188 protein-coding genes, 1 pseudogene and 2 riboswitches (2 of these 191 cut by a window edge) are annotated in these 230,686 nt (G+C 70.8%); of the genes and pseudogenes, 105 read left to right on the top strand and 84 right to left on the bottom strand.

The features are described from left to right. From ACQP0P_RS32800 to ACQP0P_RS32780, 5 genes are all read right to left on the bottom strand, one after another. Window positions 1-352, bottom strand: the start of a protein-coding gene (locus ACQP0P_RS32800) for a SulP family inorganic anion transporter (RefSeq protein WP_433362248.1). The gene continues 1,898 nt to the left of window position 1, outside the view; the window shows 352 of its 2,250 coding nt (coding positions 1-352); it begins with the start codon at window positions 350-352; the stop codon falls past the left edge of the window. A 71-nt stretch (window positions 353-423) separates the two neighbouring features. Continuing rightward, window positions 424-1,914, bottom strand: coding sequence for a hypothetical protein (locus ACQP0P_RS32795; protein ID WP_433362245.1), 1,491 nt, complete (start codon window positions 1,912-1,914; stop codon window positions 424-426). 183 nt (window positions 1,915-2,097) lie between these two features. Further along, a complete protein-coding gene (locus ACQP0P_RS32790) occupies window positions 2,098-2,649 on the bottom strand; it encodes a YbhB/YbcL family Raf kinase inhibitor-like protein (RefSeq protein WP_433362242.1) in 552 nt (183 codons plus the stop codon). 451 nt (window positions 2,650-3,100) lie between these two features. Next, window positions 3,101-3,910, bottom strand: a complete 810-nt coding sequence (locus ACQP0P_RS32785; protein WP_433362239.1) for an ABC transporter permease — start codon at window positions 3,908-3,910, stop codon at window positions 3,101-3,103. Beyond that, window positions 3,907-4,875: an ATP-binding cassette domain-containing protein gene (locus ACQP0P_RS32780; protein WP_433362236.1), complete on the bottom strand. Its 969-nt coding sequence runs from the start codon at window positions 4,873-4,875 to the stop codon at window positions 3,907-3,909. Before ACQP0P_RS32780 ends, ACQP0P_RS32785 begins: the two co-directional genes overlap by 4 nt. Before the next feature lie 232 nt (window positions 4,876-5,107). On the opposite strand from ACQP0P_RS32780, the gene ACQP0P_RS32775 reads away from it, so the two are divergent. Next, the gene (locus ACQP0P_RS32775) at window positions 5,108-5,698 is read left to right on the top strand and encodes a PH domain-containing protein (RefSeq protein WP_433362233.1); all 591 of its coding nucleotides are present in this window, start codon (window positions 5,108-5,110) and stop codon (window positions 5,696-5,698) included. Then, window positions 5,695-7,548 (top strand): PH domain-containing protein, encoded by a 1,854-nt coding sequence (locus ACQP0P_RS32770; RefSeq protein ID WP_433362230.1) that lies wholly within the window; start codon window positions 5,695-5,697, stop codon window positions 7,546-7,548. Before ACQP0P_RS32775 ends, ACQP0P_RS32770 begins: the two co-directional genes overlap by 4 nt. 55 nt (window positions 7,549-7,603) lie before the next feature. Here ACQP0P_RS32770 and sepH read toward each other — a convergent pair whose 3' ends face one another. From sepH to ACQP0P_RS32755, 3 genes are all read right to left on the bottom strand, one after another. Further along, window positions 7,604-9,361: a septation protein SepH gene (sepH, locus tag ACQP0P_RS32765; RefSeq protein WP_433362227.1), complete on the bottom strand. Its 1,758-nt coding sequence runs from the start codon at window positions 9,359-9,361 to the stop codon at window positions 7,604-7,606. A 569-nt stretch (window positions 9,362-9,930) separates the two neighbouring features. Continuing rightward, window positions 9,931-11,244: a D-arabinono-1,4-lactone oxidase gene (locus tag ACQP0P_RS32760; protein ID WP_433362224.1), complete on the bottom strand. Its 1,314-nt coding sequence runs from the start codon at window positions 11,242-11,244 to the stop codon at window positions 9,931-9,933. Window positions 11,245-11,361: 117 nt separating this feature from the next. Then, window positions 11,362-12,552: an MFS transporter gene (locus ACQP0P_RS32755; RefSeq protein WP_433362221.1), complete on the bottom strand. Its 1,191-nt coding sequence runs from the start codon at window positions 12,550-12,552 to the stop codon at window positions 11,362-11,364. A gap of 162 nt (window positions 12,553-12,714) precedes the next feature. Between ACQP0P_RS32755 and ACQP0P_RS32750 the strand changes: the two genes are divergently transcribed. Further along, window positions 12,715-14,040, top strand: coding sequence for a lytic murein transglycosylase (locus ACQP0P_RS32750; protein WP_433362218.1), 1,326 nt, complete (start codon window positions 12,715-12,717; stop codon window positions 14,038-14,040). A gap of 13 nt (window positions 14,041-14,053) precedes the next feature. Here the strand turns inward: ACQP0P_RS32750 and ACQP0P_RS32745 are convergent, their stop codons facing one another. Beyond that, the gene (locus ACQP0P_RS32745; protein WP_433362215.1) at window positions 14,054-15,016 is read right to left on the bottom strand and encodes a ferrochelatase; all 963 of its coding nucleotides are present in this window, start codon (window positions 15,014-15,016) and stop codon (window positions 14,054-14,056) included. A gap of 93 nt (window positions 15,017-15,109) precedes the next feature. On the opposite strand from ACQP0P_RS32745, the gene ACQP0P_RS32740 reads away from it, so the two are divergent. After that, a complete protein-coding gene (locus tag ACQP0P_RS32740) occupies window positions 15,110-17,131 on the top strand; it encodes a prolyl oligopeptidase family serine peptidase (protein WP_433362212.1) in 2,022 nt (673 codons plus the stop codon). A gap of 157 nt (window positions 17,132-17,288) precedes the next feature. Further along, a complete protein-coding gene (locus ACQP0P_RS32735) occupies window positions 17,289-18,023 on the top strand; it encodes an inositol monophosphatase family protein (protein ID WP_433382228.1) in 735 nt (244 codons plus the stop codon). 75 nt (window positions 18,024-18,098) lie between these two features. Here the strand turns inward: ACQP0P_RS32735 and ACQP0P_RS32730 are convergent, their stop codons facing one another. Next, the gene (locus tag ACQP0P_RS32730) at window positions 18,099-18,263 is read right to left on the bottom strand and encodes a hypothetical protein (protein WP_433362209.1); all 165 of its coding nucleotides are present in this window, start codon (window positions 18,261-18,263) and stop codon (window positions 18,099-18,101) included. A 223-nt stretch (window positions 18,264-18,486) separates the two neighbouring features. On the opposite strand from ACQP0P_RS32730, the gene ACQP0P_RS32725 reads away from it, so the two are divergent. The 5 genes from ACQP0P_RS32725 (at window position 18,487) to ACQP0P_RS32705 (ending at window position 23,425) form a co-directional block, all read left to right on the top strand. After that, window positions 18,487-19,140: a response regulator transcription factor gene (locus tag ACQP0P_RS32725; protein ID WP_350917449.1), complete on the top strand. Its 654-nt coding sequence runs from the start codon at window positions 18,487-18,489 to the stop codon at window positions 19,138-19,140. A gap of 80 nt (window positions 19,141-19,220) precedes the next feature. Next, window positions 19,221-20,531 carry a sensor histidine kinase gene (locus ACQP0P_RS32720; RefSeq protein WP_433382225.1) on the top strand — a complete coding sequence of 437 codons (1,311 nt, stop codon included), beginning with the start codon at window positions 19,221-19,223 and terminating at the stop codon, window positions 20,529-20,531. Between the two features lie 272 nt (window positions 20,532-20,803). Next, window positions 20,804-21,103: a DUF4193 domain-containing protein gene (locus ACQP0P_RS32715; protein ID WP_030914836.1), complete on the top strand. Its 300-nt coding sequence runs from the start codon at window positions 20,804-20,806 to the stop codon at window positions 21,101-21,103. Window positions 21,104-21,186: 83 nt separating this feature from the next. Next, entirely contained in the window at window positions 21,187-21,993 is an 807-nt protein-coding gene (locus ACQP0P_RS32710) for a hypothetical protein (protein WP_433362204.1), read from the top strand. Window positions 21,994-22,048: 55 nt separating this feature from the next. Beyond that, window positions 22,049-23,425, top strand: a complete 1,377-nt coding sequence (locus ACQP0P_RS32705; protein WP_433362201.1) for an alpha,alpha-trehalose-phosphate synthase (UDP-forming) — start codon at window positions 22,049-22,051, stop codon at window positions 23,423-23,425. Window positions 23,426-23,475: 50 nt separating this feature from the next. Here the strand turns inward: ACQP0P_RS32705 and ACQP0P_RS32700 are convergent, their stop codons facing one another. Next, window positions 23,476-23,772, bottom strand: coding sequence for a DUF4235 domain-containing protein (locus tag ACQP0P_RS32700; protein ID WP_433362198.1), 297 nt, complete (start codon window positions 23,770-23,772; stop codon window positions 23,476-23,478). A 459-nt stretch (window positions 23,773-24,231) separates the two neighbouring features. Between ACQP0P_RS32700 and ACQP0P_RS32695 the strand changes: the two genes are divergently transcribed. The 6 genes from ACQP0P_RS32695 (at window position 24,232) to ACQP0P_RS32670 (ending at window position 28,362) form a co-directional block, all read left to right on the top strand. Next, on the top strand, window positions 24,232-25,404 hold the full coding sequence (locus ACQP0P_RS32695; protein ID WP_433362195.1) for an AI-2E family transporter: 1,173 nt from the start codon (window positions 24,232-24,234) through the stop codon (window positions 25,402-25,404). Between the two features lie 11 nt (window positions 25,405-25,415). Then, a complete protein-coding gene (locus ACQP0P_RS32690; protein ID WP_433362192.1) occupies window positions 25,416-25,970 on the top strand; it encodes a PaaI family thioesterase in 555 nt (184 codons plus the stop codon). Further along, on the top strand, window positions 25,967-26,410 hold the full coding sequence (gene dut / locus ACQP0P_RS32685) for a dUTP diphosphatase (RefSeq protein ID WP_433362189.1): 444 nt from the start codon (window positions 25,967-25,969) through the stop codon (window positions 26,408-26,410). The genes ACQP0P_RS32690 and dut overlap by 4 nt, the downstream gene beginning before the upstream one ends. Before the next feature lie 139 nt (window positions 26,411-26,549). Continuing rightward, window positions 26,550-27,224, top strand: a complete 675-nt coding sequence (locus ACQP0P_RS32680) for a DUF3710 domain-containing protein (protein ID WP_433362186.1) — start codon at window positions 26,550-26,552, stop codon at window positions 27,222-27,224. Between the two features lie 49 nt (window positions 27,225-27,273). Beyond that, complete coding sequence (locus ACQP0P_RS32675) at window positions 27,274-27,666, top strand: OB-fold nucleic acid binding domain-containing protein (protein ID WP_030914810.1); 393 nt, start codon at window positions 27,274-27,276, stop codon at window positions 27,664-27,666. Between the two features lie 33 nt (window positions 27,667-27,699). Further along, complete coding sequence (locus ACQP0P_RS32670; protein WP_433382222.1) at window positions 27,700-28,362, top strand: DUF3159 domain-containing protein; 663 nt, start codon at window positions 27,700-27,702, stop codon at window positions 28,360-28,362. A 98-nt stretch (window positions 28,363-28,460) separates the two neighbouring features. On the opposite strand, the gene ACQP0P_RS32665 is transcribed toward ACQP0P_RS32670, so the two are convergent. Both ACQP0P_RS32665 and ACQP0P_RS32660 read right to left on the bottom strand, forming a co-directional pair. After that, on the bottom strand, window positions 28,461-29,132 hold the full coding sequence (locus ACQP0P_RS32665; RefSeq protein ID WP_433362183.1) for a potassium channel family protein: 672 nt from the start codon (window positions 29,130-29,132) through the stop codon (window positions 28,461-28,463). Beyond that, entirely contained in the window at window positions 29,132-29,797 is a 666-nt protein-coding gene (locus tag ACQP0P_RS32660; RefSeq protein WP_433362180.1) for a potassium channel family protein, read from the bottom strand. Before ACQP0P_RS32660 ends, ACQP0P_RS32665 begins: the two co-directional genes overlap by 1 nt. A 116-nt stretch (window positions 29,798-29,913) precedes the next feature. On the opposite strand from ACQP0P_RS32660, the gene ACQP0P_RS32655 reads away from it, so the two are divergent. Together ACQP0P_RS32655 and ACQP0P_RS32650 are read left to right on the top strand one after the other, a co-directional pair. Beyond that, window positions 29,914-31,953 (top strand): APC family permease, encoded by a 2,040-nt coding sequence (locus ACQP0P_RS32655; RefSeq protein WP_433362177.1) that lies wholly within the window; start codon window positions 29,914-29,916, stop codon window positions 31,951-31,953. A gap of 66 nt (window positions 31,954-32,019) precedes the next feature. Further along, window positions 32,020-33,267, top strand: a complete 1,248-nt coding sequence (locus tag ACQP0P_RS32650; protein WP_433362174.1) for a class I SAM-dependent RNA methyltransferase — start codon at window positions 32,020-32,022, stop codon at window positions 33,265-33,267. 249 nt (window positions 33,268-33,516) lie between these two features. On the opposite strand, the gene ACQP0P_RS32645 is transcribed toward ACQP0P_RS32650, so the two are convergent. The 4 genes from ACQP0P_RS32645 to ACQP0P_RS32630 form a co-directional block, all read right to left on the bottom strand. Further along, window positions 33,517-34,077, bottom strand: a complete 561-nt coding sequence (locus ACQP0P_RS32645) for an acyl-homoserine-lactone synthase (RefSeq protein ID WP_433362171.1) — start codon at window positions 34,075-34,077, stop codon at window positions 33,517-33,519. 511 nt (window positions 34,078-34,588) lie between these two features. Then, window positions 34,589-34,810, bottom strand: coding sequence for a hypothetical protein (locus ACQP0P_RS32640; RefSeq protein WP_433362168.1), 222 nt, complete (start codon window positions 34,808-34,810; stop codon window positions 34,589-34,591). A 3-nt stretch (window positions 34,811-34,813) separates the two neighbouring features. Continuing rightward, window positions 34,814-35,581, bottom strand: coding sequence for a Clp protease N-terminal domain-containing protein (locus tag ACQP0P_RS32635; protein WP_433362165.1), 768 nt, complete (start codon window positions 35,579-35,581; stop codon window positions 34,814-34,816). Between the two features lie 66 nt (window positions 35,582-35,647). After that, the gene (locus tag ACQP0P_RS32630) at window positions 35,648-36,712 is read right to left on the bottom strand and encodes a hypothetical protein (protein ID WP_433362162.1); all 1,065 of its coding nucleotides are present in this window, start codon (window positions 36,710-36,712) and stop codon (window positions 35,648-35,650) included. 148 nt (window positions 36,713-36,860) lie between these two features. Here ACQP0P_RS32630 and ACQP0P_RS32625 point away from each other — a divergent pair, with 148 nt between their 5' ends. The 3 genes from ACQP0P_RS32625 to ACQP0P_RS32615 all read left to right on the top strand — a co-directional run bounded on the left by ACQP0P_RS32625 (window position 36,861) and on the right by ACQP0P_RS32615 (window position 41,974). After that, the gene (locus tag ACQP0P_RS32625; protein WP_433362159.1) at window positions 36,861-37,784 is read left to right on the top strand and encodes an LLM class F420-dependent oxidoreductase; all 924 of its coding nucleotides are present in this window, start codon (window positions 36,861-36,863) and stop codon (window positions 37,782-37,784) included. Between the two features lie 121 nt (window positions 37,785-37,905). Then, window positions 37,906-39,483, top strand: a complete 1,578-nt coding sequence (locus tag ACQP0P_RS32620) for a 3' terminal RNA ribose 2'-O-methyltransferase Hen1 (RefSeq protein ID WP_433362156.1) — start codon at window positions 37,906-37,908, stop codon at window positions 39,481-39,483. Continuing rightward, complete coding sequence (locus tag ACQP0P_RS32615) at window positions 39,476-41,974, top strand: polynucleotide kinase-phosphatase (RefSeq protein ID WP_433362153.1); 2,499 nt, start codon at window positions 39,476-39,478, stop codon at window positions 41,972-41,974. The genes ACQP0P_RS32620 and ACQP0P_RS32615 overlap by 8 nt, the downstream gene beginning before the upstream one ends. Before the next feature lie 502 nt (window positions 41,975-42,476). Here the strand turns inward: ACQP0P_RS32615 and ACQP0P_RS32610 are convergent. Continuing rightward, window positions 42,477-43,034: a DUF1707 SHOCT-like domain-containing protein gene (locus ACQP0P_RS32610; RefSeq protein WP_433362150.1), complete on the bottom strand. Its 558-nt coding sequence runs from the start codon at window positions 43,032-43,034 to the stop codon at window positions 42,477-42,479. Window positions 43,035-43,041: 7 nt separating this feature from the next. Further along, window positions 43,042-43,800: a PadR family transcriptional regulator gene (locus ACQP0P_RS32605; RefSeq protein ID WP_433362147.1), complete on the bottom strand. Its 759-nt coding sequence runs from the start codon at window positions 43,798-43,800 to the stop codon at window positions 43,042-43,044. Window positions 43,801-44,499: 699 nt separating this feature from the next. On the opposite strand from ACQP0P_RS32605, the gene ACQP0P_RS32600 reads away from it, so the two are divergent. From ACQP0P_RS32600 to ACQP0P_RS32575, 6 genes are all read left to right on the top strand, one after another. Continuing rightward, window positions 44,500-45,228 carry a metal-dependent hydrolase gene (locus tag ACQP0P_RS32600; RefSeq protein WP_433362144.1) on the top strand — a complete coding sequence of 243 codons (729 nt, stop codon included), beginning with the start codon at window positions 44,500-44,502 and terminating at the stop codon, window positions 45,226-45,228. 191 nt (window positions 45,229-45,419) lie between these two features. Further along, window positions 45,420-48,191 carry an aconitate hydratase AcnA gene (gene acnA, locus ACQP0P_RS32595; protein WP_433362141.1) on the top strand — a complete coding sequence of 924 codons (2,772 nt, stop codon included), beginning with the start codon at window positions 45,420-45,422 and terminating at the stop codon, window positions 48,189-48,191. A gap of 359 nt (window positions 48,192-48,550) precedes the next feature. Then, entirely contained in the window at window positions 48,551-49,669 is a 1,119-nt protein-coding gene (locus tag ACQP0P_RS32590) for a sugar ABC transporter substrate-binding protein (protein WP_433362138.1), read from the top strand. Between the two features lie 192 nt (window positions 49,670-49,861). Next, window positions 49,862-50,626, top strand: coding sequence for an ATP-binding cassette domain-containing protein (locus tag ACQP0P_RS32585; RefSeq protein ID WP_433362135.1), 765 nt, complete (start codon window positions 49,862-49,864; stop codon window positions 50,624-50,626). Then, window positions 50,623-51,870 (top strand): sugar ABC transporter permease, encoded by a 1,248-nt coding sequence (locus ACQP0P_RS32580; protein ID WP_433362132.1) that lies wholly within the window; start codon window positions 50,623-50,625, stop codon window positions 51,868-51,870. Before ACQP0P_RS32585 ends, ACQP0P_RS32580 begins: the two co-directional genes overlap by 4 nt. Window positions 51,871-51,905: 35 nt before the next feature. After that, window positions 51,906-53,114, top strand: coding sequence for an ROK family transcriptional regulator (locus tag ACQP0P_RS32575; protein WP_433362127.1), 1,209 nt, complete (start codon window positions 51,906-51,908; stop codon window positions 53,112-53,114). 224 nt (window positions 53,115-53,338) lie between these two features. Here the strand turns inward: ACQP0P_RS32575 and ACQP0P_RS32570 are convergent, their stop codons facing one another. Continuing rightward, complete coding sequence (locus ACQP0P_RS32570; RefSeq protein ID WP_433362124.1) at window positions 53,339-54,268, bottom strand: neutral zinc metallopeptidase; 930 nt, start codon at window positions 54,266-54,268, stop codon at window positions 53,339-53,341. A gap of 119 nt (window positions 54,269-54,387) precedes the next feature. Here ACQP0P_RS32570 and dxs point away from each other — a divergent pair, with 119 nt between their 5' ends. Beyond that, window positions 54,388-56,307, top strand: coding sequence for a 1-deoxy-D-xylulose-5-phosphate synthase (gene dxs, locus ACQP0P_RS32565; protein ID WP_433362121.1), 1,920 nt, complete (start codon window positions 54,388-54,390; stop codon window positions 56,305-56,307). Window positions 56,308-56,413: 106 nt separating this feature from the next. Next, the gene (locus ACQP0P_RS32560) at window positions 56,414-57,886 is read left to right on the top strand and encodes an amino acid permease (protein WP_433362118.1); all 1,473 of its coding nucleotides are present in this window, start codon (window positions 56,414-56,416) and stop codon (window positions 57,884-57,886) included. Window positions 57,887-57,946: 60 nt separating this feature from the next. Here the strand turns inward: ACQP0P_RS32560 and ACQP0P_RS32555 are convergent, their stop codons facing one another. Both ACQP0P_RS32555 and ACQP0P_RS32550 read right to left on the bottom strand, forming a co-directional pair. Continuing rightward, complete coding sequence (locus ACQP0P_RS32555; RefSeq protein ID WP_433362115.1) at window positions 57,947-60,019, bottom strand: 3-hydroxyacyl-CoA dehydrogenase NAD-binding domain-containing protein; 2,073 nt, start codon at window positions 60,017-60,019, stop codon at window positions 57,947-57,949. Beyond that, window positions 60,016-61,215: a thiolase family protein gene (locus tag ACQP0P_RS32550; RefSeq protein ID WP_433362112.1), complete on the bottom strand. Its 1,200-nt coding sequence runs from the start codon at window positions 61,213-61,215 to the stop codon at window positions 60,016-60,018. Before ACQP0P_RS32550 ends, ACQP0P_RS32555 begins: the two co-directional genes overlap by 4 nt. Window positions 61,216-61,404: 189 nt before the next feature. On the opposite strand from ACQP0P_RS32550, the gene ACQP0P_RS32545 reads away from it, so the two are divergent. Further along, window positions 61,405-62,397, top strand: a complete 993-nt coding sequence (locus tag ACQP0P_RS32545) for a LacI family DNA-binding transcriptional regulator (RefSeq protein WP_433362109.1) — start codon at window positions 61,405-61,407, stop codon at window positions 62,395-62,397. 128 nt (window positions 62,398-62,525) lie between these two features. Here ACQP0P_RS32545 and ACQP0P_RS32540 read toward each other — a convergent pair whose 3' ends face one another. The 4 genes from ACQP0P_RS32540 to ACQP0P_RS32525 all read right to left on the bottom strand — a co-directional run bounded on the left by ACQP0P_RS32540 (window position 62,526) and on the right by ACQP0P_RS32525 (window position 66,515). After that, window positions 62,526-63,272, bottom strand: a complete 747-nt coding sequence (locus ACQP0P_RS32540; protein ID WP_433362106.1) for a hypothetical protein — start codon at window positions 63,270-63,272, stop codon at window positions 62,526-62,528. 125 nt (window positions 63,273-63,397) lie between these two features. Further along, complete coding sequence (locus ACQP0P_RS32535) at window positions 63,398-64,246, bottom strand: sugar phosphate isomerase/epimerase family protein (protein ID WP_433362103.1); 849 nt, start codon at window positions 64,244-64,246, stop codon at window positions 63,398-63,400. Then, window positions 64,243-65,373 carry a dihydrodipicolinate synthase family protein gene (locus ACQP0P_RS32530; protein ID WP_433362100.1) on the bottom strand — a complete coding sequence of 377 codons (1,131 nt, stop codon included), beginning with the start codon at window positions 65,371-65,373 and terminating at the stop codon, window positions 64,243-64,245. Before ACQP0P_RS32530 ends, ACQP0P_RS32535 begins: the two co-directional genes overlap by 4 nt. Further along, window positions 65,373-66,515, bottom strand: a complete 1,143-nt coding sequence (locus ACQP0P_RS32525) for a Gfo/Idh/MocA family protein (RefSeq protein WP_433362097.1) — start codon at window positions 66,513-66,515, stop codon at window positions 65,373-65,375. Before ACQP0P_RS32525 ends, ACQP0P_RS32530 begins: the two co-directional genes overlap by 1 nt. 391 nt (window positions 66,516-66,906) lie before the next feature. Here ACQP0P_RS32525 and ACQP0P_RS32520 point away from each other — a divergent pair, with 391 nt between their 5' ends. After that, complete coding sequence (locus ACQP0P_RS32520) at window positions 66,907-67,539, top strand: HNH endonuclease family protein (protein WP_433362092.1); 633 nt, start codon at window positions 66,907-66,909, stop codon at window positions 67,537-67,539. A gap of 88 nt (window positions 67,540-67,627) precedes the next feature. Here the strand turns inward: ACQP0P_RS32520 and ACQP0P_RS32515 are convergent, their stop codons facing one another. Both ACQP0P_RS32515 and ACQP0P_RS32510 read right to left on the bottom strand, forming a co-directional pair. Further along, window positions 67,628-68,857, bottom strand: a complete 1,230-nt coding sequence (locus ACQP0P_RS32515; RefSeq protein WP_433362089.1) for an HRDC domain-containing protein — start codon at window positions 68,855-68,857, stop codon at window positions 67,628-67,630. Further along, a complete protein-coding gene (locus tag ACQP0P_RS32510; protein WP_343967512.1) occupies window positions 68,854-69,450 on the bottom strand; it encodes a DUF3000 domain-containing protein in 597 nt (198 codons plus the stop codon). Before ACQP0P_RS32510 ends, ACQP0P_RS32515 begins: the two co-directional genes overlap by 4 nt. 138 nt (window positions 69,451-69,588) lie before the next feature. Here ACQP0P_RS32510 and ACQP0P_RS32505 point away from each other — a divergent pair, with 138 nt between their 5' ends. Both ACQP0P_RS32505 and hemE read left to right on the top strand, forming a co-directional pair. Then, complete coding sequence (locus tag ACQP0P_RS32505) at window positions 69,589-69,714, top strand: hypothetical protein (RefSeq protein WP_433362086.1); 126 nt, start codon at window positions 69,589-69,591, stop codon at window positions 69,712-69,714. 420 nt (window positions 69,715-70,134) lie between these two features. Continuing rightward, a complete protein-coding gene (gene hemE / locus ACQP0P_RS32500; protein ID WP_433362083.1) occupies window positions 70,135-71,172 on the top strand; it encodes a uroporphyrinogen decarboxylase in 1,038 nt (345 codons plus the stop codon). 139 nt (window positions 71,173-71,311) lie between these two features. Here hemE and ACQP0P_RS32495 read toward each other — a convergent pair whose 3' ends face one another. Further along, a complete protein-coding gene (locus ACQP0P_RS32495; RefSeq protein WP_433362080.1) occupies window positions 71,312-72,337 on the bottom strand; it encodes a DUF4349 domain-containing protein in 1,026 nt (341 codons plus the stop codon). A gap of 147 nt (window positions 72,338-72,484) precedes the next feature. On the opposite strand from ACQP0P_RS32495, the gene hemG reads away from it, so the two are divergent. The 3 genes from hemG to ACQP0P_RS32480 all read left to right on the top strand — a co-directional run bounded on the left by hemG (window position 72,485) and on the right by ACQP0P_RS32480 (window position 75,459). Beyond that, on the top strand, window positions 72,485-73,927 hold the full coding sequence (gene hemG / locus ACQP0P_RS32490; protein ID WP_433362077.1) for a protoporphyrinogen oxidase: 1,443 nt from the start codon (window positions 72,485-72,487) through the stop codon (window positions 73,925-73,927). Next, entirely contained in the window at window positions 73,891-74,631 is a 741-nt protein-coding gene (gene hemQ, locus ACQP0P_RS32485) for a hydrogen peroxide-dependent heme synthase (protein WP_433362074.1), read from the top strand. Before hemG ends, hemQ begins: the two co-directional genes overlap by 37 nt. Before the next feature lie 264 nt (window positions 74,632-74,895). Beyond that, window positions 74,896-75,459, top strand: coding sequence for a hypothetical protein (locus tag ACQP0P_RS32480; protein ID WP_433362071.1), 564 nt, complete (start codon window positions 74,896-74,898; stop codon window positions 75,457-75,459). Here the strand turns inward: ACQP0P_RS32480 and ACQP0P_RS32475 are convergent. Continuing rightward, window positions 75,438-75,575 carry a hypothetical protein gene (locus tag ACQP0P_RS32475; RefSeq protein ID WP_343967500.1) on the bottom strand — a complete coding sequence of 46 codons (138 nt, stop codon included), beginning with the start codon at window positions 75,573-75,575 and terminating at the stop codon, window positions 75,438-75,440. The two genes, ACQP0P_RS32480 and ACQP0P_RS32475, sit on opposite strands and share 22 nt — an antisense overlap. A gap of 155 nt (window positions 75,576-75,730) precedes the next feature. Further along, window positions 75,731-76,132 (bottom strand): peptide-methionine (R)-S-oxide reductase MsrB, encoded by a 402-nt coding sequence (msrB, locus tag ACQP0P_RS32470; RefSeq protein ID WP_433362068.1) that lies wholly within the window; start codon window positions 76,130-76,132, stop codon window positions 75,731-75,733. A 436-nt stretch (window positions 76,133-76,568) separates the two neighbouring features. On the opposite strand from msrB, the gene ACQP0P_RS32465 reads away from it, so the two are divergent. Then, on the top strand, window positions 76,569-76,793 hold the full coding sequence (locus ACQP0P_RS32465) for a hypothetical protein (RefSeq protein ID WP_433362066.1): 225 nt from the start codon (window positions 76,569-76,571) through the stop codon (window positions 76,791-76,793). A gap of 153 nt (window positions 76,794-76,946) precedes the next feature. On the opposite strand, the pseudogene ACQP0P_RS32460 reads toward ACQP0P_RS32465, so the two are convergent. The 5 genes and pseudogenes from ACQP0P_RS32460 to ACQP0P_RS32440 all read right to left on the bottom strand — a co-directional run bounded on the left by ACQP0P_RS32460 (window position 76,947) and on the right by ACQP0P_RS32440 (window position 80,685). Next, a pseudogene (locus ACQP0P_RS32460) lies at window positions 76,947-77,557 on the bottom strand (acyl-CoA dehydrogenase family protein). Window positions 77,558-77,671: 114 nt separating this feature from the next. After that, the gene (locus ACQP0P_RS32455) at window positions 77,672-77,926 is read right to left on the bottom strand and encodes an acyl-CoA dehydrogenase family protein (protein ID WP_433362063.1); all 255 of its coding nucleotides are present in this window, start codon (window positions 77,924-77,926) and stop codon (window positions 77,672-77,674) included. 61 nt (window positions 77,927-77,987) lie between these two features. Then, window positions 77,988-79,427, bottom strand: coding sequence for an aldehyde dehydrogenase family protein (locus tag ACQP0P_RS32450; protein ID WP_433362060.1), 1,440 nt, complete (start codon window positions 79,425-79,427; stop codon window positions 77,988-77,990). A gap of 82 nt (window positions 79,428-79,509) precedes the next feature. Then, window positions 79,510-79,881 (bottom strand): hypothetical protein, encoded by a 372-nt coding sequence (locus ACQP0P_RS32445; protein ID WP_433362057.1) that lies wholly within the window; start codon window positions 79,879-79,881, stop codon window positions 79,510-79,512. 66 nt (window positions 79,882-79,947) lie between these two features. After that, on the bottom strand, window positions 79,948-80,685 hold the full coding sequence (locus ACQP0P_RS32440; RefSeq protein WP_433362054.1) for a pyrimidine reductase family protein: 738 nt from the start codon (window positions 80,683-80,685) through the stop codon (window positions 79,948-79,950). Between the two features lie 126 nt (window positions 80,686-80,811). Here ACQP0P_RS32440 and ACQP0P_RS32435 point away from each other — a divergent pair, with 126 nt between their 5' ends. Beyond that, complete coding sequence (locus ACQP0P_RS32435; RefSeq protein ID WP_433362051.1) at window positions 80,812-81,216, top strand: hypothetical protein; 405 nt, start codon at window positions 80,812-80,814, stop codon at window positions 81,214-81,216. 19 nt (window positions 81,217-81,235) lie between these two features. Here ACQP0P_RS32435 and glgX read toward each other — a convergent pair whose 3' ends face one another. The 4 genes from glgX to ACQP0P_RS32415 form a co-directional block, all read right to left on the bottom strand. Beyond that, window positions 81,236-83,365, bottom strand: a complete 2,130-nt coding sequence (gene glgX, locus ACQP0P_RS32430; protein ID WP_433362048.1) for a glycogen debranching protein GlgX — start codon at window positions 83,363-83,365, stop codon at window positions 81,236-81,238. A 226-nt stretch (window positions 83,366-83,591) separates the two neighbouring features. Next, entirely contained in the window at window positions 83,592-84,020 is a 429-nt protein-coding gene (locus tag ACQP0P_RS32425) for an OsmC family protein (protein WP_433362045.1), read from the bottom strand. 101 nt (window positions 84,021-84,121) lie between these two features. Then, entirely contained in the window at window positions 84,122-85,741 is a 1,620-nt protein-coding gene (locus ACQP0P_RS32420; RefSeq protein ID WP_433362042.1) for an isovaleryl-CoA dehydrogenase, read from the bottom strand. Window positions 85,742-85,946: 205 nt separating this feature from the next. Beyond that, window positions 85,947-87,395, bottom strand: coding sequence for an ankyrin repeat domain-containing protein (locus ACQP0P_RS32415; RefSeq protein ID WP_433362039.1), 1,449 nt, complete (start codon window positions 87,393-87,395; stop codon window positions 85,947-85,949). A 201-nt stretch (window positions 87,396-87,596) separates the two neighbouring features. Between ACQP0P_RS32415 and ACQP0P_RS32410 the strand changes: the two genes are divergently transcribed. The 3 genes from ACQP0P_RS32410 (at window position 87,597) to ACQP0P_RS32400 (ending at window position 90,109) form a co-directional block, all read left to right on the top strand. Next, entirely contained in the window at window positions 87,597-88,340 is a 744-nt protein-coding gene (locus tag ACQP0P_RS32410) for a DUF1707 SHOCT-like domain-containing protein (RefSeq protein WP_433362036.1), read from the top strand. A 460-nt stretch (window positions 88,341-88,800) separates the two neighbouring features. After that, window positions 88,801-89,298: a SigE family RNA polymerase sigma factor gene (locus tag ACQP0P_RS32405; protein WP_433362033.1), complete on the top strand. Its 498-nt coding sequence runs from the start codon at window positions 88,801-88,803 to the stop codon at window positions 89,296-89,298. A gap of 1 nt (window position 89,299) precedes the next feature. Beyond that, window positions 89,300-90,109, top strand: coding sequence for a hypothetical protein (locus ACQP0P_RS32400; RefSeq protein WP_433362030.1), 810 nt, complete (start codon window positions 89,300-89,302; stop codon window positions 90,107-90,109). A gap of 67 nt (window positions 90,110-90,176) precedes the next feature. Here the strand turns inward: ACQP0P_RS32400 and ACQP0P_RS32395 are convergent, their stop codons facing one another. The 4 genes from ACQP0P_RS32395 to ACQP0P_RS32380 form a co-directional block, all read right to left on the bottom strand. Beyond that, a complete protein-coding gene (locus ACQP0P_RS32395) occupies window positions 90,177-90,938 on the bottom strand; it encodes a sirohydrochlorin chelatase (protein ID WP_433362028.1) in 762 nt (253 codons plus the stop codon). After that, window positions 90,935-91,663, bottom strand: a complete 729-nt coding sequence (locus ACQP0P_RS32390) for a phosphoadenylyl-sulfate reductase (RefSeq protein ID WP_433362025.1) — start codon at window positions 91,661-91,663, stop codon at window positions 90,935-90,937. The genes ACQP0P_RS32395 and ACQP0P_RS32390 overlap by 4 nt, the downstream gene beginning before the upstream one ends. A gap of 130 nt (window positions 91,664-91,793) precedes the next feature. Then, window positions 91,794-91,937 carry an Insertion element protein gene (locus tag ACQP0P_RS32385; protein WP_184616917.1) on the bottom strand — a complete coding sequence of 48 codons (144 nt, stop codon included), beginning with the start codon at window positions 91,935-91,937 and terminating at the stop codon, window positions 91,794-91,796. Window positions 91,938-91,949: 12 nt separating this feature from the next. After that, the gene (locus ACQP0P_RS32380) at window positions 91,950-93,632 is read right to left on the bottom strand and encodes a nitrite/sulfite reductase (protein WP_433362021.1); all 1,683 of its coding nucleotides are present in this window, start codon (window positions 93,630-93,632) and stop codon (window positions 91,950-91,952) included. A gap of 507 nt (window positions 93,633-94,139) precedes the next feature. Between ACQP0P_RS32380 and ACQP0P_RS32375 the strand changes: the two genes are divergently transcribed. The 5 genes from ACQP0P_RS32375 (at window position 94,140) to rsgA (ending at window position 99,396) form a co-directional block, all read left to right on the top strand. Next, window positions 94,140-94,943 carry a TIGR03084 family metal-binding protein gene (locus tag ACQP0P_RS32375; RefSeq protein ID WP_433362018.1) on the top strand — a complete coding sequence of 268 codons (804 nt, stop codon included), beginning with the start codon at window positions 94,140-94,142 and terminating at the stop codon, window positions 94,941-94,943. Between the two features lie 130 nt (window positions 94,944-95,073). Then, a complete protein-coding gene (locus ACQP0P_RS32370; protein WP_433362015.1) occupies window positions 95,074-95,472 on the top strand; it encodes a YccF domain-containing protein in 399 nt (132 codons plus the stop codon). A 179-nt stretch (window positions 95,473-95,651) separates the two neighbouring features. Next, the gene (locus ACQP0P_RS32365) at window positions 95,652-96,563 is read left to right on the top strand and encodes a YihY/virulence factor BrkB family protein (protein WP_433362012.1); all 912 of its coding nucleotides are present in this window, start codon (window positions 95,652-95,654) and stop codon (window positions 96,561-96,563) included. Between the two features lie 8 nt (window positions 96,564-96,571). Further along, window positions 96,572-96,654, top strand: a riboswitch (ZMP/ZTP riboswitch). 32 nt (window positions 96,655-96,686) lie between these two features. Then, window positions 96,687-97,943, top strand: a complete 1,257-nt coding sequence (gene glyA, locus ACQP0P_RS32360; protein WP_433362009.1) for a serine hydroxymethyltransferase — start codon at window positions 96,687-96,689, stop codon at window positions 97,941-97,943. Between the two features lie 334 nt (window positions 97,944-98,277). Then, window positions 98,278-99,396 (top strand): ribosome small subunit-dependent GTPase A, encoded by a 1,119-nt coding sequence (gene rsgA, locus ACQP0P_RS32355; RefSeq protein ID WP_433362006.1) that lies wholly within the window; start codon window positions 98,278-98,280, stop codon window positions 99,394-99,396. 131 nt (window positions 99,397-99,527) lie between these two features. On the opposite strand, the gene ACQP0P_RS32350 is transcribed toward rsgA, so the two are convergent. From ACQP0P_RS32350 to ACQP0P_RS32335, 4 genes are all read right to left on the bottom strand, one after another. Further along, a complete protein-coding gene (locus tag ACQP0P_RS32350) occupies window positions 99,528-99,842 on the bottom strand; it encodes a WhiB family transcriptional regulator (RefSeq protein WP_012893126.1) in 315 nt (104 codons plus the stop codon). Between the two features lie 106 nt (window positions 99,843-99,948). Further along, on the bottom strand, window positions 99,949-100,893 hold the full coding sequence (locus tag ACQP0P_RS32345; protein ID WP_433362003.1) for a sucrase ferredoxin: 945 nt from the start codon (window positions 100,891-100,893) through the stop codon (window positions 99,949-99,951). Between the two features lie 110 nt (window positions 100,894-101,003). Continuing rightward, window positions 101,004-102,509, bottom strand: a complete 1,506-nt coding sequence (locus tag ACQP0P_RS32340) for a glycerol-3-phosphate dehydrogenase/oxidase (protein WP_433362000.1) — start codon at window positions 102,507-102,509, stop codon at window positions 101,004-101,006. Next, window positions 102,506-103,072, bottom strand: coding sequence for a TetR/AcrR family transcriptional regulator (locus ACQP0P_RS32335; RefSeq protein WP_433361998.1), 567 nt, complete (start codon window positions 103,070-103,072; stop codon window positions 102,506-102,508). The genes ACQP0P_RS32340 and ACQP0P_RS32335 overlap by 4 nt, the downstream gene beginning before the upstream one ends. 46 nt (window positions 103,073-103,118) lie before the next feature. Here ACQP0P_RS32335 and ACQP0P_RS32330 point away from each other — a divergent pair, with 46 nt between their 5' ends. Next, the gene (locus ACQP0P_RS32330) at window positions 103,119-104,702 is read left to right on the top strand and encodes an FAD-binding oxidoreductase (protein ID WP_433382219.1); all 1,584 of its coding nucleotides are present in this window, start codon (window positions 103,119-103,121) and stop codon (window positions 104,700-104,702) included. A gap of 61 nt (window positions 104,703-104,763) precedes the next feature. On the opposite strand, the gene ACQP0P_RS32325 is transcribed toward ACQP0P_RS32330, so the two are convergent. After that, a complete protein-coding gene (locus ACQP0P_RS32325; protein ID WP_433361995.1) occupies window positions 104,764-105,174 on the bottom strand; it encodes an acyl-CoA thioesterase in 411 nt (136 codons plus the stop codon). A gap of 314 nt (window positions 105,175-105,488) precedes the next feature. On the opposite strand from ACQP0P_RS32325, the gene ACQP0P_RS32320 reads away from it, so the two are divergent. After that, window positions 105,489-106,997, top strand: coding sequence for a metallophosphoesterase family protein (locus tag ACQP0P_RS32320; RefSeq protein WP_433361992.1), 1,509 nt, complete (start codon window positions 105,489-105,491; stop codon window positions 106,995-106,997). Between the two features lie 39 nt (window positions 106,998-107,036). Beyond that, window positions 107,037-108,632 carry a bifunctional 3'-5' exonuclease/DNA polymerase gene (locus ACQP0P_RS32315; RefSeq protein ID WP_433361989.1) on the top strand — a complete coding sequence of 532 codons (1,596 nt, stop codon included), beginning with the start codon at window positions 107,037-107,039 and terminating at the stop codon, window positions 108,630-108,632. A 15-nt stretch (window positions 108,633-108,647) separates the two neighbouring features. Here ACQP0P_RS32315 and ACQP0P_RS32310 read toward each other — a convergent pair whose 3' ends face one another. The 5 genes from ACQP0P_RS32310 to ACQP0P_RS32290 all read right to left on the bottom strand — a co-directional run bounded on the left by ACQP0P_RS32310 (window position 108,648) and on the right by ACQP0P_RS32290 (window position 116,179). Continuing rightward, the gene (locus tag ACQP0P_RS32310) at window positions 108,648-110,072 is read right to left on the bottom strand and encodes an MFS transporter (RefSeq protein ID WP_433361986.1); all 1,425 of its coding nucleotides are present in this window, start codon (window positions 110,070-110,072) and stop codon (window positions 108,648-108,650) included. Window positions 110,073-110,127: 55 nt separating this feature from the next. Beyond that, complete coding sequence (locus tag ACQP0P_RS32305; protein ID WP_433361983.1) at window positions 110,128-112,206, bottom strand: protein kinase domain-containing protein; 2,079 nt, start codon at window positions 112,204-112,206, stop codon at window positions 110,128-110,130. A gap of 226 nt (window positions 112,207-112,432) precedes the next feature. Further along, window positions 112,433-113,839, bottom strand: a complete 1,407-nt coding sequence (locus ACQP0P_RS32300) for a DUF1116 domain-containing protein (RefSeq protein ID WP_433361980.1) — start codon at window positions 113,837-113,839, stop codon at window positions 112,433-112,435. 70 nt (window positions 113,840-113,909) lie between these two features. Continuing rightward, window positions 113,910-115,298, bottom strand: coding sequence for an FdrA family protein (locus ACQP0P_RS32295; RefSeq protein ID WP_433361977.1), 1,389 nt, complete (start codon window positions 115,296-115,298; stop codon window positions 113,910-113,912). After that, complete coding sequence (locus ACQP0P_RS32290; RefSeq protein ID WP_433361974.1) at window positions 115,295-116,179, bottom strand: DUF2877 domain-containing protein; 885 nt, start codon at window positions 116,177-116,179, stop codon at window positions 115,295-115,297. Before ACQP0P_RS32290 ends, ACQP0P_RS32295 begins: the two co-directional genes overlap by 4 nt. Before the next feature lie 190 nt (window positions 116,180-116,369). On the opposite strand from ACQP0P_RS32290, the gene ACQP0P_RS32285 reads away from it, so the two are divergent. The 6 genes from ACQP0P_RS32285 (at window position 116,370) to cutA (ending at window position 123,720) form a co-directional block, all read left to right on the top strand. Beyond that, window positions 116,370-117,932, top strand: a complete 1,563-nt coding sequence (locus tag ACQP0P_RS32285; RefSeq protein WP_433361971.1) for a PucR family transcriptional regulator — start codon at window positions 116,370-116,372, stop codon at window positions 117,930-117,932. A gap of 90 nt (window positions 117,933-118,022) precedes the next feature. Beyond that, window positions 118,023-118,244, top strand: a complete 222-nt coding sequence (locus ACQP0P_RS32280; RefSeq protein WP_433361968.1) for an RNA-binding S4 domain-containing protein — start codon at window positions 118,023-118,025, stop codon at window positions 118,242-118,244. A gap of 274 nt (window positions 118,245-118,518) precedes the next feature. Next, on the top strand, window positions 118,519-119,898 hold the full coding sequence (locus tag ACQP0P_RS32275) for a uracil-xanthine permease family protein (protein ID WP_433361965.1): 1,380 nt from the start codon (window positions 118,519-118,521) through the stop codon (window positions 119,896-119,898). After that, window positions 119,895-120,764, top strand: coding sequence for an FAD binding domain-containing protein (locus ACQP0P_RS32270; RefSeq protein ID WP_433361962.1), 870 nt, complete (start codon window positions 119,895-119,897; stop codon window positions 120,762-120,764). The genes ACQP0P_RS32275 and ACQP0P_RS32270 overlap by 4 nt, the downstream gene beginning before the upstream one ends. Beyond that, the gene (locus tag ACQP0P_RS32265; RefSeq protein WP_433361959.1) at window positions 120,757-121,233 is read left to right on the top strand and encodes a (2Fe-2S)-binding protein; all 477 of its coding nucleotides are present in this window, start codon (window positions 120,757-120,759) and stop codon (window positions 121,231-121,233) included. The genes ACQP0P_RS32270 and ACQP0P_RS32265 overlap by 8 nt, the downstream gene beginning before the upstream one ends. 78 nt (window positions 121,234-121,311) lie before the next feature. Further along, complete coding sequence (cutA, locus tag ACQP0P_RS32260; RefSeq protein ID WP_433361956.1) at window positions 121,312-123,720, top strand: aerobic carbon-monoxide dehydrogenase large subunit; 2,409 nt, start codon at window positions 121,312-121,314, stop codon at window positions 123,718-123,720. A gap of 152 nt (window positions 123,721-123,872) precedes the next feature. On the opposite strand, the gene ACQP0P_RS32255 is transcribed toward cutA, so the two are convergent. From ACQP0P_RS32255 to ACQP0P_RS32200, 12 genes are all read right to left on the bottom strand, one after another. Further along, entirely contained in the window at window positions 123,873-124,433 is a 561-nt protein-coding gene (locus tag ACQP0P_RS32255) for a hypothetical protein (RefSeq protein WP_433361953.1), read from the bottom strand. Between the two features lie 177 nt (window positions 124,434-124,610). Next, entirely contained in the window at window positions 124,611-125,531 is a 921-nt protein-coding gene (locus ACQP0P_RS32250; protein ID WP_433361950.1) for a DNA-processing protein DprA, read from the bottom strand. A gap of 312 nt (window positions 125,532-125,843) precedes the next feature. Then, the gene (locus tag ACQP0P_RS32245; RefSeq protein ID WP_433361947.1) at window positions 125,844-126,482 is read right to left on the bottom strand and encodes a hypothetical protein; all 639 of its coding nucleotides are present in this window, start codon (window positions 126,480-126,482) and stop codon (window positions 125,844-125,846) included. A gap of 148 nt (window positions 126,483-126,630) precedes the next feature. Beyond that, window positions 126,631-127,053, bottom strand: coding sequence for a hypothetical protein (locus tag ACQP0P_RS32240; protein ID WP_433361944.1), 423 nt, complete (start codon window positions 127,051-127,053; stop codon window positions 126,631-126,633). 76 nt (window positions 127,054-127,129) lie between these two features. Beyond that, window positions 127,130-127,948 carry an alpha/beta fold hydrolase gene (locus tag ACQP0P_RS32235; RefSeq protein WP_433361941.1) on the bottom strand — a complete coding sequence of 273 codons (819 nt, stop codon included), beginning with the start codon at window positions 127,946-127,948 and terminating at the stop codon, window positions 127,130-127,132. A 32-nt stretch (window positions 127,949-127,980) separates the two neighbouring features. Next, window positions 127,981-128,268: a hypothetical protein gene (locus ACQP0P_RS32230; protein WP_433361938.1), complete on the bottom strand. Its 288-nt coding sequence runs from the start codon at window positions 128,266-128,268 to the stop codon at window positions 127,981-127,983. After that, complete coding sequence (locus ACQP0P_RS32225; protein ID WP_433361935.1) at window positions 128,265-129,341, bottom strand: sigma-70 family RNA polymerase sigma factor; 1,077 nt, start codon at window positions 129,339-129,341, stop codon at window positions 128,265-128,267. Before ACQP0P_RS32225 ends, ACQP0P_RS32230 begins: the two co-directional genes overlap by 4 nt. A 220-nt stretch (window positions 129,342-129,561) precedes the next feature. Next, a complete protein-coding gene (locus ACQP0P_RS32220; RefSeq protein WP_433361932.1) occupies window positions 129,562-134,052 on the bottom strand; it encodes a caspase, EACC1-associated type in 4,491 nt (1,496 codons plus the stop codon). Beyond that, on the bottom strand, window positions 134,045-134,560 hold the full coding sequence (locus ACQP0P_RS32215; RefSeq protein WP_433361929.1) for an effector-associated constant component EACC1: 516 nt from the start codon (window positions 134,558-134,560) through the stop codon (window positions 134,045-134,047). The genes ACQP0P_RS32220 and ACQP0P_RS32215 overlap by 8 nt, the downstream gene beginning before the upstream one ends. Before the next feature lie 186 nt (window positions 134,561-134,746). After that, window positions 134,747-134,920, bottom strand: coding sequence for a hypothetical protein (locus ACQP0P_RS32210; RefSeq protein ID WP_433361926.1), 174 nt, complete (start codon window positions 134,918-134,920; stop codon window positions 134,747-134,749). Between the two features lie 129 nt (window positions 134,921-135,049). Beyond that, a complete protein-coding gene (locus ACQP0P_RS32205; RefSeq protein WP_433361923.1) occupies window positions 135,050-135,937 on the bottom strand; it encodes an LLM class flavin-dependent oxidoreductase in 888 nt (295 codons plus the stop codon). Between the two features lie 86 nt (window positions 135,938-136,023). After that, on the bottom strand, window positions 136,024-136,575 hold the full coding sequence (locus ACQP0P_RS32200) for a MarR family winged helix-turn-helix transcriptional regulator (RefSeq protein ID WP_433361920.1): 552 nt from the start codon (window positions 136,573-136,575) through the stop codon (window positions 136,024-136,026). 119 nt (window positions 136,576-136,694) lie between these two features. Between ACQP0P_RS32200 and ACQP0P_RS32195 the strand changes: the two genes are divergently transcribed. Next, window positions 136,695-138,281 (top strand): LLM class flavin-dependent oxidoreductase, encoded by a 1,587-nt coding sequence (locus tag ACQP0P_RS32195; RefSeq protein WP_433361917.1) that lies wholly within the window; start codon window positions 136,695-136,697, stop codon window positions 138,279-138,281. 115 nt (window positions 138,282-138,396) lie between these two features. Here the strand turns inward: ACQP0P_RS32195 and cydB are convergent, their stop codons facing one another. From cydB to ACQP0P_RS32180, 3 genes are all read right to left on the bottom strand, one after another. Then, entirely contained in the window at window positions 138,397-139,338 is a 942-nt protein-coding gene (gene cydB / locus ACQP0P_RS32190; RefSeq protein WP_433361914.1) for a cytochrome d ubiquinol oxidase subunit II, read from the bottom strand. 11 nt (window positions 139,339-139,349) lie between these two features. Continuing rightward, complete coding sequence (locus ACQP0P_RS32185) at window positions 139,350-140,777, bottom strand: cytochrome ubiquinol oxidase subunit I (protein WP_433361911.1); 1,428 nt, start codon at window positions 140,775-140,777, stop codon at window positions 139,350-139,352. A gap of 500 nt (window positions 140,778-141,277) precedes the next feature. Continuing rightward, window positions 141,278-142,195, bottom strand: a complete 918-nt coding sequence (locus ACQP0P_RS32180; RefSeq protein WP_433361908.1) for a polysaccharide deacetylase family protein — start codon at window positions 142,193-142,195, stop codon at window positions 141,278-141,280. A 261-nt stretch (window positions 142,196-142,456) separates the two neighbouring features. On the opposite strand from ACQP0P_RS32180, the gene ACQP0P_RS32175 reads away from it, so the two are divergent. From ACQP0P_RS32175 to mnhG, 8 genes are all read left to right on the top strand, one after another. Continuing rightward, window positions 142,457-143,524 carry a fatty acid desaturase family protein gene (locus ACQP0P_RS32175; RefSeq protein WP_433361905.1) on the top strand — a complete coding sequence of 356 codons (1,068 nt, stop codon included), beginning with the start codon at window positions 142,457-142,459 and terminating at the stop codon, window positions 143,522-143,524. Between the two features lie 108 nt (window positions 143,525-143,632). Further along, window positions 143,633-144,319, top strand: coding sequence for an SRPBCC family protein (locus ACQP0P_RS32170; protein ID WP_433361902.1), 687 nt, complete (start codon window positions 143,633-143,635; stop codon window positions 144,317-144,319). Window positions 144,320-144,530: 211 nt separating this feature from the next. Next, a complete protein-coding gene (locus ACQP0P_RS32165; RefSeq protein ID WP_433361899.1) occupies window positions 144,531-147,320 on the top strand; it encodes a Na+/H+ antiporter subunit A in 2,790 nt (929 codons plus the stop codon). Then, entirely contained in the window at window positions 147,317-148,135 is an 819-nt protein-coding gene (locus ACQP0P_RS32160) for a Na(+)/H(+) antiporter subunit C (RefSeq protein ID WP_433361896.1), read from the top strand. Before ACQP0P_RS32165 ends, ACQP0P_RS32160 begins: the two co-directional genes overlap by 4 nt. After that, window positions 148,135-149,739 (top strand): Na+/H+ antiporter subunit D, encoded by a 1,605-nt coding sequence (locus ACQP0P_RS32155; protein ID WP_433361893.1) that lies wholly within the window; start codon window positions 148,135-148,137, stop codon window positions 149,737-149,739. Before ACQP0P_RS32160 ends, ACQP0P_RS32155 begins: the two co-directional genes overlap by 1 nt. Continuing rightward, window positions 149,736-150,296 carry a Na+/H+ antiporter subunit E gene (locus tag ACQP0P_RS32150; RefSeq protein WP_433361890.1) on the top strand — a complete coding sequence of 187 codons (561 nt, stop codon included), beginning with the start codon at window positions 149,736-149,738 and terminating at the stop codon, window positions 150,294-150,296. The genes ACQP0P_RS32155 and ACQP0P_RS32150 overlap by 4 nt, the downstream gene beginning before the upstream one ends. Beyond that, window positions 150,293-150,553, top strand: a complete 261-nt coding sequence (locus ACQP0P_RS32145) for a monovalent cation/H+ antiporter complex subunit F (protein WP_350929445.1) — start codon at window positions 150,293-150,295, stop codon at window positions 150,551-150,553. The genes ACQP0P_RS32150 and ACQP0P_RS32145 overlap by 4 nt, the downstream gene beginning before the upstream one ends. 5 nt (window positions 150,554-150,558) lie before the next feature. After that, window positions 150,559-150,894, top strand: a complete 336-nt coding sequence (gene mnhG, locus ACQP0P_RS32140; RefSeq protein WP_037972312.1) for a monovalent cation/H(+) antiporter subunit G — start codon at window positions 150,559-150,561, stop codon at window positions 150,892-150,894. A 38-nt stretch (window positions 150,895-150,932) separates the two neighbouring features. On the opposite strand, the gene ACQP0P_RS32135 is transcribed toward mnhG, so the two are convergent. Both ACQP0P_RS32135 and ACQP0P_RS32130 read right to left on the bottom strand, forming a co-directional pair. Continuing rightward, on the bottom strand, window positions 150,933-152,024 hold the full coding sequence (locus ACQP0P_RS32135) for a M20 family metallopeptidase (protein ID WP_433361886.1): 1,092 nt from the start codon (window positions 152,022-152,024) through the stop codon (window positions 150,933-150,935). 31 nt (window positions 152,025-152,055) lie between these two features. Next, the gene (locus ACQP0P_RS32130) at window positions 152,056-153,090 is read right to left on the bottom strand and encodes a LacI family DNA-binding transcriptional regulator (protein WP_433361883.1); all 1,035 of its coding nucleotides are present in this window, start codon (window positions 153,088-153,090) and stop codon (window positions 152,056-152,058) included. Window positions 153,091-153,297: 207 nt separating this feature from the next. On the opposite strand from ACQP0P_RS32130, the gene ACQP0P_RS32125 reads away from it, so the two are divergent. From ACQP0P_RS32125 to ACQP0P_RS32085, 9 genes are all read left to right on the top strand, one after another. Beyond that, window positions 153,298-154,281: a substrate-binding domain-containing protein gene (locus ACQP0P_RS32125; RefSeq protein ID WP_433361880.1), complete on the top strand. Its 984-nt coding sequence runs from the start codon at window positions 153,298-153,300 to the stop codon at window positions 154,279-154,281. Window positions 154,282-154,298: 17 nt separating this feature from the next. Then, on the top strand, window positions 154,299-155,072 hold the full coding sequence (locus ACQP0P_RS32120) for an ATP-binding cassette domain-containing protein (RefSeq protein ID WP_433361877.1): 774 nt from the start codon (window positions 154,299-154,301) through the stop codon (window positions 155,070-155,072). Continuing rightward, window positions 155,069-156,070: an ABC transporter permease gene (locus ACQP0P_RS32115; RefSeq protein WP_433361874.1), complete on the top strand. Its 1,002-nt coding sequence runs from the start codon at window positions 155,069-155,071 to the stop codon at window positions 156,068-156,070. Before ACQP0P_RS32120 ends, ACQP0P_RS32115 begins: the two co-directional genes overlap by 4 nt. Next, window positions 156,067-157,122, top strand: a complete 1,056-nt coding sequence (locus ACQP0P_RS32110; RefSeq protein ID WP_433361871.1) for a phosphotriesterase family protein — start codon at window positions 156,067-156,069, stop codon at window positions 157,120-157,122. Before ACQP0P_RS32115 ends, ACQP0P_RS32110 begins: the two co-directional genes overlap by 4 nt. A gap of 10 nt (window positions 157,123-157,132) precedes the next feature. Then, window positions 157,133-157,882 (top strand): glutamine amidotransferase, encoded by a 750-nt coding sequence (locus ACQP0P_RS32105; protein WP_433361868.1) that lies wholly within the window; start codon window positions 157,133-157,135, stop codon window positions 157,880-157,882. Window position 157,883: 1 nt separating this feature from the next. Next, complete coding sequence (locus tag ACQP0P_RS32100; protein WP_433361865.1) at window positions 157,884-158,816, top strand: nucleoside hydrolase; 933 nt, start codon at window positions 157,884-157,886, stop codon at window positions 158,814-158,816. Window positions 158,817-158,887: 71 nt separating this feature from the next. Beyond that, window positions 158,888-159,043, top strand: a complete 156-nt coding sequence (locus ACQP0P_RS32095; protein ID WP_433361862.1) for a hypothetical protein — start codon at window positions 158,888-158,890, stop codon at window positions 159,041-159,043. A gap of 25 nt (window positions 159,044-159,068) precedes the next feature. Continuing rightward, window positions 159,069-159,968 (top strand): hypothetical protein, encoded by a 900-nt coding sequence (locus ACQP0P_RS32090; protein WP_433361859.1) that lies wholly within the window; start codon window positions 159,069-159,071, stop codon window positions 159,966-159,968. 153 nt (window positions 159,969-160,121) lie between these two features. Then, window positions 160,122-160,301, top strand: coding sequence for a substrate-binding domain-containing protein (locus tag ACQP0P_RS32085; RefSeq protein ID WP_433361856.1), 180 nt, complete (start codon window positions 160,122-160,124; stop codon window positions 160,299-160,301). Between the two features lie 102 nt (window positions 160,302-160,403). Here the strand turns inward: ACQP0P_RS32085 and ACQP0P_RS32080 are convergent, their stop codons facing one another. Next, window positions 160,404-161,300: a serine hydrolase gene (locus ACQP0P_RS32080; RefSeq protein WP_433361854.1), complete on the bottom strand. Its 897-nt coding sequence runs from the start codon at window positions 161,298-161,300 to the stop codon at window positions 160,404-160,406. A gap of 118 nt (window positions 161,301-161,418) precedes the next feature. On the opposite strand from ACQP0P_RS32080, the gene ACQP0P_RS32075 reads away from it, so the two are divergent. The 3 genes from ACQP0P_RS32075 to ACQP0P_RS32065 all read left to right on the top strand — a co-directional run bounded on the left by ACQP0P_RS32075 (window position 161,419) and on the right by ACQP0P_RS32065 (window position 164,055). Further along, window positions 161,419-162,426 carry a LysR family transcriptional regulator gene (locus ACQP0P_RS32075; RefSeq protein ID WP_433361851.1) on the top strand — a complete coding sequence of 336 codons (1,008 nt, stop codon included), beginning with the start codon at window positions 161,419-161,421 and terminating at the stop codon, window positions 162,424-162,426. Window positions 162,427-162,890: 464 nt separating this feature from the next. Beyond that, entirely contained in the window at window positions 162,891-163,103 is a 213-nt protein-coding gene (locus ACQP0P_RS32070) for a DUF5999 family protein (RefSeq protein ID WP_433361849.1), read from the top strand. Between the two features lie 280 nt (window positions 163,104-163,383). Next, on the top strand, window positions 163,384-164,055 hold the full coding sequence (locus ACQP0P_RS32065; protein WP_433361846.1) for a DsbA family oxidoreductase: 672 nt from the start codon (window positions 163,384-163,386) through the stop codon (window positions 164,053-164,055). Between the two features lie 25 nt (window positions 164,056-164,080). Here ACQP0P_RS32065 and ACQP0P_RS32060 read toward each other — a convergent pair whose 3' ends face one another. Then, window positions 164,081-164,722 carry a thymidine kinase gene (locus tag ACQP0P_RS32060; RefSeq protein WP_433361843.1) on the bottom strand — a complete coding sequence of 214 codons (642 nt, stop codon included), beginning with the start codon at window positions 164,720-164,722 and terminating at the stop codon, window positions 164,081-164,083. 366 nt (window positions 164,723-165,088) lie between these two features. Between ACQP0P_RS32060 and ACQP0P_RS32055 the strand changes: the two genes are divergently transcribed. The 8 genes from ACQP0P_RS32055 to ACQP0P_RS32020 all read left to right on the top strand — a co-directional run bounded on the left by ACQP0P_RS32055 (window position 165,089) and on the right by ACQP0P_RS32020 (window position 175,536). Then, window positions 165,089-165,535 (top strand): hypothetical protein, encoded by a 447-nt coding sequence (locus ACQP0P_RS32055; protein WP_433361840.1) that lies wholly within the window; start codon window positions 165,089-165,091, stop codon window positions 165,533-165,535. 178 nt (window positions 165,536-165,713) lie between these two features. Then, window positions 165,714-167,795, top strand: coding sequence for a hydantoinase/oxoprolinase family protein (locus ACQP0P_RS32050; RefSeq protein WP_433361837.1), 2,082 nt, complete (start codon window positions 165,714-165,716; stop codon window positions 167,793-167,795). Further along, the gene (locus tag ACQP0P_RS32045; protein ID WP_433361834.1) at window positions 167,788-169,617 is read left to right on the top strand and encodes a hydantoinase B/oxoprolinase family protein; all 1,830 of its coding nucleotides are present in this window, start codon (window positions 167,788-167,790) and stop codon (window positions 169,615-169,617) included. Before ACQP0P_RS32050 ends, ACQP0P_RS32045 begins: the two co-directional genes overlap by 8 nt. Window positions 169,618-170,026: 409 nt before the next feature. Beyond that, window positions 170,027-170,230, top strand: coding sequence for a cold-shock protein (locus tag ACQP0P_RS32040; RefSeq protein ID WP_350929493.1), 204 nt, complete (start codon window positions 170,027-170,029; stop codon window positions 170,228-170,230). Between the two features lie 115 nt (window positions 170,231-170,345). Further along, the gene (locus ACQP0P_RS32035) at window positions 170,346-171,005 is read left to right on the top strand and encodes a histidine phosphatase family protein (protein ID WP_433361830.1); all 660 of its coding nucleotides are present in this window, start codon (window positions 170,346-170,348) and stop codon (window positions 171,003-171,005) included. 179 nt (window positions 171,006-171,184) lie between these two features. Further along, entirely contained in the window at window positions 171,185-172,357 is a 1,173-nt protein-coding gene (locus ACQP0P_RS32030; protein ID WP_433361827.1) for a CaiB/BaiF CoA transferase family protein, read from the top strand. A gap of 327 nt (window positions 172,358-172,684) precedes the next feature. Next, window positions 172,685-174,040, top strand: coding sequence for an RNA-guided endonuclease IscB (gene iscB, locus ACQP0P_RS32025; protein WP_433361824.1), 1,356 nt, complete (start codon window positions 172,685-172,687; stop codon window positions 174,038-174,040). Continuing rightward, window positions 174,040-175,536: a carboxyl transferase domain-containing protein gene (locus ACQP0P_RS32020; RefSeq protein ID WP_433361821.1), complete on the top strand. Its 1,497-nt coding sequence runs from the start codon at window positions 174,040-174,042 to the stop codon at window positions 175,534-175,536. The genes iscB and ACQP0P_RS32020 overlap by 1 nt, the downstream gene beginning before the upstream one ends. Before the next feature lie 73 nt (window positions 175,537-175,609). Here ACQP0P_RS32020 and ACQP0P_RS32015 read toward each other — a convergent pair whose 3' ends face one another. Genes ACQP0P_RS32015 through ACQP0P_RS32000 form a run of 4 tightly spaced genes read right to left on the bottom strand, consistent with a single transcriptional unit; the run spans window position 175,610 to window position 178,248 of the window. Further along, complete coding sequence (locus ACQP0P_RS32015; RefSeq protein ID WP_433361818.1) at window positions 175,610-176,041, bottom strand: hypothetical protein; 432 nt, start codon at window positions 176,039-176,041, stop codon at window positions 175,610-175,612. Beyond that, window positions 176,038-176,499, bottom strand: coding sequence for a hypothetical protein (locus ACQP0P_RS32010; RefSeq protein ID WP_433361815.1), 462 nt, complete (start codon window positions 176,497-176,499; stop codon window positions 176,038-176,040). The genes ACQP0P_RS32015 and ACQP0P_RS32010 overlap by 4 nt, the downstream gene beginning before the upstream one ends. Window positions 176,500-176,509: 10 nt before the next feature. Then, a complete protein-coding gene (locus ACQP0P_RS32005; RefSeq protein WP_433361812.1) occupies window positions 176,510-177,304 on the bottom strand; it encodes a carbon-nitrogen hydrolase family protein in 795 nt (264 codons plus the stop codon). Continuing rightward, window positions 177,301-178,248: a DUF418 domain-containing protein gene (locus ACQP0P_RS32000; protein ID WP_433361810.1), complete on the bottom strand. Its 948-nt coding sequence runs from the start codon at window positions 178,246-178,248 to the stop codon at window positions 177,301-177,303. Before ACQP0P_RS32000 ends, ACQP0P_RS32005 begins: the two co-directional genes overlap by 4 nt. A 201-nt stretch (window positions 178,249-178,449) precedes the next feature. Here ACQP0P_RS32000 and ACQP0P_RS31995 point away from each other — a divergent pair, with 201 nt between their 5' ends. Further along, window positions 178,450-178,653: a FitA-like ribbon-helix-helix domain-containing protein gene (locus tag ACQP0P_RS31995; protein ID WP_433361807.1), complete on the top strand. Its 204-nt coding sequence runs from the start codon at window positions 178,450-178,452 to the stop codon at window positions 178,651-178,653. Then, window positions 178,650-179,033: a type II toxin-antitoxin system death-on-curing family toxin gene (locus tag ACQP0P_RS31990; protein WP_433361804.1), complete on the top strand. Its 384-nt coding sequence runs from the start codon at window positions 178,650-178,652 to the stop codon at window positions 179,031-179,033. The genes ACQP0P_RS31995 and ACQP0P_RS31990 overlap by 4 nt, the downstream gene beginning before the upstream one ends. Before the next feature lie 94 nt (window positions 179,034-179,127). Here ACQP0P_RS31990 and ACQP0P_RS31985 read toward each other — a convergent pair whose 3' ends face one another. The 3 genes from ACQP0P_RS31985 to ACQP0P_RS31975 all read right to left on the bottom strand — a co-directional run bounded on the left by ACQP0P_RS31985 (window position 179,128) and on the right by ACQP0P_RS31975 (window position 184,940). Further along, a complete protein-coding gene (locus ACQP0P_RS31985; protein ID WP_433361802.1) occupies window positions 179,128-180,423 on the bottom strand; it encodes a serine hydrolase domain-containing protein in 1,296 nt (431 codons plus the stop codon). A 370-nt stretch (window positions 180,424-180,793) separates the two neighbouring features. Beyond that, the gene (locus ACQP0P_RS31980) at window positions 180,794-181,663 is read right to left on the bottom strand and encodes an SWIM zinc finger family protein (RefSeq protein ID WP_433361799.1); all 870 of its coding nucleotides are present in this window, start codon (window positions 181,661-181,663) and stop codon (window positions 180,794-180,796) included. A 148-nt stretch (window positions 181,664-181,811) separates the two neighbouring features. Next, window positions 181,812-184,940: a DEAD/DEAH box helicase gene (locus ACQP0P_RS31975; RefSeq protein ID WP_433382215.1), complete on the bottom strand. Its 3,129-nt coding sequence runs from the start codon at window positions 184,938-184,940 to the stop codon at window positions 181,812-181,814. A gap of 180 nt (window positions 184,941-185,120) precedes the next feature. On the opposite strand from ACQP0P_RS31975, the gene ACQP0P_RS31970 reads away from it, so the two are divergent. The 3 genes from ACQP0P_RS31970 to ACQP0P_RS31960 all read left to right on the top strand — a co-directional run bounded on the left by ACQP0P_RS31970 (window position 185,121) and on the right by ACQP0P_RS31960 (window position 188,048). Further along, a complete protein-coding gene (locus tag ACQP0P_RS31970) occupies window positions 185,121-186,293 on the top strand; it encodes a pyridoxal phosphate-dependent aminotransferase (RefSeq protein WP_433361796.1) in 1,173 nt (390 codons plus the stop codon). Between the two features lie 42 nt (window positions 186,294-186,335). After that, a riboswitch (ZMP/ZTP riboswitch) is annotated at window positions 186,336-186,418 on the top strand. Window positions 186,419-186,432: 14 nt separating this feature from the next. After that, window positions 186,433-187,347 carry a bifunctional 5,10-methylenetetrahydrofolate dehydrogenase/5,10-methenyltetrahydrofolate cyclohydrolase gene (locus tag ACQP0P_RS31965; protein WP_433382212.1) on the top strand — a complete coding sequence of 305 codons (915 nt, stop codon included), beginning with the start codon at window positions 186,433-186,435 and terminating at the stop codon, window positions 187,345-187,347. Between the two features lie 197 nt (window positions 187,348-187,544). Continuing rightward, window positions 187,545-188,048, top strand: coding sequence for a ricin-type beta-trefoil lectin domain protein (locus ACQP0P_RS31960; RefSeq protein WP_433361793.1), 504 nt, complete (start codon window positions 187,545-187,547; stop codon window positions 188,046-188,048). Window positions 188,049-188,153: 105 nt separating this feature from the next. Here the strand turns inward: ACQP0P_RS31960 and ACQP0P_RS31955 are convergent, their stop codons facing one another. Continuing rightward, the gene (locus ACQP0P_RS31955) at window positions 188,154-189,740 is read right to left on the bottom strand and encodes an MDR family MFS transporter (protein WP_433361790.1); all 1,587 of its coding nucleotides are present in this window, start codon (window positions 189,738-189,740) and stop codon (window positions 188,154-188,156) included. 80 nt (window positions 189,741-189,820) lie between these two features. Between ACQP0P_RS31955 and ACQP0P_RS31950 the strand changes: the two genes are divergently transcribed. Continuing rightward, window positions 189,821-190,381 (top strand): TetR family transcriptional regulator, encoded by a 561-nt coding sequence (locus ACQP0P_RS31950; protein ID WP_433361787.1) that lies wholly within the window; start codon window positions 189,821-189,823, stop codon window positions 190,379-190,381. Here the strand turns inward: ACQP0P_RS31950 and ACQP0P_RS31945 are convergent. Further along, a complete protein-coding gene (locus ACQP0P_RS31945; protein WP_433361784.1) occupies window positions 190,371-191,267 on the bottom strand; it encodes a cation diffusion facilitator family transporter in 897 nt (298 codons plus the stop codon). The genes ACQP0P_RS31950 and ACQP0P_RS31945 overlap by 11 nt on opposite strands. Window positions 191,268-191,519: 252 nt before the next feature. Here ACQP0P_RS31945 and ACQP0P_RS31940 point away from each other — a divergent pair, with 252 nt between their 5' ends. From ACQP0P_RS31940 to ACQP0P_RS31905, 8 genes are all read left to right on the top strand, one after another. Next, window positions 191,520-193,256, top strand: coding sequence for a fatty acyl-AMP ligase (locus ACQP0P_RS31940; protein WP_433361781.1), 1,737 nt, complete (start codon window positions 191,520-191,522; stop codon window positions 193,254-193,256). A gap of 2 nt (window positions 193,257-193,258) precedes the next feature. Then, on the top strand, window positions 193,259-193,531 hold the full coding sequence (locus ACQP0P_RS31935; RefSeq protein WP_030923661.1) for an acyl carrier protein: 273 nt from the start codon (window positions 193,259-193,261) through the stop codon (window positions 193,529-193,531). Then, entirely contained in the window at window positions 193,528-195,921 is a 2,394-nt protein-coding gene (locus tag ACQP0P_RS31930; protein WP_433361777.1) for an MMPL family transporter, read from the top strand. The genes ACQP0P_RS31935 and ACQP0P_RS31930 overlap by 4 nt, the downstream gene beginning before the upstream one ends. Before the next feature lie 182 nt (window positions 195,922-196,103). After that, a complete protein-coding gene (locus tag ACQP0P_RS31925; RefSeq protein ID WP_433361774.1) occupies window positions 196,104-208,709 on the top strand; it encodes an amino acid adenylation domain-containing protein in 12,606 nt (4,201 codons plus the stop codon). Continuing rightward, complete coding sequence (locus ACQP0P_RS31920) at window positions 208,706-216,607, top strand: amino acid adenylation domain-containing protein (RefSeq protein ID WP_433361771.1); 7,902 nt, start codon at window positions 208,706-208,708, stop codon at window positions 216,605-216,607. Before ACQP0P_RS31925 ends, ACQP0P_RS31920 begins: the two co-directional genes overlap by 4 nt. Continuing rightward, window positions 216,604-220,395, top strand: coding sequence for an amino acid adenylation domain-containing protein (locus ACQP0P_RS31915; protein WP_433361768.1), 3,792 nt, complete (start codon window positions 216,604-216,606; stop codon window positions 220,393-220,395). The genes ACQP0P_RS31920 and ACQP0P_RS31915 overlap by 4 nt, the downstream gene beginning before the upstream one ends. After that, entirely contained in the window at window positions 220,392-220,604 is a 213-nt protein-coding gene (locus ACQP0P_RS31910) for an MbtH family protein (protein ID WP_433361765.1), read from the top strand. Before ACQP0P_RS31915 ends, ACQP0P_RS31910 begins: the two co-directional genes overlap by 4 nt. Before the next feature lie 25 nt (window positions 220,605-220,629). Further along, window positions 220,630-221,358 (top strand): thioesterase II family protein, encoded by a 729-nt coding sequence (locus ACQP0P_RS31905; protein ID WP_433361762.1) that lies wholly within the window; start codon window positions 220,630-220,632, stop codon window positions 221,356-221,358. Between the two features lie 9 nt (window positions 221,359-221,367). Here the strand turns inward: ACQP0P_RS31905 and ACQP0P_RS31900 are convergent, their stop codons facing one another. Further along, on the bottom strand, window positions 221,368-222,249 hold the full coding sequence (locus ACQP0P_RS31900) for an esterase/lipase family protein (protein ID WP_433361759.1): 882 nt from the start codon (window positions 222,247-222,249) through the stop codon (window positions 221,368-221,370). Between the two features lie 251 nt (window positions 222,250-222,500). Between ACQP0P_RS31900 and ACQP0P_RS31895 the strand changes: the two genes are divergently transcribed. From ACQP0P_RS31895 to aroB, 7 genes are all read left to right on the top strand, one after another. Further along, window positions 222,501-223,409 (top strand): carbamate kinase, encoded by a 909-nt coding sequence (locus ACQP0P_RS31895; RefSeq protein WP_433361756.1) that lies wholly within the window; start codon window positions 222,501-222,503, stop codon window positions 223,407-223,409. Window positions 223,410-223,436: 27 nt separating this feature from the next. Then, window positions 223,437-224,528 (top strand): ring-opening amidohydrolase, encoded by a 1,092-nt coding sequence (locus tag ACQP0P_RS31890; RefSeq protein WP_433361753.1) that lies wholly within the window; start codon window positions 223,437-223,439, stop codon window positions 224,526-224,528. Window positions 224,529-224,592: 64 nt separating this feature from the next. Next, a complete protein-coding gene (locus tag ACQP0P_RS31885; RefSeq protein WP_433361750.1) occupies window positions 224,593-225,147 on the top strand; it encodes an SseB family protein in 555 nt (184 codons plus the stop codon). Window positions 225,148-225,278: 131 nt separating this feature from the next. Next, window positions 225,279-225,980 carry a prepilin peptidase gene (locus ACQP0P_RS31880; protein ID WP_433361747.1) on the top strand — a complete coding sequence of 234 codons (702 nt, stop codon included), beginning with the start codon at window positions 225,279-225,281 and terminating at the stop codon, window positions 225,978-225,980. A 69-nt stretch (window positions 225,981-226,049) separates the two neighbouring features. After that, window positions 226,050-227,228, top strand: coding sequence for a chorismate synthase (aroC, locus tag ACQP0P_RS31875; protein WP_433361744.1), 1,179 nt, complete (start codon window positions 226,050-226,052; stop codon window positions 227,226-227,228). A gap of 40 nt (window positions 227,229-227,268) precedes the next feature. Next, window positions 227,269-227,772, top strand: coding sequence for a shikimate kinase (locus tag ACQP0P_RS31870; protein WP_433361741.1), 504 nt, complete (start codon window positions 227,269-227,271; stop codon window positions 227,770-227,772). Next, complete coding sequence (gene aroB / locus ACQP0P_RS31865) at window positions 227,769-228,845, top strand: 3-dehydroquinate synthase (RefSeq protein WP_433361738.1); 1,077 nt, start codon at window positions 227,769-227,771, stop codon at window positions 228,843-228,845. Before ACQP0P_RS31870 ends, aroB begins: the two co-directional genes overlap by 4 nt. A gap of 185 nt (window positions 228,846-229,030) precedes the next feature. On the opposite strand, the gene ACQP0P_RS31860 is transcribed toward aroB, so the two are convergent. Next, window positions 229,031-230,686: the 3' portion of an ATP-dependent DNA helicase gene (locus ACQP0P_RS31860; RefSeq protein WP_433361735.1), read on the bottom strand. 432 nt of this gene lie beyond the right edge of the window; 1,656 of the gene's 2,088 nt are visible here — the last part of the coding sequence; its start codon lies off the right edge, out of view; its stop codon occupies window positions 229,031-229,033.

The following is a 230,686-nucleotide window of genomic DNA, read 5'->3' as shown; positions in this document are numbered from 1 at the left end:
AGCGGGCGACCCGGCAGACGCCCAGCAGCAGCTGCAGGACGCCCGCGAGTAAGGTGATCATGCAGGTGGCCCGCCAGCCGTATCGCACCACCAGGTCGGCGACCACCAGGGACAGCCCCGCGGCGGGTCCGCTCACCTGGACGACGGAGCCGCCCAGCAGACCCGCCACCACGCCGCCCACCACGCCGGCGATGAGCCCCGCCGCCAGTGGTGCTCCCGAGGCGACCGCGATGCCCAGTGAGAGAGGCAGGGCCACCAGGAAGACCACCAGGGATGCGGGTAGGTCGTACCGCAGCACGGAGGCGATGCGACCTACCGTAAACAAACCGTCGCTCTTCGTGTCCGTCTCCATGTGCAGACCCTACGGGGCCGCGCCGCATCAGCCGGGCGTTTACCGTGGACTTTTACGGAGGACGGGGAGAATCAGCGGTAATAGTCGGGGTAGTCGGGCTCCTGGGCCGACCGATGGTGGTTGCCCCGCGAGCCGCCCCGGCCTCGTCCCTCGGCGGGCGCGGTCTCGGGGGCGGTGCCGTAGAGCTCGCCGTAGCTTGGCCAGCTCGCGCCGTCGCTCCCGTCGGGGGTGCCGGGCTCCGGCCACGCGACCGGGCTGGCCGGGGTGGCGGGCTGGGGCTCGTAGCCGTACCCGCCGGTCGTCCCGCCCCGCGGGTCGGCCGGGCGGTCCTGGGCGGGGGGGAAGGCCCGGGAGGGGCCGGTCGAGGCGGAGACCGCCGGGCTCGGACCGGTGATCGCGTCGTCGTCGATGGTGGCCCAGCCCGAGCTGACCTCGTACGAGCCCGCGGGCGGAGCGCCGTAGACCGGCGTCTGATACGAGGAGTAGGACGGGGCCGGGTCGTCGAGGATGTCGGCGGTGTTCGCCGCCGGCCAGCCACCCGACGTCGGGCTCGTGGCCTGTGCCCAGGGGTTGTCCGCCAGGTTGCTCTTGGGCGGCTGCGCCGGGGTGCGGTAGGAAGCCGCGAGCGGGTCGGGCGCGGGCGTGGCGGGGAAGCCGCCGCTGGTCGTGGGACCCATCGGGGGCATCGAGGCGGGCGGTCCACCGTTGCCCGGACGGGCACCGGACGAGCCGCTGCCGCTGGGCCGGGAGCTCGCGCCGCGGCGAGGGTACGAGCCGCCGAGCGGGTCGTTCAGCGGGTCGGGCCGGGAGGGGGCGCCGTTGCCCTGGACGGGCTGGGGCGACGGCTGCGAGGGTGTCCGGTTCCCGCCGCGGCGAGAACTCGCCCGCGAGGGACGGGCGTCGCCGAAGGCGCCGGGAGTGGGTGCCGCGAACGTCACGGTCCGCTGCTCGGCGAGTGACGCCGCGCTGGGAGCGGGGTTCGGCTGGACCGGGGCGATGAGGTCGTCGAGGCCGGAGGGCAGCGAGGCGGAGGCGACGGCCGGCTCGGGAGCCTGCCTGGCCGGTCGGGGAGCGGGGGGTTGCGGGGCGCCGCGGGACGGCTGGGGTCTGGCCGGGAGCGGTGCCTGCACTGTCGTCGCGTCGGCGTCGACCTGCTGGTTCTCCTTGTCGACGGGACGGCTCGCGCCCATCTGAGCTGCCAAGGGCCCTCCGAAACCGCCCTCGTCAGCCTGGAGCCGTGTCCAGTAGTCGTCGTCGTAGTCGTCCACCTGGCCGAACTCGTTCAGCCCCCGTTTGCCACGGGAGCTCGGCGGCCGCGGCTGGCGTGGCGGCTTCGGCTCGTCGAACGGTGTCAGGTCGGGGGTGAAGTGGTTCATCTTCGGTTCTCTGGTGGCGAAGTCGTCGCTGGACATGGTCGGAGTCAGCGCCTCCTTCTCCGCCATCTCCCGCAGACGTTCCGCGGGGAGCGCGCTCTCCCTGCGGTTCATCGACCGCATTCCCAGTGCCACGACGACGAGCACGAGGAGCACGACGGCGACCAGGCTTACTACGACCGCGATCATTGCACCACCCTCAAGGCCATGGCCTTACAGCGGCGCCGGTGAGGTCGCGCGGCCATCGACGCGACCTTCCCCCATGCATCACCTGCGCTTGGACATTGGATCTGATTGTGTCGGACCACTATGAGCGTTGTCACACCCTAAGTGAAGAATTGGTAACCATTACTACCTCCGGTGTTTGGCCAGTCACTCGATGTGCGCCGCGGTGAGCCGTCCCCAGGCGATCGTCTTGTCCGCGATGCTCCTCAAGGTCTGGTCAAGGGTGGCTCCCTTGCGAAGATCGACCTTGCCGTCGAGCGCGTAGACAGTGAAACGATAGTTCTCCTGGACGCCGCACGGGGGGCTATAGCCCACCTTGCCGTTCGTCGTGCTTCCCTCCACGGCTCCCACCGGGACGCCGCCCTCAGGCAGTTCGTTGGTGCGGGGGTCGATGTCGAAAACGACCCAGTGCACCTCGCCGCCTGTCCGGGAGTTGCTGTCCGCCACGATCGCGACGGACTTCGTACCCTCGGGCACGCGAGACCAGCGCAACGGGGGATTACCGGCCGAACCCTTGCATGAGTAGTCGGACGGCAGGGGGCCGCCGTCTCTGACCCGGGGGCTGGAGACGCTGATCGGCTCCAGCTGAGATCTCTCCGTCGAGGCCATGCCGCTGGCCATCCCACAACCCGAGGACGCGACGACGAGCGCCGCGGCGATCACCAATCCCGAGATGAGCCGCGGGCGGCGCGTAGACATGTTTGGCTGCCCCATGCCCGATGATGCTACGCGGGTCTGGAAGATGCGCAGACCGGATCGCGAGGTTCCGCGGGGGGGAAAAGGTCGAAAAACGGGCAAAATCGAGGGACGGAAGGGGCGAGAGTTAACATCAAACTGGTTTCGCCGTCCCCTGGCCGTCGCTCGCCGGTCATGTCTCGTCGTTTCCGGCGGCCGTGACGCCTGGAACATCCGCGACGGCTGGAGCGTCCGTGGCGGCTGTGCCCCCGAGACGCCCCTCCAACGGGCCGCCCTGCCCCTGCCGGATCCAGCCGGACCGGTTTCCTAGGCCTGGCGGAAACTTCGTGCAGCGGCCTGTTCGGAGCCTCTCGGGGAGAGCCGCCCCGGAGTGCGCCCAACGCGGTGAGACATCGCCCGGCCACGCCGGGCGGAGGGGACCAGGGGCGCTCGGGGCACTTCAGGGACAGGGCGCCTAGACGCGGCTGCGGAACGCGCGGATCGCCAGAGGGGCGAAGACCACGGCGAAGCCGGCGGCCCAGAGCAGCGAGAAGAGAGCGGCCCTGGTGACGTCGCCGCCGATGAGCAGACCGCGGATGGCGTCCGCCAGGTGCGTGACGGGGTTGAGGTCGGACCAGGTCCTCAGCCAGGACGGGAAGGTGGCGGAGGGCACCAGGGCGCTGCTGGTGAAGGTCAGCGGCATCATCGTGGAGAAGGCGATCATCTGCACCTTCTCGGGGCTGGAGGCCTTCAAACCGATCAGCACCGACATCCAGGACATGGCCAGGGCGACCACGACCAGCAGCGCCAGGGCACCCAGCAGTCCGAAGAAACTGGTGGTGACCCGGAAGCCCAGCACCATGCCGAAGCCGATCAGCAGGGCGAAGGCCCACACCTGCTTGGCGGTGTCGGCGATGATGCGCCCGGACAGGGGCGCGGTGCGGGCGATGGGCAGGCTCCGCAGCCGGTCGAAAACGCCCTTGGTGATGTCGGTGTTGAGGCCGATAGCGGTGGAGAGCGTGTAGAACAGGGCGTTCTGTACAAGCAGGCCGGGCAGGGCGAACTGCAGGTAGTCGCCGGTGGATCCGGAGATGGCGCCGCCGAAGACGTAGGTGAACAGCAGCAGGAACATGATGGGCTGGATGCTCAGATCCAGCAGTTCCCACGGGTTGTGTTTGATCTGAACCAGGCTGCGCCAGGCCAGTGTCATGGTCTGCTGCAGAGTTGCCAGGGGGGTGACGCGCTTGGCGGCCATCTGCGGGATGGTCGTCGTCAGTGTGGTCATGCGAACGTCTCTTCCTTGTCGGGGGTCTCCTCGTCCTCGGGCAGGTGGCCGGTGATGGCCAGGAACACCTCGTCCAGGCTGGACTTGCGCAGCGCGAGCTCCGAGGCGATGACACCCTGCTCGTCCAGACGGCGCACGATCGCGGGGACGGCGGCGGGGTCGTGGACGGAGGCGGTGGCCCTGCCCCCGCTGAGGTCGGGAATCTCGCCCAGCACGTCGGCCAGCACCTTGCCGACCAGATCGAGGTGCTCGGCCTGCGAGGGACGCACCTCCAGGACCTGGGCGCCGGTGGTCGCCTTGAGCTGGTCGGAGGTGCCGGAGGCGATGACCCTGCCGTGGTCGAAGACGACGATGTCGTCGGCGAGCTGGTCCGCCTCCTCCAGATACTGGGTGGTGAGCAGCACGGTGACACCGTCGGCCATCAGGCCGCGCACCACGCTCCACAGGTCTGTGCGGCTGCGCGGGTCGAGCCCGGTGGTGGGCTCGTCGAGGAAGAGCACCTGGGGGCGGCCGACCAGGCTGGCGGCCAGGTCCAGGCGGCGGCGCATGCCGCCGGAGTAGGTCTTGGCGGCCCGCCCGCCGGCGTCGGACAGGTCGAAGCGCTCCAGCAGCTCGCCCGCGCGCGCCCGGGAGTCGGCACGCGTCATGCCCAGCAGGCGGCCGATCATCACCAGGTTCTCGACGCCGGTGAGCATCTCGTCGACGGCGGCGTACTGGCCGGTCAGGCCGATCAGCGAACGCACCTGGTGGGCCTGGCGCGTCACGTCGTAGCCGCCGACGACGGCGGTGCCGGCGTCGGGGCGGAGCAACGTCGCCAGAATGCGCACCGCGGTGGTCTTGCCCGCCCCGTTGGGGCCCAGCACACCGAGCAGCCTCCCCTGAGGGACGAGGAGATCCACCCCGTCCAGTGCCCGGGTCTCCCCGTAGCGTTTCACCAGACCCTCGGCCTGGATCGCATAGCTCATCGGTCGTACCTCTCCGTGGTCTCCGGATCTCCAGCATGTACTGCGCCACCGACACTTTTTCGATCCACGGCCCGGCTGGAGGGGAAACGGACGGTGACAGATCGTGGAAGGGGAGCCGCCTCGTCGGCGCGCCTGTCCTCGGACCTGCCGCGATGTCCGCCGGGCTCCGGCGGAGCTTTTTGCGTCACGCCGCCGGAGCACCCCGTGGGACGTGACCGTTTAGGCTGACAGCGTGAGTGACCGAGCCGATGAGCCCAGCCCCACCTCGCAGGAGGCCACGGCGGCCGGTCGGCCGGGCGAGCGTCGCAGAGCCGTCTCCCTGCGGGCCCCGGCCAATCCGGTTTCGCGCAAGGCAGTCACGTTGTGGCTGATGGAGGGGGTTCTCTGGTCCATTGTGCTGGTGGGTGGCTCTTTCTTCCTGGTGAGGTGGATCGACGAGGGCCGCTGGTCGTGGTTGCCCGGATGGGCGCTGGACAACGTCTGGCGGCTGCCGTGGCTGATGGTGCTGCTACTGGTGCCCGGCACGCTCATCGAGCCGTTCTGGCGGTACGCCGTGCACAGGTGGGAGCTCAGCGAGGACGTGGTCTACGCCCGTTCCGGATGGCTCAGCAGGGAATGGGTGTTCGTGCCGGTCAGCAGGATCCAGACCGTCGACAAGGCGCAGGGCTGGTTCGAGCGCATGCTGGGCCTGGCGACCGTCGAGATCCGCACCGCCTCCCACGCGGGCTCGTCCACGATCAAGGGCCTTGACTACGAGGTCGCCGCCGAACTGGCCGAGGGGCTCGCCCGCCGCGCGGAAGAGCTCAGGGACGACGCGACGTGACCGGATCCCCCCGCGACCGTTCAGCGGCGGAGCCGCCGGAGGGCACCGAATCCTCGGTGTCCGGTTCCGGGCCCGTCCCGAATCCTGATCCCGGCCCTGCTCGTTCGGTCGATGGAGCGGGGGAGGGCACCGAGTCCTCGCTGTCCGGATCCGTCCCGCATCCTGATCCCGCTCGCCCGGCCGACCGGACGGGGCCGTCGCTGCGGCTCAGCCCGAAGGTGTTACTGACCGATCCGATCCGGATGCTGCCCTCGCTCTTCCTGCCGCTGGCCGGTGTGCTGTTCCTCGGTGGGTTCTCTCCGGGATCGTTCGTGTGGGCGGCGCTGGGCGTCGTCGGCTCCGTCGCGTTCTCGGCCGTGCGCTGGGTCACCTTCACCTACCGGGTCGCCGGTGACCGGCTGGAACTCACCCGGTCGCTGATCAGCAGGTCGGTGCGGACGATCCCGCTGGAGCGGATCCGCGGCGTCGACGTCAGTGCCCCGCCGCTGCACCGCCTGCTCGGCATCGCCGTCCTGCGGATCGACACCGGCGCCGGCGGCGACGACAAGCAGGAGGGCGAGCTCGACGGGGTCACCGTGGAGGAGGGGGAGCGGCTCAAGGCGGTGCTGCTCTGGCACGCACGTGCCCGCATGGCGAGACGCGCCCAGGCGCGCGAGACGGCCTCGGCGTCCGGCTCCGTTGGGCTCACGGCCACGAACGTGGCGGAGCCGGCGCCCCCCGCCGTCGTCCGTCACGAGGTGGGTGACGCGACCCCCGAGCGGGTGTTCTTCGTGCTGCCGCGAAAGTGGCTCGTCTACGGCCCGCTCTCCGGTTCCTATCTACTGACCCCGTTCGCGCTGGTCGCCGGTGCCGTGGGCCTGGCGTTCCAGTGGGGCGGCGAGTTCAAAATCGACAGGCGGGTCGTGATGGGCGCGGGGGAGTGGCTCTGGGAGCATCCGCCCCTGCTCGTCGCGGCCCTGGTGCTGCTGCTCCTGGCCATGCCGGTGGTCGGTGTGATCATGTATGCGGTGTTCAACTGGGACTTCACACTCCGCGCCGGCGAGGGATACCTGATCGCCGGGCGCGGCCTGGTCACGCGCAGGAGCGTGTCCCTGGAGCGGCGCAGGGTGCGCGGGTTCGAGTTCGTGGAAGGGCCGGCCGAGCGCTGGGCGGGGCTCGGCCGCGCGTGGGCGATCGTGACCGGTCTCGGCGACTCGGAGACCCGGGGCCAGTTGCTTCCCGTCGCCCCGAGGGAGACCGTGCTCGGCGTGGTGGGTGAGGCGATCGGCCCGATCACCACCGGGCTGCGGCCCCATCCGCCGGCGGCGCGCAGGCGCCGGCTGTTTCGGGCGATCTTCCCGTGGCTGGTCGTCGCCGGCTGCGCGACGGCGGCGGCCCTGCTCTGGTCCGGGCTCTGGTGGGCGCTCGCGGTGCCCGCCCTGATCCTCGCGCTGCTGGGCATCCCGCTCGGCCTGGACCGCTACCGGTCCCTCGGCCACACCTACGACGGGAGCCGCCTTTCGGTCCGCTCGGGGTCGCTACGCCGCTCTCAGGCGGTGGTGGAGAAGCGGGCGGTCGTCGGCTGGACTCTGAGCCAGACCTGGTTCCAGCGCCGCGCCGGTCTGCTGACCGTGACCGCGGGCGTGGGGGCGGGTACCGGTGGCTATGCCGCCCTCGACATCGGTGAGGCCGAGGGGCCGGCCTTCGCCGCCGAGGTCACCCCGGCCTGGCTGGCCCCGTTCCTCGTTTCCGAGGACCTGGGCCGCGGAGATCCGCTTCCCACGGAGTCCTCGCCCCTCGGGTCGGCGGCACCTGGCGAACCGCCCACGCGGGACAGGCCGTCCTCGTCCGGGGAGCCGGGGAACGGCTGACATACGGTGAGGCGGGGGGCCGGTGTTCCGGTCACCCCCGCCTGACGCGGTGCGGTCAGTCCTGGCGGCGGGCGCCGAACATGATCTCGTCCCAGGTGGGCACGGACGCCCGCCGCCCCCGGGACTTCTTGGCAGGTCGGGCCGGAGCCGGTGCCGGCTTCGGCGGCTCCGCGGGCTTCTCCGCCGCGGGCTTGTCGACCTTGGTCTCCTGCATTGCCCCCGTGTCCCCCTGTGTCTCTTGCCTGTCCGGCTCGGCCTTGGCCCGCTCGTCCACGCTGACGCGCGCCGCCGGTACAGCTATCGAACCCTCCTGGGCCGGTTCGGTCTCCGATGGGGGGGTCTCCTTCGCCACGGTGGCGTTCTCCGCCTTCGGGGAGACCCGCTGCTCGGCGGGCTCGGGCGGGACGGTGACAGGCTCCGGCGGGAGCGCGGGCGGGAGAGGGGCGGAAACCTCGGCGACCTGGGGAGCCTCCGTGACCTCCGGAGCCTTCGCGGCCTCCGCGACCACGGGCTCGGCCGTGGCCTCAGGTGCGGCGGCCGCCGGCTCGGGGGGAGCGGCCGGTACGTGCGCCAGAGCCCGCTCGGGCAGGTCGGATCCGGTGACCGATTCCCGCGCCGTGGCGGGCACCGGGTCCGGCGCGCCGGCCGGGAGCGGCCCGACCGGAGCCGGCTCGGACGCCGTCACAGTCGTCGTCACAGTCGTCGTCACAGGGGGCTGGACAGCGGCAACGGGCTCCTGCGCGGCGGGTGCCGCAGGCTCCGGCTCCGGGGCGGGCGGCGGCTCGTAGGCGGCGGGTTCCTGCGCGGCGGGCTCGTACACCGCCGGTGAGACCGGCTCGTACGCGGTGACCGGGTCCGGCGGCACCGGCCTCGGCAACACCGGCTCCGGAGGCCTGACCCGCGAGGCGGGATCGGAGCCCTCGGCCGCGGGAACGGCGGGCTCCGATGCTCGCTCGGACTGGTATCCGGCCGGGTCGGGAGCGCGCAGCGGCGGCACGGACACCCGCGGGGCCTCGTATCCGGGGGGGAGCGGAGGCATGGGCGGCTGCTGGTAGGCGGCCGGAGGTTCGGTCTGGGCGTAGGCGGGCCGGGGCTGTGCCACGGACTCGTGCCGCAGGACCGAGGGGAAGGCGACCGGCTGCTGGCTCGGCGGTTCGGGAGCCAGCGGCGGCACCGGAGCGAGCTTGGCCACCCGCGGCACGAACGGCGTGACCGTGGTGTCCTCGACCGGCTTGACGTCCTCTCCACTGGACAGGCGCAGGGCCTCGTCGTCGTGGGGCGTGATGTGGCGCCGGCGCGGGTCGAAGAGCCACTCGGCGTTGCGCGTGTGACCGTTCCACACGAACCCGAGCTTGATGCGCCACATGTTGTCGTCCCGCTTGGCGGAGTCCCACTCGATCTCGTCGGCGGGGACGCCGCGGCGGGTCAGCCGCTCGGCGACCAGATCGCCGAGGGTGGGACCGGGAGCGGAGTCGCCGGGCAGGCGTACGGCGCAGCGCTGCGCCTGCTGTGCCATGTACTCACGTTCCTGGAGCACGGGGCCCTCGAACCACCGCACGCGCTCGACCGGGATGCCCGCCGTATTGGCGATCTCCTCCGCGGTCTCGCCGGCACGGATCCGGGCCTGGATCTCCTTGGGGCGCAACGGACTCTCCACTTCGATCTCGTACTGGCCGAGACGGGAGAAGTTGCCGCGGACGGCAGCACGGAGCCGGTCGTCGACGGGCAGCGTGAACCGGGTACCCCGGCCGGCTGTCGCCAGCACGAGATAGGTCCCGTCCTCACTCACCGCGACGAGTCGGAGCTCCTGCATGCGAGTCCCTTCGTCGTCGTGCTCAATCTTCCCCCGGACCCTTGAGTCTCTCGCGTGTGCCGGTTGCCTGCCAGCACCGTACCCGGCATGTCCGAACATCGCCTTCCTGGATGGGGCTCGCAGCGATGTGACGCCGGTCACATTTGCTCCATTCATCTAATTACAGGGCACCGGTCTGGAGCAGCAACTTCGGGGTCCTCAAGGGATTCTCATGGATAACCCCGTGAACCGCTGCGGACTTCCACCAAGAACCGGGAGATGGCGGTGAGGCCGGTCCGCCGGTCCGGGGAGGGTATGTCGCGATCGCGGCGTTGTGCGGGGGCCGGTCGTCGCGGTCCGTGACGACGGATCGCGGCGGCGGCTGGCATGGACGGCGGGAGAAGGTCATCTCCAGCGGACTCCCTCGGGGTCGAGCGGCGCGGGCGTCTGCGAATCTGCCCGTCGCACGTGCCGGGGGAACGACGGGACACGCGGACGCGTCACTCTTCGAGCGAGCCTTTGCGTCACCCTTTACCGAAAGCTTGTGACAAGCGGCCGAATCGGGGGAACGGGACCGCCTCGGCGGCCCCTCAGCCCAGGACGGTGTCGAGATACTCGTTGGCGAACGCGCGTTCGGGGTCGAGGGCGTCCCGCACCATCAGGAAGTCGGCGAACCGGGGATAGACCGTCGTCAGGTAGGCCGCGTCGCGGGTGTGCAGCTTGCCCCAGTGCGGACGGCCGCCGAGCCTCGTCATGATCTCCTCAACGCCCTCGAAGTAGGCGGGGTTCGGGGTCGGCCGGTAGACGTGGCAGGCGATGTAGGCCGAGTCCCTGCCGTAGGCGGTGGACAGCCAGGCGTCCGAGGCGGGGGTGACTCGCACCTCGACCGGGAAGCTGATCTTCCAGTCCCTGACCTCCAGCAGGTCGCGGACCTCGCGCAGGGCCTGACCGAGGTGCTCGCGCGCGATGGCGTACTCCATCTCCAGGAAGCGCACCTGGCGCACGCTCGTGAAGATCCGATGCGAGGCGTCGGTGTGGGTCGAGGCCGACAGCGTCGCGGCCGAGAGCGCGTTGAGCCGGGGGATGGCGCCCGGGTAGCGGCCACCGATGCCGCACACCGCGCCGAACAGGGTGTTCTCCATGAAGTGGTTGTCGAGCCAGTACCTCAGCGCGCCCGGCGGCCGGGCCGGGCCGGAGCTGCGGTTGTTGCGCTTGGTCAGGCAGGTGTCCGTGTGCGGCATCCAGAAGAAGTCGAGGTGCTCGTTGCCGGTGACGAGGGAGTCGAGGGAGTCCAGGATCGAGGACAGCGCCATCGGCTCCCGGACGCTGCGCAGCAGGAAGGAGGGCTCCACCCGGAAGGTCACCGCGGTCACCACGCCGAGTGCGCCCAGGCCCACCCTGGCCGCGTCGAACAGGTCCTGCTCGGCCACCCCGCGGATCTTCCCCTCGCCGTCGCCGCGGACTGTGGCGATCTCGCCGTCGGCGAGCACCATCTCCAGTGCCAGCACCTGGTCGGCCAGTCCGCCGATGTCCCTGCCGGTGCCGTGGGTGCCGGTCTGGATGGCCCCGGCCAGGGTCTGGGCGTCGATGTCGCCCATGTTGGCCAGGGCCAGACCCCTTTGGTGCAGCTCCCGGTTGAGCGCGCCGATCGTCGTCCCCGCCTCGGCCGTCACCCAGCCGTCTCCCACCTCGCGGATCCCGGTCAGCGCGTCCGGCCGCAGCAGGATGCCGTCGGTCAGGGCGACCGAGGTGAACGAGTGCCCGGTGCCGGTCATCCGCACCCGGCGCCCCGAGGCGACGGCGTCGCGCACCGCCCGCGAGACCTCCTCGGCACAGGACGGCCTACGGACCTCCGTGGGGGTGGCGGATTGGTTCCCTGCCCAGTTGCGGAAGGTCTCGCCCATGTTCACTCCTGCCCTGCGGGCGTCACCCGGCCCTGTCGTGGGCGTCGACGCCCCCGAGACGCGGGTTACCGCCGGTTCGTCACTCGCTCCTCCAGCGAACATGAACAATACTCATGATTAATGCTGGGCGACAGGGGTTCGCAGCCAGGCGGAGCCGCCGACGCCGATCGCCACGGCCAGCAGGGCGCAGGCGAAGGAGAATCCGTAGGCGTTGGAAGCGCCGAACGTGTCGGTGAGCCTGCCGCCCGCCCACGCGCCGATCGCCACGCCGAACCCGACCGAGGTCGAGATCCAGGCCATGCCCTCGGTGAGCAGATGGACGGGGACCAGTTGCTCGGTCAGGCTGTAGCCGGTGATGACGGTCGGGGAGATGGCCAGCCCGGCCAGGAAGAGCGCGCCCGCCATGATCCTGATGTCGCCGACGAGCATGATCGGGGTCAGGCCCACGGCGAACACCGCCAGCGAGCCGATGAACCTGGCGCGCAGCGAGACGGTCCACTGCCGCGCGCCGTACCAGAGCCCGGAGACCAGGCTCCCGCCGGCGAACGAGGCGAGCAGCAGTCCGGCGGCGGGTTTGGCGCCCTGTTCCTCGGCGAACGCCACCGTGACCAGGTCGACCGAGCCGAACACCGCCCCCATCGCCAGGAAGGTGCATGACATCAGGGCGACGCCGGGGATGGTGATCGGGGTGCCCGAGCGCTCTTCCCTGGGGCGGACGGGGGGCTCCGTGCCACGCTGCAGCCCGAAGGCGATGGTGCCCACGATCGTGCAGGTCAGAGCCACGATCAGGCCCGCGTACGGGTTGATCATGGTGGCCAGGGCGGTGACCAGCGCCGGGCCCGCGACGAAGATGACCTCGTCGGCGACCGACTCGAAGGAGAACGCCGTGTGCAGCCTCGCCGTCCCGCCCAGCAGGTGCGACCAGCGGGCGCGCACGAGCGAGCCGAGCGAGAGCGCGGTCGCGCCGACCGCGACCCCGGTGGCGAAGAGCGTCCACCGGGGGGCGCCGAACTTGGCGCAGAGCATCAGGCCGGTCAGCGTGGCGCCGTGCGCCAGCGTGAGCGGGATGACTATCCTGGCCTGGCCGAACCTGTCCACCAGGCGTCCCGACAGGGGGGCCGCGACGGCGAAGGAGACGCTGACGGTGGCCGCGACCGCTCCCGCCGTCGCGTAGGAGTCGGTGAGCGCCTCGATGAGCAGCACGATGCCGATGCCGAGCATCGACATGGGCATCCGCCCGAAGAATCCCGCGATGACGAAACCCTTGACGCCGGGAGCGCTGAAGAGCCCTCGGTACGGCCCGACCACTGACACTCCCTGATGCTCTATGCGGGTGGAACATGCCGACGATTCCGCACGGGATCGCTTCTCGGCAAGTGACTTTCCGGGCAACGGCTCCCGGCGGGGTCCGTTGAGGCTAACGTGAGCGCGGTGTCACGTCTTCCCGGGTTGAGGGCATTCGTCCCAGTGATGGTTGCTCTGGCCATACTTGTCGCTCTCGGTGGCGTCGCGCTCGCGGTGATCACCGGCGGCCGTCCCGCGGCCCCGGACGAGAACACCGTCATGGAGTCCCGCATCCGGGACCTGGCGGCGATCGCGCCGGTGGTCAGCCAGCCGCCGGCCCCGCCGACCACGGCAGACTCGGCAAACCCGGAGAACCCCGAAAGCCCGGACCCGGCAGGCTCGGACCGCAAGAGCCCCGGCCCGGGCAATCCCGCGGGCGAGGAGACCGCCCCGGAGACCCCGGCCTCGCAGCCGTCCGCGGCCCCCGGCGCCCAAGGGACGGACAGCCCAGGGCTCACCTCCACCCCGCCCCGGCTGCTGGTCATATCCCCGTCGGCGCTGACCGAGCAGACCAAGGAGGACATCTCCCGGCTCAAGTACGTCCAGAAGGTCGACTCCTTCGACGGCGGGGCGGTCAAGGTGTCCGGGGTCGGACTCAACCTCCTCGCGGTCGATCCCGCCCGTTTCCGGGCGTGGGTCCCCAGGGCCGTCGCCGACCAGCAGGGGGTGTGGAGCGCCCTGGCCAGGGGCGAGTTCGTCGCGGACAGCTCGGCGGCGCGCCGCCTGGGACTGGTCCTCGGTGCGGAGTACCAGGTGGACGGCGGTCCCCGGCTGCGGGCCGCGGCCTCGGCCACCTTCGGCCTGCCGGGCGTGGACGGCATCGTGGGGGAGGAGACCGGCCGCAGGCTGGGCCTGCCGCCGGGGGTGGCGCTGCTCGTGCACGGGCCCGAGAAGGCCACCGCCGCTCTCAAGGCCCGGGTGGGCAGGCTGCTCGGCTCAGGCTCCCAGGTGGTCGCCGTCGGTGGATCCGGCACGGACAGGGCCGGCACGGACAAGGCCGGCACGGACAAGGCGGCCCCGGCGAAGACCGGTACCGGCAAGCCCGCGAAGGCGGCCCGGGTGACGGTCGGCAGACCCGGCAGTTACCTGGAGCTCTATCGCGCCTCGGCCGGGGTCTGCCCGGGGCTCTCCTGGACGGTGCTGGCCGCGATCGGCCAGGTGGAGAGCTCCCACGGGCGCAACAACGGCCCCTCCTCCGCGGGCGCGCAGGGACCGATGCAGTTCATGCCCGCCACCTGGAAGGCCTACGGCGTGGACGGCGACGGCGACGGTGTCGCCGACATCTGGAGCCCCTACGACGCGGTCCCCTCGGCGGCCAACTACCTGTGCGCCAACGGAGCGGCCCAGGGCGGCAAGAAGCTGGAGAAGGCGATCTGGTTCTACAACCACTCCTGGTCGTACGTTTCCAAGGTCCTGGCCATCTCCCGCGGCTATGCCGCCGCCTACCCCTGAGGCACCCGGTGCCCTACCCGCGGCGGCGCGGCGGCGCCGGGCAGCAGGTGGCCGAGCACGCGACGGGCTCGGGCTCGGCGAGCAGCTCCGAGACCATCGAGACGAACCGGGGGTGGGTACCGGCCGTGGCCGCCCTGACCAGCGGCAGGCCGATCTTCCTCGCCGTCTCCGCGGCCTCCACGTCGAGGTCGTAGACGACCTCCATGTGGTCGGAGACGAAACCGATCGGCACCAGCACCACCGCCTGGGCGTCGACCTCCAGCAGATGGTCGCAGACGTCGGGCTCCAGCCACGGAATGTGAGGGGCGCCGCTCCGGCTCTGCCAGACCAGGTCCCAGGCCCTGTCGCCCCCCAGCTCCGCGGTGACCAGCGTGGCCGCGCGGCGCAGCTGAGCCTCGTACGCCCCGCCGCTCTCGCCGGCCGTCTCGGCCATCGAGACCGGAATGCTGTGCGCCGTGAAGACCAGCCGGGCGGAGTCGCCGAGCCCGTCGGGCAACCGGTCCAGCGCCTCGCGGGTGTGGTCGGCCATCGCCGCGATGAAGCCCGGGTGGTCGAAGTAGTGCCGGAGCTTGACCACCTCGGGGGCACCCTCGACCGCGGCCCTGGCCAGCGCGATGTCGTCGATGTACTGCCGGCAGCCGGAGTACGAGCTGTAGGCCGAGGTGACGAAGGCCGCCGCCCTGCGCACGCCGTCGGCCGCCATCTCGCGGAGCGTGTCCTCCAGATAGGGATGCCAGTTGCGGTTTCCCCAGTAGATCGGAAGATCGATGGTCGGTGCCACGGCCGCGATCAGGTCGCGGCACTGCTGGTTGATCGGGCTGGCCCCGCCGAAGCGCTGGTAGTGCGCCTCGACCTCCAGCAGTCGCTCGCGCGGGATCCCGCGGCCCCGCACCACGTTCTCCAGGAACGGCATCACGTCGTCAGGCTTCTCGGGACCCCCGAACGAGACGACGAGGAGTGCGTCGTAATTCCCCATGGCCTTCATCAAACCGCATGCCGGGGCGTTCTCTCGCATGGTCACCATGAGTAGTTCGTCATCAACAACATTTGTGGATGCGTGTTCGGGGGCATGTCCGAAGACGGCAGCCGGGGTAGGTTCGAAACTGTGACCCCATTTAACGACATCCGCGATTATGTCGGCGTGCCGCGGGTGGCATCCCTGCGGCTATCCCCCGATGGAACGCGCCTGGTCAGCGTGGTGCAGGCGCTCAACCCCGATGGCAAATCCTACGGAACCTCCCTTTGGGAGATCCCGCTCGACGACCGAAGGCCGTATCGGCTGACCAGATCGGTCAAGGGCGAGGCTGGGGCCGAGTTCACCCAGCGTGGTGATCTGCTCTTCGGCTCGCGCCGGCCAGACCCGACGGTCAAGGAGGCCGACGAGGAGGTTCCGGCGCTCTGGCTGCTGCCCGCGGCGGGAGGAGAGGCCCGGCAGATCGCATCCAGACCGGGGGGCGTCGCCGGGTTCGCGATCGGCGGGCAGACCGTGGTCTTCTGCTCCGACGTGCTCCCGGGCGACGAGGCCGGGGAGGCCGAGCGGCGCAAGACGCGCAAGGAGGCGGGGATCAGCGCGATCCTGCACGAGAGCTACCCGGTGCGTTACTGGGATCACGACCTCGGTCCCGGCGAGCCCCGGCTGTTCGCGGGCACGCTGGGCGATGAGGAACGGCTGACCGAGGTCAGGGACCTCACCCCTCAGCCGGGCAAGGCCTTGGCGAGCCACAGCGCCTACGACGTGACGCCGGACGGCTCCACGGTCGTGGCCACCTGGGGGATCTCACTGCCGCACGGCGAGCTCCGTTTCGAACTGGTCGCCATCGAGGCGGCCAACGGCGGTGCCCGGCGGGTCCTCGCCGCCGATGACGGCCACGACTTCGACGGGCCGATCAGGATCTCCCCCGACGGACGCCTGGTCGCCTGCGTCCGGAGCAACCACGCCGACATCGACCACATCCCCGAGAGCACCCTGTGGATCGTCGATCTGGCCACCGGTGAGGGCCACCCCGCGGGCGGGACGCTCTGGCCGTCCGACATCGTCTGGGCGCCCGACTCCCGCTCGCTGTTCGTGGCAGCCGACTATCACGGCCGCCGCCCGATCTTCCTGGTCCCGGCCGACGGCTCCGCGCCGGAGCGGCTCACCGGCGACGACGGCGCGTACGCCTCGCTCAACGTCGCGCCCGACGGCACCGTCTACGCACTGCGCGGCGCGGTGGACGCGCCCGCGGCCCCGGTCAGGGTGGCCGCGGACGGCACCGTCGAAAAGCTGCCCTCCCCCGCCCCGGAGCCGGTGCTGCCCGGCAGGCTCACCGAGGTGACCGCTACCGCCGACGACGGCGTGGAGATCAGGGCCTGGCTGGCGCTGCCCGAGGGAGCCTCGGCGAAGAACCCCGCGCCGATCCTGCTGTGGATCCACGGCGGCCCGCTGGGCAGCTGGAACGACTGGTCCTGGCGCTGGAACCCGTGGATCATGGCCCAGAACGGTTACGCCGTGCTGCTTCCCGACCCGTGCATCTCCACGGGATACGGGCCGGAGATGATCCGGCGTGGCTGGGCCAACTGGGGCCCGCGCACCCACGCCGACCTGATGGCGATCACCGACGCCGCGTTGGAACTGCCCGAGGTCGACGCCACCAGGACCGCCGCCATGGGCGGCTCGTTCGGCGGCTACATGGCCAACTGGGTCGCCGGGCACACCGACAGGTTCAGTGCGATCGTCACCCATGCCTCGCTCTGGAACCTCGACCAGTTCGCCGGCACCACCGACGCGTCCATGTACTGGCAGCGCGAGTTCGGAGCCCCGGGCACCGGGCTGTACGCGAAGCTCTCTCCGCACCGGTCGCTGGGGAACATCTCCACCCCGATGCTGGTCATCCACGGTGACAAGGACTACCGGGTCCCCATCGGCGAGGCGTTGCGCCTCTGGTGGGACCTGCAGCGCTCCGACGTGGAGTCGAAGTTCCTGTACTTTCCCGACGAGAACCACTGGGTGCTCAAGCCGGGCAACGTGGTCGTCTGGTACGAGACCGTGCTGGCCTTCCTGGACCAGCACGTCCTCGGCCGCGAGTGGAAACGCCCCGAGTCGCTGTCGTGAGCCCGGTGGAGGAGATCGCCGGTTCGTGAGCCCGGTGAAGCGAGTGAGGAGCGAGTGAGGAGCGAGTGAGGAGCGAGTGAGGAGTGGTGAGGGGATCGTGGACGGTGCCGTGACCTTCGGCAGGCTGGCGGAGGAGATAGCCAGGGAGGCCGGTGAGATGCTTCTGACCAAGCGTCCGCCCCGTCCCGAGGTGCTGGTCACCAAATCCAGCCCCACCGACGTGGTGACAGCCCTCGACCGGGCCTCGGAGGAGCTGATCCGCGACAGGATCAGGGCGGTCAGGCCCGGCGACGCGATCCTCGGCGAGGAGGGCGGCTCCACCGGCGACGGCAGGGTCCGCTGGATCGTCGACCCGATCGACGGGACCGTCAACTTCCTGTACGGGCTGCCCGAGTGGGCGGTCAGCATCGCGGTCGAGGTGGACGGCGAGGTGATCGCGGGGGTGGTCAACGTGGTGCCCCGCGGAGAGGTGTTCACCGCCGTCAGGGGCGAGGGCGCGTGGCTGGCGGGGGAGCGGTTGCGCTGCAACACCGGTGTGCCGCTGGAACGGGCACTGATCGCCACCGGATTCGGCTACGAGAGCGGGCGGCGCGAGGTGCAGGCGGAGGTGCTCCGTCACGTGGTGCCGCGGGTACGTGACATCCGCAGGGGTGGATCGGCGGCCTCGGACCTCTGCTCGGTGGCGGCGGGACGGGTGGACGGCTACTACGAGCGCGGCCCGAACGCCTGGGACTACGGGGCCGGCGGCCTCATCGCCCAGGAGGCGGGGGCCAGGCTCGGTGGATTGGCCGGCAAGCCGGCCAATCCCGGCCTCGTCCTGTGCGCGGCACCCGGCCTGTTCGAGGAGCTGCACGACCTGTTGCTCCCGCTGGATCCGGAGCGCGACGCCTGAGGCCTCCACTTCAGCCCCTCGGGGTACGGGTACGAAAGAGCCCCCCGGCCAAGACGGCCGGGGGGCTCTCTCCCATCAGCGCTGAATGGGGACGCCGTTGTCTGTGGCCAGACGATGGAGATCCTCGATCTCGGCGGTGAAGGTGTCGGCGAGGTAGTCGTCGCCGGAGGACCTGGCCTCCTGCAGATTCCGGTATGCCTGGTCGAGGCGGTGTTCGATTGTGGTGGTGAACTCGCCCATCTCACCTTCTTTCTCACGGGGCGCATGGGGGCGGAAGGTACCGCGATAGAGACTGGAACCGGCTGTACCCACGGTGGCCCAGTGGCTAAACCTGTGTGTTTCCGACATCACATGGAGTGTCTACCCCCGGGAGAGCCTTACCGTGTGCTTACAGGGGATGGGGCGAGAATGAGGGGCCGTTCCAGCGGCTGCTCATGGAATGTGACGGGAGGTGCCATAAGCCGTGCGAGTGCTTGTGGTCGAGGACGAGCGGGTGCTCGCCGACGCGATCGCGACCGGGCTCCGGCGCGAGGCGATGGCCGTGGACGTGGCCTACGACGGCGCCGGCGCGCTGGAGCGGACGGGCTACATCGACTACGACGTCATCGTCCTGGACCGGGACCTGCCCAAGGTCCATGGTGACGAGGTCTGCCGCCGGCTGGTGGCCTCCCGTACCGCGTCGCGGATCCTCATGCTGACCGCCTCGGGCGACGTCGACGACAAGGTGGAGGGGCTGGGGCTGGGCGCCGACGACTACCTGGCCAAGCCCTTCGTGTTCATCGAGCTCGTCGCGCGGGTGCGGGCGCTCGGCCGGCGCTCCGCCCCGGCGCTGCCGCCGGTGCTGGAGCGGGCGGGGGTCCGCCTGGATCCGGGCAAGCGGCTGGTGACCAGGGACGGCGCGGAGATCGCGCTCACCAAGAAGGAGTTCGCGGTCCTGGAGGAGCTGATGCGCGCCGAGGGCGCGGTCGTCAGTCAGGAGGACCTGCTGGACAAGGCGTGGGACGAGAACATCGACCCGTTCACCAACGTGGTGCGCGTCACCATGATGACGCTGAGAAAGAAACTGGGCGAGCCCCAGGTGATCGAGACGGTGCCAGGGGTCGGGTACAGGTTGTGAGCGTTCCGGCAGGCGGGGGAGAGGAACGTCCGACGTTCGTCCCCGCGGACGAGGACCGGGGGTCCGTGCCGACCCACCCGATGATCAGCCCGCACTCCGAGCGGGGCGCCTGGAAGAGCGAGCAAATCGGGTCCGACCCCCCGGACAAGGGTGCTCAGCCCCCGCCGCCGACCGGGCCGCCCGCCTGGGACGGTCCGCCCCCGGCGGGTGTGGCGCCGGTCGAGCACACCCCGCTGAGCCGGCTGCGGGCGATCATGGACCGGGTCAGCATCCGGTGGCGGCTGACCATCACCTACGCGACGCTGTTCTTCGCCGCCGGTGCCCTGCTCATGGTCGTGATCTACCTGATGGTGGGCTGGGCGCTGAACACGGCGTGGCCGAACTTCCCGCTCAACCTGGACGAGCTGATACCTCCCGACCAGGTACGCCTGGTCGAGCAGCAGTGGTACTGGTACCAGCACGCCGCGATCGCCACAGCGCAGCGGGAACTGCTGGCCCGCTCGCTGCTGGCCCTGCTGGGGGTCGGCATCCTGGCGGTCATCATCGGCTACATCGTCGCCGACCGGGCGCTCAAGCCGATCCAGCAGATGACCGCCACGGCCCGCAAGCTGTCGGGCTCCACGCTCGCCCACGAGCGGATCGACCTCAAGGGGCCCGACGACGAGCTGAAGGAACTGGCCGACACCTTCGACGAGATGCTCACCCGGCTCAATGTGGCCTTCGACACACAGCGAAGATTCGTGGCCAACGCCTCGCACGAGCTGCGCACCCCGCTGACGATCAACCGGACGGTCCTGGAGATCGCGCTGGGCGACCCGGAGGCGTCGGGCGATCTCAAGGCGCTGGGCCGCACCCTCCTGGAGGTCAACGCCCGCAACGAACGCCTGATCGAGGGACTGCTGCTGCTGGCACGGAGCGAGCGTGAGCTGAGCGTGCGCAAGCCGGTGGACATGAAGGACGTGGCCGAGACGGCCGTCGACCAGCTCGCCGCGCGGGCCGCGGAGGCCGGGGTCACCGTGATCACCGAGCTTCGCGGTGCCGAGACCGTCGGCGATCCGGTGCTCCTGGAGCGCTGCGTGGCCAACCTGGTGGAGAACGCCATCAAGCACAACCTCCCCGAGTCCGGACGTCTGTGGGTCAGGACGGGAATGGTGGAGGGTGCGCTGATTGTTCAGGTGGCCAACACGGGGCCACATGTCCCCGCGTACGAGGTGAACAGTCTTTTCGAGCCGTTCCGGCGGCTCAACGCCGACCGGGTCGACTCCGACAAGGGTGCGGGGCTCGGGCTTTCCATCGTCCGCGCGGTGGTGCGGGCTCACGGGGGCAACGTGACCGCCATCCCCAGGGACGGAGGAGGTCTGGTGGTCACCGTGCGACTTCAGGCGCGTTGATCCGGCGGGGGGCGTCTCGTTCACGCCGTACATGTGGTTGGATGTGCCGTCGAACACGGTGGTGCATGCCGCCGATGCTGTGGTTTACGCCATATTTGGCTAACCGTGGCCATTGGCAGTACGTCCCTCACGTGTAGGGAGGTTCAGTGACCATTCCGGCAGGGTACCGAAGCAGGAATCTCGTCGGCAGATCGGGCACAAGTCGTGCCTCTCGAACGTTACACACGCGCGAGTGAGCGCACACAGATAGATGAGGGGGATGGAGCAGACCGATGGCTACCGATTACGACAGCCCACGCAAGACCGACGACGACCTCAGCGAGGACAGTCTTCAGGAACTGCAGGCCCGCCGTACCGACAAGTCCTCGGGCAGCATCGACATCGACGAGACGGATCTCGCCGAGTCGCTCGAACTGCCGGGCGCGGACCTGTCAAACGAGGAGCTCTCGCTCCGGGTGATTCCTCGTCAGGCCGACGAGTTCACCTGCGCGCGCTGCTTCTTGGTGCACCACCGCAGTCAGCTCGCCGTTGAGAAGAACGGTCAGCAGATATGCCGGGAATGCGCGGCTTGACGATAATTCCGATGGCCTGTTCGGGGTGTGCTCTTCCAGCCATGGGATAGGGGCCCAGGACAGCCTTGAGGAGGTTCCGAGACATGACGTCAGAGAACAGGCGGACCGACGCGGCGCCGGACGACTCCACTGCCGAGGAGTCGGACGGCGCGCCTGATCGGGAGGTGGCTGAGATCGTCGGCCGGCTCGCGGAGCCGGGTGACATGAACGGGGCCGAGCGGCGAAAGCTGCTCGGCCGCCTCACGAAAGCACTGACCCGGAGGGCGCGGAAGGCCAGGGAGGCGGGGGTGGGCCGGGGCCGCTGGCTGTCCGACGTGTTCATGGCCGTGGCGCCCCGCATTCCCATCCGGGACCTGCGCACCCTCTCCGAGCACCACCACGGCCTCACCGCCGAGGCACTGGCCGACGACCTGGTGCGTACCGCGGCCAAGGCCACCATGACGGTCGGAGCCATCGGCGGGGCCGTCGCCGCGGCCGAGTTCGCCGCTCCTCCCCTCCTGCTCTCCGCCCCCGCCCAGCTCGTGGCCGAGACCCTCGTCGTCGCCGCGATCGAGGTCAAGCTCATCGCCGAGCTCCACGAGGTGTACGGGATGCAGGTGCCCGGCAACGGTTCCCAGCGGGCCATGGCCTTCGTGGCGGCCTGGTCCAGGCAGCGCGGTGTCGACCCCATGTCCCCGGGAACGATGACCGTCGCGCTCGGCACCGCGACCAGGACCGCCCTGCGCAACAGGCTGATGCGCACCCTCGGGCGTCACCTCACCACCCTGGGCCCCTTCCTCACCGGCGCCGTGGCGGGAGGGATTCTCAACCGCGCCGCCACGAAGAAGCTCGGCGAGATGGTACGGAGTGATCTGAGGGTTCATCATGCCCTTCCACCTGGAAAGCCATAGAAACTCCTCAAACGGGTAGTTAATTCAGTAAGCCCCCGACTACCTGGAGGAATTTGTGCAGGGCCGCAGTACGTTCGTGATCGTCGCCAATCGTCTCCCCGTCGACCGGGTGGGGGAGGACATGTGGCGGCGCAGCCCTGGCGGCCTCGTCACCGCGATCGCCCCGGTCCTGCAGCGCAGGGAAGGAGCCTGGATCGGCTGGCACGGGGCCCCCGGCGAACAGCTCGAACCCTTCGAGCACGACGGCATGCAGCTGGTTCCCGTCCCGCTGTCCGAGCACGAGGTCGAGCTCTACTACGAGGGTTTCTCCAACGCCACACTCTGGCCCCTGTACCACGACGTGGTCGCCACCCCCATCTACTCGCGTGTCACCTGGGACGCCTACCGCGTGGTCAACGAGCGCTTCGCCCAGGCCGCCGCCGCGGAGGCCGCGGAGAACGCGGTCGTGTGGATCCAGGACTACCAGCTCCAGCTGGTCCCGGCCATGCTGCGCAAGCTCCGCCCCGACCTGCGCATCGGTTTCTTCCTGCACATCCCCTTCCCGCCGATAGAGCTGTTCGTCCAGCTCCCGTGGCGGCGCGAGATCCTGGAGGGACTGCTCGGCGCGGACATGGTCGGCTTCCAGCGTCCCGGCGGCGCGTCCAACTTCATCCGGCTCTGCCGCCACCTGCTCGGCCTCCAGCACCACAAGCACGAGATCTACGTGGACGGCCGGGTGGTGCGCGCCGGGGCCTTCCCCATCTCCGTCGACTTCGGCGAACTCGACTCGCTGGTCCGCGAGCCGCACATCATCTCCAGGGCCAGGGAGATCCGCAGGGAACTGGGCGACCCCGAGTGCATCCTGCTCGGCGTCGACAGGCTCGACTACACCAAGGGCATCGGCCAGCGCCTGAAGGCGTTCGGGGAACTGCTCGCGGAGAAAACGATCAAACCGGGCGAGGCGGCGTTCGTGCAGATCGCCACGCCGAGCCGGGAGCGGGTCGAGGAGTACATGCGGCTGCGCGACTCGATCGAGCTCCAGGTCGGGCGGATCAACGGCGAGCAGGGAGAGCTCGGGCAGCAGCCCGTGCAGTACCTGCACCAGTCGTACGGCCGCGACGAGCTCGCCGCGCTCTATCTCGCGGCGGATGTGATGATGGTCACGCCGTTGCGTGACGGGATGAACCTGGTCGCCAAGGAGTACGTCGCCTGCCGCAACGACCTGCGCGGCGCGCTGGTGCTCAGCGAGTTCGCCGGGGCGGCCGACGAACTGCGTCAGGCGTTCATGGTCAATCCCTACGACGTCGACGGCCTCAAGCGGATCATGCTGACCGCGATGCGGGCGACCCCGCACGACCTGTCGCGCCGGATGCGCTCGCTGCGCCGGAGGGTGTCCACCTATGACGTGGACCGCTGGGCGAGGGAGTTTCTCACCTCGCTGGAGTCGTCCTGACCCGCCGCCAGGCTCTTTCGCCGCCCCCGGCGGGGCCGGGGGCGGGGCCGTCAGCTGGTGGCGTCCTTGGCCGCCCCCTTCAGGGACTTCCACGCGTCGTAGCGCCTCTTGGCGCCGCGGGCGACCACGATCTGCGCCACCTGCATGCCGACCCCCATCACCACGGCGTAGCCGATCGCCTCGCCGAGGCTGATGTCCGGCGACTCGCTGTCGGCGGGCGGCTTCTTGCCGGTGCTCTTCTCCCAGGCGAACCCGATGACCTTCTTGGCGCTCCAGGCGGTGACGAGGCCGAGAAGGCCACCGATGGCTCTCCACGCCATGTCCTGCTTCTCGCTCTTGTCGGCCATGTGGTCCTCCCGTTTGCTGTCCGCATCAAGAACACTAGTCTCCCCGAGCGCCATATCGCGTGAAGCCATGGCGAGGCATGACAGAACGGTGACCGTGCCCATGCCGGGGCGGCCTGGAAGCCGTACGCTCCGGCCGCCAGGAGAGCGAGAAGACGGCGCGTACGCGAATCTGTCCTTTCCGTCGGGGGAACCTGCCGTACGGTCGAGGCAGGACAGGTGAGGGGAGGACAGGCATGCCGCCAGGATGTGGCAACTGCAGCTGCTACCTCGAGGACAGGGTGATCTCCCGCCCGCCGGGTGAGCGCTGAATCCAGCCGGGTGAGCGCCGGCCCCTGACCGGGCGGGCGCCGACCCCCGACAGCACGCCGGATGGCCCGGCCGGGTGGCCGGGCCACTCCTCCTCGTGTCAGGGCGATAACTCTCGCGCGTTTTCCTTCCCGGCGTGACAGTCTGGAAGGTGTGATATCAGATCGGGAGCGCCTGACGAACCTGGTACCTCGTACGTTGCTGCGTCTCGCGATGTGGAGCCTCTGCCTGATCATCATCGGCTGGGCCGTCTTCTACTTCGCCCAGTTCATCGCGACGTTGCGCATCGTGATGCTGCCGGTGGCCATCGCACTCCTGCTGACCGCGCTGCTCTTCCCGATCACCAAGCGGCTTCGCGCGATGGGCATGCGGCCCATCTACGCCACCTGGGTCACCATGATCGTCGCGCTCGCCGTGCTCGGCGGCACCGGCTGGATCATCGGGGCGCGTGCCAACGAGGAGTTCCCCGGCCTCGTCGACCAGGTGCGCCAGACGGCCAAGGACGTCGAGAACTGGCTCTACACCGGGCCCCTGCATCTGCAGCCGACCCAGATCAGCAGCTGGGTCGACGAGATCGGCAAGCAGATGACCAACCAGCGCAACGAGATCACCCAGACGGTCCTCACCGGCGCCACGGTGGCGCTGGAGGTGCTGGCCTCCATCGTGCTGCTGCTGTTCGTGACCTTCTTCATGCTCAAGGACGGCGACCGGATCTGGTCGTGGTTCCTGAAGGGGTTCGGCGGGGTCGCGCCGCGCGTCGACAGGGCCGGGCGGACCGCCTGGGTGACGCTCTCGCACTACGTGCAGGGCACGGTCGCGGTGGCCGCCGTGCACGGCGTGGTCATGGGCATCGTGCTCGCCGGAATGGGTGTGCCGCTCTGGGCGGCGCTCGCGGTGCTGATCTTCCTGGCCAGCTTCATCCCCATCGTCGGCATCTTCTTCGCCGGTGCCGTGGCCACCCTGGTCACCCTCGGCGCCAAGGGGCCGATCTACGCTCTGATCTTCATCGGCATCCTGATCGTGGAGCAGCAGCTGGAGAACCACGTGCTCCAGCCGCTGATCGTCGGCAGGGTGCTCCACTTCCACCCGCTGGCGATCATCCTGGTGCTGGCCGTGGGCGGCATCCTGGCGGGTATCGCCGGGGCCGTGGTGGCGGTGCCGGTGGCCGCCGTGATCTACCGGGCGCTGCCCAAGCTCAGCAGTGACGAACCGCTCGCCCTGCCGCCCGCCTCGCCGCATCCCGATCCCGGCGAGGCGGGCGGGACGGGGCCTGCGGCGGAGGCGGGAAAGCCGGTGGATGAGGAATCACCGCAGCCCAGGGAGTAACGTTCTGCTCCGTGACCCGTTCCATCTTGACCACCCCTCCGCCGGATGCCGTCCTGCCACGGCCACTCCCCGGCGGGCCCGCCCCCGGCGCCACCCTCGGTTCCCACTACAGCAGCTGTTTCGGCTGCGGCGAGGACCACCCGACCGGCCTGCGGCTGACCGCCGTCACCCCCGACGGGATCACGGTGATCGCCACGTTCACCGTGGGAACGGCACACCAGGGTGCGCCGGGCCTGGCGCACGGTGGCGTGCTCGCCACGGCGATGGACGAGGTCATCGGCATGCTGGTCTGGCTCTTCCAGCGCCCCTACGTCACCGCGAGGCTGGAGACCGACTATCTCGCCCCGGTTCCGGTCGATACCGTCCTGCATATGCGTGCCTGGTGCAACGGCATGTCGGGCAGGAAGGCGTACCTTGAGGCTGAGGGCCGTATCGGTTCCCCGGACGGCCCGGTCGCCGTGCGGGCCGCAGCGCTCTTCATCGAGGTGGGCATGGAGCACTTCGCCGAGCACGGTGACGCCCAGGCGATCATCGACGAGCACCACGAGTACGAGGTGAACCCGTGACCCACACCGTCGAGGTGCTGATCCACCGGCTCGACGCCGACCTGCCGCCGCCGTCGTACGCCCACCCGGGCGACGCGGGCGCCGACCTGCACGCCGCCGAGGACGTCGAACTCCTCCCCGGAGAGCGGGCCGTGGTCGGCACCGGGCTGGCGATCGCCCTGCCTGACGGGCATGCCGCGTTCGTCCACCCGCGCTCGGGCCTGGCCGCCAAGTACGGCGTGACGCTCGTCAACGCGCCCGGCACCGTGGACGCGGGATACCGGGGCGAGATCAGAGTGACGCTGCTCAACACCGACACCAAGGACACCGTGCGGCTGCGCAGGGGGGACCGGATCGCGCAGCTGGTGATCCAGAAGGTGGAGAGGGCGGCGTTCCACGAGGTGGACCGGTTGCCCGGATCGGCGCGAGGCGCGGACGGGTTCGGGTCCACCGGCCGCTGACCGGGAGTGAGCCCGACGAGGTGAGGGAGGTGGCGGACGATGATCCGAAACCTGGGCGCACCTTCGGCCCCGGAGGCCACCCGCCGCCGTATCCGGCGGGGGATGAGTTACCAGCGAAACTTCAAGGAGCGTGAGGAAAATGTTCCGACGTCACCGTCGTGAGGAGTCCCCGGCCGCCAAGGCCGCAGTGGACGAGGCCCCGCAGGTCCCGGCGCGGGAGTCGGGCCCGTGGGACGCCGACGAGCCCTACCCCGAGCGTGAGCGGGTCGACCTCGGAGGCATGCGCCTGCCGGTCGGCCCCGGTTTCGAGGTCCAGCTCAACCTGGCCGGTGACCAGATCGTCGGTGCGGTGGTCCTGTTCAACGAGAGCGCTCTGCAGGTGCACGCCTTCGCGGCGCCCAAGCGGAGCGGGATCTGGGACGAGGTCAGGGCCGAGCTGGCCGAGGGGGTGAAGAGCGCCGGAGGCACCGCCGAGGAGCGGGAGGGGGCGTTCGGCGTCGAGCTGGCCGCCAGAATCCCCGCCGAGGGCGTCGAGCAGCCGGTCCGCTACATCGGGGTGGACGGGCCGCGCTGGTTCCTGCGTGCGGTGATCAGTGGGCGCGCCGCGCAGGACGCCGAGGTGGCCGAGACGCTGGAGGGTGTCGTCCGGGACATAGTCGTGGTACGCGGCGACGAGCCGATGGCCCCCAAGGAGGCGATCGAGCTCCGGCTGCCCCCCGAGGCCAGGCAGGCCGTGGAGCAGCAGGCCGCCGGGGGCAAGGGGCCCGACCTCAACCCGTTCGACCGGGGGCCGGAGATCGCGGAGATCCGCTGAGAGGCCGGATCGCGTACGCTGATTCGACTCGTACGTGAAGGAGATGTCCGTGGGTTCTCAGGAACCGCATAAACAGAGCGGTCTGCGAGGCTTCTTTCGCCGACTGACCGCAGGCCAGGCCGAGCTGGAGGCCGACGAGCTTCAGCAGGACCTCGATCGCCAAGGCGCCACGCCCATCGTCTCGTGTGGCGGGCGCCGACGCTTCTGCGTGAGCGGTACGCTGCGGACGGTGACGTTGCGCCCTCGCGGGGGTGCTCCCGCGCTGGAGGCGGAGCTCTACGACGGTTCCGATGTGATCGATCTGATCTGGCTGGGCCGCAGGAAGATCGCGGGCATCGAGCCTGGTCGCCTGGTGCTGGCCGAAGGGCTGGTGAGCATACAGGATGGGCGCAAAGTCATGTTCAATCCCAGATACGAGCTGCGCCCGGCAGGCGGTGCGTGAGCGATCGATGACCACGGAACGGTGAGCGAGAAGATGACCAGCACCGGCGAGACCGCAGCGCACGACACGGTCGAGGCCGCGATCCGCAGCCAGCTTGCCAAGGCGTTCGGCGGGGTGCGGGGCGTCATCGAGGCCGCCGTGCCCACCATCGCCTTCACCGGCATGTGGATCGCCACCTCTGACCTGAAGCTCTCTCTGATCGTCAGTATCTCGGCCGCGGTGCTGCTGCTCGTCGTGCGGCTGGCGCAGCGCTCGACACCGCAGTTCGTGATCAACAGCCTGATCGGCATCGGCATCGGCGCGTTCTTCGCCTCCCGCACCGGCCAGGCGGAGGACGTCTTCCTGCCCGGCATCCTCTACAACGCCGGCTACTCCGTGGTGATGCTGCTGTCCATCGTCACCCGATGGCCGGTGGTGGGGTTCCTCATCGGGTCCGTCACCGGTGACCCGACCGCGTGGCGCGCGGATCCGGCCGTGGTGAGGCTGTGCACCAGGCTCACCTGGCTGCTGATGATCCCGTGCGTGGTCCGGGTGGCGGTGCAGCTCCCCGTCTACCTGATCGGCAGGGACGACGCGGTCGCCGAGCTGGGCATTCTCAAGATCGCGATGGGCTGGCCGCTCCAGGTCGCGGCGCTCGCCGCCATGGTGTGGCTCCTGGCCCGTGGCCGGACCCCGGTGCGGCCCGTGACCTCCTGACGGCAGGTCCGCCCCGCTCCGCCGTCCCCGGCCCCGCACGGACGCCGCTGACCGGTGATCGGGCTTCGGACCGGCATGCCGGTCCGAAGCCTTTCCGCTCAGCGCGGCGCGCGGTGCGGGGACAGGAGTTCGGCCAGTTCCTCCTCGACCTCCTGGCTGGCCACGAACATCAGCTCGTCGCCGGCCTCCAGCGGGTCGTCTGCGGTGGGCACCAGCACCCGGCCCTCGCGCAGGATCGCGACCAGGGCGGTGTCGTTCGGCCACGGCACCGAGCCGGCCCGCTGACCGACGACCGGCGCGTCCTCGGGCAGGGTGAGCTCGACCAGGTTGGCCTGGCCCTGGCGGAAGGTCATCAGGCGCACCAGGTCGCCGACGCTGACCGCCTCCTCCACCAGCGCGCTCAGCAGGCGCGGGGTCGAGACGGCCACGTCGACGCCCCACGACTCGTTGAACAGCCACTCGTTCTTGGGGTGGTTGATCCTGGCGACCACGCGCGGCACGCCGTACTCCGTCTTGGCGAGCAGCGACACCACGAGGTTGACCTTGTCGTCGCCGCTGGCCGCGACGACCACGTGGCAGTCGGCCAGGCCCGCCTCGTCCAGCGAGGAGATCTCACAGGCGTCGGCGAGCAGCCACTCCGCCCGCGGCACGGTGTCAATCTTGATGGCCTTGGGGTCGATGTCGACGAGCAGGACCTCGTGGCCGTTCTCCAGGAGTTCGGCGGCGATCGACCGGCCGACCGCTCCCGCGCCGGCGATGGTGACGCGCATCAGTGCCCCTCCTCCGGCGCCCCGGACAGCACCTTGTTGATGCGGTCCATGTCCGCCTCGACCGCCATGACGTGCAGTACGTCCCCCTCCTGCACCACCGAGTCGTTCCTGGGCAGCAGGGTCTCACCGATCCGGTTGATGAACGCCAGGCGGGTTCCCGCGGCCTCCTCCAGCCTCCGCACCGGGGCGCCGATCCAGCCGGGATGGTAGGCCACCTCGATCAGCACCACGCGCCCGCTGGGGTCGCGCCAGAGCGGCTCGGCACCCTCGGGCAGGACGCGGCGCAGGATCTGGTCGGCGGTCCAGCGGACCGTGGCCACCGTGGGGATGCCCAGCCGCTGGTAGACCTCGGCGCGCCGGGAGTCGTAGATCCTGGCCACGACGTTGTCCACGCCGAACGTCTCGCGGGCGACCCTGGCGGAGATGATGTTCGAGTTGTCGCCACTGCTCACCGCCACGTAGGCGCCCGCGGCCTCGATGCCGGCCTCTTCCAGGACGTCCCGGTCGAAGCCGATCCCGGTGACCCTGCGGCCCCGGAACCCGGCCCGCAGGCGGCGAAACGCCTGCGGGTCACGGTCAATGATCGCGACCGAGTGGCCGCTGTCCTCAAGAATGTGCGCCAGAGTCGAACCCACCCGGCCACACCCCATGATCACGATATGCATGCTCCCCCGCCGGTCGCTGTGAGGCGGATCTTGGTTCCCAATGTATTCAGCCAGTATGGCGCCCCAAGGAGTGCCGTGTGAGTGCAGCCGGGTAATAGCGACTAGCATCAGCAGACGTGTCGAAGGTGACGGACCTTGTCAAACGCCTTTTCATCGGGCGTGCGCTACGCAGCACACAGTTACACGAGCAGCTGCTTCCCAAGCGCATCGCACTACCTGTTTTCGCGAGTGACGCGCTTTCCTCGGTGGCCTACGCCCCGCAGGAGATCCTCGTCATCCTCTCGCTGGCCGGAGTCTCCTTCTACAACTTCAGCCCCTGGGTCGCCGTCGCCGTCGTGGTGGTGATGCTCACCGTCGTCGCCTCGTACCGGCAGAACGTGCACGCCTACCCCAGCGGGGGCGGCGACTACGAGGTCGCCACGGTCAACCTCGGCCCGAACGCCGGTCTGACCGTCGCCAGCGCCCTGATGGTCGACTACGTGCTGACCGTCGCGGTGTCGGTCGCCAACGGCGTCGACTACGTGGGGGCCACCATCCCCTACGTCGCCGAGCACAAGCCGCTGGTCGCGATCGCCATCGTCGTCCTGCTGACCCTGGTGAACCTGCGTGGTATCCGGGAGTCCGGTGCGGCCTTCGCGATCCCCACCTACGCCTTCATGTTCGCCGTCCTCGGCCTGATCGTGTGGGGAAGCTTCCGGGTGCTCATCCTCGGTGACGAGCTGCGCGCGCCCACCGCCGGGTACGAGATCGTCGCCGAGCAGTCCAACCTGACCTCCTTCGCGGCGGCCTTCCTGATCCTGCGCGCGTTCTCCACCGGCTGCGCCGCACTCACCGGTGTCGAGGCGATCAGCAACGGCGTGCCCGCCTTCCGCAAGCCCAAGAGCAAGAACGCCGCGACCACGCTGCTGATGATGGGCCTGGTCGCGGTGACGATGTTCGTCGGCATCATCTCCCTCGGCCTGGCCTCGGGGGTCAAGGTCGCCGACCCCGCGGTCGCCTTCCGGGACGTGCTCATCGACGGGCGGCCCGCCGGGCCCGGCTACTACCAGCAGCCGATCATCTCCCAGGTCGCCGACGCGGTCTTCGGAAACGGCTCGCTGCCCTTCTTCGTCATCTCGGCGGTCACCGCGCTGATCCTGTTCCTCGCCGCCAACACCGCCTTCAACGGCTTTCCCGTGCTCGGCTCGATCCTGGCCCAGGACCGCTACCTGCCCCGCCAGCTGCACACCCGGGGCGACCGGCTCGCCTTCTCCAACGGCATCGTGATCCTCGCGGCCGGGGCCTGCCTGCTGCTGTGGGGCTTCGAGGCCGACGTCAGCCGCCTGCTCAACCTCTACATCGTGGGCGTCTTCGTGTCGTTCACGCTGAGTCAGATCGGCATGGTCCGGCACTGGAGCCGGCACCTGAGAACCGAGACCGACCCGAAGGTCCGCCACCAGATGTACCGCTCGCGGACCATCAACTTCTTCGGCGGAGTGATGACCGGTGTGGTGCTGGTGGTCGTGCTGCTCACCAAGTTCACCCACGGGGCGTGGATCGTCTGCGTGGCCATGCCGGTGCTGTTCCTGATGATGAAGGGCATCCACCGCCACTACGAGAACGTGGCCCGCGAACTCGCCGCCGACGACTCGGCGGTGGACGAGTCGATACTGCCCGCGCGCAACCACGCCATCGTCCTGGTCTCCAAGATCCACAAGCCGACCCTGCGAGCTCTCGCCTACGCCCGCGCCACCCGTCCCTCCAAGCTTGAGGCGATCACCGTGGGCGTGGAGGGCACGGAGGCCAGAGAGCTGCAGGAGGAGTGGGAGCGGCGCGGCATCCCGGTGCCGCTGAAGACGCTCGACTCGCCCTACCGCGAGATCACCCGGCCGATCCTGGAGTACGTCAGGTCGCTGCGCCGCCGTTCTCCCCGCGACGTGGTGAGCGTCTACATCCCCGAGTACGTCGTCGGCCACTGGTGGGAGCACATTCTGCACAACCAGAGCGCGCTGCGGCTGAAGGGCCGCCTGCTGTTCCAGCCCGGTGTGATGGTCATCAGCGTGCCCTGGCAGCTCCATTCCTCCGACCGGCTCAAGGGCCGCCCTGAGCCGCTCGCGCCGGGCGCCGTCCGCCGTCCCCGCCGGGAGGCGGCCCGGGACGAGGACGTCAAGGCATAACCTTTCGTATGCGCTCCTGACCGCAAGGAGGCTCGACCGACGACGAATTCTCTGGGGGCGACGGCCATGATGATCGAACTGACGGTGGGACCGGTTGCACACGGTGGCTGGTGTGTCGCGCGCCATGACGGCCGGGTCGTCTTCGTGCGGCACGCGCTGCCCGGCGAGCGCGTCATGGCCGAGATCACCGAGGAGACCTCCCGGTTCCTGCGGGCCGACGCCGTCGAGATCCTGGAGCCCTCCGCCGACCGGGTGAGCCCGCCCTGCCCGTTCGCGGGCCCCGGCCGCTGCGGCGGCTGCGACTGGCAGCACGCCTCCTTGGAGGCCCAGCGCCGCCTGAAGGCCGACGTGGTGGCCGAGCAGCTCAAGCGTCTGGGCGGAATCGACTGGAAGGGCGTCGTCGAGGAGGTCCCAGGCGCCCCCGACGGCCTCGGCTGGCGTACCCGCGTCCAGTTCGCCGTCGACCGTGAGGGTGGGGTGGGCCTGCGCCGCCACCGCTCCCACGACATCGAGCCGGTGGACGCCTGCCTGATCGCCCACCCCGAGGTCGAGAACGTCGGAGCCGAGGTGATGAACTGGCGCAACGCCTCCTCGGTCGAGGTCATCGCCTCCTCCACCGGTGACCAGGCGGTCGTGATCGCCCCCAAGCCCCGGCGCACGGTGGCCGTACCCGACCTCGACACGAGCGTGGCCGTCTTCGTCGACGAGGGCAAGGGCCGCAGCCGGGTCGTCCACGGCCGCAACCATCTCGTCGAGCGCGTCGGCGAGCGTGACTTCCAGGTCACCGGCAGTGGTTTCTGGCAGGTCCACCCCGGCGCCGCCGCCACCCTGCTCGACGCGGTCCTGAAGTTCGCCGCGCCGCGGCCGGGCGAGTGGGCCCTCGACCTCTACTGCGGCGTCGGCCTGTTCGCCGCCGGGCTCGCCGAGGCGGTCGGCCCCGAGGGGGCCGTGTTCGGCGTCGAGTCCGAGTCCGTCGCCGTCCGCGACGCGGAGCGTAACCTCCGTGACCTCCCCCAGGCGCGCTTCGCCAGGGGACGGGTGGAGAACGCCCTCGACCGCTTCGGTATCGAGCGCGCGGACCTGGTCGTCGTCGACCCGCCCCGGGCGGGTCTGGGCCGCGACGTCGTCGACCGCGTGACCACTCTTGAGGCCACTCGGATCGTGTACGTCTCCTGCGACCCGGCCACCCTGGCCCGTGACCTCGCCTGGCTCGCCGAGGGCGGCTACCGCCTCGCCGACCTGCGCGCCTTCGACGCCTTCCCGATGACCCACCACGTGGAGTGTGTGGCGCTGCTGGTCAGAGGCTCGATATAGGCTCTGACCAGGTGTTATGCAACACGTCGTGGTCCGGCGTTTTCCAGGATCTTTGCGCACCGGCTGCGCATGATCATGGAACCGTGGGCCCGTCACATCGGGTGGACAAGAGACCCGGCCGATACAGACCAAGGGGTGGACCGCGATAGCGGCACCCGTAGGGTCCCGGTACGGCAGCGAGGGGAGTCGCCCTCGCCGGCTGCCGGGCAGAGGCCGCCGAAGCGAAGAGCCCCCACCATACGGCGGGGGCTAGGACTCGTCCTGGCAGGGAATCGCCGCCGCCGTCGGCGCGGCAGGCGCGCTCTCGAGGAAGGCCTGGGTTGAGACGGCATAGGCGGAACACAGAAGCCGGCCAAGGCGCGTCGCCCTGCCGTCACCGAAACGCCGGGTGGGAACACCCATGACATGCAGGCGCTGTTCCAGGGCCACGCCTGAGACCGCGACCACCGTGTCACCGTACCGATCAACCCAGCGAAACGCGTCCCGGAGCAGCGCAAGGGCAAGCGGGCCGAAACCCGCTGCCGTAGTGCGGGGCCAGGCCCGGCCGGTGGCCAGGCGGCTGAGCTCCCAGATGCTCGGATCGCGAGGAGCGGGGGCGCCGCGCAACGTCTCAGAGAAGACGTCGGGGATCATATAAGGACCGTCGGTGGGCAGGAGCCGACAGCACCCCGTGACCTCCCGGCAGACCTCCCCATGGCTGATCACATAGACCGGATCGCAGTCGTCGTAGGAATCTCGCTCCATTCCGTGGAGGCTGTCGACGTTCCAGCGGAGGCGTTCGTAGAACACCTCGTGGCGGAGGCGGAACATGCCGGTGAGTAACCACGCCGGGAGGTCACCCGTGCGGCCGACGACAATCCGTTGTACGCAATGGTTACCGGCGTCGATGTCGTATCTCTCCAGTGATCGGGGCCCGCGCCACCCACTGGCTGCCGTTCGGCATGCGCTGCACCTCGTCGCGCCACTCGCCGACGAGCAGTCCGACTGCACCCCCGGCGTGACCATCTCACCGGCGAACCGGTAAGAAACCATCCTGATCGGACCATACGCCCTAGACGGGGTGAGTCAAGCACTTTCTATGCCCTCACCGGGACAGGAGCACCCTGTGATCACATGATCGCCAAGCCGTACGACCCGGGCGACGAGCGCGAGCCGTCCGACCCGCCGTTTATCGGCGAGGTCGAGGATCTCGACGTTGACGATCCGTGACCTGCGAGGAAGCCCGCCGCTCTCAAATGACCCACCACGTGGAGTGTGTGGCGCTGCCGGGCAGCGAGCCGGCCGAGGAGTGACCCGGGGGAGAACGCGCCGGGGCGGTGTCTCATCGCGTCCCGGCGCGGTCCTTCGCCGAGGCGGGGGAATCGCCGCGCGTGCCGCCTTCCGCGGACGCGGCGCGCACGATCGTTCCCACCACTCCGCCGGCGACCAGGCCGGAGACCACACCCGTGATCACGCCCGAGCCGATGCCCACGAGTACGCCGACGAGTACGCCCCCGGCCAGGCGCGCGATCACAGCCGCGACCGCGTGCACGGTCGCGCTCACCGGCTACGCCTCGTCCGCGAGGCCGAGGTGCTCCTCCAGCCGTTCGAGCCTGCGCAGGACGGGACGGAGCTCCTCGCGTACGGCCGCCGACAGTGCGCTCGCCGCGTCGGCGGGCTGGGCCGGGACGACGGAGGCGGTCTGGGTCTGCGCGCGCAGGTGGACGTAACCGGCGAGGGCCGCCGCGACCGCGCGGCGGGTCAGCCGGTGCTCGGCCCCCAGTTCCCGCAGGACATGCCCGGCCACTCCCTCCGGTTCGGCGATCAGCCCGAGAAGCAGGTGTTCGCAGCCGATGTAGTTGTGGCCGAGCGAGGTGGCCTCGGTGACGGTCATCTCCAGGGCCGCCGCCGCGGGCGCCCCGAAGGCGAGCTCGGCGTCGCCGGTGGTCGCGGCCGGGGTGGCGGTGCTCGGCCGGTCCAGCCGGCGCCGCACCTCCTCGGGGTCGATCTCCAGGGCGCCCAGGACCTGGAGCGCTAGATTGCTCCCCTCGGCGAGCATGCCGCCCAGCAGATGCTCGGTGCCGACCTCGGCCGCGCCCAGGGCCCGAGCCTGCTCCACCGACAGCTTGATCACGGACCGGGCCCGCGGGGTGAAGTGGGGGAAGCGCGCCGCCAGGTCGTCGAGGTCGGGGGCGCTGAGCGCCGTCTCGCGGATGGAGGTCACCCGCCGCACGGCCTGCTCCAGTGCCCGCTGGCACACGGCGGAGACCGGCACGCCGGCTCTCTTGACCGCCTCGGCCAGCTCGTCCGGCAGGTAGACGTTGATCTTCGGCATCACATCTCCCCTTGAGGGTTACAGAAGGGTTATAACCCATAAATAACCCCAAAGGGGAGTGGTTGTCTAGTGTGCCGCGCCGGTGAGGAACCGGGTGATGCCGGGGGCGAGGGCCGCGCCCCTGGCGGAGAGCCATGCCAGGTTGTTGCGGCTGGTGAAGGCGGCGAGTCTGCGGGCGTCGAGCCGGGTGAGATCGCCAGACCTGGCCAGCACGGGTGTCAGGGCGATCCGGTTCCAGGCGGCGCTCTCACCCAGGGAGCGGGCTATCTGCGGATGCGCGGCGCGGACGGCGGAGGCGATCGGGTGCAGGCGGCCTCCGGAACCGGGGGAGGTGCCAACGGGGGCAAGCAGGTTGACGGTGGCGATCTCGACGCCTTCCGCCCGGGTGACCCGGAGCAGCTCCTGGTCGCCGAGGGCCAGGCCGGTCCCGGTGACCGGGAGGGTGAAGCTGACCGTGAGGGGGCGGCCCTCGCGGGCGGCCTGCCGCTGCAGGGCCGCGATCGCCCTGGCGCGCCGCCGCACGGCGGCGTCACCGGCCGGGGCGTGGACCTCGAAGTCGATGTACCTGGCGTCGAAGGCGCCGATCGCCCGGCGGTAGGCGGCGGTGAGCCGGCCGAGGTCCGCGCAGGCGGTGGCGAGTTCGCGTCCGGCGGGGCCACCGAAGGCGAGGCCCGCGTCCCCGCCGGCGGCGCGCAGGGGGCCGAGCCGGTTGGCGACCGGATTGCGTCCCTGTCCCTGGAGCCCGCCCCATCGGGGGACGCAGCCGCTGCGCCCGGCGGTGAGGTGGCCGAGCGTGAACCAGCGCACGCGGCTCTTCCTGGCCGCCTTGGAGAGGTTGAAGCGCGGGTCGTGGACCGCGTCCACGAACGCCACGAAGCCCGACGGGCGAACGACAGCCGGTGTGGGCGCCTGCTCGGAGGTGGGCCGGGTGGCGGTCCCCGAGGGTGGCGCGCCCGCCCCGGCACGCCTGCCGGCGGCGGCCCACTCGCCTTGCGCCCTGGGGGGCAGCAGCCAGATCGCGCCACCGGTTCCCACGGCGAGCGCGATGGAGGCGAGCACCACGAGGGGCCGGGGCGGGGTGCCGGGCTCGCGGTCCCGGCGAGTGCCGGGACGGTCGGTCGCCACGGGCATGTGATCCCCCTTCCTCAACGACAGGGGTGATCGCTGTGAGTGTCGGATCCGCTACCCGTTGCGTCGAAGGGCAGAACGGTAGCAAGCGTTCCGGCCGCGGCGTGGGCTTTCTGCGGATGCCGTCCGGAGTGCCCGGATAATGGTCGTCATGAAGTTGAGGATCTTCACGGAACCGCAGCAGGGTGCCACCTACGACGAGTTGCTGACGGTCGCGCTGGCCGCGGAGCGTCTGGGTTTCGACGCCTTCTTCCGTTCCGACCACTACCTGCGGATCGGAGCGGGCGACCCCGGTTCCGGCTCCACCGATGCCTGGACGACCCTGGCGGGCCTGGCCAGGGACACCTCCACGATTCGCCTGGGCACCCTGGTCACCCCGGCCACCTTCCGGCTGCCAGGGCCGCTGGCGATCAGCGTGGCCCAGGTCGACCAGATGAGCGGCGGCCGGGTCGAGCTGGGCCTGGGCACCGGCTGGTTCGACGCCGAGCACGTCGCGTACGGCATCCCGTTCCCGCCGGTCGGCGAGCGGTTCGGCCGGTTCGAGGAGCAGTTGGAGATCCTGATCGGGCTCTGGACCACACCGGTGGGCGAGACGTTCTCCTTTGAAGGCGCCCACTACCGGCTGGCGGACTCGCCCGCGCTGCCCAAGCCCGCGCAGAGCCCCAGGCCGCCGATCATCATCGGCGGCGTCGGCACCACGCGCACCCCGCGCCTGGTCGCCAGGTTCGCCGACGAGTACAACGTGCCGTTTCGCACCCTGGACGACACCGCGAAGGCCCTTGACCGGGTCGGCAGGGCATGTGAGGCGGAGGGCAGGGAACCGGTCGTGCTCTCGGTCGCGCAGACCGTCTGTGTCGGCTCCGGCGACGCGGAGATCGCGCGGCGGGCCGGGGGCATCGAGCAGGACCTCGGCGTGCTGCGCGCGACGGGCCTGGCGGGTACCCCCGCCGAGGTGATCGAGAAGATCGGCCGCTTCGCCGAACTGGGCGTCGAGCGGGTCTACCTGCAGGTGCTCGACCTGGCCGACCTCGACCACCTGAACCTCATCGCCGAGGAGGTCCTGCCCCACGTGTAGGCCGCGGGCCTGCACGTCACCGCTCACGGGCAGGCCGACCTTCTCCGAGATGGCCGTGTCGGGGGTGTTCGGGAGTAATAATCCATAGCCGTCCCGGCGGGCGTGCGGCACACTGAGCCGGGTGCTGCTGACGATCTCAACCACCGTACGGCCCGCCACGGATCTCGGGTTCCTGCTGCACAAGCATCCCGACCGGATCCAGGAGTTCGGCCAGTCGTGCGGTGTGGCACGCGTCCTCTACCCCGAGGCGGGCGAGGAGCGCTGCACGGCCGCGCTGATGCTCGACGTCGACCCGATCCGCCTGGTGCGCTCGCGCGACCGGTCCACGCCCGACTACACGTTGGGCCAGTACGTCAACGACCGGCCCTACGCCGCGTCGTCGCTGCTGGCCGTGGCGCTGGCCGACGTGTTCCGCACGGCGCGCACCGGGCGCTGCGACAGCCGTCCCGAACTGGCCGCGGGGCCGATCCCGCTGGAGATCACCCTGCCCGTGCTGCCGTGCAAGGGGGGTCCCGAACTCGCGCACCGGCTGTTCGAACCGCTGGGCTGGCGGGTCGAGGCGACCGCCCTGCCGCTGGACGAGGAGTTCCCCGAGTGGGGCGACTCCCGCTACGTGCGGCTGGTGCTGCGCGGGGAGGTCCGCCTGGCCGACGCGCTCAACCAGCTCTACGTGCTGCTCCCGGTCCTCGACGACGCCAAGCACTACTGGGTGGCCCCCGACGAGGTGGACAAGCTGATCAGGGCGGGTGAGTCGTGGCTGGCCGCCCACCCCGCCAGGGACCTGATCACCCGCCGCTACCTCGGCCGTCGCCGGGCCCTCACCCGTACCGCCTTCGCCCGCCTCGCCGAGATCGGCGACGACGTGGAGGAGGACCTCGAACCCCCTGCCGAGGAGGACCCTGCGGCGGCGCCCGCCATCGCCCCCGGTGGGAACGGCGCGCCGGGCGAGGTCCTCCCCGCCGGTGATGCTCCTCCCGGGGGGGAGGGGCAGGCCGGGCCCGCGGGTGCCGCCAGGCGGCCGTTGAACACCCTGCGCCTGGAGGCCGTGCTCGCCACGCTGGAGGGGCTGGGCGCGAGCACCGTCATCGATCTCGGGTGCGGTTCCGGCCGCCTGGTCGGGGCGCTGCTTGAGCGGCCCCGCTTCACCAGGGTGGCCGGGGTGGACGTCTCCTCCCAGGCGTTGGCGCTCGCGGCCAGGCGCCTGAAACTCGACCGGATGCCCGAGCGCCGGCGGGAGCGGCTGGAGCTGTTCCAGGGAGCGCTGACCTACACCGACGCCCGGTTCGCCGGATACGACGCCGCGGTGCTGATGGAGGTCGTCGAGCACGTCGACCCACCGCGCCTGGACGCGCTGGAGCGGGTGGTCTTCGGAGCCGCCCGGCCGGGGCACGTGATCGTGACGACCCCCAACGCCGAGCACAACGTCCGCTACGAGTTCCTGAGCGGCATGCGCCACCCCGACCACCGCTTCGAGTGGACCCGCGCCGAGTTCCACGCGTGGGCGGCAAAGGTGTGCGGCGAGTACGGCTACCGTGTCGAGTTCCTGCCGGTCGGCGACGACGACCACGAGGTGGGCCCGCCCACCCAGATGGCCCTGTTCGGCCTCGCGAGCGCGGCAGGCGGTCTCGGGAGCGCGGGGGGTTCCGCGGGCCCGGAAGGGCCCGCGAGTGCGGGAAGCGCGGGAGGTGGAGATGACTGAGATCGCCGTACCGGAGATGTCGCTGGTCGTGCTCGTGGGGGTGTCCGGCAGCGGCAAGTCGACCTTCGCCGCCAGGCACTTCGCGCCGACCCAGGTGATCTCCTCCGACTTCTGCCGGGGGCTGGTCTCCGACGACGAGAACGACCAGGCCGCCACCCCTGACGCCTTCGATGTGCTCCACTACATCGTCGGCACCCGCCTGCGGCGCGGGCTGCTGACGGTCGTGGACGCCACGAACGTCCAGTGGGAGGCGCGCAAGAAGCTGGTCGAGCTCGCGAAGTCGCACAACGTGCTGGTCGACGCGATCATCCTGGACGTGCCCGGGGAGCTGGCGGTCGCGCGCAACGAGACCAGGCCCGACCGGGATTTCGGGGCGCGCGTGGTCACCAGGCAGCACAAGGATCTGCGCCGCTCCATGGGCAAGATCTCCCGCGACGGCTTCCGCCGGGTCCACGTGCTGCGCGGGGCCGAGGAGATCGAGGCCGCCACGGTTGTCACCGAGAAGGCGTGGACCGACAGGCGCGAGCTGACCGGCCCGTTCGACATCGTCGGCGACGTGCACGGCTGCCGCGCCGAGCTGGAGGCGCTGCTGCGCGACCTCGGCTGGGAGGTCGACCCCGGTGGCGCGGGGGCGGTCCACCCCGGGGGCAGGACGGCGGTGTTCGTCGGCGACCTGGTGGACAGGGGGCCCGACTCGCCGGGCGTGCTCCGGCTGGTCATGGGCATGGTCGCGGCGGGGACCGCGCTGTGCGTGTCGGGCAACCACGAGCAGAAGCTGGCCCGCGCGCTCAACGGCCGCAAGGTAAGGGTGACCCACGGCCTCCAGGAGTCGCTGGACCAGCTGGCCGCCGAGCCGGAGGAGTTCAGGCGGGAGGCGCTGGCCTTCATGGACGGGCTGATCAGCCACTACCAGCTCGACGGGGGCAGGCTCGTCGTCGCCCACGCCGGGCTCAAGGAGGCCTACCACGGCCGTGCCTCCGGCAGGGTCCGCTCCTTCGCGCTGTACGGCGACACCACCGGAGAGACCGACGAGTACGGCCTGCCGGTGCGCTACCCCTGGGCGCGCGAGTACCGGGGCCGGGCCATGGTCGTCTACGGCCACACCCCGGTCCCCGAAACCGAGTGGGTCAACAACACGATCTGTCTGGACACCGGGGTGGTCTTCGGCGGGCGGCTCACCGCGCTGCGCTACCCCGAGCGGGAGATCGTCTCGGTGCCCGCCGAGCGTGTCTGGTACGAGTCGGTCAGGCCGCCGGCCGCTCCCGGCCACCGCGACCTCGGCCTGCTCTCCGTCGAGGACGTGCGGGGCACCAGGCACATCGAGGTGCGCCACGGCGGTGGCCGCGTCAAGGTCCGCGAGGAGAACTCGGCCGCCGCTCTGGAGATCATGAGCCGGTTCGCGGTCGACCCGCGCTGGCTGGTCTACCTCCCACCGACGATGGCGCCCCCGGAGACCTCCCGCCTCGACGGCTACCTGGAGCACCCGGCGGAGGCGTTCGCCGAGTTCGCGGCGGCCGGGGTGACCCGGGTGGTCTGCGAGGAGAAGCACATGGGCTCGCGGGCGGTGGCCGTGCTGGCCGCCGACCCGGAGGTGGCGGCGGCGCGGTTCGGGATCGCCGACGGCAGCGCCGGGGCGGTGTACACCCGTACCGGAAGGCCGTTCTTCGCCGACACCACCGCGCTGGTCGACAGGCTCAGGCGGGTGTGCGCGCCGCTGATGGAGGAGCTGGGATCCGGCTGGCTCGCCCTCGACTGCGAGCTGCTGCCCTGGTCGGCCAAGGCCGAGGGGCTGATCCGCGGCCAGTACGCGTCAGTGGGGGCCGCGGCCCGTGCGGTGCTGCCCGAGGCGATCACCGTGTTGGAGGCGGCGGCCGGGCGCGGGTTGGATGTGGGCGATCTGTTGGACCGTACCCGCCGCCGCTCCACCAACGCTGCCCGTTTCAGGCAGGCGTATGCGCGTTACTGCTGGCCTGTCTCCGGACTGGAGGGCCTCCGCCTGGCACCGTTCCAGATCCTCGCCTGCGAGGGCCGGGCGACCGCGGTCCAGGAGCCGCACTCCTGGCACCTGGACCTGCTGTCCCGGCTCGACGACCCGCTGATCGCGCCCACCCGGCACGTGTTCGCGGATCTGACCTCGCCGGAGTCGACGGAGGCGGCCACGGCCTGGTGGTCGGCGCTGACCGCCGAGGGCGGCGAGGGCATGGTCGTCAAGCCGCTGGACCCGCCGGGCGGGCAGAGCAGGGTGCAGCCGGGGGTCAAGGTGCGTGGGCGGGAGTACCTGCGGATCATCTACGGCCCCGACTACACCGAGAGCCTGGACGTCCTGCGCCGCCGGTTCCTGGGCCGCAAGCGCTCGCTCGCCCTGCGCGAGCACGCGCTGGGTGTCGAGGCGCTCTCCCGGCTGGCCGAGGGGGAGCCGCTGTGGAGGGTGCACGAGGCGGTCTTCGCCGTCCTGGCGCTGGAGTCCGAGCCGGTCGATCCCCGCCTGTAGCTTTTCGGCGAAGCCGGAGAAGAAGGAAGGTATTTTTCGGGATTGCGCCGATCGCCCCGCCCGTACCGGGTCCTTGGGCTCCGAAGAGCTTTGCCGGCCCGGACGGCCGGGTAGCGGAGAGCGAGACCTCGCTGCGCAGCGAGCGTCGGCCCCGCCCGGGCCTGGTTCGGGGCCGGCCTGTCGGTGGCGGCGGCCGGTCGGCTGCCGTGCGGGCTGGGCACGTCGCCGCGCCGCCCGGCCCGCCGGTCGCCGCGGCGTGATCCGGCGGCCGTCGCCCGGTGGACGGGCGCGGTCTTCCCGCCACGATCTGTGGCGCTTGCCGCTCTTGGGGATGGGGTTGAAGATGGTGCCGTCGATGAGGAGATGTGGCGGCTGCGGGAGCCTCTCGCCTGACCGGCCGGAGCCACGTCCGTACCGGCCGGTGTGAGCGCCCCGCGGGGGGCGGATGATGGGCGAGCGCGCCGCGGGTCGCCCGCTCGCCCCTGAGCCGATAAGAAGCCGATCAGAAAGCGGCCGGGGGGCCGACCCGGCGGGAGCGCGTCCTGGAGTGCCACCGCCTGCGGTGGAGCATGCCCAGCACGGCCATCGCCAGCCAGGCGAGGAAGACGAACTTCAGCACCCCGAACCCGCCGACCAGCACCCCGGCCACCAGCACCAGGATCATCAGGGGAAAGAACGGCGGTCCGCCGCGGCGGCCCACGTGGTGGTGACTCCAGCCCGGGTGGTGACGGCGGCCCTCGGGACGGTGGGCGCCCCAGGGGTGGCCGTGCCCGCGGCCCCGGTGGCCCGCGCTCCACGGCCCTTCGCCGGGGCCCCAGGGGGCTCCCGCGCCCCAGGGACCCCAGGTGTCCTCGGACTCCTCGGTCCGAGGGGCGCGCGGGCCGGGAAGGTCCGCGCTCACCCGGGCCAGCTCGCCACCCGTCCGCGCGGACAGGGTCAGTTCGAGGCGCTCGTCGAGTTCCTCGCGGGTCAGGCGGCCCTGGGCGTAGTGCTCGCGCAGGGCCTCCATCGCCACGTCACGTTCGGCGTCTCCGATGCGGAGGTCGTCTCGGGGCGTCATGGTCGGGTCACTCCTCGCCGGTGTCGCCGTCGGCCAGGATCTGGTAGAGCTTGCGGCGCGTCTCGGCCAGCGTCTGCTTCGCCTGCCGGATCTGCGACTCGCTGCCGGTCTGCAGGATCTGGAGCATGGCGAACCCCGACTGGCGGGCGGTGTCCATCAACTCCCAGGTGCTGTCGTCGATGTCGGGCGTCATCTCCTCCCACGGCGCGCGCACCTCCTCGGAGTGCTCGGTCACGTAGGCGCGGCCGGCCTCGGTGAGGCTGAAGGTCTTGCGCCCCTCGTTCTCCTCGGCCAGGACCAGGCCCTCGTCGGTGAGCTGCTGCAACGCCGGATAGACCGCTCCCGGGCTGGGCTTCCAGCCACCCTCGCTGCGCCGCTCGATCTCCTGGATGATCTGGTAGCCGTTCCGCGGGGACTCGGTGAGCAGGGCGAGGATCGCCGCGCGGACATCGCCGCGCTTGGCCTTGCGCCCGCGCCCGAACGGTGGTCCCCCGCCGAACGGGCCTCTGCCCCCCCGGCCGCCTCGACCACCCCTGCCGAAGTCCCAGGGGAACCCGCCGCCGGGGAAGGGGCCGTGGTGCCCGCGGTGCCGGTGCTCGTGCGGTCCGCCCTCGTGGCGCTGGTGCGGCCCGTGCTGCGGCCCGCTCTCGTGCCATCCGGCGGCCACCTGCCGCCACGCCTCCTTGGCCGCGCGCTTCATCTCGCGCCTGACCTCCTGGGAGCCGAACCCGGCCCAGGGGCCACTCGCCGCGTTCGCTGCCGTCATGTCGTACCTCCATATCGCGATCGTCTTTTGATCGCTCTCGATGCCTCAAAGATATATCGAGAACATTCTGACAGCAACACTTGTCCTGAAATATGGTTCTTCCCTTGAGGGGGAGCCGATGGTCACCGTGCGGGTGCTCAGCGGGTAAGTGAGGCAGATCACGTAATTCTTGCCGGATTCTGGAACAAGCACTGAGACCTGCACGTTACAAAGGACGTAGACGGGATTCGTTCCGCGCCGGAAGGGCTGGGGGGTGCTTTCGGTGCGGAACGGTCCCGTCTGTCGTTTCCGCAGGCCGCCGCCTGCTCGCCGATCTTTCCCCACCCGTCTCCGGCCTCCCGTGGAGGCGATCCGGAGGGTGTTCGGCGAAGACTCCGGGTGAGACCCCCAGGGCGAAGGCGATCTTCCCGGGTGGGTGCTCCCGTACGGCCGTCCCCGGCACCGATCGGCGGTTCCATCCGTTCCCCATTCGTAGGAAGATGCCGATGGCAGGCACTTCTCGTGAAGGGACGGGGAGATCGAAGCGGACGAGCGTCGCCCTCGAGTGATCCTGGAAACGGGTGGAGGCGACCGGTGCTCACGCGCCGGGATCTTCTCGCCCACGCGACACGCCGATGGTGCAAAATGGCACGGTCCTCCACCTGGAGGGGTCTTTGCCGTACAGTCTCCCGGCGTGATCTTGATGGTGGTGTCTGAGCGATGATGGGGCATACGCATGCGCTGACGGGCGCGATCGCCTGGCTGGGGGTGGCGCCCGGGCTGGCCGCGCTGCCCCTGCTGACCGAGACGTCGAAGTTCATGGAGACCGGCGTCATGGTCAACGCGCTCAACCCGGCCGAGTTCGTCGCCGGGGCCATCATCTGCGCCGGTGCCGCGATGCTGCCCGACCTCGACCACCCGAGCGCGACGATCGCGCAGACGTTCGGGCCGGTCACCTGGGGTCTGAGCAAGGCGGTGTCATGGCTCGCCGGCGGACACCGCAACGCCACCCACTCGCTGGTGTTCGCGGCCGCCGCGGGCTTCGGCGCGCACTACCTGGCCGGCACCTATCCGATCGGCCGCGACATCCTGGTGGTCCTGCTCATCGGCCTGGCGCTGCGGGCGATCGGGATCGGCATCCCGGGCAAGAAGTTCGCCTCGGCGATGCTCAACGTCGGTATGACGGCCGGGCTGTTCGTGGTGTTCCGCAGCGACGGTGTGGGTTACGCCTGGCTGGGGCTGGCGGTCGCGATCGGATGCCTGACCCACGTGGTGGGTGACTGCTGCACCGAGAAGGGCTGTCCCGTGCTCTGGCCGATGCGGCAGAGGTGGCTGCTGCCGTGGAAGATCGGCATCAAGACGGGCCGCGCCTTCGAGCAGAAGTTTCTCGCCCCGGTACTTTCCGTCGTCGTTCTCGGGCTGCTGTACCTCCGCCTCGTCCCGCAGTGATCATACTGGGGGGTAATTTGATGTCGAGATACCCGGAGGGATATCTTGATATCGAGACATCCGCTGCAACCTGCGGGCGGCTCGGAGGTTAGGTGTACCTAACAGTCCGGGGTGCTCCGGCGGTGCGGCAGGATTCAATCGCGCCTTATGTGCCGGCGCGACAGACATCAGGGTGATGAGGGAGGCGAACCGTGTCCTCGAACAGCTTCGGCAGCCGTGACACGCTCCGCGTCGGTGACGCGGGATATGAGATCTACCGGCTGGACGCCGTGGAAGGGTCGGGGCGTCTCCCGTACAGCCTGAAGATCCTTCTTGAGAACCTGCTCCGCACGGAGGACGGCGCGAACATCACCGCCGACCACATCCGTGCGCTCGGTCAGTGGGACCCGACCGCCGCGCCGAACGTGGAGATCCAGTTCACCCCGGCTCGCGTGATCATGCAGGACTTCACCGGCGTCCCGTGCGTCGTCGACCTGGCGACCATGCGTGAGGCCGTCCGCGACCTCGGCGGCGACCCCGCCAAGATCAACCCGCTCGCCCCGGCCGAGATGGTCATCGACCACTCGGTCATCGTCGACTTCTTCGGCGGGGCCGACTCCTTCCAGCGCAACGTCGCGCGGGAGTACGAGCGCAACCACGAGCGCTACCAGTTCCTGCGCTGGGGCCAGACCGCCTTCGACGAGTTCAAGGTGGTCCCGCCGGGCACCGGCATCGTGCACCAGGTCAACATCGAGCACCTGGCCCGCGTGGTCATGATCCGCGACGGGAAGGCCTACCCGGACACCTGTGTCGGCACCGACTCCCACACCACCATGGAGAACGGCATCGGCGTCCTGGGCTGGGGCGTCGGCGGCATCGAGGCCGAGGCCGCGATGCTCGGCCAGCCGATCTCGATGCTGATCCCGCGGGTGGTCGGTTTCAAGCTGACCGGCAAGCTCCCGGCCGGGGCCACCGCCACCGACCTGGTGCTCACGATCACCGAGATGCTCCGCGAGCACGGTGTCGTCGGCAAGTTCGTGGAGTTCTACGGCGAGGGTGTCTCCAGCGTTCCGCTCGCCAACCGGGCCACGATAGGCAACATGAGCCCCGAGTTCGGCTCGACCTGCGCGATCTTCCCGATCGACGGCCAGACGATCGACTACCTCACGCTGACCGGCCGCTCCGCCGAGCAGGTCGCCCTGGTCGAGGCCTACGCCAAGGCCCAGGGGCTGTGGCTGGACCCGGAGGCCGAGGAGCCGGTCTTCTCCGAGTACATCGAGCTGGACCTGGCCACGGTCGTCCCGTCGATCGCGGGCCCCAAGCGCCCCCAGGACCGCATCGCGCTGTCCGACGCCAAGAGCGCCTGGCGCGCGTCCGTCAAGGACTACGTGCCGAGCATCCAGGGCCCGCTCGACGAGGCGTCCGACGAGTCCTTCCCGGCCTCGGACTCTCCGGCGATCTCCCACGCCGGCAACGGTGACCGGCCGCACGCCGCCGGTCACAACGGCAGGCGCCCGCACCGGGTCGTTCCGGTCACCCTGGCGGACGGCACCACCTTCGAGATCGACCACGGCGTGGTGACCATCGCCGCGATCACCAGCTGCACCAACACCTCCAACCCGTACGTCATGATGGGCGCCGCGCTGCTCGCCAGGAACGCGGTCGAGAAGGGCCTGACCCGCAAGCCGTGGGTCAAGACCTCGCTGGCCCCCGGTTCGCAGGTGGTCACCGGTTACTTCGAGCGCTCGGGGCTGCAGCCCTACCTCGACAAGATCGGTTTCAACCTGGTCGGCTACGGCTGCACCACCTGCATCGGTAACTCGGGCCCGCTGCAGGAGGAGATCTCCGCCGCCATCCAGGAGAACGACCTCGCGGTCACCGCGGTGCTGTCCGGCAACCGTAACTTCGAGGGCCGGATCAACCCCGACGTCAAGATGAACTACCTGGCCTCGCCGCCGCTGGTGGTCGCCTACGCCCTCGCGGGCACCATGGACATCGACCTGAACGCCGAGCCGCTGGGCACCGGTTCGGACGGTGAGCCGGTCTTCCTGGCCGACATCTGGCCGGCGCCCGAGGAGATCGCGGAGGTAGTGGCCTCCTCGATCGACCAGAAGATGTTCCTGAACGACTACGCCGACGTGTTCAAGGGCGACGAGACCTGGCGCTCGCTGCCGATCCCGACCGGTAACACCTTCGAGTGGGACCCGGACTCGACCTACGTCCGCAAGGCACCCTACTTCGAGGGCATGCCGTCCGAGCCGGAGCCGGTGACCGACATCTCCGGGGCCAGGGTGCTCGCGAAGCTGGGCGACTCGGTCACCACCGACCACATCTCCCCGGCGGGCGCGATCAAGGTCGGCACCCCCGCGGCCGACTACCTGAGGGAGAACGGTGTCGCGGTCAAGGACTTCAACTCCTACGGCTCGCGCCGGGGCAACCACGAGGTCATGATCCGCGGCACCTTCGCCAACATCCGGCTGAGGAACCTGCTGCTCGACGGGGTGGAGGGCGGTTACACCCGCGACTTCACCGCCCCGGGCGGGCCGCAGGCCTTCATCTACGACGCCTCCGCCAACTACCAGGCCGCGGGTATCCCGCTCGTCGTCCTGGCCGGCAAGGAGTACGGCTCGGGCTCCTCGCGGGACTGGGCCGCCAAGGGCACCGCGCTGCTCGGCGTCCGCGTGGTCATCGCCGAGTCCTACGAGCGCATCCACCGCTCCAACCTGATCGGCATGGGCGTGCTGCCGCTGCAGTTCCCCGAGGGGGAGACGGCGCGGTCCCTGGGCCTGACCGGTGAGGAGACCTTCGAGGTCGTCGGCGTCGAGGCCCTCAACGAGGGTGGCATCCCGCGGACCGTGACGGTCCGGGCCGACGACAAGGAGTTCCAGGCCGTCGTACGCATCGACACCCCCGGAGAGGCCGACTACTACCGGCACGGGGGCATCATGCAGTACGTGCTGCGCTCCCTGCTCGCCAAGAGCTGAGCAGGAGGGGCGGGGCCGCACGCAGGCTCCGCTCACATCGGGGGACACCCCAGACAGGAACCGCCCGGTGGGACATCATCCCGCCGGGCGGTTTTTTTGTGTTCTCCCGGTCACCGCCCGGAAGCGGCAGGTGGGGGCCGTGCGGGGCCATGGGGGTTGATGACGCGTTTCTGGATTGTTACCGGCCACAACAAACTTTAGCCATGGAAGGTCTGGCGCTCCTGGCCGGTGCCGGAATACGTTGCCGCAAACAACATTCAACGGAACGGTGAGCCGAGATCCGGTGGAGCCGTACCCGCGAATTCGGCATGCCGCACCTCCGTCGTACCCCCCACTTTCGAAGAAAGGACCCGGGCACCATGCGCAAGGGGATCCTCAGCCTTACCGCCGCCGCCGCGGCGATGACCCTTGGCCTCGCCGCTTGCGGGAGCGACGATGCCGACACCAGCGCGTCGAGCGGCGCGTCCCCCGCGGAGAGTTCGGCTGCCGTGGCGGGCAAGGTCGGCGTCATCCTCCCCGACAGCAAGTCCTCCGCCCGCTGGGAGACCGCGGACCGCAAGTACCTGGAAGAGGCGTTCAAGGCCGCGGGCGTCGCCTACGACATCCAGAACGCCCAGGGCGACAAGACCCAGTTCCAGACCATCGCCGACCAGATGATCACCAATGGCGCCACGGTTCTGATGATCGTCAACCTTGACAGCGGCACCGGCAAGGCCGTGCTCGACAAGGCCAAGGCGCAGGGCGTGGCCACCATCGACTACGACCGCCTCACTCTCAACGGCGGCGCGTCCTACTACGTCAGCTTCGACAACACCAAGGTCGGCACCCTGCAGGGCGAGGGCCTGGTGAAGTGCTTGTCGGATAAGAAGGCCGACAAGCCGATCATCGCCGAGCTCAACGGCTCGCCGACCGACAACAACGCCACGCTGTTCAAGAACGGCTACGACGGCGTGCTCAAGGCCAAGTACGACTCGGGGGACTACGTCAAGGGCCCCGACCAGTCGGTTCCCGACTGGGACAACGCCCAGGCGGGCACGATCTTCGAGCAGATGCTCACCGAGCAGCCGAAGATCGCCGGTGTCCTGGCCGCCAACGACGGTCTCGGCAACGCGGCCATCTCGGTCCTGAAGAAGAACAGCCTGAACGGCAAGGTCCCGGTCACCGGTCAGGACGCCACGGTGCAGGGCCTGCAGAACATTCTCGCCGGTGACCAGTGCATGACGGTCTACAAGGCGATCAAGAAGGAGGCCGACGCGGCGTCCGCGCTGGCCATCGGCCTGGCCAAGGGCGAGAAGCCCGCGGCGACCGGTACGGTCAAGGACACCGAGAGCGGCGCCGACGTGCCCGCCGTTCTCCTCGACCCGCAGCCGATCTTCTTCGACAGCGTCAAGGACGTCGTCGCCGACGGCTTCGTGACCAAGGACGAGCTGTGCACCGGCGAGTTCGCCGACAAGTGCACCGAGGCCGGAATCCAGTAGGGCGTGCGGGGGACGGACGGCCGCCCCGGAGGCCGTCCGTCCCCCTGCGCTCCATCGCGGCGTATCCGCACTGTGACGCCGGAGGGACGTGGCAGGTGAACGTCCATTCCGGCCACGGGGCAGGACACCGCCCGCAGGCGCCCGAGCCGCGCGAGCTTCGCCGCGCGAAATGACCACAGGGAGCACAACCCCATGACCCCCGCACTGGAACTCCGCGGGATCGACAAGAGCTTCGGTCCCGTACAGGTCCTGCACGACGTCGCCTTCTCCGCCTACTCCGGAGAGGTGACCGCGCTGGTCGGCGACAACGGCGCAGGCAAGTCCACACTCGTCAAGTGCGTCGGCGGCATCCACCCGATCGACTCCGGCGAGTACTTCTTCGACGGCAAGCCCGTCCGGATCGGCAGCCCGCGCGACGCGGCCGAGCTGGGCATCGAGATCGTCTACCAGGACCTCGCGCTCTGCGACAACCTCGACATCGTCCAGAACATGTTCCTGGGTCGTGAGCACCGGCGCGGCATCGTCCTCGACGAGGACACGATGGAGGCGATGGCGGCCAAGACCCTGGAGAGCCTGTCGGTCAGGACCGTCAAGTCCATCCGCCAGCTCGTCGCCAGTCTCTCCGGCGGCCAGCGCCAGACGGTGGCCATCGCCAAGGCCGTGCTGTGGAACAGCAAGGTGGTCATCCTCGACGAGCCGACGGCGGCGCTCGGCGTCGCCCAGACCGCGCAGGTGCTCGAACTGGTCCGGCGCCTGGCCGACCAGGGCCTGGCCGTCGTGCTGATCTCGCACAACATGAACGACGTGTTCGCCGTGTCGGACCGGATCGCCACCCTCTACCTGGGCCGGATGGCGGCCCAGGTCAAGACCTCGGACGTGACCCACGCGCAGGTCGTCGAACTGATCACCTCCGGCCGTAGCGGGGACCTCGGCCTCACCAACGGAGCCACCGTATGACCGCCACGATTTCCCCGAAGCGCGTACCCGAGGCCCCCTCGATCAGGAGCAACGTTCGCGGCTACGCCGAGCGGGTACGCGGCGGCGACATGGGCGCGCTGCCGGCGGTGTTCGGTCTCGTGGTGCTCTGCGCGATCTTCGCCATCCTCCGGCCGTCCTTCCTGACCGCTGGAAACTTCGCCAACCTGTTCACCCAGGGCGCCGCGGTCACGGTGATCGCCATGGGCCTGGTCTTCGTGCTGCTCCTCGGCGAGATCGACCTGTCGGCGGGCTTCGCCAGCGGTGTCTGCGCCGCGGTGCTCGCGATCCTGCTCAGCAGCCAGGGACTGCCCTGGTACGTGGCGGTGGGCGCGGCCATCCTCACCGGCGTGGTGATCGGCACCGGGATCGGCTCCATCGTCGCGAAACTCGGCATCCCGTCGTTCGTGGTGACGCTCGCCGCCTTCCTGGCCTTCCAGGGGCTCGTCCTGCTGCTGGTCAAGGGCGGCACCATCATCGCCATCCGGGACGAGACCATCCTGGCGATCGCCAACAAGAACCTCCCGCCCGCGCTGGGCTGGATCCTGCTGGCCGTGGGGGTCGCCGGATACGCCGGTCTCCAGCTGCGGCGTGCCCGCAAGCGCGCCGCCCGGGAGCTGACCGCCGATCCGGTCTCGCTGATCGCGGTCCGGGTGGGCGCCCTCGCGCTGCTCGGCGGGCTCGCCGTCTACTTCCTCAACATCGAGCGGAGCCGCAACGCCGCGGTCGTCTCACTGGCGGGCGTGCCGCTCGTGGTGCCCATCATCGTGGTGCTGCTGCTGGTCCTGACGTTCGTGCTGCGCCGCACGGCGTACGGACGTCACCTGTACGCGGTCGGCGGCAACGCCGAGGCCGCGCGCCGGGCGGGTATCAACGTCGACCGGATGAAGATCAGCGCTTTCGTGATCTGTTCCTCCATGGCCGCGATCGGCGGCGTCATCGCCGCCTCCCGGGCCAGTTCCGTCGACCCGAACACCGGCGGCAGCAACGTGCTGCTGTACGCGGTCGGCGCCGCGGTCATCGGCGGCACCAGCCTGTTCGGTGGCAAGGGCCGGGTGCTCGACGCCATCCTCGGCGGTGCGGTGGTCGCGGTCATCGAGAACGGCATGGGCCTGATGGGCTACAGCTCCGGCGTCAAGTTCATGGTCACCGGATCGGTACTGCTGCTGGCCGCCATGGTGGACGCGCTCTCCCGCAAGCGGGCGGCCGCCACTGGTCTAAGGTGATCAGCGACTCCGATCCACCGAAGGAACCCCTCGTCATGCGGGCAGGCCCCTCCCAAGAGGAGATCAGGCGCCACAATCTTGGCGCCCTGCTCCGCCACGTCCATCTGAGCGGCCCCACCTCGCGCGCGGAGCTCACCAACCGGATGGGCCTCAACCGCAGCACCATCATGGCCCTCACCGCCGACCTGACCGCCGCAGGCCTGGTCAGGGAGGAACTTCCCAGGGAGACCGGCCGGGCCGGGCGCCCCTCCCTGGTGGTCCGCCCCGAGTCGGCGCGGGTCTACGTGTTCGCCTTCGACGTGGGCGTCGACCGGATGGTCGCCGCCCGCGTCGGCCTGGGCGGCACGATCCTCGACCGCCGCGAGACGGTACGGAGGCGCGGTGCCTTCTCCCTGGAGGAGATCGTCGGCCCGCTCACCGCCTTCGCCCGGCAGATGCACCGCAGGACCCGGCCCGACACGGTGTGCGTGGGGGTGGCGGCGGCCTTCTCCGGTGGCGTGGGCCGCGATGACGGAGGCATCAGGTTCGGGCCCAACATGGCCACCGTGGAGGACGTGCCGTTCGCCGAGGAGATGACCCGCCGGCTGGCACTCGGCCTGCCGGTCACGGTCGGCAACGACGCCAACCTCGCCGCCCTCGCCGAGCAGACCCGGGGCGTCGGCGTCGGCTGCCGGGACCTCGTCTACCTGCACGGCGACGTCGGCATCGGCGGCGGCGTGATCGCCAACGGCCAGTTGCTCGGCGGCCACCTCGGTTTCGGCGGCGAGGTCGGGCACATGATCGTCAACCCCGACAAGGGCCGCCTCTGCGGGTGCGGCTCGCTCGGCTGCCTGGAGGCGGAGGTCGGCGAGCGTGCCCTTCTTGAGGCCGCGGGTCGCTTCGGCCCCCAGGTCGGCAGGGACGCCGTCCGCGCCGTGGTCGACGCCGCCGACCGGGGTGACGTCGTCGCGCAGGCCGCGCTGAGCCGCGTCGGTGACTGGCTCGGCCTGGGCGTCGCCAACCTCGTCAACATCTTCAACCCCGAGATGGTGGTGTTCGGCGGCATGCTCAGGGAGATCTACCTCGGCTCAGCCGCCCAGGTCCGCAGCCGTCTCGCCCTCGACGCCCTGCCTCCGTCCCGTGAGCACCTGCGCCTGCGCACCTCGGCCCTCGGTGATGACGCCACCCTGGTCGGCGCCGCCGAGCTGGCCTTCTCCCAGGTCCTCGCCGACCCTCTGGAGGTCCTCGCCCGCGCCGGCTCCTGACCCGCGCCATCGGCTGGAACGGGAACAGCCCGGTCACATCGGCGAGGACGCCCGTGCGAGTTCCTGGAGCAGTAGACCGCCTGGGCGTCGTCGGGGAACTCACCGCAGCCGGTGGGAGGCAAACCACCGGGTAAGGCTGTTAGGCGGCCAAGTTCTGAGAGTACGGCCGCGTGCGGCGGGTTCGAGTGGGTTTTGCGCTGGTTTCCTTCGGGACCGACGGGTGATCAGGCGACCCGGCCCGTGGCGGCGGACCAGGTGTTGCAGCCGGAGGGGGAGCCGGAGTCGAAGCCGCGCTCCATCCAGTAGGCCTGGCTGCGGCCCTTGCCGTGGTCGTTCTTGGGCCAGTTCTTGTGACCGTTGGCGTTGACCCAGCCGACCATCGCCTCCCACTGCGCCCGCTCGACCGGCAGGTCGCCGGCGATCCGGCGCAGGAAGACGGAGGCCAGGCAGTCGGCCTGCAGTTCGAGGCGGCGGGAGTAGGAGAGCTTGGTGGCCGCCTTCGCGTACCAGACACTCCTGGCGTAGTAGTCCATGATGCCCGCGAGGTGCTGCACGTGGTGGGCGTACTCGTGGGCCATGAACTGGGCGTGGTTGGCCGCGTAGGGGTTCCGCAGGACCTGGCGGGTGATCCCTATGTAGATGGTCTTGTTGGTCGAGCAGTACAACCCGCCCGCGCTGCCGGGCCACCGGCCGCAGGGCGTGGTCACCTTGGAGGTGGAGAAGCGCAGCCTGGGCCTGGAGAAGGACAGGCCCGCCTTGGAGAACTGGGTCTTCCAGGAGCGGTTCAGGCAGTGGGTGATCCGGGTCATGAAGGTCCGGTAGGAGGCCGCGCTCCCCGCGCGGATCGTTCCCGCCGAACATCTGGTGACCGGCATCGAGCCGGTGCGGTAGAGGCGGTTTGACGTCGCGGTGGCGCGGCCCTGCGGCGCGGCCCGCTCCTTGACGGCCGAGCCCTTGGCGGGGGCCTTGCCGGAGCCCTTGCCGGGGGCTGGGGTGGAGGTAAGGGCGGGGGAGGGAACGGGCGCGGGGGTGACCGCCGGAAGGATCGCCGGGATGACGTAGGGGACGGCGATGACGATTCCCGCGGCTACCGCCGCGAATACCAGGAAGGTCACGATCAGTGACAGTTGTCGCCTGGAGGGGAGGGGGTTCATGGTGAGGGAAAGGCTAGGGCAAGTATGTATAAACCGTGCAGTTTTTTCACCCGGGAGGGCAGCGCCTGCCATCCGAACTACACTCGTCGTGACGGTCACTGGACAGAGGGGATGATTCCGTGAGCGAGCGGACCGGGCAGCCTGGAAGTCTTCTGGAGTCGGTCAAGGGGCCAGGGGACCTCAAGCTGCTGGCGGTGGACGAGTTGCCACTGCTCGCAGGCGAGATCAGGGATCTTCTGATCGCCTCCACGGCCCGCAGCGGCGGCCACCTCGGCCCCAACCTGGGCGTCGTCGAGCTGACGATCGCGATGCACCGGGTCTTCGACTCGCCGCGTGACCGGATCCTGTGGGACACCGGTCACCAGGCCTATGTCCACAAGATGCTCACCGGCAGGGCCGGGCAGTTCGACACGCTCCGCCAGGAGGGCGGCCTGTCGGGCTACCCCAGCCAGGCCGAGTCCGAGCACGACATCATCGAGAACTCGCACGCCTCGACCGCGCTGTCGTACGCCGACGGCCTGGCCAAGGCGTACCGGCTGCGGGGCGAGGCGGAGCGCACGGTCGTCGCGGTGATCGGAGACGGGGCGCTCACCGGCGGCATGGCCTGGGAGGCGCTCAACAACATCGCGGCGCGCAAGGACCTGCCGCTGATCATCGTGGTCAACGACAACGGCCGCTCCTACTCGCCGACCATCGGCGGGCTCGCCTCACACCTGGCCTCGCTGCGCACCACCCAGCGCTACGAGGACATGCTCGACTTCGTCAAGGGCAGCCTGAACAGGGTCCCGGTGGTCGGCGCTCCCGTCTACGACGCCCTGCACGGCGTCAAGAAGGGCATCAAGGACGTCCTGGCCCCGCAGGTCATGTTCGAGGACCTCGGCCTGAAGTACATCGGGCTGGTCGACGGCCACGACGAGCAGGCGGTGGAGTCCGCGCTGCGCAGGGCCAGGGACTTCCGCCGCCCGGTCATCGTGCACGTGCTCACCAAGAAGGGCTTCGGCTACTCCCCGGCGGAGAACCACGACGAGGACTGCTTCCACTCGCCGGGCGTCTTCGACCCGCTGACCGGCGAGGAGAAGCCGAAACCGCACGGCTGGACCAACGTCTTCGGCCAGGAGATGGTGCGCCTGGGCGCCGAGCGCCAGGACATCGTGGCGATCACCGCCGCGATGCTCGGCCCGACCGGCCTGATCCCGTTCTCCGAGGCCTATCCCGACCGCCTCTACGACGTCGGCATCGCCGAGCAGCACGCCCTGACCAGCGCCGCGGGCCTGGCGCTCGGCGGTCTGCACCCGGTGGTGGCCGTCTATGCCACCTTCCTGAACCGGGCCTTCGACCAGCTCCTGATGGACGTCGCCCTGCACCGCCTCCCCGTCACGGTCGTGCTCGACCGGGCGGGCGTCACCGGCGACGACGGCGCCAGCCACAACGGCATGTGGGACCTGTCGATCCTGCAGGTCGTCCCCGGCCTGTCGATCGCGGTTCCCCGCGACGAGCCCCGGCTGCGCGAGCTGCTGGCCGAGGCCGTGAAGGTCGACGACGGCCCGACGGTGCTGCGCTACCCCAAGGGCCCGGTGGCCGCCGAGATCGAGGCGGTCGGCCGCCTCGGCGAGATGGACGTGCTGCGCGGGGGCGACGCCGATGTGCTGTTCGTCTCCGTGGGGCCGATGGCCGAGCTGTGCCTGGAGGCCGCCGGCCTGCTCGACGCCCAGGGGATCTCCGCCACGGTGGTCGACCCGCGCTGGGTCAAGCCGCTGGACGAGGCCCTGGTGGCGGCCGCCCGCGACCACAAGCTGGTCGTGGTCGTCGAGGACAGCGGCAGGGTGGGCGGTGTGGGTGACGCGGTCGCCCGCCTGCTGCGCGACGCCGACGTCGACGTCCCGGTCCGCACCTACGGCATCCCGCGGCGCTTCCTCGACCACGCCAAGCGTGCGAAGATCCTCAGCGAGATCGGCCTGACCTCGCAGGACATCGCCCGGCAGGTCACCGAGGCGATCGCGAAGCGCTCTCCGGCCCTGGAGAACGAGCCGGCCGGCTGACCACACCTCCTTTCCAAACATCCTCGGCTCCGCCGTTCAGGCGGTGATCCGCTGGGCATGACCTGATGCGTCGGCAAGGGTGACCACCGGCGCATCAGGAGGGGTCGTGGGTGTTCTTCGCGTCAAGTCGGTGGAGCAGTCGATCTCGGACACCGAGGCACCGGAACACCGGTTGCGCAAGGACCTCACCGCGCTGGACCTCACGGTCTTCGGTATCGGCGTCATCGTGGGCACCGGCATCTTCGTGCTCACCGGCCGGGTCGCCAGGGAGACGGCAGGGCCCGCGGTGGCGCTGTCCTTCGTGGCCGCCGGGATCGTCTGCGCGCTGGCGGCGCTCTGCTACGCCGAGTTCGCCTCCACGGTCCCGGTGGCCGGGTCCGCCTACACCTTCGCCTTCGCCACCCTCGGCGAGCTGCCCGCCTGGATCATCGGCTGGGACCTGACGCTGGAGATGATGCTCGGTGCCGCGGTCGTCGCGGTCGGCTGGTCGGGGTACCTGACCTCGCTGCTGGCGTCCCTGGGGGTCCCGCTGCCCGGCGTGATCGCGGGGGAGGGGGCGGTGTTCAACCTGCCCGCCGCGCTGGTCGTGCTGCTGCTCACCGGAGTCCTGGTCCTCGGGATCAAACTGTCCTCCCGGTTCAACCTGATCATCGTCACGATCAAGCTCGCGGTGATCCTGCTGGTCGTGGTGGCGGGGCTGTTCTTCGTCAGGGGCGCCAACTACTCGCCGTTCATCCCGCCGTCCAAGGCGACCCCCGCGGTGGAGGGACTGGCCGCGCCGCTGATCCAGGTGCTGTTCGGCATCACCCCGGTCGCGTACGGGGTGCTGGGCATCTTCAGCGCCGCGGCGGTCGTGTTCTTCGCCTACATCGGCTTCGACGTGGTCGCCACCGCCGCCGAGGAGACCCGCGACCCGCAGCGGGACCTGCCCATCGGCATCCTGTCCTCACTCGGTGTCTGCACCGTGCTCTACGTCGCGGTCTCGCTGGTCGTGGTCGGCATGCAGCCCTACCGTCAACTCAGCGAGGCGGCGCCACTGGCCGACGCGTTCAAGGCCGTCGGCCAGACCTGGGCCGCGTCGCTGATCAGCGTCGGCGCGCTGGTCGGCCTGACGGCCGTCGTGATGATCCTCATGCTGGGCATGTCACGGGTGATGTTCGCCATGTGCCGTGACGAACTGCTGCCAAGCGGGCTGGCCAAGGTCCATCCGAAGTACCGCACGCCGTACGTCATCACCATCATCATGGGTGCCGTCGTCGCGGCCCTGGCCGGGCTGGTGCCGCTGTCCACGATCGCCGAACTGGTCAACATCGGCACGCTCTTCGCGTTCGCGGTGGTCTCGATCGCGGTGGTCATCCTCCGCCGCACCCGTCCCGACCTGCCCCGCTCCTTCCGCACCCCGCTGGTGCCGCTGGTGCCCGTCCTGTCGGTGCTCGCCTGCCTCTACCTGATGCTCAACCTGCCGGTGGAGACCTGGATCAGGTTCGGGGCGTGGATGCTCCTCGGATTCCTGATCTACATCGGCTACGGCTACCGGCACAGCAGGCTGTCGGAGCGGCGGCGGGCAGGGACCCGGTGACGCGCTCCCCCGTCCCGCGACGGTCGCGAGACAGGGGAGCCACACCGGGAAAGGGGTGCGTCAGGCGGGCACCGAGGCCACGCCGGGCGGCAGGAAGCGCACCTCGGAGATCCCCTCGCGGTCGAGGTAGGGGGTGACGCCGCCCAGGTGGAACGGCCACCCCGCGCCGAGGATCATGCACAGGTCGATGTCCTGGGGAGCGGAGACCACCCCCTCGTCGAGCATGAGACGGATCTCCTCGGCCAGGGCCCGCAGCGCCCGCAGCCGGACCTGTTCGGCCGTGGACGGTGAGGTGCCCCCGGCGAAGAGGGCCACCGCCTCGGGGTCCAGGGAGAAGTCCGGCGCGTAGACACCCGGCTTACCCGCCGCGACCAGCCGGGCGAGGTTCTCCGACACCCCGTAGCGGGACGGGAACGCCTCGTGCATCGTCTCGGCGACGTGCAGTGCCACGGCCGGGCCGACGAGCTGCAGCAGCGCGAACGGGGTCATCGGCAGGCCGAGCCCGTCCAGCGCGTGGTCGGCGAGCTCCAGCGGGGTGCCCTCGTCGACGGCACCGATGACCTCGCCCATGAAGCGGGTCAGCAGGCGGTTGACCACGAACGCGGGCGCGTCCTTGACCAGCACCGACGACTTCTTCAGCGACCGGCCGACGGCGAAGGCCGTGGCGAGCGTCGCGTCGTCCGTCCGCTCCCCTCGGACGATCTCCAGCAGCGGCATCACCGCGACCGGGTTGAAGAAGTGGAAGCCCACGACGCGCTCGGGGTGCCGGAGCCCCGAGGCCATCTCGGTCAGCGAGAGCGAGGAGGTGTTCGTGGCCAGCACGCACTCGGCGGAGACGATCGCCTCCACCTCGGCGAACACCTTCTGCTTGACCTTCATGTCCTCGAACACGGCCTCGATGACGAAGTCGGCGTCGGCGAACGCGTCCTTGGTCAGCGAGCCGGTCACCAGGGCCCTGAGCCGGTTGGCCTGGTCGGCGGAGACACGGCCCTTGGCGAGCAGCTTGCCGATCTCGGTGTGCACGTAGCCCACGCCCTTGTCCAGCCGGGCCTGGTCCAGGTCGGTCAGCACGACCGGGACCTCCAGGCGGCGGGCGAACAGCAGTGCCATCTGCGAGGCCATCAGGCCCGCGCCGACGACGCCGACCTTGGTGACCTTGCGGGCCAGGGCCGCCTCCGGGGCTCCGGCGGGCTTCTTGGCCCGGCGCTGCACCAGGTCGAAGGCGTACAGGCCGGCGCGGAGCTCGTCGCCCATGAGGAGGTCGGCCAGCGCCCGGTCCTCGGCGGCGAAGCCCTCGTCGCGGGTGGCGGTGCGGGCCAGTTCGAGGAGCTCCAGCGCCCGGTACGGGGCGGGGGAGGCGCCGTGCAGCTTCATGTCGAGCAGGAAACGGGTGTCGGAGACGGTCTTGGACCAGTCCTCGGCGGTGTGGTCGGCGCGGGAGACGGTGACGTCGCCGCGCAGCACCGCCGAGGCCCAGCGCAGCGACTCCTCAAGGAAGTCGGCGGGCTCGAACATCGCGTCGGCGACACCCAGCCCGAACGCCTCCCTGCCCTTGATCATGCGGTTCTGCGCGAGCGGGTTCTCGATGATGAGCTTGACGGCCGCGGCCGGTCCGATCAGGCGGGGCAGCAGCTGGGTGCCGCCCCAGCCGGGGACCAGGCCGAGGAAGCACTCCGGCAGCGCCACGGCGGGCACCCCGGAGGAGATGGTCCGGTACGTGCAGTGCAGCGCGATCTCCAGACCGCCGCCCATGGCCGCGCCGTTGACGAACGCGAACGACGGCACGTCCAGCTCGCCGAGGCGGCGGAACACCTGGTGGCCCAGCCGGCCGATCTGCAGCGCCTGGTCCCGTTCCGAGACCAGCGCGGCGCCCTTGAGGTCGGCGCCGACGGCGAAGACGAACGGCTTGCCGACGACGCCCACGGCCGCCAGGTCGCCGCGCCCGGCGATCGCGTCGAGGGCCTCGCCCAGTGAGGTCAGCCCCCCGGGGCCGAACGTCGACGGCTTGGTGTGGTCGAAACCGTTGTCCAGCGTGATCAGGGCCATGGTGCCGGCCCCCTGGGGCAGCTCCACGTCGTGGACCGTCGCCCGGGTGACGATCTCGTCGGCGAAGAGTTCCTTGATGTCCGTCACTTGTTACCTTCCCAGCTGAGGTTCTCCCAGATGACCGTTCCACCCATGCCCAGGCCGACGCACATCGTGGTCATGCCGTAGCGGACGTCGGGGCGCTCACCGAACTCGCGGGCGAGCTGCGTCATCAGGCGCACCCCGGAGGAGGCCAGCGGGTGGCCGAAGGCGATGGCGCCGCCGTAGGGGTTCACCCGGGCGTCGTCGTCGGCGATGCCGAAGTGCTCCAGGAACGCCAGCACCTGCACGGCGAAGGCCTCGTTGATCTCGAACAGTCCCATGTCGGAGATGGAGAGCCCGGCCAGGCGCAGCGCCCTTTCCGTGGACGGGATCGGCCCGACCCCCATGACCTCGGGGTCCACGCCGGCGAAGGCGTAGGAGACCAGGCGCATCTTCGGGGCGAGGCCTAGCTCCTCGGCGACGTCGGCGGCGGCCACGACGCAGCCGGTGGCACCGTCGTTGATACCGGAGGCGTTGCCCGCGGTGACCCGGCCGTGCGGGCGGAACGGGGTCTTCAGCGCGGCCAGACCCTCCAGCGTGGTGCCGGGGCGGGGGGCCTCGTCGGCGGTGGCCAGCCCCCAGCCCTTCTCGGCGGACCTGGTCGCCATCGGGACCAGGTCAGGCTGGATCCGGCCGTCGGCGTAGGCCTTGGCGACCTTCTCCTGGGAGGCGAGGGCGAAGGCGTCCGCGCGCTCCTTGGTGATGGAGGGATAGCGGTCGTGCAGGTTCTCGGCGGTCATGCCCATGACGAGGGCGGAGCCGTCCACGAGTTGCTCGGCCAGGAAGCGGGGGTTGGGATCGACGCCCTCGCCCATGGGATGGCGGCCCATGTGCTCGACGCCGCCGGCGATGGCGACGTCGTAGGCGCCGAAGGCGATGCCTCCGGCGACCGAGGTCACCGCGGTCATCGCGCCGGCGCACATGCGGTCGATCGAGTAGCCGGGCACGCTCTTGGGCAGCCCGGCCAGTATCGCGGCGGAGCGGCCGAGGGTCAGGCCCTGGTCGCCGATCTGCGTGGTGGCCGCGATGGCCACCTCGTCGACGCGCTCGGGAGGCAGATTCGGGTTACGCCGGATCAGCTCGCGGATGACGCGGATCACCAGGTCGTCGGCGCGTGTCTCGGCGTACAGGCCCTTGGGGCCCGACCTGCCGAAGGGTGTGCGCACACCGTCGACGAATACGACGTCACGAGACGAAGGCACGGGGTTCGCTCCTCGTTGCTGGATGGCTTCCCCCCTATGCTACTCGTGGGTAACAACGTTTGGCGCGGCCGGTCCCGCGCGAGGTGGGTAAGTTGTTCCCCAAGGTGCGCGGTCCGGTGCGGCATGTCCCGGATGCGGGACGGCGACAACTCTGACAGACTTTGGAAAACGCTTTCCGGGAGGTTGCCGGTGGTCACGCTTGAGGATGTCGCCCGGCACGCGGGCGTCTCGCTCGCCACGGCGTCACGGGTGCTCAACGGCAGCACCAGACAGGTGGGCGCATCCCTGCGGGCCAAGGTGGAGCTGGCCGCCGCCCAGCTGGGATACCGCACCAACGTGGCCGCGCAGACCCTCGCCAGGGGGGCCAGCAACGTGATCGGCCTGGTCGTTCACGATCTCACCGACCCCTACTTCGCCGCGATCGCCGACGGGGCCATGCGGGTCGCGGAGGACCAGGGGCTGATGGTCATGATCGGCACCACGCACCGCGACCCCCAGCAGGAGATCGCCTATGTCTCGACGCTGAACGCGCAGCGGGTCCGCGCCGTGCTGCTGGTCGGCTCCCGGATCGCCGACGAGCAGCTGACCCGGCAGCTCCGCGAGGAACTCGACCGCTACCGGGAGACCGGTGGCCGGGTGGCCTGCGTGGGCCAGGACCTGCTCGGGGTCGACGCGGTGGTGCCGGACAACCGCCTGGGCGCCGCCGCGCTGGCCCGTGCCCTCGCCGGGCTGGGGCACCGGAGTTTCGCCGTCCTGGCCGGGCCCGAGCGGCTGATCGCGTCCATGGACCGGGTGGCCGGGTTCGCCGCCGCGCTCGAAGAGCTCGGTCTGCCCGCGCCGCGTGTCCTGCACGGCTCCTTCGACAGGGAGGGCGGCTACTCGGCGGCCACCCAGGTGTCCGGGGTCACGTGTGTCTTCGCCGTCACCGACGTGATGGCGGTGGGCGCCCTGGCCGCCTTCAGGGACCGGGGCATCCGCGTCCCCGAGGACGTCTCGGTGGCGGGCTTCGACGACATCTCCACGCTGCGCGACCTGGTTCCCTCGCTGTCCACGGTGCGGCTGCCGCTCGCGGAGATGGGTGCCCGCGCGCTGGAGATGGCCCTCGCCCCGGACGAGGGGGCCAGGGCCCAGGTCGTGACCGGCGAGGTGATCCTCCGCGAGAGCACCCGCGCCCTGGGGTGAGGTCGCCTCGGCCGACCCACCTCTGCCGCGATGTCACGTGCCGCGATGTCACGACGGCGGGCCCGGACCCCGCGGGGTCCGGGCCCGCCGTGTCGTAGGGGAGCCGGAAGGAGGATCGGGACAGGCGGTCAGCGGGCGCCGGAGATCGGTTTTCCCTGCTCGTTGACCGGCGGGACGATGAGCTGACCGCGCAGCCAGCGGATCGTCCGGATGACTCCGTCTCCGTAGCCGGGGGAGTGCTGACGGCCCCGGCCGAGCTGTCGCGACACGTCCTCGGCCGCGCTCTCCTCCATGCCGAGGTTGAGTCCGGTCGGTCCGTGGATGGGACGCGGCGTGTTACGGACCGGGGACTTCCTGCGGGTGCCGAGCACCCACTCACACACGGCGATGGTCCCGGAGCACCATTCCCGTTCCCACTCGCCCGTCGCGTTCGGCAGGCCCGCATGGGCCAGTTCGGCGATCCGGCCGATCTCGGCCTCGGTGCGCAGGATCACGCCGCGGCCGCCGACCAGGTGTCCCCAGCCTTCCGAGGATCGGCGGCCGGGGATCGGCAGCCCGTCCTTGGCGCCGATCAGCCAGCTCAGGGTGCTGATGACCCCGTCGGCGGGGACGACCCGGCCCTCGCGCGGAACCCGCTCGGCGGCGTCGATCTCCGCGCGGGCCTCGGCGAGGGTGGGCGGGGATCCCGACGCCGGACGGCCGCTGATCGGCGCCTGCTCACGCTTGCCCAGGGCCCAGAGGATCGCCTCTCCCTGGCCCGAAGGGGCCGAGTCGGGGTTGGCGGCCTCCCACTCCCTGATCGTTTCCAGTACGGCAAGGACATGTTCCGGCGGCCGCTGTATGGCGGGGCTGGCTTCGCTCTCTGCGGTCGTCATACCCCTACCGTACGAGCAGCTGCCAGGTCACTTCACCGTGAAGCGGTAATCCGGGCCCGACGAACGCGGTTTCCCCCGATTGGAACGCTCCTGTCGCCTCGGACTCCGTTCCGCGGGCCCGCGTGTCATTCCCCGATGAGCCCGGCGAACGAGGACCGTACCCTGGCCAGGATCTCGTCGGGGTCGGCGGCCCACACATCGGCGTTGAAGATCTCCACCTCGATGTCCCCCGTGTAGCCCGCCGCGGCCACCGCCTCGGTCAGCGGTGCGAAGTCGATCACGCCCTCGCCCATCACTCCCCGGCCGAGCAGCACGTCGGCGGGGAGCGGAGACAGGAAGTCGCACACCTGGTAGCTCGCGATCCGCCCCGAGGCCCTGGCGATCTGCTCCAGGACGTTCGGATCCCACCACACGTGGAAGGTGTCGACGACGACGCCCACCTGCTCGGGAGGGTGCGGTTCGGCCAGATCGAGGGCCTGGCCCAGCGTGGACAGCACGGCCCGGTCGGCGCAGTACATCGGGTGCAGCGGTTCGAGGGCCAGCCTCACCCCGCGCTCGCCCGCGTACGGGGCCAGCACGGCCAGCGCCTCGGCGACCCGCTCCCGAGCGGCGGGCAGGTCGCGGGAGATCGCGCCCAGCGGCCGGCCGGGCACCACGCCCGGCAGGCCACCGACCACCATGACCAGGCAGGCGGCGTCCAGCGTGGCGGCCTCGTCGATCGCCCTGCGGTTGTCGTCCAGGGCCTGCGGATCGCCGGAGGTGAGGAAGCCGCCGCGGCAGAGTGACGAGACCCGCAGCCCGGTGTCCGCGACGAGTTCGACGGTCTCCTTCAGGCCCTGCGCGGCGACGTCCTGCCGCCACAGGCCGATGGCCTCGACACCGTGCCGCACGCACCCGTCGACGGCCTCGGCCACCGACCACCGCTTCGTGGTCCACTGGTTCAGCGAGAAACGGCTCTTCGCCCGTGCCCTCACAGGCCGTTCACCGCCAGCAGGGAGCGCATCCGGAAGACCGCCAGCTCGGGGTCGGCCAGCAGCCCGGCCCTGTCGGCCAGGCGGAACACCTCGGCCAGGTGGGGCAGGGAACGGGCCGCCTGGGCGCCGTTGACCATGCTGAAGGCGTCCTGGTGGCCGTTGAGCCAGGCCAGGAAGACGATGCCCGTCTTGTAGTTGTACGTGGGGGCCTCGAAGATCTTCCGTGAGAGCGGGACCGTGGGGTCCATGATCTCGTCGTACCGTCCGAGGTCGCCCGCGTCGAGCGCCTGCAGGGCCGAGGCGGCGGCGGGGGCGATCGCGTCGAAGATGCCCAGCAGCGCGTGGCTGCCCGACCTGATCAGCGAGGGGTAGTTGAAGTCGTCGCCGGTGTAGAGCCTGACGCCTTCGGGCAGCGCCTCGCGCAGCCCGATCTCGTGCTCGGCGTCCAGCAGCGAGACCTTGACCCCGTCCACCCTCGCCGCGTGGTCGTGGATCAGCGACAGGAACGACGCGGTGGCCTCGGCCACGTCCCGCGAGCCCCAGTAGCCCGCCAGCAGCGGGTCGAACATCTCGCCCAGCCAGTGCAGGATCACCGGGCGATCGGTCTGGGAGAGCAACTCGCCGTAGACCCGGTGGTAGTCCTCCGGGCCCCGCGCGATCGCGGCCAGTTGCCGGCTCGCCATCACGATGACCCCGGCGCCCGCGTCCCGCACGGTCTCGATCTGCTCGCCGTAGGCCGCCACGACCTCCCGCAGGGTCCGGGCGTCCGGCGCCTGGTCGGTGCCCGCGCCACAGGCCACCAGCGTCGCCGGGTCGCCGAAGGCCTTCGCCTCGGTGGCGCTGCGCCGGATCAGCTCGCGGGTGGCCGCCCAGTCAAGGCCCATGTTGCGCTGCGCGGTGTCCATGGCGTCGGCGACCCGCAGCCCGTGGGACCACAGGTGGTGGCGGAAGCGCAGGGTGGCCTCCCAGTCGACGGCGGCCCGGGAGCCCGGGGTGTTGTCGCCGAGCGGGTCGGCGACCACGTGGGCGGCGGCGTAGACGGTGCGGCTCCGGGCGGGCCCCTCGGGCCTGACCCAGGTGACCGGCTCGCGCAGGACGTGCTCCCCGCCCGGGAGTGCGATCCTCATCACGGCTCCACCGGCAGGCGGCGGCCCTCTGCGGAGGAGCGCAGGCCCAGCTCGGCGATGCGGACACCGCGCGCGCCGGAGGCGAAGTCGTAGGGGAACGGTGCGTCCTCGACCACGTGGCGGACGAACCGTTCCCACTGGACCTTGAACCCGTTGTCGAACTCCTCGTTGTCGGGCACCTCCTGCCAGCCGTCCCTGAAGCGGGCGCCCGCGGGCAGGTCGGGGTTCCAGACCGGCTTGGGAGTGGCGGCACGGTGCTGGACGCGGCAGTCACGCAGGCCCGCGACGGCACTGCCGTGCGTGCCGTCCACCTGGAACTCCACCAGCTCGTCACGGTTCACCCTGACGCTCCAGGAGGAGTTGATCTGCGCGATGACCCCGCCCTCCAGCTCGAACACCCCGTAGGCGGCGTCGTCGGCGGTGGCCCGGTAGGTCTCGCCCCGCTCGTCCACCCGCTCGGGGATGTGGGTGACGGCCTGGGCGTAGACCGAGGTGATCCGGCCGAACAGGTTCTCCAGCACGTACGCCCAGTGCGGGAACATGTCGAGGACGATGCCGCCGCCGTCCTCGACGCGGTAGTTCCACGACGGGCGCTGGGCGGCCTGCCAGTCGCCCTCGAACACCCAGTAGCCGAACTCGCCGCGGACCGAGAGGACGCGGCCGAAGAAGCCGCCGTCGATCAGGCGCCTGAGCTTGAGCAGGCCCGGCAGGAAGAGCTTGTCCTGCACGACGCCGTTCTTCACGCCCCTGGCGGTCGCGGCCTCGGCCAGTGCCAGCGCGTCCTGGGACGTCTCGGCCGTCGGTTTCTCCGCGTAGACGTGCTTGCCCGCCTCGATCGCCTTGAGCACGGACTTCACCCGGGCCTGGGTGACCTGAGAGTCGAAGTAGATCAGATTGTCGTCGTCGGCGAGGGCGGTGTCGAGGTCCGTGGTCCAGCCGGCGATGCCGTGCTCCGCCGAGAGTCTCTGGAGCTTCTCGGCGGACCGGCCGACCAGGACCGGCCTGAGCAGGACCTGGCCGCCGTCCGACAGTGTCACACCGCCCTGCTCGTTGATCGCCAGGACCGATCGGACCAGGTGCTGGCGGTAGCCCATGCGACCGGTGACACCGTTCATCACGACGCCGATGCTTTGCGGGGACATCTTCTCCGACCTCCTATGGAAAGCGCTTTCCATGCCACGGTACGACAGTCGCCGCACCTGCTGCAAGCGCCTGCCGGGGGAGGGGGGCGATGTGCGCGTCCGGGGGAGCCGGTGACCCGGGGGTCGTCCCGGAAGGAAATTCGCCGGTTACCGGAATTTCACCGCGCGTTCGCATCGGAAGGCGGGGTGCCCGAATCACCGTAATTCACATTATTGCAGATCAAGCGCATCTGACCATGGATTAATGCAGTATCCGACCAAGTACATCCTGACTCGTCGTCAAACCATGACATTTGCGTATTTGTCATGACTTGAGACGTTCCGTCTGTCCTCCTCTCGCGGTGCCCAGACCCCCCGACTGGCCGAGGTGGAGCGACAGAAGGGGCCACTCGTGAAACGAGTCGTCACCGCGGCTTCCGCTGCCCTCACGGCAATTCTCGTCACCTTTTCCCTGACAGCCGGAACGGCTTCGGCTACCCCGCCGAACATCCCTTCGGCGGCCACCGCCGCCAGCAGGCTCGCGACGCTCACCGTCGCCGCGGAAACCAACCAGTCCTCCTATGACCGGTCGTTGTTCAACCACTGGATAACGATCAGCGGCACCTGCAACACCCGGGAGACGGTGCTCAAGAGGGACGGCGTCGGAGTGGTCGTCAACTCCAGCTGCGCCCCCACCTCCGGCAGCTGGTACTCCCCGTTCGACGGCGCGACCTGGACCGCCGCCGGCGACGTCGACATCGACCACATGGTGCCGCTCGCCGAGGCCTGGCGCTCCGGCGCCTACGCCTGGACCAGCGCGCAGCGGCAGTCCTACGCCAACGACCTCGGCGGGCCCGAGCTGTGGGCGGTGACCGACAACGTCAACCAGGCCAAGGGTGACCAGGACCCCTCGACGTGGCAGCCGCCGCTGAGCTCGTTCAGGTGCACCTACGCCAGGGCGTGGATCCAGGTGAAGTACTACTGGAAGCTGACGCTGCAGAGCTCGGAGAAGAGCGCCCTGCAGAGCATGCTCGCGACCTGCTGAGCGCTCGGTCATCCCCGGTGCGGGGCCCGGCCCCGCACCGGGGATGACGTCGCTCCAGTGATCTACTTTGTAAAGGGCGTCGGCCGGTTCAACAAGCCTGGCCCTTGAGCTCCAGACGGATCAGGGCCTTGGCGATCGGATGGGCGGTCAGCTCGATCTGCCACTCGCGGGCGCCCAGCTCGCGCAGCCGGGCGGTGACGGTCTCGTCGTCGACGACGGCCGGCGGTTCCCAGGTCAGGCGGCGCACGGCGTCGGGCTGGATCAGGTTCTCCGCGGGCATGTGGTGCTCGTCGGCGAGCGCGGCGACCACGGTCCTGGCCGCGGCCAGCCGCCGGGCGGCCACCGGATCGCGGTCCATCCATCGGTTGGCCGGCGGGGGCCCGTCGCCGGGGGTGCTGGGCTGCGGCAACTCCGAGTCGGGCAGCGAGCGGGCGGTGCCGATCGCGGCCAGCCAGTCGCGCAGGTGCCGCCGGGCACTGCGGCCGGTGAAGGGAGGGATCTCGGTGAGCGCCTTGGTGGTGCGGGGCAGTTCCAGGGCGGCGGTGACGATCGCCGAGTCGGGCAGGACACGGCCGGGGGCGACGTCGGACTCGCGGGCGAGCCCGTCGCGGAGCGTCCACAGCTCCCGTACCACCGCCAGCCCGCGCAGCGAGCGGACCTTGTGGATTCCGGAGGTGCGCCGCCACGGGTCGGAGCGCGGGGTGGGCGCCTTGTGCGCGAGCACGGAGGCGAACTCCTCCTGCGCCCACGCCAGCTTGCCGCTGGACTTCAGCTCCTCGTGCAGGACGTCGCGGAGCTCGATCAGGACCTCGACGTCGAGCGCGGCGTAGCGCAGCCAGTCCTCGGGGAGCGGGCGGGTCGACCAGTCGGCGGCCGAGTGCCCCTTCTCCAGCCTGAAACCGAGGACGTTCTCCACCATCAGCCCAAGACCGACCCGCTCGTAGCCGAGCAGCCGGCCGGCCAGCTCGGTGTCGAACAGTTCTCGCGGGTGGAAGCCCACCTCCGCGAGGCACGGCAGGTCCTGGGAGGCGGCGTGGAGCACCACCTCCGCGTCGGCCAGCGCCGAGTCGAGCTCGGACAGGTCGGGGCAGCGGATGGGATCGATCAGGGCGCTGCCCGCGCCGACGCGGCGCAGCTGTACCAGGTAGGCGCGGCCGCTGTAGCGGTAGCCCGAGGCGCGTTCGGCGTCGACGGCGACGGGGCCGGTGCCCTCGGCGAAGGCGCGCACCACGCGCGCGAGGGAGGCGGAGTCCTCGATGACGGGTGGGATTCCCTCACGAGGCTCCAGCAGTGGAATTACGGTCGTCTCATCGGTCACGTTCTGAAGGGCTCCGGATCCTCGCGACGGCGCGGCGGCAGTGCCGCCACGTCGGGTGGCAGGGGTGGTATGCCCGCGGCAAGGCACATCAGATCGCACCAGGCGGCGACATGGCCGGAGAGGTCTTCCTGCAGCGGTGACCAGGACGCACGCAGTTCCAGCTCGGTGGTCACCGGGTCTTCGGCCTTGTTGCCGAAGCCCTCGGAGACCGCTCTGGTGACGGTGCCTCCGGCGGCGGCGTAGCCGGCGCCGTGCGCGTCGAGTGACTCGGTGAGCCAGCTCCACGCGACGGGGCCGAGCAGCGGGTCTTCGGTGATCTCCGGCTCCATGTCGGCCCGCACGTAGGCGACGAGCCGGAACTGGCCGTCCCAGCCGCGCTGGCCATCCGGGTCGAAGAGCACGATGAGGCGGCCGATCGCGAGCTCGTCGTCGTCGCGGTACACCGACGCGCCGATCGCGGCCGAGTAGGGGGCCAGGCGCTGCGGCGCCGGAATGTCCTCCAGCTCGATCTCGGGTCTGACCTCCGCGGGGCGCATGCTCGCCACCGCGCGCCTGAAGGCGGCGGGAGCGGGCGGCGCGTCACCGACGGTCATATCGGAAGCGTAGGTCGAAACTGATCGCATGGGGACCACTGGGATATGTGTAGGAGCCATTGGAACCGATCAAGACGCTGCCGGCGGCCTGTGGAGGGCGGGGGTGACCTCGCCGTGGGAGACTTCGGGGAGGAACGTGTGACCGCGCTCGGCGCCGGTCCGTTCCGGGCGTTCAGGCCGACCGTGCTCGACGGGGCGGGATTGTCGTTCGGGAATCCGCACACGGGCGCAGGAGGCACGGTGCTCACCGCGACGTTCGGGTGAACTCCACATGGTGGACATCGCACGGGCCTTTCGTCGGGTCGTGGTCCGACGTTGGCACGTCGCGCCGACATTTCCGCGCAGCGTGCTCGGCGTGTCCCCAAAGTGGTGCAGGAATCGATGCCGCGCGGTGACTTGGCGAACATTTGGACCAGCCGGGGGCCGGTCCAGGATCACCGATGGGAGGAACTGTACCCGGAAACATGATCGCTTCGTGCCGTGCGGCGCCATCCGGCTGGTGCCAACATCGGATTTCAGTGGACGAAGCTCTCGAAACCGGTAAGACAGTATCGTTGTCATCACTTGACGGCGCCAGGGTGGTGTGAGGTGCAATCTCATTGAATAACTGGTGATTTCGGGCTGATCTCGCCGGTCAGCGACCGCAGTGAGCCGACCGGCCACCAGGCATGGCACCCTGGTGGGGTGACTTCCGAGCCCGCCGACTCCGCTTTCCTGCGCGCCTGCCGCCGCCAGTCCGTATCCCACACACCGGTGTGGTTCATGCGCCAGGCAGGTCGCTCGCTGCCCGAGTACCGGGCGCTCCGCGAGGGGGTGCCGATGCTCACGGCCTGCGCCACCCCCGACCTGGTCGTGGAGATCACGATGCAGCCGGTCCGCCGCTACGGCGTGGACGCGGCCATTCTCTTCAGTGACATCGTCGTCCCGCTCAGGGCGATCGGCATCGACCTCGACATCAAGCCCGGCATCGGCCCGGTGGTGGCCGCGCCGATCAGGGACGCCAGGGCGGCCGAGGCGCTGCGCCCGATCGAGCCGGACGACGTCTCCTACATCACCGAGGCCGTCCAGGCGCTGACGAAGGAGCTGGGCGCGACCCCGCTCATCGGTTTCGCGGGAGCCCCCTTCACCCTGGCCTCCTACCTCATCGAGGGCGGCCCTTCCAAGAACCACGACCACACCAAGGCCATGATGTACGGCGAGCCGGCGCTCTGGCACGCCCTCATGGACCGGCTGACCGAGATCACCCTGGGGTTCCTGCGCGTGCAGCTCGCCGCGGGAGCCTCCGCCGCCCAGCTCTTCGACTCCTGGGTCGGCGCGGTGTCGCCCGACGACTACCGCGAGTTCGTCCTCCCCTACACCAGCCGGATCTTTGACGGCCTGGCCGGTCTGGGCGTGCCGCGCATCCACTTCGGCGTCGGCACCGGAGAGTTGCTCGGCCTGCTCGGCGAGGCGGGGGCCGACGTGGTGGGCGTCGACTGGCGGGTCCCGATCGACGAGGCCGCCCGGAGGGTCGGCCCAGGCAAGGCGCTGCAGGGCAATCTGGACCCGGCGATCCTGCTCGCCCCGTGGGAGGTCGTGGAGCGCCGCGCGGGCGACATTCTCACCCGCGCGGCCAAGGCCGAGGGACACGTGTTCAACCTGGGGCACGGCGTGCTGCCGAGCACCGACCCCGACCAGCTGGCCCGCCTCACCGACTTCGTCCACGAGGCCTCGGCCCGCTGACCATCCCGGCGGCGTACCGCCGCCGGGTGCTAGGCCCGTTTTCCGCACGTGCCGCGTCGTTGCAGGTCAGCAGCTACATCTGATCCAGCACCGTGGGTAATCACCCCAGGTCGATCGAGGTCACGTGCGGAATGCAGGGCTAGGGGCGCTTGTGCGGCACCGGCCCGTCCCCTGTCCGGGGTTCGTCATCCTCCCGCGACTCCTCGGCATCGTCGGGGTCGGGCTCGGGGTTCCCGGGGCCGGGGGTGAGCGACCGGTCGCCCTTCCTCCTGCGGCGGAGCAGGAAGGCCGTCAGCAGCCAGGCCGGGACGATCACGATCAGCCAGGGAAGCAGCACGCCCAGGAGGGTCAGGCCGAGCCTGACGGCGACGACGAAGGCATTCCAGCCTGCCTTCAGGCCCCCGAGGAAGCCGGCAGGCTCCTCCTTCTTCTTCTCCTTCTTCTTGATCACCTTCGCCGGGCCGATCAGGTTCAGCGTCAGCGTCGCCATGCTGGTCTGCGAGGCGAGGGTCTTCTGCCTGGCCTGCAGGGACTCCAGTTCGCTCTCGCGGTTGGAGACCTCCCGCTCCACCTTGAGCACCTCGCCGATCGTGTTGGCCTTCTTCAGCAGTGTGCGCAGCGAGTCGAGCGCGGCCTTGGCCGACTTCAGGCGGCTCTCCACGTCGGCCACCTCCTCGGTGACGTCTTCGGTGTTCTGCTGCAGCGACTCGCGCGTGCCCAGCTCCCTGCCCAGGCGGTCGAGCGTGCCGGGGTAGTTCCCCGGCGGGATCTTGAAGACCAGCATCGCGGAGTCCTCGCCACCGGAGTAGGCGTCCGACTTCTCCATGGCCAGGTAGCCGCCCACGCCGGTGACGATCCGCCGGGCACTGTCGGCCGCCGCGGTGACGTCCCTGGCCTTGATCCTCATCTCCGCCGTGTAAATGATCGCCCGGTTCTGCGGGATCACCTTCACCTTGTCTGCGCCCGAGGCGGCGGACGCGTCCCCCGTCTGGGGTGCCGGGGCCTCGTTGGCCGGCGCCTGCGAGGCATAGACGCCCTGCTCACTGTCAAGGGCGGGTGCCGCCGCGCCGGAGGTTGACTGGATGTCTCCTCCACAGGCGGACACCAACAGCGTCAGGCCCGTCAAGAAGACCGCCAGGCGCGGGCCGTACCGGAATCTGCTCATGAACCTCATGACGGCGGGTGCGGTGGCGGAGTTCGGTGCGGGGCAGTCACGATGGCGTCACGTTCTGCGCGCCGTCGGGTCACGGGGAGGGCGGGGCGCCGAGGTGGGAGACGGGGCCGGGGGTGTGGACCGGTACGGTCAGGAGTCATGGAAGGCAACCGGAGGCATGTGGTGGTCGTCGGCGGCGGGATCGCCGGACTGGCCGCCGCGTGGCATCTGCGTCAGGGCGGCGAGAACCTGCGGGTGACCGTCCTCGAAGGCGCCCCGCGGGTCGGGGGCAAGCTGCACGCCACCGAGGTGGCGGGCGTCGCGATGGACGCGGGGGCCGAGGCGATGCTCGCCCGGCGGCCCGAGGGCAGGGAACTGGCCAGGATGGTCGGGCTGGGCGAGGAGTTGCGGCTTCCCGGCACCACCCAGGCGGCCATCCTGACCCGGGGCGCGCTGCGGCCCATGCCCAAGGGGCACGTCATGGGCGTGCCGTCCGACCCTCTCGCGCTGGCGAGGTCGGGGATCCTTTCCCCCGGGGGGCTGGCCAGGGTGGTGCTGGACCGGATCCTCCCGGCGACGCGGGTCACCACCGACGTGTCGGTGGCGGCCTACATCCGGGCCAGGATGGGCGGCGAGGTGGTCGACCGGCTCGTCGAGCCGCTGCTCGGCGGTGTCTACGCGGGCAGGACCGAGCGGCTCTCGCTGGACGCGACCATGCCGGGGATCGCCATCGCGGCCAGGACCGAGCGGTCGCTGCTGGCCGCGGCCGGGGAGATCGCCGCGGACGCCCCGAAGGACGCGGGGCCGGTCTTCACCACCCTGAGCCGGGGGATGGGCAGCCTCCCCGAGGCCGTCGCCGCCGCCTCCGGGGCCGAGATCAGGACCGGCGTCATGGTCAGGGAGTTGCGGCGGACCGAGGGCGGCTGGAGGCTGGTGGCCGGACCCACCAGGGAGCCGGAGACGATCGAGGCCGACGCGGTGATCATCGCCGTTCCCGCTCCGGCGGCGAGCCGGCTGCTCGCGGAGGAGGTGCCCCAGGCCGCCGCGGAGCTGGCCAGGATCGAGTACGCCAGCATGGCCGTCGTCACCCTCGCCTACCCGCGGGAGGCGTTTCCCCGGCCGCCGTCCGGCAGCGGCTACCTGGTTCCGGCCGTCGACGGGCGCCCGATCAAGGCCGCCACGTTCAGTTCGGTCAAGTGGCCGCACCTGGCGGAGACCGATCCCAACCTGGTCCTGCTGCGCTGCTCGATCGGCAGGCTCGGCGAGGAGGCGGTGCTCCAGCGCGACGACGCGGAACTGGTCGCGCTGGCGATGGCCGAGATGGTCGAGGTCATGGGCGTGCGCGGGCTGCCCCGCGACTCGCGGGTGACCCGCTGGGGCGGTGCCCTGCCACAGTACGAGGTGGGTCACCTCGACCGGGTGGCGCGCATCCGGGCGGCCGCCGCCGTTTCGCCAGGGCTGGCGCTGTGCGGCGCCGCCTACGACGGCCTTGGCATCCCCGCCTGCGTCTCCACAGCCCGCACCGCGGCAGCCCGGATTCTCGACCACCTGGACCCCACGGGAGAATGGCAGGACAGAACCGATTCGCTGACGAAGGGGTGAGGACGACGGACGGGAACCCGCGGCCCAAGGCACGAGACCTGAACCAGGTGATCCGCTACACGATGTGGTCGGTCTTCAAACTGAGCGAGCGCTGCCCGGGGCACCGCGAGGGCATGGCCGCCGAGGTCGAGGAGCTCTTGGCCCAGATGGAGCGCAAGGACGTGGTCACCCGCGGCCTGTACGACGTGGCGGGCTTCCGCGCCGACGCCGACTTCATGTTCTGGTGGCACGCTCCGACCTCTGAGGACCTGCAGGAGACCTACTCCCGCTTCCGCCGTACCGGCCTGGGGCGGCTGTCCGAGCCGGTCTGGTCGGCCATGGCGCTGCACCGTCCGGCCGAGTTCAACAAGTCGCACATCCCGGCCTTCCTGGCCGAGGAGGAGCCTCGTGCGTACGTGAGCGTCTACCCGTTCGTGCGCTCCCTGGAGTGGTACCTGCTGGACGACGCGGACCGCCGCCGGATGCTCGCCGAGCACGGCAAGATGGCTCGCGACTACCCGGACGTGCGCGCCAACACGGTGGCGTGCTTCTCGCTGAACGACTACGAGTGGATGCTGGCGTTCGAGGCCGACGAACTGCACCGCATCGTCGACCTGATGCGCACCCTGCGCGGCGCGGAGGCGCGGCGGCACACCCGGGTGGAGATCCCCTTCTACACCGGTGTCCGCAAGCCGCCCAGCGAGCTGATCGCCGCGCTGCCGTAGCCTCCGGGGGCCCGTCGCCGCGGAGTCCGGTCTCCGGCGGCGGGACTCCTGCTCCGTGAGATGAAGGGCGTGTCTCCTGTGACGGCTCGCCGAAAATAATCTCGCGTAGGTCTCTTTGCCACCCTTTGCCTTTGTCATACTCGTGGGAAATCACCTGTCTATGTGAGGCCAAGGGTGAAAAGGGGCGAAGATCTGGCACGGTCCAGGCGGCGTACGCGGGGACGTCGGAGAAAGAAGTCTCGCTCACGGCTCCTTGAGGTCTCGGTGGGCGCCGCCGCGCTGGTGGTGGGAGCGTTCGCGGTGAGCGGGGTATGGTCTTCCGGGGAGACGGCTCCGGAGGGCGAGGTGGCTCGGGTGCCGGCGCCCGCCGCGGCGCCGCAGGGGGACCCCGTGGCGGGCGCGGTGATGGCCGCCGAGCTGGACGGGAAGAGCACGGGGGGTGCCGAGGAGGACGCGAAGTCCTCCAAGGCGGAGAAGAAGCGTCAGAAGGCCGGTGAGGCCGAGGCGTCGGGGCCTTCCAAACACACCGACAAGAAGGCGTTGGCCTACTTCGAGAGCCGCAAGGTGACCAAGCGGGTCAGGGATATCCGAATGGTCGGTGGCTATCTACGGATATATACGGACCTGCCGGAATCGGCGGACAACTCGAAGCAGGCGATCAGGCTGTGCGAGGCGGGCGTCGACTATCTCGTCGGAGAGCTCGGCATGCCCAGCCCCGTGGTCTTCGTCCAGGCCGAGTTCGGAGAGAACGGCAACCCGGTTCTGGCCAACGTCCTCGGCCCTGACGACCCCGACTGCCGCGTCACCTACCCCAAGCCGAAACGGTAGTCCGCGCGGTGCTCGGGCCGGGTCACCCGGACCCGGGTCCTGCCGCAGATCGAACAGCGCTGGGTGATCACCCGGCCGATGGTCTCAACGATCTCCCACTTGTGGCGGAGATGCACGGGGGCTCCTTGGGCAGACACACTACGGAGATATGTGGATACGGTGTGTGAGGTCGCTCTGCCCCTTCCTGCGCCTCACTAACCTCCGGGATGGACCGATGTGGCTGTCTTCGCGCGTCGCGGACCGGCCGGATCGCGACGCGCGAGGCGGTGACCTACTCGGCGGGCTCCAGCCTCAGCGAGACGGAGTTGATGCAGTAGCGGTCGTCCGTGGGCGTGCCGTAGCCCTCGCCGTGGAACACGTGGCCGAGGTGTGAGTCGCAGGTCGCGCACCGGACCTCGACGCGGACCATGCCCATCGAGCGGTCCTCGATCAGCGTCACCGCGTCGGACTTCGACGGCTCGTAGAAGCTCGGCCAGCCGCAGTGGCTGTCGAATTTGGTGTCGGACCGGAACAGCTCGGTGCCGCAGGCCCGGCAGCTGTAGACGCCCACGGTCTTGGTGTCGACGTACTCCCCGGTGAAGGGGCGCTCGGTCCCGGCCCGGCGAAGCACGCGGAACTCCTCGGGAGAGAGCTGGACGCGCCATTCGGCGTCGCTCTTTACCACCTTGTCCATCGCATCAGCCTATGCGGTCGCCGTGGCGTGTGGAGGGGCGAGGCCCGGGGTCGCCCCGTTCGGAAAATCTTGACGGGCGAAGCATCCTTTGATGACCGTTTTGGCGTCTTTAAAAGTGTGGAGGGTGGTTCACCTTCCCGTTGAGGGGTGAGATCACCTGCCCGGTCGCCCACGTTCCGCGGGCCGGCCGGAATGCCGCCGTCCGGGTGGCGCGCCAGCGCCTGGGCCCGGTGGGCATGAGGCAGGTGATCATACGGTCCGCCCCGTCGAGTGCCCGGTCCCGCCGCCGTGGCGGCTCCGGGGCGGACCTGCCCTCCCGCCCGGCTTCCGGTCTGCCTACGTAGGATTGCCGCCGGGTGGCGAGCCGCCGCTCGCGATCCACCTCCGGCTTCCTTAGGAGTTCGGCGCCACCGCCCTGGAACTGGTCCAGGTGGGCGTGGCCAACGTCCGGCGGACCTCGGGCGAGGTAGCGACGCACTGGGTGTCGATGCAGTTCGCGGTGCTCATCGAGCCTTTCGAGGTCACCCTGTCGGAGCCGGACCGTATCGGGAACCTGACCTGGTTCGGCGAAGGGGACGTCCCGGCGGGGCTCCATCCCGCCCTGCCGGGCCTGCTCGATCGGGTTGCCCCTCACCTCGGCTGGTCGGCCACCCGCGCCTGACCTCCCGCTCCTCGGCGGCCAGTGACGCGGCCTCCGCCCTGATCCGGTGCCGCAGTTCCTCGGCCTCCTCGGGCAGGTCCGGTTCCAGCGACCGCCGAGCCCCGGCCACCGCCGTCCTGGCCACCCGCTCGGCCCACTCCCCGGCGTCGCCGCTCAGCGCCCGTAGTAGAGGTGGGCGTCGTGCTCGAAGGTGTAGCCGATGCCGCCCAGCACCTGGATCGCGTCCGCCGCGCACCGTACGGCGGCGTCCGCGGCGAGCACCCCGGCCACCCCCACCGCCAGCGCGACCTCGCCCTCCGGATCGACACCGGCCGTCTGAGCGGCCCCGTCGAGCGCACGGGCGGCGTCCCAGACGGCGGCGCGGGCCTGTTCGAGGGTGACGAGCATGGCCGCGCACCTGTGCTTCACCCCTGGAACTGACCGATCGGGCGTCCGAACTGCTCCCGTACCCGGGCGTACTCGGCGGCGGTGGACACCGCCCACGCCGCCACCCCGCAGGACTCCGCCCCGAGCAGGACGGCGGCCAGGTCCGAGACGAGGCGGGAGGTCACGCCGCCCAGCACGCGCTCCTGGGGCACGGCCGTCACCGTCACCGCCGCCAGCGGCCGCGTCAGGTCGATGCCGTCGACCGCCTTGGCCGAGCAGTCGCCGGGGTCGAGCGCGGCCCACCGGCCGTCGGGAAGCGGGACCACGAACAGCCCGGCATCCGCGGACCCGAGCACGGTCACGGCGGCCGGTCCGGTCGCGTCCGCCGCGCTCGTCATGACCGTACGGGCACCGCCGGGCAGGGCGATCGCGGCGGTCAGCGTGCCGTCTGCCAGTGCCCGCAGCAGGTCGTGGTGGGGGGACGGTGCGGGGGCGGCGCGGGCGATGACGGCCTAGGCCAGGACCGTGGGCAGGTGGGAACCCGGCGCGCAGTGCTCGCCGAGCGCCTCCAGGGCGACCGCCAGTTCCCGCAGGCCGCCGCCCTGCCCTCCGTACGCCTCGGGCAGATGAAGCCCGAGCAGGCCCTGCGCGGCCAGCGCGGCGCGGAACGGCTCGTGGTCCATGCCACGCGTCGCGATGTTCCGCCCGGCGAAGCCGTGGACGGAGACGGCCAGCGCCCGGTGCTCCTCGGTGATCGCGATTCCCATGCCCAGACTCTAGAACCATATTCGGTTTCCGGTAAGGGGCATGCCCGGCGGGGCTCACCGGTCAGATATGGATGATCGCGGCCTTCTCCCTGGTGTACTCCAGCACGGCGTCGTGCCCGTACCCGGAGTCCTTGACGCCGCCGAACGGCAGCCCCGGGGGCATCTGGCGGAAGGTGTTGACCCAGACGGTGCCGCTCTGCAGGTCGCGGACGAACCTGTGGGCGCGGCCGAGGTCGCGGGTCCACACGCCGGCGGCGAGCCCGTAGGGGGAGTCGTTGGAGATCGCCAGAGCCTCCTGTTCGGTGTCGAAGGGGATGGCCACGGCCACCGGACCGAAGATCTCTTCCTGGCAGACGCGCAGCGCGTTGTCGGAGGTGGTGAACAGGGTGGGGGCCACCCAGTAGCCGCCGGGCATGGACGGGACCACGTCGGCCCCCGTCTGGCCGCCGAACACCAGCTCGGCGCCCTCCTTCTCGGCGATCTCCAGGTAGGAGGCGACCCGCTCGTACTGCCCGGCCGAGACGATCGGGCCCATCGTGGTGGCCATGTCGAGCGGGTCGCCCAGCCGGACGTGCGAGGCGATGGCGGTGATCCGCCCGATCATCTCGTCCCAGACCGGCCGGTGGATCAGGATGCGGGACCCGGCCACGCAGACCTGTCCGGCGTTGCCGGTGTAGACCGAGTTGACGGTCACCCCCTGAGCGGCGGCGTCCAGGTCGGCGTCGGAGAACACGATGTTCGGTGACTTGCCGCCCAGCTCGAACGTCAGCGGCTTGAGGTGGTCGGCCGAGGCCCGAGTGATCGCCTGCCCGGTCTGGGTGGAGCCGGTGAGGCTGATCTTGTTGACCCCGCGGTGCCTGACCAGCGGGTCGCCGACGTCCTCACCGAGGCCGCTGACGATGTTGAGCACGCCGGGCGGGAGCACCTCGGCCAGCAGTTCGCCGAGGCGCAGCACCGAGGCGCAGGCCTGCTCGGCGGGCTTGACGATCACGGTGTTCCCCGCGGCCAGCGCGTAGGCCGCCTTGGCGGAGAACGTCGAGATGGGGGAGTTCCACGGAATGACGCAGAGCGCCACCCCGTACGGCTCGCGACGGGTGAGACCCAGGCTGTCCGGGCCGAGGATCACCGTCTCGCCCTTGACCGCGTCGAGCACCTGCCCGGCGGCGATCTGCCACAGGTGGGTCATGCCGGGCAGGTCCTTCTTCAGCGTGTCCCGCAGGATGCGCCCGTTGTCCCTGGTCTCGATCCTGGCCAGTTCCTCGGCGTGCCGGGCGAAGACCTCCGACACCCCGCGCAGGAAGTGCGCCCGGCCGAGTGCGGGCATGGCGGACCAGGAGGGGAAGGCCGCGCGCGCCGCCGCGACGGCGGCCTCCGCGTCGGCCCGGCCGCTCGCCGGGACTCGGGCCCAGACCTCGCCGGTGGCGGGGTTGACGGAGTCCAGCGTGCGGCCGTCGGCCGCGGCCACCAGGCGGCCGCCGATCAGATTGCGGTACTCGTCCACTCATCACTCCCGCGTCAGCCGTACCGGAAACTTGCCCAAGCGTACGCTTGCTTGACGAGGAAGTGGAAGCGGGAGGCGGCGGTCAGCCCTGGCGCCGCCGCGCGAGGGCGAACGACAGGTTCACGCTGATGATGCCGACCCACACGAGGATCAGGATGAACGCGAGGATCGAGTCGCCCAGGCCGGAGAAGGCCAGCCCGATCGTCGCGGGTATCCCGGTCGCCAGGGAGACGATCGCCAGTGCCAGCCGCTGCCCGGCGTCCACGGAGGGGCGGACCGCGGGGCCCTCCTTGCGGGCGCGGGCGGCGAGCCGGTCGTCCACCCGCTTGTCGATCTCCCGGTCCATCTTCTCCAGGAAACCCTCGACGAGGGAGTCTTCGTATTCCGGTCCGAGGTCCCGGCGGGCCTCGAGCGAGGCGCGTAATTCGTCACCGGAGGAGGATGATCGTTCCATGGTCGAGATATATCGCTTCTTTAGAGGTATGTCCACATGAATCATGGAACGCCGGGACCTCCGGCGCTAGAGGGTTCCGGCCTTCTCGTCTCGCCGGACATACCGCGTGAAGAGAAACCCCTCGTCCTCCAGCACGTGGGCCAGGCGCAGGCGGGTGAGCGAGGGAGGGCCGTCGAGGGCACGGGCGGCGTCCCCGCCGATCAGCAGCGGGCTCACCGTGAGACAGAGCTCGTCGACCAGGTCCGCGGCGGCCAGCTGGGCGTTGGTCTTCGGACCGCCCTCGCAGAGCATCCGGCTCAGGCCGCGCTCGCGGAGCGCCTCCACCGCCAGCACCGGATCCACCCGCTCGCCCCCGGCCACGATCACCTCGGCACACCTGGCGGCCTCCTCGCGGCGCTCCTTGGGGGCGGCCGCGCAGGTGATGACGATGGTCCGGGCGTACGGTTCCGCCTCGGTGAACAGGGGGGCCGACAGGTCGAGGTCGAGCCCGCGAGTGATCACCGCCACCGGCGGGGCGGCCGGCCGGCCCTCGCGCAGCCCCTGCCACGACGGTCTGGGCCGTGCCGGGCCGTACCCCTCGGCCCGCACGGTCGCCGCACCGGCCACGACGACGTCGGCCAGCCCGCGCAACGTCCAGAAGACCTGGCGGTCGCCCCTGCCGGACAGCCCGCCGGACAGTCCCTTCAGCCAGGTACCGCCGTCGGCGCTGGCGACCATGTTGATCCGCAGGCAGGGGCCGGCCGGGTAGGCGTAGGCGCGGACGAGGTCGACCTCGGCCGAGGTCTCGGGGTGAATGAGGCGCATTCTCCTACCTTCGCATGGAAACGACCTGTGAGTTCTCCCGGAGCGTTCGATACTGGATCTGAGGGCTGGGGTGACTGGGGGCGGCTCCCGGTACATGATTCATTCCGGGAGACACGGGAGGACTGTGTGGGGCTGGTCACGATCGTGACATGGTTGATCACCGCGATGGTCGGGATCTACCTGCTGTACCTGTGGCTCTCCGGGGGAGGGCTCCGCCAGCAGGCGACCAAGGTCACCCGCTTTCCCGCGCTGCTCATCTTCGCCCATCCGGCCCTGGCGGTGTCCGCCCTGGCCTGCTGGATCGGGTACGTACGCACCCTGGAGCCGGCCTTCGCCTGGCTGTCGTTCGGAGTCCTCGCGCTCTCCGCGCTGCTGGGCTTCACCATGTTCACCCGCTGGCTGGGCGGCGGACGCCACGCCCGCGGCGCCGAGCAGCGCTTCCCCACGGTCGCGGTCGTGCTGCACGGCGTGGCCGGCGTGGCGACGTTCGTGCTCGTCCTGCTCACCGCCGCGATCGCGTCAGGGGCCTGAAGGCCGCGAGCGGCCGGCCCTACGCCCGCTCGCAGTGCAGGATCTGCACCGAGCGGGCGGTCACCTCCACCGCGCTCTCGGCCGACCAGGACTCCTGCGCCGACTGCGCCGACGAGAGGAGCTCCGTCCCCTCGTCGGCGGTGTCCAGCACCCGCCGCCACCGCTTGCCGTACTTCGCCTCGGGGAGGGTGAAGATCATCTCCTCGTGATGGGCGTTGATCAGGAGCAGGAACGAGTCGTCCGTGATCCGCTCGCCACGGGTACCCGGCTCGGTGATGGCGTCGCCGTTCAGGAAGACGGCCAGTGACTTGGCGTAGCCGGTGTGCCAGTCGCTCGCCGACATCTCCTCTCCCGCCGGGGTGAGCCAGACGATGTCGCGGGTGCCGTCGTCGGCCTTGTGGCCGTGGAAGAAGCGGCGCCGCTGGAATACCGGGTGCTCGCGCCGCAGCTTGGAGAGGCTCCTGACGAAGTCGAGGAGGTCCGCCTCGCCGGAGGCCAGCGACCAGTCGATCCAGGAGATCTCGTTGTCCTGGCAGTAGGCGTTGTTGTTGCCGCCCTGGGTCCGGCCGAACTCGTCACCGGCCAGTAGCATCGGCACGCCCTGGGAGATGAACAGGGTGACCAGGAAGTTGCGGCGCTGGCGCCTGCGCAGGCTCACGATCTCCGGGTCCTCCGCGGGGCCCTCGACCCCGCAGTTCCACGACCGGTTGTCGTCGGTGCCGTCGCGGTTGTTCTCCTTGTTGGCCTCGTTGTGCTTGCGGTCGTAGGAGACCAGGTCGGTCAGGGTGAACCCGTCGTGGCAGGTGACGAAGTTGATGGAGGCCACGGGGCGGCGTCCCGAGGTGGCGTAGAGGTCGGCGGAGCCGGTCAGCCGGGAGGCGAACTCGGGCAGCGCGGACCCGCTGCCGCGCCAGAAGTCGCGGACGCTGTCGCGGTACTTGCCGTTCCACTCCATCCAGAGCGGCGGGAAGTTACCGACCTGGTAGCCGCCGGGCCCCACGTCCCACGGCTCGGCGATCAGTTTCACCTGGGAGATCACCGGGTCCTGCTGGATCAGGTCGAAGAAGGCGCTCAGCCGGTCGACGTCGTGCAGTTCGCGGGCGAGGGCGGAGGCCAGGTCGAACCGGAAGCCGTCCACGTGCATCTCCAGGACCCAGTAGCGCAGCGAGTCCATGATCAGCTGGAGGGCGTGCGGCGAGCGGACGTTGAGGGAGTTCCCGCAGCCGGTGTAGTCGAGGTAGTAGCGCCGGTCACCGTCGTGCAGGCGGTAGTACGCCCTGTTGTCGATGCCGCGGAAGCTCAGCGTCGGCCCCATGTGGTCACCCTCGGCGGTGTGGTTGTAGACCACGTCGAGGATGACCTCGATCCCCGCCTCGTGCAGCGCCCGTACCATCGCCTTGAACTCCTGCACCTGCTCGCCGCGCTGGCCCGAGGAGGAGTAGGCGGCGTGCGGGGCCAGGTAGGCGATCGTGTTGTAGCCCCAGTAGTTGGTCAGGCCCCGGGCGACCATCGCGTGCTCGGGCACGTACTGGTGCACCGGCATCAGCTCCACCGCGGTGACACCCAGGCTCAGCAGGTGGTCGATGACCGCGGGATGGCCCAGTCCCGCGTAGGTGCCGCGCTTTTCGGCGGGCACCGCGGGGTGGCGCATGGTGAGCCCGCGGACATGCGCCTCGTAGATCACGGTCTGGTGGTACGGGGTCCGGGGCGGCCTGTCGTTTCCCCACTCGAAGAACGGGTTGACCACCACGTTCTTCGGCATGAAGGGGGCGGTGTCGGTGTCGTTGCGGCTGCCGGGATCGGTGAACCGGTAGGAGAAGAGCGCCTCGTTCCACGTCAGGTCGCCCTCGACGGCCTTGGCGTAGGGATCGAGGAGCAGCTTGGAGGGGTTGCACCGGTCCCCCTGCGAGGGGTTGTAGGGACCGTGGACGCGGTAGCCGTACCGCTGTCCCGGCATGATCCCCGGGAGGTAGCCGTGCCAGACGAACCCGTCGACCTCGGTCAGCTCGACGCGTTCCTCGTGCCCGTCGTCCCCGAAAAGGCAGAGCTCGACGCGTTCGGCGGATTCGGAGAACAGGGAGAAGTTGGTGCCCACCCCGTCCCAGGTGCCGCCAAGCGGATATGACTCTCCTGGCCAGACTTCGCGCATGTGCCCCTATTCTCCTCTGGTCGGGCCCCCTTGTGCAGGGTGTTCTCGCCCTTGTCACCTTAAGGTGGCGTTGAGGAGATTTGTCCTAGTCTTTCGGTGCACCGTCCATGACCATGCGTGTCCTGTGGGACACGCATGGTCACGAAGGCGTGGTGATCACCCCGGCGGTGACCGCCCGGTGAGCGGTTCAACCGTGATCAGCCCGATCGTGGCCGGTCGGCCGTGATCAGCTCAGCAGCTCGGCGTTGAGGCTGATCGTCGTGCCCGCGAGGGCCTTGCTCACCGGGCAGTTCGCCTTGGCGTTCTCGGCCGCCTCCTGGAACTGCTCGGCGGTCAGGCCGTCGACCTGGGCGCGGACCGAGATGACGATCCCGGTGATGCCCACACCCGGCTGGAAGGTCACGTCGGCCTTGGTCTCCACGGTCTGCGGCGGGGTGCCCGCCTGGGCCAGCCCGTGGGACAGGGCCATCGAGAAGCACGAGGAGTGCGCGGCCGCGATGAGCTCCTCCGGAGAGGTCTTGCCGTTTGCCTGCTCGGCGCGTGAGGGCCAGGACACGTCGAACGTGCCCACCCCGGAGGAGTCGAGGGAGACGCTGCCCGCGCCCTCCATCAGCGAGCCCTTCCACTGGGTCGTCGCGGTACGTGTCGTCGCCATGGCGATCATCCTTTCGATCATGAAGAGTCAACCAAGACCGACCCTACTCGCCTCCCCGGAGCCGATGCCCGAACGGCCCCGCAACGCCCGCCGGGGGCGGGTCAGTAGGAGGCGCGCTCGACGAGGACGTCCAGATCCAGGCCGGGGGGGAGTGTGCCGAAGGCGCGGCCCGCGTCGCCGGACAGCCGGGAGACGCAGAAGGCGTCGGCGACGGCCGTCGGCGCCAGCCGTACGAGCAGCGACCCCTGCAGCACCAGGGCCATGTCCTCGGCGACACGCCGGGCGCGGGCCTCGATGTCCGTCGTGTCGTCCAGGGACTTACGCAGACGGTCGACGGCGGCGTCCAGATGGCGGTCGGCGCCGGAGGCGAGCGAGACCTCGGCGAAGAACGCCTCCTGTGCCTCGGGCTCGCGGCCCAGGGCGCGCAGCACGTCCAGCGCCGCGACGTTCCCCGAGCCCTCCCAGATGCCGTTGAGCGGCGACTCGCGGAACAGCCGGGGCATCTGCGACTCCTCGACGTAGCCGTTGCCGCCCAGGCACTCCAGCGCCTCGGCCGCGTGCGCCGGAGCGCGCTTGCAGACCCAGTACTTGCTCACGGCCAGCGCGGTGCGGCGCAGCGCGGCCTCGGTCCGGTCCCCGGCGATGGCCCGGTCGGTGGCGCCGGCCAGCCGCGTCATCAGGACGGTCGCCGCCTCCGACTCCAGGGACAGGTCGGCCAGCACGTTGCGCATCAGCGGCTGGTCGGCGAGCTTCCTGCCGAACGCGGCGCGCCGCCTGGCGTGGTGGACCGCCTGCGTGACGCCGTACCGCATGCCGGCCGCGGAGCCGATCACGCAGTCCAGCCGGGTCATGTTGACCATCTCCAGGATGGTCCGCACGCCCCGGCCCTCCTCGCCCACCAGGTAGGCCGTCGCGCCGTGGTACTCCACCTCGGCGCTGGCGTTGGACCGGTTGCCCAGCTTCTCCTTCAGCCGCATCAGCTGGACGGCGTTGCGGGTGCCGTCCGGCAGGATCCGGGGGAGCAGGAAGCACGACAGCCCGCCGGGGGCCTGGGCGAGAACCAGGAACACGTCGCACATCGGGGCGGAGTTGAACCACTTGTGCCCGGTCAGCAGGTAGCTTCCGTCGCTCAGCGGCTCGGCGCGGGTGGTGCCGGCCCGCACGTCGGAGCCGCCCTGCTTCTCGGTCATCGCCATCCCGGCGAGCACGCCGCGCTTGCCCAGCGGCGGGCGCAGCCCGAAGTCGTAGCTCCGCGAGGCCAGCAGCGGCTCCCACTCGGCGGCGAGCACCGGGCTGTGGCGCAGCGCGGCGATCGACGCGTAGGTCATCGAGATCGGGCAGCCGTGCCCCGCCTCGACCTGGCTCCAGAGATAGAACTTGGCGGCGCGGGCCACGTGCGCGCCCGGCCTGGCGCTCGTCCACGGGGTGGCGTGCATGCCGTTGCCGACGGCGACGGTCATCAGCTCGTGCCAGGCGGGGTGGAACTCCACCTCGTCGATCCGCCGTCCGTACCTGTCGTGGGTGCGCAGCACGGGCGGATGCTCGTTCGCCAGCCGTCCCCACTCCTGGGCCTGCTCGGAACCGGCGAGAAGGCCGAGCCTGCGCAGTTCCCCCGTGGCCCATCCCGCGCCCTCCCGGTCCACGCCGTCCATGAGGGCGGCGTCGGCGGACACGTCGTGCCCGGTGAGCGGATCTGCCTGGTTGAAGACGTCATGGGTCACGTGGGGCCTCCGGTGAACTCATCCGGCCCGTCGCCGGCTCCTATGCCTATCTCAACATCCCTCCGGGGGGTTGGCGCACTTAATTGTGGTGCTATGTCCGACTTTCGCGTGGACGTGGAGGGGGGCGGTCTCCGAGAACGCCTCCCGCCGTACGCGTCCTCCGCCCCGGCGCCGGCCGGGGGGAGTCGCGCGTACGGCTCGCGGTTCACAGGTTCTTGACCAGGTCGCGGACGTAGTCGTCGTCCTCGTCGCTCTCGGCGAGCACGCGGTCGGCGCCCCGCTGGGCGCGGGCGTCCCCCCGGGTGGCCAGGCCGCGGGTGGCCTCGGCGACAGTGTTCAGATCCTCGTCGTCGAGCCTGGCGGCGAGCGCGTCGCGGATCGGCTCACTGTCCTGCGCCAGACCCGCCAGGCCCATGGTCGCCCAGTCGCGTACCTCCGCGTCGGGGTCCTCGGTCATCGAGATGAGCAGCGCGAGCCCCTCGGCGTGGCCGGCCGGCAGGACGGCGGCCAGCGCGGCGGGGTCGGCCTGGCTGCGGCTCCAGCCGTCGGAGGTGATGATCTCCAGCACCTCGGGCAGGGCGCGCGGGTCGGCGTGGTGACCGAGCGCGCCGAGCACCGAGCGCAGCACCCGCTCGTCACCCTCGGTGGCCGCCATCCGTCGCAGGATCGGCAGCGCCTCCTCCAGGAAGGGCTTCTCGTCCTCGGTGAAGCCGAACTCGGCGAGCACGTCGACGGCGAACTCCCGCTTGCGCGGGTCCTCGCTCGCGCACAGCCGCGCCGCCGCGTCGAAGGTCTCGCCGTCGCCGCGCCGGCTCAGCGAGCTCGCCACGGTCCACCAGGTCTCGGCCTCCTCGTCGATGTCGCGGTAGGGCATCGCCCGCTCGACCAGCTCGTCGAAGGGCAGCCGCTCGCCCGTCGCGTCCTCCAGCAGGGTCGCGACGGCCGCGTGCCCGCGCTGGCAGGTGAGCTCGGCCACCCGGGTCCCGTCCGGGCCCACCGCCGCGACGGTCACCAGGTCGGTGCCGTCTGTGGCCCGGCTGCGGCCCACGACGAACTGCGAGCCCTCGGGGGCCTGCTCGGTGAGCTGCTCAAGGAGCGCGCTCTCCAGCTGGGTGCCGAGCCAGTCGTAGGCGATGGACAGCGGCGTGTCGCCGTCGCCGTCGGGCCGGTCGGCCTCGGCGCCGGCCTCCAGCAGCGTGCGCACGACGCCCAGCGCGCCGCGCCGGGTGGCCAGGGTGAGCGCGGTGTCGCCGCCCTCGTTGGCGTCCTCGGGGTCCGCTCCGGCCGCGAGCAGGGTACGGACGGCGTCGGCCCGCCCGTTGGCGGCGGCCCAGAGCACGGCGGTCCACCCGTCGGCCTCCCGCCCGGACACCTCGGCCCCGGCGGCCAGCAGTGCCTCCACGGTCTCGACGCGGTCCCAGGCCGAGGCGGCGCACAGGGGCAGCCCCGCGTCCTGTCCGCCGCTGATCCGGTTGGGGTCGGCTCCGTGGGCCAGCAGTGCGCGCACGATGGCCAAGCGCCCCGCGCTCGATGCCAGGTACAGGGCGGTGGGCTCTTCCGCACCGCCGGGGTCGGCGCTCGTCCCGCTCTGCAGCAGCCGCTCGACCCGCTCGGCGTCGTTACCCGTCACCGCGTCCAGGAGTTCTCGATACATGCCTACGGATCCTATTGCCTGCCTTGGCGAGGAGGCCGTACGCCGGTCGTGACGCCCGGCGCGGTGCCCCGCGCCGCCGTATGGTGGACGCGGTGTCCGGTGACGGGGGCGTCAGCAGGTCTGGCCTCCTTCTTCGGAAGCGCCGCTCTTCCTACCTTCTGGGGATCCTCTATTCAGACAACTCGCGATATGTTGTGAGTTATGAATGATCCCGGGGAGATGCGGGTCTCGGACGCCGAGCGAGAGGCCGCCGTCGAATGGCTGCGGGTCGCCTCCGTCGAGGGGCGGCTGACCCTCGGCGAACTGACCGAGCGCACCGAGGCGGCCTACACCGCCCGTACCCAGGGTGAGCTGGCCGTGCTCACCTCGGACCTGCCAGGGGGCCACCCGGCGCCCGCCCCCGCCTACCCTGCGGCCGAGGCCGGGCGGGGCGGGGCGGCACGACGCTGGTTCGTGGCGGTGATGGGCAGTTCCAAGCGGCGCGGCACATGGCGGATCGACAAGCCGCTCGGCGCCGTCGCCGTGATGGGCGACGTCGTGCTGGACCTGCGCCAGGCCGAGGTCCGCACCGGGGTGGTCGACATCATGGCCACCGCGGTCATGGGCGACGTGAAGATCATCGTCCCGGACGGCGTGGACGTCGAGCTCGACGGCATCGCCATCATGGGGGACAAGAAGGTCCAGGTCATCGAGGCGCCCCCGGGGACGAACGTGCCGATCGTCCGGGTCAAGGCCTATGTCCTCATGGGGGACATCAAGGTGGTCGGAGACTCGCAGGCCAAGCCCCTCAAGAAGAAGTGGGCCGCCTGGCGGGAGCAGTGGGACCAGATGCGCGGTGAGCTGCCCGGTGAGGCACGCCCCCACCAGATCCACCCGCCCCCCCAGCCCTGGAGTTCGGCGCACCCTCCCCGGCCTCCCAGGCCGCCCCGGCTGCCCGGCCTCTGACGGCCGCCCCCAAAAGCTGTTTCGCCGCCAAGGCGGAACAGCGTGTAGTGACGTGATCGCCGTCAGGTACCGCCGGGCGGGCGGGAGCGCGGGCCGGAAGGCTCGAAAGCCTGTGGAGACTCGGTAAGACCACTTCGGTGGCACGGGCCGGTGAAGCAGGAAGCTGCAGAAGTGCCGCGTCAGCGGTACAGGCTGAATCTTCGGCATTCATGCCGAAGAGCGCGTCAAGTGTCGCCCGTGCCACTCCCGGGCCGCGGCACGACCGAGCGCGCCTTGGGCGACTCTCCGTATACCCGGACCGCGCCATTCCGGGCCGCGTGGCCGTGCGCTCGGCCGCCTCTGTCCCCGTCCGGGTTTTCTCCCCGCGCCTCCGGCGGGCGAGTCTCCGGACGCGTGCAACGCCTCGGGGCACCCGGAGCGTAGTACTCGGTGACATACACCGAGCAGTAAGGATCCCCTGATGCGAGACCGGGCCGACTTCGAGCGCTACGTGGAACAGCGCTCGGCCCGCCTGCTGCGGACCGCATACCTGCTGTGCCGCGACTGGGGCACGGCGGAGGACCTGCTGCAGACGGCCCTGGCCAAGGCGTGGCTCGCCTGGCGGAGAGTGGGCGACGATCCGGACCCCTACGTCTACCGCATCCTGGCCAACACCCACGCCAGCTGGTGGCGGCGCAGGTGGCGGGGGGAGGTGCCGAGCGCGGACCTCCCCGAGACGCCGGACGAGGCCGCGGAGGACGCGGTGGCCGGCCGGGAGGCGGTCAGGCAGGTCCTGGCCGGGCTTCCCGGCAGGCAGCGGGCCGTGATCGTGCTGCGTTACTTCGCAGACCTGCCCGACCAGCGGATCGCCGAGATCCTCGGCTGCTCGGTGCCGACCGTGCGCAGCCAGGCCAGCCGGGCACTGCGCAAACTGCGGGTCGATCCCGCGACCGTCGCCGCGATCACCACGGGGAGCTGAGATGACGATCACCGAATCCGAACTGCGCGAGACCCTGACCGGAGACGGAGACGACGGCCACAGCGGGGGCGTGGCCGTCGCCGACGTCCACCGGCGGGTCCGCGCGATCAGGCGCCGCCGCTGGGGCGCGGCCGGCGCGGCCGCGGCCGCCCTCACCGTGGCGGCGGCACTCAACGTGCCCCTGGGCGGCGGTACGGCGAGTGAGGCCGACCTCTGGACCGGCGTCATGGCCCGGCCGTCCGCCGGCCCGCCGACCGTGTCACAGCCACTGGGAGAACCGTATCCCGCGCGCGAGGTCATGACCCGCAGCTTCGGGACCGGCGGGACACGGGAGGAACTACGGCTCGGGTCCGGAAGCGCTTCGATGACGGTGACCGTTTACTGCTCCGGGCCGCTGCGGCGGGCGATCGTCTGGATCGACGACGGCCCTCCCGGAAGGCAGCTCTGCGGAACCGGCCCCGACGGATTCCCCATGGTGATCTCCGATGAGGACCGGAGCGCCACGGCGATCAAGGAACAGAAGAGTCCGGTGGCCGGTGAGCGGGTCGTGTCCGCGGCCGTACTGCCCGGCGAGATCGACGGCACGGGCAAGACGATCAACATGCTGCTCGAAGGGATGGACGACTACTTCGAGGGCTGGCAGGCACAGCTCACCGAAGCGAAGCCCTTCCCGCTGAAGTGGTCGGTCAGCGCGCGGGAGGTGATCTTCCCCGTCTGCCGGGACAACGTGCGCCAGGTGGACCCGAGAACCGGGAAGGTGGTCCTGCTGCGCTGCGAGGGCGAGGCCACCGCACCCCCGAGCGTGCCCTGAGCCTCCTCGTGAGGTCCCTCAGCCCCCTCGTGGGGTCCCTGAGCCGCGGAGCCGGGCACGGTGGGGTTCAGGCGGTGGCGAGCACCTGCTGTCGGTGCGCGGCCCGATCGTAGCGTTCGAGCAGCACCGCCGCGAGCTCCGGGGCGGCGCCCAGCACGTCGGCGACGACGTCGGCGCCCGCGGCCAGCGTCTCGCGTCGGATCTTGTCGGCGAAGTGGCCGGGGGCCAGCAGGTAGGGGGCGATGACGACCCTGGCGGCCCCGGAGCGCCGCAGGCGCAGCACCGCCTCCTGCGGGGTGGGGCCGGCGGCCGAGGCGTAGGCGGCGCTCACCGACCGCCAGCCGCGCCGCGTCGCCCAGTCTCCGGCGACCTGGGCGATCGTCGCGTTGGCCCGTGGGTCGCTGGAGCCGGCCGAGACCAGCACCACGGCGGTGCCCGTCTCGCCGGGCTCCACCCCCGCCTCGGCCAGACGCCGCTCCAGCGCGGTGACCAGCAGCGGGTGCGGGCCCAGGGTGGCGCCCGCGTGCACCCGCAGCAGGGGCCGGCGGGCCGTCGCCTCGGCCAGCGCGCCGGGGATGTCGACCCGGCTGTGGTAGGCCTCGGTGAGCAGCAGCGGCAGCACCACCGCCTCGGTCAGTCCCGACAGCGCCGCGGGGAGCGTCGGGGCGGCGTGGTCGAGGTAGGCGGTGCGCACGAGGAGCTCCGGGCGCGCGATCCGTACCAGGTCGAGCAGGTCCTCCACGGTCGCGGCGGCGCGCGGGTCACGGGACCCGTGCGCCACCGCGATCAGCGGTGTCACGGAAGCGGCGCCGGGGGAGCGCCACGTCATACGTGCAGCCCGCACTCGGTCTTGCCCATGCCGGCCCAGCGACCGCTGCGCGGGTCCTCTCCCGGGGCGACCTGGCGGGTGCAGGGGGCGCAGCCGATCGAGGGGTAGTTGTCGTAGTGCAGCGGGTTGATCAGCACTCCGTTGTCGGCCATGTAGTTGTCGACGTCGTCCTGCGTCCAGCCGGCGATCGGGTTGATCTTGACCATCTGGCGCTTGGCGTCCCACTCCACGACCTTGACAGCGGCGCGGGTGGCCGCCTCGTCGCGGCGGATGCCGGAGACCCAGGCGAGGTAGGGCTCCAGCGCGCGGTTGAGCGGCTCGACCTTGCGCAGGTAGCAGCAGAGGTCGGGGTTGCGTCCGAACAGGCGCGGACCCAGGTCGCGCTCCTGCTCCGCGACGGTCCGGGACGGCTTCACGTTGATCACGTTCACGTCGTAGACCTGCTGGACCGCGTCACGGGTGCCGATCGTCTCGGCGAAGTGGTAGCCGGTGTCGATGAACAGCACGTCCACGCCGGGCTTGACCCGGCTGACCAGGTCGATCAGCAGGGCGTCGGCCATGGAGGCGGTCAGGCAGAGCCGGTCGCCGAAGGTCGCCGCCGCCCAGCGGATGATCTCCAGGGCCGAGGCGTCCGCCAGGAACCGGGAGGCCGACTCGACGATGTCCTGCAGCTCGAACGCACTCCGCTGCTGCCGTAACCCGATCTCGATGTCCACCAGTGTCATCGCTCGTTCACCCAATCCTCATTCGCCCCGCGGAGCGGTGCGCTCGTCGCGCCGGAACTCGCCGTCTGGACCGTGCGGCTCGCGAGGGCCTTACCGGCCCTCGCGTGGACCGCGTCGGATTCGCCGCGCGTCACGAGCGCACCCCGATTCCGAGAAACTTCAACTTGAAGGCACGCGCGCACGACCGGCAGTACCAGCCGCCGTCGCCCTCGTAGGGCTCCAGGTCCTCCTCGCCGCAGTACGGGCAGTGGAAGGGGACGGCTCGCTCACTCATCCGTTCCGCCGTTCACTTCAGGTCCGCGTCGTCGGCGCGCTGCACCCAGTCGGAGAAGATCTCGTCGTCCTTCTTCTGCTCCTCGAAGTTGCGCAGCACCCGCTCCACGTAGTCGGGAAGCTCCTCGGAGGTGGTCTTCAGGCCGCGGACCTTGCGGCCGAAGCCCGGGTTGACGCCCAGCGAGCCGCCCAGGTGCACCTGGAAGCCCTCGACCTGCTCACCCTTGTCGTTGACGACGAGCTGGCCCTTCAGGCCGATGTCGGCGACCTGGATGCGCGCGCAGGAGTTGGGGCAGCCGTTGACGTTGATGGTCAGCGGGTTCTTGAAATCGGGCAGCCGCTGCTCCAGCTCGTCGATCAGGTTGGCCGCGGTGGCCTTGGTCTCGACGATGGCCAGCTTGCAGAACTCGATCCCGGTGCACGCCATGGTCTGGCGCCGGAAGGTGGAGGGGTTGACCTGCAGGTCGCCGGCCTCCAGCTCGGCGACGAGGCTGTCGACCCGGTCGGGCGCCACGTCGAGGATGACCATCTTCTGCTCGACGGTGGTGTGCACCCGGTTGGAACCGTGCCGCTCGGCGATGTCGGCGATCAGGTGCAGCCTGTCACCGTCGAGGCGGCCGACCTTCGGTGCGAAGCCGACGTAGAAGTTGCCGTCCTTCTGCGGGAAGACGCCCACGTGGTCCCTGCGGCCGCCGCGCGGCTCCTCGGGCGCGGGGCCGTCGGGCAGGGCGTGGCCGAGGTACTCCGTCTCCAGGATCTCCCTGAACTTCTCCGCGCCCCAGTCGTTGATCAGGAACTTGATCCGGGCCCGGTGCCGCAGGCGGCGGTAGCCGTAGTCGCGGAAGATGCCGATCACGCCGCCGTAGGCGGGGGCGACCTGCTCGGGGGTGAGGAAGACCCCCAGCCGCTTGCCGAGCATCGGGTTGGTGGACAGGCCGCCGCCCACCCAGAGGTCGAAACCCCGCTCGCCCTTGTCGTTCACGACGCCCACGAACGCCACGTCGTTGATCTCGTGCACGGTGCAGTGCGCCGGGCACCCGCTCACCGCCGACTTGAACTTGCGCGGCAGGTTGGAGAAGGCGGGGTCGCCGATGTAGGTGTCGTAGATCTCCTGGATCTGTGCGGAGCCGTCGAGGACCTCGTCGGTGTCGATCCCGGCCAGCGGGCAGCCCAGGATGACGCGCGGGGTGTCGCCGCAGGCCTCCGTGGTGGACAGGCCCACCGACTCCAGGCGCTCCCAGATGTCCGGGACGGCCTCGATCTCGATCCAGTGGAGCTGGATGTTCTGCCGGTCGGTGACGTCGGCGGTGCCCCGGCCGTAGAAGTTGGAGATGTCGGCGATGACCCGCAGCTGCGCCAGGTTGAGCCGGCCGCCGTCGATCCTGACCCGGAGCATGAAGTAGCGGTCGTCGAGCTCCTCCGGCTCCAGGATCGCGGTCTTGCCGCCGTCGATCCCGGGCTTGCGCTGGGTGTAGAGACCGAACCAGCGCATCCGGCCGCGCAGGTCGGAGGGATCGATGGAGTCGAAGCCCTGCTTGGAGTAGATGTCGATGATCCGCTGACGGACGTTGAGTCCGTCATCGTTCTTCTTGTTCTCCTCGTTCTTGTTCAACGGTTCGCGGTAACCGAGAGCCCACTGACCTTCGCCACGCGGGCGCTTGTGGTGTCGGTTGACCGGCCGGGCCGGGGTCGTCATGTGCGCGTCCTTTTTGAGGCTCGATGGGATGATTTCCGGACGCGCACGGGCGGCACCTCCCGCCTCGTCGTTGAGTGCGGGGGTCGATTACTCAGAGAAGAACGCCTGTTACGCGGCCGAGCTGGGTGAAATCAGCAGAGGGCGACGATTAACGGACGTCACAACAGATGGCACTGCGGACACGCAGAAGGTCGACGTGGCGTCGCACGACGAGCAACGGGTCCGCTGGCATGTCTCTGACGATACCTTGGTGGCACTGGATGTCCAATGTCGGGTCCACAATCTGGACGCGAGGGCGAGAGGCCCGGGTCATCCCTGGCGCGGCCAGCCCATCGCCGACTCCGTGGGCCTGTCGGCGGGCTTGTGCTGGCAGTCGCACCACGAGCCCCCTCGACACTTCTCGTGCCGCCGTGCCTTGCACTCCTGGCAGATCATGTCTCCATTCTGCGCTGTTCCTTCTAGAACATTACTCGGTTACCCTGGCCTTGGCTGGAACAGGGAGGCGCCATGGGCCTGGTGGACGAGCTGCTGGCGGATCTGCACGCCGAGACGGCCGAACTCGACGCGATGATCGGCAGGCTCGGCGCGCAGGAGTGGGAGCTGGCCACCCCGGCCGAGGGCTGGATGGTGCGCGACCAGATCAGCCATCTCGCCTGGTTCGACGACGCCGCCACCGTCTCCGCCACCGACCCCGACGGGTTCCGTGCCGCCCTGCCCGCCCTCCTGGCCCGTGGCGACTCCGCGGTGGACGAGCTCGCGGTCGCCTCGCGCAGCCTGGCCGCCGGCCAGATACACGACTGGTTCCGCGAGGCCAGGGCCCGCGGTCTGGAGGCCTTCGCCCGGCTGGACGCCGGTGCCAGGTTGCCCTGGTACGGGCCCGACATGTCGGTCGCCTCCTTCGTCACCGCGCGCCTGATGGAGACCTGGGCTCACGGGCAGGACGTGGCGGACGCGCTCGGCGTCACGCGCGCGCCGACCGCCAGGCTCAGGCACGTGGCGACGCTCGGGGTACGCGCCCTGCCGTACGGCTTCGCGGTGCGCGGCCTGGAGCCGCCGGCACGGCCGGTGCGGGTGGAGCTGACCATGCCCGACGGATCGCCGTGGGCGGCTGGCCCCCCGGGCGTCCCCGATCTGGTCCGCGGCACCATGCTCGACTTCTGCCTCCTGGTGGTCCGGCGCCGCCACCTCGCCGACACGTCCCTGCTGGTACGCGGCGAGACCGCGAGGGCCTGGACGGCGGTCGCGCAGGCCTTCGCCGGCCCCCCGGGCAAGGGAAGACCCCCCCTCGGCCAAGGGGAGAGCCGAACATAAGGCCACCCCAACCGGACCGAGAACCCCTTGTAAGGGACGCGCCCGCCTTCACGGCCTGGAGGGACTCCCCGTGAGGCCTCACCGCGACGCGCCAGCGTCGCCATAAACACTGTCTGACATCCTTGTAAATATGCGGACTCTGTTGAACGTCATCTGGTTGGTCTTCGCGGGGATCTGGCTGGCGATCGGCTATGTCCTCGCGGGCATCATCTGCTGTGTTCTGATCATCACCATCCCGTTCGGTATCGCGTCGTTCCGGATCGCCGCCTACGCGCTGTGGCCCTTCGGCCGGACCGTGGTGCGCGACCCCGACGCGGGGGTGATGTCCACCATCGGCAATGTGATCTGGTTCGTCGTGGCCGGGATCTGGCTGGCGATCGGGCACCTGCTGACCTCGATCCCGCTCTTCCTGTCGATCATCGGAATCCCGCTGGGCCTCGCCAACCTCAAGCTGATTCCCGTCTCCCTGCTGCCGCTGGGCGCCCGTATCGTCGACAGCGACGACGCCCAGGCGTTTTACCACCGGTAACCCGGGCAGAGGGGTGAGATTCGATCGTTGCCCGCCTGACTCGTGATCAAGCACGGCTAGGAATACCGTTGTGTGGCATGACGTCCACTGATGCCCCGGCCCAGCGGCCCGGGCCCAAGCGGCGCCCTTCGCGCGGGCCCGGGACATGGCTGCGCACGGGCCTCGCGTGGATTCGCGGTATGGATGTCTGGGCCCGGCTGCTGGCGGCGCTCACGTGGATTCGCGGAACCGACCTGTGGGCGCTGGTCACCGCCACCACGAACGCGGGCGTCACCTACCGCGTCACCGGCCTGGCGGGGGAGGCGGCCTTCTTCGCGCTGCTGTCGCTGCCGCCGTTCATGCTCGGCCTGATCGGCGTGCTCGGCCAGCTGACCCGGGTGTTCGGCCCCGAGACCGTCAAGAACGTCAGCGACTGGATCGACCAGCAGGCCCACCTGCTCTTCACGGACAACGCCGTCGACACCGTCGTCACCCCGCTCATCGAGGACGTGCTGAAGCCCGAGAACCAGGTCTCGCTGATCTCCCTGGGCTTTCTGCTCGCGCTCTGGTCGGGCTCGCGGGCGCTGTTCGTCTACGTCGACCTGATCTCGGTCGCCTACGGCCTCGGCGAGGAGCGGGGCATCATCCGCACCCGCCTGATGTCCTTCGGGTTCTATCTCGCGGGCCTGCTGATCGGGCTGGTGGTGATGCCCGTGCTCGTTCTCGGTCCCGTCGCGCTGCGCGGTGCCCTGCCGACCGACTACGCCCCGCTGGTCGACGTCCTCTACTGGCCGGTGGTCGTCATCGGCTCGGTGATCTTCCTTACCCTGCTCTACCACGTGAGCGTGCCCGTACGCACGCGCTGGTGGCGCGAGCTGCCCGGGGCGGTGCTCGCACTCGTCATCTGGATCGTCTGCGCCGCCGTGCTGCGCGCGGTGCTCGCCGCCTGGTTCTCCCCGGTCTCCATCTACGGCTCGCTCGCCGCGCCCATCGCCGTACTGCTCTGGCTCTACATCACCGCGCTGGCCGTGCTCATCGGGGCCACGCTCAACGCCGAGGTCGACCGGCTCTGGCCGGTCGACGGCGCAGGTCGCGCCAGCCGCATGGGTTAGTCCGCTATCGTCTATGCGGCGACTGGCGCATAGGGTGGAGAGACCACCAGGGAGCCGAAGGGCGAGAAGGCCGAGCGCCTGGGTCTTCACGCGATGTCGACGATGACAGGGGAGTGAAGGCGCATGAGTGCTCTTTCCGGCGTGGATCCGCAGATCGCCGAGCTCATCAAGGCCGAGGAGCGGCGGCAGGCCGACACGGTCAAACTGATCGCTTCGGAGAACTATGTCTCCAAGGCCGTTCTCGAGGCCACGGGCACCGTCCTCACCAACAAGTATTCCGAGGGCTACCCCGGCAAGCGCTACTACGAGGGTCAGCAGGTCATCGACCAGATCGAGACCATCGCCATCGACAGGGCCAAGTCCCTGTTCGGGGTGAACCACGCCAACGTCCAGCCCTACTCGGGCTCGCCCGCCAACCTCGCGATCTACCTGGCCTTCCTGAAGCCGGGCGAGACCGTGATGGGCATGGGCCTGCCCTTCGGCGGCCACCTGACCCACGGCTGGTCGGTCTCGGCCACCGGCAAGTGGTTCAACCCGGTCCGCTACGGGGTTCGCAAGGACACCGGTCGCGTCGACATGGACGAGGTGCGCGAGATCGCCCTCCGTGAGCGACCCAAGGTGATCTTCTGCGGTGGTACCGCGATCCCGCGCACCATCGACTTCCCGGCCTTCGCCGAGATCGCCCGCGAGGTCGGGGCCGTGCTCGCCGCGGACATCGCGCACATCGCCGGCCTGGTGGCCGGTGGCGCCCACCCGTCCCCGGTCGGTTACGCGGACGTCATCTCCACCACCACCCACAAGACCCTGCGCGGGCCCAGGGGCGCCATGCTCATGGCCACCTCCGACGAGCACGCCACCGCCCTCAACAAGGCGGTCTTCCCCGGTCTGCAGGGCGGCCCGCACAACCACACCACCGCGGCCATCGCGGTGGCGCTGAAGGAAGCGGCGACCGACGACTTCAAGGACTACGCTCGCCAGGTCGTCCTGAACGCCAAGGCGCTGGCCGAGGAGCTCAGCAGCCGCGGCTTCGATCTGGTCTCCGGTGGCACCGACAACCACCTCATCCTGTTCGACCTGACCCCCAAGGGCATCGGCGGTAAGCCCGCCGCCCAGGCCCTGGACAAGGCGGGTCTGGAGACCAACTACAACACCGTGCCGTTCGACACGCGCAAGCCGTTCGACCCGTCGGGCATCCGCATCGGCACCGCGGGCGTGACCAGCCGCGGCATGGGCGTCGCCGAGATGCGGCAGATCGGCGCCTGGATCGACCAGGTCGTCACCGCCCTGGCCAAGGACGAGGACGAGGCCAAGCACGTCATCACCCGAGTCCACGGCGAGGTCAGGGAGCTCACCTCCCACTTCCCGGCACCCGGCCTGTGACCGAGCCCTCGCGGACGGTGCGCCGGGCACGCTCGGGGCCGTGCCGACGAGGCTGAGCAGATCTTCAAGGGCCGGATCCGTCAGGGCCCCGGTACGCCACGCGTCCCGGGGCCCTGACGCGTTCCCCGGTACGGCCAAAATGGGTTTGCACCGGGCGGGAGGGGCTGCGCTATGGTTCTCCGGAAGGCGTCGTTCGAGAGACGGGCGGCCGTGAGCCACGAGGAGGTGGAGATCATGCGGATTGTTCTGATGATCATGCCATCCATCAACCTCCGGGTGCCCGCCTAGCCGATTCGCGACGGGGCACCCGACCTTTCAAAAGGGTGTACCCACGTTGTCTTCGCCAATCATCTCTTCATCGGCCGCTCTCACCGCGCTCGGCTGGAACGACTTCTTCGCCGCCGAACTCCCCGCCGGTCTGACTCCCGCCCGGGTGTCCCGCGTCGATCGCGGTGCCGCCGAGGTGCTGTCCGCCTCCGGTCATCTCCGGGCCGACTACGGTGCCCGGGTGCGGCGCGAAGCCGCCGCCGATCCCGTGGCCCTGCCCTGTGTCGGTGACTGGGTCGGGCTCCGCCGACTGGCCGAGGGCCGCTTCGAGCTGGAGGCGCTCCTGCCCCGGCGCACCGCGTTCGTGCGTGGCGGTGTCGGCAGGGTCTCCAGGAGCGGGCTCTCAGGTGACTCACAGGGGCAGGTGCTCGCCGCCAACGTCGATGTCGTCTTCGTCGCCGAACCCGCGCTGCACGCCACCGACACCGCGGATCTGGGCAGGATCGAGCGGCTGCTCGCGCTCGCCTGGGAGAGCGGTGGCCGTCCCGTGGTGCTCGTCACCAAGTCCGACCTGATCGGCGAGGGGCTCGACTTCCTGCTGAGGGAGGTGGCCACGGCGGCGCCGGGGGTGGACGTGCACCCGGTCTGCTCGGTCACCGGGGAGGGGGTCGGCATCGTCCGCGAATACCTTGAGGGCACGCGCACCGCGGTGGTGCTCGGCGCCTCCGGCGCGGGCAAGTCCACGCTTGTCAACGCCCTGGCCGGGGCGGGCGTCATGGAGACCCAGCAGGTCAGGGCCGGCGACGGCCGGGGACGTCACACCACCGTGCACCGCGAGCTCATTCCGCTGGCGCAAGGCGGACTGATCATCGACACGCCCGGTATCCGCCGCATCGGCCTGTACGACATGGGCGAGGGTGTGGACATGGTCTTCTCCGACCTGGAGGAACTCGCCGGGCGCTGCAGGTTCGGCGACTGCCGCCACGACAGCGAGCCGGGCTGCGCGGTGCTCGCCGCGATCGAGGACGGCACGCTTCCAGAGCGGCGGCTGGAGAGCTGGAACAAGCTCCAGAGGGAGGCCGCGTGGATGGCCTCCAGAAGTGACGCGCGGCTCCGCAAGGAACTGCAGAACAAGTGGAAGATCATCCACAAGGAGATGCGGAAGCCGGGCCGCAGCAGGCCGTGAAACGAGGGAAACGCCCGTCGTGCGGTGGCCTGCTTCAGACACCGCACGTGCGGGGCCCGACACGACAACGTGTGATCTCGCAAGGGGGACGCGAGATCACACGTGCGGGGGAAGCCGGGTGGAGGTACTACTCAGGCGACGGCACTGATGCCGGCGCTGGCGGCGCGGCGCATGCGACGGCGACGCTCGGAGGCGCGCTCGTCCTCGTTCAGACCGCCCCAGGTGCCGTACTTCTCCGGACGGGACAGCGCGTAGTCCAGGCACTCGGCGCGAACAGGGCACTGGGCGCAGATCGCCTTGGCCTTACGTTCGCGGATGTCACGCTCGGGCTGACGCTCACCGTCGGGACCGAAGAAGAGCACGAGGTCCTCGCCCCGGCACGCGGCGTCATCCTGCCAGCCCCAGCTGGGCCGAGGCCGGGCGGTCTGCCGACGTACCTGAGACATGAGAAAACCACCTTATAGTTGAGAGGTATTTCTGGTTGATGCCGCATTTGGACGCTTGTGGCGTCCCTGGATCCAACGCCTGGATTGGCCGTGATGTTCCCTCAGGTCAGGTCAGCGCGGACGTGGCGTACAGCACAGGGGTCAACCTGTCCAGCGCTACCAGCCGGTAGGTAGTGATCGTATCGGCGCAAGCCGTACCACATGGCGTTGTCAGCGTCATGGGTTCAACCACTACCCGAAAACGAGCGCCACTACCGCGCACAAATACCTCGGTGACGGCGCCGTCCGACCTGGAGGATTCCACGGCCACTCCGCCAACCGAGAGTTCGCCCGTATGAATGCGGATGAAATGCTCAGCGGCCTGCAGTGACTCAGGGATACCTGCGCGTCCCCGGAAACGGTCGAGAATGATCTCACCGGACCGGTACGCGTTGGCTGCCGCGATCGCAGCAGCCTGAGACATGCTGCCGTAGTAAAGCCCGTGTGGCAAGCACACGAGGTTGGCGGCGTATCGATCGCCGCCAACATGTGATGTTTCCCATACTGTGTCCGGCAATGATTTTGCCAAGAACCGAGCTAGGGGTAGTCCAATGCGGGCGCAGCACGCGTTGCGCTTGGCATGCGTGCAGACCAGAAAAACCGGCTCACTCACAAGTATGCAGGACTCCGGGACCACTCCGGCCACCACGCTGTCAAGGTCAAGATCGTCCGGACCTGCGAAGACGCCTTCGGCGACCCACGGCTCGGCGGCGGTGGAGTCGGCGACCATGACGTGAATGCCGGTTTCCACGGGGTTTCTGCGACCCGGGCGGCGAATCAGTTGAGGCCGGATGCCGAGCCGCGTGGCCCGTTTGATAAGAGTGTGAACGCCCTCGGGAAGTTTGCAGTCCTCAAGGTGGGAGGCCCAGGGGCCGGAGTGCTCGATCAGCAGCCAGAAGCGGGCTCCGACGGTCGCGCTGGCGTGGACGGGCAGTTCGCCGGTATGGCAGCCCCGGGGGTGCTCGCATCCCCTGTTCGCCCTGTTCGCCATGTTCGCGCCGCCGGTGATCACACTCTCTCCTCGCTCCGAGTTAGGCAAGACTAACCTAACAGTCGGGTCGGGGTGGCGCAGGGGGAAAAGGATCCTGGGCGGGTAAAAGCGCGCCGGCGATGTCAGTGGTGTCAGTGGGCCAGTGCCGCGCGCGCCAGCGGGAGGGCGGCCTCACGGTCGGAGGGGACGAGTCCGATCCTGGTCCGCCGGTCGAGGAGGTCGTCCACGTCCAGGGCGCCCTCGTGCCTGACCGCCCAGACGAGCTCGGCCCCGGTGACCCCGGTCGGGCCGGCCTCGGCCAGCCAGGGCTCGCGGACCATCAGCGCCCGCACGGCGCCCGCCTCGCTCCCGTACCGCTCCAGGAGCCGGTCCGTACCCTTGCCGTTCCAGCCGTCCGGCCGGACGGCCCCGACGAGGGGCAGGCTCGCGGTGCGGCTCCGGCCCGCCGTGAGCCCGCCGAGCGACACGGCCCGGTCGACCGCCTCCTCGGCCATCCGCCGGTACGTGGTCAGCTTGCCTCCCACCACCGTCACCATCCCGTCCGGCGTGGCCAGTAGCGCGTGCTTCCTGGACAGGTCGGCGGTGTGGCCGTCGGCGGCGAGCAGCGGCCGCAGCCCCGCGTAGGTGCCGGCGACGTCCGCACGCCGTACCGGCTCCTCAAGCACGGAGTTCAGGACGGTGAGCAGGAAGGTCACGTCCTCCTCCGGTGCCTGCGGGACATCCGGGACGGGACCGTCCACCGGCTCGTCGGTGAGGCCGACGTGGATCCGCCCGTCGGACTGGGGGAGCACCAGCGCGAACCGGTTGCTCTCACCGGGGATCGGGATGTGCAGCCCCGCGGCCAGACCCGGCAGCGCCTCGGGTCGCAGTACCAGATGGGTGCCGCGCGAGGGGCGCATCCGGATGTCCGGGTGGAGCCCGGCGGCCCAGACCCCGGTGGCGTTGACCACCGTTCTGGCCCGGATCGTGAAGGTGTCCCCGCCGAGCTCGTCGCGGACCAGCGCGCCCTCGCCGGACACCTCCAGCGCCCGGCAGCGCGTCAGCACCCTCGCCCCCCAGCGGGCGGCGGTCCTGGCCACGGAGACCACCAGGCGGGCGTCGTCGGTCAGCCGCCCGTCCCACGACAGCAGGGCGCCGCGCAGCCCGCGCGAACCCAGCGGGGAGGCGAGGGCGAGCGCCTGCTCGGCGGAGATGCGCACGGGGCCGGGCAGGAGGTGGCGGGGTGTGCCCGCCGCGATCCGCAGCCCCTCGCCGAGCCGGTACCCGGTCATCACCAGCGCCGCCTGGCGCCGGGAGACCGCGGGGACCAGCGGCAGCAGGTAGGGCTGCGCCCTGACCAGGTGCGGCGCGGTACGGCCGAGCAGGTGGCCGCGCTCCACCGCGCTCTCGTACGCCACCCCGACCTGCCCTCTGGCCAGATAGCGGAGCCCGCCGTGGATCATCTTGGAACTCCACCTGGAGGTCCCGAACGCCAGGTCGTGGGCGTCGATCGCGGCCACGGAGAGACCTCGGGAGGCCGCGTCGAGCGCCGCCCCGGCACCGGTCGCGCCCAGCCCCACCACCAGCACGTCCACCACGAGGTCGCGGACCTCGGCGAGCTCGCGGGCGCGGCGGGCGGCGTTGAGAGATGATTTCACCGTCGTAGGTACCTTTCCAGGAGCGTGGCGAGCTCGGCGTCCAGATCGTCCCTGGTGAGCGGGTTCAGCATGGTGGGGCCGGAGAGCAGGAACGACTGGGCCGTCAGCAGCACGCCCCTGGCCAGCCTCGTCGGGTCACCGGGGCGCACGGTGCCGAGGTCCTGTCCTGCGATGATCGCAGACTCGACGAGGCTCAGCATGGCCTCATGGCTTGAGCCCCGGCGATCCAGCAGGTAGGGCAGGAGCAGCTCGGGGTCGACCTCGACGATCTTCCGCCAGAGCGGGTGGTCGCGCAGCGCCCGCACCACCGCCACCGCCGCGGTGACCGGGTCCTCGGTGGCGAACCGGCCGGCGACGCGCACCCACTCACGGGTCATCAGGTCGGCGACGAGACTGCGCATGTCGGGCCAGTGGCGGTAGATCGTCATGCGGGACACCCCGGCCCGGCGGGCTACGTCGGTGAGCGTGGCCCGCCGCACGCCCACCGCGAGGACCACCTCGCGGGCGGCGTCGAGGATCTGGTCGCCGCTCTCCGCGGCCGCGTTGTGACGGATGGACGTCATATGTCACAGTGTAGGGGTGGAAAAACCGATGAGTGTCGCGGAACCCATGCTCTGGTCCGGCTGGGGGGATCCCGCCAAGGCCGCCGACCTGCCGGAACCGATCCGCAAGCTGCTCCACGAGATGCTGGGCGTGCGCCCGCCGCGGGAGCGGGCCGCCGACTTCGGCGAGGTCCGCCTGCCCGCCGTGGCCCTGTCCCCGCTGGTCCTCACCGCGTTGCGCGGGGTCGTCGGCGCCGACCACGTGCGCTTCGACGACGACGCCCGCCTCCGGCACACCCGCGGCAAGTCCACCCCCGACCTGCTGCGCATGCGCGCCGGAGACGGCTCCGACGCGCCCGACGCGGTGGTGCTGCCCGGCTCCCACGATGAGGTGCTGGCGGTCCTGGCGACCTGTGCCGCGCACCGGGTCGCGGTGGTCCCTTTCGGCGGCGGCACCTCCGTGGTCGGCGGCCTGGTCGCGACCAGGCGGGGCTTCGCCGGTGTCGTCTCGCTGGATCTGGCCCGGCTGAACCGGCTGGTCGCCGTCGACCGCGAGTCGATGGTCGCCGAGATGGAACCGGGGCTGCGCGCCCCGCAGGCCGAGCAGCTTCTGGCTGGGCACGGGCTCACCCTAGGACACTTCCCGCAGTCGTTCGAATACGCCACGCTGGGCGGTTTCGCCGCCGCCCGCTCCAGCGGCCAGGCCTCGGCCGGCTACGGCCGCTTCGACGACATGGTCGTCGGCATGACCGTGGCGACCCCGCGGGGCACCCTCGACCTGGGCCGGGCACCCGCCTCGGCCGCCGGGCCCGACCTGCGCCAGGTGATCCTCGGATCGGAGGGGGCCTTCGGCGTGATCACCTCCCTGAGACTCCGCGTCCGGCCGGCGCCCGCCGAGCGCGTCTACGAGGGATGGCGGTTCGAGTCGTTCGCGGCGGGCTCGGCCGCGCTGCGGCGCCTGGCCCAGGAGGGCGCCCTGCCCACGGTGCTGCGCCTGTCCGACGAGACCGAGACGATGATCGGGCTGGCCAGGCCGAGCGAGCTCGGCGCCCTGTCCGCCGACGCGGGCTGCCTGGCCATCGCCGGGTACGAGGGCTTCTCGGAGGTGCCCGCCCTGCGGGAACGGGTCGCCGCCGTGGCGTCCGGGCTCGGCGGCGTCTACCTCGGCCCCGCCCCCGGCGAGTCGTGGGCCCACGGACGCTACTCCGCGCCCTACCTGCGCGACTCGCTGCTCGCCGCAGGGGCGACCGTCGAGACGCTGGAGACCGCCGGATTCTGGTCCAACCTGCCCCGCCTGTACGAGGCCGTGCGGCTCTCGCTGCACGCCTCGCTCGGCTCACCGCTGGTGATGTGCCACATCTCCCACGTGTACGGCACCGGCGCCTCCCTCTACTTCACGGTCGTCACGGCGCAGACCGACGACCCCGTCGGGCAGTGGGAGACGGCCAAGCGGTCGGTCAACGAGGCGATCGTCACGGCCGGGGGCACCATCTCGCACCACCACGGCGTCGGCCGCGACCACCGGGAGGCCCACGCGGTCGAGATCGGCGATCTGGGTGTGGAGATCCTGCGCGGGATCAAGGACCGGCTCGACCCCGAGGGCATCCTCAACCCGGGCGTCCTGGTCGCCCCGGAGAAGCCCGTCTCCTGAGGCCCGTCTTTCCGGCGGGTCTCCCGGGGGCGCCTTCCGGCTTCCGGCGGGCGAGGGGAGGTCAACCGGTGACCACCAGCTTCTCCATGGCCTCGCGGAGCGGCCCGGGGATCCCGGCGGGCCGCCGGGTCTCCCGGTCGACGAACACGTGGACGAAGTGGCCCTCGGCCACGACCGTCTCGCCGTCTCCGCGGAACAGTCCGAGCTCGTAGCGGACGCTGGAACGGCCCAGGTGCCCGATCCGCAGCCCGACCCGGACGGGTTCGGGAAAGGAGACCGACGCCCTGTAGACGCAGTGCGACTCGACGCACAGGCCGATGGCGTCGCCGTCGTGGATGTCCAGGCCCGCGCTCCTGATCAGCCAGGTGTTGATCACGGTGTCCATCATCGAGTAGTGGACGGCGTTGTTGACGTGGCCGTAGACGTCGTTGTCCTTCCACCTGGTCGGAACGGTCTCCCAGTAGGCGTACACGGTGGAACTGTATTCCAGACGCGAGATCCCGGCGGGGACGGGACCGAGCCGGGCAGCGGGCCGGTGGGAGGGGAGTATCGGCTCGTCGCGCGTCCCGGCGGCGGTGCGGACGGCGCCCGGATGGCCGACGCCGCCGACGAGGTCGCGCCGCTGGAGCCGGGAGCCGTGGGCCTGCCGGCCAGGGGACCGGAACGGGCCGGCCCACCCTCGCGCACTTCGACGATTTCCGGTTCGGCTGCTTCTGATGTGGATCGCCCTCTTTTATTGCCTGCGATCCGGGTGCGACTCCTTAAGATCATTGCCAAGATATGGTCATGGTCGATGTTGGACGGGCGGCGCAGCGCGGGCGTGAGGTCTCCTCCCGGGTGTCCAAGGAGGGCGCGGGCTGGTCCTGCACGCGCAGGGGGGCCTTCGAGGACCTGCTGCCCAGCCAGAAGCCCTTCTCCTGGCTCGATGTGCGTACGGTCTGGCGCTCCAGGAACGAGGTCCTCGCGGCCCTGTTCGGAGACCCGTCGGGGCAGGTACGGGCGCGCTGGGTGGCCTCTCAGCGGGCCCGGGGTGCCGACCCCTCCTTCCGCATCCCGATGGACGTCGGTCCCGAGTTCTCCTTCCTGGTCCTCGGTGACACCGGGGAGGGCGACTCCTCGCAGTACGCCGTGGTGCCGGGCATGCTCAGGATCGGCGAGGACACCGCCTTCGCGGTCGTCGCCAGTGACGTGATCTACCCCACCGGCTCGGGGAACGAGTACGAGGACAAGTTCTTCCGCCCCTACCAGGACTACCGGGCGCCGATCTACGCGATTCCCGGCAACCACGACTGGTACGACGGGCTCGGCGGCTTCATGCGCGTCTTCTGCGCCGCCCCGTCGCTGGAGGTGGAGAGCGAGGGGGGCAGGCTTTCGCCCTCCGGGCTGCGCGGCCTGCTCTGGCGCAGGCCCGAGAAGATCGACGAGGCCCGGCTGGCCAGGGCGCGCGAGCGGCGGTCAGGACCCGAGCAGCAGGCCGTGCAGCCGGCCCCCTACTGGGCGATGGAGACCCCCGGGCTGCTCATCGTCGGCGTGGACACCGGCATTCGCGGCGACATCGACTCCGAGCAGGCCGGCTGGCTGCGCGAGGTCTCCCGCGATCCCCGGCCCAAGGTGCTGATCACCGGAAAGCCCATCTACACCCGCAACGATTACAAGCCGTCGAAGCTGGCCGGGGGCGGCACCATCGACGACATCGTCACCGACCCCGCGCACAACTACGTCGCGGCGATAGGCGGCGACGTGCACAACTACCAGCGCTTCCCGATCAAGGTCGGGCAGCGGACCATCCAGTACATCGTGGCGGGCGGCTCGGGGGCCTTCATGCACGCCACCCACACCATCCCCAGGGTCACCGTCGGCGGCCTGCACGAGGACGACTACAGGTGTTACCCGCTCCGCGGTGACTCGTTGTCGTTCTACAGCAGGCTCTACAGCGACCGGCTGCGCATGCGGTGGCTCTACCTCACGCCGGACGAGAGCGCGGCGCTGATGTCCCGGCAGATCGGCAACATCCCGGTACGGGACCTCCCGGCCGTGCCGATCACCCGGCGGATGAGATGGGCGGCCCGGATCCTCGGCGGCTGGCCGATGCCGTTCCGGCTTCCGGTGGGCAGGATCTTCCACCGCTATCTGTCGGAGCTGTCGGACTGGGACACCCCGCCGTTCTTCAAGAGCTTCCTGCACGTCTCGGTGACGCCCGAGGACCTACGGATCCGCTGCTTCGCCGCCACCGGCTGCCTGCCGCAGGAGATCGAGCCCCCGCTTGAGGACGAGATCGTCATACCGCTCGCCTGACCCGGCCGTAATGTCGTATCGGCGTGGCACTGTTGGCGTATGAACGTGTCAGTCGCGGCCGCCCCCGGCGGTGGGGGCGTTCTGCGCGTGGACGGCGAGTCCGCCGTGGCCGTCGCCGATCTGGTCTCGGCGGTCCGCGAGCTGGAGGCCCGGCGGCCACGCTGGGTCTGGGCCGACACGCGGGAGGTCTATCCCGCGCTGCTCGCCGCCGGCGTGCGGCTGGCGCGCTGCCACGATCTGGCGCTGACCGAGAGCCTGCTCCTGGCCCACGAGGGACGGTTCGGCGAGCCCCGCTCGGCCAGGGCCGCCCACGCCAGGCTGCGCGGCCTCCCCGTGCCGGACGACCATCAGGGACCCCAGGCGCGGCAGGCCACCCTTTTCGAGGAGGAGGCGCCGGCACCCGACGCGGACCTGGTCGCCGAGGTCCACGCCGACCAGCTGCGGCGCATCGAGGCCACCGCGGACCCGCGGCGGTTCCGGCTGCTGGTCGCCGCGGAGTCGGCCGGGGCGCTGGTCGCCGCGGAGATGGCCAGGGAGGGCATGCCCTGGCGCGAGGACGTGCACGACGAGCTGCTGACGGGCCTGCTCGGCCCGCGCCCGGTGCACGGTATGCGGCCCGTCAAGCTCCAGGCCCTGGCCGACCAGGTGGCGGCGGCCTTCGGCACCCCGTTCAACCCCGACTCTCCGCAGCAGATCGTCAGGGCGTTCAAGGCGGCGGGCGTGCCCGTCTCCTCCACCAGGGCCCACGACATCAGGCAGGTCGACCACCCCGGTGTCGCACCCCTGCTCGCCTACAAGGAGATGGCCAGGTTCTACAGCTTCCACGGCTGGGCCTGGGCCGACCAGTGGGTCCGAGGCCACCGCTTCCGGCCCGAGTACGTGGTGGGCGGCGTGGTGACGGGCCGTTGGGCGACCAACGGCGGCGGCGCCCTGCAGATCCACAAGCTGATGCGCAAGGTCATCGTGGCCGACGACGGTTGGGCGCTGGTCGTCGCCGACGCGGCTCAGCTGGAACCGCGGGTGCTGGCCGCCATGGCCGGGGACGGCGGCCTGGCCAAGGCGGCCGGGCAGATCGACCTCTACCAGGCGCTGGCGCAGGCGTTCGGCGGCGAGCGCGACAACGCCAAGATCGCCATGCTGTCGGCGATGTACGGGGGCACCAGCGGAGACGCGCCCAAGCTGCTGGCCGTGATGCGCCGGCGCTTTCCCCGCGCCTACCAGTTCGTGGAGGACGCCGCCCGCGCGGGGGAGGAGGGCAAGGTGGTCCGTTCCTGGCTGGGCCGCACCTCGCCGCCGCCCTCGGCCGGCTGGCGAAAGCTGGTCTCGGGTCCCGAGGGAGGCCGCGCGGCCCGCGACCGCGGCCGGTTCACCAGAAACTTCGTGGTCCAGGCGACCGCGGCCGAGTGGGCGCTCGCGCTGATGGCGGTGCTGCGCGGCCTGCTGCCCGACCCGGCCAGGCTGGTGTTCTTCCAGCACGACGAGGTGATGGTGCACTGCCCGGCCGAGCAGGCCGACGAGGTCGTCGCGGCGGTCGGCAGAGCGGCGGAGGAGGCGAGCCGGCTGCTGTTCGGATCGACTCCCGTCCGCTTCCCGATGCAGGCGGTCCAGGTGCGGTGCTACGCCGACGCCAAGTGAGCTCCGCCTGGCGGGTCAGTTCCTGCTCAGGGCCAGCCAGACGCCGGTGATCGTCACCATGACCCCGACGGCCACGCCGAGCGCGCCGTAGGAAAGACCGCCGACGATCACCCCGGCGGCCACGGTTCCGGTCGCGCCGCAGAGGTTCGTCAGCAGGTCCGACAGGCCCTGCACGGAGGTGCGGTGTGCCAGCGGCACCGCCTCGCTGAGCATCGCCGAGCCGGCGATCAGCCCGCAGGACCAGCCGAGGCCGAGCAGGATCAGCCCGGCGGCGACCCGCGTGACATCGTGCGTCCCGGCCCCGCCCGCGAGGACGGCGGAGGTCAGCAGCAGGCCCATCCCCAGCACCAGCACCGGTGTCCGTCCGGCCCGGTCGGCCAGCCAGCCGACCACGGGGGACAGCACGTACATTCCCGCGATGTGCAGGCTGATCACGATACCGATGACCGTGTACGTCGAGCCGCCGTGGTCCAGGTGGACCGGGGTCATCGACATGATCGACACCATGGCGGTGTGGCTGACCGCGATCGCGGCCAGCGCGCGCCCCGCCAGGGGGGTCGCACGCAGTACCCGCCAGGCGGCGCGGAACGTGCCCTCGCCCTTCTCCGGGGCCGTGGCCGTGGCCGAGGGGGGAGTGGATCCCGGGTCCGGCCGCTCTCCGGGAGCGGGTGACGCGGCCTCCGGGACCGTGCCGTCCAGGGCGGTGCCGTCCGGAGCGGTGCCGTCCGAAGCGGTGCCGTCCGAAGCGGTATCCGGGGGCAGGGATGGGGGCGGGGACGCGGAGCGGGCCAGAAGCAGGGGGTCCGGGCGCAGGGCCAGGAGGATGACGCCGAGAGTGATCGCGAAGCTCAGCAGGGCGAGGACGAACGGGCCGCTACCCGGTGCCAGGCCGAACCCGGCACTGAACCGCTCGGCGGGCCCCGCCAGGTTCGGGCCGGTGACCGCCCCGATGGTGGTGGCCCACACCACCAGCGACAGGTGCCGGGCCGAGTGCCCCGGCGCCGACAGGTCGGTCGCGGCGTAGCGGGAGGCCAGGTTGCCCGCGCTGGCCGCGCCGAACAGCACCAGCCCGGCCAGCAGCAGCGGCCACGAACCCATGGTGAGGGCGAGCAGCGAGACCAGGCAGCCGATCAGGGCGCACCCGTAGGCCAGGGTGAGCCCGGCCCGCCGGCCACCCCGGCCGGACGATCTGGCGGTGGGCAGCGCCAGCAGCGCGGCGCCCAGCACCGTCGCGGTCCCGGCCAGCCCGCTGAGCGTCGTGGAGCCGGAGAGATCCCTCACGGTCACCGAACTGAAGGCGAGTCCCACGGCGACGCCGATCCCGCCGCTGATCTGGGCGGCGGAGAGGACGGCGAGCGTCCGCCGCTGCACCGTGGAGATCCGCTCACCGCCGTCACTGCGGGCATCGGAGATGTCGGGGGGCGTGGTGTCGGCGGTCATGAGTGAAGTCTGTCATCACTCGTGACCGGACCGGGAAGTCGTCTCGCGGGCGGGCTCAGTCGGCGGAGCTGAAGGTGGCGAAGAAGGTGCCCAGGATCTCCGAGTTCTTCTCCCAGTCGAGATCCTGCACCCTGAACGTGATCTGGTAGGCGGTCTGGCCGTTGACGGCGACATAGCGCGTCAGCCCGTGCATCGGGACGCCGTTGGGCTGGACGTAGGTGTACTCCCAGTCCGCGGCCTTCCACGAGCGATAGTCCACCGCCGTCACGCCCACCTCGGTGTACTCGTCCAGGCCCTTCTTGCTCGCCTTGCCGAGTGCCGTCACCGGGTCCTCGACCGGTACCTCGACGACGACGATGTTCTGCCCGCCGCCCTTCGGCCCGGAGAAGGTGACGGTTCCCTTGGGGCCGGCCTTCACGGTCCAGTCGCCGGGCACCGCGCCGGAGACCCCGGCGGCGCTCGCCGACGTGAAGCCGTCGGGAATCTCCTCGTCGGCCCCGGAGGACGTCCCCGGGGCGGCGGGTGCGGAGATCGCCGCCGAGGGGCCCGTGAGGTTCGCGGTGCCGGAGTCGTCGCCGAGCAGGAGGGCGATGAGCACGGCGGCCACGATGGCCAGCACGCCGCCCCCGCCGAGCACCAGCAGACGGCTGTCGGGGCCGCTGCCGCGCGACCGGCCGCCCTCGCGCTCCGGAGCGCGGCGCGTGCCCGCGCGTGTCCCGGCCCTGCCGGGTGAGGTCAGGGCCTGGGAGTTCCGTACGGCGTCGGAGGGGGCCTGCTCCTGCGGGGCCGGGGTGGGCCCCGGGATCGGCCAGGGTGCGGCCCCGCTCCGCCCATCGCGCGGTGGTGCGGACGGCGGGACGCCGGGAAGGTCGCCGGAGAAGCTGGTCAGCGCGTCGAACGGGTTGCCGTCAGGTCCGGTCGCCGGGGTGCGCAGCGCGTCGTACCCGCGCTGGTGCCCGCCGGTCTGCGCGGACCTGGGAGCTGAGGAGTGCCCGGGGAGGGAGAGCAGGTCCGCGCGGTGGCCCCCGCTCGGGCCGGCGAGTGCGTCGTAGGGGAGCGCGTGGCCGCCCGAGGAGTCGGCGGCGGGGTCGTAGGGCACCCGGATCGGGCCGGAGGGCGTCTCGATGATCCGGGAGGGCATCGGCCCCGGCGGCACGTCCAGCGGGGGCATCAGGTGCATCGGAATGGAGTCGCCGGGGACCGGCATCGACGAGGGCGACGGGCTGGGCGTGCGGTTCGGGGCGCTGGAGCCGTGGCTGCGCAGCACCCGGTCCAGCAGATCCGACACCTGGGCGGCGCTCATCCGGTCGGCGGGGTTCTTGCGGAGCAGGCCCTCGATGACGGTGATCAGGGCGCCGGCCCGCTGGGGGCGGTTGGGCTCCTGGGTGAGGATCGCGCCGAGCACGGCCACCGCGTCAGGACCCTCGTAGGGGGGCCGGCCCTCGACCGCCGCGTAGAGCGTGGCACCGAAGGACCACAGGTCGGAGGATTGCGTGACCTGCTGGCCCGACAGCCGCTCCGGCGGGATGTAGGCGGGGGAGCCCATCAGCAGGCCGGTCTGGGTGATCGTGACGTCGCCCTCTATCGCGGCGATGCCGAAGTCGGTGAGCACCACCCGGTCGGAGGTCAGCAGCACGTTGCCGGGTTTGACGTCGCGGTGCATGATCCCGGCGGCGTGGGCGTGGCGGAGCGCGTCGAGCACCCGGATGCCGATCTCGGCGGCCTGGACCACGGGCAGCGGTCCGCTCTGCCGTACGGCCTGCTCAAGCGACCAGGCGCGGACCAGCTCCATCACGATCCAGGGGCGGCCGTCCTCCTCGACGACATCGTGGACCGTGACGATGCCGGGGTGGCTGAGCCGGGCCGCCGAGCGGGCCTCGCGGAGCATCCGCCGGTGCGCCCCCTGCTTGCCCGCGTGGTCGAGTCCGTAGGGGAGGATCAGCTCCTTGACCGCGACGTCCCGGTCGAGCAGGACGTCGTGGGCGTGCCACACCATGCCCATCCCACCACGGCCCACCGGCGACACCAGACGGTAGCGCCTGCCCACCAGCCTGCCCTGGCCCTCCGGTGTGGCTCCGGCGGAATCGCCACCCTCAGGCCCCTGGGGGTTTCTCCCGAGCAAGCGATCGGTCATCGTACCCCGTTCCCCACAACCAGCCCTTTTTGTAAGGCTGGACACGATATCGGGATGTCATTCGACAATGGAAGTTGGCATACGGAGAAAGCGCGTGACGGCATTTGTCGGTGATCGGTGTTCTATCGGATCACTGAACGTGTGTCCGCGCCCTGACGTCGCCGAATGTTACCGGCGGGCGGGTGAATTGTCAGCTTCGCCCGTTCCCAATAGCCAAGGGATCACGCTAAACCGATCCGTTTCCATGATCGGCCGCCTCGGCCAGCGCGGCCAGCGCCGTGCTGAAAGCCGAGGCGGGCGGGCTGACCAGACCCGCGCCGACCTGTCCGGTCCCCGCGACCCGGCCGGCGATACCGGTGTTCACGGTGGGCAGCAGGCCCGTCCTGGCGACCAGCGTGACATCGACGCCGACCGGCGTGCCCCGGAAGTCCAGCCCCGGGATCTGGTACGCGGGATGCTCGGCCAGGGTGATCTCGTACATGGAGCGGGTGGCCGCCATCGCGTCCGAGACGTCGCCACCGACGAACCGCACGATCGCCGGGGCCGCGGCCATCGCGAAGCCCCCCAGGCCGGCCGTCTCGGTGATCGTGGAGTCGCCGATGTCGGGATTGGCGTCGTCCGGACCGTACGCGCCGAGGTAGAGACCGTCCGGCACGCCCGCGGGGCCGGTGAACCAGCGATCGCCCAGCCCCGAGACCTGGACCCCGAAGTCCGTGCCGTTGCGTGCCATCGCGACGATCATCGTGGAGCCGGGGACGTTCCGCGCGGCGTCCGCGCTGACCTTGCACGCGGCCATGCCCGCGTTGAGGAAGAAGTGGTCGTTGCCGTTGATGAAGCGGAGCACCTCGGCGGCATGGCCGGGAGCGGCCTCCACCACTTCGGGAGCCAGCTCGCGGACCAGCAACGAGGTGGCGGCGCGGTTGCGGTTGTGCAGTTCGTCGCCCATCTGCAGGGCCTGCGCGGTCAGCGCCCGCAGGTCCAGCGGACCGCTCCGCTCCAGGGTGGCCTGGAGCACGGGGCCGAGCACCTCGGCCATCCAGCGCAGCCGCCTCAGCACCTCCGGGCCGTACGCGCCGTAGCGCAGCACCTTGCCCAGCCCTTCGTTGAGCGAGCAGTAGGCGGTGCCGCCGTGTTCGGCGTCACGGACCTCGAACATCCACATCGACGGGGTGACCACGCCCGCCATCGGTCCGACGGTCCGGTGGTGGTGGCAGGAGTCCAGCCGCGCCTGCCCGCGAGCCAGCCGCTCCTCGGCGTCGGCGGCGTCGGCGGCCAGCCCCTCCAGCAGCATCGCCCCGATGAGCGCGCCCCGCATCGGACCCGACGCCCGTTCCCACTCGATCGGCGGCCCCGCGTGCAGGAACGTGCCCTTCGGCAGGTCGAGTACCTCGTGCGCGGGCCGCACCCCGACGAGCTGCGGCCGGGCGGAGACCAGGCGGCCCACCGCCGTCTCGTTGGCGCGGCCCCTGCGCGGGTCGGCCAGCACCCGGGCCAGATCGGCCTCGGTACCGGGCATCGGCGGGCGCCAGTCCACCCGCGTCCGGGGGACGGCCTGGGCGTCCAGCGCCTCGTCGAGCACGCCGGCCCCCACCGTGATCACTTCCGGCTCGCCGGAAAGCATGGTCAGCGTCATGGGTGAACTCCTGAGCGAGGAACGGTGACGTCCGGGGAGAGGGCAGCCGCTCCCCGGCGTCCGACGGCGGTCAACGAGCGATCCCCGCGGCGACCTCGGCGGCGTGTCCCGCGGCTTGGGCGTTGGAGGTGAACACCGCGGCGCCCGCCGAGTTCAGGGCCTCGGCCTGCGCGTTCAGTCCCTGCGGGTCGCCCTCGGAGCCGACCAACGCGACGATCACCGTGACCCCTCTCGCGGCGGCCCCGGCGATCGCGGGCGCGAGCGTCGCGGCGGGATCGGGGTCGGCGCCGTGGCCGAGGACCACGTCGATCAGGACGACCTCGCCCGGCGGCACCTCGGCCAGGGCCTCCAGGCGGAGCGTCGGGTCGATCATCGGGTGGGCCCGGCCGACCGTGTAGGCGTCGTCGCCGAAGTCGGTGAACTCCCCGCTTCCGGTGATCAGCCGCGCCTCCACGCAGAGCGTCCCACCCGAGTAGATGCCGCGCAGGCCTCCCGCGTGCTCCCGCGCCGTGCCGGGGGCGGGCCAGGACGGCCAGGCGGGGACCGGGGCGCCGAGGGCGCGCAGGGCGGTCTCGGTCGCCGTGGTCAGGTCGTCCTGGCCGGGGCCGAGCAGGGCGGTCACGATCGGAGTGCCGAGCTTCGCGACGGTCTCGGCGACGGCCCGCGCGACCTCGGGGGCGGGAGGCTTGGAGATCAGGACGATCAGCTCGGTCGCGGGGTCGGCGTCGAGGGCCTCCAGGGCGCGCAGGGTGGACAGCCCACCCACGTCCGCGGACAGGTCACGGCCGCCCACGCCCAGCACGTGGGAGACCCCCACTCCCGCGTGGTCCAGCAGGCAGGCCACCTGCTGGGCACCGGTCCCCGAGGCGGCCACCAGACCGACCGGGCCCGGCCGCAGGACGTTCGCGAATCCGAGACCGGCTCCGCCGATCACCGCGGTGCCGCAGTCCGGGCCCATGACCAGCACGCCGAGCTCGGCGGCGCGTCGCTTGAGCAGTACCTCCTGCTCGACCGGCACGTTGTCGCTGAAGATCATCACAGACAGGCCGGCCTCGACCGCGTCCAGCGCCTCGGCGAACGCGTACGGCCCGGGGACCGAGACCAGGGCCAGCGTGGCGGCGCGTGCGCGGGCCGCGGCACGGACCGTGTGCGGGGGGTGCTCGACGGCGGCGCCGCCGGCCGGCGGGGTGGAGAGTCCCGTCAGTAACCCGTCCAGCTCCGCGAGGGCGGCCTCCAGGGTGTCCGCCTCGCCGCCGCGCAGCGCGATCAGCAGGTCGGCGGGACCGGCCTTGGGGAGGTCGAAACCCAGCTCGGCGGCGATCCCGAGGTTGAGTTCCGTGGCCATCGCCACCACCGCGACCTCCACGCCGGGAAACGCGGCCGCCGTCCGGCTGACCCGCATCAGGCTCACGGAGTCGTGGTAGGCCCCGGTGCGCACCCGGACCACATCAGTGCTCAATTGCCCCTGCCTTCCAGATCGATCACCGCCGCGAGCCCGATGCGCAGCCCCCATGCCAGGTCGGCCCCTGAGGTGTGGCCCAGCTGGAGCAGGCGGCGGAGCGCCGGCTCCAGGGACTGCCGCCCCGCCAGGCCCCGCAGCACGGCCAGGACCTCACCGCTGCCCTCGCCCCTGGCGGCACAGTGCAGCAGCGCCGCCGAGATGGGGGTGGTCCTGCCCCGTACGTCGAAGGTGACGGCGGCGGCCAGCCAGTCGGCCAGCCAGACGGCGCGGCCGGCCCCCGTCGCGCCGCCCAGGTGGCGCAGCGCGACCAGCAGTCCCGCGAGCACGTCGTCACCGCTCGGCGTGAGCCCGGGGCCCAGACCGACCAGCTGCTCGGCGGCCACGACGCTTTTCAGCAGCGAGCCCTCGGCGCACCCCTGGGCCAGCAGGCCGGCGGCACCGTTGCCCTCCAGCCCCGACCGCCTCGGAGACCGCTCGCACAGCTCGGCCATCGCGGGCAGCGAGCGGACCAGCTCCGCCACCTTCACGACGCCGAGCGGCGGGGCCGGATTCCACCAGCGGTGGGCCCGCAGGCTGAGCCGCCCGATATCGATCGAGCCGTCGCCGACGCACGCCTCGTCACCCACCGCGACCTGAGGCATCGGGTCGCTGACCACCATGGCGTTGGGCAGGCGGGTGGCCTGCCCGGTCACCACCGCGATGACCTGCGGTTCCAGCTCGGTGCGTACCTCAAGGTAGACGCCGGAGGGGAAGGCCGCCAGCACCCGCGCCGGGCGGCGAGGCGCCTCCAGCACCCGGCGCAGGGTCGTGCTGGCCGCGCCGGTCCCGTGTGTCCGCACGTGCACGTGCCGCGCCTTCGGGCGCGTTCCAACGCTCATGAGCGCTCCTCGGCAGGCCCCGTGGGTGTGAAGGTGCTCTCTCCAGCGGTTCGCTCGCTCACGGACTCCCCCATCCATTGAGCCGTACGGTAGAACGGGCGTGGACGCAGGCCGTACGGATAAAGCTGCCAACAGTCAGCCCAAAGGTTGGCTCTTCCTGACAGACGGGTCTATCGGTCACAATTACCTCATGGAACCTCCCGTACGGCCGGCGAGTACCGGAACGATCATTCACGGAGTCGCCGTCGGCGAGGTCCTCGGCGTCTCGACGCTGGCGGGAGCCCGGCTGATCGCGGGAGAGCGGGGCCTGGACCGGGTGGTGCAGCGGCTCAACGTGATGGAGGTACCCGACGTCCTGGCCTGGGTCAAGCCGCACGAGCTGCTGCTCACCACCGGCTACCCGTTGCGCAACACCCCCCAGTCGCTCGGCAGGCTGGTGGCCGACCTCGACGAGCGCGGTCTGGCCGCGCTGGCCATCAAGCTCGGCCGCTACCTCGACGAGTTGCCGGAGGAGATGGTGGAGCAGGCCGACCGGCTGGGCTTCCCATTGATCCAGCTTCCCGACGACGTCGGTTTCGACGACATCCTCAACCAGGTGCTGACCGACATCCTCAACCGCCAGGCCGTCGTGCTGGCCAGGGCGGAGGAGGCGCACCGGGCGCTGGTCCAGGTCGTGCTCGCCGGGGGCGGGCTACGCGAGGTGACGGCCGAGGTGGCGGGGCTGCTTGACGTGGGCGTGGCGGTGCTGGACGGGACGGGCCACGTGCTGGCCTCGGCCGGGCCGGTCGAGCACGTGTCCGCGCTGCGCGGCGCCCCCGACTCCCGCCACACCTCGGTGCCGGTGGTGGCGGGCGGCCACCACCACGGCAGGATCGTCGCCTGCGGTCCCGTCGGCTCGATCGGTGACAGCGATGTCGGCATTCTGGAACGTGCCGCCACGGTCGCCGCGCTGGTGGTGACCCGGCAGGAGGCGGTCAACGCCGTCGAGAGCAAGTACCGCGCAGACTTCCTGCGCGACGTGCTCACCGGCAGGGCGGGAGGCTCCGAGCGGGTCTCCTCCCGGGCCAGGGCCTTCGGCTGGGACCTGCAGCGCCCGGTCACCGTGCTGGTGGCCGAGCTCGACCCGGAGGGCGACGAGCGCGCCGCCCAGGACCGGCTGGTCACCTGCTGGACCGGCGCGATGCGCCGCCACGACGCGCGCGGCGCGGTGGCGGGCTTCTCCCACGAGGTCGTCACCATCGTGGACGCGGCGGTCGACGCGGACCGCCTGGCCAAGGACGCCGCCGTGGCCTTCGCCGAGTGCCTGCCCGCCACCTTCTCCACCGGCGCCAGCCGCACCGCCGTCGGTGCCGAGGCGCTGCCCGAGGCGTACGGCCAGGCGCTGAAGGCCGCGCGGGTGGGCCGCCAGCTGCACGGCAACGGCGCGGTCGCGCACTTCGACCAGCTCGGCGTCTACCGGTTGCTCTCCCTGGTCAACGACACCGCCGAGCTGCACGCCTTCGTCCGCGAGACGCTCGGCCCGCTCGCCTCCGACGACGACGCGGAGAACGCCGACCTGCGCCGCACCCTGCAGGTGCTGCTGGAGACCAACCTCAACGTGGCGGAGACGGCGCGCAGGCTGCACTTCCACTACAACACACTGCGCTACCGGATCGGCAAGCTGGAACGCATGCTCGGCGGCTTCACCGAGGACGCCCACCTGCGGCTGAACCTCACCCTGGCCCTGCACGTCCTGCGGATGAGGGGCATCTGAGGCCGGTGCTCCACGTCCCGGACGTGCGCGGGAGCCGGCGTCCGAAGGAGCACCCGCGTCCTGGAGCGCGCGGGACCTAAGCTGTTCGGCGTGAACGAGACCTTCGAGCTGGAAACCGACTACATCCCGCTCTGTGACCTGCTCAAGTACTGTGGCGTCACCGAGACGGGGGGCCAGGCCAAGCACTTCATCGCCGACGGCAACGTGCTGGTGGACGGGGAGGTCGAGCTCCGCAAGACCTGCAAGATCCGCAGCGGCCAGGTGGTGACCGGCGACGGCTTCGAGATTCGGGTGGTCGCCGCCGGAGCCTGATCCCGTCCCCGGCCCGCCCGGCTCCCCGGCGGGCCGTCCGCGCTGCCGACTATGTCACATACCTATATCTTTCGCCGTCCCGGGTGTCCTTCACCGGGCGTTCTCGCTGGTGGTGCGCGAGGCATTCACTGGTCAGCCGCTTAGATTTGGCAGATCATGACGATGTCCGCGCCTGGACTCAGTCCTAATGTGCCCGCAACGGTAGTAAGGGACTCGCCGGAGGGATGCCCGCGGGGTGGCCACCGACCGACGGCCCGGTGAAAGGTGGGGCTTGATGGTTGCAGGTTGGACGAAACACGGCGACGGCCGAACACTCGCCCCGGGAGAGGTGGTCAGACCCGACGAGCGGCTGTCATGGCCGCGGATGGTCGGATTCGGGGCGCAGCACGTCGTCGCGATGTTCGGCGCGACGTTCGTCTTCCCGTTGGTGATGGGGCTCGACCCCAACGTCGCCATCATGTTCTCGGGCGTCGGAACGATCATGTTCCTGCTCATCGTGAAGGGGAAGGTCCCCAGCTACCTCGGGACCAGCGCGTCGTTCGTGGGGGGCGTGCTCGCCATCCGGGCGCTCATGGGCGGTGACACGCCCGCCACCGACGCGATCGTCACCGGCGCCATCCTCGTCGCCGGACTGGTACTCGCGCTCGTGGGCGTGGCCGTCCACTTCCTCGGCGTGCAGGTCATCAACCGGGTCTTCCCGCCGGTCGTCACCGGCGCCGTCGTCATGCTGATCGGCTTCGGCCTGGCGTACGTCGTCGCCGACATCTACTGGCCGCAGGACCAGTGGATGGCCCTGATCACGATGACCGTCACCTTCGTCCTCATCGTGCTCTTCAAGGGCTTCATCGGCAGGATCGCCATCCTGCTCGGCCTGATCATCGGCTTCGTCCTCTCCTGGGGGGCCGACAAGATCTTCGGCAACATCACCGCCTTCAACGCGGGCACCGGCGCGATCGACACGCACCCGAGGGTGAGCTTCGACGCGGTGGCGGCGGCCGACTGGATCGGCTTGCCGAGCATGCACTTCCCCGACTTCAAGTTCTCCGCCGTACTGCTGGTGCTGCCCGCCGTGATCGCGCTGGTCGCCGAGAACGTCGGCCACGTCAAGGCCGTCGGCGAGATGACCAAGACCGACGTCGACCCGTACATGGGCCGGGCGGTCATCGCCGACGGCGCCGCCACGGTCGTGGCCAGCACCTTCGGCGGCTCCCCGACCACCACCTACGCCGAGAACATCGGCGTGATGGCCGCCACCCGCGTCTACTCGACGGCGGCCTACTACATCGCCGCCGTCATCGCGATCCTGTTCGGCCTCTGCCCGAAGTTCGGCGCGCTGGTCGCGGCCACGCCGGGCGGCGTGCTCGGCGGCATCACCGTCATCCTGTACGGCATGATCGGCCTGCTCGGCGCGAAGATCTGGATCGAGAACCGGGTCGACTTCGCGGACCCGGTCAACCTCGTCCCGATCGGGGCGGGAATCATCCTCGCCATCGGCCCGGTCAAGCATATGATCAGCTCGGACTTCACGCTGGAGGGCATCGCCCTCGGCACCATCGTGGTGGTGGTGGGTTACCACCTGCTCCGGGCCATCTCCGGACGGGGCGGCGCCGGTCCGGCAGAGGTGTCCGAGCTGCGACGAGAGGCCGCCGGGTGAAACCACCCCCCTTCGAATACCACGCCCCCCGCTCCCTCGGCGAGGCGCTCGACGCCCTCGCCGGGGCCGGGGAGCACGGCAAGGTGCTCGCCGGGGGGCAGAGCCTGATCCCGCTGCTGAACATGCGGCTGGTCGCCCCCGCGCACCTGGTCGACATCAACCGGCTGGCCGAACTGGCGGCCGTGGATGTCGAGCCTGGCGGAGTGCGGGTCGGCGCCCTGGCCAGGCACGCCCAGGTGGAACGCTCCGAGGAGGTCGCCGCGGCCCAGCCGCTGCTGCGCCGGGCGCTCCGGCTGGTGGCCCACCCGGTGATCCGCAACCGGGGCACCGTGGTCGGCAGCCTGGCCCACGCCGACCCCGCCGCCGAACTGCCGGCCGTGCTCGCCCTGCTGCGGGGCTCGGTACGGCTGGCCCGGCCGGGCGCCGTCAGGGAGGTGGCCGCCGAGGACTTCTTCATCGGCCCCCTGGAGTCGGCGATCGACCCGGGCGAGCTGGCCGTCTCCGCGTTCTTCCCCGTCCCGCCCCCGCGCTCGGGCACCGCCTTCCGCGAGGTCGCCCGGCGGCACGGCGACTACGCCCTGGCCGGGATCGCGGCACTGGTCGCACTGGACGACGATCTGAGGATCACCTCGGCCACGGTGGCGTGCGTGAGCCTCGGCCCCGTCCCGGTGCTCGTCGACGTCACCGAGGCCGTCGGGCACCGGCCGCCGGACTCGGCGGACTGGGCCTCGGCGGCCCGCGCCGTGCAGGACGGGATCGAGCCGGAGGCAGACATCCACGCGACCGCCGCCTACCGGCGGCACCTCGCCGGAGTCCTCACCGAGCAGGCACTCCGTGACGCCGCCAGGGAGGCCGTAGATGCATGAGATCACGCTGACCGTCAACGGGGTGGTCAGGCAGGCCTCGGTCCCGGCGCGGCGGCTGCTCTCGGACTGCCTGCGGCACGACCTCGGCCTGACCGGCACGCACGTCGGGTGCGAGCACGGGGTCTGCGGGTGTTGCACGGTGCTGCTGGACGGCGAGCCGGTCCGCTCCTGCCTGACGTTCGCGGTCACCGTGGACGGGCGCGACATCACCACGGTGGAGGGGCTCGCCGGCACCGACGGCACGCTCTCGCCGGTGCAGCGGGCCTTCGCCGAGTGCCACGGCCTGCAGTGCGGCTTCTGCACGCCCGGCTTCCTGTGCACGGTGACCGCGCTGCTGCGGGACAACCCGGCGCCGAGCGACGAGGAGGTGCTGGAGGGCATCTCCGGCAACCTGTGCCGGTGCACGGGCTACCAGAACATCGTCAAGTCCGTCCACCGTGCGGCCGAGATCATGGCGGAGGAGCCTTGAGCGGGCGCGGGGAATCCCCGGGCGTTCCGGAGGACCCTCGGGTGGGCGAGGCAGGAGACACGTCCCGGTGAGGCGATCATGACCACGAAACTGTTCGGCGAGCCGGTCAGGCGGCGCGAGGACCCCCGGCTGCTGACCGGGCGCGGCCTCTACCTCGACGACCTGGCGCCGGGGGCGCTGCAGGCGGCGTTCGTCCGCTCCCCGCACGCCCACGCCCGGATCCGCGACATCGACGTCTCGGCCGCCATCGAGGTCGAGGGGCTGGTGGCGATCTACACCTGGGAGGATCTGCCGGGCGCGCTCGCCGAGCCGCTGCCGCTGCTCATCCCGCATCCGGCGCTGACCCACGGCCGCACCGCGTACCCGCTGGCCCGCGAGATCGTCAGGCACGTCGGCGAGCCCGTCGTGATGGTCGTCGCCCGCGACCGCTACCTCGCCGAGGACGTCTGCGCGCTCATCGAGGTCGACTACGAGATCCTCAAGCCGGTGGTCGGGGTGGCGGAGGCCACGCAGTCCGCCCAGCTCGTGCACGCCGACGTGCCGGGCAACGTCGGCGCGCATCTGGTCCAGGAGGTGCCCTCGGCCGCCGGGCTCGGCGCGCGCGAGGCCATCGACGCCGCGCCGCACACGCTGGCCTTCCGGCTCGACATCGAGCGCAGCGCGTCCATGCCGCTGGAGGGGCGCGGCGTGCACGCCCGCTGGGACGCCGACGACCGCTCGCTGCGCGTCCACTCCAGCACCCAGACCTCCACCAGCGTCCGGATGGCCATCGCGGCCAAGCTCGGCCTGCCGCTGCCGAAGGTCGAGGTGGTCGCCCCGGACGTGGGCGGCGGTTTCGGGGTGAAGATCGTGCACCCCTGGCCGGAGGAGATCCTGGTCCCGTGGGCGGCGATCACGCTCGGCCGGGAGGTCAAGTGGACCGAGGACCGGCGCGAGCACTTCATCTCCTCCGCGCACGAGCGCGCCCAGGTGCAGTCGGTCCGGGTCGGCTTCGACGACGAGGGCCGGATTCTGGGCCTGGACGTCGAGATCCTGCACGACCACGGCGCCTACACGCCGTACGGGATCATCGTGCCGATCATCACCTCCACCCAGCTCCTCGGCCCGTACCGGATCGGCGCCTACCGGGTCGAGTTCTCCTCGATCTACACCAACACCGTGCAGGTCACCCCCTACCGGGGGGCGGGCCGCCCGCAGGCGGTCTTCTGCATGGAGCGGACCATGGACCACATCGCCGAGCACCTGGGGGCCGACCGCACCGCGGTGCGCGCGGCCAACTTCATCCAGCCCGACGAGTTCCCCTACGACCAGGGCCTGATCTTCCAGGACGGCCGCCCGCTGATCTACGACAGCGGCGACTACCCGGAGTCGCTGCGGCTGCTCAAGGAGCTGATCGGCTGGGACGACTTCCCCGGGCTGAAGGCCCGTGCCGCCGCCGAGGGGCGCACGCTCGGGATCGGGATCGGCTGCTACGTCGAGGGCACCGGTGTCGGCCCCTACGAGGGCGGGCACGTCCAGGTCACCTCGGACGGCCGGGTGCACGTCTCCACCGGGCTCACCTCCCAGGGCCAGGGGCACGAGACGGTGTTCGCGCAGATCGCCGCCACCGAGCTGGGCGTGCCGCTGGAACGGGTCTCGGTGGTCACCGGGGACACCCGCAGGTTCGGCTACGCGGTCGGCACGTTCGCCTCGCGGGCCGCGGTGATGAGCGGCAACGCGATCGCCCTGGCCTGCCGGAAGGTCAGGGAGAAGGCGCTGCGGATCGCCGCGGAGGCGCTGGAGGCCGACCCCCGAGACCTGGAGATCGTCGACGGGGAGGTGCGGGTGGTCGGCGCCCCCGGCACCACGATCCCGCTGGCGACGGTGGCGGTGCTGTCGAATCCGTTGCGCTACGCCTTCGACGCGGAGGCGGCCAGGGCGACCCAGTTCGCGGGCGCCTCGTCCTTCGACCGGCCGCCGGTGGCCGAGGGGGAGGAGCCGGGTCTTGAGGGGCGCGACTACTACTCGCCGATCCGCTCGACCTTCGCCTCCGGTATGCACGCGGCGATCGTGGAGACCGACCCGCTGACCGCGGAGATCCGCATCCTGCGCTACGCCGTGGTGCACGACTGCGGCAACCTGATCAACCCGATGATCGTCGAGGGGCAGATCCACGGCGGGGTCGCCCAGGGCGTCGGCGGGGCCCTGTACGAGAAGATGGTCTACGACGACCACGGCCAGCTGCTGAACGCCTCGTTCATGGACTTCCTGATGCCGTACGCCACCGAGGTGCCCTTCGTGGAGACCGCGCACCTGGAAACCCCGTCGCCGCTCAATCCTTTGGGCATCAAGGGAGCGGGGGAGGCGGGGGTCATCCCGGTCTCGGCGGTGATCGCCTCGGCGATCGAGGACGCCGAGGGGATCCGGATCGACCGGATGCCCATCTCCCCGTCGGACCTCTTCGACCTGCGCCGCGCCGCCACTGGACGGTCCACGTCCGAAATCTGACCCTTGGCCAGGCGGCGCAGGCCAAAGCGAGCCACTCCGGGGCACGGTCGTCATGCGCGCGGAATAAGTAAGACGAAGTTGATGTGGCAGACAGGGGCGTGGCCGCCGTCTTGGTCGCGCATGCCTGGATCTCCGTATTCGAAGACCGTCGGTCAATGCTCGTGGACCAGGCAGGTGTCAAGTCGAAAGGGTTGGTCCTTGATCTGCCGGAGGATCGGCTTCCAGCCATCCCACTCCGGGTTCGCATGACGGCCCAGCACGACGGCCGCGACCCTTTCCGCACCCGCCAGCTTCAGCGCGTACGACACCGCCTGAATACGGGATCCCGTGGTCCAGGTGTCGTCGAGCAGAAGCACCTGGGCGCCCCCGATCTCCCCGCCCGACACGCTGAACCGGTCCGCCCGGAACTCGCGGACGTCGGATGGGATGTTCAGGTTGGCGGAAAAATTCACCCATGGCAGCCCGATCCGACTGCCGAGCAGCATTCGTAGCGGATGCTCACCCGACCGGCCTCTCGTGCTGGGTACGACCGCCACGTGGCTCCACCGGGTGATGTGGGCCGCCCGTGCCACGCAGCCGAGATGATCCTCGACGAGGAACAGCAGAAGGTTGAGCAGGTTGGTCTGGATCTCCGGTGACGGGATCGTCGCCTTGTAGGCGGCGAGACCGTAGGCGTGCTGGGCCCGCTTGATCGCGTAGGAGATGGGAACCACGACGTCGGCGGCTCGGAACTGGGCAGCTCTCAGATGCTGGTCACAGGGATAACAGCGGGTCCAGCCGGGGTTGGCGGGGCCGCAGCAGAGACGTAACAGACCAGGGGCGTGGGTCTGAGTGGATTGCGTAGATAGTGGGCTTGCTGGGCGACACGTGCGCGCACGAGCTTCCAGGGGTCAACTGCTCCAGGCAAGGTGGTGGGCCTCCGGAAGCGATTCAGGGCCGGTGTGCAGATCCGAGATCAACTGCTCCACCACCGAGAGTAACTCTTCCAGGCCGGCGACCACATGGACGCCGGGTTTTTTCGCATATTCCCGTGCCCAGTCGTGCTCCAGGAGCTGATCGGGCATCACGACGGGACGGCCGTGTTCCAGTGCGAGCCGGGCCTGAATGCGTGCACCGCTCTTCCAGGGCGCTTCCACCACCACCGTGGCCGCCGCGTAACCGCTCATCACGGCGTTGCGCATCGGGAAGCTCTGTTTGCTCGGCGGCGTGTCAGGCCAGAACTGACTGATCACCGCGCCTTCAGCGGCGATCCGCTCCTGCAATGCGCGGTTCTCGTTCGGGTAGAACCGGTTGATCCCCGTCCCGATGACGGCCACCGTGCGCCCGTGCGCCTTGAGCGCGGCGGTGTGTGCGGCGGTGTCGATGCCTCTGGCCAGGCCGCTGACAACGGTCACGTCGTTCAGGGCCAGTTCCGTCGCGACCGCGGAGGCGATCCGCAGGCCCTGCTCGCTCGCCTGCCGGGTGCCGACCACGGCGATCGCCCGCCGGTCATGCGTCAGGGCGCCTCGGGAGAACAACAGTGGGGGCATCTGGTGGATGCTGCGGAGCTGACTCGGATAGCCGGGATCGAAGCAGGCGTGGATCTCGATGCCGGCCGCCTCCCACCCTCGCAGGGTCTCCGCCGCCCCGGCGATGGCGGACACCACCGGATCCGTCTCGGGAAACAGCGTGTCCTGCAGTCTGAGCGTGGACTCCAGCACGGCTACCGCGCTGCCCGTTTCCAGCACCTCGATCGCGACATCCTGCCACTTGGCCCCGGGGCGCTGCAGCAACGCCACCAGAGCGGCACGTTCACACAGTTCCGGAACCATGCTCCCGATGCTACCGGTGCACAGGGGCACGGCCCCAGAGCCTCACCATTTCCATCATAAAAACAAGTGTTCGAACCTCTGACGAGATCTTCGATCTTTGTGGGTGACTCTCCCGCGCATCCCCGATCTCTGCCCCGGTCGGGCCGGGCTATCAGGATGAGCGCTCCGTCCTCGCTCTTTAGGAGAACCTCCTGGGGAGGGGCCATTCACCGAGCGTGCATTTGGGAGTATCGAACCATTCCGTGTCGGGCTCAAGTGGGACACGCGAGGGCCTCGATTCCAGCCGCGTGACGTGGGCGACGAGCACCGAGGTCAGAGCGTCAGCGTCAGTACCGCCCACGCCACGCCCGCTCCGGCCGCCGCACCCGCGACGGTCTGGGTGGGCGTGTGGTGGGATACCCGCACCCGCGCCCAACCGATCACGCCGACGAGAGCGGCACCCACCGCCAGCGTCGCCGCGGCGGGCAGCACGTGCGCCAGCACGACCGCCGCCCCGGCGGCCACCCCCGTGTGAAAGGAGATCTTCCACCTCATCGTGATCGAACCCATGACCAGGACCCAGCCGAGCATCACCGCCGCCGTGGCCGTCACTATGGCCGGCGCGTCCAGCAGGGCGAGCAGCACCAGGCCGGCCGCCACCGTGATCAGACCGGTGAGCATCGGCCCTCTACGGGATTTCCGGTCGACCAGGTGCATCGAGTCCAGGCGGCCCCGCCGCACACCGACCGCGATCACCCCTACGGGCACACTGGCGCACAACGCCGCCGCGAGCAGACCCCACATCGCACCTGTCCACCCGTGAGCGAGCAGACCGGTCACCGGCGGCAGCGCGATCACGACGTACTGGGGAGCGGCCACCTCCGTCACCGCCCAGGCGAGGCCCCCACGCTCTCCCTTGCCCCCCGGGCCTTGTCCAGGCGTTCCCACGTCGTTCACACGCTGATCAGCCATGCCGCTCCTCACCCTGTTACCGCTGACCCGGCGGCGGTGTTCGCATCGGCGTTGGCATCCGCCGGGTGAATTCTCGCACTCGATCGCCTATGTGCTGATCGACCTCTTCGACCGGAGGGGGAGCGCGCGGCTGTGGACCTGGTGTCAGTCAGTGGACGCGGTGCTGTTCGGCATGGTAGCCGCCGCCGGGCCAGATCCAGTCCCCGGACAGGCTGTTGCCGTCGGGGCTGAAGTGGGCGCGGTAGTAGGCGGGTGAGCCTTTCTCGCCGCCCCAGATGGTGAGCGTGTCGCCGTTGATCTCGTAGACGTAATCGAGGGTCTCACCCTCGCTGCCGTAGAACCGGGCGGTGATGTCCTCGCCTGGTTCCTCGGCGCCGAACGGCTTGTTCCGGCCGATGATCTCGATGCCGGTGATGTGCCGGCCGTCATGCTGGAGATCGACCTCCTGCTTGAGGAAGTGACGGCCTGCCAGCCAGGAGTAGGTGACCTGGCCGGTGACCTCGCCGCTCACCTTCCAGGTGCCGACGAGCCGGTCGAGCTCGGCCAGCGCGGTGTCCTGCTTGTTCGACATGAGGGCCTCTCTCGTACGCTTCGATTGGGTTTAGCTGTATGACGGCATGGCGCCCGGAAAGGAATCGGTGCCCGGCTCAGCCGTGCAGGAATTCCACGAGCGCGGGCGCGAGCTTCTTGGGGGCCATGGCCACGGCGCCGTGGTTGAGGCCGGGCAGAATGCGGTGTTCGGCATTGGGCAGGACCTGGGCGAGCGCCCGTGCGGCGTTGTGGAATCCGGCCGGGCTCTTGCCGCCGGTCAGTACCAGGGTCGGCGCTGTCGCGGCCGACCACCGGCCAGCCTCCAGCGGCCTACCCTGCTGGGTGTCGCCCATCACCGCGGCGTCGTAGGGCAGCGTGTGCGCCAGTGCCTTGAGGCTCGACCAGACACCCGGCATCAGCCGCATCATGGTCACCATGAACGCGGGCATGCCCTGTGCCTTGGTCATGAAGTACCTGACCGCGTCGCCGCGCCGGTCGGTGGCCAGCAGCGTGTCGAGGTGCCGGGCGTAGTCCTTGGGCGGGCCGAAGCCGTCGTCGCTGATCACGAACGGCGGCTCGTAGAGCGCCAGTCTCTCGATATCGAGCCCGGCCGCCGCGGCGCGCAACGCCAGCACCGCCCCCGAAGAACTCCCGAACAGCGACGCCGACCCCCCGGCATGGTCGATCAACGCCGCGATGTCCTCGACCTCGCGTTCGGCCGCGTACCCGGCGGCGTCGCCGCTGGCGCCCCGGCCCCGCCGGTCGTAGTTGATCACAGTGCAGTGCCGGGCGAGCAGGCCGGCGAGCCTCCCCGCATCGGAACGGTCGGCCAGCGCCGAGGACACCAGGATGACCGCAGGCCCGGCACCGAGCCGTTCGAACGCGATCTCGGTTCCGTCCCGGGAGGTGACCGTCGTTTCGCTGGTGGTACGCATGATCGTTGCCCCGTCTCAGGTGTCATGTGGTGTTAACAGCTGTATGACGGCGCCTGGGAGGAGAAGGAATCGGTCTGGTTTCGACGTATCGCGACCAGGGTGACGGCCCCCGGTCCCGGGCTGCGCAGCACGCGCAGTGGCAGGCCGGCCAGACAGAGCATCGCGCCGACGCCGAAGCGCTGCCTGGTGCCATCGGTCGTCTCGAGTTCGACCTCCCCGCCTCGCACCCAGACGATCGCGTCGTGCCAGGCGGACGCGTCGTGGTCGCGGACCTCACCGCAGGCCAGGACCACCTCGCGCCGCCGGAATCGCACGTTCACGACAGGACCAGGGGCAGGCCGAACGCGGCAAAGTGGCGTGGTGCGAACGATGTGATCTCGGTGATCCGGCCGCCGTCGATCCGCAGCACGTCCAGCACCTGGCCGCGGAACCGCCCGGTCAGGTCCCTGGTCTCGGGTGTGGTGGGGTGTTCGACATAGTGCGCCACCGCGGGTTGGAGATTCGCGCCGGTGACCACGCTGCGCCAGCGCCCGTGATACCACTCCGAGCCGGAGTCGAAGACCTGTCCGGTAAGGGTCAGCAGCGCGTCCCGCCCGACCAGCCACGCCGGGTGTGGCGGCATCGTCATCCGCACGTCCTCGGCGAGCAACTCGGTGAGCATACCCAGGTCGGCGTGCTGATGCGCCTGGACGTAGCGTCGCAACAGCGCGCGCTCGCCCGTGCTCGGCTCGGCCGAAGGTGCCCAGTCCTCGCGCCGCCGGGGCAGGTGCTCTTTCAATGTCGCCCGGGCCCGCTGCAACGCGCTCTTCACCGACGCCACGCTGGTGCCCAGCAGCGCGGCCGTCTCGGTGGCGGGCCAGCCCAGCACATCCCTGGTGATCAACACGGCTCGCTGCCGGGCGGGAAGTCGCTGGATCGCCACCAGGAAGGCGAGCTCGATCGTCTCCCGCGCGACCGTCACCGACTCCGGCCCCTCGGCTCCGTCGACGGCCGGCTCCAGCAGCCGATCCGGGACCGGCTGCAACCACGACACATCGGCGGGCGGCTGTGCCGGCGTGCCCGACTCGACCAGCGGCGGAACCCGGTACGGCGCGGCCCGCCGGTTGTTCCGGTCGATCAGGTCCAGGCACGCGTTCGTCGCGATCTTGTACAGCCAGGCCCGGAACGTCGACCGCCCCTCATAGGTCTCCCGGCGGCGCCATGCCCGCAGGAACGTCTCCTGGACGATGTCCTCCGCGTCGTCGTAGGAGCCCAGCATCCGGTAGCAGTGCACCCGCAACTCCCAGCGCAAAGGCTCGACGAGCGCTCCGAACGCCCCCTCGTCACCGGCCAGCGCGGCGCCCACCACGGCAGTGTCCTCCGCCGGACCGCCCCCGCCTTGCTCCTCGACCACGACTACCGCCCCCTACGCCAACACGTGTTGATGACGATAAGACGGCCACCACCACCAGAGGGAATCGGATCGCCTGCGCCCCTCGGAAGAGACCTGGGTGTTTGACCCTGTCTTCCGGCCGCTCCACGAGATTGCCGCCTACACCACAACTGGCCGGCGACTCTCACCCTCAAGTAACCAGGCAACTGCCTCCGGGACACGCTCGGAAACGGCCTGAGGTTCAGCACCGCCCTTCCCGATCAGGTGGTGGAACGGTGTACTTGTCATACCCCTCGGAGTAGGGGGATCGGGCGGCCAGCGGGCAGATCAGTCGCGACAGATCGCTGTCAGCCGGGACCGCGACGCCACCCCACAGGCGTACGGTGCCGTCACCACCGGCGCTGGCCAGCGTCCCTCCGGCAGGGCTGAAGGTCACGCCGCTGACGAACGGCAGTCCGTTGGAGGAGGCGGTGTGCCCGGTGAGGGGGTCGCCCAGCTGCCGGTGGGTGGTGGTGTCCCACAGACGGATGGTGCCGTCGGCTCCCCCGGTCGCGAGACCGCGTCCATCGGGGCTGAAGGCCACGCCGTTGATGGAGTTGACGGCTGCTTGGTTGCGGGTGTCCTGGTGCCCGGCGAAGGGATTGCCGCGCTCCTGCCCGGTGGAGAGATCCCACAGGCGCACCACGTTCTCATCGGTGTCGGCGGTGGCGAGGGTACGCGCGTCGGCGCTCAGGGCAAGGGCGCTCACCGAGCCCTCGCGACGTGGCGGGAGAACGGTGACGCCACTGTGGCCGGCGATGTTCCACCGGCGGACGCTTCCGTCGACTCCCGCGCTGGCGAGGCCGCGCCCGTCTCGGGTGAACGCCACCTCAAGAACGCGGCCGTCGTGCCCGGTCAGCGGGGCGCCGAGTGGGCGATGGGTGGCGACGTCCCACAGGCGTACGGTGCCGTCGTCTCCGGCACTGGCCAAGCTGTGCCCGTCCGGGCTGAAGGCGACGGTCTGGACTCTTTCCCGGTGTCCGGCGAGGGTCGCGACTTCGCGGTGCGTCGCGATGTTCCACAGCCGTACGGTGCCGTCGGCTCCGGCACTGGCCAAGGTGCGCCCGTCCGGGCTGAAGGCCAGCCGGAGAGCATGCTCTTTGTGGCCGGTGAGGGGTTCGCCGAGACGTTGGTGGGCGGCTATGTCCCAGATGTGCACGATGCCATCGCTTCCTGCGCTGGCCAGGGTACGGCCGTCAGGGCTGAAGGCGACGGTCCAGGCGAACTCGGCGGCGGCGTTGAAGGGGGCACCGAGTTGGCGGTGCGCGGTGACATCCCAGAGACGGACGGTTCCCTCGAATCCGGCACTGGCGAGAGTGCGTCCGTCCGGGCTGTAGGCCAGCCCGATGACGGTGTTCTTGTGCCCGGTGAGCGGGGCACCGAACTGGCGGTGGGTGGCGACGTCCCACAGGCGTACGGTGCCATCGTTTCCCGCCGTGGCCAAAGTGCGTCCGTCGGGGCTGAAGAGCACCCCGTTGACGGGATTGAATGCGGAACCGATGGCGTCCATGTGGCCGGTGAGCGGGGCGCCGAGCGGACGACGGGTGGCGACGTCCCACAGCCGTACGTCCTTGTCAGCGGCCGTGGTGGCCAATGTCTTCCCGTCCGGGCTGAAGGCGACGCCGCCGATGGCGCCCGTGTGGCCGGTCAGCGGGGTTTCGAGCGGACGACGGGTGGCGACGTCCCACAGCCGCAGGGTCTTGTCGTCTCCGGCAGTGGCGAGGGTGCGCCCGTCCGGGCTGTAGGCGACCGTGTAGACGGGGCCCTGGTGTCCGGTGAGGGGGACACCGAGCTGCCGATGGGCGGATATATCCCATAAACGTATGGTTTTATCGTTTCCTGCGCTCGCGAGCGTGTGCCCATCCGGGCTGAAGGCCACCGCCCAGACGAATTCGCTGTGGCCGGTAAGGGGAGCACCGATGGGGCGATGAGTGGCGACGTTCCACAACCGTACGGTGCCGTCCAGCCCGGCGCTGGCCAATGTCTTCCCGTCCGGGCTGAAAGCGACGGAGGGAACGACATCCTGATGGCCGGTGAGCGGGGTGCCGATGGGGCGGTGGGTGGCGACGTCCCAGAGCCGTATGGTGCCATCGGTTTCCGAGACGGCCAGAGTCTTTCCGTCCGGGCTGTAGGCCACGGCCCACGCGGAGCCCTCGCCTACCGCGATGACGCCTCGGCCGGCACCGGCGAGGATGTCGAGCACGCTGTAGCGCGCCTCGGGCGTACGGGCGATGCGCCAGGCGTTGGCGGCCAGCGCGGCGGACCGTACCGGATCGGCGGCCGCGATGTACTCGCTCTGTAGCGCCCGCTCGCGTGACGTGGCCTCCTGGCTCCGCGCCTCGGCGAGACGCTGCTGGGTCCTGGCGTCGTTCGCGGCGAGGACGGCCGCCCCGGCGCCTCCCAGCGAGGCGATCAGCAGGGCGATGAGGATCACCAGGGTGACCCGGCGGCGCCGTCTGGCCCGTTTCGCGGCCGCGTCACTGCTGGTCAGGAAGTCGGCGACGACCTCGTTCAGAAAGGGGTGGCGGGTCGGGCCGGAGCGCCAGCGCTCGCGGGTCCGGTCGATGGCCTCCAGGCGGGCGCCGGTGTAGAGATAGCCGGGCTCGCGTCGCTGGCGGTCCCAGCGCGCGGCGTCCTCGGAGAGTTGCTGGCCCACGAGCAGGTCGGCGCGGTCGGCGTCGATCCAGGATCGCAGTTGCGGCCAGGCGCGGATGAGGGCTTCGTGGACGATGTGGGCCCGATCCTGATCCACGGTGATCAGCCGGGCTCGGGTGAAGGCGTCGAGGATGACCCGGGCTTGATCATGTTCCGGACTGCCGGCCGCAGGGAGCAGTTCCAGCAGGGGGACCGTTCGGCGGGTGTCGTCGGTGGCCTCGCCAAGCCGGACGAGGCGCAGGAACATGCGGCGCGCGGCGTCCCAGGCCGAGGAGTCGGGAGGCTCCGGCCCGCTTGGCAGCCGCTTCGCGCTGTGGGAAGGCGCGGTGCCGGGCGACTGCGGTGACCGGGGCACGGTGGTGAGAAGGTCTGGTGAGCGGAGGGAGTTCAGGGTCTCGTCGGCGGTGCGGGCCAACGCCTGGGTGATTCCACCGGTCGCGCGGTAGGCCGCCAGGGTGAGGACACCGTCCTCGCGGCGTTGCCAGGTGGCCAGCAGCGCATGGGACAGCAGCGGCAGAGGGGTGCTGTCGGTGCTGTCGCCGAGGTCGTCCAGCAGTTGTTCCACCAGGCCCTCATCGAGGGTGAGGCCGGCCAGCCGGGCCGGTTCCTCGATCACATCGCGCAACTGGTCGCGGGTCAGCGGCGGAACGACGGCCGCGTGCTCCAGCGCGTCCACGAGTCCGGGGTAGGCGGTGCAATGGCCGAAGAAGTCGGCGCGCACGCCGATCACCACGGGCACCCTGCGGGAGATCGCGACGAGTGCCCTGATGAACGGTGCGCGGCGAGACTCGTCCTCGCAGAGGGTGAAAACCTCTTCGAACTGGTCAATGAGGAGAACGGTGTCCTCAGGAAGGGCGTCCCCCAGGCGATCAGGGCCGGACGGGGTTATGAGCCGTTGGTGTCCTCCACCCGTGTCCCTCAGACGATCGGGGTCAGGTGGCGTCGCGAGCCGCTGCTCTCGTTCAGCTGTCGTGTCGCCCGTGCGATCGGGGCCGGGCCGGCTGCCTCCGGTCAGGTCGGTCACGCTTTGGAGAAGACCGCTGAAGGGGTCGGCGCCAGGGGTGAGCAGCAGGCAACGTTCGGGGCCCAGCGCCGCGATCAGCCCGGCCTGCAGGACGGAGGACTTGCCTGAACCGGAGGGACCGGTGACGACGAGCGGTGCGCCTCGCTCGGAGATCACCCGATCGGCAAGGGTACGAGTGAGTGCTTCGCGGCCGAAGAAGAAGGCCGTGTCCTCGGCGCGGTAGGCGCGCAGACCTCGGTAAGGGCTGTGCTGCCCGTCATCGGGCAGTGCCGCCGGGAAGCGGCGACCGGCCGGGGTACGGTACGCGGCGTTGACCACGATCGGGCGGCCACCGTGGTCGGCGGCCTGGCGGCGGGGAACGGGCAGGCCGCGTTCGCGCAGGCCACGGGTGAGACAGCGGTGCACGTCGTCAAGGCCGAGCAGGTACGGTCCGGTCGGATCACCTTCGGTGAGCAGGTGGATGAGCGCGCCGGTGAAAGCGGTGTGGCGATCCCCGGGCAGCGCCCAGGCCGCCTCGTCGCGGCTGGTGGAGGTCAGCAGATAGGTGTCCGGCCAGCCGGTGGCGCGTCCGGCCCAGCAGCAGTCCAGGATCACCACGCTCAGCCGGGCCCTGCTCCCTGACAGCAGGTCGGCGACTTCCGCGTACGGCAGCGCCTGGTTCCTGACCGGGCCTCGGGTGAGGTCCACCGTGGCCTGGGTGGCGAGATACAGGTGGTTGTCGGGACCGATGAGACCGTGCCCGACATACACGAAGACCAGTACGTCGGTGGCCTGCCGGGACAGGGTGTCGATCGCCGTCGCCAGCCGGGCGGGATCGTCCGGGTTCACCAGGAGCGTCAGCTGCTCGGGAGCCAGATCGGTGCGCTCGACCAGGGTGGTGGCCAGGTCGGTCGCGGCGGAGACCGCCTGGGGCACGTCGCCGATCCTCGCCTCCGCGACGTGCCGGCCCGAGCCGACGATCAGCACGCGAACGCCGGATCCGGACAGCAGGAGCCTCGGCGCGGCCTCAGCCACCGCCCGTCTCCTCCTCGGACGGGGAGGGATCCGCCTCTTCCTCGGATTCGGATGGGGAAGGGTTCGTCTCCTCCTCGGACGGGGAGGAGTCCGCTGCGGACCCTGCCGATCCGGATGCCGGCAATAGCGGGGGGTGGGTGTTGAGGGCGGCTTCGAGCTGGGCCCTCAGCTCCTGTACCTGCGCGGCGTTCATGGTCTTCACCCGGTTGGCGGTGACCTCCATCTCGGTGTCGGTGGCGCTCCTCCGGATCCTGATCTTGACGTCGCTGGTCCGATAGCGCAGCCAGGCGATGAGAACGCCGGCGAGCGTGGCCACCACCTCAGGCGCGTCGGCCACGATCTGGACGGCCTCCGCGACGGGCCCGAGCGCGCCTTCTGCCGGTGGGCTTTCGACGAGGCCGACCCAGCGGCGCAGCTCGGGATCCTCCCGCAGCCAGGCGTACACGTCCCGCACCTGGCTCGGCACGTCCACCAACACGAGCGCGACATCCTGCACGCCGTCTTCCACGCCGCACCTCTCCCGTTCGTGGTCCAGAGCGGGTGGGGTGACCACCGGTAATGGCGATCGTCTTTCCCTCTCGGCACGAGACCCGGTTTCTCGCCGGTGCGAGACCCACTCCGGATATCGCTTCCAACCTCCGCTTCGCTACCTGTCACAGCTGACGAAACCCGGGAAGTGCGGAGCGGCGCCGTTCTACCGGACGGTCGGCGCCTGCCGATGCCGTCTCCACTCGGCCCAGGTGAGTTCATACTCGACTTCGCCGTGCTCGAAGCCCTCGATCGCCTCCGGCCAGTCCCCGGTGAAGCTCCGGACGAATGACAGGCCGGCTTTTTCCATCACGCGGCGGGATCGCGTGTTGACGGCCATGGTGTTCAGGGCGGAGGAGGTGTCGGTTCCCGGCCGATGGCGAGGACAGGAAGACCGGGGAGCTGCCCCGCGCGTCGGTTTCCGTTCCGTGAGATCGCCGCCCGATCGGTGATGGTCGGCGCGCGCGGGTCAGGTCAGGAGCGCGCGGGTCTCGGCCAGCAGGTCGCACTGCTCGCGCCAGTCGCCGCCCGCGAAGCCCAGGACCACGTGCCGCGCCCCGGCGTCGCGGTAGGCGGCCAGCCGCTCGGCAACCTGCGCGGGTTTCCCGGTGAGGGGCAGTTGCACGGCCTCCTCCATGGGGATGCCGTACCCGGTGATTCCCGAGGCGATGGACTCGCGGGTGGGCAGGCCGGGGCTCGAACCGAGGACGCCGGTGGCGCCGATGACGACGACCGGCTCGGGGCGCCCGTGGGCGGCGGCGAGCTCGGCCAGCCTGGCCCGGCCCGAGGCCACCTTCGACGGCGGGACCATCGAGGGGAACCAGCCGTCTCCATACCGGGCCGCCCGTCGCACGGCCACCGTCGACGCGTTGCCGACCCAGATCGGCGGCGGCGTCACGGCCGGTTGGAGCCGTACCTCGCCCGGCTCGTCCACCAGCGCGACGGTCTCCCCGGCCAGCAGCCGCGGCAGCAGCTCCAGTGCGGTGTCGGTCCGCCTGCCACGCTCGCCGTACGGGACCCCGGCCGCCGCCCACTGCCCGGCCCCGCCGCCGGACCCGACGCCCAGCACCAGCCGGCCGCCCGAGACGTGCTGCAGGCTCGCGATCTGTTTGGCCGCCCAGGCCAGGGGCCGGATCGCCGGGACGAACACGCTCGTGCCGATCCGGATCCGGGTGGTCGTCGTCGCCGCGACGGCCAGCGCCACGGCGCAGTCCAGCGACGCCGCCCCGGTGGCGAGATGGTCGCCGTGCCAGACGCCGTCCAGCCCGGTCTCCTCGGCATGGCGCGCGGCGGCGCCCAGATCGAGCCGCTGCTCCCGCTGCACACCGACGCCGGGCAGAATCACTCCGATATCCATGAGCGCCATCCTTCAACCTCAAGTGACCTTGAGGTCAACTCCGCCCCTGTGTGGCGCGATCCGGTGGGGATGCCCGGGGACGGGGATCAATGGCGGGGGGAGCGGCGTGGTCTGGCGGGCGGGGAGGCGGTGTCGGGGGCCAGCTCGGTGACGAGCCGGCAGGTGTCGTGCACCGGGTCCTGGGTGTTGGCCTGGATGGCCAGTTTCCTCAGTAGCTCGCGGAAGAGGGAGCGGTCCGCCTCCTCCAGCGGTGCCAGGACGTGGTCCTCGGCGTGTTCGAGCCGGGTCTGGGTGTCGGCCCAGGCCGCCCTGCCCTGCTCGGTGGCGATGATGCGCTTGTTGCGCCGGTCGGCGGGGTCCGGTCGGCGCTCGACCAGCCCGGCCTGCTCCAGGTCGTCGAGCAGGTAGGTCATGACCGTCTTGTCGACACCGAGGCGCTGCGCCAGCGCTCCCTGGCCGGCGGGGAGCTCCTGGGCGGCCGCGGTGAGCACCTGGTAGCCCCTGGGCCCGCCGGGCAGGTGGCTGACCAGCGCGTTCGCCGTCCTGACGTAGGCGCGGAAGACCACCCCGAGGGTCCAGCCCAGGTCGCTGTCCAGGGCGTCCGAGGTCTCCATGCCGGGACGTTGGGTTGCGGGCATGCCGCCAGGTTACCAGCATCGAAGGGGAAAAAGACCTTCTGTTTGACAATCTATCTGTTTTAAATACGATCTGTCATGCCACGGTGCCGCATATCCGACATGACATTCCAAGGAGAGACATGGCCGACTACGGGCACGAGCTGCTGTTCGGAACCTTCCTGACCCCGGTCGCCGAGCAGGTTCAGCGGGTCGTCGCGCTCGCCCGGCTCACCGAGCAGGTCGGCCTGGATCTGGTGACCGTGCAGGACCATCCGTACCAGGCGCGGTTCCTCGACACCTGGACGCTGCTGTCGGTCATCGCGGCGAGCACCTCGACGGTGCGGGTGTCGCCGAACGTGGCGAACCTGCCGCTGCGCCCGCCGGCGGTGCTGGCCCGCAGCGTCGCGACCCTGGACATCCTCAGCGGCGGCCGGGTCGAGCTCGGGCTCGGGGCGGGTGCCTTCTGGGACGCCATCGCCGCCGTCGGCGGCCCCCGGTTGAACGCGGCGCAGGGGGTCGACGCCCTGGCGGAGGGCATCGAGGTCATCCGGGCCGTCTGGGCGACCGGCGGCGGATCCGTACGGGTCGACGGTAGGTATCACCGCGTCTGGGGAGCCCACCCCGGCCCGGCGCCCGCCCACGACGTCGGCATCTGGCTGGGGGCCTACAAGAGGCGGATGCTCGACCTGACCGGGCGGCTCGCGGACGGCTGGCTGCCCAGCAACGCCTACGCCGCCCTGGACGCGCTCCCGGCGATGAACGCCGCCATCGACGAGGCCGCGGCCGGCGCGGGACGCGCACCCGGTGACGTCCGGCGCCTGTACAACATCTCCGGCGCCTTCACCGGCTCGGGGCGCGACTTCCTCCAGGGACCGGCGCACGTCTGGGCCGAGCAACTCGCCGAGCTCACCCTCACCCAGGGGATGAGCGCCTACATCCTGGCGAGCGACGACCCCGACGACATCCGGCGCTTCGCCGCCGAGGTCGTTCCCGGCGTCCGCGAACTCGTCGAGGCCGGGCGCGGCGGTTCGGGGCCGTCCGCCGCCGACCGGTCCGGGGCCGCCGACCCCGAGGTCGGCGGCACGTCAACGACCGGCACCCCGACCGCCCAGGTCAGGGGCGCGGTTCCCGCCCTGGGGGTCACACCCACCCCGGACGACGGCGTCCGGCTCGCCGACGTCCAGGTCTGGGACGAGAGCACCCGCCCGACCGGTCCGGACCCCGACCCGGATCGCGCCTACACCCCACAGCAGCGAGCGGCCGGACAGCACCTCGTCGACATCCACGACCACCTTCGCAAGGAGCTCACCGAGATTCGCGGGCTCGTCGACCAGGTCACCACCGGTGCCATGGATCCCGGTGCCGCGCGCTCGCACATCAACACGATGACGATGCGCCAGAACAACTGGACGGTCGGCACGTACTGCGAGTCCTACTGCCGCATCGTCACGACCCACCACACTCTGGAGGACCAGAGCCTCTTCCCGCACCTGCGCCGTTCGGACCCCAGGCTCGCGCCCGTCGTCGACCGCCTCCAGCAGGAGCACCACGCCATCCACGACGTCCTCGAAGGCGTCGACCGGGCGCTGGTCGCCTTCGTCAGCCGGCCGGACGGTCACAAGGAACTGCGGGCGGCCATGGACCTGCTCACCGACACGCTCCTGTCCCACCTGTCGTACGAGGAGAGGGAGCTGGTCGAGCCGCTCGCCAGGCTCGGCCTGCACTGAACGCCACGCGCGGGTTCGGAGTAGGGCTCTCCCGGCGACCGGCGACCGGCGACCGGCGACCGGCGACCGGCGGTGAAGCGGGAAGCCTGACCTGTGAGAGGCGGGCCAGGGTGTCTCAGGACACCTCGGCGACCAGGCGTTTGCGGAAGACCCAGTACGACCACGCCTGGTAGCCGAGCACGAACGGCAGCGCGATCAGGCCGATCCAGGTGAGCATGCCCAGCGTGTACGGGCCGGAGGCGGCCTCGGCGACGGTGAGGCCGGGGAGCGGGGCGGGCCACAGGGCGCCGAACAGGGCGGCGCCGCCCAGCGCGATGGACGAGGCGGTGGCGGCGAACGCCCAGCCGTCCCGGCCGCGCCAGGTCAGCGCGATCCCCGCGGCCAGGGCCGCCATCGAGGCGAGCGCGCCCGCCCAGAGCCACGGGGCCGCCGACCAGCCGGCGGCCACCGCGTCCGTGGCGGGGATGTTCGGCAGTGCCACCACCGCGGCGGGCAGCGCCACCGCGGCGGCGATCATCGCGGCGCGCCTGGCACGGGAGCGCACCGGCCCCGAGGTCTTGAGCGCGACGAACACCGCACCGTGCAGCACGCACAGCGAGAGGGAGAGCACCCCGCCGACCAGCGCGGCCGCCGCGCTGTTCCGCAGCAGGTCGGCGAAGAGGGCACCCCACAGGAACGCGGGGAGCGCGCTGCCGACCAGCACGCCCAGGTCGCACCAGACGCGGTCGGAGGCGTGCTGGACCTTGCCGCGCCACTCCAGGCCGATGCCGCGCACGATCAGCCCGACGAGGATCAGCGTGATCGGCAGGTAGAACTCGCTGAGCAGCCCGGCGTACCAGGCGGGGAAGGCGGCGAACATGGCGCCGACCGCGGTGATCAGCCAGACCTCGTTGCCGTCCCAGACCGGGCCGATCGTGCCCAGGACCTGCTTGCGCTCGGCCTCGTTCCTGGCCAGCGCCGGTGCCAGCATGCCCACGCCGAAGTCGAAGCCCTCCAGCACGAAGTAGCCGATCCACAGGAACGCGATGAGTACGAACCAGAAGGTGGTGAGTTCCATGGTTGTCGCCTTCAGTACATCAGGGTCGGCTGGAGCCGGATGTCCGCGGTCTGGTCGTCGTCGCGCGAGGGCGGGGTGCGGGGCGCGACGGGAGCGGCGGGCTCGGGGCCCGCCTTGACGTGGCGGACGAGCAGCACGGCCTCGGCCAGCGCGAGCGCGCCGTACACGGCGGTGAAGACCGCCAGCGAGATGGCCACCTCGGTCAGGCTGACACCCGGCGAGACGCTCGCGGCGGTGAGCAGCTCACCCTGGACGGTCCACGGCTGGCGGCCGATCTCGGAGAGCAGCCAGCCCGCGATCATCGCGATGGTCGGCAGCGGCAGCGCCAGCAGGGCGGCCCTGGCGAACCAGGCCGGGATCTCCCGCTGCGGGCGGTTGCCGCCGCGGCGCCCGCGGGTCAGCCAGAGGCCGAGAACCGACAGGCCCACCGTGGCCATCCCGAAGACGATCATCACGCGGAAGGACCAGAAGACCACCGGCAGGTTGGGCAGGTAGTCGGCCGGGCCGAACTGCTCGGTGAACCGGGTCTGTATGTCCGCCGTGCCCTGGACGACCGCGTCCGGGTCGTTGGTGGACAGGAAGCTGAGCAGTTTGGGGATCTCCACCCCCGGCACCGGGGAGAACGCCGCGCCGGCCGTGTCGTGGGTGAGCCCCTCGGCGGCGGCCAGCTTCATCGGCTGCTGCTCGTACAGCAGCTTGGCGGACATGTCCCCGCTGACCGCGACCACCACGCCGGCGATCGCCGTCATGGCCAGCGCGGCCCGGATCGGGGTCCGCCAGATGCTCGGGGTGTTCCGCCGCGCAGGGGCGGCGCGCCGCTCCTGCAGGACCTGGTAGCCGCAGACCGCCAGCACGAAACCGCCCCCGACCACGAAGGCCGCCCCCACCACGTGGGGCACCTGCACGAGGGCGGTGGAGTTGGTGAGCACCGCCCACAGGTCGGTCATCCGGGCCTTGCCGTCGACCACCTCATAGCCGACCGGGTGCTTCATCCAGGCGTTGGCGGCGAGGATGAAGTAGGCGGACACGGTGGAGCCGATGACCGCGATCCAGATGGTGGCCAGGTGGATGCGTTTGGGTAGCTTGTCCCAGCCGAAGATCCACAGACCGATGAAGGTCGACTCCAGGAAGAACGCGAGCAGTGCCTCCAGCGCCAGCGGGGCCCCGAAGACGTCGCCGACGAAGATCGAGTACTCGCTCCAGTTCATGCCGAACTGGAACTCCTGCACGATGCCGGTCACCACGCCCATCGCGAAGTTGATCAGGAAGAGCTTCCCGAAGAACTTCGTCAGCCGCAGGTAGTGCTCCTTGCCCGTGCGGTGCCACGCGGTCTGCAGACCGGCCACGAAGACGCCGAGGCCGATGGTCAGGGGTACGAACAGAAAGTGGTACACGGTGGTCACCCCGAACTGCCACCGTGCCAGGTCTAGTGCGTCCATCTTCCCTTCGCGTTCCCCTCGCGGGCCTGTTGCTCTACAGCCCGTAGTTCTATCCTTAGTAGTACTACAAGCTGTAGAGCAAAGAGAGAAGGGGGCGCCGCGAGCTGGTGCGATCTTTGTCACATGATCCGGTGCGAGACCGCACTTCTCGGCCGGACCGAGACCGTCCCTCGGCTCGCGGCGCCGGCTCTTCTCATGCCGCGGGGAATATCTCCACGCATGTCCCGTCACATGGACGCATCCCCGCCGCCCGCCATCCCCCCGGAGGCGTGACTCCATGGTGGGGCGGGAGGCACCCCCGGGGCGTCCACCTCCGGAGTGATTTCGAGGTACGCCGCGCGGGCGACATCGCGAGCCTCCCGCGCCGGATGCAGGGCCCTCAGCACCGTGCGAAGCGGGCACGGGCCGGCCTGTGCCCACCGAGTCCGGAGACTCCCGGTCGCCGGTGACGGTCGCGGCGGGACGGTGACCGGAAACCCGGCCGAGGTTCCCGGCCGGCGCTAGCGGGTCGCCGCCTTCGAGGTCGCCGCCTTCGAGGTCGCCGCCTTCAGGTACGCGTCGAGGTTGCCGATCTCGAAGCCCCGACGTTTGATCTTGGCGACGAGGATCTCGAAGTCACGGGCGAGGTTCGGACGGAAGTGCAGCAGCAGCACATCGCCGGGGCGGAGCCTCTTGTCGGGCACCTGGTAGGCGATCTTCCCGCCTGGCTGCACGGTCGCGGTCCAGAGCAGGAGCGCGTCGATGCCGCAGGCCTTGGCGGCCCTGCGGGTCGCGGTGTTGTGGTTGCCGAACGGAGGGCGGAACAGGGTGGGCGCGGTGCCGGTGTGCCTGCGGATCAGTGTGGAGGCGCCGCAGATCTCGGCCCTCTGCCCCTCGTAGCCGAGCGCGGGCAGGTTCGGGTGCGTCAGCGTGTGGTTCTCGATCGTCGCCCCCGCGTCGCGCAGGTCGCGTACGTACCTCCACTTGCCCGCGCCCAGGAACCTGCCGCCCTGGGCGGTCGGATCGGTCGCGCCCCTGGCCTCCACGGCGTCGCGGGTGACGAAGGCCGCCACGGGGATCCGCTGGTCACGGACCTGTGCCACGAAGCCGGGATCCTGCTCCCAGCCGTCGTCGATGGTCAGGAAGACGACCTTCCGCCTGGTGGGGATGGAACTGATCACCGGAGGCAGGCCGTCACCGGGACGGGGGATCACGCCCACCTCGCCCGGCCTGGGCATCGCACCCGGCGGCCCCGCCGGTGTCCTCGCGGCTCGGCCGTCCCCGCCGGCGGGGGCCTTCCCCGCACCGGAGGAGGCACCCGGCGCGGGGGCGGCGCCCTCGCCGGCCCCGCCGTCCGGGCCCGTGGCGCACCCGGCGCTCACCGCCAGGGCCGTCGCCGCCGCCACCGCTCTTGTCGTCCAGTACGTCCCCGATGCCATGGGCGACCATCCTGCCAGCAGCCGGGAATCTGTTCGATCATGCCGCGCGAGGGCGATTCAAATGGCTATGTTGTTGTACTTCCTTGATCGAAGCATTTAGCGGGGTAGGGTCAGCACTACCACGAGTAGGGGTGGGAGCGGGGGTTTGCGGGCGCGGCGAGCACGCAATCCTGGGAAAGTCCCCATGCCCGGTTGATGTAGATATGTAGCGTCGCCGGCTGAGGTAATCATTCGAGTGATCCGGCCCATCTGAGGAGAACCGTGACCAACTCCACCGCGATCGACGACGCGGATCCCCCCGCCCCTCCTGAAAGCGTGGAACGGGGTAGTGATTTCGCCCGCCTGTCGCGCCGGATCGTCCAGGCGGGGCTGCTGGAACGGCGCCCCGGTTACTACGCCGTACGGCTCGGGCTGGTGGCGGTGGCCCTCGTCGGCGGCTGGGCCGCCTTCTTCGCCGTCGGCGACTCGTGGTACCAGCTGCTGGTCGCCGCCTTCCTCGCGGTGGTGTTCGCGCAGATCGGTCTGGTCGCCCACGATCTGGCCCACCGCCAGGTCTTCCGCTCCCGCCGCTCCAGCGAGCTCGCCGGGCTGGTGGCGGGAAACCTCACCGTCGGCATGAGCTACGGCTGGTGGATGGACAAGCACACCCGCCACCACGCCAACCCCAACCACGAGGACCACGACCCCGACGTCGCCCCCGACTTCCTGGTCTGGTCACACGAACAGGCCGCCGAGAGCAGGGGGTTGTCCAGGCTCCTGGGTCGCCGGCAGGCGTTCCTGTTCTTCCCGTTGCTCACGCTGGAGGGGTTCAACCTCCACGTGTCCAGCGTCCGGGCCCTGATGCGCCCGACGACCAAGAACCGGGCCGTGGAGGCATCGCTGCTGGCCGTGCACGCCGTCCTGTACCTGGGCGCGCTGTTCACCGTGCTGTCGCCGGGCAAGGCCGTGGTCTTCCTGCTGCTGCACCAGGCGATCTTCGGCGTCTACCTGGGCTGCACCTTCGCGCCCAACCACAAGGGGATGCCGATGCTCAGGGGCTCCGAGAAGCTCGACTTCCTCCGGCGCCAGGTGCTGACCTCGCGCAACGTGCGCGGTGGCAGGGTCCTCGACGCCGTGCTCGGCGGGCTCAACTACCAGATCGAGCACCACCTCTTCCCCAGCATGCCGATGCCCAACCTGCGCCGCGCCCAGCCGATCGTCCGGGCCTACTGCGAGGAGTTGGGTGTCGACTACCTGGAGTCCGGGATCGTCAGCTCGTACGCACAGGCGCTGCGCCACCTGCACGACGTGGGCGCGTCCCTGCGAGCCGGAAGCCCCGTGCCCGGCTGACCCGGCCGGTCTCGTGTGTCAGGGCGGCAGCACTGACAACGAAGGGTCGCGCCGGCGGGCAGATGTTGCTGTTATCCGCCCGCCCCGCGATTGCCTAGGGTGCTTGGTGTGAAGCTCGCAGGCAGTGCCGTGCTCGGCATCGACAGAGATCGTGTGTGGTCAGCGCTCCAGAACCCGGCCGTGCTCGTACGCACGATTCCGGGGTGCGAGCGCCTTGAGGAGACGGGCCCGGACACCTACCGGATGACCGTCACCGCGGGAGTGGCCTCCATCAAGGGCGTCTACCAGGGCGAGGTCGCCCTGTCGGAGCCCGAGGCTCCGGAACGGTTCGTGCTCAGGGCTCGCGGCCAGGGCGCCCCCGGCACCGTGGACGCCACGGTGCAGGTCCGTCTCAGCGAGGTCGAGGGTGGCACCCGGATCGACTACGACGCCGAGGCCGTGATCGGCGGCATGATCGGTGGTGTCGGCCAGCGCATGCTCGGCTCCGTCGCGAGGAAGACCGCGGGTGACTTCTTCTCCGCGGTGGAGAGCCACCTCGTCTCCGGTGTCTCCGGTGAGATCCCCGTCGCCGCGGTACCCGCGGAGGCCGCCGCACCCGCGGAGGCCACCGCACCCGCCGTGCCGGGAGTGACGCTCGAAGCCGGCCCCGCGCACGTCTTCGAGCGCCCGGCGAAACAGCCCAGAGCCGGAGTCCCCGTCTGGTCGCTCCTCGCCGCGTTCGGCATGGGCGCGGGCGTCGCGCTCGGCAGCGCGGTGATCGGCTGGCTGCTCGGCCGTACCGGCAGGAAGCGGTGACGTCGCTCACAAAAGGAGAGGGGTAAGCGCTTCCGCCGGCGGCGGTGCCGAGGGGGTGTCAATGTCCCTGCCAGCAGGAACGTTCGAGGAGTCGATCATGCCTCGATGAGGGATCTACGGTGTCCGGGGCGGCGGTCCGCGCGTTTGACCAGGCAAACTTACGCCTTTTAGGATCCTGGCGTACGTCTGCCACGACGGGTCACGGGGGAACATGGAGCCGCTGCTGATCCTGCACGCCGTGGCGGCGGTGCTCGCTCCGGCGCTGGTGCGCCGCTTCGGCAGGGCCGCGTTCCTCATGCTCGCCGTGCCACCGGCCTGCGGGTTCGGCTACACAGTCTGGATCGCCCTGACCGGCATTCCCGTCGAGTCGCACCACGACTGGGCGCCCGGCCTCGGGCTGGGGCTGTCCTTCCGCGCCGACGCGCTGGCCCTGCTCATGACGGCCCTGGTCACGGGCGTGGGCGCGCTGGTCGTGCTGTACTGCTCACGTTACTTCTCCGCGGGCGCCGAGGGGCTGGGCCGGTTCGCCGGGGTGCTCGTCGCCTTCGCCGGGGCGATGCTCGGGCTGGTGGTCGCGGACGACCTGCTGCTGCTGTACGTGTTCTGGGAGCTGACCACGGTCTTCTCCTACCTGATGATCGGCCACGACCCCGCCGGCAGGACCAGCCGTCGCGCCGCGATGCAGGCGCTGATCGTCACCACCTCCGGTGGCCTGGCGATGCTGGGCGGCATGGTCATGCTCGGCGAGGCGGCGGGAACGTACCGTATCTCGCGGATCGTGCAGAGCCCGCCGTCCGGCGGCCTGGTGGCGGTGGCGGTGGTGCTGATCCTGGTCGGCGCGCTGTCGAAGTCGGCGGTCTTCCCGTTCAGCATGTGGCTGCCCGCCGCGATGGCCGCGCCGACCCCGGTCTCGGCCTACCTGCACGCCGCGGCGATGGTGAAGGCGGGAATCTACCTGCTCGCCCGCCTGGGCCCGGCTTTCGGGGAGCTCGCCGCCTGGCGGTGGACCGCCGTACCCCTGGGCCTGCTCACCATGCTGCTCTGCGCCTGGCGGGCGCTGCGCGAGCACGACCTCAAGAAGCTGCTCGCCTACGGCACGGTGAGCCAGCTGGGCTTCCTGACGGTGCTGTTCGGCGCGGGCACCCGCGACACCGCGATCGCCGGGGTCGGGATGCTGCTCGCGCACGCGCTGTTCAAAGCCTCCCTCTTCCTGGTCGTCGGCATCATCGATCACGCCACGGGCACCCGCGACCTGCGAGAGCTGAGCGGCCTGCGGCGCTCGGCGCCGTGGCTGGCCGCGGTCGCCACCGGAGCCGCCGCCTCGATGGCGGGCATCCCGATGTTCCTGGGGTTCGCCGGTAAGGAGGCCGCCTTCGAGTCACTGCTGACCGGACGGGGCATCGACACGGTGGTGCTCGCCGGAGTCGTCCTCGGGTCGGCGCTCACCGCCGGCTACAGCGCGCGTTTCCTGTGGGGCGCCTTCGCCGCCAAGCCCGGTGTCGAGCCGGTGTCCGTGCACTCCTTCGGCGCCGCGCTGTTCCTGCCGCCCGCGCTGCTCTCCGTGCTCGGCCTCGCCGTCGCCCCGTTCGCCGCACGGTACGGCGAGGCGATGCGGAGCTACACCGACACCTTCCCCGGGCCCGGCCACGGCACCCACCTCGCGCTGTGGAGCGGCGCCCAGGTGCCGCTGCTGCTCTCGGCCGTCGCGCTGGCGGGTGGAGCGCTCCTCTTCCTGGCCAGGAAACCGCTGGCGCGGATCGGGGAGGGCCTGCACGTGATCGACTCCGGCCGGGCCTACTGGGGCCTGGTCCGCGGGCTGGAACGTTTCTCCCTGCAGCTGACCGGCGTCGTCCAGCGCGGCTCGCTGCCCGACTACCTCATGATCGCATTCGTCTCGGTGGCGGCGGTGGGGGTCTTCTCGCTGGCGTACGGCCCCGGACCCGACCTCCGGCTGGACGTGGTGGCCTGGAACCGCATCGAGCAGCCCGTCATCGGCGTGCTCATCATCGCCGCGACGGCCATCGCGCTCCGGGTGCGCTCCCACATCGTGCTCGTGCTGGTGGCCGGCCTGACCGGGTACGGCACGGCGCTGCTCTTCCTCGTCCACGGCGCGCCCGACCTGGCGCTGACCCAGTTCCTCGTCGAGACGCTGAGCCTGGTCGTGTTCGTGCTGGTGCTGCGGAGGCTTCCCCTCGGGCCGAGGGAGGAGCGGGGGCGGCTGTCGTTCGGCGCGCGGCTCACCCTCGGCATCGTGAGCGGTGTCGTGGTGGCCGGAGCCGGCATGTTCGCGATGAACGCGCGGCAGGCGACACCGATCGGCACGCTGATGGCCGAGGCGGCGAAGGAGGCCGGGGCCGCCAACATCGTCAGTGCGCTCCTGGTCGACATCAGGGCCTGGGACACCATGGGGGAGAGCTCCGTGCTCGTTGTGCTCACCCTCGGCATGACCGGCCTGATCTTCCTACGCAGCCGCTCGTACGCGCCGCGACCCTCGCCGGAGAGAACCGGGGAGGAGCCCCGGACGTACTGGCTGGCGACCACCCTGCCGCCGGGGCAGCGGACGGTGGTCCTTGAGTTCGTGGCCCGGGTGACCTTCCACACCGTGATGCTGGTCTCGGTCTTCCTGCTGTTCACCGGGCACAGCGGGGTGGGCGGCGGGTTCGCCGGAGGCATCGTGGCGGGCCTCGCCCTGGTCCTGCGCTACCTCGCCGGAGGCAGGTACGAGCTGGCCGCCGCCGCACCGGTCGCCCCCGGAGTGATGATCGGGCTGGGGCTCCTGCTGTCCACGCTCACCGCGCTGGTGGGGCTGCTGGGCGGCGCCGGAGTGCTGGACATGCTCTCCGCCGACCTGTACGTCCCGCTGGTCGGCAAGCTGCACCTGTCGACGGTGCTCCTGTTCGACCTCGGGGTCTACATCACGGTGATCGGCATGGTGCGGGACATCCTGCGCAGCCTGGGCGCCGAGCTGGATCGGCAGATCGACGAGGAGGAGGGCCGGTGACCGCGCCCGTGCTGCCGCTCCTGGTGGTCGCCGTGCTCGTGGCCGCGGGGGTCACGCTGCTGCTGGAGAGGAGCCTGGTCCGACTGCTGGCCGGCGTCATCCTGCTCAGCAACGGGGTGAACCTGCTGATCCTCACCGTGGGCGGGCCACCGGGAGAACCGCCGATCCTGGGCGTCTCCGACCCGGAGCGGATGGCCGACCCGCTGCCGCAGGCCATGGTGCTCACCTCCATCGTCATCACGCTGGGCGTCACCGCCTTCCTGCTTGCCATGATCCATCGATCCTGGCAGCTCACCGGTGCCGACGAGGTGCAGGACGACACCGAGGACCGCCGGGTGCGGCTGCGCGCCAGGCAGGGCGAGCTGAGCCAGGCCGTGCTCGACCGGCAGGCGGCGTACCAGCGGCTGGTCCGCGAGCAGCGCGCCGAGCTGGCCCGGTTGGAGGAGGAACACCACGAGTGGGAGCGCAGGGAGGCCGAGGAACTGGAGCAGCGGATCCTGGACGTCAACGTAGACCTGGGCCACTGGTTGCAGGAGCACAAGAACGACGGCCTGTCCGCCGAGCGGCTCGCCGAGCGTTTCGCCGAGGCCCAGCAGGCGGAGGACGTCTCCAAGGAGGGCCGGGAGAGGCGCCTCCGTGAGGTGCGCGCCGAGTTCGGCCGCAGGCAGCGGGAGCAGGCGGCGCGCGAGCGTGAGATCCGCAAGCGGCTCCGCGCCCGCCAGCGCGATGCCCGCGGGCAGATGCGCGCCGCGATCCGGGAGGACCGGGCACGACAGGCCAGGGCGGAAGATCCCGAGCTGGAGGGGGAGGACTGATGGAGGCGCTGATCCCGGTGCCCGTGGTGCTGCCGCTGCTGGCCGTCGGTCTCAAGCTGGCCATCGGCCAGAGGCTGCGCAAGCTGCAGGCGCTGATCAGCGTGGGCACGCTCGCGGTGGTGCTGCTCGTGTCGCTGGTCCTGCTGTTCGCGGCGGATCAGCAGGGGCCGCTGGTGGCCCGGGCCGGGGGCTGGGGCGGGCAGATCGGCATCGCGCTCGTCGCCGACCGGCTCTCCACGCTGATGCTGGCGGTCTCCTCCGCGGTGACGCTCTGCGTGATGATCTACTCGCTCTCCCAGTCCTGGGCCGACCAGGAGTACAAGGCCTCACTGTCGATCTTCCACCCGGCCTACTTGATCATGGTCGCCGGAGTGTCGGACGCCTTCCTCTCCGGGGACCTGTTCAACCTCTTCGTCGGGTTCGAGATGCTGCTCGGCGGCTCGTACGTGCTGCTGACCTTCGGCGGGACCGAGGCCCGCATCCGGGCGGGCGCCACCTACACGGTGATAGGACTGGCCTCGTCACTGCTGTTCCTGGTCGCGATCGCGGTGGCCTACGGCGCCACGGGCACCGTGTCGCTGGCGCAGCTGGCCGAGCGCTTCTCGGTGCTGCCCCAGCATGTCAGGCTGCTGGTCGAGTTGACGCTCCTGCTGGTCTTCGTGGTCAAGGCCGCGATCTTCCCGATGTCGGCGTGGCTGCCCGACTCGTATCCGACCGCGCCCGCCCCCGCGACGGCGCTCTTCGCCGGGCTGCTCACCAAGGTCGGCGTCTACTCGATCATCCGCCTGGAGGCGCTGCTGTTCCCCGGCGGTCCGGTGGGCGACATTCTGATGTGGGCGGCGCTGCTGACCATGCTCGTCGGGGTGCTCGGGGCGGTGGCGCAGACCGACATAAAACGGATGCTCTCCTTCACCCTGGTCAGCCATATCGGCTATATGGTGTTCGGAGTCGCCCTGTACAGCGTCCAGGGCATGGCGGGTGCCATCTTCTACGTGGCTCACCACATCACCGTGCAGACGAGCCTGTTCCTGGTGACCGGCATGATCGAGCGCCGCACCGGCACCACCTCCCTGGAGGGTCTCGGCGGTCTGGCGAAACTGACACCCGTGATCGCGGTGCTCTTCTTCGTGCCCGCGATGAACCTGGCGGGCATCCCGCCGATGTCAGGCTTCCTGGGCAAGCTCGGGCTGATCCAGGCGGGAGTGGCGGACGGCGGTCCGATGGCCCTGACCCTGGTCGCCGGAGGGCTGGTGACCAGCCTGCTCACCCTGTACGCGGTGGCCACGACCTGGAACAAGGCGTTCTGGCGGGTGCCGCCCGCGGGAATGGTCACCGAGGGGGGAACCGTGCTGGAGACCCAGGAGGACACCCAGGAGGACGGGGACGGAGCGGACCCGAAGCCCGCCGCCGGGTCCGCCGGCGAGGCGATCGTCACCTCCGTCACCATGCCGAAGCTCATGTTCGCCTCCACGGCCGCCCTGGTGGCGCTGGCCCTGTCCTTCACCGTGCTGGCCGGCCCGCTGTCCGCCCTGTCGCAGCGGGCCGCGGCGGAACTGCTGGCCCGTGAACCGTACATCTCCGCGGTGCTCGGCGGTGAGCGGTGAGCGAGCCCCGCCCGACGTTCACGGTGCTGCGGCTGCTGGGCAGGCCCGTGCCGCTGCCGCAGGTGCTCTGGCTGACGCTGATCTGGCTGCTGCTCTGGGGAGACCTGAGCGTGGGCAACGTGCTCGGCGGCCTGCTGGCCGGGCTGGTCCTCGTGTGGCTGCTGCCCCTGCCGATCCAGGACACCGGCATCCGGCTCCACCCTGTCAAGATCCCGCTGTTCCTCATCCGCTTCTTGCGGGACATGGTGGTCTCCAGCTTCCGGGTGGCCTTCTGGGCGCTGAGACTGGGCAAACCGCCGCCGGTCCAGTTCGTCGAGGTGAGGCTGCGTGCCTCGTCGGAGCCGATGGCGGTGCTGGTGACGGTGGCGCTGTCGGCGCTGCCGGGCAGCCTGGTGCTGGATGCGAACGTCCGGGAGAGAACGCTCCTGCTCCACGTGCTCGGCGTGCCCGGTGACCCGTCGACGGTCAGCCAGGTCACCCAGGATGACGTGACCCGGCTGGAGAACCGCATCGTGGCCGCCTTCGGCACTCGCGCGGATCAGGAGGAGGTGCGATGACGACGGTTTACCTGATCGCCCTGGGACTGCTCGCCGCCGCGGCGGCGATGACGCTCTACCGCCTGGTGCGCGGTCCGACGATGCTGGACCGCGCCGTCGCGCTGGACGTGCTCACCGCCGTCGTCATCTGCGCGATCGGGGCGGGGGCGGCGACCTACCGGGAGTACTCGATGCTGCCCGTGCTGCTGGTGCTCTCCCTGCTGGGGTTCGTCGGCTCGGTCTCGCTGGCCAGGTTCTTCTCCGGGCGTGCCCGGTGACCGCGATGGACGTGGCCGCGGCCGTCTGCCTGCTGCTGGGGGCGACGCTGGCGTTCGCGGCGGGGGTGGGCATGGTCAGGTTCCCCGGCACCCTGGCGCGCATGCACGCGGCGACCAAGCCCCAGGTGCTCGGCCTCCACCTCATCCTGCTCGCCATGTGGCTGCGCGACCCCAGCTGGAAGATCGCCGGCGTCATCGTCCTGGTCGCCGTCTACCAGGTGGTGACGGCCGCGGTGGCCGCCTACATGGTGGGAAGGGCCGCCTATCTCACCGCGAAGCCGCAGGACGACGGCGACGACGGCACGGCCGTACCGTCTCCCGGCGACGCTCGCGCCCAGTAGTGCCCTGTCAGGTGTCAGCCGAATTCACCCGATTTTTGTTACGACGGCAACCCCGCCAGGGCGCCGGCGTAGATCTCGACGGCCTCCTCGATCCGGGGAGTCTCGCAGTACTCGTCGGTGACGTGTGCCTGCTCCGGCTCCCCGGGGCCGCAGATCACGGTGGGTACTCCGCCGCAGGCGGCGGCCAGCACCGAGGCGTCGGTGAAGTAGCTGGCGGCCGGTCGGTCGCCCGGGGGGCGGGCCCCCGCGGCGAGCAGGGCCCGCACGAAGGGGTCGTCCGGGTCGGTCCACACCGAGGGCAGGTCGGTCAGCACCTCCAGCGAGGTCTCCCCGCCGAGCCTCTCCCGGAGCCGCTCGCGTAGCTCCGCGTGGTCCTGGCCGGTGACCGTGCGTATGTCGACGGTCGCCTCGGCGAGGTCGGGGACGGAGTTCACGTTGATCCCGCCGTGTACGGTCCCCACGTTCGCGGTCGGCGCGCCGAGCCAGGGGTGGGGGGGAACGCCGTGATCGAAGCGCTCGACGGCGCCGATGGCGCGGGCCAGCTTGTAGATCGCGTTGTCACCCAGGTGGGGCATCGAGCCGTGAGCGGTCCGGCCTTGGGCGGTCGCCTTCAGCCAGAGCGCGCCCTTGTGCCCGAGCAGGGCACGGTTCGCGGTGGGCTCGGCCACCAGCAGTCCCCGGGATCGGCTGACCAGCCCGCGGGCGATCATGTCGATCGCGCCCTCGCAGCCGGTCTCCTCCCCCGCGGTGAGGACGATCTCCAGCGCCACCCGGCGGCCCGGCCCGCGCGCGTGCCGCTCGGCGGCGACGACCAGCGCGGCCACTCCGGCCTTCATGTCGCTCGACCCCCGCCCGTAGAGCCGGTCGCCGTCCATCTCCGCGGCGTGCGGCTCGTGCGTCCATGCCTGGCCGCCCAGCGGAACCGTGTCGAGGTGGCCGGTGAGGGTGACGGGCATGCCCGTTCCCCACCGGGCCACCAGTCCGGTACGGCCGGGCGCGTGGTCGTGTGCCCGCACCTCGAAACCGGCGGCTTCCAGCCTGCGGGCGAGCGGCTCGGCGACCGCGGCCTCGCCGCCGCCCACCGAGTCGATCCTGATCAGCTCGCTGGTCAGTGCCACGACGTCGGTCATGTCGTTTCCTTGTCTTCCCGACCGTCCTCGGTCATGGTTCTCCGGCTCCGGCGGGGGCCACGCCCCTGGTCGCGGGTCGGCTGGTCTGCCGTACGACGAGCCGGGGGGCGATCGCGATGCGCTGCGCGGGCCGTGGATCGCCCACCCGTACCTGGTTCAGCAGGCGTACCGCCTCGGCCGCCATCTCCTCCACGGGCTGGCGCACTGTGGTGAGCGGCGGGTCGCACATCGCCGCGTGGCCGACGTCGTCGAACCCCACCACCGATATCTCCTCGGGAACCCGTACACCGCCGAGCCGCAGCGCCCGCAGCAGGCCGACCGCGATCTCGTCGTTTCCGCAGACCACCGCGTCCGGCAGGGCGTCGCCGGCGAGCAGCGCCTGCCCGGCCTCGAAGCCCCAGGCGAGGGTGAACTCGCCGAGCAGCGGCGGCAGGGAGGCGATCCCGGCACGGGCTGTGGCGAGCTGGAAGCCGGCCAGCCGCAACCTCGCGGAGGAGTTCATCAGGCGGCTGCTGACGAAGACGACGGAGCGTGCTCCTCCGGCGACCACGTGGTCGACCGCCTGGGCCAGCGCCGAGTCGTCGTCCACGCCGACCCAGTCGGCTCCGCCGCCCTCGATGTAGCGGTCCACCTGCACCAGGGGCACCTGCCGGGCCGCGTTCAGCACGGCCGGCGCGCTGGCCTCGAAGTCGCACGGGCTGATGATCAGGCCGTCCACCCGCCGGGCCAGCAGCGTGTTCAGCCGCCGGGCCTCGATCTCGGGTGTGTACAGGGAGGCGCACAACAGCAGGTCCCGCCCGGTCTCCTGGAGCTGATGCTCCACCGACTCGACGATCGTGGTGAAGAACGGGTTGCCGATGCCGGGAACGATCATGCCGATTGTTCCGGTGGTCTGGTCGCGCAGTGCCTTGGCGATGGCGTTAGGCCGGTAGCCCAGCTCGGCGGCGGCCCGGGTCACCCGCTCGGCCACCTCGGCGGTGACCTTGCGACGCCCGGACAGGGCACGCGAGGCCGAGGCCACGGAGACGCCGGCCGCTCTGGCCACGTCGTGGATTGTCACGCCCATGTTGTGTAATCGATTTCCCTGGTCGTGCTGAGGATAACCGGCCGCCTCCCCGTCATGTGAGCTCGCTCGTATGCGGGTGGTTAGCACCATAGAGCGTCCGCGGCCTTACGTCACCTTGACGTGGGTTTTCCCTGATGGCTAACATCCCCGGACATTGGTAATCGATTACCAACCCCCGCTGTATCAGCGTCTCGAAAGGCTGATTTGATGGCACGACCGACTCGCTTCACCCGCCTGACCGCCGTCACGGCGATCCTTGCCACCGGCCTGCTGGCCGCGGCATGTGGCGGCACGGACGCCTCCGACACCGCGCCCTCAGCCGACGGCGGAGAAAAGCCGAAGATCGGCCTGGTGCAGATCAACCAGCAGGCGATCTTCTTCAACGAGATGAACGCCGGTGCTCAGCAGGCCGCGCAGGAGGCGGGCGTCGACCTCACGATCTTCAACGCCAACGACGACTCCGTGAAGCAGAACGAGGCCATCGACAACTTCGTCCAGCAGCAGTTCGACGGCGTCATCGTGGTGGCCATCGACGTCGAGGGCATCAAGCCCGCCGTCAAGATCGCCAAGGACGCGGGACTGAAGGTCGTGGCCGTCGACGCGATCGTGGACTCCCCGGCGGTCGACACCCAGGTGGGCGTGGACAACGCGGCCGCGGCCAAGCAGATGGGCACGTTCGTCAACGAGTGGGCCAAGAAGCAGAATGTGGCCGCGCCGAACATCGGCGTGGTCGGCGCGCTCAACTCCTTCATCCAGAACGTGCGCAAGGACGGCTTCAACTCGACCGTCGAGGCGGCCGGCGCCAAGATCGTCCAGACCGTGGACGGGCAGAACAAGCAGGAGGCCGCCCTGGCCGCCGCCGAGAACCTGCTCACCTCGCGCTCGGACCTCACGGCCGTGTACGCCACCGGAGAGCCCGCGCTGCTCGGCACGGTGGCCGCGGTGAAGTCGCAGAACGCGAGCGACCGGGTCAAGGTCTTCGGCTGGGACCTCACCGCGGAAGTGATCGGCGGCATCGACGCCGGCTTCGTCGCCGGAGTCGTGCAGCAGGATCCCAGGACCGAGGGCTACGAGGCGGTCAAGGAGGTCAAGGCGCTGATCGGTGGCGCGCAGGCCAAGAAGACCATTGATGTGCCCGTCACGATCGTGACCCAGGAAAACGTCGACAAGTACCGTTCCACGTTCAAGTGAGCGACGGAGAGACCCCTATGACCGACTACGAGGCGACCGGCGCGGACCGTGTGGTCATGCGCGACATCCGCAAACGCTACGGGATGGTCGACGCGCTGCGCGGGGCCAATCTGCGGGTCGGTGCGGGCGAGGTGGTGGGACTGGTCGGCGACAACGCCGCCGGCAAGTCCACCCTGATGAAGGTGCTCGCGGGCACCGTCGTGCCGGACTCCGGGCAGATCGTCTTCGACGGCCGCCAGGTGTCCTTCGCCACCCCCCGCGACGCTCGCGAACTGGGGATCGAGATGGTCTACCAGGACCTCGCGCTCTGCGACGACATCGACGTGGCGGGCAATCTGTTCCTCGGCCGTGAACCGCGCCGGGCCGGTGGCCTGCTGCTGGACATCAAGCGGATGCACAAGGACGCGCGCCGGCAACTTGACGCGCTCAACATCCGGATCCCGCTCACCGACATCCCGGTGGGAGGGCTCTCCGGCGGACAGCGGCAGGCGGTCGCCATCGCCCGCGCGGTCACCTTCGGCCCCAAGCTGCTCATCCTCGACGAGCCCACGGCCGCGCTCGCCGTCGCCGAGGTCGAGACGGTGCTGGAACTGATCAAGACCGTCTCCTCCCAGGGGGTCTCGGTGATTCTGATCACCCACCGCCTCCAGGACCTGTTCCGGGTCTGCGACCGGCTCTGCGTGATGTACGAGGGGACGCTCCGCGCCGACCTCGACGCCCGCACCACCAGCCTGGAGCGGCTCGTGTCGGAGATCGTCGCCCACGACCAGCCCGAGGGAGCGCGGTCATGACCGTCACCAGTGAGAGGGTGGTCACCACCCGATCGGCCCGCCTCACCGCCCACATCGGCAGCCACGCCCAGACCATCGCCATCGGGGCCGTGCTGGTCCTGCTGCTGATCTTCTTCTCGTTCTCCGCCGACCGCTTCGCCAGCGTCGGCAACCTGCTCAACCTGATCCGGCAGATCTCCCCGACCCTGATCGTCGCGGTCGCGATGACCTTCGTGATCAGCACCGCCGGCATCGACCTGTCGGTCGGCTCGACGGTCGCGCTGTCCGGATCGTTGCTGGCGATCGTCCTGCAGCAGGGCTGGGATCCCACCCTCGCGCTCATCGCGATCCTCGCGCTCGGCGCGGCGATCGGGTTCGTCAACGGCTGGTTCTCCTCCTACCAGGGCATCCCGGCGTTCATCGTCACCTTGGCCATGCTCTCGATCCTGCGGGGCACCGCCCTGCGCGCGACCGAGGGGTACTCCACCCCGATCGACGGTGAGTTGTGGATCGTCCAGCTCGGCCAGGGCCGCATCGCCGGAGTGCCGGTGCCGGCCATCCTCGCCGTGGTGATCGCGCTGCTCGGCTGGCTGGTCCTGACCCGCACGCCGTTCGGCCGCTACGTGGTCGGTCTCGGCTCCAACGGTGAGTCGCTGCGCCGTACCGGTGTGAACACCCGCAGGATCGGGCTCACCGTCTACGTGCTGGCCGGCCTGGCCGCCGCGCTCGCCGGAGTGCTGATCGCCACCCGGCTCAGCTCCGGGTCGTCGAACGCGGGCACCGGGTTCGAGCTGGAGGTCATCACGGCCGTCGTGCTCGGCGGGACCAGTCTGTTCGGCGGACGGGCCAGCATGCTCGGCACCATCTTCGGCGCGCTCACCCTCGGCGTCATCGCCAACGGCCTGGTGCTGCTGCACGTCTCGCCGTTCTACGTGCAGATCGTGCAGGGCAGCATTCTCCTGCTGGCCATCTTCGCCAACAACAAAATGTGGGCGAGGTTCGGCGCGGTGCGGAAATGACCGGTCGGGCCGAGGCGGCGACCGCGACCACGGTGCTCGGCGAGGTGCCCGTCGCCGAGCTCGGCATCACTCTCTGCCACGAGCACCTGCGCAACAACGGCGCCAGCGCCTGGCACCCCGCCCCCGAGGGCGACGCCGAGGGTGAGCTGATCGCCGGCTCGCCGGTGCGGATGGAGTTCCTCGGCCGGCTGCGGCTGGACCCCTACCTCTCCCGCGACAACGTGTCCCTCGACGACACCGGTGTGGCGATCGAGGAGGTGGCCCGATTCGCGGCCCGTGGGGGCCGCACCGTGCTGGACGTCACCCCGGAGGGCATCGGCCGCGCCCCGGCGGAGCTGGTCCGCATCGCCCGTGCCACCGGCCTGAACATCGTGATGGGCTGCGGCTTCTACCTGGAGCGCACCCAACCGGCCCGGGTTCGTGGCATGAGCGCCGCCGACGTCGCCGACGAGATCGAGCGAGATCTGGTCGACGGCGCCGGGGGAGTACGTGCCGGGGTGATCGGGGAGATCGGGATCTCCCCGGACTTCACCCCGGCCGAGGAGAAGGTGCTGCGCGGCGCCGCCCGAGCCCAGGCCCGCACCGGCGCGCCGCTCTCGGTGCACCTGCCCGGGTGGGTACGGCACGGCCACCGGGTGCTCGACGTCGTCGCCGAGGAGGGCGGCCTCCTCACGGCCACCGTGCTGTCACACATGAACCCCAGCCTGCGTGAGCGCGACTACCAGGTGTCCCTCGCCGCCCGGGGGGCCTACCTCGGATACGACATGTGCGGCATGGACTACCTCTACCCCGGCGAGGGCCAGTCGCCGTGCGACGAGGAGAACGCCGCCGCCGTCGCCTGGCTGGTCCGCGCCGGCCTGGGCGGTCGGCTGCTGCTCTCCCAGGACGTGTTCCTCAAGACCATGCTGGTCCGGTACGGCGGAACCGGCTACGCGCACATCCTCACGCATTTCGTGCCGCGCCTGCACCAGCACGGGCTGACCCCCGAGGACACCGACCGGCTGCTCGTCGCCAACCCGCGCGAGCTCTTTACCACCCCGAAGACCCTCTGAAGGAGACGATATGACCCGCGTGCTGATCGCCGGCGAGTCGTGGATGAGCGTGTCGACCCACTACAAGGGGTTCGACGAGTTCACCACGACGACCTACCACACCGGCTTCGAGCCGCTGCGCGACGTACTGGTGGCAGACGGCATCGAGGTCGACCATCTACCCGCGCACGACGTGCCCAAGCTGTTCCCCGGGACGTCCGAGGAGCTGGCGGCCTACGACGTCGTCGTGCTCTCCGACATCGGCGCCAACAGCATCCTGCTGCACCCCGACACCTGGCTGCACAGCAGGAAGTCGGCGAACCGGCTCGACCTGCTGGCGAGCTGGGTGGAGCAGGGCGGCGGCCTGGCGATGGCCGGTGGCTACCTCAGCTTCCAGGGCATCGAGGCGAAGGCGGCCTTCCGCGGCACCCCCGTGGAGCGGGTGCTCCCCGCCCGGATCTCTCCCTACGACGACCGGGTGGAGACCCCGCAGGGTCTTCCGGGCGTCGTCGTCGATCCGGCCCATCCCATCGTGGACGGGCTGCCCTCCGACTGGCCCGACCTGCTCGGCTACAACCGCTTCGAGGTCCCCGAGGACGCCCGGCTGCTCGCCACCGTCGGCGCCGACCCGCTGCTCGCCGTACGGCAGGCGGGGGCGGGCCGCACGCTCGCCTGGGCCTCCGACATCGCCCCGCACTGGTGCCCCGAGGAGTTCGTCACCTGGGATGGTTACCGCACCCTCTTCACCCGGGCCGTGCGCTGGCTGGCGAAGGAGATCTGACATGCCGATCCCGGTGATTCTCGACTGTGATCCGGGGCACGACGACGCCCTGGCCATCCTGCTGGCGGTGGCCGACCCGGCGATCGACCTGCGCGCGGTCACCACCGTCGCCGGCAACCAGACCGTGGCGAAGACCGCCCTCAACGCGCGGCGGATGCTCAGCCTGGCGGGGGCGACCGGGGTGCCGGTCGCGGCCGGTTGCGACCGGCCGCTCGCCGGCCCGCTGGAGATCGGCGACTACGTGCACGGGGAGAGCGGGCTGGACGGCCCGGCCTTCGGCGAGCCCGACGTGCCCCTCGATCCGCGCCACGGTGTCGAGCTCATCCACGACACGCTCGCCGCCGCCGACGAGCCGGTGACGGTGGTGGCCATCGGGCCGCTGACCAACATCGCCACGCTGCTGCGCAGCCATCCCGGCGACCGCGACCGGATCCGCGAGATCGTGATCATGGGTGGCTCCACCGAGCGCGGCAACCACACGCCCTACGCCGAGTTCAACATCTACGCCGACCCGGAGGCCGCGGCGGAGGTGCTCGGCAGCGGCATCCCGACCACCTGGGTGGGGCTCAACGTCAGCCACCAGGCGCTCGTCACCGCGGACGTGCTCGACCGGATAGCCGCGCTCGGCACCCCGCTGGCCCGGGTCTGCGTGGAACTTCTCACCTTCTTCGGCTCCAGCTACCACCAGACCTGGGGATTCGAGGCGCCCCCGCTGCACGATCCGATCACCGTCGCCTACCTGATCGATCCCACGGTCCTCACCCATGTCCGGGTGGGTCTGCGGGTCGAGCTGGACGGCGCGCACACCCGGGGCGCCACCGTGGCCGACCTGCACGGCCGGATGGACTGGGAGCCCAACGCGAACGTCGGAACCGTACTCGACCGGGACCGGTTCTGGGACATCATGATCGGTGCGATCGACACCCTCGGCTGACGCTCGGACACCGGCCGGGGCCGCCACGCGCTCTTCGGCCGCCCGCGTGACACGTGGGCGGCCGAAGGCCGATGCCGTTCCCCAGCGGGCCGGTGCGCGACCTGATCATGCTGGCCGGGGGTATCAAACGGATACTCTCCCGCACCCTGCTCGGCCACATCGGCGCACCTCGCCGCGTCACCGCAGGACGACGGCAGGTGGTGGCGCCCGGTGACGCTCGCGCCTAAGGATCTCCCGGCGTACCGTGTCGGTATGCGTGAGGGACGTGCGGAGGACGCGAGAACCGAGGCCAGACGACTGATCCGTGACCTACTGGGCGAGGAGCGGCCGGACGCCGCCCTGCTGCTGGGCGAGGCGGGAGCGGCGCTGGGCGCCGACCGTGTCGCGCGTTCCGTCGAGCTCGCCCGAGGCGCCCCCCTCACCCGCAGATCCACCGAGCTCGCCGCGCTGGCCGCCCTGCTGGTCGGAACCCGCGAGCTCGGCGAGCGGTGGTGGCGGCGCGAGCGCGGCGGCAAGCTGCCCGCGCCGGACGAGGTGCTGTGGAGCTCCACCGCGATCGAACCGTGGACCGACCTGACGGTTCTGGAGATGCTCGCCGCCTGGATCGCCGACGACGCGGCGGACGAGACCTGGGGCCGCCCCGCCGCCGTCACCGACCTCAACTCCTGGCAGGCCGAGGACCGGGTCGAACTGCCGCCCGGCGCGCGCCCCGGCCAGCGGATCGTGGTCTCCTTCGACGCGGGCGGCCGCCTCGACGCGCTGGTGCTGCGCCGGGCGGACGACGAGCTCGGTTCCAACCTCGACTTCGACTCGCTGCGCTACTCCCGTCCCGCCGAGGCCCAGTGGAGCTGGGGCGTCGCCGCGGGGCTGGGCCCGCACCGGCTGGACGAGCACCCCGACCCGTACGAGCAGCCGGTCGACACCGAGGCCGCCGGAGTCCTGCACACCTGGGCGCTGCGCCAGGGCGCCTCCGCGGAACAGGCGGGTGCGGTCTGGCGCAACAGGGGCGACGTCATCGCCGCCATCGAGCGGATCGACTGGATGTGGCGCAGCGGCGAGTGGTTCGCCTGGTGGCGCGGGGTGTCGGCCCTGGTGGACGGCGAGCCGGAGCAACTGGCCGCCCGGCTGAGGGAGATCGCCGACGCCGCCTAGTGCTCCGTTCCTCAACGGAGGTCGCGAACGCGCGGCCGAAACCCCGGGGCTGTCGAGGTGGCCTTTCCTGCGTCCTGAGTCAACGTGGATCTGCGCGTCCGATGAGGAACGTCGCACTAGACGATCGCCTGCGGCGCGGAGATCAGCTGGGAGGTGCTGTCGGCTGAGAGCCGCCCGCTGCTCACCAGCGTCGACCCGAACCTGGAACGGCTGGGGCACACGGCCGCGCAACACCTGTTCGCCGCCATCGACGGGAAGGTCGCCCCGGGCATCCACACCATGCCCTGCCGGCTCGTGATCCGCGACTCCACCGCACCAGGCGGCCCTTCCTGAAAGGCGCCGGGAGCCGCCCTGGGGACAGGCCGTCCAGGCCTTCCGGTGGTCCCGCGCGGTGGCCCCCGTGGCTCCGCGCGGTGTTCCAGCCCGGTGCGGACCTCAGCCGCGGTCGGGGCCGGCGCGTAGCGCGTCGACGGCGACCCGGGCGGCCTGGCCGATCGCCAGGTCGACGTCGATGCGCCGGGTCGCGTGCAGCTGCTCGGTCCTGGCGAACACCGCCACCGCGTACCTCCCGCCGCCGGGATACTCGGCGACCCCCGCCTCCATGTGCAGGCCGGGCAGCGTCCCGGTCTTGGCGGACACCCGCACCTCCGGGGGGAACCCCGAGGCGATCCGGGTCCAGGAGATCTGCCGCGCCAGGTAGTCGCGCACCGCCGCGCACGCCTGCGGCGGTCCCGCCTCGTCGCGCCAGATCAGCCCGAGCAGCCGGGTCATCTCGCGCGCGGTGCTCGAGGTCGTGTGACCGGGGTCGAAGACCCGCAGCGCCCAGACCCGCTCGGCGGGCAGGGTCGGGAAGATCCGCGCGAACTCGGCGCCGTCCCGCGCCCCCACATCCGCGAGCATCGACTCCAGCACCTGCCTGGGCCCGCCGATCACCCGGGTGCGTCCCAGCCCCAGCTCCGCGGCCAGCATCTGGACGGTGTCCAGGCCCACCCTGCGCATCAGCAGGTCGGCGGCGGTGTTGTCGCTGACGGACATGGCGAAGTGGGCCAGGTCGCGGAGCGACAGCTCCACGTCGTCCGCGCATCCGGCGGTTCCCCAGCCGCCGAGCCTGTCCCCGGCCGTCACCAGCACGCGCTCGGCCGGGTCGAGCTGGCCGGCCGCGGCCTGGCGGGCGAACTCCAGGACCAGCAGCACCTTGAAGATCGAGGCGATCACCACCTGCTCGTCGGCGCGTACCCCGACCGCACGCCCCCCGGTGATGTCCAGCGCGTGCAGATGACCGTCCAGGCCGGCCGCCGCGAAGATCTCCGCTATCCGTTCCTCTGTCGACACACCCGCAACGCTATCCAGGCCCGCCGGATGTCTGTGAAGCACGGTCGTCCATGCCTGGGGAGATCCGACGGATCTCGGGGGATGAAGGCGCGCGCGGACGATCGCCTATCGTGGCGCCGTGGACCTTTCCCGGCACCTGCGGCATTTCCTCGTCGTCGCCGAAGAACTGCACTTCGGCCATGCCGCGGAGGTGCTCGGCATCGCCCAGCCGCCGCTCAGCCAGTCGATCCAGCGACTGGAGCGCGAGCTCGGCGCCGAGTTGTTCGACCGCTCGCGCCGCCAGATCGAGCTCACGGCGGCGGGCCGGCTTCTCGTCGGGGAGGCCAGGCGGTTCCTCGCGGGCGAGGAGCGCCTGCGGACGATGATGCGCCAGGCCGGTGAAGGCGAGCTGGGAACCCTCCGGGTCGGGGTGCCCCCGGAGATCCCGGCCGTGGCACTCCACGCCCTGCTGCGGCGCGTCACCGAGGACACCCCGGGGCTACACCTGGAGCTCCAAGAGCTCACGGTCCCGGAACAGCTCCGCCGCCTGGCCTCCGCCCAGCTCGACGCGGGCCTCGTGCACCACCCCGTCGATGCCCCCGGTCTGCTGTACGGCCCTGTCGTGAAGATCCCGCTGGGCGTGGTGCTGCCACGCACCTCCCCCCTGGCAGTGGTACGGCCGGAACCGGGGGCGCGGCGGCCGGGATCGCGGCCGTGGGAGATCGAGCTGGCCGACCTCACCGGGCACGACCTCGTCGTCTTCCCCCGCGAGACCTTCCCGGCCTGGTACGACCACCTGCTCGACGTCTGCCGCACGAAAGGTTTCTCCCCGGTACGGCTCCGGCACGCCCGCAACCCGGAGTTCCTGCTGGGACTGGTGCTGGCGGGCCACGGGGTGGCGTTCGAGCAGGAGGCGATGGCGCGCAGGGAGCCACGGGTGATCTGGCGCCCCCTGGCCGGCGACCCGCTCCAGCGGGGGATATGCGTCGCCTGGCCGGAACGGTCGGCCCACCCGGCGGCCACTCGCTTCGCCGTGCTGGCCGCCGAGGTCCTCGCCCGGCACGGCACCGCCGGGACACCGCCGCCGGCCCTCGGAGTGGCACCGTCGACCGAGCCTCGCCCCTGGTCCATCGTCTACGCGCCCTGACCCCCTTCCGGCCGCCGGCCTGGTTGTCATATCGGCCCGGCGCTGACCGCATCCGGCCACTGCCCGGCGGTCACGGTCGGCCGGTTCTGCCCCTGCTGCCGAGGGAACCTGGCGACGCAAAGAATGCTCTACCAGGACAAGACCGTGTCTCTATCGACGGCCGACGAGCACGGGTGTAGACAAAGATTAATTGATACCAAAAAAGGTGACAAATTAACCCTTGTTGGCTCAGGGAACACTGGTAGGAGATCCCGCGTCATGTGCGGGTCATCGGACAGATGGACGCGGTGACGCAGGCGGGGCCACCCACCAGAACCTGGTCGCGTTGGAGCGCACGAAGTGCCGGCGCGGATGCGAAGGCGAGATTCCATGAAGCCGGCGCGAGCCGGCCGGGAAAGTCGTCCGTGCCATCTCCCTCTGAGCCGGGAGTCCTTCCCGCAGCCAATCAAGATCGGAGCAAGACCGTGTGCCAGCACATACCCCCCTGTCCGTCCGCGGACGCTTTTGACCATGAGGCGGCGCGTCTCGTGGTCTCCTACCCAGAGCAGGGGTGGGGGCTGCTCTGCAACGGCGTGGTGGTCTTCGATGACACCGGGGAGCTTATGCCCGACGGACGTAGCATTCCCGCCCATCGCGACATTCCCGCCCAGCACAGCCACTGCGTCGGGGCGGCATGAGGGCTTCGGCCTCCCAGACGGCCGCCGGCCCGCCCTCTCGTCGGGGGAGGGTGCCCCGGCGGCTCTTTTCCGTCCCGGTCCCGGTGCCCGGGACATGGCGGCCCGCGAAGGTCGGGTGACGATGCGTCGGATCCAGACCCGCAGGCGGTCACGGTCCTCCGCCCGGCTCACCCTGGACCTGCGGACTCCGGCGGGCAGGCGGTTGTCGTACTGACCCCGCCTCACCAGGTGTGGGCGATACCGCGGAATGAGCGGCCCTTCGCGCCGGTTGCAGCGGTATGTGAAGGTTGAAATCTACTCAGACGTCGTCTGTCCCTGGTGCTACATCGGTCATGCCCGCTTCGCCCGCGCCGTCGAGCGCTACCGGGCCAAGGGCGGGGAGGTGGAGGTCGAGTTCAGGCCGTTCCAGCTCGCGCCGGACGCGAAGTCCACCGGCGAGCTCACACTCACCTGGGCCGCGAAGAAGTTCGGCGGGGCCGAGCAGGCCGCGCAGATGTTCGGGAGAGTGGGCGGGGTCGCCGCGGAGGACGGGCTGGTGCTGGACTTCGACCACGCGATCCAGGCCAACACCTTCGACGCGCACCGCCTCATCCGGCTCGCCGGAGAGCAGGGCAAGGGGGAGGAGGCGCTGTACGCGCTCTTCCGGGCGCACTTCACCGACGGTCTCGACGTCGGCTCGCGCGAGGTGCTCGCCAAGCTGGCCGGGGAACTCGGCGTACGGGCGGACCTCGACGGTGCGGACGGCGCGGCGGCGGTGCGGGAGGAGCTGGCCCAGGCCCGTGCCATCGGCGTCAGCTCGGTACCGCTCTTCCTGTTCGAGGGCCAGTTCGCCGTCTCCGGCGCCCAGCCCGAGGACACCCTGCTCGCCGCCCTGGAAGAGGTCGCCGAGCGCACCGGGCAGTCACCGGCCGGCGGGAACGCCTGCGATGACGAGGGATACTGCGCCGTCTGACGACGCCGGGCCCGCGCGGGGGAGGTCAGCCGGGAAGACCGGGCAGGCCGAGCTCGCCGGAGCGGTGGTGGCGGCGGCACAGGACCTGGTAGCGGATCGGAGCGGCGCCGGTGTCGCCGATGACCACCTGCTCGCCGGTACGGGTCATGCTGCCGCCGACCACCCGGGCGTTCAGCCGCCCGGGGCGCCCGCACCAGCACAGGACCTCGACCTGGAGGCGGTTGATCTCGTCGGCCAGCTCGAAGAGCCGCTGGGCGGCGGGGAACATCCGCGAGCGGAAGTCCGAGGCCAGGCCGAAGGCGTAGACGTCGACGCCGTGGTCGTCGGTGAGGTCGGCGAGCTGCTCGATCTGGGCGACCGTGTAGAAGCACGCCTCGTCGCAGATGACGTAGTCGATGGGCTGGTGCGCGCGGACCAGGTCCACCAGGTCCAGGTCGTCGTCGACCTCGACGGCCTCGCTGCCCAGGCCGATCCGGCTGGTGACCTGCGCGCTGCCCGAGCGGTCGTGTTTGGTGAGCACCAGGCCGCGCCTGCCCTGGCGGCCGTGGTTGTAGTTCATCTGCAGGGCCAGGGTGGACTTGCCGCAGTCCATCGGGCCGAAGTAGAAGCGCAGCACCCCGTCCCGGGAGACGGCGGGAACGGCGGAGAGGGCAGACGTTTCGGTCACGGGGCGCCAGCCTAGTACTTCTGGCGTGGTCAGCGATCTCCACCCCTGGTGACCGGTTTGTCGCTTTCGTTGGCCCTGTGATCCCTGCGGTGCCGGGGAGTCGACGGGGCTCGGCCGGTGGGTCAGAGCAGGCCGCTCTCGATTCGTGATCTTCATGTTTTGTAACGGTCCATCCTTGGACATCCGCCTGAAAGGTCATGGTCTGCGATCGAGGGTGAAGGACGGGAGGTACGAGGGGGTTTAGAGGGAAGATCCGCTGGTAGGGGTGGGTGGTCCCTGGCTGGCATAGCCTGACTGGGCTTGACTTGGCTTGACCGTGAAAAGCATGGGAGATTCCCTTTGGCATATCGGAAAGTGGGAGAACCAGTGACGACCACCAACAAGACCGTTCCACCTCTCGGCAAGACCCCGGCCACCCTGACCTCCGGCCCCTCCAGCGCGGAGACCACGGAGATACCGGTGGCGCTCGCGGCGATGATGAGCGAGGACGAGGCCGTCGCCGCCCAGGCCGAGGCGGCTCGCTGGCGGTACGGGTTCTACGTCGTCATCGTGGGGCTCGTGGTCATCCTGATCGGTTTCGCGGTGATCACGCTGCGCGGGGGCGACACGACCGCGCCGTTCGCCGGGCTCGTCGGCGTCTCGGGCGCGATCATCGGCGCCTACTTCGGCGTGCAGATCGGCCAGTCCGGCAAGGACAGGGTCGAGGCCGAACTGCGCCGTACGAACGAGATCGCCATCCGCCTCGCCGCCAAGGTCCACGCGCACGACGCCGACTCGGTGATCAACACCACCATGGGTCCCCGGCGCCGCTAGAACGCGCACCGCGGACCTCCGGCAGGGCCGGCCTCCGGCAGGGCCGGCCCTTCGCGTCTCCGCGGACGTTCACCGGTACTCACCCCTCCGCTCCCGCCAACACTGCCCAAGGATCGGGCGTAGCTTCGGCAGGGTCCGCCGATTTGCGGATTCGCCGGGACTGGGTAGACACGGGGGCATGCGCAGCGTCCGTATCGGGGTCGACACCGGGGGCACGTTCACAGACGTGGTCGCGGTGGACGAGCAGACCGGTGAGATCACCACGACCAAGACTCCCTCCACCCCCGCCAACCCAGCCGACGGGTTCATGGAGGGGGTATGGAAGGTCCTCAGAAAGGCGGCCGGGGCCGAGGAGGTGACCCTGGAAGCCGTGTCGGCGGTGGTGCACGGCACCACGGTCGCCACCAACCAGCTCCTTGAGGACCGGATCGCCGACCTGGGCTTCGTCACCACCGAGGGTTTCGAGTTCATCCTGGAGATCGCCCGCCAGAGCGTGCCCGACGGCTACGGCAACTCCTATTTCTGGGTGAAGCCGCCCCGCATCGTCCCGGTGCACCGGGTCAGGACCGTCGGCGGGCGCCTGGACCACACCGGGGCCGAGGTGCGGCCGTTCGACGAGGAGCAGGCCGTCGAGACGGCCCGGTGGTTCCGCGACCGCGGTATCACCGCGATCGGCGTCTGCTTCCTGCACTCGTACGCCAACCCCGCCCACGAGCTGCGCATGCGGGAGGTCCTGGAACGGGAGCACCCGGACGCGGTCGTCTCGATCTCGTGCGACGTGCTGCGCGAGTACCGCGAGTACGAGCGCTCGGTCACCACGCTGGTCGACGCCGCGGTCAAACCGACGATGCGCCGCTACATCGCCAACCTGGCCGAACGTCTGGGAGAGGCGAACGAGACGGGGGAGGGCCTGCCGTTCTCCGTGATGAAGAGCAACGGCGGTGTGCTCTCCGCGGCCGAGGTGGTGCACCAGCCGATCACCACGGTGCTCTCCGGACCGGCCGCGGGCGCGCTCGGCGCCGCGCTGATCGCCGCCACCGCCGGGCACCCCTCGGTGATCACCCTGGACGGCGGCGGCACCTCCACCGACGTCGCGGTGGTCGTCGACGGGGAGCCGTCGCTGACCACCGAGGGCAGCATCGGCCGCTACCCGTGCAAGATCCCGATGATCGACATCGTGACCGTCGGCGCGGGCGGCGGCTCCATCGCGTGGATCTCTCCGGAGGGCACGCTGAAGGTCGGGCCCAGGTCCGCGGGGGCCGACCCGGGGCCGCTCTGCTACGGCCGGGGCGGCACCGAGGTCACCGTCACCGACGCGCACGTCTTCCTCGGCCGGGTTCCGGCGCACCTGCTCGGCGGGGAGATCCCGCTGGACGCCGACGCCGCCCGGCAGGGGATCGAGGCGCTCGCGGGCAAGATCGGACTGACTCCCGAACGGACCGCGACGGGCATCCTGGAGATCAGCGCGTTCAACCAGTCGAACGCCATCCGCCAGATCACCGTCAAGCGCGGCCTGGACGTGCGCGACTTCCCCATGGTCGCCTTCGGCGGCTCGGGACCGCTACTGGTCTGCAGGCTCATCGACATCCTCGGCCTGCCCTCGGTGATCGTCCCGCCCGACCCCGGCAACGTCTCGGCGTTCGGGCTGCTCACCGTGGACGTCAAGAACGACTACGTGCGCACCTTCGTCACCCGAGACCTCTCGTTCGCGGCCGCCGCGGAGATCTTCGGCGAGCTGGAGGGACAGGCGGCCTCGGCCCTGGACCGCGAGGGTTTCGCAGGAAAGGCGCACGTCTACGCGCGCAGCGCCGACCTGCGCTACTACGGCCAGGCCTACGAGGTCAGGGTGACGGCCCCGGCCGGACCGCTGGACGAGGCGTGGCGGGCCGAGGTGCTGGACCGCTTCCACACCGAGCACCACAAGCTCTACGGGTACGGCTACCGCGACGACCCCCGGCACGGCGTCGAGTGGGTCAACCTCCGGGTCTCCGGTATCGGCCCGATCACCCGCCCCGCCATCGGACGCCGGCCGCACGGCACCAGCCGGCCCGAGCCGGTCGCCTTCCGTGAGGTCTGTTACGACGAGTGGGGCAGCACCCCGATCCACCGCCGCGCCGACCTGGCGGCCGGAGCGGAGATCAGCGGTCCCGCGGTCATCGAGGAGTACGGCTCCACACTGCCGGTCCACCCCGGCTTCACCGCGACCATGGACGAGTTCGGAAACCTGGAGGTGCGCCGTGGAGCGGACGCGAATGGCTGACCCGGTACTGGTGGAGATCGTCGAGGGAACGCTCGCGTCCGTGGAGATGGAGGTCGAGACGGCCATCGCCCGTACCGCCCGCTCGCCCATGATCCGCGACGCGCACGACTTCCGCGCGGGCATCCACGACGTACGGCTGCGCAAGCTGACCGGCAGGTCCTACTCGGCGCTGGTCCAGCCGATCGTCAGGGACTTCCCGATCGCCGAGATGAAGCCCGGCGACGTGTTCTTCCACAACGACGTCTACCTGTCCGAGGGGGGCATCGGGCACCTGCCCGACCTGTGCGTGACGGTCCCGGTCTTTCACGGCGGGGAGGTCGTCGCCTTCGTGCAGGCGTTCGGCCACCATGACGACATCGGCGGGGGCGTGCCCGGCTCCATGCCGAGCAACGCGCGCAGCGTGTTCGAGGAGGGGCTGATGGTCCCGCCGATCAAACTGTGGGACGAGGGCGTGCCCAACCGGGCGGCGCTCACCATCATGACCCGGAACTCGCGGATGCCCGACTCGCTGGCCGGAGACCTGGACGCCGAGTGCTCGGCCTGCCTGATGGGCGCGCGGCGGCTGGGCGAGCTGTTCGACCGGTACGGGCGCGAGGCGGTCGAGGCGTGCTTCGACGCGATCATTTCCAACACCACCGAGACGTTCCGCAGGGAACTGCTGGCCAAGATCCCCGAGGGCACCCACGTGTGGGAGGACTACGCCGAGCACGACGGGGTGGACGCCCCCCGCCTGCACACCCAGCGGATAACCCTCACCGTCGACCACTCCGCGCCGGTGCCGCTGGTCATCGACTTCACCGGCACCTCGCCGCAGGCCAAGGGGCCGATCAACCACGCGGGCGACTACGCCGACGGGGTGTTCCTGAAGAAGTGGCTGGCGCCGATCCTGCGCAACCTGGCCGACACCCCCGAGCGGATGGCCGAACTCGACGTCAACGAGGGCGTCGTGCCGCTCATCGAGATGCGGTTCCCGCAGAAGGGCACCCTGCTCACCCCGATCTTCCCGGCCCCCACCAACGCCCGTACCTTCGTGATCCTGCGCCTGCTGGGCGTGCTGGCCGGGGTGCTGGCCAAGGCGACCGGCGGCCGGATGCCCGCCGACCAGGAGACCATCCGCTACACCGGCGTCTACGGCGACGGCCTGGACGGCACCCCGTACCTGATGCGTGAGGTCCTCGGCGGCGGCTCGGGCGGCCGGTGGTACGCGGACGGGGAGGACACCATCCACGTGGTGCCCGACTCGCGCAACATCCCGGTCGAGTTCGCCGAGTCCCGCTGGCCCTTCCGGGTCGAGCGGCTCGGCCTGGCCCGCGACTCCGGCGGTCCCGGCCTCTACCGGGGCGGTCTCGGCTACGACAAGCACCTGCGGATGCTCCGCGACGCCTCGTTCATGTCCATCGCCGACCGCTCGATCCTGTCCTGCTGGGGGGTGAACGGCGGCCGGGCCGGAAAACCCTTCGTCGTGGAGATCGACGGGACGGAGATGGAGGGCCTGGTGGACGACTCGCCGGTCCGGGCGGGCGAGATCATTCGGGTCCGCACCACCGGCGGTGGCGGCTGGGGTTCTCCACTGGACCGCGATCCCGCCCTGGTGGCCGCCGACGTCCGCGACGGCAAGGTCTCGGCGGACGGCGCCCGCGACGACTACGGGGTCGTCCTGTCCGGTCCCCGCGACGATCCGCAGGTGGACGCCGAGGCCACCGAGATCCGCCGCGCGGAACTGCGCGCCCTGGTCACCGACGACCTACCCTTCTTCGACCGGGGCCCGGGTTTCCCGCCCCTGTCCGGTGGCCTGCCGTACGCGGAGGTGGACCTCGTGTAGCCGAGCGGGTGTACCGCCCGCATCGGCGTTCCGCTCCGGGAGCCCCCGGCAGAGGTGAAGGCCGGGCCGTCACCTCCCGGCCTCGCCTCACGGTCCCCATCAGGTCGATCGGGAGATGGGAGACACCCCGCTACGACGGCCGTGAGGACCACGGCCGGCCCGTCCTGGCGATCGCCCCTCCCCCGGCAGCACGCCGGGGGAGGGGCCCGGCGAGTTCGTGTGCCGGGCCGCAGAGGTGCTAAACTGAGAGCAGTTGCGGTTGTGGTACCCATGAAACTCTGTGTGCACCTGACGGATGACCTTCAGGTGCATTTTTGTTTTCCCGGTCATCTCCGGATGGGCTCATCGCGGCGACGCGGGATCCGCGCGGTGCGGATTCCGGCTCTGCCCCCTATCGAAGGAGAAGGTTATGGCTACGGGAACCGTGAAGTGGTTCAACTCGGAAAAGGGCTTCGGCTTCATCGAGCAGGACGGCGGCGGCGCCGACGTCTTCGCTCACTACTCCAACATCGCCGCCCAGGGCTACCGTGAGCTGCAGGAGGGCCAGAAGGTCTCCTTCGACGTCACGCAGGGCCAGAAGGGCCCGCAGGCCGAGAACATCGTTCCGGTCTGACGTAGCACGAGCACGGCAAGGGCCGGGGCCCGCATCCTTCGAAGGGTGCGGGCCCCGGCTCGTTCCGTGTCCGGCGCTCCTTGCCCGCTGAGCGAGAAGGCGTTTTCATGAGGGAATGCCGCTGACGATCACTGTGGTACGACACGGTCAGAGCGAGTCCAACGCGGCCTTCGAGGAGGCTTTTCACGCGGGGCGGGCGGTCGTCCTGGAGCGCCCCGACTCCGAGGTCGAGCTGACCCCGCTCGGCAGGGAGCAGGCCGCCGGGCTGGGGCGGCGTCTGGCCGGTGGGGACCCGCCCGACCTCGTCCTGTGCTCGCCGTATCGCAGGGCCGTGCAGACTTGGGAACTGGTCGCCGCCGAACTGGGCGTGGATCCCGAGGTCCGGCTGGAGCCGAGGCTCAGGGACCACGGCATGGGACGCTGGTCGGGGATGAACCTGATCGCGCTCCGGGAGAGGTTTCCCGGGCAGGAGGAGAACCTGACGGCGCGTCTTTACGCCGGATTCCGGCCGCCCGGGGGCGAGAGTTACCCCGACGTCGCCGACCGGGTGCGCGAGGTGGTCGGGGAACTGCGCGCGGGGCACGCCGGGCGGCGGGTTCTGATCGTCGCGCACGACTCGGTGGTGCTGATGTTCAAGCACGTGATCGAGGATGTCCCGATCGACTCCGTCGAGGCGTTCGGCCCGGTCGGCAACGCCTCGGTCTCGGTGTGGCGCGGAACCAGGCCCGAGGTCTTCAACGAGGTGGGCCACCTGCTGGGGACGCGGCCGCGGTGATGCTCCGCTCCGGCCGGGGTTTTCCTGATGATCTCACCCCGCCCGTCCCACCGGGTACTGGTATGGGGGATCATGGGATTCCCTCATCCGGGTATCGTGCCAGTCTCATGGCAAGCGGGCCGGGAACGGAGGAAGCGCTCCTCCGGTCGGGTCCGGCCGCCACGCATCGGAGGTTGATCTTGCAGGGAGCACTCGGCGACATCGTCGTTCTCGATCTCTCCCGTGCGCTCGCGGGTCCGCACGCCACGCAGATGCTCGGCGATCTGGGTGCTCGGGTGATCAAGGTGGAACATCCCGGGGGAGGTGACGAGTCCCGGGGCTGGGGCCCACCGTTTGTGGGTCCTGAAGGTGATATCTCTACTTATTTCCTGGCGGCCAACCGGAACAAGCAGTCGATCACCCTCGACCTCAAGTCCGCCGAGGGCAAGGCGCTGATCGAGCGTCTGGTGCGGCAGAGCGATGTGCTGGTGGAGAACTTCCGCACCGGCGTCCTGGACCGGCTGGGCTTCCCCGTCGAGCGGCTGCACGAGCTCAACCCCCGCCTGGTCATCCTGTCGATCACCGGCTTCGGCCATGACGGCCCGGAGGGCGGCAGGCCGGGGTACGACCAGATCGCGCAGGGCGAGGCCGGACTGATGAGCCTGACCGGCCCGTCGGCCGACGAGCCGTACCGGGTGGGCGCCTCGATCGCGGACCTGCTCGGCGGCATCCACGGCGCCTACGGTGTGCTGGCCGCGCTGTACGAGCGGGAGCGGACCGGGCGGGGCAAGGTCGTGCGGACCTCGCTGCTGGCCGCGGTGACCGGGGTGCACTCCTACCACGGCACCACTTGGACCGTCGGCGGCCAGGTGCCCGTCGCCAACGGTAACCACCACGCCTCCATCGCCCCGTACGGGGCCTTCCACTGCGCCGACGGCATGATCCAGATCGCGGTGGCGAACGACGCGCAGTGGCGCAAGGTCGCCGCCCTGCTGGAGATGGATCCAGATGTCGCGAAATATGTCACTAACAGGGAAAGATTTGCGCATCGGGATGAGCTGATCGCGGACATGGAGCGGAGGCTCACCAAGCACGACAGGGCGTACTGGCTGGCCGCGCTCGGCGAGGCCGGGGTGCCCGCCGGGGCGATCAGATCCATCGACGAGGTCTACGCCTGGGAGCAGACCCGTTCCCAGGGGCTGGTCGTCGAGGTCGACCACCCCGTGCTCGGCACCATCGAGCTGCCGGGACCGCCGCTCCGCTTCGACGGCGACCTTCCCATGCGCCATACCGCCCCGCCCGCCCTCGGCGAGCACAACGACGAGGTCCTCGCCTGGCTGGAGGAACGTGAACGGTCAACGACCCCCTCCTGAAGGAGGGGGCTTGAGGCGCGGTGATGCGCTTCGAAGCCCCATGTTGACCAGCCCTGGCCGTCATGAATTGGAGGTGTGATCCAGATGGCCACGTTGAACACAAGAGCGCAGACCGACCTTGGGGCGCTTCCTCAGCTCCAAGCTCTCGAATCCGTGAGAGCAGACACGCCCGAGGGTGGGCACGAAACGGCTCACGGACACCGCCTGGCGGCGGTATCCGGTGTTCACCATGGGCGAGGGGAGACCGGTCCGGCCGCACCGCCGCACCGGCGTCACCCCGAGGGCGCCTCGGCGCCGGAGGGAGCCAACCGTGAGGTTCACCCGGTCGTGTTCGTCCTGGACCGCCGCGGCCACCCGCTCGACCCGTGTCATCCCGCCCGTGCCCGTCGTCTGCTGGCGGCCGGGCGGGCGGTGGTTCACCGCCACACCCCGTTCGTCATTCGTCTCAGGGACCGGTCGGCTGCCGACTCCACCGTGGCAGGCGTGCAGGTCGGTGTCGACCCCGGCTCCAAGCACACCGGCCTGGCCGTGTTCACCGATCATGACGGGAGCCGGGCCGGACGGTATGCGATCCGGCTCGACCACCGGGGCGCGCTGATCCGCGACAGGCTCGCCTCCCGGGCCGCACTGCGCCGGGGCCGCCGGGGGCGGAAGCTGCGCTACCGCTCCCCTCGGTTTCTCAACCGCACCAGGCCGCAGGGGTGGCTCGCGCCGTCCCTGCGACACCGCGTCGACACCACCTTGTCGTGGGTGGCGCGGCTGTCCCGGTGGGCGCCGGTGGCCGCCGTCCACGTGGAGAAGGTCTCCTTCGACACCCACGCCCTATCAGCCGGACGGCCGCTCGAAGGAGTGGAATACCAGCGGGGCACCCTCGCCGGGTACGAGGTCCGCGAATACCTGCTGGCCAAGTGGGGGCGCACCTGCGCCTACTGCGGCGCGAGCGGCGTGCCACTCAACCTTGACCACATCCACCCCCGCAGCCGGGGCGGCTCCGACCGCGTCAGCAACCTGACCCTGGCCTGCATTCCGTGTAACCAGACCAAGAACGCCACCCCGGTGGAGGAGTTCCTCAAGGACAAGCCCGTCCTCCTGGCGAAGATCCTCAAGCAGGCGAAAGCACCGCTGCGCGACGCCGCCGCCGTCAACATCACCCGGTGGGCGCTGTGGCGGGCGCTGGAGGCCACCGGCCTACCCGTGGCAGGCGCCTCCGGCGGGCGCACCACATGGAACCGCTCCCGCACCGGCGCGCCGAAGTCTCACACGTTGGACGCGCTGCACGTCGGCTCGCTCGACACCGTGACCACCTGGCCGTCCACCGTGCTCGTGGTCAAGGCGACCGGGCGCGGTACCTACTGCCGTACCCGCACCGACCGCTACGGCTTCCCCCGCCTGCGGCTGCCCCGGATCAAGCAGGTCAAGGGGTTCGCCACCGGCGACCTGGTCCGCGCGACCGTCCCGACCGGCAAGAAGGCCGGAGTTCATACCGGGCGGGTCGCGGTCCGCAGCACCGGCAGTTTCAACATCACCACCCGGCACGGCCTCGTGCAGGGCATCGGCCACCGCCACGTCCGCCTGCTCCAGCGAGCCGACGGCTACGGCTACACCACCCACCCGGAAACGCGGCACCGTGCCGCGTTTCCTCCCCCGCCCGAAGGCGGGGGTCTCCACGCTGGAGGTATCTGATGACCCCGGCGCGGCCCGACGCGCGGACCCTGATCGACACCTTCCTCGATCCCGGGACCTGGCTCTCGTGGGACGAGCCGCCCGCCGATCCCTTCCCGACCAACCCGGGATACGCCGAGGAACTGGCCGCGATCCGGGCCAGGACGGGATACGACGAGGCGGTGGTCACCGGGGAGGGCCTGCTCGACGGGCGCCGGGTGGCGATCGTCGCGTGCGAGTTCTCCTTCCTGGCCGGCTCGATCGGGGTGGCCGCCGCCGAGCGGCTCACCGCCGCGATCGAGCGGGCCACCGCCGAGCGGCTCCCGCTGCTGGCGGCCCCCGCCTCGGGCGGCACCCGGATGCAGGAGGGCGCGATGGCCTTCGTCCAGATGGTGAAGGTCACCGCCGCCGTGGCCGCGCACCGCGCCGCGGGCCTGCCGTACGTCGTCTACCTGCGCCATCCCACCACCGGTGGGGTCTTCGCCTCCTGGGGCTCGCTGGGGCACGTCACCGCGGCCGAGCCGGGTGCGCTGATCGGGTTCCTGGGGCCGAGGGTGTTCGAGGCGCTGCACGGCTACCCGTTTCCCGAGGGCGTCCAGGTCGCCGAGAACCTCTTCGCCCGCGGCCTGGTCGACGCCGTGGTGTCGGCCGAGGACGCCCGGCGGGTCGCCATCCGGGTGCTCGCCGTGCTGTGCGCCCCCCGGGAGGGGCTGGATCCGGGTCCCGAGCCGGACGAGTGGATCCCGGTGGTCCAGGCGTGGGACGCGATCAGCCGCTCCCGCCGCGACGACCGTCCCGGCGTGCGGGCGCTGCTCAAGCTCGGAGCCTCCGAGGCCACCCCGCTCAACGGCACCGGTGTGGGCGAGCACGATCCCGGGCTGATCCTCGCCCTGGCCAGGTTCGGCGAGGTCCCCGCGGTGGTGCTCGGTCAGGACCGGCGGCGCCAGCGGATCGACGCCCCGCTCGGCCCGGCCGGGCTCCGGGTCGCCAGGAGGGGGATGCGCCTGGCCTCCGAGTTGGGGTTGCCACTGGTCACCGTGATCGACACCGCCGGGGCCGCGCTCTCCAGGGCGGCGGAGGAGGGCGGCCTGGCCGCCGAGATCGCCCGTTCTGTGGCCGACCTGGTGATGCTTGACGCCCCGACCGTCTGCCTGCTGCTGGGGGAGGGCGCGGGCGGCGCCGCCCTCGCGCTGCTCCCCGCCGACCGGGTGCTCTGCGCCCAGCACGGCTGGCTGTCGCCGCTCTCCCCGGAGGGAGCGTCGGCGTTGCTGTACCGGAGTGTCGACTTCGCCCCGGAGATCGCCGAAGCACAGGGCGTGAGGTCCACGGACCTGCGCCGGGACGGCCTCGTCGACCGGATCATCCCGGAGTTCCCCGACGCCGCCTACGAGCCGGAGGCGTTCTGCCGCCGGGTCTCGCGGGCACTGGAATACGAGATCGCGACCCTGCTGGGGCGGCCCCCCGCGGACCGCCTCGCCGCCAGGCTCTCCCGCTACCGCCGACTCGGCGTGGGCTGAGCGGGCGGCGGCGACCGCGCGTCGTGGCAGGTCACCTGGGAGCCCTCAGGCGGACGTCAGCCGCGAGGGGAGGTCACGGCTCCGAGAGCACCGGGGTGAGCGGGACCGGCAGGCGCTCGATCCGCACGGAGAAGACCTCGTCGCGGGGGACGACCACCTCGTACGCTCCGTGGTCGACCATCCAGTAGCCCAGGGCCTCGGCCTTCACCCCGCTGTGCCCGGTGTAGGCGATGTGCAGGCTCTCCTCACCGTTCTCCTCGGAGACGTCGAGGACCAGGCAGGGCTCACCGCCGAACGCGCCGACGGTGCGGACCAGCACCAGCCAGTCGAGGTCCTCGCGCGCGACGACCAGCCGCCAGTAGCCGGAGGCCGCCTCGAAGCCCGGCTGGGCCTCCTCGTTGAACAGCACCACCTCGGTGGCACCCGGGCCGAGGGCGGCGGCGTACGTCCGGCCGGAGTAGTGGGCGGCGAACCCCGAGGCCACCGGCTCGATCTCGGCGCTCATGAGGCGGGCCGCCAGCTCAGGCCGTCGTAGCGGCCGAAGAGGCGCTCCTCGCCGTCGGTCACATGGATGATCTCGGCCCCGGCGGGGATCGGCATGGGCGTGGTGTGGAACTGCGGCACGACGTGATCCCGCGAGGTGGTGAAGCCGTTCCCGGCGAAGGGTGGTGAATCGTTCCAGTCACCACCCATGTGCGGGCCGTACGGCACGACGTAGGCGTCCATGTCGCGGGCGTACCAGCGCATCAGATAGATCTCCGGGACGGTGGCGGTCAGCTCCGAGCCGTCGAACCCCAGGTCGAGACCGGCGAAGAGCTGAGCGGGGGTGGTCAGCCGCACGCAGTCCTGAACCCGGTACACGTATCCGGAGATCACGGTGCGTCTGCCGGCCAGATAGGGCACGAGCAGCCGAGGAGGTATGACCTTCTGCATCTGCGTTCTACGCCCAGGTGGATCACTCACGGTCGGCATTTTACGATCCACCGGCCCGGAGTCGCCGGTGTTCCAGGCACGGCAGGGCATTCCGGGTGGCAATCGTGATCTGGGAGTCGAATTCGCATATCTGTACGCCGGGTCCGGGGCCCATATCGGTGCGTACCACCCCCATCGGGTCGACCAGCATGCTCCGCCCGATCCCGAAGTCGTCGCGGGCCTCCGGATTCGGCGCCTGGCCCACGGCCGCGACCCAGGTGGTGTTCTCGATCGCCCGGGCCCTGACGAGGGTGGTCCAGTGCTCCTCCTTCATCGGCCCGGAACCCCACGCGGCGATCACCGCGAACAGCTCGGCCCCGGCGTCCACCAGGGCCCGGGTCAGCTCGGGGAAGCGGATGTCGTAGCAGGTGACCAGGCCCACCCGGAGTCCGGCCAGCTCCACCACGACCGGCGTGTCGCCCGGCGCGACCAGCTCGGATTCGCGGGCGCCGAAGGAGTCGAACAGGTGGATCTTCCGATAGGCCGCCTCGATCGAGCCGGTGGGGCCGATGGCGACCGCGGTGTTGTGGACCCGGTGATCACCGGGCTCGAACACCCCCGCGATCACCGAAAGACCGTGCTTCCGTGCGGCCTCGGCCAGCCCGGTGACGAACGGTCCGTCCAGCGGCTGGGCGAGATCGGTGATTCTCCTGCCGTACCGGGTGAGCGTGGCCTCCGGGAAGATCGCCAGCTCGGCGCCGCCCGCGGCCGCCTCGGCGAGGGCGTCGAGGGCGCGGCTCAGGTTGGCGGATGGATCTTCGGCCACCGGGATCTGGCAGAGGGCTATGCGGGTCACGGGTGTGACCCTATCCGTCTGTTCGGCACTCGTTCCAACCACGTGAGGCTCCGCCACGCCCATTCCAGCGGCCCATACCTGAACCTGGACAGCCACGCGCGGCTGAGGAGCACCTGGAACACCAGGACGGTGGCGGAGAGCGCCACCCCGGCGAGCCGGGTCGTGTCCGTGACGAGCAGCGGTACGAAGAGCAGGATGATCGGCGTGCTCATCAGATAGTTCGTCAGGGCCATCCGGCCGAGCGGGGCCAGGACCGCCAGCAGGGAGTCGCGCAGCCGGGTTCGCAGCAGGAGCAGCAGCCCGGTGCAGTAGGCCGTGGCGGCGGCGAGCCCGGCGGCCGGGTAGACGGCCCCGTAGAAGAGGGCGGGGTCCTTGGCGATGCGGACCCAGAGCCAGGTGAGCGTGACGCCCAGCACCACGCTCGCGACGAACGCGGGGAGCAGCAGCCATCCGGGCGGCGGGCGCTCCATCAGGGCCATGCCCAGCACGAACAGGCCGGGGATGAGGATCACCCCGCCGCCCTGGTGCACCGCCCAGGCGGTCAGGGCGACGCCCAGCAGCACTACCGCGGGCTGCGGGAAGAACGAGGCGGGCAGCAGGACCAGCGCTCCGAAGATCGCGTACGGCAGGAGCACCTCGCCGGGGTTGACGATCTGGTGGAGCGCGCCCAGCGCCGCGAGCACCGCCAGCCTGCGCAGCAGCACGGCCCGGGGGCTCTCGGTCCGCTCGGCCGCCGACCGGAGGAAGAGGACGAAGCTCAGCCCGAACAGGAACGAGAAGATCGGATAGAACCTGCTCTGCAGCAGGTTGTCGATCGCCCAGTCGACCGCGTTCTGGCCCGGGTCCCTCAGGTGGTCGCGGGTGTGCTGCCAGGTGTTGACCAGCATGATCCCGCACACCGCGAAGCCGCGGAGCGCGTCGAGTTCGTGGAATCGTCGGGTCACAGGAAATAGACGTACCACCACATAATCACCTGTGCATAGTCCGGGGTGATGTGATCCCCATCGGGTTGGTGATCTTGGGGCGGAAGTGTGGCGCCCTTGCCGGAGGTCGCTCGGTAAATCGAGCTGCGACGCTGGGTAACGGACTATATTCTCTCGGTGCTGGTATCGCTTTGATACCAGAGGCGCCTTACAGTGGGAGGCATGGCTATGACATTGCGGCTCTCCGATGAGCAGACCGAAGCCCTCCGGCGGCGTGCGGACAGAGAAGGGCGGAGCATGCAGCAGGTCGCGTTGCACGCCATCGACGACTATCTCGCCAGGGTCGCCGACGACGACCTTACCGATGATCTCGCTGCGCGAGGGGCCGAGCGTTTTGCCGATCTCCTGAGAAGGCTTGGCGAGTGACGCTGTTCATCACTCTGGAACAGGGGCTTCGGATCGTACGAAGGGCTGTTGGCGCGCCGATCCAGGTACGCGACTTGGGTCTCCTGGAGGCGGCACTGTTCCGTCCTCGGGCGTCGGTGTTCGGACAGGACGCCTATCCGGATCTCTTCACCAAAGCCGCAGCGCTGTTACATTCGATCATTTCCAGTCATCCGTTCGTCGACGGCAACAAGCGGGCGGCGTGGCTCACGATGTATGTCTTCTGTGCCAAGAACGGTGTCATGATCGAACCCGCCGATGAGGACGAGGCCTACGACTTTGTCATCGCCGTCGCCTCGGGCAAGCTCACCGAGGTCGATGAGATCGCCGACGTGCTCCGGAGCTTCGCCGTGACCGCTTGAGGCGGGTACCGCACCACCGTCGCCGGCCGGTGGCGCCCCGTCGGGCGGGGAGGGGCCGGGCGCGCCCAACCTCCGTCCCCGCCTCGGGAAGTCGCTACCTCTTGACGCGTACCTGGTCGGCCTGGAAGGGCGTCCAGGGGCCGATGCCCCTGGCGGAGGGAGTCGCCGGGCCGCACAGGGCCTGGAGCAGGTGGCCGCCCATCGCGTAGTCGATCGGGTGCGGCACGATCTGGTTGTTCTCGTCGATCTCGTTGTACTTCATCAGGTTGATGCCGATGGAGAGCTGGCGGCCGCCGTCCTCGCGGGCCAGGGCGTAGGTGCCCATCCCGAACACGCCGCCGCTGTGTCCCCAGACCCGCCCGCAGGGCGTGTTCTCGTTGTAGATGCCGAGGCCGTAGTTCATCACGACGTTGCCCAGCCCGTCGGTGACCGGCACCGTGGTCCTCATCTGGGCGAGCTCGGCGGGCCGCAGGATCTTCCCGTCCAGCAGCAGGCGGTAGAACCGGTTGAGGTCGTCCATGGTCGACACCATCGCCCCGGCCATGCCGAACCAGGACGGGTTGTAGACGCTGTAGTCACGCGGCGGATCGATCAGCCCGTAGAACGAGTCGTACGCCTTGGAATGCGGACCGTGGATGAACGGGGTGCGCGGGAAGTACGTCCCGCGGAGCCCGGCCTTGCGGATCACCTGGTCGGTGATGTATCGCTCGGGATCGGTGCGGGTGACCTTCCGCAGCAGCAGCCCGGCGATCACGTAGTTGGTGTTGGAGTAGGCCCAGGACCGCCCCGGCTCGTTCGTGGGCGGAAACTCCAGGCCGATCCTCGCCAGTTCTTCCGGCTGGGCCGTGCGGAGCCGGTTGTCGTCCACGCTCTGCGTCGATCCCACGACCAGCGAGGGGAAGGCCCCGGCGATGTAGTCGGCGATGCCGCTGGTGTGGTTCAGCAACATCCGTACGGTGACCTGCCTGCCCCGTTCACCGGGAATGAGGTCGGGGAGGTAGCGGGCGATCGGCGCGTCCAGTTCGATCCGGCCCTTCTCGACCTGCTGGAGAATCGCCACCGCGGTGAACGTCTTGGTGATGCTCCCGATCCGGTGCGGCATCTCCGGCCTGACCGGACGTCCGGTGTCCACGTCGGCCACTCCGGCGGCGCCGTTCCACCGCGCGGGCCCGTCGCGGACGTCGGAGTAGACGCCGTACATCCCCGCGTCCCTGATCGCGTCGAGGCTCTGCCGGAGGGCCCGACGGTCAAGGCCCGCCTCGGTCGCGGCGGGCGAGGGGTCGGCCGTCGCGGCGACGGCGGGTGCGGGAAGGGCGGTGACGCACGCCAGGAGCAGCCCGAGTCCGGAGATCGCCTGCCGTCGAAGGGAGTTTCCTGCGGGTGCTCTCATCAACAACCACCGCTTTCAGGACGGGATCACGATGTAATGATCTTTGCAATCATTTCGTGATGTGCCAATTCCCTCGCAGGTAAGGCGCCGGCCGCCTGCCGGAGGGAAGGGGATACGCGACAGTCGGGGCAGTGGAAAAGCCGGACCGGCCTACCCGGTAAAGCGAATTCCAGCTCCGGGTGGCAATTCTCGGTCACGGTGTCGAGGGAATGTCGGATTCGCCCTCTGATGAGCAGGCCGAAGCTCTTCGACGGTGCGCGAAGAGACCGGGACGCGGCATGCGGCAGGCGGTGTCATCGGCCGTGGCCGAACGCCTGGAATGCGCCCTCCCGGTGACAACGAGGAGATTCGCCGAATGATCGGCGCCGGGTCAGGTGTCGTCGGTGAAGGCTCGGTAGGCGGGGCGGAGCAGGTCCAGGATGGGGATGTGCCGGGCCTTGATCTGTGGCGGGTCGAGGGTGCGCAGTAGCAGGTCGGGTGGGGGGACGGGGAGGCCGGTACGGTCGCGGAGCCGGGCAGGGGAGACGCTCGGCTCGTAGAAGGCGGTCAGCCGGTCGGTGAACGGCGCGTCGTCCACGTCGAACAGTCCGGGTCCGTTCTCGCCGGAGCCGGAGCCGGAGCCGGAGCCGGAGCCGGAGCCGGGCGCGGTGCTGCCGCCCGCCTCGCGGAGGGCGTCGAGCAGGGCGTCCCTGGCGATGCCCCGCCAGGCCAGCACCAGGAACGGGTCGTCGTCGAACCTCTCGGCCAGCACGTACAGCACGGCGGACAGGTGTTTGCAGGGGAAGCCCCAGTCGGGACACGAGCAGGTCATGTCCAGGTCGCCGGTGCCGGGGAAGAGCGGCAGGCGGCAGGCGCGGAAGACGTCCTCGATCTCCGGCGGCATCTCGCCGGCGAGCAGCTTGGCCCGGTAGAGGGCCTGGGCGGCCAGCGCGTCGGTGAGCTTACGCCACTGGTCCGCCCGGTAGGGGGTGATCCGGATCTCGACCAGGTACGGGGTGGGCCGAGACCCCTGGACCCGTGCCGCGACCAGCCCCGGCCCGAGCTCTGTGTTGAGGACCTGGCCGGAGCGGGCGTACGAGCGGCCACGGCCGAGCCTGCCAGGGTCACAGACGTCTTCGAGGATGTCGATGAACCGGCGCGACCACCACCGCTCGCCGATCGAGCCCCGCCTGCTGCGGACCCGGATGCCGCCCTCGACCCGGATCGGCACGGACGGCTCGAACCAGCCACTCCTGCTCATGACGCCTCCTCGTGGACCCGCTGACGCGTGAGACCGCGTCCGGCGATGTGTCCGATGTGTCCCCAGCTCCGCCGACGGGGGAGGCCGTATCCGCCGGTTCGCTCGCTCATGAGGCCGCGCCGGTTGACGCGTCCGTCGATTCGTACGCTCACGAGACGGCCTCCGGTCCGAGACGGAACAGCTCGTGCAGCCGGTCGGTGGACAGGCCGGTGATCCAGTCCTCACCGGTGCCGACGACGCTCTCGGCGAGCGCCTGCTTGCGCTCGATCATCTCGTCGATCCGCTCCTCCAGGGTGCCGACGCAGATGAACTTCCTGACCTGCACGTTCCTGGTCTGGCCGATCCGGAACGCCCGGTCGGTCGCCTGGTTCTCCACGGCGGGGTTCCACCACCGGTCCACGTGGATGACGTGGTTGGCCGCGGTCAGGTTGAGCCCGGTGCCCGCCGCCTTGAGCGAGAGCAGGAAGAGCATCGGCTCGTCGTCGTCCTGGAACCGCTCCACCAGCGCGTCCCGCTGTCTCTTCGGCAGCCCGCCGTGCAGCCAGAGCACCGGGCGGTCCAGGTGCGCCGAGAGGTACGGCTGGAGCAGCGTGCCGAACTCGGCGTACTGGGTGAAGACCAGAGCCTTGTCGCCCTCGCCGACGATCTCCTCCGCCAGCTCCTCCAACCGGGCCAGCTTCCCCGACCGGCCGGACAGCCGCGAGTTGTCCTTGAGCAGGTGCGCCGGATGGTTGCAGACCTGCTTGAGCTTCAGCATGGTCGCGAGCACGTTGCCGCGCCGCTCGATGCCCTCACTACCGGTGATCCTGTCCATCATGTCGGTGACCACCGCCTGGTAGAGGGTGGCCTGTTCGGGGGTGAGGGTGCACCAGACCTTCATCTCCATCTTGTCCGGCAGGTCGGAGATGATGGTCTTGTCGGTCTTGAGGCGCCGGAGCACGAACGGCCCGGTGGCGCGCCGGAGCGCGGCGGTCGCGGTGGCGTCGCCGTCCCGCTCGATCGGCTCCTGGTAGCGCTCCCGGAACGTCCTGGCCGAACCGAGCAGGCCGGGGTTGCAGAACTCCATCAGGGACCAGAGTTCGGCCAGGTGGTTCTCGACCGGCGTGCCGGTCAGCGCGAACCTGCTCCTGGCCGGCAGCGCCCGTACGGCCTGTGCCTGCCTGGCGGCGCTGTTCTTGATGGCCTGCGCCTCGTCGCAGACGACCCTGGCCCAGGAGAGGCCGGCCAGCGTCTCGCGGTCCCGCAGGGTGGTGCCGTACGTGGTGAGGACCAGGTCCGCCCGCTCCACCCGCTGGGCGAGTTCCGCCCCGCGCAGCCTGGCGGTGCCGTGGTGCAGGTAGACCTCCAGCGAGGGGGCGAACCTGGCGGCCTCCTTCTGCCAGTTGCTGAGCAGCGACATCGGGCAGACCAGCAGGGTCGGCCCCGGCCGCACGCTCGCCGCACGCTCGTTGAGCAGCAGGGAGAGGGTCTGCGCGGTCTTTCCCAGGCCCATGTCGTCGGCGAGGACGCCGCCGAGCCCGATCTCGGACATGAAGCTGAGCCACGACAGCCCGCGCTCCTGGTACGGCCTGAGCACGCCGTGGAAGTCGGCCGGAGTCGTGATCGGCACGAGGCGGCGGTCGGCCTCGCCGGACAGCAGGTCGCCGAGGAGACCGTCGGCGTCCACCCCGACGACCGGCAGTTCCTCGTCGCCGCCGTGGATGACCTCCTGGATCACCTCGCCGACGGTCATCTCACCCGATCGGCGCCGCTCGACGGCTCTGAGCGCGGCGGTGAGCTGCCGGTCGTCCAGCTCGACCCAGCGGCCCCGCACCCGGACCAGCGGCACCTTGAGCCTGGCCAGCTCGGCCAGCTCCTCCTCGCTGATCGTCTCGTCGCCGATCGCCAGGTCCATCCGGAAGTCCACCAGCTGGTGCAGCCCGAAACCCTGGTCGGCCGCCGCGCCAGGACCGGTCGGCTGCGAGCGGGCGGTGAGCTTGAGACCGAGCCTCGTGGTGCCGGCCCAGGCGGGCAGTTGCACGCCGAACCCGGCGGCCTGCAGGAGCGGGGCGGCCTGGCGGAGAAACGCGAACGCGCCGGCCGTGTCGAGGACCATCTCGGAAGGACGGCGATCGCGCAGCGCCTCTCCCACCCTGGGGTAAAGCCGTGCCGCCCGGCCGAGCCCGGCGAGCAGCGCCTCGTCGGGACGTCCCGGCAGGCCGGGAGCGGTCTCACCGGCCCAGATGAGCGGCGCGGGAAGGTAGAGGCTCAGGTCGTCCGAGGACTGGAGGGCGAACTCCAGCCGCCAGCGGGAGCCGTCGGGTGGCGGCGCCGGACGGCCGCCGTACTCCGTGACGAGGTCGCGGGCGGGCTCGGGCTCCGGGCCGCTCTCGGGCTCGGTCAGCCGGAAGCACACCCTGACCGGGCCGTCGAGCCGGTGCGCGGAGTCGAACCACTCGCGGAGCGGCCCGGCCAGCTTCTCCGCCGAGGTCCGGGTCAGCCCGGGAAGCGCGGCGTCCGCATCGGTGAGGGCGACCATCCAGCGGTCCGGGAGGGGAGCGCGCGGTCCCGGCCGGTGTCCGCCGAGCAGGCGGTCGGGGAGCGCCCGCCGTACCGCGGCGTCGGTAAGGCAGGCCACGGCCTCGATCAGTACGTGGGCCGAGGGCCGCTCCTCGACGACGGCCCGGCAGACGGGCGGCATCGCGGCGGCCAGCTCACGGAAGTGGGCCGCGTAGGGGCCGGTCAGCACGGGACGCCACCGGGCCGCGTAGCCCGCGTCCTCGGCGACGAGCTGTGGCAGCACCCGGCCCCGGCGGATCAGATCACGGGCGTACGCCGCGACGACGGCGAGGTAGCGCAGGGAGGCGCCCGGGACCGGCGCCCGGTCCGCTCCGTCGGGGAACTCGTCGGGTTCGTACCTCTCCGCCGGGAGACGGGTCATCTCGTCCACGGCGTCGAGCAGGCTCAGTGCCGCGCCGGGCTCGATCAGCAGGGCGGGCACCCGCCAGCGGCCGATCTTCGGCTGCCGAGCGCCGATCTCGATCCCGGACTCGGCGGAGGGCAGCGGGCTCCGCGCGGAGCCGGGCAGCAGCAGGACGAGCTCTTCGAGGACGGCCTTGCTCACGGCCGCCGCCGCGATCTCTCCCCAGAGCGACACCCCGTCCGCCAGGCCCGTCGCCGGGGCCGCGAACGGATGCGGCCGGACCTTCGCCCGAGAGGCGCTCCCCGCGGAACCGTCCGCGTCCTCCCCCCACAGTGTCAGCCTGTCACCGACCCAGGCCCCATGGATGACCAGCACCGCCAAGTCCCCTCCTCGCGCCACGAAAGACCGTAACAGCTGTGGTACGGCGGGTGGCCCTCTCTTGCGCACCGACGACTTCGGCGGTACGCGAGGTGATGTGATCGGTTGATCCGCGCCGGCGCCGTACCCTCACGGCCGCGGACGGGGTGATCCGGGGCGCCGATTACGCTGGGGCGCGTGGACGATCCTTTGGTGACACGGATGCGCGGGTTCGGCACGACCATCTTCGCCGAGATGTCGGCGCTGGCCCTGCGGACGGGTTCGATCAATCTGGGGCAGGGCTTTCCCGACACCGACGGGCCCGCGGCGATGCTGGAGCGTGCGGTGTCGGCGATCCGCGAGGGCGCCAACCAGTACCCGCCGGGGCCGGGCGTGCCCGAGCTGCGCCAGGCCGTCTGTGAGCACCACAAGGACCACTACGGCCTCTCCTTCGACCCCGACGGCGAGATCCTCGTCACCGTCGGCGCCACCGAGGCCGTCGCGGCGGCGATCCTGGCGCTCTGCGAGCCGGGGGACGAGGTGATCGCGTTCGAACCGTACTACGACTCCTACGCCGCCTCCGTCGCCCTCGCCGGAGCGGTGCTCCGCCCGGTCACCCTGCGCCCCGTCGAGGGCCGCTTCACCTTCGACCCCGCCGAGCTGCGCGCCGCGGTCGGACCGCGCACCCGCGTCGTCCTGGTCAACTCCCCGCACAATCCCACCGGCACGGTCCTCACCCGTGCCGAGCTGGACGAGATCGCCCTGCTCTGTCAGGAGCGCGATCTGATCGCCGTCACCGACGAGGTCTACGAGCACCTCACCTTCGACGGTGTCGAGCACGTCCCGCTGGCCACCCTGCCCGGCATGCGGGAGCGGACCGTGATGATCTCCTCGGCCGGCAAGACCTTCTCGGTCACCGGCTGGAAGACCGGCTGGATCTGCGGCCCGGCCGAGCTCGTCAGGGCCGCGCAGACCGTCAAGCAGTTCCTCACCTTCACCGCCGCCGCGCCCTGGCAGCTCGCCGTCGCCCACGGCCTCCGCCACGAGCTGGATTGGGTCTCCCGTCTCCGGGCCGACCTGGAGTCCAAGCGCGACCGGCTGGCGGCGGGGCTGGCCGCGGCGGGCTTCGAGGTCTACCGCCCCGCGGGCACCTACTTCGTGCAGACCGACATCCGCCCCCTCGGCTTCACCGACGGCCTCGCCCTGGCCCGGGAGCTGCCGTCCCTGGCGGGCGTGGTCGCCGTCCCCACCCAGGTCTTCTACGCCCGCCCCGAGCGTGGAAACCACTTCGTCCGCTTCGCCTTCTGTAAGAGGGATGAGGTCATCGATGAGGCGGTGAGCCGCCTGGCCCGGCTCGGCGCCCGCTCCTGACGGGTGGGGCGGTTCGACCTGGAGGATGCCGATCGGGCATCCTGGGAGTGACGCGACTGGCGGCAAGGGGATGGCATCAACCATCGGGGAGCTCGTCGTGGGAGTCGACCGCCTGGGCGCCCACGCCGAGAGGACACGTATGTCCCAGTCCGTTCGAAACGGCTCAGACGGCTCGGAGTCCGAGAGCGCGCCGTCCGCCCGGCTGCTTCCCGGCGGCCCGGTCGCGCAGAGCATCCTCGCCGACGTGGCCGCGCGGGCGGCCGCGCTGACCCGCGGGGGCGTCACCCCCAGCCTGGCGACGGTTCTCGTCGGCGACGACGACGCCAGCGCCGGATACATCCGGATCAAGCAGCGGCAGGCCGCCGAGCTCGGGTTCGCCTCGCCGCACGAGCACCTGTCCGCGAGCGCCACCCAGGCGGACCTGCACGCGGTCATCACCGCGTTCAACGACGACCCGGCGGTGCACGGGCTGCTCGTGCAGCACCCCGTCCCCAGGCACCTCGACTACGACCGGGCCCTGCAGGTCATGGATCCCGACAAGGACGTCGACGGCATGCATCCGCTCAACATCGGGCGGCTGGCGCTGGAGCTTCCCGGTCCGCTGCCGTGCACGCCCGCGGGGATCGAGGCGCTGCTCGCCTACTACGACATCCCGGTCGCCGGCCGGGAGGTGGTCATCCTCGGGCGCGGGGCCACGCTCGGGCGGCCCCTGTCGATCCTCCTCGCGCAGAAGCGCCCGACGGCGAACGCCGCCGTCACCGTCGTGCACACCGGGGTGAGCGACTGGCCCCGCTACACGCGCCGCGCCGACGTCCTCGTCGCCGCCGCGGGTGTGCCGGGCATCATCCAGCCCGAGCACGTCAAGCCCGGCGCCGTCGTCATCGGCGGCGGCGTGCGCTACGAGGGCAGGCGCCTGCTGCCCGACGTCGACGAGTCCTGCGCCCAGGTGGCCGGGGCCATCACCCCCAGGGTCGGTGGGGTCGGGCCCACCACCGTCGCGATGCTGTTCCGTAACGCGATCACCGCGGCCGAGCGCGCGACGGCCTCCAGGTGAGTTCCCCGGTGGCCTTCCCGGGGGGGAGGCCACCGGGTGGCCGCGTCCCGCGAAACGCCGGCCGTCGTGTCGCCACCCTGAAACCGATCTCTCTGCGTGTACGTTCTGCTGCGGAGAGTGGTCGTCGGGGGCGGGGGTCTTCCGATGGTGCACGTCGCTCTCCACTCCCGTAACCCGCAGGAAGGAGAGCATCGACGATGCGACGGAGATTCAGGGTGCTGGCGTCGGCGGCGGCGGTCGCGCTCGGTTGCGCGGGGTTCGTCCCCGGCGCGGTGGCCGCCTCGAGTTCGACGTCCGCCGCCTGGGGTCCCATTCGCAGTCACCAGAACTGGCGCTGCCTGGACGCCGATCTGGGCACCATCGGCCCGAACGGGACCAAGGTGCAGCTGTGGGGATGCAATGGCTGGGACAACCAGTCCTGGAGTTATGACGTGTCCAGCCACACGATCCACAGCAAGGAGAACGGCCGCTGCCTGGACGCGGACCTGGGCACCGTCAACGCGAACGGCACCAAGGTGCAGCTCTGGGACTGCAACGGCTGGGCCAACCAGAAGTGGATCTACGACGCGACGAGCCACACGATCTACAGCATGTACAGCGGGCGCTGCCTGGACGCCGATCTGGGCACCATCGGCTCGAACGGGACCAAGGTGCAGCTGTGGAACTGCAACGGCTGGGCCAACCAGAAGTGGACGCTCTGACCGCCGTCACTCTCGGGCGGCGGGACCGCATCCTGTCCTCCCGTGCGCCGGAGCCCGGGGCCGGCGGAGAGTGGGCCGGCCCCGGGCGGTGTAGGGGGAGGTTCGCTACCTGCCGACGGTGACCGGCGGGGCGGTCGGATCGGCGGCGGTGGGCGGGGTGGCGGACCGGGCCGAGCGCAGCGGGATCTCCTTGATCATCAGGACGGTCACCGCGGCGAGGACGGCGATCGGGACACCGACCAGGAAGACCGCGCTCATCGCCCGGGTGAAGGCCTCCAGGATGATCTCCAGGACCGGTGCGGGGAGCTTGTGGATGGCCTCGGGGGAGCCGAGGCTGGGGGTCGCGCCGCTGCTCAGCGGCAGCTTCGCGGCCTTCGCCAGGGAGATCAGCTCCGCGGTGAGGCGGTTGGCCAGGATCGCGCCGAAGGCGGCGACACCCACCGCGCTGCCCAGGGAGCGGAAGAACGACACGCCGGAGGTCGTCGAGGCGAGGTCCGCCTTGGACACCGCGTTCTGTGCGGCCAGGATCAGGATCTGCATGGTGGCGCCGAGCCCGATGCCGAGCACCGCGTTGTCGACGCCGACGAGTAGCAGCGAGCTGTCGACGTGCAGGCGCGACAGGAGGAACAGGCCGACCCCGACCAGCAGCATGCCCACCGCGGGGAAGATCTTCCACCGGCCGGTTTTGCTGACGAACCTGCCGACCGCGATCGAGGAGACGAGCAGGGCGAGCACCAGGGGAAGGGTCATCAGGCCGGAGCCGGTGGGGCTCATACCCTTGACGATCTGCAGGTACTGGGGCAGGAACATCAGCGCGCCGAACATCGCCGCGCCGACCAGCAGGGAGGCGACGGAGGTGAGCACGAAGGTGCGGTTGCGGAACAGGTGCGGGGGCAGGATCGGGTCGGCCGCCCTGCGCTCGGCGACGACGGCCAGGCCGAACATCACCAGGCTGAGCGCGCCCAGGCCGTAGGTCCATGAGGAGTTCCAGTCGAACTCCTTGCCGCCGAGGGAGAGCAGCAGCATCAGCGCGGTGGTGCCGCCGGTGATGAAGGTCGCACCCCACCAGTCGACCTTGGTGTCGCGGCGGGTGAAGGGCAGCTTCAGCACCTTCTGGATGACGACGAACGCGACCACGGCCAGCGGCACGCAGATCCAGAACGTCCAGCGCCAGGACATGTTGTCCACGATGAACCCGCCGAGCAGCGGGCCGGCCACCGTCGAGACGCCGAAGACCGCGCCGATGTAGCCGGAGTAGCGGCCGCGCTCGCGGGGCTCCACCACGTCGCCGAGGATGATCTGCGGGAGCGCGGCGAGACCGCCGGCGCCGATGCCCTGCACCGCTCTGGCGGCGATGAGCTGGCCCATGTCCTGGGAGAACCCGGCGGCGACGGAGGACACCGCGAAGACGACCAGGGCGACCTGGAACATGAGCTTGCGGCCGTAGAGGTCGGAGACCTTGCCCCAGATCGGGGTGGAGGCGGTCATGGTCAGCAGGGTCGCGCTGGCCACCCATGCGAGCTGGTCCTGGCCGCCGAGCGTGCCGACGATCGTCGGCAACGCGGTTCCCACCACGGACGTCGAGATCATCGACGTCAGCATGGCGAGCATCAGTCCGGCCAGGATCTCCAACACCTGTCTGTGGGTGAAACCCGGTGTGGCCTCGGCCTGGATCTGTTGTTCGGTCGGCATGAACCGCCCCCAATGCGTGTAGAGTACATATTAAATTAGTAGACGCTTGTTTACTCGTCAAATCTGGAAGGATTGCGTAGGTGGATGAGACACGGCAGCGCGACAGAGAGGGCACCAGGCGGCGCATCCTCGACGCCGCCCGCCGGTTGTTCGCCGACCTCGGCTACGACCAGGTGACGATGCGGATGATCGCCGCCGAGGCGGACGCCAACATATCGCTGATCAACCGTTACTTCGGCAGCAAGCGAGAGCTGTTCGCCGAGGTGCTCGCGATGCAGGGACGCTTTCCCGGCGTCCTGGACTTCCCCGAGGAGGAGCTTCCGCGCCGCCTGGCCGAGTACATCGCCGAGCGGCTCCGCTCAGACCAGGCGAGCCCGGTGATGGCCGCGCTCATCCGGTCGTCCAACTGCCCGGAGATCCACGATCTCATCCGGGACCGGGTCAGTTCGGCGATCCTGGAGCCCCTGTCGGCAAGGCTCTCCGGTCCCGACGCGGCCTTCCGGGCGAGGATCGCCACCGCGCTCGTCACCGGGACCGGCACGATGCGCCAGCTCTACGGCCCCGAGTCGAGCGACGTTCCCGACCGTGAGGCGGTGATCGTCCGGCTCACCGCGGTCTTCGAGGCCTGCCTCAGCCGGTGATCATGCGGCATGCCGTGCCGGGGACGTGGTCGACCTGCAGTGTGGTGTGGTCGATGTGGAAGCGCTGGTGCAGCAGCTCGGCCAGCTCGCGGCGGACCTGGTGGCAGTCGCCGCCGGGCATGACGGTCACGTGCGCGGAGAGCGCGGGGAAGCCGCTGGTCACCGTCCACACGTGCAGGTCCTCGACACCCGTCACGCTCGCGTGGGCGACGATCGCGGCGCTCACCTCGGCCGGGTTCACCCCGTCGGGTGCGGCCTCGAACAGGATACGTCCGGCGTCGCGCAGCAGACCGTAGGCCGCCTTGGCCATCAGGGCCGCGACGACCAGGGCGGCGATCGCGTCGGCCCGGCCCCAGCCGGTGAGCCAGACGACCGCGCCGGCGATCGCGGTGGCCACGAACGCGTACAGGTCGTTGAGGATGTGCTGGAAGGCGCCCTCCACGTTGAGGCTGCTCCGGTCGGCCCTGGCGATGAGCCACGCGGCGACGGTGTTGACCGCGATCCCGGCCAGGGCGGTGCCGAAGACCAGGGCTCCGGCGACCTCGGGCGGCTCGATGAGCCGCCGTACGCTCTCGTAGACGAAGTAGGCGACGAGCGCCACGAACGTCAGCCCGTTGACGGCCGCGGAGAGGATCTCGGCCCGCTTCCAGCCGAAGGTGTAGGCGCCGCGGGCCGGGCGGGCCGCCATCCTCATCGCCACCAGCGCGAGCGCGATGGCGCCGGCGTCGGTGAGCATGTGCCCGGCGTCGGAGATCAGCGCGATGGAGTTGGCGGCGATGCCGATGACGACCTCGACCGCCATGAAGGCGAGCAGCAGGGCGAGCGCTGCCGCGAGGTAGCGGCGGTCGGCGTCGGCGCGGTGCCCGTGGCCATGCCCGTGACCCATCGTAAGATCCATTCTGTCAACACCTGAACACCTGCTCATATATTAAGCAAGGTGAGCCTAACCCGGCAAGACGCAGCTCCGTCCATGCCCCCGCGCGTGCCGCCGTACACGGACTCCTGGGGCGGAAGCGGGGAGGGGGGAAGATACTAACTTTCGGCGTAAAACCGGGTGAGAGCTTGTGCGGGCCAGGCCTGGGACCGGCTGATCTTTCCTCCTATTTTGGGGTCTCTTGCCATCATCGGAGATGACCAGATGTCCTTTGTGCAGTGGGTGCGCGCGCAGGTGGACCGGCACGGGCACGAACGGTCCTACACCTTCGTGGCGGACCGCAGGGGCGAGCTCGTCGAGCAGGACCGTCTGACCTTCGCCGACCTGGACGCACGGGCCAGGTCGATCGGCGCCTGGCTGGCGGGGCGGCGGATGGCGGACCAGACGGTGCTGCTGCTGCACCCGGCCGGTCTGGAGTTCCTGGCGGCATTCCTGGGTTGCCTGTACTCCAGGGTGGTCGCGGTGCCCTCGCCGCTGCCGCAGACCGATCCCCGCGCGCTGGAGCGCGCCGAGGGAATCATCAAGGACGCCGACGTGCGGCTGGTGCTCACCGACTCGGCCAATCTGGACATGCTCGACGCCTGGCTGCGCGACGTCGGCCTGGACGGCACCGTCGAGTGCGTGGCCACCGACGCCCTCGGCCTCCCCGACCCCGATGACTGGACGATGCCCCGGATGGGGCCCGGCACCCTCGCCTACATGCAGTACACCTCCGGTTCCACCAGCGAGCCCAGAGGCGTCATGATCACCCACGCCAACCTGCTCCACAACGAGGGGGAGATCTGGCGGGCGATCGGCTCGCCCAAGGTGGGCATCGGGGTGGGGTGGCTGCCGCACTACCACGACATGGGCCTGGTCGGCATGCTGCTCCAGCCGATCTACGCGGGCGGCGACCTCTACTTCGCCTCGCCGATCGCCTTCGTCATGCGCCCCGCGCTCTGGCTGGAGATGATCAGCCGGTACCGGGCCGGATACACCGTCGCGCCGAACTTCGCCTACGAGTGGTGCGCGGCCCGGGTCACCGATGCCCAGGTGGCCGGGCTCGACCTGTCCAGCCTGCGCTTCGCGCTCAACGGGGCCGAGCCGGTGCGTACCGGCACGCTGCGCGCGATGGTGCGCCGCTTCGGAGCCGCGGGCTTCAGCGAGAAGGCATGGGCCCCGGCGTACGGCATGGCCGAGGCGACCCTGGTGATCACCGCCACCCCGCTGGGGCACGGGCCGACGGTCCGCGGGTTCGACGCCGCGGCGCTGGAGCGGCACGAGGCGGTTCCGGTGGAGAACCCGGGAGAAGGCGTGGAACTGGTCGGTTGCGGGCGGCCGATCAGCATGTCCGTGCACGTCGTCGATCCCGGTACCGGAACCGAGCTGCCGCACGGGCGGGTCGGAGAGCTCTGGATACGCGGGGAGAGCATCGCGCGGGGGTACTGGCAACGTGCGGAGGCGACCCGCGACGCCTTCCGCGGACGCACCGCCGTGGGTGAGGGGCCGTTCCTGCGGACCGGGGACCTGGGCTTCCTGCTGGACGGCGAGCTGTACGTCACCGGCCGCATCAAGGACGTCGTCATCGTCAACGGGCGCAACCTCTATCCCCAGGACCTGGAGGAGGCCGCCCGGCAGGTGCACCCGTCGCTGGGGGCCGGGGCGGCCTTCGGGGTACGTGCCGAGGGTGAGCACGTGGTGCTCGTCCAGGAGATTCGCGAGCGGGGCCTCGACGCCCCCGCGGAAGAGCTGGCCCGTGGCGTGCGGGGCGAGCTCGCCCGGTCCTTCGGGCTGCCGTCGATGAGCGTCGTGCTGGTCAGGCGCGGCGGAGTGGGCAAGACCACCAGCGGCAAGATCCAGCGCTCACGCACCCGTGACCTGCTGCTGAACGGATCGCTGCCCGTCGTCCACGCCGAGCTCACCGCGGCCGTCGCCGCGCGCGTCCGATCAGAAGGAGTGTGAACATGTCCGCCGACGCCGGGATCGCCGCAGACCTGGACATCATCCGCGGCTGGCTGGGGGCGCGGGTGGCCTCCTACGTCATGCGCTCACCGGAGGAGATCGACCCGCTGGTGCCGGTCGCCCAGTACGGCATGGACTCCGTCTACTCGCTCAGCCTCTGCGGTGACATCGAGGCCGAGTACGGGCTGGAGATCGAGCCGACCATGGCCTGGGAGCACCCGACGGTCGCGGCCATGGCCGACCACCTGCTGGGACGGCTGAGCACGGGCCGATGAACGGGGCGTCGCCGGCCGGGCTGCTGTGCGGGCTGCTGTGCGGGCGGCGCACGAAGTGGGTGGTGCTGCTCGTCTGGCTGGGCATCGTCGTCGTGGCCGCCTCCCTCGCCGGACGGCTGGAGTCGGTACAGCAGGACGACATCGCCGGATACCTCCCCGCCGGCGCGGACTCCGCGCAGGCGGTCAGGCGCATCCTCGGCATGCAGGGGGAGAACCTCTCCCCGGCGACGATCGTCTACGAGCGGCCGGGCGGTCTCGGCGAGGCCGACGACGCCGAGATCGCCAGGGACGTCAAGGCGCTGGCCGGGGTCCCCGGGGTGGTGGCCGAGATACCCACCCCCAGTGGCGGCAGGACCTTCGGGCGTGCGGAGTTCGACAGGGAGCTCGCACCGTACCGGGACGCCCGAGGACGGCTGCCCGAGCAACTGCGGATGGTCGAGCAGAAGTTCCGGGCGCCCAGGCTGACCAAGACGATCAAGTTGATCGCCATGCAGCGGTCCGGGGACGGCGAGGCGGTCCAGGTCGTGGTGATCGTCAGGGACCAGGGCGGCAGGGAGACCGCCGAGATCGTCGACCGGATCCGCCGGGTCGTGGACGAGGGCCGTCCCGCGGGACTGGCCGCGCACATCACCGGCATGGTCGGATTCCAGGCCGACGCGCTGGCCGTGTTCTCGACGGTGGACGGCGACCTCCTGCTGGCCGCGCTGGGCGTGGCCGTGGTGGTGCTCCTGATCACCTACCGCAGCGCGGTCCTCTGGCTCTTCCCGCTGGGAACGGTGCTGGTCGGGCTGGCCGTCGCGATGGGGGTGAACTACCTGCTCGCCGCCGCGGGCGCGATCACGGTCAGCAGCGTGGCGGTCTCGCTGCTCATGGTCCTGGTGATCGGCGCGGGCACCGACTACGCGCTGCTGGTCATCGCCCGCTACCGCGAGGAACTACGCAGGCACGCCGACCGGCACGAGGCGATGGCGGTCGCGCTGCGCAGGGCCGGGCCCGCGGTGGTGGCGAGCGCGGCGACGGTGGTCGCCGCGCTGCTCTGCCTGGTGGTGGCCGAGCTCAACTCCACCAGGGGCCTCGGGCCGGTCTCCGCGGTCGGGGTGACCAGCGCGATGCTCGCCATGATGACCCTGCTTCCCGCGGTCATGGTCGTCTTCGGGCGCTGGATCTTCTGGCCGCTCGTCCCGCACCACGACCCGGACGCCGAGGAGCGTCCCGCCGACCACGGCAGGTGGGGCGCCCTGGGCGGCAGGATCCGCGCGAACCCCCGTCTGGTGTGGGTCGTCACGGTCATCGGGCTCTGCCTGTGCGCGTCCGGGCTGGCTTCCTACCGGGCGGGCGGGCTGGGCAACGCCGACGTCTTCCTCTCCAGGCCGGACTCGGTGGTCGGGCAGGAGGTCGCCGAGCGGCACTTCCCCTCGGGCGAGGCCGATCCGGTCCAGGTGGTCACCACCGAGCAGTACGTCAGGGACGTGATCGTGGACACCGCGCAGCGGCCCGAGGTCACCGCGATCTCGCTGGGCGCCGCGGGCAACGGCGACATCCTGCTCAACGTGACGGTACGCGGGGGCGACGGTGAGGAGGCCGAGCAGCACGAGGTACTCGCCCTGCGCGACCGGCTGCGGGCGGTCGCCGCCCCGGACGTCAACGTGGGCGGCAACGTGGCGCTCATCGCCGACCTGGAGCGCGGCGCGCGGCGGGATCGGGTGGTGATCATCCCGCTGGTGCTGCTCGTGGTCTTCGCGGTGCTCGCGGTGCTGCTGCGCTCGCTCATCGCGCCCATGCTGCTGCTGGCCACCGTGGTGCTGTCGTTCCTGGCCACGCTGGGAATCAGCTCGCTGGCGTTCGCGCACCTCTTTGGCTTCGCCGGGGTGGACCAGGGGTTCGTCCTGCTGGTCTTCGTCCTGCTGGTGGCGCTGGGCGTCGACTACAACATCTTCCTCATGCACCGGGTTCGGGAGGAGGCGCACCGCTACAGCACGGCGCACAGCGCGATCCTCGGTCTGGGCGCGACCGGGGGTGTGATCACCTCGGCGGGAGTCGTGCTCGCCGGCACCTTCGCGGTGCTGGTGGTGCTTCCACTGACGCAGACGGTCCAGATCGCCTTCGCGGTGGCCGTGGGGGTGCTGCTGGACACGATGATCGTCCGTTCCGTACTGGTGACCGCGCTCACCCTGGACGTCGGCGACGTCGTCTGGTGGCCGAGCCGCCTGGCCAGGGGCACCGGCTGGTGGCACCGCGGACCGCGCCCCTACCGGCCCACTGCCCCGGCGGTCAGGCCGCGGGTCATGCTCAGGCCCCGGCGGCTGGTGCGCCCCCGCGTGGTGCTCGGATCCGGCAAGGTCGCCTTGAGAAAGAGCGAAAAAGTAGGAGGCGAGTTTAGCGGTAAATGATAAAAGGCGTTATTGCGAGGCAGATCGCACCTGTGATTTACTTGCCGGTAATAAACGTGGGGATGGATCGTCGCACACAATGCGTTGCTGTCCCTTCGAGGTGCTAATAAGCACCCGTCAGGCATTTTCCGGCCCAGATGGAAAGCGTGGCGACGGTGTTCAGCAAGAATTCCCTCCTGCCATTGTCTGCAGCGCAGAGTGGAATATGGGACGCCCAGCGGATTATCCCTGGCGAACCGCTCTACATTGCCCAGTACATAGAGATCTCCGGCCCGGTCGACCCGGAGGTCTTCGCCGCGGCCGTGCGACTCGCCGCCGGGGAGGTCGACGCCGTTCACGTACGGATCATCGGTGGCGAGACCGAGGAGGCGGGCCGGGCCGGTCAGGTCGTCGAGGAGCGTGAGGTGCCGTGCCCGTTCCTCGACCTCGGCGGGGGAGAGCCGGGCGACGGGGGACTCGGTGCGGAGCGGGCCGCTCTGGAGTGGATGCGCAAGGACCTGCGCTCGCCGTTCCGCGAGGACGCGCTCGTGGCCACCGCCCTGATCCGGATCGCGCCCGACCGCCACCTGTGGTACCTGCGCTGCCACCACGTGGTCATGGACGGCTACAGCGGGCCGATGATCGCCCAGCGTCTCGCCGAGGTCTACACCGCGCTGGTCGACGGCCGCGACCCCGGCCCCGGCGGTTTCCAGTCGCTGGCCACGTTGCTGGAGGAGGACGCCGCCTACCGCGCCTCCGACCGTTTCCAGGCCGACCGCCGCCACTGGCACGGCAGGCTCGCCGAGCTGAGCGCGGTCCCCGCTCTCTCCCCCGGCACCGCCGCCACGTCGCGGTTCAACCGGCGGAGCGGCACGCTCGGTGAGCGCGACGCCGCCGCGCTCACCGAGGCCGCGCTCTCCCACGGTACGGCCGTCTCCGGGTTCATGATCGCGGCGATCGCGGCCTTCGTCGGGCGCCTCACCGGCGCCCGCGAGGTGGTCCTCGGGCTGGCCGTCACCGCCAGGACCACGCCCGCCGCCCGGCGAACACCGGGGATGCTCTCCAACGTGCTCCCGCTCCGCCTGGCGGTCTCCCCCAAGACGACCTTCGGCGAACTGTCCGCCCAGGTCACCCGGGAGGTCGGGCGGCTGCTGGTGCACCAGCGCTACCGGTACGAGGACCTGCGCCGCGAACTCCGCGGCACAGTGGGCGGCCGGCTGTTCGGCCCGGTGGTCAACATCATGCGGTTCGACTACGACCTGAGGTTCGCCGGTCACACCGCCGTCGCGCACCCGCTCTGCACCGGGCCCGTCGAAGACCTGTCGATCAACCTCTACGACGGCTCCGACGGGCGCGGAGTCCGCATCGACTTCGACGGCCACCCCGACCTGTACGGCGAGGCCCTGCTGGCCGACCACCACGGCCGTTTCCTGCGCTTCCTCACCCGAGCCGTCCAGGCGGGCCCCACCACCCGCGTCGGCGCCGTGGAACTCCTCGACGAGGCCGAGCACACGCTGCTGGCCGACTGGGGCGCCGCGCCACGCGAGGTGCCGCCGGGCACGGCCGTCTCCCTGTTCGAGGACCGGGTGCGATGCGCTCCCGATGCCGTCGCCGTCGTCGCGGGGGACACCGAGATCACCTATGCCGAGCTGAACGCGCGGGCCAACCGGCTGGCCCACCACCTCATCGCCCTCGGCGCCGGGCCCGACCGCTATGTGGGCCTGTCGGTGCCCCGCTCCCTGGACATGACCGTCGCGTTCCTCGGCATCCTCAAGTCCGGCGCCGCCTACCTTCCCCTCGACCCCGACCATCCGCCGGAGCGCCTGGCGACGATGCTCGCCGACGCCGCCCCTTGCGCCGTGGTGACCCACGCCGACGCCGGGTTCCACGCGCCGCCCGGCGTCGGGGTCGTCCGGCTGGACACCTGGACCGGCGACGGCCTGCCCGCCACCGACCCGGTGACCGGGCTGCTGCCGGAACACCCGGCCTACGTCGTCTACACCTCCGGATCCACCGGCCGCCCCAAGGGGGTGGTGGTCACCCACGCGGGCCTGCCCGCGTACGCGCGCACCGAGATCGACAGGTACGCGGTGACGGAGGACAGCCGGGTCCTGCAGTTCGCCCCGATCGGGTTCGACGGGGCGGTGCTCGAGTGGCTGATGGCCCTGTCGGCGGGTGCGGCGCTCGTGCCGGTGCCCGCCGGGGTGTACGGCGGCGAGCCGCTCGGCCGGTTCCTCGCCGAGGCACGCGTCACGCACGCGTTCGTCACCCCCGCCGCGCTGGCGACGGTCCCGGTCAGACCGCTCCCCGAGCTGCGGACCCTGCTGGTGGGCGGCGAGGCGTGCCGCCCCGAGCTGGTCCGCCGCTGGTCCGCCGGGCGCCGGATGATCAACGTTTACGGGCCGACGGAGACCACGGTCGTCGTCACCTGCAGCGACCCGCTGACCCTCCCCGGCGAGACCCCGATCGGCCGCCCGGTCTACGACGCCCGCCTGCACGTGCTGGACGCCGGACTACGCCCGGCCCCGCCGGGTTCTGCCGGGGAGCTGTACGTCTCGGGACCCAGCCTGGCGCGCGGATACCTGAACCGGCCGGGGCTGACCGCCGAGCGGTTCGTCGCCGACCCCTTCGTGCCCGGCGGGCGGATGTACCGCACCGGCGACCTGGTCCGCTGGGGCGCCGACGGGCAACTCCACTACGTCGACCGTGCCGACCGGCAGGTGAAGGTCCGCGGTTTCCGGATCGAGCTGGGCGAGATCGAGGCGGTACTGGCCGCGCATCCCGGCGTCGAGCAGGCGGCCGTGCTGGCCCGCCGTGACCGGGGGCCCGGGCCGGGGGGAGACCTGCGGCTGGTCGGGTACGTGGTCGGCGGCGCGGGCGCGGAGGAACTGCGCGGGCACCTGCGGCGGTCCCTGCCCGAATACATGGTGCCCGCCGCGATCGTGACGCTGGACGAGATGCCGCTGACCGCCAACGGCAAGCTCGACCGGCGTGCCCTGCCGGAACCCGCGGGGGAGACCTCGGGGCGGGAGCCCGCGACCGACCGCGAACGCCTGCTGGCCGGGCTGTTCGCCGAGGTCCTCGGCCTGCCCAGGGCCGGGGCCGACGACGGGTTCTTCGACCTGGGCGGCGACAGCATCCTCGCCATCCGGTTCGTCTCCCGAGCCCGGGAGGCCGGGCTCGCGCTCACTCCGAAGCAGGTCTTCCAGCACCAGACCCCCGAGGCCCTCGCCCTCGTCGCCCTCGCCACGGAGGAGCCCGCGGACGGTACGGATCCGGCGGGTGACGGCACGGGAAGCGTCGAGGTCACCCCGATCATCGCCTGGCTCGCCGAGGGCGAAGGGCCGATCGAGGGATTCAGCCAGAGCGCGGTGCTCCGGGTACCCCCGGATCTCGGCCTCGACAACCTGACGGCCGCCGTCCAGGTCGTGCTGGACCACCACGACGCGCTGAGGCTCCGGACGTCCACGCCTCCGGCGGGTGCCGGGGCCTGGGGGCTGGAGATCGCCCCGGCTGGAGCGGTCCTGGCAGCGGACTGCGTGCGCCGGGTGGAGGTCGTTCCGGACGAGGCGGCCGGCGAGGGCCTCGGTGTCGTGAACGGTGCGGCCGGCAGTGTTCCCGGTGTTCCCGGCGTTCCCGGCGGGGACGGTGCGCGGGTTCGGGACGTGTCGGACGAGACGGTGGCCGGGTATGCCGAGCGGGTCCGGGGTGAGCTGGATCCCGGTGCCGGACGGATGGTACGGGTCGTGTGGTTCGACGCGGGCCACGAGCGGTCCGGACGGCTTCTGCTGGCCATCCACCACCTGGCCGTCGACGGCGTCTCCTGGCGGATCCTGCTGCCCGACCTTCTCGCGGCCTGGAGCGGAGGGAGAGAGGGCACCGAGGTACGCCTGCCCGAGCCCACCACCTCCTTCCGCACCTGGGCGCGTCTGCTCCAGGCCGAGGCCGTGAACCCGGTACGGGTGGCCGACCTTCCCGCCTGGACCGCGCTCCTCGCGCCGTCCCCGCCGGCCTCACCGGCGCGGGCCTTGTCCTCGGGCGCTTTCGTCCCCACGACCGATGGCTCACTCCTTCCCGCCGCGCCGGTACGCGAGCGGGGAACCTGGGGGGAGCGGCGGGAACTGGTCGTGGAGCTCTCCGCCGACGTGGCGGGGCCGCTGCTGGGCAGCGTGCCGGGTGCCTTCCACGGGAACGCCGACGACGTGCTGCTCGCCGGGCTCGCGGCGGCGGTCGCGAGGTGGAGCGGGCGGCGTTCCGTACTCGTCGACCTGGAAGGGCACGGCAGGCAGGAGGTCCTCCCCGGCGTGGACCTGTCCGCGACCGTGGGCTGGTTCACCGCCGTGCACCCCGTCAGGATCGACGCGGGCCCCGTTGACTGGGCCGATCTCAAGAACGGAGGCCAGGCCGCGGGCCAGGCGGTCAAGCGGGTGAAGGAGCAGCTCCGCGCTCTTCCCGACCCACTGGGCTATGGCCTCCTGCGTTACCTCAACCCTGACACGGCACCCGTACTCGCCGCACTGCCCCAGCCGGAGATCGGTTTCAACTATCTCGGCCGGATCACCTCCTCCGGGCTGGACTGGGAGCCCGTAGCCGGAGGGCTGTCCGGTGGCCAGGATGCCGCCGCCCCGCTCAGGCACGGCATCCAGATCGACGCGATCGCCCTCGGTGACGTCCTCCGCGTCACCTGGACCTGGGATCCCAGCCGCCACGCCGACAACCGGATCGCCGAGCTGGCCGCCGCCTGGTCGGAGGCTCTGACCGGCATCTCCCGGCACGGCGGCGGCGGCCTCACCCCCTCCGACGTCGCGGTGGCCCTCACCCAGGACGACCTCGACGAGCTCGGCCCCGGCCTCCAGAACGTCTGGCCGCTCGCCCCGCTCCAGCACGGCCTGTTCTTCCACTCCCTGCTGGAGGTGGACGTCTACACCGCTCAGCTGACCCTGGAGCTGAGCGGCCCCCTCGACGCGCCACGGCTCAGGGCCGCCGCGGAACGCCTGATCCGCAGGCACCCCAACCTCCGGACCTCCTTCGAGCTGCGCGGCGATCCGGTGCAGCTGGTGCACCGGCGGGTGGAGGTGCCGTGGCGGGAGGTGGCGGGGACCGACGCCGAGACGGTGGCCGCCGAGGAGCGGGCCCGGCGGTTCGACCTGTCCCGGCCACCGCTGCTCCGTTTCGCGCTGGTACGGCTCGGACCCGGCAGGCACCGGCTGATTCTCACCAACCATCACATCCTGCTGGACGGCTGGTCGACACCGCTGCTGGCGGCCGAGCTGTTCGCGCTGTACTCGGGCCAGGAACCCGCCCCCGCGCCGCCGTACGAGAATTACCTGGCCTGGCTGGCCGGTCGGGACGGCGAGTCCACCCGGCGGGCCTGGGAGCGCGCGCTGGACGGCTTCGACGAGCCCGCCCTCGTCGCCCCGCACGCCCCCGCCGAGCCGGTCGCGCCCGCCAGGGTCACCGCCGAACTCGACGACAGCCGGACCAGGGCGCTCACCGCTCTCGCCCGCACGCACTCCAGCACGCTCAGCACCGTTATGCAGGCCGCCTTCGGCCTGCTGCTCGGCCGGCTGACCGGCCGCCGGGACGTCGTCTTCGGCGGTACGGTCTCCGGCCGTCCGCCCGAGCTGCCCGGGGTCGAACGCATGGTCGGCCTGTTCATCAACACCCTGCCGGTCCGGGTCCGGCTCGACCCCGCGGAAACCGTGGGTGACCTGCTGCGCAGGCTCCGCGACGAGCAGGCGGAACTGCTGCCCCACCACCACGTCGGCCTTGCCGAGATCCGGCGCGGCCCCCTGTTCGACGCGCTGCTGGTGATGGAGAACTACCCCATCGACTCCCGTAGGGCGATCGGCGACCTCGACCTGACCTCGGCGGACGTGACCGACGCGACGCACTACCCGATCACGCTGCTGGTCGTGCCGGGGGACGTGCTCCGTTTCCGGCTGCAGTACCGGCCCGACGTGTTCACCGAGGCGGAGGCCGCGGCCCTGCTCGACCACTTCCAGAACCTGCTGGCCGGACTGGTCGCCGAGCCGGACACCGCCGTCGGCCGTCTCGACGGGCTCTCCTCGGGCGAGCGCGAGCTCGTGCACTGGAACGACACGGCCGCGGACGTGCCCCGCACGACGCTGGCCGCGCTGTTCGAGGCCCAGGTCGCGCGGACGCCGGACGCGACGGCGCTGGTGTTCGAGGGGGACGAGCTGAGCTACGCGGCGTTCAACGCGCGAGCCAACCGGCTGGCCCGTCTGCTGGTGGCCGAGCACGGGGTGGGCGCCGAACGAGTGGTGGCGCTGATGCTGCCCAGGTCACCGGACCTGCTGGTCGCCATGTACGCCGTGATCAAGGCGGGCGCCGCCTACCTGCCGGTCGACCCGGAGCTTCCTGCGGCGCGGATCGCGTCGATGCTGGATGACGCACGGCCGGTTCTGGTGATCGACGGTGACTGGCTGGGCCGTGCCGACGCCTCCGGGTATCCGGCTTCCGACCTCGGTGTGCCGCTCGTGCCGGAGCGTCCGGCGTACGTGATCTACACCTCCGGTTCGACGGGGCGGCCCAAGGGGGTCGTGGTCACCCACGGTGCGATCGTCAACCGCCTGCTCTGGGCCCAGTCCGAGTATCGCCTGGGTCCGGCGGACCGCGTTCTGCAGAAGACGCCGGCCGGATTCGACGTGTCGGTCTGGGAGTTCTTCTGGCCGCTCCAGACCGGCGCCACCCTGATCGTCGCCAGGCCGGACGGGCACCGGGACCCGTCCTACCTCGCCGGGCTCATCGACTCCGAACGCATCACGGTCCTGCACTTCGTCCCCTCCATGCTGGCCGCCTTCCTGGAGGCGGTGCCCTCTCCTGGTTCGCCGGAGGTGTCCGGAACGGGTACGGCTCTTCGGTTTCTCATCTGCAGCGGTGAGGCGCTGCCGCTCGCACTCGCCGACGAGGCGGCGGCCCGGCTGGGGGTGCCGGTGCACAACCTCTACGGCCCGACCGAGGCCGCGGTCGACGTCACCTTCTGGGAGCACCGTCCCGGCACGGAGACCACCTCCGTACCGATCGGTCACCCCGTCTGGAACACCCGCCTGTACGTGCTGGATTCGTGGCTGCGGCCGGTTCCGGCCGGGGTGGAGGGGGAGCTGTACCTGGCCGGAGCGCAGCTGGCGCGGGGGTATCTGGGGCGGGCCGGGTTGACGGCGGAGCGGTTCGTGGCGTGTCCGTTCGGTGGTTCCGGTGGGCGGATGTATCGGACGGGGGATGTGGTCCGGCGTCGTGGTGATGGGGTTGTGGAGTTTGTGGGGCGGGTTGATCAGCAGGTGAAGGTGCGGGGTTTTCGGATCGAGTTGGGTGAGGTGGAGGCGGTGCTGGCCCGGCATGGGTCGGTGTCGCGGGTGGCGGTGGTGGTGCGGGAGGACCGTCCGGGGGACCGGCGGTTGGTGGCGTACGTGGTTCCGGCGGAGGGGGGTTTGGTCGAGGTGGGGTCGGTAGGTGCGGAGCCGGTGCTTGATGTGGGGGAGTTGCGGCGGTTCGCGGGGGAGGTGTTGCCGGAGTTCATGGTGCCGTCGGCGGTGGTGGTGTTGGAGGCGTTGCCGGTGACGGGGAACGGGAAGCTGGATCGGGCCGCGTTGCCGGTTCCGGGTTCTGGTTCGGGTTCTGGTTTTGGGGCGGTGTCGGCCGAGGGCGCGCGGGGTGTGGTGGAGGAGCTTTTGGGTGGGGTGTTCGCGGAGGTGTTGGGGGTGGAGCGGGTGGGGGTGGGGGATTCGTTTTTCGTGCTGGGTGGGGATTCGTTGCTGGCGATGCGGTTGGTGGGTCGGGTTCGGTCGGTGTTGGGGGTGGAGGTTTCGGTTCGGGTGGTGTTCGAGGTTCCGACGGTGGCGGGGTTGGCGGAGTGGTTGTCGCGGGAGGGGTTGGGTGGGGTGCGTCGGCGGGTGTCGGTGCGTTCTGGGGTGGGGGGTTCTGGGGTGGTGCCGTTGTCGTTCGGGCAGGGGCGGTTGTGGTTTTTGAATCGGTTGGGGGTGGGGGCGGGGGTTTATAACGTGCCGGTGGTGTTGCGGTTGGTGGGTGGGGTGGATGTGGGGGTGTTGGGGGTTGCCCTGCGGGATGTGGTGGGTCGGCATGAGAGTTTGCGGACGGTGTTTCCCGAGGTGGACGGGGTGGCGTGTCAGCGGTTGCTGGACACCGCGGAGGTGTCGTTCGACCAGGTAGGTGTCGGGGAGAGTGAGCTGGCCGACGAACTGCGGGCCTTCGCGGGACGCGGCTTCGATCTGGCGGTGGAGACGCCGCTGCGGGTGAGGTTGTTCACCCTGGATCCCGGAGAGCATGTGCTCGCCCTGGTGTTGCATCACATCGCGGGTGACGGGTGGTCGATGGCGCCGTTGGCGCGGGATGTGCTGGCGGCGTATGCGGCGCGGTCGCGGGGGGTGGCGCCGGGGTTCGTGCCGTTGCCGGTGCAGTATGCCGATTACGCGGTGTGGCAGCGGGAGTTGCTGGGGTCGGAGTCGGATCCGGGGAGTCTGGTCAGTGCGCAGGTGGCGTTCTGGCGGTCGCGGTTGGCGGGGTTGCCCGAGGAGTTGGTGTTGCCGTTCGATCGGCCGAGGCCCGCGGTCGCCTCCCACCGGGGCGGCACGGTTCCGGTGACGGTGGGGGCCGAGACGGGGCGGCGGCTCAGGGCGTTGGCGCGTGAGGCGAACGCGACGGTGTTCATGGTGGTGCAGGCCGGGTTGGCGGCGTTGCTGACCCGGTTGGGGGCGGGTTCGGATGTTCCGATCGGTTCGGTGGTGGCGGGTCGTATGGATGAGGCGTTGGACGATCTGGTGGGGATGTTCGTCAACACGTTGGTGTTGCGGACCGATACCTCGGGGAATCCGGGGTTTCGGGAGTTGGTCGGGCGGGTGCGGGAGGTGGATCTGGCGGCGTACGGTCATCAGGATCTGCCGTTCGAGCGGTTGGTGGAGATCGTCGCTCCGGCTCGTTCGATGGCCCGCCACCCCCTCTTCCAGGTGATGCTCGCCTTCCAGAACAACCCCGTCCCGACCCTCCAGCTCGACGGGCTGTCCATCTCCGTCGAGCCGTTCACCCCGGACACCGCCAAGTTCGACCTCCAGCTCACCCTTGCCGAGCGTCCCGGCGGCGGCCTCGAAGGCGGTCTGGAGTTCAGTCTCGATCTGTTCGATCGGGTGACGGTCGAGGACATGGTGGTGCGGTTCGGGCGGTTGCTGGAGTCGGTGGTGGCCGATCCGGATGTCCGGTTGAGCGAGATCGATCTGCTGGATCCGGTCGAGCGTGAGGTCATTCTCGGTGAGTGGGCGGGGCGGGGGGTGGTGTCTGCCGGGTCGACGTTGGTGGGGGAGTTCGAGGCTCAGGTGGCGCGGTCACCGCACGCGGTGGCGGTGGTGTGTGAGGGGGTGGAGGTGTCGTATGGGGAGTTGGACGCGCGGGCGGGGGTGTTGGCGGGGGTGTTGGCGGCGGCGGGGGTGGGTCCGGAGCGGTTGGTGGTGTTGGTGGTGCCGAGGTCGGTGGAGTTGGTGGTGGCGGTGGTGGCGGTGGTGAAGGCGGGGGGTGGGTATGTGCCGGTGGATCCGTCGTATCCGGTGGAGCGGGTGGCGCGGATCGTTGAGGATGCGGCTGCGGTGGTGGCGGTGGTGGTGCCGGGGACGGAGGGGGTGTTGCCGGCGGGGCTGGCGCGGGTGGTGCTGGACGGTTCGAAGGTGGTGGCGGGTGCGGGGGTGCCCTCGGCTCCGACTCCGGCTTCAGTCTCGACCTCGGCCCCAATCCCGGCCTCGGCTCCGGTTTCACCCCCGACCCGGATCCAGACCGTGGTTCCGATGCCGGTCTCGGTCTCACCCCCAGTCCTGGCCCCGGCCTCGGTTCCGGTCTCAATCCCAGCCTCAACCCCGGACTCGGTCTTGGGGGGTGGGGTGCTTCCCGGGCATCCGGCGTATGTGATTTTCACGTCGGGGTCGACGGGGCGTCCGAAGGGTGTGGTGGTTTCGCAGGGGAGTGTGACGCGGTTGCTGGCGTCGACTCGGGAGTGGTTCGGGTTTGGTGAGTCTGATGTGTGGGTGTTGTTTCATTCGTATGCGTTTGATTTTTCGGTGTGGGAGTTGTGGGGGGCGTTGTTGTCGGGTGGCCGGTTGGTGGTGGTGTCGTTTGAGGTGAGTCGTTCGCCGGTGGAGTTTTTGGGGTTGTTGGTGGAGTGCGGGGTGACGGTGTTGAATCAGACGCCGTCGGCGTTTTATCAGTTGATGGCGGCGGAGTGGGATCTGGGTGGGGTGGATTTGTCGTTGCGGTATGTCATCTTCGGCGGGGAAGCGCTGGACGGCAGCCGTATCGCCGAGTGGCATGGCCGTGGGATTTCCCTGGTCAACATGTATGGGATTACCGAGACGACGGTGCATGTCACTTATGCGTCGCTGGATGTGGACAGTACGGCCGGATTGATCGGGGTGGGGATTCCGGATTTGCGATTGTATGTGTTGGATGAGTTTTTGCGGCCGGTGCCGCCTGGTGTGGTGGGGGAGTTGTATGTGGCGGGTCCGGGGTTGGCGCGGGGTTATGCGGGGCGGGCGGCTTTGACGGCGGAGCGGTTTGTGGCGTGTCCGTTTGATGGTTCTGGTGGGCGGATGTATCGGTCGGGGGATGTGGTGCGGTGGGGTCGGGGTGGGGGGTTGGAGTATGTGGGGCGGGTTGATCAGCAGGTGAAGGTGCGGGGTTTCCGGATCGAGTTGGGGGAGGTGGAGGCGGTGTTGGCGGCGCATCCGCTGGTGGCGGATGTGGCGGTGGTGGTGCGGGAGGACCGGCCGGGGGATCGGCGGTTGGTGGCGTACGTGGTGGAGGCCGCGGCGGACGCGGCGGTGGATCTGTCGGGGGGGTTGGATGTGGGGCGGTTGCGGCGGTTCGCGGGGGAGGTGTTGCCCGATTACCTGGTGCCGTCGGCGGTGGTGGTGGTGGGGGCGTTGCCGTTGACGGGGAACGGGAAGCTGGATCGGGCGGCGTTGCCGGCGCCGTCGGTGGTGGTGTCGGGTGAGGGGCCGTTGTCGGTGCGGGAGGAGGTGTTGTGCGGCCTGTTCGCCGAGGTGCTGGGGGTCGAGGCGGTGGGGGTGGATGACGGGTTCTTTGATCTGGGTGGGGACAGCATCGTGGCGATCCGGTTGGTGGCTCGGGGGCGTGCGGCGGGGGTGGTGTTCTCGCCTCGGGATGTGTTCCGGTATCAGAGCGTGCGGGAGTTGGCCGCGGTCGCGGTCGAGGAGCGGCAGCAGCGGGGCGAGGCGGAAGACGCGGGGATCGGCTGGTTTCCAGCGACTCCGATCATGGCCTGGCTCGCGGAGCGCGAAGGTCCTGTCGCCGGTTACAGCCAGACGGTCGTCCTGCGGGTTCCTCCCGGGCTGGGGCTGGATCGTCTGACCTCCGCGGTGCAGGTGGTGCTGGATCACCATGACGTGCTGCGGTTGCGGGTGTCGGCGGAGGGGGGGTATGAGGTCGCTTCGCGGGGGGCGGTGGGGGCGGAGGGGTGTGTGCGCCGGGTGGAGGTGTCGGGGGATCTGGCCGCGGTGGTGGCCGAGGAGGCGGTCGTCTCGCGGTCGGGGTTGGATCCGGTGGCCGGGCAGTTGGTCCGGGTGGCGTGGTTGGACGCCGGATCGGGGGTGTCGGGCCGGTTGGTGGTGACGGTGCATCATCTGGCGGTGGACGGGGTGTCCTGGCGCATCCTGCTGCCGGACCTGTTCACCGCCTGGCACGCGACCGGTCAGGAACCGGTCCCGCAGGTGATCGCTCACGAAGGGGTCGCCCAACGATCGGTCCCGGGAAAGACGACGGCGCGCGAAGAGGGCACCCGGCAAGACGCGACCGCTCAAGAAGGGCTCCCTCAGGGAGTGGTCGCTCAGCTGAGCGTCCCGGTGCTGGAGCCGGTGCCCACCTCCTTCCGTACCTGGGCACACCGCCTGCACGACGAGGCTCCCAACAGGGTCGGTGAACTCGACCACTGGGCCGAGATCCTCGACGGCCCTGATCCGCGCATCGGGCGCAGGCCCCTCGATCCGCGCCTCGACACCGCCGCGACGTTGCGCGGTCTCCGCCGTACCCTGCCTCCGGAGAAGACCGAACCTCTGCTGGCGGCGGTTCCCGCCGCGTTCCACGGCCGGGTCAACGACGTGCTGCTCGCCGGGCTCGCCCTGGCCGTGACCCACTGGCGCAGGAAGCGCGGCGCCCGGGGCACCTCCGTCCTGCTCGACCTGGAGGGGCACGGCCGTGCGGAGATCTTCCCCGACGTCGACCTGTCCAGGACCGTGGGCTGGTTCACCACCATCCACCCCGTCAGGCTCGACCCGGGTCTGACCGGCTGGTCCGACGAGCGGGCCGCGGCTCAGGCGATCAAAAAGGTCAAGGAGCAGCTCAGGGCGCTGCCCGACCCGCTGGGTTACGGGATGCTCCGCCATCTCGCGCCGGAGACCGCGCAGAAGCTCGCCGAGCTTCCCCGGCCGCAGATCGTGTTCAACTACCTCGGCCGGGTCGCGGTCACCGGAGGCGACTGGAACCTGGTCCCCACCGAGATCGGCGGCTACGACCCCGGGATGCCGGTGGCACACGTCCTGGAGGTCAACGTGACCGCGCACGATCGGCCGGACGGCCCCCACCTGGAGGCCGTATGGTCCTGGCCCGAGGGGGTGCTCGACGAGGCGGATGTCGCCGAGCTGGCCGATACCTGGTTCGAGGCACTCGCCGGGCTGGCCGAGCACGGCACGGGAGGACACACACCGAGCGACCTCCTGGTCGACCTGGACCAGGGGGAGATCGACCGTATCCAAGCCGCGTGGGAGAAGCGTTGACGCAGGTCCAGGACATCCTCCCGCTCTCGCCGCTGCAGCAGGGCCTGTTCTTCCACGCCCTCCACGACGAGCACGACCTCTACACCGCGCAGGTCACCCTCGATCTGGACGGCCCGCTGGACGTCCCCGCGCTCCGTGCCGCCGCCGCCAGGCTGCTCGAACGCCACGCCAACCTGCGCGCCGCCTTCTGGCACGAGGACCTCAGCCGGCCCGTCCAGGTCATCCCGGACAGGGTCGAACCGTCCTGGCGGGAGGTCGAGGGGGCAGACCCGGCCGCGGTGGCCGCGGAGGAGAGGGCACGCCCGTTCGACCTGGCGGTGCCGCCGCTCATCCGCTTCGTTCTCGTACGGCCGGAGCCCGGCAGGCACCGGCTGATCATCACCAACCATCACATCCTGCTCGACGGATGGTCCACCCCGCTGCTTGTCACCGAGCTGTTGGCGCTCTATCTCGGTGTGGAGGCTCCGCCCGCGCCGCCGTACAAGAACTACCTGGCCTGGCTGTCCCGCCAGGACCGCGCCGCCGCGAAGGACGCCTGGGACCGGGCACTGGAGGGCATTGACGAGCCGACGCTGGTCGCGCCCGCCGCGGGCGCGCCCGTGACGCCGGGCAAGGTCGCCACCGAGCTGGGCGCCGACCTGACCGCCGCGCTGACCAGACTGGCCCGTCGCCGTGGCGTCACGGTCAACACGGTCCTGCAGGGAGTGTGGGGACTGCTGCTCGCCAAGCTGACCGGCCGCGAGGACGTCGTCTTCGGCGCGGTCGTATCGGGCCGCCCGCCTGAGTTGCCCGGGGTCGAGCGCATGGTCGGCCTGTTCATCAACACCGTGCCCGTCCGGGTCCGGCTCCGGCCCGCCGAGCCCGTCGGCGAAATGCTGGAACGCCTCCAGGACGAGCAGGCGGAGCTGATGCCCCACCATCACCTGGGGCTGACCGAAATCCAGCGCGGCATCCTGTTCGACACGGTCACCGTGCTGGAGAACTACCCGTTCGATCCCTCCACCACCGGTACCGCCCTTGGTGAGGTGCGGCTGACCGGCTTCGGTTCGACAGACGCCCACCACTACCCTCTCGCCCTCGCCGCCGTCCCCGGAGACCGACTCACCCTGCGGCTGGACCACCGGCCCGACCTGTTCAGCACCGCCGAGGCCCGGCGGCTGCTCGACCGGATGAGCCTGCTGCTCACCACGATCGTCACCGATCCGGACACGCCGGTCGGCCGGATCGGCATCCTTGACGTCGCCGAGCACAGCCAGGCCGTCGAGGAGTGGAACGACACCGGCGCACCGGTGCCGCGCCGTACGTTGCCCGAGCTCTTCGAAGCCGCCGTCGCCCGTGACCCCGAGGCCACCGCGCTGGTCCACCTCGGCGAGGCTGTCACGTACGGGCAGCTCAACGGCCGCGCCAACCGTCTGGCTCGGCTGCTGGTGGCCGAGTACGGAATCGGCCCCGAGCGGTTGGTGGCGCTGGGGTTGCGCCGTTCCGCCGATCTGGTGGTCGCGGCGCTGGCCGTGCTGAAGGCGGGCGGTGCTTACCTGCCCGTCGACCTCGGCTACCCGGAGGAACGGGTCGCCTACATGCTCGCGGACGCCGCCCCCGCCCTGGTGGTCGACGCCGACTGGCTGGCCGGGGCCGACACATCCGGATACGCGGAATCCGATCTCGGTGTGCCGCTCGTGCCGGAGCGTCCGGCGTACGTGATCTACACCTCCGGTTCGACGGGGCGGCCCAAGGGCGTCGTGGTCACCCACGCCGGCATCGCCGCCCTCGCATGCTCGCAGGTCGACAGGTTCGGGATCACCCCGGACAGTCGCGTTCTGCACTTCGCCTCGCCCAGCTTCGACGCCTCGGTGATGGAACTGCTGATGGCCTTCGCCGCCGGGGCCGCCATGGTCATTCCTCCTTCCGGCGCCTACAGCGGGGCCGCGCTGGCCGATGCCCTGCGGGAGGCGCGGGTCACCCATGCCCTGATCCCCCCGGCAGCTCTGGCCGGGGTTCCGGAGGTCTCGCTGCCCGACCTGCGGACCTTGATCGTCGGTGGGGACGCCTGCGCGCCGAACCTGGTGGACGCCTGGGCCCCCGGCCGTCTGATGATCAACGCGTACGGCCCGACAGAGGCGACCATAGCCGCCACCATGAGCGCCCCCCTGAAGGCGGGTGAGATCCCGCCGATCGGCTCGCCGGTCCGCGACGCTCGGGCGTACGTGCTGGATTCGTGGCTGCGGCCGGTTCCGGCCGGGGTGGAGGGGGAGCTGTACCTGGCCGGGCCCGGTCTCGCGCGGGGGTATCTGGGGCGGGCCGGGTTGACGGCGGAGCGGTTCGTGGCGTGTCCGTTCGGTGGTTCCGGTGGGCGGATGTATCGGACGGGGGATGTGGTCCGGCGTCGTGGTGATGGGGTTGTGGAGTTTGTGGGGCGGGTTGATCAGCAGGTGAAGGTGCGGGGTTTTCGGATCGAGTTGGGTGAGGTGGAGGCGGTGCTGGCCCGGCATGGGTCGGTGTCGCGGGTGGCGGTGGTGGTGCGGGAGGACCGTCCGGGGGACCGGCGGTTGGTGGCGTACGTGGTTCCGGCGGAGGGGGTTTCGGCAGAGGGTGTTTTGGTTGGGGTGGGGTCGGTAGGTGCGGGGCCGGTGCTTGATGTGGGGGAGTTGCGGCGGTTCGCGGGGGCGGTGTTGCCGGAGTTCATGGTGCCGTCGGTGGTGGTGGTGGTGGGGGCGTTGCCGGTGACGGGGAACGGGAAGCTGGATCGGGCGGCGTTGCCGGCTCCTGGGGTGATTTCGGAGTCGGATCGGGGGGCGCGTTCGGTGGTGGAGGAGCTTTTGGGTGGGGTGTTCGCGGAGGTGTTGGGGGTGGAGCGGGTGGGGGTGGGGGATTCGTTTTTCGTGCTGGGTGGGGATTCGTTGCTGGCGATGCGGTTGGTGGGTCGGGTTCGGTCGGTGTTGGGGGTGGAGGTTTCGGTTCGGGTGGTGTTCGAGGTTCCGACGGTGGCGGGGTTGGCGGAGTGGTTGTCGCGGGAGGGGTTGGGTGGGGTGCGTCGGCGGGTGTCGGTGCGTTCGGGGGTGGGGGGTTCTGGGGTGGTGCCGTTGTCGTTCGGGCAGGGGCGGTTGTGGTTTTTGAATCGGTTGGGGGTGGGGGCGGGGGTTTATAACGTGCCGGTGGTGTTGCGGTTGGTGGGTGGGGTGGATGTGGGGGTGTTGGGGGTTGCCCTGCGGGATGTGGTGGGTCGGCATGAGAGTTTGCGGACGGTGTTTCCCGAGGTGGACGGGGTGGCGTGTCAGCGGTTGCTGGACACCGCGGAGGTGTCCTTCGAGGTTGTCCGCGTCGACGCCGACACGCTCGGGCCCGCGCTGGCGGCCGAGGCGGGGCGGGGCTTCGACCTGACCGTGGAGACGCCATTGCGCGCCCGCCTCTTTGAGCTTGACTCCTCCACCCGGATCCTGCTTCTGGTGTTGCATCACATCGCGGGTGACGGGTGGTCGATGGCGCCGTTGGCGCGGGATGTGCTGGCGGCGTATGCGGCGCGGTCGCGGGGGGTGGCGCCGGGGTTCGTGCCGTTGCCGGTGCAGTATGCCGATTACGCGGTGTGGCAGCGGGAGTTGCTGGGGTCGGAGTCGGATCCGGGGAGTCTGGTCAGTGCGCAGGTGGCGTTCTGGCGGTCGCGGTTGGCGGGGTTGCCCGAGGAGTTGGTGTTGCCGTTCGATCGGCCGAGGCCCGCGGTCGCCTCCCACCGGGGTGACACGGTCCGGCTGGAGATCAGCCGGGAGGTTCACCGCGGCCTGGTGAAGCTGGCGCGTGAGGCGAACGCGACGGTGTTCATGGTGGTGCAGGCCGGGTTGGCGGCGTTGCTGACCCGGTTGGGGGCGGGTTCGGATGTTCCGATCGGTTCGGTGGTGGCGGGTCGTATGGATGAGGCGTTGGACGATCTGGTGGGGATGTTCGTCAACACGTTGGTGTTGCGGACCGATACCTCGGGGAATCCGGGGTTTCGGGAGTTGGTCGGGCGGGTGCGGGAGGTGGATCTGGCGGCGTACGGTCATCAGGATCTGCCGTTCGAGCGGTTGGTGGAGATCGTCGCTCCGGCTCGTTCGATGGCCCGCCACCCCCTCTTCCAGGTGATGCTCGCCTTCCAGAACAACCCCGTCCCGACCCTCCAGCTCGACGGGCTGTCCATCTCCGTCGAGCCGTTCACCCCGGACACCGCCAAGTTCGACCTCCAGCTCACCCTTGCCGAGCGTCCCGGCGGCGGCCTCGAAGGCGGTCTGGAGTTCAGTCTCGATCTGTTCGATCGGGTGACGGTCGAGGACATGGTGGTGCGGTTCGGGCGGTTGCTGGAGTCGGTGGTGGCCGATCCGGATGTCCGGTTGAGCGAGATCGATCTGCTGGATCCGGTCGAGCGTGAGGTCATTCTCGGTGAGTGGGCGGGGCGGGGGGTGGTGTCTGCCGGGTCGACGTTGGTGGGGGAGTTCGAGGCTCAGGTGGCGCGGTCACCGCACGCGGTGGCGGTGGTGTGTGAGGGGGTGGAGGTGTCGTATGGGGAGTTGGACGCGCGGGCGGGGGTGTTGGCGGGGGTGTTGGCGGCGGCGGGGGTGGGTCCGGAGCGGTTGGTGGTGTTGGTGGTGCCGAGGTCGGTGGAGTTGGTGGTGGCGGTGGTGGCGGTGGTGAAGGCGGGGGGTGGGTATGTGCCGGTGGATCCGTCGTATCCGGTGGAGCGGGTGGCGCGGATCGTTGAGGATGCGGCTGCGGTGGTGGCGGTGGTGGTGCCGGGGACGGAGGGGGTGTTGCCGGCGGGGCTGGCGCGGGTGGTGCTGGACGGTTCGAAGGTGGTGGCGGGTGCGGGGGTGCCCTCGGCTCCGACTCCGGCTTCAGTCTCGGTTCCGACCTCGACCCCAGACCTGACCCCAGCCTCGACATCGACATCGACATCGACATCGGCTTCAGCCCCGGCCCCGGCTTTGGTTCCGGTTGTGGGTGGGGGGCGGGGGGTTCTTCCCGGGCATCCGGCGTATGTGATTTTCACGTCGGGGTCGACGGGGCGTCCGAAGGGTGTGGTGGTTTCGCAGGGGAGTGTGACGCGGTTGCTGGCGTCGACTCGGGAGTGGTTCGGGTTTGGTGAGTCTGATGTGTGGGTGTTGTTTCATTCGTATGCGTTTGATTTTTCGGTGTGGGAGTTGTGGGGGGCGTTGTTGTCGGGTGGCCGGTTGGTGGTGGTGTCGTTTGAGGTGAGTCGTTCGCCGGTGGAGTTTTTGGGGTTGTTGGTGGAGTGCGGGGTGACGGTGTTGAATCAGACGCCGTCGGCGTTTTATCAGTTGATGGCGGCGGAGCGGGATCTGGGTGGGGTGGATTTGTCGTTGCGGTATGTCATCTTCGGCGGGGAAGCGCTGGAGTTGGGGCGGCTGCGTGACTGGTACGACCGCCATCCCGAGAATGCGCCGCTGCTGGTGAATATGTATGGGATTACCGAGACGACGGTGCATGTAACCTATTTGCCACTGAATCGTGGAATGGTGGAGGAGAGTGCTCCGAGTGTTATTGGGGTGGGGATTCCGGATTTACGGTTGTATGTGTTGGATGAGTTTTTGCGGCCGGTGCCGCCTGGTGTGGTGGGGGAGTTGTATGTGGCGGGTCCGGGGTTGGCGCGGGGTTATGCGGGGCGGGCGGCTTTGACGGCGGAGCGGTTTGTGGCGTGTCCGTTTGATGGTTCTGGTGGGCGGATGTATCGGTCGGGGGATGTGGTGCGGTGGGGTCGGGGTGGGGGGTTGGAGTATGTGGGGCGGGTTGATCAGCAGGTGAAGGTGCGGGGTTTCCGGATCGAGTTGGGGGAGGTGGAGGCGGTGTTGGCGGCGCATCCGCTGGTGGCGGATGTGGCGGTGGTGGTGCGGGAGGACCGGCCGGGGGATCGGCGGTTGGTGGCGTACGTGGTGGAGGCCGCGACGGGCGCGGTGGTGGACGCGGTGGTGGAGTCGGCCGGCGGCCCGGTTGGGGATGGGAGGGCGTCGGGGGGTGCGGGTTCGTCGGATGTGCCGGGTGCGGAGCCGTCAGGCGTGTCCGGTGCACCGGCCCCGTCGGATTCGTCGGGGGGGTTGGATGTGGGGCGGTTGCGGCGGTTCGCGGGGGAGGTGTTGCCCGATTACCTGGTGCCGTCGGCGGTGGTGGTGGTGGGGGCGTTGCCGTTGACGGGGAACGGGAAGCTGGATCGGGCGGCGTTGCCGGCGCCGTCGGTGGTGGTGTCGGGTGAGGGGCCGTTGTCGGTGCGGGAAGAGGTGTTGTGCGGCCTGTTCGCCGAGGTGCTGGGGGTCGAGGCGGTGGGGGTGGATGACGGGTTCTTTGATCTGGGTGGGGACAGCATCGTGGCGATCCGGTTGGTGGCTCGGGGGCGTGCGGCGGGGGTGGTGTTCTCGCCTCGGGATGTGTTCCGGTATCAGAGCGTGCGGGAGTTGGCCGCGGTCGCGGTCGAGGAGCGGCAGCAGCGGGGTGAGCCGGAAGGGGCGGGGGTCGGCTGGTTCCCCGAGACCCCGATCATGGCCTGGTTGCGTGACCTGACCGGGCCGATCGGTGACTTCAGCCAGACGGTCGTCCTGCGGGTTCCTCCCGGGCTGGGGCTGGACCGTCTGATCTTCGCGGTGCAGGTGGTGCTGGATCACCATGACGTGCTGCGGTTGCGGGTGTCGGCGGGCGGGGAGTGTGAGGTCGCTTCGCGGGGGGCGGTGGTGGCGGACGGGTGTGTGCGCCGGGTGGAGGTGTCGGGGGATCTGGCCGTGGCGGTGGCCGAGGAGGCGGTCGTCTCGCGGTCGGGGTTGGATCCGGTGGCCGGGCAGTTGGTCCGGGTGGCGTGGTTGGACGCCGGATCGGGGGTGTCGGGCCGGTTGGTGGTGACGGTGCATCATCTGGCGGTGGACGGGGTGTCCTGGCGCATCCTGCTGCCGGACCTGTTCACCGCCTGGAACGCGATCTCTCAGGGAGTCGTCCCGGTGCTGGAGCCGGTGCCCACCTCCTTCCGTACCTGGGCACGCCGCCTGCACGACGAGGCGGCCCGCAGGACCGGCGAGCTCGATCACTGGACCCGAACGCTCGGTGGCGGCACCGGGCGGCTGGATCCGTCCACGGACACCTTCGCCACCCAGCGCCACCTCACGCTCGAACTTCCCGCCGATGTCACCGTTCCGCTGCTCACCCGGCTCCCGACGGCGTTCCGCGGCCGGGTCAACGACGTGCTGCTCGCCGGGCTCGCCCTGGCCGTGACCCGCTGCACCGGGCAGCGGGAGGTCCTCCTCGACCTGGAGGGACACGGCCGTGCGGAGATCTTCCCCGACGTCGACCTGTCCAGGACCGTGGGCTGGTTCACCACCATCCACCCCGTCAGGCTCGACCCGGGCCCCGCCGACTGGACCGACCTTTCGGGGCCCACCGCCGCGCGGGCGATAAAACAGGTCAAGGAGCAGCTCCGTGCGACTCCCGGCGAAGGCGTCGGTTACGGCCTGCTCCGCCACCTCAACCCCGTCACCGCGCGGGAACTGGCCCGCTGTCCCGTACCGGAGCTGGCTTTCAACTACCTCGGCCGCGTCGAGGCCGCCACAGGTGCGGACTGGTCCCCGGCGGCCGAGTCGGAGGCGGTGGGCGGAGGGCACGCGGCCGACCTCGCGCTCCCGCACGCGCTGGAGGTCAACGCCTTCACCAGGGACCTGCCGGACGGGCCGCGCCTCTCGGCGACCTGGTCGTGGGCCGGGCGCCTGTACGGCGAGGAGCAGGTCAGGGAGCTGGCCGAGGCGTGGTTCACCGCCCTCACCGGCCTGTCCCGACACACCGGAGACGGCCTGACCCCGTCGGACCTGCTGATCTCCATCAGCCAGGAAGAGATCGACGCGTTCGCGGCGGAACTCGACGCGGAGTGGAGCGCACGGTGAGTCAGCTTGAGGACATCCTGCCGTTGTCGCCGCTGCAACAGGGCCTGTTCTTCCACGCCCTGTTCGACGAGGCGGCGCCCGACGTCTACACCGCGCAGCTCGTGCTGGAGCTGGAGGGCGCCCTCGATGTCCCCGCGCTGCGGGACGCGGCCTGTCGGCTGGTGCACCGTCACGCCAACCTGCGGGCCTCGTTCCGGCAGCGGGCGGGTGGCGATCCGGTGCAGCTGGTGCACCGGCGGGTGGAGGTGCCGTGGCGGGAGGTGGCGGGGACCGACGCCGAGACGGTGGCCGCCGAGGAGCGGGCCCGGCGGTTCGACCTGTCCCGGCCGCCGTTGATGCGGTTCGTGCTGGTACGGAGTGGTCCCCAGAGATACCGGCTGGTTTTCACCAACCATCACATCCTGCTGGACGGCTGGTCGACACCGTTGCTGGCGGCCGAGCTGTTCGCGCTGTACTCGGGCCGGGAACCCGCCCCCGCGCCGCCGTACCGCAACCATCTGGCCTGGCTGGCACGCCAGGACCGGGCCGCCGCGCGGGAGGCGTGGTGCCGTGCCCTGGACGGGGTCGCCGGGCCGACCCTCGTCGCCGCGGACCTCGCCACCCGGACGCCGGTGAATCCCGGATGCGTCCGAGCCCATCTCGACGAGGATCTCACCGGCCGGCTCACCTCCGTCCTGCGCGCCCGATCGCTCACCCTCAACACGGCGGTCCAGGGGGTCTGGGCGCTGCTGCTGGCCCAGCTGACCGGCCGCGACGACGTCGTCTTCGGCGGTACGGTCTCCGGCCGCCCACCCGAGCTGCCCGGTGCCGAACGCATGATCGGGCTGTTCATCAACACCCTGCCGGTCCGGGTCCGGCTGCACCCCGCCGAGACCCTGGCCGGGCTGCTCGAACGCCTCCAGGCGGAGCAGTCCGAGCTGTTCGCCCATCACCACCTCGGCCTGTCCGACATCCAGCGCGCCTGCGGGCTGGGGCAGCTCTTCGACACCATGACGGTCCTGGAGAACTACCCTCTCGACACCGCGACCCTGAACGGCCGTTCCGTGGAAGCGGGCGTGGAAGCGGGGCCGCGGCTCGTGGGTGCCTCGGGCAGCGACGCGACCCACTATCCGCTGGCCCTGGCGGTCGTCCCCGGTGAGCGGCTCTCCCTGCGACTCGACCACCGCCCCGACGTCGTCCCCCACGCCGAGGCCGTCAGGCTCCTGGACAGGCTCGTCCTTCTTCTCAAGGCCGTCGCCACCGACCCCGGGCTGCCGCTCGCCCGGCTCGACCCGCTCTCCGCCGACGAGCGCGTCCGGATCCTTGACGACTGGAACGGCCCCGAACCCCCGCCCGTGCCCGGGGCCGCGACGACGATCGCGACTGCCTTCGCCGAGCGGGTGCGGCGGGCACCGGACGCCGAGGCCGTCGTCGGCGACGGTTTCTCCCTCACCTACGCCGAGCTGGACGACCGGGCCAACCGGCTGGCTCACCGGCTGATCGGGCTGGGCGTCCGCCCTGAGACGCCGGTCGCGGTCCTGCTCGGCAGGTCCGCCGACGTGGTCGTGACGACCCTGGCCATCGCCAAGGCGGGGGGAGCCTACGTCCCGATCCACCACGGCCACCCACCGGACCGGATGAACTGGGTGATGGCCGACACCGGCGCTCCCGTACTGGTCACCGACCGCGCCCCGGGATTCGAGCACGCCGCCCAGGTGATCCGGGTGGACGAGCCCGTCCCGGCCGATCCGGCACCGCCGGAGCCGCGGGTCGAGGTTCACCCCGAGCATCTCGCGTACGTCATCTACACCTCGGGTTCGACGGGAACGCCGAAGGGGGTCGCGGTGCGGCAGCGCGACGTCGTGGCCCTGGCCGCGGATCGCAGGTGGGAGCGGCACCGGCGGGTGCTGATGCACGCGCCGCACGCCTTCGACGCCTCCACCTACGAGATCTGGGTGCCGCTGCTCCGTGGCGGTACCGTCGTCGTCGCGCCGCCGGGCGACCTCGGTCCCGACACGTTCGCCGGCCTCGTCACCAGGCACCGCCTGACCGCGCTGTTCATCACGACGGCACTGTTCAACCTGGTCGCGGAGGAGGCGCCGGGCACGTTCGCGCCGCTCGCCGAGGTCCTCACCGGAGGTGAGGCAGCCTCGGCCGCGGCCATGCGCCGGGTGCTGGCGGCCTGCCCGCGGACCCTGCTCGGCCATGTCTACGGGCCCACCGAGACCACGACGTACGCCACCCATCACCCGCTCTCCGAGCTCTCCCGCGCCGGCACGCCGCCCATCGGGCGGGCCATGGACGGCATGCGCGCCTACGTGCTGGACGGCTTCCTGCGGCCGGTCCCGCCGGGGGTGCCGGGCGAGCTGTACCTGGCGGGCGCCGGGCTGGCCCGCGGTTATCTCGGGCGCCCGGCGCTGACCGCGGAACGGTTCGTCGCCTGCCCGTACGGCGGGCGGATGTACCGGACCGGGGACGTGGTCAGATGGTCGGCGGACGGCGAGCTGGAGTACCTGGCCCGTGCCGACCGCCAGGTCAAGATCCGGGGGTTCCGCATCGAGCCGGCGGAGATCGAGGCGGCCCTGGCAGGGCACCCGGGTGTCGTCCAGGTGGCCGTGACCGTCCGCGACCGCCGCCTGCTCGCCTACGTGGCCGGCACCGTGGCGCCCGAGGAACTGCGGCGGTTCGCCGGGCGGACGCTCCCCGAGTACATGGTGCCGTCGTCGGTGATCGGCCTGGACACGCTGCCGCTCACCCCGAACGGGAAGGTGGACCGCGCCGCCCTGCCCTCGGAGTCCGCCCCCACCGCGGGGCGCGACCCTCGCACCCCCGAGGAGGAGTCGCTCTGCCGGCTGTTCGCCCAGGTGCTCGGCCTGGAGCGGGTCGGCGCCGACGACGGATTCTTCGACCTGGGGGGTGACAGCATCGGGGTGATCCGGCTGGTCTCCCTCGCGGCGCGGGAGGGGCTGGTGATCAGCCCGCGCGAGGTGTTCGCCCACCAGACGGCCGAGGCGCTCGCCCGCGCTCGGGGGGAGAGCACGCGGGACCTGGGAGAGGGAGGTCTGGAGATGCTGCTCCCGCTGCGTGCCTCGGGCTCCCGGCCGCCGCTGTTCTGCGTGCACCCCGGTGCCGGGCTCGGCTGGCCGTACGCCGGACTGCTCCGCCACTTCGGCCCTGACCAGCCCCTTTACGCCTTCCAGGCCAGGGTGCTGGCCGAGCCCGACTACGTGGCCCCATCGATCGAGGCGATGGCCCTGGACTACCTGGAGCGCCTGTTCCAGGTCCGGCCGCACGGGCCGTACCGGCTGGCGGGCTGGTCGATGGGCGGCCTGATCGCCCACGCCATGGCCGTGGAGCTGCGCGAGCGAGGGGAGGAGGTCACGCTGCTGGCACTGCTGGACTCCTACCCGGGCCAGGAGATCAACCCGGACGAGCGTGACGTGCTGGTCGAGTTGCTCTCGGCCATCGACTACGACGGGCCGGGCGAGATCGGCGACGTCGTGGAGTTCCTGCGCGAGCAGGGCGGCCCGTACGCCACGCTGGACGAGCGGACGCTGACGGCGGTCTACCGGAACTACCGGAACGGTGTGAAGATTTCCGAGGAGTACGCGCCGAGGATGTTCGAGGGGGATGTGCTCTTCGTGACCGCGGCTCACGGCCGTGAGGAGGGCGGTCCCACGGCCGCCGACTGGAAGCCGTACGTCACCGGCGCCATCCATGATCACCAGGTCGCCTGCGACCATGCGAACATGTTGAGTCCAGGACCCGTCGCGGAGATCGCCGCCCTTCTCAGAGAGGACACAGAGTGAGCAGCAACCCATTCGAGGACCCCGAGGGCGTCTATCTGGCGTTGATCAACGACGAGGGCCAGTATTCTCTCTGGCCCGCCTGGTCGGAGATCCCGGCGGGCTGGACCGTCGCCTTCGGCGAGGACTCCAGGCAGGCCTGCCTGGACCACATCGAGACCAACTGGACCGACATGCGGCCCAACAGCCTGATCAGGGCAACCGAACAGTGAGCGGCCGAGTGCGCGGAGGAAACGCATGACCTGGCTGCGCTGCGCCTCCCCCCGCCCGGGGGCGACCACACGGCTGTTCTGCTTCACGCACGCGGGCGGGTCGGCCACCGCCTACCGGGACTGGCCCGCGCTGCTACCCGACTCCGTCGAGCTCCACGCGACGCAGCTGCCGGGCAGGGCGGACCGGTTCGGAGAACCGTCGCCCCAGGACATGGACACGCTGGCCGACCTGGTGACCGAGGCGATGTCGCCGCTGCTGGACCGGCGTTTCGCGCTGTTCGGGCACAGCATGGGAGCGATGCTCGCCTACGAGGTCACCCGCCGCCTGGAGGCCGGGGGACGTACCCCGGCACGGCTGCTGGTGTCCGGGGCGAGGGCACCGCACGATCCCCGGGAGAGGATCGCGATCTCGGATTACGACGACGACCGCCTCGTCGCCGAGCTGGCCAAGCTCGGCGGTACCGAGGTGGAGATCCTCTCCCACCGGGCGATGCGCGAGATCGTCCTGCCCTACATCCGCGCCGACTTCCGGCTGGTCGAGGCCTACCGCCATCGCCCGGGCCCTCCGCTGCACACCCCGATCTCCGCTCTCGTCGGCGACGCGGACCCGGAGGTCACCCCGGCCCAGGCCAAGTCGTGGGAGGCCCGCACGGTCTCCGACTTCTCCCTCACGGTCTTTCCCGGCGACCACTTCTACCTGCAGCCGCAGCGCGCGCCGGTGGTCGGGGAGGTCACCCGGCTGCTCGCGGGATGAACGAGCCGATCAGAGGATGAGCGCGAAGCAGTCCGGCCGGTAACCGCGGGGCATCGGCCCGGGAGTCTCCAGCGCCTTGTTGACGTAGGAGAGCATCACCGGATCGAGCGCCTCCAGGTTGTGCCCGACGGCACCCTCGATGATCCCCTTGAGCGGGCAGTCGTCCTGGAGCATCCGGTTGGTCACCTGCTCGGGCGGCCCCTCGACGAAGGTCGAGGCGGCCTCCTGCTCGGCCTTCAGCCCGAGCGCGGTGTAGTCGACGCCGGGCTCGATCATGGAGGGGGTGTTGAGCTCCTTCATCAGCGGCGAGTCCGAGTGGAGCTCGTCGCAGACCGTCTCCCCGCCGCAGCTCCTGCGCAGCTCCCCGGTCAGCTCGTGGTGCGGCGCCCCCATGGTGACCAGCTCGGACACCTTGCCCGCCCCGCCCTCCGAGCGCAGGTACGCCCGGGGGACGATCCCCCCGAGGCTGTGCCCGACGATCGCCACCTTCTCGGCCCCGGTGGCCTGGAGCACCCCGTCCACGAAGTTCCCCAGCGTCCGGGCCGAGCGCCTGATCGAGTTGCTCCAGCCGTAGTCGAGGGCGAAGACGCAGTAGCCCTGTTTGCTCAGGTAGGGGGCCGCCACGGGCCAGGTCACCGCTCCCGTGCTTCTCGCACCGTGGACGAGCACCACCGGATACGGCGTGTCCTGGCGGGGTCGGCAGTCGAAGTCGTTGGCCTTCGACAGTCCTTCCGAGGCCAGCCGTCTGGCCTCGGCGACCATGTCCACCCTGGGTGGCGGGGACGCGGACCGCCCGCCGGTGAGCGTGCCGGCCGCGACGGTGAGCACCGCGAACCCCGTCACGACACACAGGACGATCACGATGATGTGGCCGAGACGGAGCTGCCCCACTCGATCTCTCCTCAGAAAGAACGCCGGACAAGAGCCTTTCTCGCCACCTCGCACCGGAGCTATGCCCTGCCCGCGCCTGTTGCCGCCGCAAAGTTGGCACTCCTGCAACAAGCGGTCTCCCTGCCGATGCCACAGCCGGGGGCGTCTACGCCTCCGGAGACCACTCGGCTGGCGGATTGTGTCGAAGAGTTGGCCTTCCTTGGGCAGTGAGTGCCCATGAGACGCGGCGTGGGGGCCGTTAGCGTCAGCCTGTGGGTGAACGAGTACTGATCGCGCTCGGTGGCAACGCGATGACGGGGCCTGACGGCGGGGCCTCACCCGGCGACCAGCGCCGCGCGGTCGAGCAGGCCGTCCGCCATGTCGTCGCGCTCATCGCGGACGGCCACCAGGTGACCCTCACCCATGGCAACGGCCCCCAGGTCGGCAACCTGATCCTGAAGAACCAGCTCGCCGCGCACGTCGTGCCCCCGGTGCCGCTCGACTGGTGCGGGGCACAGACACAGGCCACCATAGGCACCCTCGTCCTCAACGCGCTCGACGGCCGCGCGGCCGTCGTGGTCACCCGCACGCTCGTCGACCCCGCAGACCCGGCCTTCCAGGACCCGGTCAAGCCGATCGGCCGCTACTTCAGCGAGGCGGAGGCCCGTCGCTTCGAGGAGCTCGGGCAGAGCTGGCGCCGCTTCGACCGGGGCTGGCGCCGCGTGGTGGCCTCCCCCGAGCCGCTGGAGATCCTCGACGCCCCTGCGATCGCCGCGCTGGTGGCCGCGGGCTTCACCGTCGTGGCCGCGGGTGGTGGCGGCGTGCCCGTGGCCCGCGACGCCGGAGGGCGGCTGGGCGGGGTCGAGGCCGTGATCGACAAGGATCTGGCGGCGGCGGTGCTCGCCCGGGACGTGCGGGCCACGGTCCTGGTCATCGCGACGGACGTCCCCGAGGCCGTCGTCGGGTTCGGCACGGCCCAGGCCCGGCCCCTGGGCGCGGTCACCGCGGCCGAGTTGCGCGTACTCCACGCCGCCGGGCACTTCGCCGACGGCAGCATGGGGCCGAAGGTCGAGGCCGCGCTGCGCTTCGTCGAGCAGGGCGGCGACCGGTCGGTGATCACCTCCCTGGAGAACATCGGGGCGGCGCTCACCGGCGAGAGCGGCACCGTGGTGCGAAAGTGAACACGACGCGATTGAAAGGTGGCAGGGATGCCGGAACCCATTGAAGTGCGCAAGGTGCCCATCGAGAGCGTGACCGACGCCTCCGGGCTGGCCCGGCTCATCGACGACGGGGTGATCGAGGCGCACCGGGTGCTCGCGGTGATCGGCAAGACCGAGGGCAACGGCGGGGTGAACGACTACACCCGGATCCTGGCCGACAGGGCCTTTCGCGAGGTGCTGGAGGCCAAGGGACATCCTTCCCCCGAGAGCGTGCCGCTGGTGTGGTCGGGGGGCACCGACGGTGTGCTCAGCCCGCATGCCACGATCTTCGCCACCACGGCGAACGCCGAGCCGAGCGACGAGCCGCGGGTGAGCGTCGGCATCGCGATGAGCGAGGTGATCCTGCCCGAGGACATCGGCCGGCCCGCGATGGTGGAGAAGGTCGCCGCCGGAGTGCGTGAGGCCATGAAGCTCGCCGGGATCGACGACCCCGCCGACGTCCACTACGTCCAGACCAAGACCCCGCTGCTCACCCTGTCCACGATCAACGACGCCAAGTCGCGCGGCAAGGACGTGGTGATCGAGGACACCGGCCCGTCGATGGACATCTCCAACTCCACCACCGCGCTCGGCATCGCCGTCGCGCTCGGCGAGATCGAGATGCCCGCCGCCGACCAGATCCACCGCGACCTGTCGCTCTACTCCTCCGTCGCCTCGTGCTCCTCCGGCGTCGAGCTGGACCGGGCCCAGATCGTGGTCGTCGGCAACGTACGGGGCATCGGTGGCCGCTACCGGATCGGCCACTCGGTCATGAGGGACGCGCTGGACGCCGACGGCATCTGGGAGGCCATCCGCTCCAGTGGCATCGAGCTGCCCGACCGCCCCCACCCGTCCGACCTGGGTGACCGGCTGGTCAACGTCTTCATGAAGTGCGAGGCCGACCCGTCGGGCAGCGTGCGGGGCCGCCGCAACATCATGCTCGACGACTCGGACGTGCACTGGCACCGCCAGATCAAGGCCACCGTGGGCGGCGTCGCGGCCAGCGTCACCGGTGACCCGGCCGTGTTCGTCTCGGTCGCCGCGGTCCACCAGGGCCCGAGCGGCGGCGGCCCGGTGGCCGCCATCGCCGACCTCGGCTGACGGGTGCGCGCTCGGGCGGGGCGGAAATCCTCCCCGGGCGTCACCGCGGGTAGGCTCCCGATTCGTGCCGAGTATTCCGCAGCCCCTGGTCCCCGGCGACGACGGCGCCGCCGACGCCACCGTGACATCCGCGCTCGCCGCCTTCGCCGCCGGGGAGGCGGAGGCCGGTGCGGTCGTCGCCGCGCTGAGCGGGACACGGCTGCTCGTGCCCGTGGTCGCCCTGCTGAAGGAGTCGGAGATCGGCGAGCACGGGCTGCGGCAGGAGAAGGAGAGCGAGATGGCCCTGCCGAAGCTCGTCGGTGCGGACGGGCGCGAGGCGGTGCTCTCCTTCACCGGAATGGAGCCGCTGCGGCGGTGGCGCCGGGACGCCAGGCCCATCCAGGCCACCATCCTTCAGGTCTGCCAGGCGGCGGTGCACGAGAACACCGCCGCGGTGGTGATCGACGTCGCGGGCCCGGTGCCCTTCGTGATCGAGGGCGCTCTGCTGCGGGCACTCGCCGCGGTCGAGTCGGGCACCCTCGACGAGCTGGGCCCCGAGGTCACAGTGGCACGGATGGAAGAGATCGCCGAGCCTCCCAGGCGCCGGCGGTTCGGTTGGCCATCGCGCGGACGAGGTTGACCGTTCCCGGCGGGGCCGGGGTTCGCGGATTATGGTCGCTCCGTGAGCGAGTACGCCGAGCCGGCACACCGGCCCCCCAGCCCCCCTCCTGCCGTCAGGCGCCCCCGGGTCTTCGGGACGGTGGTGGTCTCGTGAGCCTCGTGGCGGCGCCGCTCCTTCCGGTCCTGGCCGCGGCCACGTCGGGGGCGGTGATCGGGCTGTGGACGCGGCGCGTGGTGGCCCGCCACTCGATGCCAGACGGGGAGCGGTCCGGGCGGCCCCGGCCGGTGGCGGGGGTCGTGGAGGTGACCACCGCGGTGGTGCTGGCCGCTCTCGCGCTGCGGGCGCTCTGGCCCGGCGTACCGGCCCAGGCGGTGACCACCCCGGCCGGGAGGGCCGGAGAACTGCTCGCCTTCGGCGGGCTGGCGGTGGTCGCCGTCGCCCTGTCCTTCGTCGACGCCGCCGTCCACCGGCTGCCCGACCGGCTCACCCTGGCCGCCTACCTGGGAATCGCCGTACCGCTCGTCGTGTCGGCCCTCGTCGACGGCCGCCTCGGCGATCTGCTCGGCGCGGGTCTCGGCGGTCTCGCCCTGGCGGGCTTCTACCTGGTGCTGCTTCTGATCAATCCGGAGGGGATGGGGCTGGGCGACGTCAAGTTCGCGGCGAGCCTGGGCACCGCCCTCGGCTGGCTGGGCTGGGACACCCTGGTCGCCGGGACCTTCCTCGGCCTGGTGGCCGGGGGCGTCTACGGGGCCGCCCTGATGGTCCTGCGCCGCGCGGGCCGCAAGAGCGAGATCCCCTTCGGCCCCTTCATGGCCATGGGCACCCTCGCCGCGGTCCTCACCGCGCTCTGACCGCCGGCGGATGTCTCACTCCGTGAACCGGGGCCATTCCAGTGGGCGACACGTGGAAGACTTGTCAGCATGTTGCGTTGGTTGACCGCCGGAGAGTCTCACGGCCCCGAACTCGTCGCGATCCTGGAAGGCCTGCCCGCGGGGGTGGAGGTGACCACCGCCCAGCTGGACGAGGCGCTGCGCCGTCGCCGCCTCGGTTACGGTCGCGGGGCACGGATGAAGTTCGAGCAGGACGTCGTCACCATCGTGGGCGGGGTCCGCCACGGCCGCACGCTCGGCAGTCCCGTCGCCATCCGCGTGGGCAACACCGAGTGGCCCAAGTGGGAGACGGTCATGGCGGCCGACCCCGTCGACCCGGCCCTGCTGGAGGGGCAGGCGCGCAACGCGCCGCGCTCCCGCCCACGCCCCGGCCACGCCGATCTCGCGGGCATGCAGAAGTACGGCTTCGACGACGCCCGCCCGGTGCTCGACCGGGCCAGCGCCCGGGAGACCGCGGCCCGTGTCGCGCTCGGCCAGGTGGCGAGGAGCTTCCTCAAGCAGGCCCTCGGCGTCGACATCGTCAGTCACGTCGTCTCGATCGGCGGGGCGGCGACCACCCCTGGCGTCATCCCCGGCCCCGGTGATCTGGAGGCGATCGACGCCGACCCGGTGCGCTGCGCCGATCCGGAGGGCAGCGCGGCGATGGTCGCCGAGATCGACAGGGCGCACAAGGACGGCGACACCCTCGGCGGCGTCGTCGAGGTGGTCGCCTACGGCCTGCCACCGGGCCTGGGCAGCTACACCCACTGGGACCGCCGGCTCGACGCCCGCCTCGCGGCCGGCCTGATGGGCATCCAGGCGATCAAGGGTGTCGCCGTCGGCGACGGCTTCGAGACGGCCCGCCGCCCCGGCTCCCTGGCCCACGACGAGATCGAGAACACCGCGGACGGCATCCGCCGGATCACCAACCGGGCCGGCGGCGTCGAGGGCGGCATGACCAACGGCGAGCCGCTGCGCGTCAGCGCGGCGATGAAGCCGATCTCCACGGTCCCCAGGGCGCTGGCCACCGTCGACGTGCTGACCGGCGAGGCGGCCAAGGCCCACCACGAGCGCTCGGACGTGTGCGCGGTCCCGGCCGCCGCGATCGTCGCCGAGGCCATGGTGGCGCTGATCCTGGCGGACGCCGCGATCGAGAAGTTCGGCGGAGACTCCGTCGAGGAGGTCGCCCGCAACCTGTCCGGCTACCTCTCCTCGTTGGTGATCAAGTGAGCGGGCGCCAGGTCGGCGAGCCGCGGTCCAAGGAGGCCGGATGAGTCCCCGTGCAGTACTGATCGGCCCTCCGGGGTCGGGCAAGTCGACCGTCGGACAGCTCCTGGCCGACCGGCTCGGGGTCGCCTTCCGCGACACCGACGCCGACGTCGAGCTCACGGCGGGCAAGCCGGTGAGCGACATCTTCATCGAGGACGGTGAGGAGATCTTCCGCGAGCTGGAAGCCGACGCCGTACGGCGGGCGCTGGCCGAGCACGACGGCGTGCTCTCCCTCGGTGGCGGCGCGATCCTCGCCGAGGCCACCTGCGAGCTGCTGGCCGAGCATCCGGTGGTCTACCTGGAGGTCGGTCTCTCCAACGCCGTCCAGCGGGTGGGCCTGGCCTCGGCGCGGCCGTTGCTCGTGCTGAACCCGCGCAGCCGGCTGAAGAAGCTGATGGACGCCCGCCGTCCCGTCTACGAGAAGCTGGCCAGGATCGTCGTGGTGACCGACGAGCGCGAGCCCGGCCAGATCGTCGACGAGATCGTGAAAGGCCTGGAGCCGTGACGATCTCCAGGATCAAGGTCGCCGGTGAGAACCCGTACGACGTGGTGGTCGGCACCGGAGTGCTCGGCGAGCTGCCCGGCCTGCTCGGGCCGAAGGTCCGCACCGTCGCCGTGATCCACCCCGAGAGCCTGCCGGAGATCGCCCGCCCGGTCTGCGGCGCGATCGAGGCGGCCGGGTACGAGGTGGTCCCGTTGCCGGTGCCCGACGCCGAGCGCGCCAAGACCGTCGAGGTGGCCGCGGAGCTCTGGTCGGCCTTCGGCCGCGCGGGCATCACCCGGTCCGACGCCGTGGTCGGCGTCGGTGGGGGGGCGACCACCGATCTGGCGGGGTTCGCCGCCGCCACCTGGCTGCGCGGTGTCAAGGTGGTGCAGGTGCCGACGACACTGCTCGGCATGGTCGACGCGGCCGTGGGCGGCAAGACCGGTATCAACACCCCCGAGGGCAAGAACCTGGTCGGGTCCTTCCACCCGCCGGCAGGGGTCCTGTGCGACCTGGCCACCCTGGTCTCGGTGCCCCGCGACGACTACGTGGGCGGCCTCGCGGAGATCATCAAGGGTGGTTTCATCGCGGACCCGAAGATCCTCTCGCTCATCGAGGACGACCCCGAGGGGGCCAGGCTCCCCGAGGGGCGGCACACCCGCGAGCTGATCGAGCGCAAGATCCAGGTCAAGGCCGACGTCGTCGGCGCCGACCTGCGCGAGGGCGGCCTGCGGGAGATCCTCAACTACGGACACACCCTGGCCCACGCCATCGAGCGCGTCGAGCGGTACCGGATGCGCCACGGCGAGGCCGTCGCGATCGGCATGGTCTACGCGGCCGAGCTGTCCCATCTGGACGGCAGGATCGGTACCGACCTCGTGGAGCGGACCAGGTCCATTCTGACCTCGGTCGGGCTGCCCACCGCCTACCGCCGCGAGGCCTGGCCCGAGCTCCGCGACCACATGCGCCTCGACAAGAAGAGCCGCGGCGCCACGCTGCGCTTCGTCCTCCTGGACGACCTGGCGAAGGTGTCCCCGCTGTCCGACCCCTCGGAGGAGCTTCTCGAAGCCGCCTACCGGGAGATCGCCCGGTGAGCCTCACGACACCGGTGCTCCCGGCGGGTATCGCGGACTTCGGCCTGAGGTCGTACGGGCCGGCCCTGCCCGCCATCGCCGAGAGCACCTCCTGAATCCGGGCGACCCGGAACTTCCCGCGCTCCGGCGGCCGCCTCCGGCCCCCGGCGATCCCGGTGCCGGGGTCGCCGGGGGCCGAGGCGGTTTTAGGAGGCGCTGAGGCGTTTGAGGGCGCTGCGGACCTTCGCCGGGTCGTTCGTGGGCCAGAAGGGCGGCAGGGAGTCACGCAGGAACCCGGCGTAGCGGGCCGTCGCCAGCCGCGGGTCCAGCACCGCGACCACGCCCTTGTCGTGCTGGCTGCGGAGCAGGCGGCCCGCGCCCTGTGCGAGGAGCAGCGCGGCGTGGGTGGCGGCGACCGACATGAACCCGTTGCCGCCCTTGGCGGCCACATGGCGCTGGCGAGCGGAGCTGAGCGGGTCGTCCGGACGGGGGAAGGGGATGCGGTCGATGATGACCAGACGCAGCGAGGGGCCGGGGACGTCGACGCCCTGCCAGAGGGAGAGCGTGCCGAACAGGCAGGTCGGCTCGTCTTCGGCGAACTGCTTGACCAGCAGCATCGTGGAGTCGTCGCCCTGGCAGAGCAGCGGCACGCTCAGCCGGTCGCGCAGGGCCTCGGTGGCCGCCTTGGCGGCCCGCATCGAGGAGAACAGGCCGAGAGTGCGGCCCCCCGCGGCTTCGATCAGCTCGGTGATCTCGTCGATGTAGGCCTCGGGCAGGCCGTCACGGCCCGGCTGGGGCAGGTGCTCGGCGACGTAGAGGATGCCGCTGCGGGGGTGGTCGAAGGGAGAGCCGACGTCGATGCCGTTCCAGCCGGCCCGGCTCTTGCCGGTCTTCTTCCCGGACTTGGGGGCGGCGCCCGCCTCGCCCGCCTCGTCCTCCTCGGCGGGCTTCCCGCCGCCCTCGGCACCAAGGCCCCACTGGCGGGCCAGCCCGTCGAAGGCGCCGCCCAGGGCGAGCGTGGCCGAGGTCAGGATGACCGTACGGTCGCCGAAGAGCCTGTCGCGGAGCATGCCCGCCACGGTCAGCGGCGCCACCCGCAGCAGGGGCGGCCGCCGGTCGGTGCCCGCCTCCAGCCAGACCACCTCGGCCCGGTCGATCTCCTCGGCGTGGCCGAAGGCGTCGAGCATGCGCTGCGCGGTGTCGTGCACCTCGTCCAGGGAGGTGAAGGCCGCCTTGCGCAGTCCCGCGCCCTCCGGGTCGTCCTTGTCGCCGGTGCGTGGGCCAAGGGCGGTGATGCACGCCCACGCCGAGTCGCGGATCAGCGCGAGCGTCAGCCCGAGCACATCGGGAAGCTCGTCGAGGCGCCCGGCGGGGGCGACGGCGAGGAGGGCCCTGAGGTCCTCTCCGGCCTCCAGGAGCCGGTCGGCCAGGTGCTGCTCGATGAGCTTGCCGACCCGTCGCACGGCCACCGTGACCATGGTCTCCGACAGCTCGCCGCTGACCACCGAGGTGACGCGGTCGACCAGCTCGTGAGCCTCGTCGACCACGACCACCTCGTGCTCGGGCAGGAGCGGGAAGTCCTCCATCGCGTCGATGGCGAGCAGCGCGTGGTTGGTCACGACCACGTCGGACTCGCCGGCGCGGGCGCGGGCCAGTTCGGCGAAGCACTCCATACCACTCGGGCAGCGCGTGGCTCCCAGGCACTCCCTGGCGCTGACCGAGAACTGGCGCCAGGCCTGCTCGTTGACGCCGGGGACCAGCTCGTCGCGGTCACCGGTCTCGGTCTCGTTCGCCCACTCCTGGATGCGCTGGACCATCCGGCCCGTCGCGTTGACCTCCCGGGGGTCGAAGAGCTGGTCCTG

It is taken from the genome of Streptosporangium sp. CA-115845 (genome assembly GCF_050943795.1).
GTDB lineage: Bacteria > Actinomycetota > Actinomycetes > Streptosporangiales > Streptosporangiaceae > Streptosporangium.
The sequence above is the reverse complement of the archived record's forward strand: the minus strand, read 5'-3'. Positions and strand labels throughout refer to the sequence as shown.

What these genes read in the sequence shown, in the direction of transcription:
- ACQP0P_RS32795 (WP_433362245.1), bottom strand. Translation starts at nt 1,914, where the DNA reads ATGATCGCGGTCGTAGTAAGCCTGGTCGCCGTCGTGCTCCTCGTGCTC.
- ACQP0P_RS32790 (WP_433362242.1), bottom strand. Translation starts at nt 2,649, where the DNA reads ATGTCTACGCGCCGCCCGCGGCTCATCTCGGGATTGGTGATCGCCGCG.
- ACQP0P_RS32785 (WP_433362239.1), bottom strand. Translation starts at nt 3,910, where the DNA reads ATGACCACACTGACGACGACCATCCCGCAGATGGCCGCCAAGCGCGTC.
- ACQP0P_RS32780 (WP_433362236.1), bottom strand. Translation starts at nt 4,875, where the DNA reads ATGAGCTATGCGATCCAGGCCGAGGGTCTGGTGAAACGCTACGGGGAG.
- sepH (WP_433362227.1), bottom strand. Translation starts at nt 9,361, where the DNA reads ATGCAGGAGCTCCGACTCGTCGCGGTGAGTGAGGACGGGACCTATCTC.
- ACQP0P_RS32760 (WP_433362224.1), bottom strand. Translation starts at nt 11,244, where the DNA reads ATGGGCGAGACCTTCCGCAACTGGGCAGGGAACCAATCCGCCACCCCC.
- ACQP0P_RS32750 (WP_433362218.1), top strand. Translation starts at nt 12,715, where the DNA reads ATGGTTGCTCTGGCCATACTTGTCGCTCTCGGTGGCGTCGCGCTCGCG.
- ACQP0P_RS32745 (WP_433362215.1), bottom strand. Translation starts at nt 15,016, where the DNA reads ATGGGGAATTACGACGCACTCCTCGTCGTCTCGTTCGGGGGTCCCGAG.
- ACQP0P_RS32740 (WP_433362212.1), top strand. Translation starts at nt 15,110, where the DNA reads ATGTCCGAAGACGGCAGCCGGGGTAGGTTCGAAACTGTGACCCCATTT.
- ACQP0P_RS32735 (WP_433382228.1), top strand. Translation starts at nt 17,289, where the DNA reads ATGCTTCTGACCAAGCGTCCGCCCCGTCCCGAGGTGCTGGTCACCAAA.
- ACQP0P_RS32730 (WP_433362209.1), bottom strand. Translation starts at nt 18,263, where the DNA reads ATGGGCGAGTTCACCACCACAATCGAACACCGCCTCGACCAGGCATAC.
- ACQP0P_RS32720 (WP_433382225.1), top strand. Translation starts at nt 19,221, where the DNA reads ATGATCAGCCCGCACTCCGAGCGGGGCGCCTGGAAGAGCGAGCAAATC.
- ACQP0P_RS32715 (WP_030914836.1), top strand. Translation starts at nt 20,804, where the DNA reads ATGGCTACCGATTACGACAGCCCACGCAAGACCGACGACGACCTCAGC.
- ACQP0P_RS32710 (WP_433362204.1), top strand. Translation starts at nt 21,187, where the DNA reads ATGACGTCAGAGAACAGGCGGACCGACGCGGCGCCGGACGACTCCACT.
- ACQP0P_RS32700 (WP_433362198.1), bottom strand. Translation starts at nt 23,772, where the DNA reads ATGGCCGACAAGAGCGAGAAGCAGGACATGGCGTGGAGAGCCATCGGT.
- ACQP0P_RS32680 (WP_433362186.1), top strand. Translation starts at nt 26,550, where the DNA reads ATGTTCCGACGTCACCGTCGTGAGGAGTCCCCGGCCGCCAAGGCCGCA.
- ACQP0P_RS32670 (WP_433382222.1), top strand. Translation starts at nt 27,700, where the DNA reads ATGACCAGCACCGGCGAGACCGCAGCGCACGACACGGTCGAGGCCGCG.
- ACQP0P_RS32665 (WP_433362183.1), bottom strand. Translation starts at nt 29,132, where the DNA reads ATGCGCGTCACCATCGCCGGCGCGGGAGCGGTCGGCCGGTCGATCGCC.
- ACQP0P_RS32660 (WP_433362180.1), bottom strand. Translation starts at nt 29,797, where the DNA reads ATGCATATCGTGATCATGGGGTGTGGCCGGGTGGGTTCGACTCTGGCG.
- ACQP0P_RS32650 (WP_433362174.1), top strand. Translation starts at nt 32,020, where the DNA reads ATGATGATCGAACTGACGGTGGGACCGGTTGCACACGGTGGCTGGTGT.
- ACQP0P_RS32645 (WP_433362171.1), bottom strand. Translation starts at nt 34,077, where the DNA reads ATGTTCCGCCTCCGCCACGAGGTGTTCTACGAACGCCTCCGCTGGAAC.
- ACQP0P_RS32635 (WP_433362165.1), bottom strand. Translation starts at nt 35,581, where the DNA reads ATGCCGAAGATCAACGTCTACCTGCCGGACGAGCTGGCCGAGGCGGTC.
- ACQP0P_RS32630 (WP_433362162.1), bottom strand. Translation starts at nt 36,712, where the DNA reads ATGCCCGTGGCGACCGACCGTCCCGGCACTCGCCGGGACCGCGAGCCC.
- ACQP0P_RS32625 (WP_433362159.1), top strand. Translation starts at nt 36,861, where the DNA reads ATGAAGTTGAGGATCTTCACGGAACCGCAGCAGGGTGCCACCTACGAC.
- ACQP0P_RS32615 (WP_433362153.1), top strand. Translation starts at nt 39,476, where the DNA reads ATGACTGAGATCGCCGTACCGGAGATGTCGCTGGTCGTGCTCGTGGGG.
- ACQP0P_RS32610 (WP_433362150.1), bottom strand. Translation starts at nt 43,034, where the DNA reads ATGACGCCCCGAGACGACCTCCGCATCGGAGACGCCGAACGTGACGTG.
- ACQP0P_RS32605 (WP_433362147.1), bottom strand. Translation starts at nt 43,800, where the DNA reads ATGACGGCAGCGAACGCGGCGAGTGGCCCCTGGGCCGGGTTCGGCTCC.
- ACQP0P_RS32600 (WP_433362144.1), top strand. Translation starts at nt 44,500, where the DNA reads ATGATGGGGCATACGCATGCGCTGACGGGCGCGATCGCCTGGCTGGGG.
- ACQP0P_RS32590 (WP_433362138.1), top strand. Translation starts at nt 48,551, where the DNA reads ATGCGCAAGGGGATCCTCAGCCTTACCGCCGCCGCCGCGGCGATGACC.
- ACQP0P_RS32585 (WP_433362135.1), top strand. Translation starts at nt 49,862, where the DNA reads ATGACCCCCGCACTGGAACTCCGCGGGATCGACAAGAGCTTCGGTCCC.
- ACQP0P_RS32580 (WP_433362132.1), top strand. Translation starts at nt 50,623, where the DNA reads ATGACCGCCACGATTTCCCCGAAGCGCGTACCCGAGGCCCCCTCGATC.
- ACQP0P_RS32575 (WP_433362127.1), top strand. Translation starts at nt 51,906, where the DNA reads ATGCGGGCAGGCCCCTCCCAAGAGGAGATCAGGCGCCACAATCTTGGC.
- ACQP0P_RS32570 (WP_433362124.1), bottom strand. Translation starts at nt 54,268, where the DNA reads ATGAACCCCCTCCCCTCCAGGCGACAACTGTCACTGATCGTGACCTTC.
- ACQP0P_RS32540 (WP_433362106.1), bottom strand. Translation starts at nt 63,272, where the DNA reads ATGACGACCGCAGAGAGCGAAGCCAGCCCCGCCATACAGCGGCCGCCG.
- ACQP0P_RS32530 (WP_433362100.1), bottom strand. Translation starts at nt 65,373, where the DNA reads ATGAGGATCGCACTCCCGGGCGGGGAGCACGTCCTGCGCGAGCCGGTC.
- ACQP0P_RS32525 (WP_433362097.1), bottom strand. Translation starts at nt 66,515, where the DNA reads ATGTCCCCGCAAAGCATCGGCGTCGTGATGAACGGTGTCACCGGTCGC.
- ACQP0P_RS32510 (WP_343967512.1), bottom strand. Translation starts at nt 69,450, where the DNA reads ATGACCGTCGGTGACGCGCCGCCCGCTCCCGCCGCCTTCAGGCGCGCG.
- ACQP0P_RS32495 (WP_433362080.1), bottom strand. Translation starts at nt 72,337, where the DNA reads ATGAGCAGATTCCGGTACGGCCCGCGCCTGGCGGTCTTCTTGACGGGC.
- hemG (WP_433362077.1), top strand. Translation starts at nt 72,485, where the DNA reads ATGGAAGGCAACCGGAGGCATGTGGTGGTCGTCGGCGGCGGGATCGCC.
- hemQ (WP_433362074.1), top strand. Translation starts at nt 73,891, where the DNA reads ATGGCAGGACAGAACCGATTCGCTGACGAAGGGGTGAGGACGACGGAC.
- msrB (WP_433362068.1), bottom strand. Translation starts at nt 76,132, where the DNA reads ATGGACAAGGTGGTAAAGAGCGACGCCGAATGGCGCGTCCAGCTCTCT.
- ACQP0P_RS32455 (WP_433362063.1), bottom strand. Translation starts at nt 77,926, where the DNA reads ATGGGAATCGCGATCACCGAGGAGCACCGGGCGCTGGCCGTCTCCGTC.
- ACQP0P_RS32445 (WP_433362057.1), bottom strand. Translation starts at nt 79,881, where the DNA reads ATGGAACGATCATCCTCCTCCGGTGACGAATTACGCGCCTCGCTCGAG.
- ACQP0P_RS32440 (WP_433362054.1), bottom strand. Translation starts at nt 80,685, where the DNA reads ATGCGCCTCATTCACCCCGAGACCTCGGCCGAGGTCGACCTCGTCCGC.
- glgX (WP_433362048.1), bottom strand. Translation starts at nt 83,365, where the DNA reads ATGCGCGAAGTCTGGCCAGGAGAGTCATATCCGCTTGGCGGCACCTGG.
- ACQP0P_RS32425 (WP_433362045.1), bottom strand. Translation starts at nt 84,020, where the DNA reads ATGGCGACGACACGTACCGCGACGACCCAGTGGAAGGGCTCGCTGATG.
- ACQP0P_RS32415 (WP_433362039.1), bottom strand. Translation starts at nt 87,395, where the DNA reads ATGTATCGAGAACTCCTGGACGCGGTGACGGGTAACGACGCCGAGCGG.
- ACQP0P_RS32410 (WP_433362036.1), top strand. Translation starts at nt 87,597, where the DNA reads ATGAATGATCCCGGGGAGATGCGGGTCTCGGACGCCGAGCGAGAGGCC.
- ACQP0P_RS32405 (WP_433362033.1), top strand. Translation starts at nt 88,801, where the DNA reads ATGCGAGACCGGGCCGACTTCGAGCGCTACGTGGAACAGCGCTCGGCC.
- ACQP0P_RS32400 (WP_433362030.1), top strand. Translation starts at nt 89,300, where the DNA reads ATGACGATCACCGAATCCGAACTGCGCGAGACCCTGACCGGAGACGGA.
- ACQP0P_RS32395 (WP_433362028.1), bottom strand. Translation starts at nt 90,938, where the DNA reads ATGACGTGGCGCTCCCCCGGCGCCGCTTCCGTGACACCGCTGATCGCG.
- ACQP0P_RS32390 (WP_433362025.1), bottom strand. Translation starts at nt 91,663, where the DNA reads ATGACACTGGTGGACATCGAGATCGGGTTACGGCAGCAGCGGAGTGCG.
- ACQP0P_RS32385 (WP_184616917.1), bottom strand. Translation starts at nt 91,937, where the DNA reads ATGAGTGAGCGAGCCGTCCCCTTCCACTGCCCGTACTGCGGCGAGGAG.
- ACQP0P_RS32380 (WP_433362021.1), bottom strand. Translation starts at nt 93,632, where the DNA reads ATGACGACCCCGGCCCGGCCGGTCAACCGACACCACAAGCGCCCGCGT.
- ACQP0P_RS32375 (WP_433362018.1), top strand. Translation starts at nt 94,140, where the DNA reads ATGGGCCTGGTGGACGAGCTGCTGGCGGATCTGCACGCCGAGACGGCC.
- ACQP0P_RS32370 (WP_433362015.1), top strand. Translation starts at nt 95,074, where the DNA reads ATGCGGACTCTGTTGAACGTCATCTGGTTGGTCTTCGCGGGGATCTGG.
- ACQP0P_RS32365 (WP_433362012.1), top strand. Translation starts at nt 95,652, where the DNA reads ATGGATGTCTGGGCCCGGCTGCTGGCGGCGCTCACGTGGATTCGCGGA.
- glyA (WP_433362009.1), top strand. Translation starts at nt 96,687, where the DNA reads ATGAGTGCTCTTTCCGGCGTGGATCCGCAGATCGCCGAGCTCATCAAG.
- ACQP0P_RS32350 (WP_012893126.1), bottom strand. Translation starts at nt 99,842, where the DNA reads ATGTCTCAGGTACGTCGGCAGACCGCCCGGCCTCGGCCCAGCTGGGGC.
- ACQP0P_RS32335 (WP_433361998.1), bottom strand. Translation starts at nt 103,072, where the DNA reads ATGACGTCCATCCGTCACAACGCGGCCGCGGAGAGCGGCGACCAGATC.
- ACQP0P_RS32330 (WP_433382219.1), top strand. Translation starts at nt 103,119, where the DNA reads ATGCTCTGGTCCGGCTGGGGGGATCCCGCCAAGGCCGCCGACCTGCCG.
- ACQP0P_RS32320 (WP_433361992.1), top strand. Translation starts at nt 105,489, where the DNA reads ATGGTCGATGTTGGACGGGCGGCGCAGCGCGGGCGTGAGGTCTCCTCC.
- ACQP0P_RS32315 (WP_433361989.1), top strand. Translation starts at nt 107,037, where the DNA reads ATGAACGTGTCAGTCGCGGCCGCCCCCGGCGGTGGGGGCGTTCTGCGC.
- ACQP0P_RS32310 (WP_433361986.1), bottom strand. Translation starts at nt 110,072, where the DNA reads ATGACCGCCGACACCACGCCCCCCGACATCTCCGATGCCCGCAGTGAC.
- ACQP0P_RS32305 (WP_433361983.1), bottom strand. Translation starts at nt 112,206, where the DNA reads ATGACCGATCGCTTGCTCGGGAGAAACCCCCAGGGGCCTGAGGGTGGC.
- ACQP0P_RS32300 (WP_433361980.1), bottom strand. Translation starts at nt 113,839, where the DNA reads ATGACGCTGACCATGCTTTCCGGCGAGCCGGAAGTGATCACGGTGGGG.
- ACQP0P_RS32290 (WP_433361974.1), bottom strand. Translation starts at nt 116,179, where the DNA reads ATGAGCGTTGGAACGCGCCCGAAGGCGCGGCACGTGCACGTGCGGACA.
- ACQP0P_RS32285 (WP_433361971.1), top strand. Translation starts at nt 116,370, where the DNA reads ATGGAACCTCCCGTACGGCCGGCGAGTACCGGAACGATCATTCACGGA.
- ACQP0P_RS32275 (WP_433361965.1), top strand. Translation starts at nt 118,519, where the DNA reads ATGGTTGCAGGTTGGACGAAACACGGCGACGGCCGAACACTCGCCCCG.
- ACQP0P_RS32265 (WP_433361959.1), top strand. Translation starts at nt 120,757, where the DNA reads ATGCATGAGATCACGCTGACCGTCAACGGGGTGGTCAGGCAGGCCTCG.
- cutA (WP_433361956.1), top strand. Translation starts at nt 121,312, where the DNA reads ATGACCACGAAACTGTTCGGCGAGCCGGTCAGGCGGCGCGAGGACCCC.
- ACQP0P_RS32250 (WP_433361950.1), bottom strand. Translation starts at nt 125,531, where the DNA reads ATGGTTCCGGAACTGTGTGAACGTGCCGCTCTGGTGGCGTTGCTGCAG.
- ACQP0P_RS32245 (WP_433361947.1), bottom strand. Translation starts at nt 126,482, where the DNA reads ATGGCTGATCAGCGTGTGAACGACGTGGGAACGCCTGGACAAGGCCCG.
- ACQP0P_RS32240 (WP_433361944.1), bottom strand. Translation starts at nt 127,053, where the DNA reads ATGTCGAACAAGCAGGACACCGCGCTGGCCGAGCTCGACCGGCTCGTC.
- ACQP0P_RS32235 (WP_433361941.1), bottom strand. Translation starts at nt 127,948, where the DNA reads ATGCGTACCACCAGCGAAACGACGGTCACCTCCCGGGACGGAACCGAG.
- ACQP0P_RS32210 (WP_433361926.1), bottom strand. Translation starts at nt 134,920, where the DNA reads ATGGCCGTCAACACGCGATCCCGCCGCGTGATGGAAAAAGCCGGCCTG.
- ACQP0P_RS32205 (WP_433361923.1), bottom strand. Translation starts at nt 135,937, where the DNA reads ATGGATATCGGAGTGATTCTGCCCGGCGTCGGTGTGCAGCGGGAGCAG.
- ACQP0P_RS32200 (WP_433361920.1), bottom strand. Translation starts at nt 136,575, where the DNA reads ATGCCCGCAACCCAACGTCCCGGCATGGAGACCTCGGACGCCCTGGAC.
- ACQP0P_RS32195 (WP_433361917.1), top strand. Translation starts at nt 136,695, where the DNA reads ATGGCCGACTACGGGCACGAGCTGCTGTTCGGAACCTTCCTGACCCCG.
- cydB (WP_433361914.1), bottom strand. Translation starts at nt 139,338, where the DNA reads ATGGAACTCACCACCTTCTGGTTCGTACTCATCGCGTTCCTGTGGATC.
- ACQP0P_RS32185 (WP_433361911.1), bottom strand. Translation starts at nt 140,777, where the DNA reads ATGGACGCACTAGACCTGGCACGGTGGCAGTTCGGGGTGACCACCGTG.
- ACQP0P_RS32180 (WP_433361908.1), bottom strand. Translation starts at nt 142,195, where the DNA reads ATGGCATCGGGGACGTACTGGACGACAAGAGCGGTGGCGGCGGCGACG.
- ACQP0P_RS32165 (WP_433361899.1), top strand. Translation starts at nt 144,531, where the DNA reads ATGGAGCCGCTGCTGATCCTGCACGCCGTGGCGGCGGTGCTCGCTCCG.
- ACQP0P_RS32155 (WP_433361893.1), top strand. Translation starts at nt 148,135, where the DNA reads ATGGAGGCGCTGATCCCGGTGCCCGTGGTGCTGCCGCTGCTGGCCGTC.
- ACQP0P_RS32145 (WP_350929445.1), top strand. Translation starts at nt 150,293, where the DNA reads ATGACGACGGTTTACCTGATCGCCCTGGGACTGCTCGCCGCCGCGGCG.
- mnhG (WP_037972312.1), top strand. Translation starts at nt 150,559, where the DNA reads ATGGACGTGGCCGCGGCCGTCTGCCTGCTGCTGGGGGCGACGCTGGCG.
- ACQP0P_RS32135 (WP_433361886.1), bottom strand. Translation starts at nt 152,024, where the DNA reads ATGACCGACGTCGTGGCACTGACCAGCGAGCTGATCAGGATCGACTCG.
- ACQP0P_RS32130 (WP_433361883.1), bottom strand. Translation starts at nt 153,090, where the DNA reads ATGGGCGTGACAATCCACGACGTGGCCAGAGCGGCCGGCGTCTCCGTG.
- ACQP0P_RS32125 (WP_433361880.1), top strand. Translation starts at nt 153,298, where the DNA reads ATGGCACGACCGACTCGCTTCACCCGCCTGACCGCCGTCACGGCGATC.
- ACQP0P_RS32120 (WP_433361877.1), top strand. Translation starts at nt 154,299, where the DNA reads ATGACCGACTACGAGGCGACCGGCGCGGACCGTGTGGTCATGCGCGAC.
- ACQP0P_RS32115 (WP_433361874.1), top strand. Translation starts at nt 155,069, where the DNA reads ATGACCGTCACCAGTGAGAGGGTGGTCACCACCCGATCGGCCCGCCTC.
- ACQP0P_RS32110 (WP_433361871.1), top strand. Translation starts at nt 156,067, where the DNA reads ATGACCGGTCGGGCCGAGGCGGCGACCGCGACCACGGTGCTCGGCGAG.
- ACQP0P_RS32105 (WP_433361868.1), top strand. Translation starts at nt 157,133, where the DNA reads ATGACCCGCGTGCTGATCGCCGGCGAGTCGTGGATGAGCGTGTCGACC.
- ACQP0P_RS32100 (WP_433361865.1), top strand. Translation starts at nt 157,884, where the DNA reads ATGCCGATCCCGGTGATTCTCGACTGTGATCCGGGGCACGACGACGCC.
- ACQP0P_RS32095 (WP_433361862.1), top strand. Translation starts at nt 158,888, where the DNA reads ATGCCGTTCCCCAGCGGGCCGGTGCGCGACCTGATCATGCTGGCCGGG.
- ACQP0P_RS32090 (WP_433361859.1), top strand. Translation starts at nt 159,069, where the DNA reads ATGCGTGAGGGACGTGCGGAGGACGCGAGAACCGAGGCCAGACGACTG.
- ACQP0P_RS32050 (WP_433361837.1), top strand. Translation starts at nt 165,714, where the DNA reads ATGCGCAGCGTCCGTATCGGGGTCGACACCGGGGGCACGTTCACAGAC.
- ACQP0P_RS32045 (WP_433361834.1), top strand. Translation starts at nt 167,788, where the DNA reads ATGGCTGACCCGGTACTGGTGGAGATCGTCGAGGGAACGCTCGCGTCC.
- ACQP0P_RS32040 (WP_350929493.1), top strand. Translation starts at nt 170,027, where the DNA reads ATGGCTACGGGAACCGTGAAGTGGTTCAACTCGGAAAAGGGCTTCGGC.
- ACQP0P_RS32035 (WP_433361830.1), top strand. Translation starts at nt 170,346, where the DNA reads ATGCCGCTGACGATCACTGTGGTACGACACGGTCAGAGCGAGTCCAAC.
- ACQP0P_RS32020 (WP_433361821.1), top strand. Translation starts at nt 174,040, where the DNA reads ATGACCCCGGCGCGGCCCGACGCGCGGACCCTGATCGACACCTTCCTC.
- ACQP0P_RS32015 (WP_433361818.1), bottom strand. Translation starts at nt 176,041, where the DNA reads ATGAGCGCCGAGATCGAGCCGGTGGCCTCGGGGTTCGCCGCCCACTAC.
- ACQP0P_RS31995 (WP_433361807.1), top strand. Translation starts at nt 178,450, where the DNA reads ATGGCTATGACATTGCGGCTCTCCGATGAGCAGACCGAAGCCCTCCGG.
- ACQP0P_RS31985 (WP_433361802.1), bottom strand. Translation starts at nt 180,423, where the DNA reads ATGAGAGCACCCGCAGGAAACTCCCTTCGACGGCAGGCGATCTCCGGA.
- ACQP0P_RS31980 (WP_433361799.1), bottom strand. Translation starts at nt 181,663, where the DNA reads ATGAGCAGGAGTGGCTGGTTCGAGCCGTCCGTGCCGATCCGGGTCGAG.
- ACQP0P_RS31965 (WP_433382212.1), top strand. Translation starts at nt 186,433, where the DNA reads ATGTCCCAGTCCGTTCGAAACGGCTCAGACGGCTCGGAGTCCGAGAGC.
- ACQP0P_RS31960 (WP_433361793.1), top strand. Translation starts at nt 187,545, where the DNA reads ATGCGACGGAGATTCAGGGTGCTGGCGTCGGCGGCGGCGGTCGCGCTC.
- ACQP0P_RS31955 (WP_433361790.1), bottom strand. Translation starts at nt 189,740, where the DNA reads ATGCCGACCGAACAACAGATCCAGGCCGAGGCCACACCGGGTTTCACC.
- ACQP0P_RS31945 (WP_433361784.1), bottom strand. Translation starts at nt 191,267, where the DNA reads ATGGGTCACGGGCATGGCCACGGGCACCGCGCCGACGCCGACCGCCGC.
- ACQP0P_RS31940 (WP_433361781.1), top strand. Translation starts at nt 191,520, where the DNA reads ATGTCCTTTGTGCAGTGGGTGCGCGCGCAGGTGGACCGGCACGGGCAC.
- ACQP0P_RS31935 (WP_030923661.1), top strand. Translation starts at nt 193,259, where the DNA reads ATGTCCGCCGACGCCGGGATCGCCGCAGACCTGGACATCATCCGCGGC.
- ACQP0P_RS31930 (WP_433361777.1), top strand. Translation starts at nt 193,528, where the DNA reads ATGAACGGGGCGTCGCCGGCCGGGCTGCTGTGCGGGCTGCTGTGCGGG.
- ACQP0P_RS31905 (WP_433361762.1), top strand. Translation starts at nt 220,630, where the DNA reads ATGACCTGGCTGCGCTGCGCCTCCCCCCGCCCGGGGGCGACCACACGG.
- ACQP0P_RS31890 (WP_433361753.1), top strand. Translation starts at nt 223,437, where the DNA reads ATGCCGGAACCCATTGAAGTGCGCAAGGTGCCCATCGAGAGCGTGACC.
- aroC (WP_433361744.1), top strand. Translation starts at nt 226,050, where the DNA reads ATGTTGCGTTGGTTGACCGCCGGAGAGTCTCACGGCCCCGAACTCGTC.
- ACQP0P_RS31870 (WP_433361741.1), top strand. Translation starts at nt 227,269, where the DNA reads ATGAGTCCCCGTGCAGTACTGATCGGCCCTCCGGGGTCGGGCAAGTCG.